Origin of the sequence: Kitasatospora mediocidica KCTC 9733 (assembly GCF_000744225.1) — a bacterium.
GTDB lineage: Bacteria > Actinomycetota > Actinomycetes > Streptomycetales > Streptomycetaceae > Kitasatospora > Kitasatospora mediocidica.
In genome coordinates this window covers 1,151,529-1,375,700 of the sequence record NZ_JQLN01000004.1, presented here as the reverse complement: position 1 = coordinate 1,375,700, position 224,172 = coordinate 1,151,529, and the positions used below count along the sequence as shown (strand labels likewise).

Annotated in this window: 229 protein-coding genes, 4 pseudogenes and 1 riboswitch (2 of these 234 running past the window's edge); of the genes and pseudogenes, 82 read left to right on the top strand and 151 right to left on the bottom strand. The window is 71.8% G+C overall.

All coding sequences use genetic code 11. The annotated features are described in order from the left end of the window. From BS80_RS13560 to BS80_RS13535, 6 genes are all read left to right on the top strand, one after another. On the top strand, positions 1-364 hold the 3' portion of the coding sequence (locus BS80_RS13560) for an nSTAND3 domain-containing NTPase (RefSeq protein WP_051966551.1). The gene continues 1,595 nt to the left of window position 1, outside the view; 364 of the gene's 1,959 nt are visible here — the last part of the coding sequence; its start codon lies off the left edge, out of view; the stop codon is at positions 362-364. Between the two features lie 40 nt (positions 365-404). Further along, on the top strand, positions 405-1,490 hold the full coding sequence (locus BS80_RS41850) for a hypothetical protein (RefSeq protein ID WP_063771957.1): 1,086 nt from the start codon (positions 405-407) through the stop codon (positions 1,488-1,490). A 176-nt stretch (positions 1,491-1,666) separates the two neighbouring features. Beyond that, positions 1,667-2,089 carry a hypothetical protein gene (locus BS80_RS13550; protein WP_408607367.1) on the top strand — a complete coding sequence of 141 codons (423 nt, stop codon included), beginning with the start codon at positions 1,667-1,669 and terminating at the stop codon, positions 2,087-2,089. Positions 2,090-2,153: 64 nt separating this feature from the next. Continuing rightward, a complete protein-coding gene (locus BS80_RS13545; RefSeq protein WP_232246453.1) occupies positions 2,154-3,974 on the top strand; it encodes a GMC oxidoreductase in 1,821 nt (606 codons plus the stop codon). Continuing rightward, a complete protein-coding gene (locus tag BS80_RS13540) occupies positions 3,959-4,813 on the top strand; it encodes a hypothetical protein (RefSeq protein ID WP_035796767.1) in 855 nt (284 codons plus the stop codon). The genes BS80_RS13545 and BS80_RS13540 overlap by 16 nt, the downstream gene beginning before the upstream one ends. A gap of 214 nt (positions 4,814-5,027) precedes the next feature. After that, positions 5,028-6,011, top strand: coding sequence for a phospholipase D-like domain-containing protein (locus BS80_RS13535; RefSeq protein WP_035796764.1), 984 nt, complete (start codon positions 5,028-5,030; stop codon positions 6,009-6,011). A gap of 43 nt (positions 6,012-6,054) precedes the next feature. On the opposite strand, the gene BS80_RS13530 is transcribed toward BS80_RS13535, so the two are convergent. The 4 genes from BS80_RS13530 to BS80_RS13515 form a co-directional block, all read right to left on the bottom strand. Further along, entirely contained in the window at positions 6,055-6,972 is a 918-nt protein-coding gene (locus tag BS80_RS13530; protein ID WP_035796761.1) for a GlxA family transcriptional regulator, read from the bottom strand. Further along, positions 6,969-7,526, bottom strand: a complete 558-nt coding sequence (locus BS80_RS13525; protein ID WP_035796759.1) for a cysteine hydrolase family protein — start codon at positions 7,524-7,526, stop codon at positions 6,969-6,971. The genes BS80_RS13530 and BS80_RS13525 overlap by 4 nt, the downstream gene beginning before the upstream one ends. Before the next feature lie 93 nt (positions 7,527-7,619). Continuing rightward, positions 7,620-8,279 (bottom strand): hypothetical protein, encoded by a 660-nt coding sequence (locus BS80_RS13520; protein WP_035796756.1) that lies wholly within the window; start codon positions 8,277-8,279, stop codon positions 7,620-7,622. A gap of 84 nt (positions 8,280-8,363) precedes the next feature. Next, positions 8,364-10,082: an LCP family protein gene (locus BS80_RS13515; protein WP_198045511.1), complete on the bottom strand. Its 1,719-nt coding sequence runs from the start codon at positions 10,080-10,082 to the stop codon at positions 8,364-8,366. A 673-nt stretch (positions 10,083-10,755) separates the two neighbouring features. On the opposite strand from BS80_RS13515, the gene BS80_RS13510 reads away from it, so the two are divergent. Next, positions 10,756-12,996 (top strand): hypothetical protein, encoded by a 2,241-nt coding sequence (locus tag BS80_RS13510; protein ID WP_051966549.1) that lies wholly within the window; start codon positions 10,756-10,758, stop codon positions 12,994-12,996. Positions 12,997-13,066: 70 nt separating this feature from the next. Here BS80_RS13510 and BS80_RS13505 read toward each other — a convergent pair whose 3' ends face one another. Next, positions 13,067-13,852 carry an amidohydrolase family protein gene (locus tag BS80_RS13505; protein WP_035796754.1) on the bottom strand — a complete coding sequence of 262 codons (786 nt, stop codon included), beginning with the start codon at positions 13,850-13,852 and terminating at the stop codon, positions 13,067-13,069. A 134-nt stretch (positions 13,853-13,986) separates the two neighbouring features. Between BS80_RS13505 and BS80_RS13500 the strand changes: the two genes are divergently transcribed. Continuing rightward, on the top strand, positions 13,987-14,400 hold the full coding sequence (locus BS80_RS13500) for a MerR family transcriptional regulator (RefSeq protein WP_063771983.1): 414 nt from the start codon (positions 13,987-13,989) through the stop codon (positions 14,398-14,400). Positions 14,401-14,432: 32 nt separating this feature from the next. On the opposite strand, the gene BS80_RS13495 is transcribed toward BS80_RS13500, so the two are convergent. From BS80_RS13495 to BS80_RS13485, 3 genes are all read right to left on the bottom strand, one after another. Further along, the gene (locus tag BS80_RS13495; RefSeq protein ID WP_051966547.1) at positions 14,433-16,310 is read right to left on the bottom strand and encodes a prenyltransferase/squalene oxidase repeat-containing protein; all 1,878 of its coding nucleotides are present in this window, start codon (positions 16,308-16,310) and stop codon (positions 14,433-14,435) included. Between the two features lie 171 nt (positions 16,311-16,481). Continuing rightward, positions 16,482-17,969, bottom strand: coding sequence for an MFS transporter (locus BS80_RS13490; protein ID WP_456298577.1), 1,488 nt, complete (start codon positions 17,967-17,969; stop codon positions 16,482-16,484). A gap of 249 nt (positions 17,970-18,218) precedes the next feature. Then, the gene (locus tag BS80_RS13485) at positions 18,219-18,821 is read right to left on the bottom strand and encodes an HAD-IA family hydrolase (protein WP_035797514.1); all 603 of its coding nucleotides are present in this window, start codon (positions 18,819-18,821) and stop codon (positions 18,219-18,221) included. Positions 18,822-18,965: 144 nt separating this feature from the next. Between BS80_RS13485 and BS80_RS13480 the strand changes: the two genes are divergently transcribed. Further along, positions 18,966-21,311 carry a glycoside hydrolase family 9 protein gene (locus BS80_RS13480; RefSeq protein ID WP_063771956.1) on the top strand — a complete coding sequence of 782 codons (2,346 nt, stop codon included), beginning with the start codon at positions 18,966-18,968 and terminating at the stop codon, positions 21,309-21,311. Between the two features lie 19 nt (positions 21,312-21,330). On the opposite strand, the gene lnt is transcribed toward BS80_RS13480, so the two are convergent. Then, positions 21,331-24,234: an apolipoprotein N-acyltransferase gene (gene lnt / locus BS80_RS40775; RefSeq protein WP_198045510.1), complete on the bottom strand. Its 2,904-nt coding sequence runs from the start codon at positions 24,232-24,234 to the stop codon at positions 21,331-21,333. 129 nt (positions 24,235-24,363) lie between these two features. Between lnt and BS80_RS41845 the strand changes: the two genes are divergently transcribed. After that, complete coding sequence (locus tag BS80_RS41845; RefSeq protein ID WP_051966546.1) at positions 24,364-24,921, top strand: DUF3515 family protein; 558 nt, start codon at positions 24,364-24,366, stop codon at positions 24,919-24,921. Positions 24,922-24,990: 69 nt separating this feature from the next. Here BS80_RS41845 and BS80_RS13465 read toward each other — a convergent pair whose 3' ends face one another. From BS80_RS13465 to lanKC, 5 genes and pseudogenes are all read right to left on the bottom strand, one after another. Then, a complete protein-coding gene (locus tag BS80_RS13465) occupies positions 24,991-25,839 on the bottom strand; it encodes a pentapeptide repeat-containing protein (protein ID WP_035796751.1) in 849 nt (282 codons plus the stop codon). Positions 25,840-25,884: 45 nt separating this feature from the next. Continuing rightward, on the bottom strand, positions 25,885-27,606 hold the full coding sequence (locus BS80_RS13460; RefSeq protein WP_083974597.1) for an ATP-binding cassette domain-containing protein: 1,722 nt from the start codon (positions 27,604-27,606) through the stop codon (positions 25,885-25,887). Positions 27,607-27,668: 62 nt separating this feature from the next. Continuing rightward, a complete protein-coding gene (locus BS80_RS13455; RefSeq protein ID WP_083974595.1) occupies positions 27,669-29,390 on the bottom strand; it encodes an ABC transporter ATP-binding protein in 1,722 nt (573 codons plus the stop codon). A 141-nt stretch (positions 29,391-29,531) separates the two neighbouring features. Next, positions 29,532-29,597: pseudogene (locus BS80_RS43825) on the bottom strand (SapB/AmfS family lanthipeptide); the annotation flags it as partial. Next, positions 29,582-32,335: a class III lanthionine synthetase LanKC gene (gene lanKC / locus BS80_RS13450; protein ID WP_063771954.1), complete on the bottom strand. Its 2,754-nt coding sequence runs from the start codon at positions 32,333-32,335 to the stop codon at positions 29,582-29,584. The pseudogene BS80_RS43825 and the gene lanKC, both read right to left, overlap by 16 nt. Positions 32,336-33,003: 668 nt before the next feature. Between lanKC and BS80_RS13445 the strand changes: the two genes are divergently transcribed. The 5 genes from BS80_RS13445 (at position 33,004) to BS80_RS39350 (ending at position 37,432) form a co-directional block, all read left to right on the top strand. Then, positions 33,004-33,822: a hypothetical protein gene (locus BS80_RS13445; protein ID WP_232246452.1), complete on the top strand. Its 819-nt coding sequence runs from the start codon at positions 33,004-33,006 to the stop codon at positions 33,820-33,822. Positions 33,823-33,938: 116 nt separating this feature from the next. Then, positions 33,939-34,730, top strand: a complete 792-nt coding sequence (locus BS80_RS13440; RefSeq protein ID WP_035796748.1) for a YcnI family copper-binding membrane protein — start codon at positions 33,939-33,941, stop codon at positions 34,728-34,730. Between the two features lie 536 nt (positions 34,731-35,266). Then, the gene (locus BS80_RS13435; RefSeq protein ID WP_035796745.1) at positions 35,267-36,082 is read left to right on the top strand and encodes a ferritin-like domain-containing protein; all 816 of its coding nucleotides are present in this window, start codon (positions 35,267-35,269) and stop codon (positions 36,080-36,082) included. Next, positions 36,079-36,903 (top strand): ferritin-like domain-containing protein, encoded by an 825-nt coding sequence (locus tag BS80_RS13430; protein WP_232246451.1) that lies wholly within the window; start codon positions 36,079-36,081, stop codon positions 36,901-36,903. The genes BS80_RS13435 and BS80_RS13430 overlap by 4 nt, the downstream gene beginning before the upstream one ends. Before the next feature lie 88 nt (positions 36,904-36,991). Continuing rightward, entirely contained in the window at positions 36,992-37,432 is a 441-nt protein-coding gene (locus tag BS80_RS39350; protein WP_083974593.1) for a cupredoxin domain-containing protein, read from the top strand. Positions 37,433-37,773: 341 nt separating this feature from the next. On the opposite strand, the gene BS80_RS13420 is transcribed toward BS80_RS39350, so the two are convergent. After that, entirely contained in the window at positions 37,774-39,687 is a 1,914-nt protein-coding gene (locus BS80_RS13420) for an AfsR/SARP family transcriptional regulator (RefSeq protein WP_051966544.1), read from the bottom strand. A gap of 212 nt (positions 39,688-39,899) precedes the next feature. Continuing rightward, positions 39,900-41,291 carry a helix-turn-helix domain-containing protein gene (locus BS80_RS42745; protein ID WP_051966543.1) on the bottom strand — a complete coding sequence of 464 codons (1,392 nt, stop codon included), beginning with the start codon at positions 41,289-41,291 and terminating at the stop codon, positions 39,900-39,902. A 207-nt stretch (positions 41,292-41,498) separates the two neighbouring features. Between BS80_RS42745 and BS80_RS13405 the strand changes: the two genes are divergently transcribed. Next, complete coding sequence (locus BS80_RS13405; RefSeq protein WP_198045509.1) at positions 41,499-42,155, top strand: alpha-ketoglutarate-dependent dioxygenase AlkB family protein; 657 nt, start codon at positions 41,499-41,501, stop codon at positions 42,153-42,155. Here BS80_RS13405 and BS80_RS13400 read toward each other — a convergent pair. Next, a complete protein-coding gene (locus tag BS80_RS13400; protein ID WP_157536236.1) occupies positions 42,152-42,877 on the bottom strand; it encodes a rhomboid-like protein in 726 nt (241 codons plus the stop codon). The two genes, BS80_RS13405 and BS80_RS13400, sit on opposite strands and share 4 nt — an antisense overlap. A 74-nt stretch (positions 42,878-42,951) precedes the next feature. Then, positions 42,952-44,388 (bottom strand): protein kinase domain-containing protein, encoded by a 1,437-nt coding sequence (locus BS80_RS37715; protein WP_051966541.1) that lies wholly within the window; start codon positions 44,386-44,388, stop codon positions 42,952-42,954. A gap of 210 nt (positions 44,389-44,598) precedes the next feature. On the opposite strand from BS80_RS37715, the gene BS80_RS13390 reads away from it, so the two are divergent. The 4 genes from BS80_RS13390 to BS80_RS13375 all read left to right on the top strand — a co-directional run bounded on the left by BS80_RS13390 (position 44,599) and on the right by BS80_RS13375 (position 48,931). Beyond that, the gene (locus BS80_RS13390; protein ID WP_035796740.1) at positions 44,599-46,662 is read left to right on the top strand and encodes an oxidoreductase; all 2,064 of its coding nucleotides are present in this window, start codon (positions 44,599-44,601) and stop codon (positions 46,660-46,662) included. 45 nt (positions 46,663-46,707) lie between these two features. Continuing rightward, on the top strand, positions 46,708-47,292 hold the full coding sequence (locus tag BS80_RS13385; RefSeq protein ID WP_035796738.1) for a PadR family transcriptional regulator: 585 nt from the start codon (positions 46,708-46,710) through the stop codon (positions 47,290-47,292). Positions 47,293-47,489: 197 nt separating this feature from the next. Beyond that, entirely contained in the window at positions 47,490-48,413 is a 924-nt protein-coding gene (locus BS80_RS13380) for a LysR family transcriptional regulator (protein ID WP_051966540.1), read from the top strand. Next, positions 48,410-48,931 (top strand): hypothetical protein, encoded by a 522-nt coding sequence (locus BS80_RS13375; protein ID WP_157536234.1) that lies wholly within the window; start codon positions 48,410-48,412, stop codon positions 48,929-48,931. The genes BS80_RS13380 and BS80_RS13375 overlap by 4 nt, the downstream gene beginning before the upstream one ends. A 74-nt stretch (positions 48,932-49,005) precedes the next feature. On the opposite strand, the gene BS80_RS13370 is transcribed toward BS80_RS13375, so the two are convergent. Next, the gene (locus BS80_RS13370; protein ID WP_035796736.1) at positions 49,006-49,794 is read right to left on the bottom strand and encodes a hypothetical protein; all 789 of its coding nucleotides are present in this window, start codon (positions 49,792-49,794) and stop codon (positions 49,006-49,008) included. Between the two features lie 278 nt (positions 49,795-50,072). Between BS80_RS13370 and BS80_RS13365 the strand changes: the two genes are divergently transcribed. Further along, entirely contained in the window at positions 50,073-50,702 is a 630-nt protein-coding gene (locus BS80_RS13365; protein ID WP_051966538.1) for an RNA polymerase sigma factor, read from the top strand. Beyond that, a complete protein-coding gene (locus BS80_RS37710) occupies positions 50,699-51,799 on the top strand; it encodes a CU044_5270 family protein (protein WP_051966537.1) in 1,101 nt (366 codons plus the stop codon). Before BS80_RS13365 ends, BS80_RS37710 begins: the two co-directional genes overlap by 4 nt. Positions 51,800-51,867: 68 nt before the next feature. Here the strand turns inward: BS80_RS37710 and BS80_RS13355 are convergent, their stop codons facing one another. From BS80_RS13355 to BS80_RS13345, 3 genes are read right to left on the bottom strand one after another with little or no spacing between them, the layout of a single operon-like run. Next, a complete protein-coding gene (locus BS80_RS13355) occupies positions 51,868-52,152 on the bottom strand; it encodes a hypothetical protein (RefSeq protein WP_198045508.1) in 285 nt (94 codons plus the stop codon). A 26-nt stretch (positions 52,153-52,178) separates the two neighbouring features. Continuing rightward, positions 52,179-52,754 (bottom strand): TetR/AcrR family transcriptional regulator, encoded by a 576-nt coding sequence (locus tag BS80_RS13350; RefSeq protein WP_051966536.1) that lies wholly within the window; start codon positions 52,752-52,754, stop codon positions 52,179-52,181. Then, positions 52,751-54,283, bottom strand: a complete 1,533-nt coding sequence (locus tag BS80_RS13345) for an MFS transporter (RefSeq protein ID WP_063771953.1) — start codon at positions 54,281-54,283, stop codon at positions 52,751-52,753. Before BS80_RS13345 ends, BS80_RS13350 begins: the two co-directional genes overlap by 4 nt. A 230-nt stretch (positions 54,284-54,513) precedes the next feature. Between BS80_RS13345 and BS80_RS42735 the strand changes: the two are divergent. Then, a pseudogene (locus BS80_RS42735) lies at positions 54,514-54,630 on the top strand (CGNR zinc finger domain-containing protein); the annotation flags it as partial. Between the two features lie 17 nt (positions 54,631-54,647). On the opposite strand, the gene BS80_RS40755 reads toward BS80_RS42735, so the two are convergent. From BS80_RS40755 to BS80_RS13305, 7 genes are all read right to left on the bottom strand, one after another. Beyond that, positions 54,648-54,902, bottom strand: a complete 255-nt coding sequence (locus BS80_RS40755) for a hypothetical protein (RefSeq protein WP_035796726.1) — start codon at positions 54,900-54,902, stop codon at positions 54,648-54,650. Positions 54,903-55,041: 139 nt separating this feature from the next. Next, the gene (locus BS80_RS13330) at positions 55,042-55,698 is read right to left on the bottom strand and encodes a GOLPH3/VPS74 family protein (RefSeq protein WP_035796724.1); all 657 of its coding nucleotides are present in this window, start codon (positions 55,696-55,698) and stop codon (positions 55,042-55,044) included. Between the two features lie 10 nt (positions 55,699-55,708). Next, positions 55,709-55,972 (bottom strand): hypothetical protein, encoded by a 264-nt coding sequence (locus BS80_RS13325; protein ID WP_035796723.1) that lies wholly within the window; start codon positions 55,970-55,972, stop codon positions 55,709-55,711. Between the two features lie 13 nt (positions 55,973-55,985). Next, positions 55,986-56,942, bottom strand: coding sequence for an SPFH domain-containing protein (locus tag BS80_RS13320; protein ID WP_035796721.1), 957 nt, complete (start codon positions 56,940-56,942; stop codon positions 55,986-55,988). 158 nt (positions 56,943-57,100) lie between these two features. Beyond that, positions 57,101-57,730 carry a DUF4328 domain-containing protein gene (locus BS80_RS37705; RefSeq protein WP_051966535.1) on the bottom strand — a complete coding sequence of 210 codons (630 nt, stop codon included), beginning with the start codon at positions 57,728-57,730 and terminating at the stop codon, positions 57,101-57,103. 152 nt (positions 57,731-57,882) lie between these two features. Beyond that, positions 57,883-58,665: an amidase domain-containing protein gene (locus tag BS80_RS13310; RefSeq protein ID WP_035796720.1), complete on the bottom strand. Its 783-nt coding sequence runs from the start codon at positions 58,663-58,665 to the stop codon at positions 57,883-57,885. 112 nt (positions 58,666-58,777) lie between these two features. Further along, positions 58,778-60,331, bottom strand: a complete 1,554-nt coding sequence (locus BS80_RS13305) for a carboxyl transferase domain-containing protein (protein ID WP_332262166.1) — start codon at positions 60,329-60,331, stop codon at positions 58,778-58,780. Between the two features lie 221 nt (positions 60,332-60,552). Here BS80_RS13305 and BS80_RS13300 point away from each other — a divergent pair, with 221 nt between their 5' ends. From BS80_RS13300 to BS80_RS13290, 3 genes are all read left to right on the top strand, one after another. Then, complete coding sequence (locus BS80_RS13300; RefSeq protein WP_035796719.1) at positions 60,553-61,419, top strand: SAM-dependent methyltransferase; 867 nt, start codon at positions 60,553-60,555, stop codon at positions 61,417-61,419. Between the two features lie 96 nt (positions 61,420-61,515). Then, positions 61,516-63,015, top strand: coding sequence for a glutamate synthase subunit beta (locus BS80_RS13295; protein ID WP_035796716.1), 1,500 nt, complete (start codon positions 61,516-61,518; stop codon positions 63,013-63,015). A 182-nt stretch (positions 63,016-63,197) separates the two neighbouring features. Next, positions 63,198-64,880 carry a chitinase gene (locus tag BS80_RS13290; RefSeq protein ID WP_051966534.1) on the top strand — a complete coding sequence of 561 codons (1,683 nt, stop codon included), beginning with the start codon at positions 63,198-63,200 and terminating at the stop codon, positions 64,878-64,880. Positions 64,881-64,890: 10 nt separating this feature from the next. On the opposite strand, the gene BS80_RS13285 is transcribed toward BS80_RS13290, so the two are convergent. Further along, positions 64,891-65,724, bottom strand: a complete 834-nt coding sequence (locus tag BS80_RS13285) for a nucleotidyltransferase domain-containing protein (protein WP_035796712.1) — start codon at positions 65,722-65,724, stop codon at positions 64,891-64,893. A gap of 198 nt (positions 65,725-65,922) precedes the next feature. On the opposite strand from BS80_RS13285, the gene BS80_RS13280 reads away from it, so the two are divergent. Beyond that, a complete protein-coding gene (locus BS80_RS13280) occupies positions 65,923-66,954 on the top strand; it encodes a glycosyltransferase family 2 protein (protein ID WP_051966533.1) in 1,032 nt (343 codons plus the stop codon). A gap of 15 nt (positions 66,955-66,969) precedes the next feature. Here BS80_RS13280 and BS80_RS13275 read toward each other — a convergent pair whose 3' ends face one another. The 10 genes from BS80_RS13275 to BS80_RS13235 all read right to left on the bottom strand — a co-directional run bounded on the left by BS80_RS13275 (position 66,970) and on the right by BS80_RS13235 (position 78,564). After that, positions 66,970-68,118 (bottom strand): M48 family metalloprotease, encoded by a 1,149-nt coding sequence (locus tag BS80_RS13275; RefSeq protein ID WP_035796709.1) that lies wholly within the window; start codon positions 68,116-68,118, stop codon positions 66,970-66,972. A gap of 15 nt (positions 68,119-68,133) precedes the next feature. Then, positions 68,134-70,680 carry a SpoIIE family protein phosphatase gene (locus BS80_RS13270; protein WP_083974581.1) on the bottom strand — a complete coding sequence of 849 codons (2,547 nt, stop codon included), beginning with the start codon at positions 70,678-70,680 and terminating at the stop codon, positions 68,134-68,136. 169 nt (positions 70,681-70,849) lie between these two features. Beyond that, on the bottom strand, positions 70,850-72,037 hold the full coding sequence (locus BS80_RS13265) for a hypothetical protein (protein WP_198045507.1): 1,188 nt from the start codon (positions 72,035-72,037) through the stop codon (positions 70,850-70,852). A 54-nt stretch (positions 72,038-72,091) separates the two neighbouring features. Beyond that, the gene (locus tag BS80_RS40750) at positions 72,092-72,304 is read right to left on the bottom strand and encodes a hypothetical protein (protein WP_157536230.1); all 213 of its coding nucleotides are present in this window, start codon (positions 72,302-72,304) and stop codon (positions 72,092-72,094) included. Then, positions 72,301-73,992: an FAD-dependent oxidoreductase gene (locus BS80_RS37700; protein WP_051966531.1), complete on the bottom strand. Its 1,692-nt coding sequence runs from the start codon at positions 73,990-73,992 to the stop codon at positions 72,301-72,303. Before BS80_RS37700 ends, BS80_RS40750 begins: the two co-directional genes overlap by 4 nt. Before the next feature lie 4 nt (positions 73,993-73,996). Next, positions 73,997-74,659: a ferric reductase-like transmembrane domain-containing protein gene (locus tag BS80_RS37695; RefSeq protein ID WP_051966530.1), complete on the bottom strand. Its 663-nt coding sequence runs from the start codon at positions 74,657-74,659 to the stop codon at positions 73,997-73,999. A 254-nt stretch (positions 74,660-74,913) separates the two neighbouring features. Further along, positions 74,914-76,422: a HAMP domain-containing sensor histidine kinase gene (locus BS80_RS13250; protein ID WP_083974580.1), complete on the bottom strand. Its 1,509-nt coding sequence runs from the start codon at positions 76,420-76,422 to the stop codon at positions 74,914-74,916. Further along, positions 76,419-77,147: a response regulator transcription factor gene (locus tag BS80_RS13245; RefSeq protein WP_035796706.1), complete on the bottom strand. Its 729-nt coding sequence runs from the start codon at positions 77,145-77,147 to the stop codon at positions 76,419-76,421. Before BS80_RS13245 ends, BS80_RS13250 begins: the two co-directional genes overlap by 4 nt. A gap of 52 nt (positions 77,148-77,199) precedes the next feature. Next, positions 77,200-77,415, bottom strand: a complete 216-nt coding sequence (locus BS80_RS40745; RefSeq protein WP_157536229.1) for a hypothetical protein — start codon at positions 77,413-77,415, stop codon at positions 77,200-77,202. Between the two features lie 60 nt (positions 77,416-77,475). Next, positions 77,476-78,564 (bottom strand): PP2C family protein-serine/threonine phosphatase, encoded by a 1,089-nt coding sequence (locus BS80_RS13235; protein ID WP_035796701.1) that lies wholly within the window; start codon positions 78,562-78,564, stop codon positions 77,476-77,478. A 128-nt stretch (positions 78,565-78,692) separates the two neighbouring features. Here BS80_RS13235 and BS80_RS13230 point away from each other — a divergent pair, with 128 nt between their 5' ends. Beyond that, on the top strand, positions 78,693-80,093 hold the full coding sequence (locus BS80_RS13230) for an outer membrane protein assembly factor BamB family protein (protein ID WP_035796698.1): 1,401 nt from the start codon (positions 78,693-78,695) through the stop codon (positions 80,091-80,093). 33 nt (positions 80,094-80,126) lie between these two features. On the opposite strand, the gene BS80_RS13225 is transcribed toward BS80_RS13230, so the two are convergent. Further along, on the bottom strand, positions 80,127-81,203 hold the full coding sequence (locus BS80_RS13225) for a spore photoproduct lyase family protein (protein ID WP_232246450.1): 1,077 nt from the start codon (positions 81,201-81,203) through the stop codon (positions 80,127-80,129). A 169-nt stretch (positions 81,204-81,372) separates the two neighbouring features. Here BS80_RS13225 and BS80_RS13220 point away from each other — a divergent pair, with 169 nt between their 5' ends. Then, positions 81,373-81,837: an HD domain-containing protein gene (locus BS80_RS13220; protein ID WP_035796695.1), complete on the top strand. Its 465-nt coding sequence runs from the start codon at positions 81,373-81,375 to the stop codon at positions 81,835-81,837. 25 nt (positions 81,838-81,862) lie between these two features. On the opposite strand, the gene BS80_RS13215 is transcribed toward BS80_RS13220, so the two are convergent. Further along, the gene (locus tag BS80_RS13215; RefSeq protein ID WP_035796693.1) at positions 81,863-82,291 is read right to left on the bottom strand and encodes a gamma-glutamylcyclotransferase family protein; all 429 of its coding nucleotides are present in this window, start codon (positions 82,289-82,291) and stop codon (positions 81,863-81,865) included. Positions 82,292-82,404: 113 nt separating this feature from the next. Between BS80_RS13215 and BS80_RS13210 the strand changes: the two genes are divergently transcribed. The 7 genes from BS80_RS13210 (at position 82,405) to BS80_RS13180 (ending at position 90,397) form a co-directional block, all read left to right on the top strand. Then, positions 82,405-82,641 carry a hypothetical protein gene (locus BS80_RS13210; protein ID WP_035796689.1) on the top strand — a complete coding sequence of 79 codons (237 nt, stop codon included), beginning with the start codon at positions 82,405-82,407 and terminating at the stop codon, positions 82,639-82,641. A gap of 256 nt (positions 82,642-82,897) precedes the next feature. Then, positions 82,898-84,721, top strand: a complete 1,824-nt coding sequence (locus BS80_RS13205; protein WP_051966527.1) for a peptide-N4-asparagine amidase — start codon at positions 82,898-82,900, stop codon at positions 84,719-84,721. A gap of 651 nt (positions 84,722-85,372) precedes the next feature. Next, on the top strand, positions 85,373-87,451 hold the full coding sequence (locus tag BS80_RS13200; RefSeq protein ID WP_051966526.1) for a sensor histidine kinase: 2,079 nt from the start codon (positions 85,373-85,375) through the stop codon (positions 87,449-87,451). Further along, positions 87,448-87,903 (top strand): roadblock/LC7 domain-containing protein, encoded by a 456-nt coding sequence (locus tag BS80_RS13195; protein WP_035796687.1) that lies wholly within the window; start codon positions 87,448-87,450, stop codon positions 87,901-87,903. The genes BS80_RS13200 and BS80_RS13195 overlap by 4 nt, the downstream gene beginning before the upstream one ends. A gap of 20 nt (positions 87,904-87,923) precedes the next feature. Then, on the top strand, positions 87,924-88,448 hold the full coding sequence (locus BS80_RS13190) for a DUF742 domain-containing protein (RefSeq protein WP_157536227.1): 525 nt from the start codon (positions 87,924-87,926) through the stop codon (positions 88,446-88,448). 67 nt (positions 88,449-88,515) lie between these two features. Further along, positions 88,516-89,088 carry a GTP-binding protein gene (locus BS80_RS13185; protein WP_232246449.1) on the top strand — a complete coding sequence of 191 codons (573 nt, stop codon included), beginning with the start codon at positions 88,516-88,518 and terminating at the stop codon, positions 89,086-89,088. A gap of 70 nt (positions 89,089-89,158) precedes the next feature. After that, the gene (locus BS80_RS13180; RefSeq protein ID WP_035796682.1) at positions 89,159-90,397 is read left to right on the top strand and encodes a styrene monooxygenase/indole monooxygenase family protein; all 1,239 of its coding nucleotides are present in this window, start codon (positions 89,159-89,161) and stop codon (positions 90,395-90,397) included. 72 nt (positions 90,398-90,469) lie between these two features. Here the strand turns inward: BS80_RS13180 and BS80_RS13175 are convergent, their stop codons facing one another. Together BS80_RS13175 and BS80_RS13170 are read right to left on the bottom strand one after the other, a co-directional pair. Then, on the bottom strand, positions 90,470-90,631 hold the full coding sequence (locus BS80_RS13175) for a hypothetical protein (protein ID WP_157536225.1): 162 nt from the start codon (positions 90,629-90,631) through the stop codon (positions 90,470-90,472). Between the two features lie 129 nt (positions 90,632-90,760). Continuing rightward, positions 90,761-91,000, bottom strand: a complete 240-nt coding sequence (locus BS80_RS13170; protein ID WP_035796677.1) for a hypothetical protein — start codon at positions 90,998-91,000, stop codon at positions 90,761-90,763. Between the two features lie 104 nt (positions 91,001-91,104). Here BS80_RS13170 and BS80_RS13165 point away from each other — a divergent pair, with 104 nt between their 5' ends. From BS80_RS13165 to BS80_RS13145, 5 genes are read left to right on the top strand one after another with little or no spacing between them, the layout of a single operon-like run. Further along, positions 91,105-91,971, top strand: coding sequence for a helix-turn-helix domain-containing protein (locus tag BS80_RS13165; protein ID WP_063771950.1), 867 nt, complete (start codon positions 91,105-91,107; stop codon positions 91,969-91,971). Continuing rightward, on the top strand, positions 91,938-92,144 hold the full coding sequence (locus BS80_RS13160; RefSeq protein WP_035796674.1) for a DUF397 domain-containing protein: 207 nt from the start codon (positions 91,938-91,940) through the stop codon (positions 92,142-92,144). The genes BS80_RS13165 and BS80_RS13160 overlap by 34 nt, the downstream gene beginning before the upstream one ends. A gap of 46 nt (positions 92,145-92,190) precedes the next feature. Next, positions 92,191-92,397, top strand: coding sequence for a DUF397 domain-containing protein (locus BS80_RS13155; protein ID WP_035796673.1), 207 nt, complete (start codon positions 92,191-92,193; stop codon positions 92,395-92,397). A 46-nt stretch (positions 92,398-92,443) separates the two neighbouring features. Then, entirely contained in the window at positions 92,444-92,650 is a 207-nt protein-coding gene (locus tag BS80_RS13150) for a DUF397 domain-containing protein (RefSeq protein ID WP_035796671.1), read from the top strand. A 51-nt stretch (positions 92,651-92,701) separates the two neighbouring features. Next, the gene (locus BS80_RS13145) at positions 92,702-92,902 is read left to right on the top strand and encodes a DUF397 domain-containing protein (RefSeq protein WP_157536274.1); all 201 of its coding nucleotides are present in this window, start codon (positions 92,702-92,704) and stop codon (positions 92,900-92,902) included. A gap of 37 nt (positions 92,903-92,939) precedes the next feature. Here BS80_RS13145 and BS80_RS13140 read toward each other — a convergent pair whose 3' ends face one another. Together BS80_RS13140 and BS80_RS13135 are read right to left on the bottom strand one after the other, a co-directional pair. Next, a complete protein-coding gene (locus BS80_RS13140; protein ID WP_035796665.1) occupies positions 92,940-93,599 on the bottom strand; it encodes a GNAT family N-acetyltransferase in 660 nt (219 codons plus the stop codon). 154 nt (positions 93,600-93,753) lie between these two features. Further along, positions 93,754-94,155, bottom strand: coding sequence for a winged helix-turn-helix transcriptional regulator (locus BS80_RS13135; RefSeq protein ID WP_035796663.1), 402 nt, complete (start codon positions 94,153-94,155; stop codon positions 93,754-93,756). A gap of 98 nt (positions 94,156-94,253) precedes the next feature. Here BS80_RS13135 and BS80_RS13130 point away from each other — a divergent pair, with 98 nt between their 5' ends. Further along, positions 94,254-95,006: a glucose 1-dehydrogenase gene (locus tag BS80_RS13130; protein WP_035796660.1), complete on the top strand. Its 753-nt coding sequence runs from the start codon at positions 94,254-94,256 to the stop codon at positions 95,004-95,006. 110 nt (positions 95,007-95,116) lie between these two features. Here the strand turns inward: BS80_RS13130 and BS80_RS13125 are convergent, their stop codons facing one another. Beyond that, entirely contained in the window at positions 95,117-95,494 is a 378-nt protein-coding gene (locus BS80_RS13125) for a hypothetical protein (protein WP_035796657.1), read from the bottom strand. 214 nt (positions 95,495-95,708) lie between these two features. Between BS80_RS13125 and BS80_RS13120 the strand changes: the two genes are divergently transcribed. Continuing rightward, a complete protein-coding gene (locus tag BS80_RS13120) occupies positions 95,709-96,359 on the top strand; it encodes an HAD family hydrolase (RefSeq protein WP_035796654.1) in 651 nt (216 codons plus the stop codon). A 47-nt stretch (positions 96,360-96,406) separates the two neighbouring features. On the opposite strand, the gene BS80_RS13115 is transcribed toward BS80_RS13120, so the two are convergent. Both BS80_RS13115 and BS80_RS13110 read right to left on the bottom strand, forming a co-directional pair. Beyond that, the gene (locus tag BS80_RS13115; protein ID WP_035796651.1) at positions 96,407-97,177 is read right to left on the bottom strand and encodes an alpha/beta fold hydrolase; all 771 of its coding nucleotides are present in this window, start codon (positions 97,175-97,177) and stop codon (positions 96,407-96,409) included. 209 nt (positions 97,178-97,386) lie between these two features. Beyond that, positions 97,387-98,388 carry an NADP-dependent oxidoreductase gene (locus BS80_RS13110; RefSeq protein WP_035797458.1) on the bottom strand — a complete coding sequence of 334 codons (1,002 nt, stop codon included), beginning with the start codon at positions 98,386-98,388 and terminating at the stop codon, positions 97,387-97,389. Between the two features lie 101 nt (positions 98,389-98,489). Here BS80_RS13110 and BS80_RS13105 point away from each other — a divergent pair, with 101 nt between their 5' ends. Beyond that, positions 98,490-99,437, top strand: a complete 948-nt coding sequence (locus BS80_RS13105) for a LysR family transcriptional regulator (protein WP_232246448.1) — start codon at positions 98,490-98,492, stop codon at positions 99,435-99,437. Between the two features lie 192 nt (positions 99,438-99,629). Beyond that, positions 99,630-100,061 (top strand): DUF4258 domain-containing protein, encoded by a 432-nt coding sequence (locus BS80_RS13100; RefSeq protein ID WP_035796648.1) that lies wholly within the window; start codon positions 99,630-99,632, stop codon positions 100,059-100,061. 68 nt (positions 100,062-100,129) lie between these two features. Here the strand turns inward: BS80_RS13100 and BS80_RS13095 are convergent, their stop codons facing one another. The 4 genes from BS80_RS13095 to BS80_RS13080 form a co-directional block, all read right to left on the bottom strand. Continuing rightward, positions 100,130-101,230 (bottom strand): M20 family metallopeptidase, encoded by a 1,101-nt coding sequence (locus BS80_RS13095; RefSeq protein WP_035796646.1) that lies wholly within the window; start codon positions 101,228-101,230, stop codon positions 100,130-100,132. 36 nt (positions 101,231-101,266) lie between these two features. After that, positions 101,267-101,653 (bottom strand): barstar family protein, encoded by a 387-nt coding sequence (locus tag BS80_RS13090; protein ID WP_035796644.1) that lies wholly within the window; start codon positions 101,651-101,653, stop codon positions 101,267-101,269. Positions 101,654-101,731: 78 nt separating this feature from the next. Next, positions 101,732-102,706 carry a zinc-binding dehydrogenase gene (locus BS80_RS13085; RefSeq protein ID WP_035796641.1) on the bottom strand — a complete coding sequence of 325 codons (975 nt, stop codon included), beginning with the start codon at positions 102,704-102,706 and terminating at the stop codon, positions 101,732-101,734. 97 nt (positions 102,707-102,803) lie between these two features. Continuing rightward, entirely contained in the window at positions 102,804-103,604 is an 801-nt protein-coding gene (locus BS80_RS13080; protein WP_035796638.1) for a DUF3050 domain-containing protein, read from the bottom strand. Positions 103,605-104,062: 458 nt separating this feature from the next. Here BS80_RS13080 and BS80_RS13075 point away from each other — a divergent pair, with 458 nt between their 5' ends. Further along, a complete protein-coding gene (locus tag BS80_RS13075) occupies positions 104,063-104,848 on the top strand; it encodes a class I SAM-dependent methyltransferase (RefSeq protein ID WP_035796637.1) in 786 nt (261 codons plus the stop codon). Positions 104,849-104,924: 76 nt separating this feature from the next. On the opposite strand, the gene BS80_RS13070 is transcribed toward BS80_RS13075, so the two are convergent. Continuing rightward, the gene (locus tag BS80_RS13070; RefSeq protein ID WP_063771949.1) at positions 104,925-106,172 is read right to left on the bottom strand and encodes a glycosyltransferase; all 1,248 of its coding nucleotides are present in this window, start codon (positions 106,170-106,172) and stop codon (positions 104,925-104,927) included. Between the two features lie 372 nt (positions 106,173-106,544). Between BS80_RS13070 and BS80_RS13065 the strand changes: the two genes are divergently transcribed. From BS80_RS13065 to BS80_RS13035, 7 genes are all read left to right on the top strand, one after another. Then, complete coding sequence (locus BS80_RS13065; protein ID WP_232246447.1) at positions 106,545-106,865, top strand: acyl carrier protein; 321 nt, start codon at positions 106,545-106,547, stop codon at positions 106,863-106,865. Positions 106,866-106,967: 102 nt separating this feature from the next. Beyond that, on the top strand, positions 106,968-107,858 hold the full coding sequence (locus BS80_RS13060) for a class-II aminoacyl-tRNA synthetase family protein (RefSeq protein ID WP_035796635.1): 891 nt from the start codon (positions 106,968-106,970) through the stop codon (positions 107,856-107,858). Continuing rightward, a complete protein-coding gene (locus tag BS80_RS13055) occupies positions 107,855-109,582 on the top strand; it encodes a condensation domain-containing protein (protein WP_051966524.1) in 1,728 nt (575 codons plus the stop codon). Before BS80_RS13060 ends, BS80_RS13055 begins: the two co-directional genes overlap by 4 nt. Before the next feature lie 83 nt (positions 109,583-109,665). Further along, positions 109,666-110,202, top strand: a complete 537-nt coding sequence (locus tag BS80_RS13050) for a GNAT family N-acetyltransferase (protein ID WP_035796632.1) — start codon at positions 109,666-109,668, stop codon at positions 110,200-110,202. 73 nt (positions 110,203-110,275) lie between these two features. Then, positions 110,276-110,731 carry a MarR family winged helix-turn-helix transcriptional regulator gene (locus BS80_RS13045; RefSeq protein WP_035797450.1) on the top strand — a complete coding sequence of 152 codons (456 nt, stop codon included), beginning with the start codon at positions 110,276-110,278 and terminating at the stop codon, positions 110,729-110,731. Next, positions 110,731-111,606: an ATP-binding cassette domain-containing protein gene (locus BS80_RS13040; RefSeq protein ID WP_035796631.1), complete on the top strand. Its 876-nt coding sequence runs from the start codon at positions 110,731-110,733 to the stop codon at positions 111,604-111,606. The genes BS80_RS13045 and BS80_RS13040 overlap by 1 nt, the downstream gene beginning before the upstream one ends. Next, complete coding sequence (locus tag BS80_RS13035; protein WP_035796629.1) at positions 111,566-112,456, top strand: ABC transporter permease; 891 nt, start codon at positions 111,566-111,568, stop codon at positions 112,454-112,456. The genes BS80_RS13040 and BS80_RS13035 overlap by 41 nt, the downstream gene beginning before the upstream one ends. 85 nt (positions 112,457-112,541) lie before the next feature. Here BS80_RS13035 and BS80_RS13030 read toward each other — a convergent pair whose 3' ends face one another. From BS80_RS13030 to BS80_RS12980, 11 genes are all read right to left on the bottom strand, one after another. Continuing rightward, positions 112,542-113,105, bottom strand: a complete 564-nt coding sequence (locus tag BS80_RS13030; RefSeq protein ID WP_051966523.1) for a hypothetical protein — start codon at positions 113,103-113,105, stop codon at positions 112,542-112,544. Further along, positions 113,102-114,433: a DUF58 domain-containing protein gene (locus BS80_RS13025; protein WP_035796627.1), complete on the bottom strand. Its 1,332-nt coding sequence runs from the start codon at positions 114,431-114,433 to the stop codon at positions 113,102-113,104. The genes BS80_RS13030 and BS80_RS13025 overlap by 4 nt, the downstream gene beginning before the upstream one ends. Beyond that, a complete protein-coding gene (locus BS80_RS13020; RefSeq protein WP_035796625.1) occupies positions 114,430-115,425 on the bottom strand; it encodes an AAA family ATPase in 996 nt (331 codons plus the stop codon). The genes BS80_RS13025 and BS80_RS13020 overlap by 4 nt, the downstream gene beginning before the upstream one ends. Before the next feature lie 53 nt (positions 115,426-115,478). After that, the gene (locus BS80_RS13015; protein ID WP_035796623.1) at positions 115,479-115,985 is read right to left on the bottom strand and encodes a hypothetical protein; all 507 of its coding nucleotides are present in this window, start codon (positions 115,983-115,985) and stop codon (positions 115,479-115,481) included. Further along, positions 115,982-117,001 carry a DUF4129 domain-containing protein gene (locus tag BS80_RS13010; RefSeq protein WP_051966522.1) on the bottom strand — a complete coding sequence of 340 codons (1,020 nt, stop codon included), beginning with the start codon at positions 116,999-117,001 and terminating at the stop codon, positions 115,982-115,984. Before BS80_RS13010 ends, BS80_RS13015 begins: the two co-directional genes overlap by 4 nt. Before the next feature lie 193 nt (positions 117,002-117,194). Beyond that, entirely contained in the window at positions 117,195-119,768 is a 2,574-nt protein-coding gene (locus tag BS80_RS13005) for an ABC transporter permease (RefSeq protein WP_035796621.1), read from the bottom strand. A gap of 49 nt (positions 119,769-119,817) precedes the next feature. After that, positions 119,818-120,582, bottom strand: a complete 765-nt coding sequence (locus tag BS80_RS13000; protein WP_035796619.1) for an ABC transporter ATP-binding protein — start codon at positions 120,580-120,582, stop codon at positions 119,818-119,820. 174 nt (positions 120,583-120,756) lie between these two features. Further along, on the bottom strand, positions 120,757-122,922 hold the full coding sequence (locus BS80_RS43535; RefSeq protein WP_063771978.1) for a restriction endonuclease: 2,166 nt from the start codon (positions 122,920-122,922) through the stop codon (positions 120,757-120,759). Between the two features lie 94 nt (positions 122,923-123,016). After that, a complete protein-coding gene (locus BS80_RS12990) occupies positions 123,017-123,754 on the bottom strand; it encodes a succinate dehydrogenase/fumarate reductase iron-sulfur subunit (RefSeq protein ID WP_035796617.1) in 738 nt (245 codons plus the stop codon). Then, on the bottom strand, positions 123,751-125,697 hold the full coding sequence (locus BS80_RS12985) for a fumarate reductase/succinate dehydrogenase flavoprotein subunit (protein ID WP_035796615.1): 1,947 nt from the start codon (positions 125,695-125,697) through the stop codon (positions 123,751-123,753). The genes BS80_RS12990 and BS80_RS12985 overlap by 4 nt, the downstream gene beginning before the upstream one ends. After that, positions 125,694-126,398 carry a succinate dehydrogenase cytochrome b subunit gene (locus tag BS80_RS12980; RefSeq protein WP_051966520.1) on the bottom strand — a complete coding sequence of 235 codons (705 nt, stop codon included), beginning with the start codon at positions 126,396-126,398 and terminating at the stop codon, positions 125,694-125,696. Before BS80_RS12980 ends, BS80_RS12985 begins: the two co-directional genes overlap by 4 nt. An 84-nt stretch (positions 126,399-126,482) precedes the next feature. On the opposite strand from BS80_RS12980, the gene BS80_RS12975 reads away from it, so the two are divergent. Next, on the top strand, positions 126,483-127,421 hold the full coding sequence (locus tag BS80_RS12975) for a LysR family transcriptional regulator (RefSeq protein WP_035797442.1): 939 nt from the start codon (positions 126,483-126,485) through the stop codon (positions 127,419-127,421). Here the strand turns inward: BS80_RS12975 and BS80_RS12970 are convergent. Further along, a complete protein-coding gene (locus BS80_RS12970; RefSeq protein ID WP_083974575.1) occupies positions 127,371-128,927 on the bottom strand; it encodes a sensor histidine kinase in 1,557 nt (518 codons plus the stop codon). The genes BS80_RS12975 and BS80_RS12970 overlap by 51 nt on opposite strands. 192 nt (positions 128,928-129,119) lie before the next feature. On the opposite strand from BS80_RS12970, the gene BS80_RS12965 reads away from it, so the two are divergent. Next, positions 129,120-129,569 (top strand): HIT family protein, encoded by a 450-nt coding sequence (locus BS80_RS12965; protein ID WP_232246446.1) that lies wholly within the window; start codon positions 129,120-129,122, stop codon positions 129,567-129,569. 125 nt (positions 129,570-129,694) lie between these two features. On the opposite strand, the gene BS80_RS12960 is transcribed toward BS80_RS12965, so the two are convergent. Next, positions 129,695-130,183 carry a glutathione peroxidase gene (locus BS80_RS12960; protein WP_035796603.1) on the bottom strand — a complete coding sequence of 163 codons (489 nt, stop codon included), beginning with the start codon at positions 130,181-130,183 and terminating at the stop codon, positions 129,695-129,697. A gap of 201 nt (positions 130,184-130,384) precedes the next feature. Between BS80_RS12960 and BS80_RS12955 the strand changes: the two genes are divergently transcribed. The 4 genes from BS80_RS12955 to BS80_RS12945 all read left to right on the top strand — a co-directional run bounded on the left by BS80_RS12955 (position 130,385) and on the right by BS80_RS12945 (position 133,363). After that, positions 130,385-131,137, top strand: a complete 753-nt coding sequence (locus BS80_RS12955) for a DUF6879 family protein (RefSeq protein ID WP_035796609.1) — start codon at positions 130,385-130,387, stop codon at positions 131,135-131,137. Further along, positions 131,134-131,976 (top strand): helix-turn-helix domain-containing protein, encoded by an 843-nt coding sequence (locus tag BS80_RS12950; protein WP_035796607.1) that lies wholly within the window; start codon positions 131,134-131,136, stop codon positions 131,974-131,976. The genes BS80_RS12955 and BS80_RS12950 overlap by 4 nt, the downstream gene beginning before the upstream one ends. Positions 131,977-132,111: 135 nt before the next feature. Then, positions 132,112-132,261, top strand: a complete 150-nt coding sequence (locus tag BS80_RS41840; protein WP_198045505.1) for a hypothetical protein — start codon at positions 132,112-132,114, stop codon at positions 132,259-132,261. A gap of 7 nt (positions 132,262-132,268) precedes the next feature. Further along, positions 132,269-133,363: an rRNA adenine N-6-methyltransferase family protein gene (locus BS80_RS12945; RefSeq protein ID WP_035796605.1), complete on the top strand. Its 1,095-nt coding sequence runs from the start codon at positions 132,269-132,271 to the stop codon at positions 133,361-133,363. 104 nt (positions 133,364-133,467) lie between these two features. Here the strand turns inward: BS80_RS12945 and BS80_RS12940 are convergent, their stop codons facing one another. The 8 genes from BS80_RS12940 to sbnA all read right to left on the bottom strand — a co-directional run bounded on the left by BS80_RS12940 (position 133,468) and on the right by sbnA (position 141,137). Next, positions 133,468-133,956 carry a glutathione peroxidase gene (locus BS80_RS12940; protein WP_035796603.1) on the bottom strand — a complete coding sequence of 163 codons (489 nt, stop codon included), beginning with the start codon at positions 133,954-133,956 and terminating at the stop codon, positions 133,468-133,470. A gap of 80 nt (positions 133,957-134,036) precedes the next feature. Further along, entirely contained in the window at positions 134,037-134,978 is a 942-nt protein-coding gene (locus BS80_RS12935; RefSeq protein ID WP_035797440.1) for a hydroxyacid dehydrogenase, read from the bottom strand. Between the two features lie 84 nt (positions 134,979-135,062). Then, complete coding sequence (locus tag BS80_RS12930) at positions 135,063-135,935, bottom strand: ATP-grasp domain-containing protein (protein WP_051966519.1); 873 nt, start codon at positions 135,933-135,935, stop codon at positions 135,063-135,065. Then, on the bottom strand, positions 135,932-137,059 hold the full coding sequence (locus BS80_RS12925) for an iron-containing redox enzyme family protein (protein WP_035796601.1): 1,128 nt from the start codon (positions 137,057-137,059) through the stop codon (positions 135,932-135,934). The genes BS80_RS12930 and BS80_RS12925 overlap by 4 nt, the downstream gene beginning before the upstream one ends. 114 nt (positions 137,060-137,173) lie before the next feature. Then, complete coding sequence (locus BS80_RS12920) at positions 137,174-138,151, bottom strand: 2-hydroxyacid dehydrogenase (protein ID WP_035796599.1); 978 nt, start codon at positions 138,149-138,151, stop codon at positions 137,174-137,176. Further along, entirely contained in the window at positions 138,144-139,121 is a 978-nt protein-coding gene (locus BS80_RS12915) for a DMT family transporter (protein WP_063771948.1), read from the bottom strand. The genes BS80_RS12920 and BS80_RS12915 overlap by 8 nt, the downstream gene beginning before the upstream one ends. Further along, entirely contained in the window at positions 139,118-140,131 is a 1,014-nt protein-coding gene (gene sbnB, locus BS80_RS12910; RefSeq protein ID WP_035796596.1) for a 2,3-diaminopropionate biosynthesis protein SbnB, read from the bottom strand. The genes BS80_RS12915 and sbnB overlap by 4 nt, the downstream gene beginning before the upstream one ends. Further along, entirely contained in the window at positions 140,124-141,137 is a 1,014-nt protein-coding gene (gene sbnA, locus BS80_RS12905) for a 2,3-diaminopropionate biosynthesis protein SbnA (protein ID WP_035796593.1), read from the bottom strand. Before sbnA ends, sbnB begins: the two co-directional genes overlap by 8 nt. A 1,031-nt stretch (positions 141,138-142,168) precedes the next feature. Between sbnA and BS80_RS12900 the strand changes: the two genes are divergently transcribed. Beyond that, positions 142,169-142,672, top strand: a complete 504-nt coding sequence (locus BS80_RS12900) for a hypothetical protein (RefSeq protein WP_035796590.1) — start codon at positions 142,169-142,171, stop codon at positions 142,670-142,672. A gap of 245 nt (positions 142,673-142,917) precedes the next feature. Next, on the top strand, positions 142,918-144,642 hold the full coding sequence (locus tag BS80_RS12895) for a hypothetical protein (RefSeq protein WP_198045504.1): 1,725 nt from the start codon (positions 142,918-142,920) through the stop codon (positions 144,640-144,642). Between the two features lie 102 nt (positions 144,643-144,744). Here BS80_RS12895 and BS80_RS12890 read toward each other — a convergent pair whose 3' ends face one another. From BS80_RS12890 to BS80_RS12860, 8 genes and pseudogenes are all read right to left on the bottom strand, one after another. Next, positions 144,745-145,137, bottom strand: coding sequence for an SCO5389 family protein (locus tag BS80_RS12890; protein ID WP_035796582.1), 393 nt, complete (start codon positions 145,135-145,137; stop codon positions 144,745-144,747). A gap of 133 nt (positions 145,138-145,270) precedes the next feature. Beyond that, positions 145,271-145,948 (bottom strand): response regulator transcription factor, encoded by a 678-nt coding sequence (locus tag BS80_RS12885; RefSeq protein WP_035796579.1) that lies wholly within the window; start codon positions 145,946-145,948, stop codon positions 145,271-145,273. Continuing rightward, positions 145,945-147,207 (bottom strand): sensor histidine kinase, encoded by a 1,263-nt coding sequence (locus tag BS80_RS12880; RefSeq protein WP_035796576.1) that lies wholly within the window; start codon positions 147,205-147,207, stop codon positions 145,945-145,947. The genes BS80_RS12885 and BS80_RS12880 overlap by 4 nt, the downstream gene beginning before the upstream one ends. Positions 147,208-147,278: 71 nt before the next feature. After that, complete coding sequence (locus tag BS80_RS43820) at positions 147,279-147,554, bottom strand: hypothetical protein (protein ID WP_332262165.1); 276 nt, start codon at positions 147,552-147,554, stop codon at positions 147,279-147,281. A gap of 107 nt (positions 147,555-147,661) precedes the next feature. Then, positions 147,662-147,904 (bottom strand): annotated as a pseudogene (locus BS80_RS43815) (MgtC/SapB family protein); the annotation flags it as partial. Between the two features lie 168 nt (positions 147,905-148,072). Continuing rightward, complete coding sequence (locus BS80_RS12870) at positions 148,073-149,716, bottom strand: NRAMP family divalent metal transporter (protein WP_035796573.1); 1,644 nt, start codon at positions 149,714-149,716, stop codon at positions 148,073-148,075. 304 nt (positions 149,717-150,020) lie between these two features. Next, positions 150,021-150,196, bottom strand: a riboswitch (M-box (ykoK) riboswitch). Between the two features lie 136 nt (positions 150,197-150,332). Continuing rightward, complete coding sequence (locus BS80_RS12865) at positions 150,333-152,378, bottom strand: transglycosylase domain-containing protein (RefSeq protein ID WP_035797433.1); 2,046 nt, start codon at positions 152,376-152,378, stop codon at positions 150,333-150,335. A gap of 170 nt (positions 152,379-152,548) precedes the next feature. Then, positions 152,549-152,740, bottom strand: a complete 192-nt coding sequence (locus BS80_RS12860) for a hypothetical protein (RefSeq protein WP_035796570.1) — start codon at positions 152,738-152,740, stop codon at positions 152,549-152,551. 168 nt (positions 152,741-152,908) lie between these two features. Here BS80_RS12860 and BS80_RS12855 point away from each other — a divergent pair, with 168 nt between their 5' ends. Further along, positions 152,909-153,259, top strand: coding sequence for a hypothetical protein (locus BS80_RS12855; protein WP_035796568.1), 351 nt, complete (start codon positions 152,909-152,911; stop codon positions 153,257-153,259). Positions 153,260-153,295: 36 nt separating this feature from the next. Here the strand turns inward: BS80_RS12855 and BS80_RS12850 are convergent, their stop codons facing one another. Further along, positions 153,296-155,395 carry a S9 family peptidase gene (locus tag BS80_RS12850; RefSeq protein ID WP_035796565.1) on the bottom strand — a complete coding sequence of 700 codons (2,100 nt, stop codon included), beginning with the start codon at positions 155,393-155,395 and terminating at the stop codon, positions 153,296-153,298. A gap of 224 nt (positions 155,396-155,619) precedes the next feature. Here BS80_RS12850 and BS80_RS12845 point away from each other — a divergent pair, with 224 nt between their 5' ends. Next, positions 155,620-155,919: a hypothetical protein gene (locus BS80_RS12845; protein ID WP_035796562.1), complete on the top strand. Its 300-nt coding sequence runs from the start codon at positions 155,620-155,622 to the stop codon at positions 155,917-155,919. A 66-nt stretch (positions 155,920-155,985) separates the two neighbouring features. Here the strand turns inward: BS80_RS12845 and argS are convergent, their stop codons facing one another. From argS to BS80_RS12825, 4 genes are all read right to left on the bottom strand, one after another. Next, positions 155,986-157,731: an arginine--tRNA ligase gene (gene argS, locus BS80_RS12840; protein ID WP_035796558.1), complete on the bottom strand. Its 1,746-nt coding sequence runs from the start codon at positions 157,729-157,731 to the stop codon at positions 155,986-155,988. 103 nt (positions 157,732-157,834) lie between these two features. Beyond that, entirely contained in the window at positions 157,835-159,526 is a 1,692-nt protein-coding gene (locus tag BS80_RS12835) for a sigma-70 family RNA polymerase sigma factor (protein ID WP_408607366.1), read from the bottom strand. Positions 159,527-159,612: 86 nt separating this feature from the next. After that, positions 159,613-160,965, bottom strand: coding sequence for a sensor histidine kinase (locus BS80_RS12830; protein WP_035797429.1), 1,353 nt, complete (start codon positions 160,963-160,965; stop codon positions 159,613-159,615). A 37-nt stretch (positions 160,966-161,002) separates the two neighbouring features. Next, positions 161,003-161,680: a response regulator transcription factor gene (locus BS80_RS12825; protein ID WP_035797427.1), complete on the bottom strand. Its 678-nt coding sequence runs from the start codon at positions 161,678-161,680 to the stop codon at positions 161,003-161,005. Between the two features lie 436 nt (positions 161,681-162,116). Here BS80_RS12825 and BS80_RS43530 point away from each other — a divergent pair, with 436 nt between their 5' ends. Next, positions 162,117-163,235 carry an MGDG synthase family glycosyltransferase gene (locus BS80_RS43530; protein WP_051966517.1) on the top strand — a complete coding sequence of 373 codons (1,119 nt, stop codon included), beginning with the start codon at positions 162,117-162,119 and terminating at the stop codon, positions 163,233-163,235. 47 nt (positions 163,236-163,282) lie between these two features. Further along, a complete protein-coding gene (locus tag BS80_RS12815; RefSeq protein ID WP_035797425.1) occupies positions 163,283-164,008 on the top strand; it encodes a polysaccharide deacetylase family protein in 726 nt (241 codons plus the stop codon). 2 nt (positions 164,009-164,010) lie between these two features. Here BS80_RS12815 and BS80_RS12810 read toward each other — a convergent pair whose 3' ends face one another. The 3 genes from BS80_RS12810 to BS80_RS12800 all read right to left on the bottom strand — a co-directional run bounded on the left by BS80_RS12810 (position 164,011) and on the right by BS80_RS12800 (position 166,913). Then, on the bottom strand, positions 164,011-164,874 hold the full coding sequence (locus BS80_RS12810) for a metallophosphoesterase family protein (RefSeq protein WP_035796555.1): 864 nt from the start codon (positions 164,872-164,874) through the stop codon (positions 164,011-164,013). A 107-nt stretch (positions 164,875-164,981) separates the two neighbouring features. After that, the gene (locus tag BS80_RS12805) at positions 164,982-166,235 is read right to left on the bottom strand and encodes a cytochrome P450 family protein (protein ID WP_051966516.1); all 1,254 of its coding nucleotides are present in this window, start codon (positions 166,233-166,235) and stop codon (positions 164,982-164,984) included. A gap of 141 nt (positions 166,236-166,376) precedes the next feature. After that, positions 166,377-166,913, bottom strand: a complete 537-nt coding sequence (locus BS80_RS12800; protein WP_035796552.1) for a DUF1990 family protein — start codon at positions 166,911-166,913, stop codon at positions 166,377-166,379. Between the two features lie 131 nt (positions 166,914-167,044). On the opposite strand from BS80_RS12800, the gene BS80_RS12795 reads away from it, so the two are divergent. Together BS80_RS12795 and BS80_RS12790 are read left to right on the top strand one after the other, a co-directional pair. Further along, on the top strand, positions 167,045-168,577 hold the full coding sequence (locus BS80_RS12795) for an NAD-binding protein (RefSeq protein WP_198045503.1): 1,533 nt from the start codon (positions 167,045-167,047) through the stop codon (positions 168,575-168,577). Positions 168,578-169,131: 554 nt separating this feature from the next. Then, complete coding sequence (locus BS80_RS12790; protein WP_051966515.1) at positions 169,132-169,398, top strand: helix-turn-helix domain-containing protein; 267 nt, start codon at positions 169,132-169,134, stop codon at positions 169,396-169,398. 145 nt (positions 169,399-169,543) lie between these two features. Here the strand turns inward: BS80_RS12790 and BS80_RS12785 are convergent, their stop codons facing one another. The 25 genes from BS80_RS12785 to BS80_RS40730 all read right to left on the bottom strand — a co-directional run bounded on the left by BS80_RS12785 (position 169,544) and on the right by BS80_RS40730 (position 189,802). Further along, complete coding sequence (locus BS80_RS12785; protein WP_035796546.1) at positions 169,544-169,726, bottom strand: hypothetical protein; 183 nt, start codon at positions 169,724-169,726, stop codon at positions 169,544-169,546. Beyond that, positions 169,723-169,935, bottom strand: coding sequence for a hypothetical protein (locus BS80_RS12780; protein ID WP_157536221.1), 213 nt, complete (start codon positions 169,933-169,935; stop codon positions 169,723-169,725). The genes BS80_RS12785 and BS80_RS12780 overlap by 4 nt, the downstream gene beginning before the upstream one ends. A 54-nt stretch (positions 169,936-169,989) precedes the next feature. Beyond that, positions 169,990-171,174 (bottom strand): helix-turn-helix domain-containing protein, encoded by a 1,185-nt coding sequence (locus BS80_RS12775; RefSeq protein ID WP_035796539.1) that lies wholly within the window; start codon positions 171,172-171,174, stop codon positions 169,990-169,992. Positions 171,175-171,193: 19 nt separating this feature from the next. Next, positions 171,194-171,844 (bottom strand): HAD family hydrolase, encoded by a 651-nt coding sequence (locus BS80_RS12770; protein WP_198045502.1) that lies wholly within the window; start codon positions 171,842-171,844, stop codon positions 171,194-171,196. A gap of 138 nt (positions 171,845-171,982) precedes the next feature. Continuing rightward, positions 171,983-172,318: a putative phage holin gene (locus BS80_RS12765; protein WP_035796536.1), complete on the bottom strand. Its 336-nt coding sequence runs from the start codon at positions 172,316-172,318 to the stop codon at positions 171,983-171,985. Further along, entirely contained in the window at positions 172,318-172,572 is a 255-nt protein-coding gene (locus tag BS80_RS44260; protein ID WP_456298576.1) for a DUF7620 family protein, read from the bottom strand. The genes BS80_RS12765 and BS80_RS44260 overlap by 1 nt, the downstream gene beginning before the upstream one ends. Then, the gene (locus BS80_RS12755; RefSeq protein WP_035796532.1) at positions 172,541-172,873 is read right to left on the bottom strand and encodes a hypothetical protein; all 333 of its coding nucleotides are present in this window, start codon (positions 172,871-172,873) and stop codon (positions 172,541-172,543) included. Before BS80_RS12755 ends, BS80_RS44260 begins: the two co-directional genes overlap by 32 nt. 31 nt (positions 172,874-172,904) lie before the next feature. Next, positions 172,905-173,732, bottom strand: a complete 828-nt coding sequence (locus tag BS80_RS41835) for a hypothetical protein (protein WP_051966514.1) — start codon at positions 173,730-173,732, stop codon at positions 172,905-172,907. Continuing rightward, positions 173,729-174,022, bottom strand: a complete 294-nt coding sequence (locus BS80_RS12745) for a hypothetical protein (protein WP_035796529.1) — start codon at positions 174,020-174,022, stop codon at positions 173,729-173,731. The genes BS80_RS41835 and BS80_RS12745 overlap by 4 nt, the downstream gene beginning before the upstream one ends. Beyond that, positions 174,019-174,564, bottom strand: coding sequence for a phospholipase D-like domain-containing protein (locus BS80_RS12740; RefSeq protein ID WP_035796528.1), 546 nt, complete (start codon positions 174,562-174,564; stop codon positions 174,019-174,021). Before BS80_RS12740 ends, BS80_RS12745 begins: the two co-directional genes overlap by 4 nt. Next, the gene (locus tag BS80_RS12735; protein WP_198045501.1) at positions 174,564-175,394 is read right to left on the bottom strand and encodes a C1 family peptidase; all 831 of its coding nucleotides are present in this window, start codon (positions 175,392-175,394) and stop codon (positions 174,564-174,566) included. The genes BS80_RS12740 and BS80_RS12735 overlap by 1 nt, the downstream gene beginning before the upstream one ends. Before the next feature lie 61 nt (positions 175,395-175,455). Then, positions 175,456-177,516, bottom strand: a complete 2,061-nt coding sequence (locus tag BS80_RS12730; RefSeq protein WP_035796524.1) for a glycosyl hydrolase family 28-related protein — start codon at positions 177,514-177,516, stop codon at positions 175,456-175,458. A 12-nt stretch (positions 177,517-177,528) separates the two neighbouring features. After that, positions 177,529-177,774: a hypothetical protein gene (locus BS80_RS12725; protein WP_035796518.1), complete on the bottom strand. Its 246-nt coding sequence runs from the start codon at positions 177,772-177,774 to the stop codon at positions 177,529-177,531. A gap of 75 nt (positions 177,775-177,849) precedes the next feature. Next, positions 177,850-179,055, bottom strand: coding sequence for a hypothetical protein (locus tag BS80_RS12720; protein ID WP_035796515.1), 1,206 nt, complete (start codon positions 179,053-179,055; stop codon positions 177,850-177,852). Beyond that, a complete protein-coding gene (locus BS80_RS12715) occupies positions 179,055-180,134 on the bottom strand; it encodes a hypothetical protein (RefSeq protein WP_157536219.1) in 1,080 nt (359 codons plus the stop codon). The genes BS80_RS12720 and BS80_RS12715 overlap by 1 nt, the downstream gene beginning before the upstream one ends. An 8-nt stretch (positions 180,135-180,142) precedes the next feature. Beyond that, on the bottom strand, positions 180,143-181,390 hold the full coding sequence (locus tag BS80_RS37685) for a phage tail family protein (RefSeq protein WP_051966513.1): 1,248 nt from the start codon (positions 181,388-181,390) through the stop codon (positions 180,143-180,145). 67 nt (positions 181,391-181,457) lie between these two features. Continuing rightward, a complete protein-coding gene (locus tag BS80_RS41830; RefSeq protein WP_198045500.1) occupies positions 181,458-185,558 on the bottom strand; it encodes a transglycosylase SLT domain-containing protein in 4,101 nt (1,366 codons plus the stop codon). A gap of 356 nt (positions 185,559-185,914) precedes the next feature. Then, positions 185,915-186,319: a hypothetical protein gene (locus BS80_RS40740; RefSeq protein ID WP_157536217.1), complete on the bottom strand. Its 405-nt coding sequence runs from the start codon at positions 186,317-186,319 to the stop codon at positions 185,915-185,917. A gap of 84 nt (positions 186,320-186,403) precedes the next feature. After that, positions 186,404-187,003, bottom strand: a complete 600-nt coding sequence (locus BS80_RS12685; RefSeq protein WP_456298575.1) for a phage tail tube protein — start codon at positions 187,001-187,003, stop codon at positions 186,404-186,406. Between the two features lie 63 nt (positions 187,004-187,066). Beyond that, entirely contained in the window at positions 187,067-187,432 is a 366-nt protein-coding gene (locus tag BS80_RS12680) for a hypothetical protein (protein WP_157536215.1), read from the bottom strand. Then, the gene (locus BS80_RS40735) at positions 187,429-187,578 is read right to left on the bottom strand and encodes a hypothetical protein (RefSeq protein WP_157536213.1); all 150 of its coding nucleotides are present in this window, start codon (positions 187,576-187,578) and stop codon (positions 187,429-187,431) included. The genes BS80_RS12680 and BS80_RS40735 overlap by 4 nt, the downstream gene beginning before the upstream one ends. 13 nt (positions 187,579-187,591) lie before the next feature. Next, a complete protein-coding gene (locus tag BS80_RS12675; protein WP_035796500.1) occupies positions 187,592-188,089 on the bottom strand; it encodes a hypothetical protein in 498 nt (165 codons plus the stop codon). Between the two features lie 17 nt (positions 188,090-188,106). Beyond that, positions 188,107-188,484, bottom strand: coding sequence for a hypothetical protein (locus BS80_RS12670; RefSeq protein ID WP_051966511.1), 378 nt, complete (start codon positions 188,482-188,484; stop codon positions 188,107-188,109). A 14-nt stretch (positions 188,485-188,498) separates the two neighbouring features. Next, positions 188,499-188,906: a hypothetical protein gene (locus BS80_RS12665; protein WP_035796498.1), complete on the bottom strand. Its 408-nt coding sequence runs from the start codon at positions 188,904-188,906 to the stop codon at positions 188,499-188,501. Next, positions 188,906-189,802 (bottom strand): hypothetical protein, encoded by an 897-nt coding sequence (locus tag BS80_RS40730; RefSeq protein ID WP_157536211.1) that lies wholly within the window; start codon positions 189,800-189,802, stop codon positions 188,906-188,908. Before BS80_RS40730 ends, BS80_RS12665 begins: the two co-directional genes overlap by 1 nt. A 134-nt stretch (positions 189,803-189,936) precedes the next feature. Between BS80_RS40730 and BS80_RS40725 the strand changes: the two genes are divergently transcribed. Further along, a complete protein-coding gene (locus BS80_RS40725) occupies positions 189,937-190,149 on the top strand; it encodes a hypothetical protein (protein ID WP_157536209.1) in 213 nt (70 codons plus the stop codon). Here BS80_RS40725 and BS80_RS12650 read toward each other — a convergent pair whose 3' ends face one another. From BS80_RS12650 to BS80_RS12525, 27 genes are all read right to left on the bottom strand, one after another. Then, complete coding sequence (locus BS80_RS12650) at positions 190,150-190,482, bottom strand: hypothetical protein (protein ID WP_035796492.1); 333 nt, start codon at positions 190,480-190,482, stop codon at positions 190,150-190,152. A 40-nt stretch (positions 190,483-190,522) separates the two neighbouring features. Beyond that, positions 190,523-190,969 carry a hypothetical protein gene (locus BS80_RS12645; RefSeq protein ID WP_035796490.1) on the bottom strand — a complete coding sequence of 149 codons (447 nt, stop codon included), beginning with the start codon at positions 190,967-190,969 and terminating at the stop codon, positions 190,523-190,525. Positions 190,970-191,043: 74 nt separating this feature from the next. Beyond that, positions 191,044-192,537, bottom strand: coding sequence for a hypothetical protein (locus BS80_RS12640; RefSeq protein WP_035796488.1), 1,494 nt, complete (start codon positions 192,535-192,537; stop codon positions 191,044-191,046). 77 nt (positions 192,538-192,614) lie between these two features. Next, on the bottom strand, positions 192,615-194,264 hold the full coding sequence (locus tag BS80_RS12635) for a hypothetical protein (RefSeq protein ID WP_035796487.1): 1,650 nt from the start codon (positions 194,262-194,264) through the stop codon (positions 192,615-192,617). Next, positions 194,264-194,647: an XkdF-like putative serine protease domain-containing protein gene (locus BS80_RS12630; RefSeq protein ID WP_035796485.1), complete on the bottom strand. Its 384-nt coding sequence runs from the start codon at positions 194,645-194,647 to the stop codon at positions 194,264-194,266. The genes BS80_RS12635 and BS80_RS12630 overlap by 1 nt, the downstream gene beginning before the upstream one ends. An 8-nt stretch (positions 194,648-194,655) precedes the next feature. Further along, entirely contained in the window at positions 194,656-197,670 is a 3,015-nt protein-coding gene (locus tag BS80_RS12625; RefSeq protein ID WP_198045499.1) for a phage portal protein, read from the bottom strand. A gap of 14 nt (positions 197,671-197,684) precedes the next feature. Then, positions 197,685-199,079: a DNA-packaging protein gene (locus tag BS80_RS12620; protein WP_063771946.1), complete on the bottom strand. Its 1,395-nt coding sequence runs from the start codon at positions 199,077-199,079 to the stop codon at positions 197,685-197,687. A 15-nt stretch (positions 199,080-199,094) separates the two neighbouring features. Next, positions 199,095-199,865, bottom strand: coding sequence for a hypothetical protein (locus BS80_RS12615; RefSeq protein ID WP_157536207.1), 771 nt, complete (start codon positions 199,863-199,865; stop codon positions 199,095-199,097). 13 nt (positions 199,866-199,878) lie between these two features. Continuing rightward, positions 199,879-203,637: a beta strand repeat-containing protein gene (locus BS80_RS43525; RefSeq protein WP_051966509.1), complete on the bottom strand. Its 3,759-nt coding sequence runs from the start codon at positions 203,635-203,637 to the stop codon at positions 199,879-199,881. Positions 203,638-203,647: 10 nt separating this feature from the next. Next, entirely contained in the window at positions 203,648-204,022 is a 375-nt protein-coding gene (locus BS80_RS12605; protein ID WP_157536205.1) for a hypothetical protein, read from the bottom strand. A gap of 28 nt (positions 204,023-204,050) precedes the next feature. Continuing rightward, positions 204,051-204,329: a hypothetical protein gene (locus tag BS80_RS12600; protein WP_035796481.1), complete on the bottom strand. Its 279-nt coding sequence runs from the start codon at positions 204,327-204,329 to the stop codon at positions 204,051-204,053. Between the two features lie 23 nt (positions 204,330-204,352). Next, positions 204,353-204,523 (bottom strand): hypothetical protein, encoded by a 171-nt coding sequence (locus BS80_RS40720; protein WP_157536203.1) that lies wholly within the window; start codon positions 204,521-204,523, stop codon positions 204,353-204,355. Positions 204,524-204,546: 23 nt separating this feature from the next. Beyond that, positions 204,547-204,726, bottom strand: coding sequence for a hypothetical protein (locus tag BS80_RS12595; protein ID WP_035796479.1), 180 nt, complete (start codon positions 204,724-204,726; stop codon positions 204,547-204,549). Between the two features lie 515 nt (positions 204,727-205,241). After that, positions 205,242-205,424, bottom strand: a complete 183-nt coding sequence (locus tag BS80_RS12585) for a hypothetical protein (RefSeq protein ID WP_035796477.1) — start codon at positions 205,422-205,424, stop codon at positions 205,242-205,244. A gap of 52 nt (positions 205,425-205,476) precedes the next feature. Then, on the bottom strand, positions 205,477-205,617 hold the full coding sequence (locus tag BS80_RS40715) for a hypothetical protein (RefSeq protein WP_157536201.1): 141 nt from the start codon (positions 205,615-205,617) through the stop codon (positions 205,477-205,479). Positions 205,618-205,806: 189 nt separating this feature from the next. Further along, on the bottom strand, positions 205,807-206,412 hold the full coding sequence (locus BS80_RS12580) for a restriction endonuclease (protein ID WP_051966508.1): 606 nt from the start codon (positions 206,410-206,412) through the stop codon (positions 205,807-205,809). Between the two features lie 59 nt (positions 206,413-206,471). Continuing rightward, positions 206,472-206,981: a hypothetical protein gene (locus BS80_RS12575; RefSeq protein WP_157536199.1), complete on the bottom strand. Its 510-nt coding sequence runs from the start codon at positions 206,979-206,981 to the stop codon at positions 206,472-206,474. Next, complete coding sequence (locus BS80_RS12570; RefSeq protein ID WP_035796474.1) at positions 206,974-208,884, bottom strand: FtsK/SpoIIIE domain-containing protein; 1,911 nt, start codon at positions 208,882-208,884, stop codon at positions 206,974-206,976. The genes BS80_RS12575 and BS80_RS12570 overlap by 8 nt, the downstream gene beginning before the upstream one ends. Before the next feature lie 50 nt (positions 208,885-208,934). Next, positions 208,935-209,939, bottom strand: coding sequence for a DUF2637 domain-containing protein (locus BS80_RS12565; RefSeq protein WP_035796472.1), 1,005 nt, complete (start codon positions 209,937-209,939; stop codon positions 208,935-208,937). Between the two features lie 32 nt (positions 209,940-209,971). Next, complete coding sequence (locus BS80_RS12560; protein ID WP_035796471.1) at positions 209,972-210,235, bottom strand: hypothetical protein; 264 nt, start codon at positions 210,233-210,235, stop codon at positions 209,972-209,974. Between the two features lie 104 nt (positions 210,236-210,339). After that, positions 210,340-210,522 (bottom strand): hypothetical protein, encoded by a 183-nt coding sequence (locus tag BS80_RS12555; RefSeq protein WP_035796469.1) that lies wholly within the window; start codon positions 210,520-210,522, stop codon positions 210,340-210,342. 64 nt (positions 210,523-210,586) lie between these two features. Next, positions 210,587-211,000, bottom strand: coding sequence for a hypothetical protein (locus tag BS80_RS12550; protein ID WP_035796467.1), 414 nt, complete (start codon positions 210,998-211,000; stop codon positions 210,587-210,589). A 43-nt stretch (positions 211,001-211,043) separates the two neighbouring features. Further along, a complete protein-coding gene (locus BS80_RS12545) occupies positions 211,044-211,295 on the bottom strand; it encodes a hypothetical protein (protein ID WP_035796465.1) in 252 nt (83 codons plus the stop codon). Between the two features lie 209 nt (positions 211,296-211,504). Further along, the gene (locus tag BS80_RS12540; protein ID WP_035796463.1) at positions 211,505-211,687 is read right to left on the bottom strand and encodes a hypothetical protein; all 183 of its coding nucleotides are present in this window, start codon (positions 211,685-211,687) and stop codon (positions 211,505-211,507) included. Then, the gene (locus tag BS80_RS12535) at positions 211,684-211,971 is read right to left on the bottom strand and encodes a hypothetical protein (protein WP_035796461.1); all 288 of its coding nucleotides are present in this window, start codon (positions 211,969-211,971) and stop codon (positions 211,684-211,686) included. The genes BS80_RS12540 and BS80_RS12535 overlap by 4 nt, the downstream gene beginning before the upstream one ends. 103 nt (positions 211,972-212,074) lie before the next feature. Beyond that, the gene (locus tag BS80_RS12530) at positions 212,075-212,278 is read right to left on the bottom strand and encodes a hypothetical protein (RefSeq protein ID WP_035796460.1); all 204 of its coding nucleotides are present in this window, start codon (positions 212,276-212,278) and stop codon (positions 212,075-212,077) included. Further along, positions 212,275-212,514, bottom strand: coding sequence for a hypothetical protein (locus BS80_RS12525; RefSeq protein WP_035796457.1), 240 nt, complete (start codon positions 212,512-212,514; stop codon positions 212,275-212,277). The genes BS80_RS12530 and BS80_RS12525 overlap by 4 nt, the downstream gene beginning before the upstream one ends. A gap of 236 nt (positions 212,515-212,750) precedes the next feature. Between BS80_RS12525 and BS80_RS12520 the strand changes: the two genes are divergently transcribed. Next, on the top strand, positions 212,751-213,014 hold the full coding sequence (locus BS80_RS12520) for a hypothetical protein (RefSeq protein ID WP_232246443.1): 264 nt from the start codon (positions 212,751-212,753) through the stop codon (positions 213,012-213,014). 57 nt (positions 213,015-213,071) lie between these two features. Here BS80_RS12520 and BS80_RS40710 read toward each other — a convergent pair whose 3' ends face one another. Together BS80_RS40710 and BS80_RS12515 are read right to left on the bottom strand one after the other, a co-directional pair. Beyond that, on the bottom strand, positions 213,072-213,236 hold the full coding sequence (locus BS80_RS40710) for a hypothetical protein (protein ID WP_157536197.1): 165 nt from the start codon (positions 213,234-213,236) through the stop codon (positions 213,072-213,074). Between the two features lie 34 nt (positions 213,237-213,270). After that, complete coding sequence (locus tag BS80_RS12515) at positions 213,271-213,723, bottom strand: glycine-rich domain-containing protein (RefSeq protein WP_035796455.1); 453 nt, start codon at positions 213,721-213,723, stop codon at positions 213,271-213,273. A 197-nt stretch (positions 213,724-213,920) separates the two neighbouring features. On the opposite strand from BS80_RS12515, the pseudogene BS80_RS42705 reads away from it, so the two are divergent. Next, positions 213,921-214,100: pseudogene (locus tag BS80_RS42705) on the top strand (helix-turn-helix domain-containing protein); the annotation flags it as partial. Between the two features lie 90 nt (positions 214,101-214,190). Continuing rightward, complete coding sequence (locus BS80_RS12510; protein WP_035797394.1) at positions 214,191-215,222, top strand: hypothetical protein; 1,032 nt, start codon at positions 214,191-214,193, stop codon at positions 215,220-215,222. Positions 215,223-215,279: 57 nt separating this feature from the next. Here BS80_RS12510 and BS80_RS12505 read toward each other — a convergent pair whose 3' ends face one another. From BS80_RS12505 to BS80_RS38565, 5 genes are all read right to left on the bottom strand, one after another. Then, a complete protein-coding gene (locus BS80_RS12505) occupies positions 215,280-215,585 on the bottom strand; it encodes a hypothetical protein (protein WP_035796453.1) in 306 nt (101 codons plus the stop codon). Next, on the bottom strand, positions 215,586-215,741 hold the full coding sequence (locus BS80_RS40705; RefSeq protein WP_157536195.1) for a hypothetical protein: 156 nt from the start codon (positions 215,739-215,741) through the stop codon (positions 215,586-215,588). It abuts the gene before it with no gap. A gap of 63 nt (positions 215,742-215,804) precedes the next feature. Beyond that, on the bottom strand, positions 215,805-216,155 hold the full coding sequence (locus tag BS80_RS12500; RefSeq protein ID WP_157536194.1) for a hypothetical protein: 351 nt from the start codon (positions 216,153-216,155) through the stop codon (positions 215,805-215,807). Between the two features lie 123 nt (positions 216,156-216,278). Then, on the bottom strand, positions 216,279-216,740 hold the full coding sequence (locus BS80_RS12495) for a DUF4429 domain-containing protein (RefSeq protein WP_035796451.1): 462 nt from the start codon (positions 216,738-216,740) through the stop codon (positions 216,279-216,281). An 86-nt stretch (positions 216,741-216,826) separates the two neighbouring features. Next, complete coding sequence (locus BS80_RS38565; protein ID WP_157536192.1) at positions 216,827-217,306, bottom strand: helix-turn-helix domain-containing protein; 480 nt, start codon at positions 217,304-217,306, stop codon at positions 216,827-216,829. Positions 217,307-217,410: 104 nt separating this feature from the next. Between BS80_RS38565 and BS80_RS12485 the strand changes: the two genes are divergently transcribed. From BS80_RS12485 to BS80_RS12435, 11 genes are all read left to right on the top strand, one after another. Continuing rightward, the gene (locus BS80_RS12485; RefSeq protein ID WP_035796450.1) at positions 217,411-217,626 is read left to right on the top strand and encodes a helix-turn-helix transcriptional regulator; all 216 of its coding nucleotides are present in this window, start codon (positions 217,411-217,413) and stop codon (positions 217,624-217,626) included. Positions 217,627-217,725: 99 nt separating this feature from the next. Continuing rightward, positions 217,726-217,959: a hypothetical protein gene (locus tag BS80_RS12480; RefSeq protein ID WP_035796448.1), complete on the top strand. Its 234-nt coding sequence runs from the start codon at positions 217,726-217,728 to the stop codon at positions 217,957-217,959. Then, positions 217,956-218,150, top strand: a complete 195-nt coding sequence (locus tag BS80_RS12475; RefSeq protein ID WP_035796447.1) for a hypothetical protein — start codon at positions 217,956-217,958, stop codon at positions 218,148-218,150. Before BS80_RS12480 ends, BS80_RS12475 begins: the two co-directional genes overlap by 4 nt. Then, complete coding sequence (locus BS80_RS12470) at positions 218,147-218,332, top strand: hypothetical protein (protein WP_035796446.1); 186 nt, start codon at positions 218,147-218,149, stop codon at positions 218,330-218,332. Before BS80_RS12475 ends, BS80_RS12470 begins: the two co-directional genes overlap by 4 nt. Continuing rightward, a complete protein-coding gene (locus BS80_RS12465; RefSeq protein WP_035796445.1) occupies positions 218,329-218,883 on the top strand; it encodes a hypothetical protein in 555 nt (184 codons plus the stop codon). The genes BS80_RS12470 and BS80_RS12465 overlap by 4 nt, the downstream gene beginning before the upstream one ends. Positions 218,884-218,967: 84 nt before the next feature. After that, positions 218,968-219,921 (top strand): helix-turn-helix domain-containing protein, encoded by a 954-nt coding sequence (locus BS80_RS12460; RefSeq protein WP_035796443.1) that lies wholly within the window; start codon positions 218,968-218,970, stop codon positions 219,919-219,921. Between the two features lie 16 nt (positions 219,922-219,937). Continuing rightward, the gene (gene dnaB / locus BS80_RS12455; RefSeq protein WP_051966507.1) at positions 219,938-221,332 is read left to right on the top strand and encodes a replicative DNA helicase; all 1,395 of its coding nucleotides are present in this window, start codon (positions 219,938-219,940) and stop codon (positions 221,330-221,332) included. Positions 221,333-221,427: 95 nt separating this feature from the next. After that, complete coding sequence (locus tag BS80_RS12450) at positions 221,428-222,195, top strand: DNA-methyltransferase (RefSeq protein ID WP_051966506.1); 768 nt, start codon at positions 221,428-221,430, stop codon at positions 222,193-222,195. 72 nt (positions 222,196-222,267) lie between these two features. Further along, complete coding sequence (locus tag BS80_RS42700) at positions 222,268-222,672, top strand: hypothetical protein (protein WP_035796442.1); 405 nt, start codon at positions 222,268-222,270, stop codon at positions 222,670-222,672. Between the two features lie 147 nt (positions 222,673-222,819). Further along, positions 222,820-223,200, top strand: coding sequence for a hypothetical protein (locus BS80_RS12440; protein WP_035796440.1), 381 nt, complete (start codon positions 222,820-222,822; stop codon positions 223,198-223,200). 145 nt (positions 223,201-223,345) lie between these two features. Further along, positions 223,346-223,903 (top strand): recombinase family protein, encoded by a 558-nt coding sequence (locus tag BS80_RS12435; protein ID WP_083974562.1) that lies wholly within the window; start codon positions 223,346-223,348, stop codon positions 223,901-223,903. Between the two features lie 193 nt (positions 223,904-224,096). Here the strand turns inward: BS80_RS12435 and BS80_RS40700 are convergent, their stop codons facing one another. Beyond that, positions 224,097-224,172 carry the 3' portion of a recombinase family protein gene (locus BS80_RS40700; RefSeq protein WP_157536188.1) on the bottom strand. The gene runs 101 nt beyond the window's last position, so the window shows 76 of its 177 coding nt (coding positions 102-177); its start codon lies beyond the right edge, outside the window; its stop codon occupies positions 224,097-224,099.

Below are 224,172 nucleotides of genomic sequence, written 5' to 3'. Positions count from 1 at the left end.
CGACGCGTCAGCGCTGGTGGACCCGACGACCCGGGCGCGTGCGCTGATCGCCGAGCCCGTGGTCCGCGAGTACCTGACGGTCGGCTGGAGCCGGTTGTTCCACGGGCAGGGCCACGACGCGTGGAGTGGGCGGGTCGAGCAATGGCTCGGGACGGCGGCGCGGGACCAGTGGCACGGCGCGCTGCTGCTCGCCGTCCTGGTCGCCGGGGCGGAGCAACGCCCGGACATCCTCAGCCGGTTGTACGTGATCGCGCGGCGCTGGGCGGCCGCTGCGGCCGCGCCCGACGATGCGGAACGCCGCGTCGATGTCATGGACCAGGTGCTGCGGCGGATCGATGTCGCGCAGGGCCTGCAGACCGTCTGAACCATCCTTTTCCACAACAGTCTTGGGGGACGAAAGCGTCATGACCTCTGGTACCCGGACGGTGACGGTGTTCCTGACCGTCATCAGCGGACTCCTGCTCGCCGCCATCGATGTGACCGCCCATTGGCCGCTCTGGACCTGGTCGGTGCTGGCAGCTCTGCTGCTCGCCGTGCCGGCTCTCTCGATCCGGCTGGCGGGCCGCCGGACCAACCCGCTGCCGCTGGACATGGTTCCCCACCTGACCATGGCCCCGGTGGAGCGCTTGGAGCAGCGCGTGGCCCGGGTCGCCCTGCCGAGCGGCCGGGACGACTACGACTTCGTCTTCTCGGCGACGGTGCGGTGGTCGGTGACCGGTGCCGCGTCGGACGAACCGATCGTCAATCCTGGTGGGTTGGCGGTGGACGCGGTCCTGGAGCGGGCCCGGGCGATCACCGAGAAGCGTGATCCGGTCCGGGCCTCGCTCGTCCAGCACGAGTTGAACGGCGTGTTGGGCCTGATGCGGCCGGATGCGACGGGCTACCTCCAGGCGATGGCCGAGGCGGTGACACTCACGCTCTCCGATCGCGATCACGAACGACTGGAGAAGCTGGCCGCGGTACGCAAGGACAAGGCGGTCTGGGAACACGAGAGGACGTATGAGCGGAGCCGGCGCGAGTACCTCGGGGAGGACGTGCTCAAGGACACCGGGAGCGCGGTGGTCTGGTGGCTGGCCAGGAACGAGGACCGGGTGGACAAGACGGTGGAGGACCTCGGTCTGCTCGCCCAACTCTCCTCTGCGGCAAACAACATGGACGTCCCCGCACAGTACCGGCACATGGTGCCGCAGCCGGTCCCCGCGCCACTGTTCGTGCCGGACTACCCGTCCGCGGACCCGTCGTCGGTCTACGAGCCGTCGGCGGCCGACCACGTCGACGCCTTCCTTCGGACGATGGACCTCGCGCCGGACGATCCCGAGCGGGCGCTCCTCGCTCACCGGATCGCCGGGATCGTCGCGGCGCACGGCAGGCGTGAGGTGGCGGACGAACTGCTGGAGCGCTTCGACGTACCCGGAGCCCGGCAGCCGGGCGAGGAACCGGCCGAGGGCGACAGCGAGGATCAGGGCGAGGGGGAGGTGGTGCGGGAGTAGGAGAGGGGCAGGGGAGGCGAAAATATTCGATCGAAAACGATCATCTGTGATCATTGCGCATGCTCTGTGCACGGCCGAGGAAGGGATCGGCCTGGTACCGGGGTGGGCCCGGGCGTCGTGCGGCGGACGGGAGGCGGGCCAGGCATGTGGACTGTTGCTGTCGGGGTGCTCGGCGGGTGGGTGTGATGGGCGCGCTGGTGCCGGTCGGGGAGCGGGAGGTCGAGCGGTTCGTCGGGCTGTCGGTGAAGCTGACCGGGTTCGACGAGGGGGAGTTGGGCGCTGCGGGGGTGGCGGCGGAGTACCTGTGGGTGGTGTCGCAGCAGCTCGGGGCCGAGCGGTACGGGCGGTTGGCGGATGCCCTGGACCGGGTCGAGCCGCAGGAGTTGGCGGACGAGGGGCTGCGGGAGGCGGCCCGGGCGGTCGCGCACCTGTGGTATCTGGGGGTCTGGCCGGGGCTCGGGGCGGAGCAGGCATTCGTGGTCTCGGCGCGGTCCTTCGCGCAGGGGCTGGTCTGGCGCACCATCGACGGTCAGGCGCCGGGTACGCCCGGTCCGGGGCCGGGTAGTTGGGCCCGTCCGCCGCAGGCAGTGGACCGATGAGCCGGGAGCAGGGGGCGGGGGAGCGGTTCGACGCGGTGGTGGTGGGGCCGGCTTCGCCGGGTCGTTGGTCGCGGGGCGGCTGGCCGGGCTCGGGTGGCGGGTGCTGGTGCTGGAGGCCGGGGTGGAGCAGCCGGTGCGGGAGCAGCTGGACGCGTACCGCACGGCCGTCGCCAAGGTCCCCGGATCGGCGCTCGCGCCCAACGCGATGGTGGCCTCGCCGGACGTCCTGGACCTCGCGGGCCAGGCCGACGGTGGCTACCGGGCCACCGGACACTTCCTGCAGAACGGTGAACTCCCGTACGGCAGCGGGTATCTGCGCGCCAACGGCGGCAGTGGGCTGGCCTGGACCGGGCTCACCCCGCGGATGCACCCGGAGGACTTCCGGACCGGCGAGTTCGGCCGTGGCCGTAGCTGGCCGATCGGCTATCGGGAGTTGGAGCCGTACTACCGGGCCGCCGAGCGCGAGCTCGGGGTGGCCGCCGACGCCGACGAGCAGCGTGAGCAGGTGGGCCTGCCGCTTCCGGACGGCTATGTCTTTCCGATGCGCCCGGTGCCGCCCAGCCACCTGGACCGGGTGGTGGCGACAGCCCTGGACGGCCGGTCCGCGTCCGACCCGAACGCCGCGAGCTGCTCAGGCGTCGCCGGCCAAAGCGTCGAGCTGCGCGTGGTCGGCACCCCGTCCGCGCGGGTCACCGTGCCGACCGGCCCGGACGCGGCGGCGGTGGCCGCCGGGCGCTCCGCCTGTGCGGGCAGCGCGAGTTGTATCCCGGTCTGCCCGACCGGCGCCAAGTACACGCCGCTGAGCACACAGGCCCGCTGGCCGTCCGGCGTGACGCTGCGCACCCGCGCGGTGGTCAGCCGGGTGCGGGTGGACGCCAACGGCCGGGCCACCGGCGTCGAGTACCAGGCGTACCGTGATCCGTCCTCGCCACGGCACACCCGGCACACCGTGCGCGCGGACGTCGTCGTGCTGGCCGCGCACGCCGTCGAGAACGCCCGGCTGCTGCTCGCGGACGGCCTCGCGAACCGCAGCGACCAGCTGGGCCGGAACCTGATGGACCACCCGGTGCTGGTCACCTGGGGCCTGATGCCCGAGCAGATAGGCCCGTACCGCGGTCCGGGCTCCACCTCCGGCATCGAGGGCTTCCGCTTCGGACCGGCCCGGGCGCACCGCGCGCCGTTCCGGATCGAGATCGGCAACTGGGGCTGGGGCTGGGCGGTCGGCCCGGTGGACGCCGATATCGCGCACGTGCTGGGGCGCGGTGGGGATCAGCCGGGCCTCTTCGGCAAGGAGCTGCGGCAGGCCGTACGGGACCGGGTCGGCCGGCAGATCGCCCTCCAGTTCGAGATGGAGCAGGAGGCCGACCCCGCCAACCGGGTCACGCTGGACCGCACCCGCCGCGACCCGCTCGGCAACCCGCGCCCGGTGCTGACCTACGGGCTCTCCGACTACGTCAAGCGGGGGATGGCGACGGCCAAGGCGGTCTCCGACCAGATCTTCGCCCTCCTCGGCGCCGAGGACCACACCGCCTTCCGGGCCGGCCCGGGCATGCCCGGCTACTTCGAGTACGAGGGAACGCCGTTGGCGTTCCGGGGCGCGGGCCACGGCGCGGGGACGCACATCATGGGGGACTCGCCGTCCGACTCGGTGGTGGACCGGTGGCAGCGCTGCTGGGACCATCCGGGCCTGTACGCGGTGGGGTGCGGCAGCATGCCGTCGGTCGGCACCTCCAATCCCTCGCTCACCATGGCGGCCCTCGCGCTGCACAGTTGCGAACAGATCCACCGCGACCTGACGAATCGTCATCGACCGTCAGTACTTGCGGACATATCCGCCGGACCGCACCCAACTGAGGAGTCATCACCGTCATGGCCGACCCGTTGAGCCGCCCGCCCGTCCCCGCGCCGTATCAACTGCCCTTCCACTACGGCGCCCTGCACAACGTCGGCCTGGACTTCCTGGTCGACCCGGCCCCGGCGCGGGCCCTGCTCGCCGAGCGTCATCCGGCCCTGGCGGTGGCCGAGTTCGACGGACGCGCCTGCGTCACCCTCAACTACCAGCTGTACTTCGCCCAGTACCCGAACGGTGGCGGCATCACCCAGGAGATAGAGTGCAGCATCATCGCGCACCCCAAGGGCGAGGCGGACCGCGTCGCGGGGCTCTCCTACCGGGAGTTCGCCCACGGCTACGACCAGACGAAACTGCTCGGCATAGCCCGGCTGCACGTGTTGTGCGACAACCCGCTGGCGATCGACGCCGGTACCAAGCTCTTCGGTGAACCCAAGTACCCGGCCTGGTTCGAGGCGGCGATGCCCTCCCTCAACGGGCCGTCCGGCGAACGCTGGGACGTCACCTGCCGCCAGGCCTCCTTCACCCCGGACGGCACGGCGCTGGAGCGGCACGACGAGGCGCTGTTCTCCTTCACCGCCGACCTCACCGGGCTGGTCCCGACCCCGGTGAACAACACCCCGATCACCGGCTACGGCACCGACGCGGACGGCCGGGCGCTGGCCGGCCCGCTCAACGTCTACCAGCCCTACCGTCACCATAACCTGGACGCCGCCACCGCCGACCGCGTCCGGCTGCGCATCGCCGACCGCGGCTCGGAGGTCGGCCGGCACCTGAGCGACCTCGTCGCGGACCGGCCGGCCGCCGGCGTCTGGTCCTACCAGTCGCCGCCGGTCGCCGCCCACAACCACCCGTACTACCTGCCGGCGCGCTGAGCCGGTCCTGAGTGAGGGGGCGGGGAGGGTTCCCGGGGTCCGCGCCCCCCATGCGCGTCACCGAGGGGTTCTGCAAGTGGACATGACACGTTCACCGGCGGGCGTGAACGTTCACCGCAGGGTCCTTCCGGTGAATCTACGCGCGTGGTTCGCTGGACGGCGGATCGGCTCTGCTGGACTCGCGAACCGTCAAGTGCCCTGGGAGACAACAGATATGATAGGCAAGTCGATGCGCCGCGCCGGGGTCGCCCTGGTCGCCTGCGCTGCCGCGCTCACCACCGCCGTCCCGGCTCACGCCGCCGCCGGCTACTCGGCGTTCGCGTTCTCGCTCAGCTCCAGCGAGCCGACGATCTACTCCTTCATCAACTCCGCCACCAAGACGCTCGACATGACGATGTACGAGCTGAAGGACACCACCGCGGTCAACGACCTGATCGCCCGGGAGAAGGCCGGCGTCGCCGTCCGGGTCATCCTGGACCACCGTGAGACCACCACCAACGCCTCGGCCTACTCCGCCCTCAAGGCCGCGGGGGTGGGCGTCGTCTACTCGTCCTCGACGTACTACTACACCCACCAGAAGACCATCACCGTCGACGGCACCAAGTCGCTGGTGCTGACCGGGAATCTCACCTCCGTGTACTACCCGACCAGCCGCGACTTCGGCGTCTTCGACAACGACACGAACGACGTCGCCGCGATCGAGAAGGTCTTCAACGCCGACTACGCGCACACCGCGATCACCCCGAGCGACGGCGACAACCTGCTCTGGTCGCCGACCGACGCCCGCAGCCGGCTGCTGAGCGTGATCAACGGCGCGACCGCGACGTTGGACATCGAGGAGGAGGAGTTCAGCGACTCGACCGTGGTCAGCGCGATCGTGGCCGCCGCCAACCGTGGCGTGACGGTGCGCATCGCCCTGGAGGACCCGGCGAGTTACTCCTCGGAGGTCGCCGAGGTGGACGGCGCGGGCGGCTCGGTGGTCGGCTACTCGTCCAGCACCGGCTTCTACATCCACGCCAAGGTGATGGTCGCCGACTACGGCCTGTCCACCCAGAAGATCGAGGCCGGCTCGATGAACGTGACGACCAACTCGCTTACCAGTAACCGTGAGTTGGGGATCATCCTGACGGACAGCGCGGTGGCCTCGGTGATCGAGACGGCGTTCGCCGGTGACTTCGCGGGCGGCACGCCGGCCTGACCCGAGGCGAGGGGCACCACGGGCCCGCCGGCCGGCCGCTCTGCTACTCGCCGGCCGCGCGGGCCCGCAGCCGGCGCAGCATCCGGGCGTCGTCGAAGCCGACCTCGCGGGCCGCGGCCTCCACCTTCGTGCCGTGGCTGATCAGGTGCTCGGCGCGTTCCAGCCGTAGCGCCTGCTGGTAACGCAGCGGGGTGAGCCCGTCGGTGGCCCGGCCGAACACCCGGGTGAGGGTGCGTTCGCTGACGCCCGCGCCGGCGGCCAGCTCCGCCAGCGAGAGCGGTTCGGCGAACCGTGCGTCGATCAGGTCCTGCACCCGGTGGACGGTGTCGCTCAGGTGCGAGCGGTGCCGCAGCATCGCGCTGGCCTGCGGTTCGTCACCGTTGCGGCGGGCGTAGACGACCATGCTCCGGGCCACCCGCGCGGCGAGGGTCGGGCCGTGCCGGACGGCCAGCAGGTGCAGGGCCAGGTCGATGCCGCTGGCGATGCCGGCCGAGGTCACCACCCGGTCGTCGGAGGTGAACAGCACGTCCCGCACCACGCTCGCCCCAGGGAAGCGGGCCGCCAGCGCGTCCTGGAGCTCGTGGTGCGTCGTGCAGCGGCGGCCGTCCAGCAGCCCGGCCTCGCCCAGCGCCCGGGCCCCGGAACAGACGCTGGCGATCGTGCCGCCGCCCGCGTGGTGCGCGCGCAGGCGCTCCCTGGCGTCCGGGCCCAGCCGCGGACCGCCGGGACCGCCGGACGCCCGCCAGCCCGGTACCACTACCAGGTCGTCGGGGCCCAGCTCGGGCCAGCGGGTGTCCGCGGTCAACGGCAGGCCCTGGGCGCTGGTGATCCGCTCCTCCTCGGCCACGTACCCGAGCCGGTAGGGCAGCCCGAAGTCGGCCGCCGTGCTGAAGACCTGGGCCGGACCGGCCAGGTCGAGCAGATGGACCCCGGGCAGCAGGACGAAGAGGACCCGGCTCATGCCGCGGACACCTCCGCCGCTGCTTCCGCCTCCAGCTCGGCCACCGTGGCGATCCGGGCGAAGCGGTCGCGCAGGACGGCCTCGGTCCGCTCGATGATCGCGTCCGTGCCGAGCGTGCCGATCGGGTTGGTCGTGGTGGCCTCGGTGACGAAAACGACCTGGTAGCCGAGGTCGCTGCCGACCCGGGTGGTGGTCTCCACGCACTGCTCGGTCCGGATGCCGCAGACCACCAGTTCGCGCACGCCCGCCTCGGTCAGCCGCTGCTGGAGGTTGGTGGTGGTGAAGGCGTTGTGGGAGGTCTTGTGGATCACCGGCTCGCCGGGCGCGGGCTGGTCCAGCTCGGCCAGCAGCCGGACGTGCCCGAGGGCGGGGTCGAACAGGCCGCCACTGCCCGGCTCGGCGTGCAGCACCCAGACCACCAGGTCGCCGTTGGCGCGGGCGAGGCGGACCAGCCGGTTGACCGGCTCGGCGATCTTCGGGTTGGCGGTCTGCTCCCACAGGGGGGAGACGCGGAAGGATTCCTGGACATCGATCACGATCAGCGCTCGGTTCATGTCTCCCAGTATGAGCAGCGGCGATACCACCGCGGCAGACCCGATCCAGGCCCGCACCGGAACGATCCGGTCACCGGCCAGGCTCGGGTGCGCTTACAGCGGCCCGCTGACCGGGTACCACTCGCCGGGGCCGAAGCGCACCTGCGGGACGGCCTCGGCATGCCGGAGCAGTGCCTCGGTGCGGGCGGCCAGGCGGACGTCCCAGCTGTCCTCGTCCGGCCAGGCGACGGCGAGCAGGTCGTGGCCGGCGGCGTACTGGGCGGTGAACAGCTCCGGACCGTCGAGCCGGCGCAGCGGGCCGAGCAGGCGCTCGCACAGCTCGGTGGTGAGGCCGTCCGCGGTGGCGGTGAACCGGGCGCCGTGCACGGTCTCGTGCAGCAGGATCGCGGGCAGGAACTGCGACAGCCGAAGGCCCTCCTCGGACGGTTCCCAGCCCGACTCCTCGTCGAGCAGCCGCCGGTGCACCAGCGGGTCGCCGGGGCCGGGCGCGACGCCGAACTCCTGCCACGCGAAGTCGTCCACGCAGAAGGCGATCAGGCCCTCGTGCTCGTGCAACTCGCCTACCGGGTGGACCTGGTGGTTGAAGAGGACCTGTCGGGAGTAGCCCGAGACGGCCCGGTACCAGGAGCGCAGCGCGTCCGGGAGACGGACGTCCTGCTGGGTGCCGACGGGGGTCGACGGACGGTCCGGCGGGCCGTACCAGGAGGCGAGGAAGGCGGGGATGTCGCGGCAGCCGTCCGGGAGTTCACGCATGACGGAAGTCTGCCGCACCGGGCTCGGCCGGTCACCCCGTGCGGTGAGCGCGCCTGGACGGCGCGCTCACCGCATGACGGTCCGTCAGGGAGCCGAGTCCGGCACGTCGGTGCTCTTGGTGTAGGCCTCGACCGGGGTCATGCCCACGCCGTTCAGCCGGACCGTGTAGTCGTGGCTCACCTGGGCGCACTTGCTGGTGTCGTCGGCGGTCGCCGCGCTCGCGTTGTTCAGGGCGGCCTGCGTGTCGACGGGTGCGGGCGCCGCCGGGGCGCCGCCGGCGGACGTGCCGGCGCCGAAGGACGTCCCGCTGGTCCAGTCGGCGCCGATGGTCAGCGTGACGCCGGGACTGTCGCCGGGGACGACGGCCGAGGCCGGCAGGCCGACCGCGGCGGCCACGCCCTGCGCGTCGGCCTGGTGGCCCGCGGCATAGCCGACGGTGGTCGTGGCGGTGTCGGGGGCGCTGGCCTGGGTGGTCTTGGAGCTGTAGCCCTTGGCGATCAGTGCCGCGGCGACGGCGGCGGCGCGGCCGGTGACCTTGCTGCCGTTCCTGACGTGGACGGCGACCTCGCCGACCGGGGCGCCGGCCGGCTTCGCCGCGGGCGCAGGGGCGGCGGGGGCCGGTGCCGCGGCCGGGTCGCCGGCGGCGGTGGCCTGGGCGGCCGCGCTGGACTTGTCGCCGCTGCCGGTGGTCAGCGACTGGTCGTTGATGATCGTGGAGAAGAGGTTCTTGGCGGCCGGGGCGACGATCACCCGCGCCGCGTCCTTGGGGTCCGGGGCGTTCTGCATGGTGGTGAAGGTGATCCGGTCGGCGGGGACCTTGTTGAGGTCGTCCGCGAGCCCGACGAGCTGGGGTATGCCGCTCAGGCCGGTGTCCACGGTCAGCGCCTTGGTCGCGGCGTTGGCCAGCGAGTAGACGGCGGTCGGGTCGGCGAGGGTGCCGGCGCTCTTCAGCTGGCGGACCATCGAGCCGATGAACATGTGCTGCGAGACGGTGCGGCCCAGGTCGCTGCCGTCGCCGAAGCCGTGCCGCGAGCGGACGAACTGCAGAGCCGCCATGCCCTTGAGGGTGTGGTTGCCCTTCTTCAGCTTCAGGTGTGAGTCGGGGTCGTAGACGTTGTCGGTGACGCAGACCGGCACGCCGCCGACCGCGTCGGACATCTGGACCACGCCCGAGAAGTCGACCGTGACGAAGTGGTCGATCGGGATTCCGGTCAGCTGGTGGACGGCGGCGACCGTGCAGCCGGGGCCGTAGTCCAGGGTGCTGTTGATCTGGCCGGTCTGGGCCTTCATCGAGGTGTGGTTCTGGGTGTCGTTGCAGGCCGGCAGCTGGGTCATGGTGTCGCGCGGGACGCTCATCACGGTGGCGTTGCTGCGGTCGGCCGAGACGTGCAGGACCATCTCCACGTCCGCGTTGGCGCCCGAGCCGCAGTCGCCGCCGATCGAGCAGTCGGCCGCGTTGTCGCGGGTGTCCGAGCCGATGACCAGGATGTTGATCGGGGTGCGGCCGAAGGCGTCCGGCTTCTCGTGGCCCGCGTCACCGGAGGCACCGGCGAAGAGCGGGGCGCTCTTGATGTTCCCGTTCAGCTTCTCGTAGACGAACGCGCCGACGCCGGCGGTGACCAGCACCGCGCCCGCGCTGGTGAACGCGACGATCCGCAGCACCCGGCGGGGCTTCTTGCGGCCCTTGCCGCCGCCGGCCTTGCGGGTCGCGGCCCGGCCGCCGGTGGGCGGCGGCGGGGCGGCCGCAGCGAGGCGCCGTTCGCGTCGGCCCGCTCCGGACTGGTCCAGCTGTATATCGGTCATGCCCGGGTGTCCTCGTTCCTCGACCGGTCACCAGCAGTGTGCGTAGTTGCGCAACTTAGCAAGTGTGATCATCGGATTGCACGCCGACCCCGCCGCTCGCGCGCGCGAGGCATGGCGGGATCCGGGTCGAGGGCCCGCGCCATGCCGCCTCGGAACAGTCCCGGGAGAGTGAGTTCTCGCCATTAAGCCCGTCGCATCGGGTCGGGCGACGGCGGTCTGCGGGTCCTGCGGGTACCGGTGGGTAGGACGCGCAGGGCGGTCATGAACATGCCCGTGGCCTAGGCATACCGGTGGGGCGCACCCGCCGTCCGTCCACGGCGCGTGGTCCAGTGCGGCCGAGGGTGCTCCGGCGGAGAAGCGGAACTCGGACACCGCGCCGCCGCCGCGCGGAATCACCCTCTGGTCGACCCGGCTGACCCTGCGTTAGGTTTCGTCCCGTCGCCGCAGCACGGGGCCTCACCACAGGATTGCGACTCGATCGCTCCGGCCCGGTGCGGCGGTCCGACCACGACCGGGTCCCTGCTGGGGCCCGGGGCGGTGCCCAACCGGCTGTGCCCGGGGGGTGCCGACGGGGGGATCCACCGGAACATCCGCACGCGGGCAGCCCCGCGGCCGCGGCTTGTCTATCGAGGCACGAGCGAGCGCGCGTGCCTCTCTCCGTGGAGGAAACCACATGGGCTTCAGAAACCGATGGGCCGCTGCGCTGACCGCGGCCGGACTCCTTGCTCTGGGGGTACCGACCGCGATGGCGCACGCGGACACCGCCGCACCGTTCCGGACCGACCTGCGGGTCCTGGTCGTGGACGACGGCGGACCCACGGTGGCGGCCATCACCGCCGAGCTGATCGGCGAGGGCATCCCGTACACGACGGTGCTGACCTCCGACCCGAACCGCCCGGTCGTCAACGCCGCGTTCCTGACCGGCACCGCGCCGGACGGCACGGTCGAGGCCAAGTACCAGGCGGTGGTGCTCTCCAGCGCCAACGCGCTGGGCACCGGCAGCGCCGAGACGAACGCGCTGAACAGCTACGAGCAGTCCTACGGCGTCCGCCAGGTGGACGCCAATACCTATCCACAGCCGGCCGTTGGTCTCAACTGGCCGCAGAACCCGGGCTATCTCGGCCAGTTGGACGGGATGACCGGGCAGGTCACCGCCGCCGGCACGGCCGGGGCGTTCGGCTACCTCAAGGGCACCGTCCCGTTCGAGGACAACAACCCGAATGTGATCGAGAGTTACGGATTCCTCTCCACCCCGCTGGCCACCGAGGCGACCGGAGCGAGCTTCACTCCGCTGGTCACCATGACGATTCCCGGGACCACCGCGGCCGGCAGCCTGCTCGGTGACTACCATCACGACGGGCACGACGAGTTGGTCACCACCTTCGCCTTCAACCAGTACCAGCAGCAGTGGCGGCTGTTGGCCCGCGGCGTCGTCGACTGGATGACCCAGGGCGTCCACCTCGGCTACGACCGCGACTACCTGTCCGTCCACGTCGATGACACGCTGCTCACCGACAGCCGGTGGAGCACGACCCACAAGTGCACGCTGGGCGAGTCGGGTTGCACGCCCGACGCGGGCAGCCCCGACGGCATCCCGATCCGGATGACGGCCGCCGACGTGGACTTCGCCAAGCAGTGGGAGGCCGCCAACAACCTCACGCTGGACCTGGCGGTCGACGGCAGCGGCAGCGACACCGTGGTCAACGCGGTCGGCACCGACCCCGTCGAGCAGGAGTTCGCGGCCAACGCCAGTGCCTTCCGCTGGATCAACGGAACGTACGGCCGCGGCTTCCTCGGCTGCGTGCAGAACGTGACCGTCGTGCCGTGGGTGTGCAGCACCGACGCCACCGGCGCGACCCAGTGGACCAGCCAGGCCACCGTCACCGCCGCGGCCCAGACCAACCTCACCTGGGCCCAGGGCAAGGGCATCCCGGTCGACCCGGGCACCCTGGTCACCAACCAGAGCTCCGGCCTGGCGATCTCGCCCCAGCAGACCCAGGACAACCCGAACCTGGCCCCGGCGCTGACCGCGCTCGGGATCACCTCGCTGGCCTCCAACGGGTCCGCCGAGTCCGCGGCGCGCCAGGTCGGGTCGGCGCTGACCGTGCCGCGCCACCAGATCGACGTCTACTACAACGCCGCCACCGCGGCCGAGGAGGCCGACGAGTACAACTGGCTCTACACCGCCACCGCCCAGGGCGGCAGCGGGATCTGCAGCAGCTCGGCCGGCTCCACCTGCCTGGCCGCTCCGCTGGACGAGACCACCGGCTACCAGAACGCCATCGTGCCGACCGAGGCGAAGATCGCGATGCAGCGGGTGCTCGGCAACGACCCGACGCCCGAGGTGCTGCACCAGTCCAACTTCGCCGAGGACCGGATCGCCTACCCGGTGCTCAACCAGATCCTGGCCGGCTACCAGGGGCTGCTCAACGCCGACGCCCCACTGGTCAACCTGTCGATGAAGGACATCGCCACCCAGCTGCAGAACCAGGCGGCGTGGAACGCGGCCGTGGCGGCCGGGACCGTGACGGCCTACCAGGTGGGCTCGACCGTGACCGTCTCCGCGCCCAGCGGCGTCCAGGTCCCGGTGACCGCGCCGAACGGCACCGTCCAGGTGCACCAGGCCGGCGCCACCACCCCGGCCCCGGCCAGTACGCCGGTCGGCTCGGCCTACGCCGGTGAGCTGTCCGGCTGGCTGGCTCCCGACGCGGGGCAGACCGCGGTGACCGTGCAGACCCTCGCGGCCCCGGCCCAGCCCGCCCTCGCGCGCGGCCTCGCCCGCTCGCACGCCGCCGCTCCGGCGACGGCCGGCGGCGTGACGGTGGCCGCCCGGCCGCTGGAGCCCGCCGGGATCGCCACCCCGGTGCCGTACGGACCGGACGACAGCACCCGCCTGGCGGCCGCCCGCCGCTAGCGAGCGCATGGCGTGGGGGACGGCGGCCGAAACGGGCCGCCGTCCCCCACCCGTCTGTCGGCTCCGGTGCTCAGGAGGCCAGCAGCCGGGCGAGGTTGCCCCCGAGGACCAGCTCCAGGACGGCGGGATCGGTGACGGCCGCCTCCACCGTGGCGCGGGCGGCGAGCACATCGCCGTAGGGGGTGTTCGACCCGAACAGGCAGCGGGTCGGCAACTCCCGGACCGCCGCCCGGACGGCGAACACCTGAAGGGCGCTGGACAGGTCGATGTACAGGTTCGGCCGCTCCAGCGCCAGGTCGAGGAGCTCCAGCCAGTTGAGGCCGCCGAACGCGCCCACCACGACCGGTACGCGCGGGAAGCGTGCCGCCAGCTCCGCGTAACTGCGCAGATCCGCTGCGGTGTTGGGGGCGAAGCCGTGCACCAGCACCGGCACGTGGCCCAGTTCGGCGGCGGCGGCCAGCACCGGTTCGATCAGCTGGGCGCGGTCGGGGGCCGGAGTGACCTCGCCGATCCCGACGACGTCGGGCCGGGCGAGCTGCCGTTCCAGCCAGCCGCCGGTCTCCTCGGCGCTCAGCCCCAGCCGGACCGGCGCGAAGCCCACCACCTCGCCGGGGTGGGCGTCCAGCGCCGCGTACAGCTCGGCCGTCGCCCGCTCGAACTCGTCGCTCGACGCCCGGGCCCCCGCGACCACGGCGCCCAGCCGGGCGAACTCGGCCCGCAGCCCCTCCAGCGTCGACGGCGCCTCGGGGTGCGTACGGGTGGCCAGCAGCACGCTGCGCCCGACGCCGGCCAGCCGGGCGCGGGCCAGCTGGGCGGGGACGTCGACGGTGACATGGGCGTGGAGGTCGAACAGCACGGGAGATCAGCTCCGGTCCGTGGGAATGCTCTCGGGAGGGTGGTCGACCGCCAAGCTAAAGTCTGACACCGGTGACAAGGTCAAGAGCGCCGAGGTCACGCAGCGCTGAATGCGGCGCGGAATCGGGGGTGGCGATGCTGATCAGCGAGCTGGCGACGCGGACCGGGGTCAGCTCCCGGGCGCTGCGCCACTACGACGGTTGCGGGCTGCTGCCCTCGCGGCGCCGCTCGAACGGCTACCGGGACTTCCCGCCCGAGGCGATCGAACGGGTGCGGCGGATCAGGCTGCTGCTGGAGGTCGGGCTCGACCTCGTGGCCGTCGCCAGCCTGCTGCCCTGCTTCGCCGAGGACGGCAGGCTGGCCCCCTGCGAGCCGGCCCAGGAGCGGTTGCGTGCCCAGATCCGGTCCATCGACGCCTCGATGGCGACGATGCGCGAGACCCGGCGGATGCTGGTCGCGGAGCTCGGCGCGGAGCTCGGTGCGGGGGAGCCGGGCGCGACGGCGGGGCTGGTCGCCGAGGTCGGCGCGGCGTCCGGTCGCCCGGCTTAGCGCTGAGGAGACCGCACGCCTGATGTGGCTGGTCATCGCCGGCGGGTGAGGTCGACCAGCGGCATGAGCGTCGAGCCCGGCCCGGAGCCAGGCGCCTGGCCGGGCGCAGGGCATGGCGTGGGTCTGGGCGTGGGCTCGAGTGCGGCGAGGACGGTGGGTTCGCCGACCGGGCCGGCCGCGGTGGCGCGGGCCAGGCCCAGCAGGACCGCGATCTCGGTCAACACCGGTACGTCGTACGGCAGATGCCACGGACCGACCTGCTCGGGTCGGCCGCGGTAGCCGCCGTCCGGTGCCCGGGTGGCGACCAGGTGTTCCAGTGCGCGGAGCAGGGCGGGGCGGGTGCCGCGCCCGGCGTGTGTGGTGGGCGAGAGGCTGAGGGCGACCGCCGCGCCGGCGGTACTGACCGGGTCGCTGGGCTCCTCGGGCTGACGGCCCCAACCACCGTCCTCGTGCTGCGTCGCGGCGAGCCAGCCGACGGCCCGCAGCCGGTCGGCGGCACTCTCCTGGCCACGGGCACCGACCTGCCGCTCGCCTACCGGCCGGTTGCCGCCGCCGGGCCGGTCGGCGTCGGCCGGACGCGCACCGGCGAGGGAGCTCGTGGGCACCGGATCCGGGGCGGGCGTGAGGGCGAGTACGGCGCGGACGACGGCGTCGGTGGCGCTGCCGTTGCGGCTCTGCCCGAAGGAGCCGTCCGCCTGCTGGAGTACGGCGACGAAGCGCCGGGCCTCCGCGACGGTCCGGTGGTGGGCGGGATTGGCGGCGAGGGCGGCCACCACGGCCGCCGTCGTGACGAGTTCGGACGGCGCGCCGCGGGTGGCGGCCGGGAAGCCACCGTTCGGATTGCGCTGGGCGATCAGGTGTTCCTCGGCGGCCGTGATCGTCCCGTGGTGGCGGCCGGGGGCGACGCTGCGCAGCAACTCGACGCAGCGCGAGGTGGTCTCGACGTCACTCTGCGAGACCCCCGGGTGGCAGCCGAAGCCGCCGTCCGGGTTCTGCCGGGCGGCCAACGCGTCGGCCATCACGCCTGGTTGGGGTCCCGACCAGCGGGCGTCGAGCAGCGCGAGGCCGGCCGCCGCCGTACCGAGGACGTCCATGCCGGTGATGAACGGCAGGCCGCCGTCCGGTCGTTGGGCGTCGGCGAGGTCGGGCAGGGCGCGTCGCACGGCCGGACGGTAGGCCGGGTTGCGGCGCAGCGCGAGCAGGCCGAGCAGCCGGGCCAGCTGGTTGCCCTCCGCCGCCGGGCCCGGACGGCAGGCGGGGGCGAGGGCGGCCCAGTCCTGGCCGGTGACCGCGCGCGGGGTCCCCGCGCCGTGCGCGGCCAGCACCCTGACGGCCGCCAGCTCCAGCTGGTGCGCTCCGGGCTGGTCGGGCCCGCCGAACTCGCCCGGCACGAGCCGGGGGAGGTCGGCGACGCCGAGTTCGGCCAGGACGGCGCGGAACATGAGGGAGTCGGGCCCGCCACCGAGCGCCGCTTTCGCGGCCGTTGCCGCGCCGGCGCCGACCGGGCCGCCGTGGCGCAGGCCGGTCAGGCTGCCACCGGTCAGGCTCCCGCCCGTCAGGCTCCCGCCCGTCAGGCTCCCGCCCGTCAGGCTCCCGCCCGGTACGTGCTCGCCGAGCGCGGCCCGGGCGATCGCGCGTTGCACCGGGTCCGTCGGCTGCCCGTCGAGCGCGCCGCGCAGGTAGTGCCGCAGGCGCTCGGCCGCCGACGGCTCGGCCTGTTCCACGGTCAGGAGGTGCAGGGCGAGTGCGGACTCGAGAAGCCGGCTCTCGCCGGGTGCCGCGAGCAGTCCGTCGGTGCCCATCCTGGCGGCCAGCCGTTGGGCCAGCAGGTCCCGGCTACGCAGTACCCCGGGGTCGGCGGGCCGTCCGCGCCGGGCGCCGGGCACCGGAAGCAGGGCCGAACCGCTCATCGCACCCCTCCGGGCAGAGGGCGGCCCGCGCGGCGCCGACCGGGCCGGAGGCCGTGCTCCTGCGCCATCCCCTCGGTCACCTGCTCCCGGTCCTCCGTGCGCGTACCGCCACGCGCGTCATCGCGGAGCGTAGCGCATCGCAAACTCTGCGTGAAATCCCGGTCGATGGGCTCAGCGCTGCGGCTGGCTCACCCGGCCGGGCCGGTGACTGCGGATCGGGAGCGTCGTCGCCAGCGCCAGCACGGCGAAGGCCAGCAGCGTCAGGACGGCGGTCCGCGCGCCCGCGTCGCCGGGCACCAGGTGCAGCGCGAGTGTCACGGCCGCGACGCCGATCGCGGTGCCCAGGCCCCGGGTCATGTTCACCATGCCGCCGCCGGTCCCTGCCGAGGCGGTGGGGATGGCCTTCATCACCAGGGCGTTGTTGGCCGGCACGAAGGTGCCCAGTGCCAGCCCCAGCAAGGCGAGCGGCCAGGGCAGCACGGCGGCCTGCTGCGGCAGCAGCGCGAGCAGCACCAGCGCCGCCACGCAGCCCGCCGCGCCGGCCCGGCAGCGACGGGTGTCGTCCCAGCCGCGCGGCAACAGGCGCTCGGCGGAGGTCGCGGCGACGGCGAAGCCGACCGGGAGCGCGGTCAGGACCAGACCGACAGCCAGTGCCGAGCTGCCGTGCCGGGTCAGCGCGGCCGGGACCAGGACGAGCGGGCCGAACAGCACCAGGTAGCCGCAGAGCCCGGCCACCAGCCCGGGGCCGATCCGGCCGGTGCGCAGCAGCCGCAGGTCGACCAGCGGGTTCGCACTGCGGCTCTGGCGCCGGGCGAAGGCCCAGCCGGCGCCGACGGAGAGGACGGCCAGCGCGCCCGCGGTCCAGCCGGGCAGGCCGAGCCCGGAGGCGACCGACAGTGCGAGCAGCGCGAAGGTGGTGGTCGCGGCGAGCAGCGCTACGCCGATCGTGTCGATCCGGGTCGAGCGCACGCAGTCGCGGGTGCGGGGCAGCAGGTAGTGTCCGGCGACCAGGGCGACGACGCCGATCGGCACGTTCACCCCGAAGACCCAACGCCAGCCGAGGGTGGCCACCAGCGCACCGCCGATGGTCGGGCCGAGCGCGAGCCCGACGGCCTGCCCGGCCGCCTGGATACCGAGCGCCGCACGCATCCGGCCCGGCGGCGCACTGGTGGTGACCAGCGCCACGCTGTTGGCCTGCATGAGCGCCGCGCCGACGGCCTGGACCACCCGGAAGACGACGAGCAGCGTGAGGCCGGGCGCCAGGCCGCAGGCGGCGGAGGCCGCGGTGAAGACGGCGAAGCCGTAGAGGTACATCAGTTTGCGGCCGTGCACGTCGGAGAGCCGGCCGACCGGGACCAGGAAGGCGACCAGGGTCAGCAGGTAGGCCAGCGAGACCCACTCCACGCCGGCCGGCGTGGAGTGGAACTCGGTGCGCAGCGGGCGGTAGGTCAGGGTGACGATGCTGGCGTCCAGTTGGCCCATGAAGGCGCCGAAGCAGACAGTGGCCACCGCCAGCCGCCAGGCCAGCGGGTGCTCCCGGACCAGGTCGGGACGCGGGCGCTCGGTGGTCAGCAGTGTGCGCAGGCGGGGCGCGACCGCCGTCGCGGGGTGCGGGCGTGGGGCCGTTGCGGCGCCGCCGGGGGTGCTGCGTCTGTTCACATGCTGAGATTACATCGGACTTCGACATATTCGTACGGCGATGTAATCCCTGGCAGATTAGTTCTGGAGGAAAGAAATTCCCCGGGATGCACCGGGGCAGGGATCGCCGTCGCCAGCTTGCGCCGGCCCGGCGTCGGCCGCGACCGCTGCCCAGGCCGTCGCCGGGGTCCGGCCGGCCTGCGAGGGTGGCATCGTGGTGCTGCGCGGTGGCCGGCTGGGCCGGGCCGGTGAACCGGGCCGTGCCGCCGCTCAGAGCTCTCCGCGCAGGTCCGCGATGTCGCGGAAGTGGATCGCGGCCATCCCCACCGCGCGCGCCGCGAGGACGTTGGTGAGGCTGTCGTCGATGAACAGGCAGCGCTCCACGGCCGCGCCGACCCGGTCGGCGGCGATCCGGTAGACCTGCGGATCGGGCTTCGCGACGCCGATACGGGCGGTGTTCACCACGACGTCCGCCAGGTCGCCGAGGCCTTGCCGGTCGAGGTCCCGCTCAAGTCGGGTGGTGGCGTTGGAGAGCAGTCCCAGGGTGGTGGTCCGGCGGGCGGCGGTGAGCAGGGCCAGTACCCCCTGGTCGATCCGCGGCAGCATCGCCGACCAGGACGCGACGGCGGCGCGGGCGCGCTCGGCGGAGCCGCAGGTCGCCGTGAGGTCCGCGACCACGGCGGCCCGCCACTGCTCGTCGGTGACCGCGCCGGTGATCGCCGGTTCCAGCCGGCCGGGCGCGAAGGCCGCCGCCAGGACCGTGCCGACCTCGAGCCCGTGGCCGCGTTCGAGGTCGTCCATGGCGGGCCAGTGCCGCAGCACCCCGTCGAGGTCGCAGAGCACCGCGTCGTAGCGCGGAGCGGTCGTCGGCACCACTCACCCCTGGTTGTCCGTCGTGCGGAGTCTCTTGACGGTCGAGAGTGTCGTCAGTACCGTCCGGGGTCAAGTAAGGAAAGTTAACTAACAGTTCCCTGCCAGTTCCCTGCCTACCGGCCCGCCTGCCCCGAGGAGCCCTGCATGGACCGACGACACCTCCACCGCTCCATAGCCCCGGCGGCGCTCGCCGTCGGCGGCGGCCTCGTGCTGGCGATGCTGCCGTACGCGGCGGCGCCGGCCCACGCCGCGACGACCGGCCAACTCCGCACCGACCAGGTCGGATACGCGACGGGTGAGAGCAAGATCGGCTACCTGATGGCCTCCGGGGCGCTCTCGGGGGAGACCTACAAGGTGGTGAACGCGGCGGGTAGCACGGTCGCGAGCGGGACGGTGGGCGGCGCCAGCCGCGGATCCTGGAACTCGGCGTACCCGGACGTCTACCCGATCGACTTCTCGGGCGTCACCGCCGCCGGCAGCTACCAGCTCGTCGCCAGCGGGCCGGTCGGCGCCACCTCGGCCACCTTCCAGGTCGAGAGCGCCGCCGCGCTCTACGGCACCCTCGTCTCCGACGGGGTGAACTTCTACCAGAACCAGCGCGACGGCTCGAACCTCGTCGCGGGTCCGCTGAACCGCAAGCCCGCGCACCTCAACGACGCCGCCGCGAGCGTCTACCAGACGCCGAGCTTCCAGTCCGGTGGCAACGGCGACGTCATCAACGGCTCCTCGCTGACGAAGATCGGCGGGCCGGTGGACGTCACCGGCGGGTGGTTCGACGCCGGCGACTACCTCAAGTTCACCTTCACCACCTCCTACGCCGACGACCTGCTCTACGCCTCCGCCCGCGCGCTCGGCAGCGCCGCCCCCGCCGCCCTCTCCGCCGAGGCCCGGTACGGCAGCGACTGGCTGAACAAGATGTGGAACCCGTCCACCAAGACGCTCTACCTCCAGGTCGGGATCGGCAGCGGCAACGCCAGTGGCAGCTTCTACGGCGACCACGACCTGTGGCGGCTGCCGCAGGCCGACGACTCCGACACCGCGAGCGCCGACCGGTACGCCGCCGCGCACCGGCCGGTCTTCGAGGCCGCGGCGCCGGGGGCGAAGATCGACCCCGACCTGGTGGGCCGGGTGGCCGCCTCCTTCGCGCTCGCCGCGCAGGCCGAGGCCGCCACCGACCCGGCCGGCGCCGCCACCGAACTGGCCGACGCCACCTCGCTCTACGCGATGGCGAACACCAGCCCGTCAGGCACCCTGGAGTCCGCGGCGCCCAACGCGTACTACCCGGAGAGCATCTGGCACGACGCGATGGAGCTGGGCGCCACCGAGATCGCCCTCGCCCAGCAGGCGCTCGGCAACCCCGCCGCCACCTACACCCCCTACCTCACCCAGGCTGCGACCTGGGCCGCGGACTACATCGCGAGCGACTCCGGCAAGGACACGCTCAACCTCTACGACGTCAGCGCCCTCGCGCACGCCGACCTGGTCAGCGCCCTCGCGCAGGCGGGCAACCCGTCCGGGCTGGCGATCGGCAGCGCCGCCCTGGTCGCCGACCTCAAGGCGCAGGTCGCCTCGGCCGCCAAGGTCTCGGCCTCGGACATCTTCCGTGCGGGCGGCAACTACGCCGACTTCGACGTGGATTCGCACACCTTTGGCTTCATCTCCACCGAGGCGCTCTACCAACGGGCCAGCGGCGACGCCCAGTTCGCCGCCTTCGCCTCGCAGCAGCGCAACTGGCTGCTCGGCGGCAACGCCTGGGGGACGAGCTTCATGGTGGGCGCCGGGACGACCTTCCCGACCTGCATGGGCTCGCAGATCCCGAACCTGTCCGGCTCGCTCAACGGCGCCGCGCCCGTCGACACCGGAGCGGTGGTCAACGGGCCCAACGGCACCAGCAACTTCACTGGCGGACTGGGCAGTCTGCAGGGCGGCATGAAGAAGTGCGAGCAGGACTCGTTCACGGCCTTCACCGGCCACGGCAGTGAGTACGTCGACGACGTGCGGTCCTGGCAGAGCAGCGAACCCGCGCTCGACATGACCGGCAGCGCGATCCTCGCGGGCGCCGTGCAGTCCTCGCTCACGGGCAGTGTGACCCCGCCCTCGCCGGGCGGCCGGAGCTACGAGGCTGAGGCGGCCGCGCTGGCCGGCGGCGCCAACGCGACCGGCTGCTCGGCCTGTTCGGGTGGGAAGAAGGTCAGTGCGGTGGGCGGCGGCAGCGGTGGCACGGTGACCTTCGGCGGGATCTCCGAGCCCGCCGCCGGGGCGTACCGGTTGAGCGTCTCCTACCTCAGCGTGGGCAAGGCGAAGCAGGCGACCGTGACGGTCAACGGCGCCGCGCAGACCGTCGCCTTCCCCGAGACGGACCCGAGCAGCTACGGCGTGGTCGGCACGGTCACCGTGACGGTCCAGCTGGCCGCCGGAAGCGCCAACACGGTCGCGTTCTCGGCCAGTTCCGGCAAGTCCGCGCCCGACCTGGACCGGATCGTCGTCTGACGGCCCGTGATCGGCGTGGTCACGGTCGCAGGGTGGCGCCCGTGACCGCGCCCGCCAGGGTGCTGAAGGCGAGGGCCAACACCCAGTCACCGGCCCGGTCGTAGGGGGTCGTGCCGGAGACCAGCGGGACCTGGACGGTGAAGGATCCAGTGAACGAGGGCGGATACCAGGCGAGTTGGCGTCCCTGGGCGTCGAATGCGGCGCTGACGCCGGTGAGTCCGGACTGGACCACCGGGCGGCCGGTCTCCGCGGCACGCACCGCGGCCAGCGAGGCGTGCTGCGGCTGCGCCCAACTGCCTTGGAAACTAGAGGTGCTGGTCTGGTAGACGATCAGCTGGGCGCCCTTGGCGACCTCGTTCCTGGCCATGTCGGGAAAGGCCGACTCGAAGCAGATCAGCGGGGCGAAGGTGAGTGACCGGGTGTGCAGCACCACGATGCCGTCGCCCCGCCGGCGGTTGGTCTGGGCGGCCTTGCTGAGGTGGGCGGTCCAGCCGAGCAGCGGGCGCAGCGGGATGTACTCGCCGAACGGGACCAGCCTGGTCTTCTCGTAGCTGCCGGCCACCCCCGTCGGGGCGATCAGCACGGACTGCTTGTACCAGCCCCCGCCCCCGGTGGCGGGGGCGTCCACGTTGACCAGCAGGTCGGCGCCGGCCGTCGTGGCGAGCGCCTGGAGCCGGTTCAGCAGGGCCGGGTCGCCGCTCAGGTCCGCGCCGACGCTGCTCTCGCCCCACACCACCAGCGCCGCGCCGGGGGCCAGTTGGGCGGTGGCACTCTCCTCGGCGGCCTCGCGGGCGGCGGGGGAGGCGAGGACTCCGGGCTGGACCACGGCGATCCCGACGGTGCGCTGCACCGGCGGATCGGTGCGCAACGCGGCCCAGACCGGTCCGGTCGCCGCGCACGCGGCCGCCACCAGCAGCGCCGTCCCACGCAGCCGCCACGGCCGCCACTCCCGCGACTGCCCCCACTCCCGCCAGTGCCACCCGTGCCACCCGTGCCACCCCTGCCGCCAGGCCGTTCCCGGCCCGGGCAGCACGAACGCCACGACCAGCGCGGTGTTGGCGGCCATCACCAGGAACCCGGTCAGCCAGACCCCGCCGAGCGAGGCCGAGGCGAGCATCGCGGGCTCGCGCCACTGGCTGGCGCCGAGCAGTGCCCACGGTCCGCCGAGGCTCTGCCAGGAGCGGACCGCCTCCGCACAGGTCCACGCGCCGGGTACCACCAACAGCGCGGCGCAGGCCCGCCGTCCGGTGACGGGGGCACCGAGCAGGCGGTGCACGGCCCAGCCCCACGGCAGCCACAGCGCGCCGAGCAGCGCGCCCATCAGGACGATCGCGGGGCCGATGTCGGGCAGCAGCCAGTACTGGGTGGCCATCACGAACGCCGCCGCACCCCACCAGGCCCGCACCATCGCCTCGCGCCGGGTCGGCGCGGCCCGCACCACCAGCAGCAGCGGCACCAGCACCACCCAGGCCAGCCACCACCAGGACGGCGCGGGGAAGACCAGCACCAGCAGTGCTCCGGCCGGCAGCGCCGTCACCCGCCCGCGCCACCGGGGCCAGAGCGGCCGACGCGGCCAGAACGCCCGACGCGGCAGGCCGGGCCGCCACACCGTTCCCGCCCCGCGCAGCCGTATACCCCGCTGTACGTCCCGTCGTACGCCCCGACCGGACGCGGCGACCCCCGCCCAGCCGACCGCGAACGCACCGGCCACCCACCAGAGCAGCGCGCGTTCGCGCCCCAGCTGCCACCACGGGACCATCGCGAGTCCGGCGAGCGCGAAGGCGACGTTGTAGAGCATGTCGTAGATCGCGAAGACCCGGCCGCGCACGGCGTCCGGCGTGGCCCCGCCGATCAGCGCGTCGGAGGCGACCTTGAGGACCGCGAAGGCGAAGCTGACCACCCCGACGCAGGCGATCAGCACGCCGAGCGTCGGCGCGAGCCCGCCCACGTACGCGGCGGCGGCCGCCGGCGGGAAGGCGGCCGGGACGAGCGAGCGGGCCCCGAAGCGCGCGGCGAGCGGGGCGGCCGCCATGCTGCCGGCGAAGGACGCGATGCCGGTGACCGCCAGCGCGATCCCGTACCCGGAGGCGCGCAACCGGTACTCGCCGTCCGCGACCAGGATCAGCACCACGAACCCCGCGCCCAGCAGCAGCCGGTGCGCGGCGACGCTGACCATCGGCCGCCGGATCTCGGGGGTGTGGAGCACCGTACGGGCGCCGTCGGCCAGGTCGGCGAGGGCGCGGCGCAGCCGGGGCAGCAACGCGTCGCCGTGCTCCAGCGCGGGCGGCGGTGCGGGCCCGAGCGATGGCACGGTGCTGAAGGTCGCGGCCGAGCCGCCGTAGAGCAGCCCGGCGAGCAGGAAGCCGGCCACCGCCGAGTGGCCGACCAGCTGCGAGCCGCCCACCGCCCCGACGAAGGCCGCGCTCATCCCGGCGATCGCGGACGCCGCGTTCGCCGGGACCAGCCGCGCGCGGGGCACGGTCCGCGGCAGCACCGCTCCCTTGGCGGTGAGCACCAGCCGGGAGGAGGAGAGCAGCAGCACCACGGTCACGTACGCGGCCGGGGCGGAGCCGGCCTGCACGACGGCGGCGCCGGCCACCACCAGCAGCGCGCGGACCAGGGACATCACGATCAGGGTCCGGCGCCGGTCGAAGCGGTCGATCAGCACGCCGGCCACCGGACCCACGATGCTGAACGGCAGCAGCGTCACCGCCAGCACCGCCGCGATCCGTCCAGGCGTGGCGCCGTGTCCGACGTCGAAGAGGGCGAACTGGGCGAAGGCGATCTGGGCCAGTCCGTCCGCACCCTGGCCCAGGCACTGGCCGACCAGCAGCGGGCGCAGCGGACCGGCCAGGTCGTGCCGCAGCGAGCCGGGGCCCGGTGCCGACGCCGGGTCCCGGGCGGTCACCCGCCGATTGCCCATGGGCCTATCGTCTGGCGGCCACCGCGCGGACGCCAGGGGGTGGCGGGACGGACCTTGGCGTCCGCCCGGGTCCGTCCCGCCGGGGAGGGTGCGCGTCCGGCCGCGAAAGCGGGCCCATACCATGGGCCGGTGGCCCGATTCCAGCGTCCGATCCGCGCCCTAGCCGCGCTGCCCGCTCCGGTCCGGTGGCTGTCGCTGCCGCTCGGGCTGCTGGCGTGCTCCGCCCTGCTGTTCCAGAGCTGGGGCACCTGGCAGCCGCCGCTGACCGCCACGGCCCCGACCGGCGCGGTGGCCGGCTACTGCCAGGCACTGGAGAAGGCCCTGCCGGGCGCCATCGAGGGGCACCAGCGGACCACCCCCGACCCGTCGCCGTACGTCGCCGTCTGGAACAGCGCGCCGCGGACCGTACTGCGCTGCGGGGTGCCGCGGCCCAAGGCGCTGCGGGACGTCAAGAACCAGGAGTCGACCGGCCCGAACGTCAACGACGTCCAGTGGCTGCTGGAGAAGGACGGCCACGGCGGCTACCGCTTCACCGTCACGCTGCGGCTGGCCTACGTGGAGGTGAGCGTCCCGGCGAACGCCTACCCCAACTACAGCGACCCGCTGAGCTCGGTCTCCGACGCGGTCAAGGCCACCGTCCCCGACCTCAGCGGCCAGCTCGGCGGGACGGACGACCCGAGCTCCTAAGACCGGTCGGTCCAGGGCGTGTCTGACAATTCGCGTCGCGGGCCCGGCGGGAATTGTCAGACACGGCCTCTAGGCCTGGTCCCAGTGCCCGGGGCGGGTCAGGGCGGGCGGCAGCTTGGTGGCGCCGTCGCCCCTGGCCGCGTCGAGCTGGGACTGGACGAGGAACAGGGCGTCGGTCAGGTCCGCCCCGGAGAGGTCGGCGCCGCGCAGGTCGGCCCCGGTCAGGTCGGCCAGCCGCAGGTCGGCGCCGCGCAGGTCCGCCTCGATCAGGTAGGCCCCGCGCAGGCTGGCGCCGCGCAGGTCGGCGCCCCTGAGCCGGGCGCCCATCAGGTCGGCCCCGCGGTGGTCCTTCTTCTTCCCCTTCACGCCCGCCCGGGCGAGTTCGCCGGCGCGCAGCAGCAGCGTGTTGACCTCGCGCCGGTGGGCCGCCACATCCAGCTCGGCCAGCTCCTCGGGGGTGCCCTGGGCCAGCCGTTCGGTCTGCTCCAGCGCTCGGCCGAGCTCGGCGTGCAACGGGCGGGCGGCCGGCAGTGACCGGGCCTCGGTCAGGTACCGGAGCAGCTCGTGCAGGTCCCGCACGATCGGGAACACCGAGAACATCTGCCGTGCGCTGCCGGGGTTCTGCCGCCAGTCCCGTCCGCCGAAGGTCTCCTGCGAGACCCGCTGGCCGGCGCCGAAGCAGTCGTAGACGGTGCAGCCGCGGAATCCCCGGGGGCGCAGCTCGGTGTGGATGCCGCAGCGGAAGTCGGTGCGCAGATTGGGGCAGGCCTGTCCGGCGCTCTTGTCGATCGCGAAGTCCACCGAGGCGGAGAAGGCCGGTGCGACGCAGCACAGCGCGAAGCAGTTCTCGCAGTCGGCCCGCAGGCCGGCGCGGTCCCCGGTGGCGGCGGGCTGGGCGTGGTCGCGGTTCTCGGACAACGGGAGCGGTCTCCTGGGCGAGGTGGGGGCTTGAACCCTCGAACTCTAGCCGACCGCGCCGCGCGGGCCGGTCGGCAGAGCCTGTGGGGGGAGGCCCGGCGGAGTCGACCAGTGGCCCACCAGGCGCCGGTATCCGGCGGAGTGCGCGAGCAGTTCGTGATGGGTGCCGAGGACGGGGGCGGGGGTGTCCATCAGCAGTACGCGGTCGGCGCGCTGGGCCGAGCTGATCCGGTGGGCGATCACGACCAGGGTGCCGGGCCGCCGGTGGAAGGCCTCCTCGACCCGGGCCTCGGCGGCCGGGTCCAGATGGCAGGTGGCCTCGTCGAGCACGACCAGCCCGGCGCGGGAGAGGTAGGCGCGGGCCAGCGCGACGAGCTGGCGCTCGCCCGCCGACAGCCGGCCGCCGTCGATCTCGGCGTCCAGGCCGCCGAGCCGCCGCAGCAGCCCGTCCAGCCCGAGCAGGTCGGCGGTGCGCTCCAGCGCGGCGGAGCCCGCGTCCGGGCGCAGATAGCCGAGGTTGGCGCGCAGCGTTCCCGCGAAGACGTAGGCCTCCTGCGGGATCAGGACGCGGGCGGCGTGCAGCCGCTCGGCGGGCAGCGCGGCCAGCGGCGCGCCGCCGAGCCGGATCGTCCCGGCGCCCGGGGAGGTGAGGCCGGCCAGCAGGTTGGCCAGGGTGGACTTGCCGATGCCGCTCGGTCCCACCACCGCCAGGTGCTCGCCGTCGGCGACGCTCAGGCTGAGGTCGGCCAGGACGGGTTCGGCCTGCGGGTGGTAGGCGAACGAGACCCGCTCCAGCGTCAGGCCCGACCCGGCCGGCTCGGCGCTCCCGACCGGCTCGCCGGTTCCGGCGGTCCCGGCGGGAGGCGCGGCCGGGGTCGGGGGCGGTGCCGACGCCTCGGCGAGGCGGTCCAGCGCGACGGTCAGCCGCAGGCCGGAGGCCCCCAGCCCCTGCACGAGCGTGCGCAGCGCGGGCTCCAGGCTGACCGTCAGGTAGCTGAGCGCGCCGACCACGTCGCCCGCGCTCAGCCCGCCGCGGACCAGGTGCGGCGCGTCGAGCAGGATCAGCGCCACCGGCAGGTGGACGCCGAGCGCGACGGCCAGCCGGCGCACGGTGCCGAGCGCGGCCAGCCGGGTCCGGGCGCGGTGCTGCACCTCGATCGCCGCCTCCAGCGCCGCGTCGCTGCGCCGCACCGCGCCGCAGGCGACCACGTCGCGCAGCGCGCCGAAGGTGTCGGCGGCCAGCCGGGCGAAGTCCTCCTCGGCGCGCAGCAGGGCGCGTTGGCGGCGGGCGAGCGGCGGCAGGGTCAGGGTGAAGACCAGCAGCGCCACGGCGAGCGGGATCCCGATCAGCGGCAGCAGCGCGGTGCCCAGCGAGGCGGCGCCGATCAGCACGAAGACCGCGGTGACCGCGAACTGACGGACGATCAGCAGCTGTCCGGCCACGCTGTCGCGCACCGTCTCGATCTGCCGGGTGAGCCGGGAGAGTGCGGCGGTGTCCGGCGGGGCAGGGTCGAGAGCCGACCGGCGCAGCGTGGCATCGACCACCCTGCGGGTCAGTGCGTCGCGCAATGGCTCTACCACGTCGGCCAGTTGGGGGTAGACCTGGCGGGAGGCGACGGCTCCGACGACGGTCACCGCGCCGAAGGCCAGCAGCCAGGCCAGGCCGCGCAGCGGGTGGCCGGACAGGAATCCGGCGTCGAGCGCCTGGGCGATCAGCCGGCCGGAGAGCGCGGCGGGCAGCGCCTCGGCCCCGGTCCAGGCTGTCATCACGGCCAGCGGCCTGCGGTGGCGGCGCAGTTCGCCCGCCAGCAGCCGCCAGCCGGGGGCGTTCAGGACTCGCTCCCGGTGGGCATCGGGGCGAACAGGGCCCGGTAGTGCGGGTCCTGCCAGAGCGCCGCGTGCGGGGCCAGCGCCCGGACGCTCCCGCCGTCCAGCCAGGCGACCAGGTCGGCCCGGGCGGCGGTGCCCGGGCGGTGTGCCACCACCAGCCGGGTGCAGCCGGCCAGCGCGCGTTCCAGCGCCTCGTCCACCCGGTTCTCGGTGGCGGTGTCCAGGCTGGAGGTGGCGTCGTCCAGCACGACCAGCCGTCCGCCGTGCGCGATCGCGCGGGCGATGCCCAGGCGCTGCGCCTCGCCGCCGGACATCGGCGCGGCGGTCAGGGCGCAGTCGTAACCGCCGGGCAGCCGTCGGATGAAGCCGTCCGCCTCCGCGCTGCGGGCGGCCGCTCGGGCCTGCTCGGCGCTCGGGCGCGGCTCGTCGGTCCAGCGCAGCGCGTCTTCGACGGTGGCGCCCAGCAGGGCCGGGCGGGCGAAGGCGTAGGCGACGGCGGGCCGCAGCTCCTCGGCTCGCAGCTCGGTCAACGGGACGCCATCCAGCAGCAGTTGACCGCTGTCCGGGTCGGTGAGCCGCCCGGCGAGGGCAGCCAGGGTGGACTTGCCGGAGCCGGAGCGGCCGACCAGGGCGAGGGTGCGTCCGGCGGGCACGGTCAGCGAGACCCGGTCCAGCAGGGTCCGGCCGTCCTGGACGACGGTGACCTCGCGCAGCACCAGCTCACCGGGGCCGGCCGGCAGCGGACGGCTGCCGGGGAGCAGCGCGGGCGCCGCCAGGACCTCGGCGATCCGGGCGGCCCCCGCCCGGGCGCGGCCCAGGCCCAGCAGACTGCCCGCGCTGCCGAGGAAGCCGAGCGCGAGGCCGGTGTACCCGACGGCGGCCAGCAGTTGGCCGGGGGTGGTGCGGCCCGAGCCGACCCCGTAGCCGGCCACCGTGATGACGGTGATCTGCAGCGCGGGCAGCAGCAGCGAGGTGCGCCACTGCACCTGGCGCTGGCTCTGCCAGATCGCCCGCCCGGCCCGGTCCAGGTCGGTCAGCGGGGTCAGCACCCGCTCCACTTCGAGCGGGTGGGTGCCGGCGGCGTGGATCGTGCGGATGCCGCCCATCGCGTCCAGCAGCTTGGCCAGCAGGGCGGCTTGGGCGAGTTGGTAGTCCCCGGCGCTGCGCGAGACGCGCCGGACGAAGTGCCGCACGGCCGCGGTTCCGACCGGCACGCCCAGCAGCAGGACCACCGCGAGCCAGGGGTCGATCAGGGCCAGGGCCACCAGCCCGCCGATGGACACCAGCAGTCCGGAGGTCGCCTGGATGACGGCGGAGGGGGCGGCGCCGGATTCCGGGGCGCTGCTGATCAGGCGGCCGGTCAGGTCGCCGGCGTTGAACCACCGGCTGCCGGGGACGCCGAGGGCCAGCGTGTGGCGGGCCAGTCGGCGGCTGAGCGAGGCGGTCGACCCGGCCGTGCACCACGGGTCGGCGAACTGGGAGACCGTCTCGGCCAGCACGGTCACGGCCAGCAGTACGAGAAACGGTACGGCCGCGCTGTCCGGCCGGCCGGCGAGGACGGCGTCCACCGCCCGGGCCAGTGCCGCGGGCAGCAGCAGGATCGCGACCGCGTCGACGAGCAGGGCGACGAGCAGGACGGCCGCGCGCGGTGCGCTCGCCCGCAGGCCCTCCAGCAGCAGCCGGTCCGCCGACCGCGCGGCGCGGGCGGGAGGAGTGTCCATCGGTTCAGCTCCTCCCAGGGGGCTGGTCACGGGTGCCGGACGCGGAAAGGGGCCGGCCCGGGAGGCCGCTGGGTCTCCCGGGCCGGCGCCGGCGGGAGTGGGTATCCCCGCCGCCGTCTCACCTGGCTGTGAGCGGATGCGTCACAGGCAGATCAGCGTGCTGACCGTGCTGTTGCCACAGTTCAGGACGCTCAGGGTGCTGGCGTTGTCGTGGTTCTCGTCCTGCGGAAGCTCCAGGCCCTGCAGCTCGAGGATCTCCATGATCGTTCTCCTTCTGTTCGGGTGGATGGTGCACCCGGCGGTCGCCGGGGGTCTGTGGGGTGCCGCGAGCCGGTGGCCGCGAGCGGGTCGGGAAGGTCAGGGGCGCCCGGGGGCGCGGTCAGCGGCAGGCCCGGGGTGTCGGCCAGGGCGGTGCCCAGCGCGAGCAGCACGCCCGCGGAGCCGGTCGCCAGGTCGGTCGACAGTCGGAGCAACTGCTCACCGGGGAAGGCCAGATGGCCTTCGTAGGGAACCATGTGCCAGGCCAGCAGCCGACGATGGCGGTCGATCAGCGCGGTGATCCGATCGCCGTCCGGGCCGCGGCGCAGCCTGCACAGGTGGTCGATCAGCCCGGCCCGCCCGTTGAAGAGGTTGGGCAGGACGACGAACTCCGGCTCGGCGGCCAGGCGGATGGCCGGCAGGCTCGGCGCGAACGGCGAGTCGGGGCGGTGCGCCAGGTAGTCGTGCAGGACGCTGCCGATGCCCGTGCTGCCCGACTCCAGGTAGGGCAGTACCCGCGTGCCGTCGTGCACCTGGAGGCTGCCGTCGGGCGTCGTCACGCAGCGTTCCAGATCGCGGCCGAGGGACAGTTCGGTGCGCTCCAACAGCCATTCCTGGCCGGTGTGTTCGTAGAGCCGGAGGAAGGCCAGTGCCTGGCCGGCGGCGCCGCGCAGCAGCCCCACCGGATCGCCCGGCGCCGGGTCCCGCTTGTCCTGCCGCTCGCCGAGCAGCTGGGCGGCGGCCAGAGCCTGGTCCAGCAGCTCCGCGTCACCGGTGCGACCGGCGAAGTGCAGCAGGGTGAGCACCGTGCCGGGCAGCCCGCCCGCGAGGTCCAGTCCCTGTTCCTCCAGCGGGAGTTCCAGCAACCGGGTGAGCAGGTCCAGGGCCGGTGCGGGGTGGCCGAGCAGGTCCAGGGTGTAGGCGACGCCGTGGGTGCCGGTGTAGAGCCCGGGGCGGGGATCGCGCCGCCGCTCGGCGTGCAGCAGCCAGCGCACGTGCTCCTCGTCCACCTCATGGCCGGTGACGTGCAGCGCGTACAGCACACCGGCCGCGCCGTACGCCAGTCCGAGCGCGTCCACGCCGAACTGGGCCACGTCACCGGGGAAGAGCCGGTCGGTGCGTTCGGGGGTGGCGGCGGCCAGGATGCCGGCGGTGAGTGAGTCGCGCAGGGCCGGCCAGTCGGGCTCGGGAGCCGTCAGCAGGGACGTCAACTCCGCTCGCTCGGCGGGCGAGATGCGGGTCCGGGGTGCCGCGCCGGAGCGCGGTCCGGGTCGGGTCGAGGGCGTCGGCCGCTCCAGCTGCCGCCGGATGCTGTCGACGAACTCCGCTGGCAGCGGGAACAGTTCGGCAGCGGCGTCGATCAACTCGCCGACCTTGTCGGGGTCGAGCGCCAGGAGTTGCTGCATCGGCAGGAACATCCAGAGCTTGATGGCCGCCAGGGCGTACTCGTCCAGCTCGGTGCCGCTGCGGCCCGGGTCGGCGAAGCCCGCCGCACCCAGCGCGGGTCGGACGAACTGCGCTGCCATACTGGACAGTTCGAAGTCGATGAAGACGACCCGGCCGTCCGGGCGGCGGATCAGGTTGCGCGGGTGCAGGTCGCCGAAGACCACGCCGCGGGCGTGGATCTCGGCCAGGCCGGATGCCACCTGGTCCAGCAGGGCCAGTGCCTCGGCGGTGTACCGGGCCAGCTCCTCGGCGTCCTGGTCCGGGTGCACCAGCGGGTAGTTGGCCACCAGCCAGCTGTTCAGGGTGTCGCCCTCGACGTACTCCTGGACCATGAAGTGGTGTTCCCAGGCGGTCAGCCGGTCGATCAGGGCGGGGACGGCGTCGACCCCCGCCAGCTCCTGGAGGATCTCGCCCTCGTGCCGCAGCCGGGCCACCGAGTCGGTGCCGCGCTGGTCGAGCCCGGCGTGCGGCCGGGCCTCCTTCAGCACCACCTGCCGGTCGTTCGCGGCGTCCTTGGCCAGGTAGATGCCCCCGGCGTTGGAGAAGTGCAGGGCCCGTTCGACCTGGTAGGGCAGCTGCCCGGAGCGTGCGGTGCGCCGCTCGTCCAGGGTAGGCCGCAGGAAGTCCGGTACCGGTGCCCAGTCCGGCAGTTCGAAGACGGCGGCCCGTACGTCGGGTATCAGGTTGCCGTCCGGATCGGCGAAGGCGAGTTCGGCCTCGCCGGTCTCCGACCGGCGCCAGCGCTCCACGAAGGCGCCGTACCGCAGGTGCAAGGGGCCGGCCCCCCAGCGCAGGTCGCTGAGGATGTAGGGTCCCGGCTGGCCGGCCAGTTCGGCTCCCAGCACGCTGAGACATCGCTCCAACTGGGCGTCGTCCACCGGGTAGAGGGTGCAGAACTTGCCGCTGGAGCCGCGTGCGGCGTACTTGGCGTTCTGCAGTTGGACCAGCGGCAGACCCCGCAGGAACTTGAACGGCAGCCGGTCGCCCAGACAGTAGGCCCGGACGGTGGCGAGCACCTCCTCGGCGTTGTCCAGGCACGCGGACACGTGGATCTTCCAGCCCTGTTCGGGCAGCCGCAGCCCCCGGGGCTGCACACCCACCCAGGTCCCGCGGTCGTGCTGCACCCACCCGTCCGGCAACGGCTCGCCGAGCGCCGCGAACTCCTCATGGGCTCCCCAGCGCACCGGGGAGTCGTAGAAGAGCGGATCGGCGAACGAGTAGGCCTCGTAACGGGTGTCCACGGGGTGCCCCTCCAGGGTGAGTGGGTGGCTGGTGCCGCAGTGCGGCGGTGGCGTGCGGGCAGGCGGCAGTACGGGGAGGCGGGGGTGATGGCCCGGCCGCGGCGGGGGGTGGGGTGGGGTGCTGCGGGGGTGGTGGCCGGAGAGCCACAGGCGGCCCAAGGAGTCCGGCGCGGTTCGGAGGCTGCCCGCCTCCTGGCCGACGGTGGGCCGCCGGATCCCGTCCGGCGAGAAGCAGCATGCCCGTGCCCGGCAGGCCCTGCCAGGGCTTGCCGGGGCTTTGGCCGAATATGTCAGAGGCGCTGCCCGGCCGGCCGCAGACGGCGGCGGTGACCTCGATTCACTGCGCGCCGCATCCGGACGGATTCACTCCGTCACCACCTGATGACCGTCGTGCCCGCCCGTGAACGGCGCAGGCATCCTGGTAGAGGCGGATACTCCGCTTAGTGTCGAGGCCGTGCACGGACCTTCGCATCGCGGCCCGTGCGCCGGGTGGATGCGCGGGCGCACGCTCACGATCCTTCACCGTCCGTCCATATTCTGTGTGGGCTCGGCACGAAAAGTCGATTGGCCGAATCCTTATCGTGATCTGAAGGGCCCGCGCGGTCGCCGTCACAGTTCGGCGACCCCGGGTCGGCGCCGAGGGCCCGGATGGCAGGATGGCCCCCGCCATGCCTGCCGCCGTTTCCGCCCCCGCTGCTCCCGCCCCCGCTGCTCCCGCCACAGCCGCGTCGTCGTCGACGCCGCTGCCGGCGCGCGCCGGGCTGGGCCTGCGCGTGCTGCGGGCCGTGCCGTTCGCGACCGTGTGCGTCGTGCTCGCGGCGGCCGGGCACGTCCTCGCCTCGGGCGCTGCGGTGCCGCTGCCCGCGCTGCTGCTCGGCTGGCTGCTGACCTGTGCGGCGGCGGCCGGATCAGCCGGGCGGGAGCGCTCGCTGCGGGCGCTCTGCGTCGGACTCGCGGGCGCGCAGGCGGGGCTGCATCTGCTCTTCCACCTCGCACAGCCCGCCGTGTCCGGCACCCCGGGCATGCGGGACATGGCGGGGATGGCGGACATGGCGGGGATGCCGGGGATGACCGGGACGGCGTCGCCCGAGCCCCCGGCCGGCGGTGCGGCCGCGCACCTGGCGGTGACAGCTCCGCACGCCGCCGTCTTCTGGTGGCATGCGGCGCTGCTCGGGACGAGCCCGCAGATGGTCGCCGCCCACCTGCTGGCCGCGCTGGCGGCGGGCTGGTGGCTGCGGCGCGGCGAGGCCGCGATCTGGCGCCTGGTCCGGGTCGGCGCCCGGGCGGCGGACGCCGCCGCCCGGGCCTGCCCGGCGGCGCTGCGTAACGCGCTGCTGCTCGCCACCGCCCGCCCGGGCGCCCTGGCCGCGCCCGCCGCCCGGACGGTTCCGGCGGGAGCGGAGGACGACCGGCACCGGCTGCCCGCCCGGCTGCTGCTGCGGCACTCGGTGATCAGGCGCGGACCGCCGGCAGGGTCGGTCTGCTAGGCCGTGTCTGACACGGCCTGGTGCCGCGAGCCTCGCTGTCCAGAGGCCCCTTGCCCCCTGCCACCGGGCACCGTCCGGCAGCCGCCGACGCGTGCCCCGCTCCGATGGAGACACCGATGTCCCCCAAGATCCGCCTGCCCCGCCGCGCCGCCGCGCTCTCCGCGCTGGCCTGCGCCACCGTCCTGTTGGTGGCCGGCCCGGCCTCGGCGCACGTCACCGTGCAGCCGTCCGCCGCCCCGCAGGGCGCCTCGGACCAGTCCTTCGCGTTCCGGGTGCCGAACGAGGACGACAGCGCCAGCACGGTCAAGGTCGAGCTCTACTTCCCGACCGACCACCCGATCCCCTCCGCGCTGCTCGCGCCGGTGCCGGGCTGGACCGACCAGATCGAGACCACCAAGCTGGCCACCCCGATCAAGACCGACGACGGCACCATCACCGACGTCGTCTCGCACGTGACCTGGACCGGCGGGAGCATCGCCCCCGGCCACTACCAGGACTTCACCGTGGACTTCGGTCAGCTGCCCACCGGCACCGACCAGTTGGTCTTCAAGGCGCTGCAGACCTACTCCAACGGCACCGTGGTGCGCTGGATCGACACCACCCAGCCCGGTCAGCCGGAGCCGGACCACCCGGCGCCGACCCTCAAGCTGACCGCCGCCGTGCCGGACGGCGACGCCTCCGCGGCTTCGGCCGCCCCGAGCGCCGCGCCCGCCGCGACCGGCAAGAGCGCCGCCGCCGACGACTCGACGGCCCGGGCGCTGGGTGTGGCCGGCATCGTGGTCGGCGTCCTGGGCGTGGCGACCGGGGCCGTCCTCGGCCTGCGCCGCCGCCAGGGCGCCGACGCGGCGACCGGGACCGGCTCGGCCGGCACTGGGAGCGACAAGGGCTCCGGCGGCAGCGCGGAGTGACGCGGCGCCGGATCCGGGACATCTCAAGCGTCTCGGATCCGGCGGCTCAGCGCCGGTGGGTGTGCAGGCGGGGGCGGCGAGCACACCGTCCGCTGCGGCCGCCGTCTCGTCGGCGAGCCGGCTGCCGGCCGGGACCCCGAGCCGCACCCCGAGCCGCACCCCGAGCCGCCCTCCGTGGTCGAGGCCGCGCCGGGGGCCGGGGCCGAAGGTGAGCAGCTGCGAGCCGAAGAGTTCGGGCCGCCCCGCGCTCGTGGTCACCGTCAGGGAAGTCGCGGCGTGCAGCATGCTGCGCACCTGTTCGGCGTCGGTCGGCTCGAATGCTCGGGTGTGCGGGGAATGCATGCCGCGACCTCCAGTAATTTAGGTAAGCCTAACCTCATATTCCTCGAAGGCTGTCGGCCAAGTACCGATCCCTTCACTCGTGAGGGTGAATCCGAGGGACAAATGGGTGGCTGGGGCCATCCGGCCGGTGTCGAGCGCCGAATGCTGCGCAGACATGCCCGTAACAGGACGGGCTCCGGAAGAGATGGGGAGCGATGGGCCGAGAGCGCATCGACACCCGATTGCTCGAAGAACTGACCGAGCAGTCAGAGGATTTGAACAGCGACGCGGTGCGGATCACGCACAGCGCGCTGACCGACTTCGCGCAGTCCGCGCAGCCGGTGCCGGCCCGCTGGTGGCAGCGCGGCGGGGCACTGGCCGGGATGGCGGGAATGGCGGCGCTGATCGGGAGCTCGCGCGCCCTGGCCGACTCGCCGTCACCGTCCGCGTCGGGGATGTCCGTCGCGAACGACATCATGGCGCTGCAGACCGCGGCCTCGCTCGAGAACCTGGCGGTGAGCGTCTACCAGACCGCCGCCGGGCTGCCGTTCATCCAGGACGGCAACAAGACGGTGGTGGCGTTCATCAGCAAGACGACCGCCCAGCACCAGGCGCACGCGCAGGCGTTCAACGCCGCGGCCGTCCAGGCCGGCGGCAAGGCGCAGAACAACCCCGACCCGAAGTACAAGGCGATTGTCGACCAGGCGTTGCCGACCATCAAGACCCCGGCGGACGTGGTCAAGCTGGCCATCACGCTGGAGGACGTGGCCGCCCAGACGTACACCGCCAACGTCGGCCAGGTCAGCAACGGCGACCTGCGCAAGCTCTTCGCCTCGGTGGCCCCCGTGGAGGCCCAGCACCGGGCCGTGCTGCTGGCCGTGCAGGCCCTGTTGGCGGGCAACGCCGCTGATCTGATCACCATTCCGGTCGACCCGGCGAAGCTGCCCGCGGCCGCCGGCAGCGTCGGGTTCCCCGACTCCTTCTACCCGACCAAGATGGCGTCGCCGATCAGCGAAGGGGCCGTGCAGTGACCACTCGCCGGGGCAGCTGGGAGCTGCCGATCAGCGAACGTGAACTCTCCTCGCTCACCCGGGAGATGCAGCAGGCCCACCAGGAGACGCTGCCCGCGATGCGAGCCAGCGCCCTGGACCTCACCGAGGAGATCCGGGCCCGGCGCAGCGGCGAGGCCGCCAACGCCGGACGCCGCCGCTTCCTGCTGGGCGCCGGCGGTGCGACCGCCGCTCTGGTGCTGGCCGCCTGCTCCAGCGGCAGCAAGTCCGACTCGTCGGTGCCGCCGTCCTCCTCGGCCTCCTCCTCCGGTTCCCCGTCCTCGGGCGCGTCCGGCCAGTACACCGGCGACCTCCAGGTCGTCGCGCTGGCCACCGCCCTGGAGAACCAGGCGGTGGGCGCCTACAAGGCGACGCTGGACGCGGCCACGGCCGGCAAGCTCGGCACGGTCCCGCCGGCGGTGGCGAACTTCGTCACCACCGCGATGGCCCAGCACGCCGACCACGCCAAGGCCTGGAACGCGGTCCTCACCGGCGCCGGCAAGCCCGCGATCAACGACGTGCCGCTCTCCAACCAGGCGGAGACGCTCCAGGCGCTGAGCGCGGCCACCGACGTGGCCACGGTCGCCAAGCTTGCGCTCTCGTTGGAGGACCAGGCCGCGCAGACGTACCTCTTCGCGACCTACAACGTCACCAGCCCCGCCGGGATCCAGACCGCGGCGACCATCGCCCCGGTCGAGGCGATGCACGCCGCGATCCTCAACTACGTGCTCGGCCAGTACCCCGTCCCGGACGACTTCCTGCCCGTCGACAAGGCCGCCAGCCCGAGCCTGCTCACCGTCTGACGCACCCGCACACCCCCTGGCGGGGCCGGGACCGGACCCCCCTCCCGGTTCCGGCCCCGCCAGGGCCATCCTCGAAAGGCCGCAGCCCATGTCACTCACCCTCGCCCGTCGGAGCAGCCCTCGGCGCAGCATCCTGGCGGCCGGCGCTGCCTTCGCGCTGCTGAGTCTCGCGGGCTGCTCCAGCTCCAGCAGCAGCACCAGTTCCTCCTCCTCTCCCTCCGCTGCGGCTTCTGCCTCGGCGTCCGCGTCGGCGTCCTCGTCCGGGTCGGTCGCGGCCGGGTCGGCGATCAGCATCAAGAACTTCACCTTCATCCCCGCCGACCTCACCGTCGCGCCCGGCACCACGATCACCGTGACCAACGAGGACTCCACCGCGCACACGCTGACCGCCACCGGCGCCAAGGCCTTCGACACCGGCACGATCGACCCCGGAAAGACCGCGACGATCACCGCCCCCGCCGCCGCGGGCAGCTACCCGTACATCTGCACCATCCACCAGTACATGAAGGGCACCCTCACGGTGAAGTGACGGTGACGCGCCCGACAACTCGCGTTACGGAGCCGAGACGGCCGCGATACGGGCACCCGGCACGATGGCGGAGACAGCGAGCGGGACGACCGTCCCGCCCCTGTCACCGACCCGCCGCCCGCACGGGGCACGAACCGCCAGGACGGCAGCGGTCGGAGACTCCGGGATCTTGACCGCGACCCGACTGCCGTACAGGGGTCGGCATTCGGCCGCGGGACAAGCCCTTACCTGCGGATCGCCGAGGTGGGAAGATGCGCGCAGTGGTGCGACAGTTCTTCGTGGTGGGACCGGCAGCCCTCGTCCCGGCCCGGGACAGCAGCTGGACCGTTCCGGCGGGTGGGTCAACGAGCAGCCAGAAGCGGTGACCAACCACCCGTCCGCTGACTGGGCACCAGGGCGAGCCGGACCGGTAGTGCCCGGCCCAGGGCCCGGGCGCGGTCCTGCTCGTTGTCCCGGAGCAGGCTCTGTTCGCGCGCGAAGGCGCGCAGCAGGCTCTCGTAGCCATAGCGCCCGGGCGCCGTGGAGGTCAGCAGGTGGGCGTCGACCAGGTCTTCCAGCAGCTGTTCGCAGCGTCCCGGGCCGGTCTCCAGCAGCCGGGCCGCGGCGTCCACGCCCAACACCGGCTCGTCCGGCAGGGAGAGCAGCCGGAAGGCCCGGGCGGCCGCCGGGTCCAGTGCGTCGTGGCTGAGCGCGAAGCCGGCCCGGACGTCGAGACTGCCGATCCGCAGCTCGTCGAAGAGCCGGTGCTCGTCGGTCAGCCGCTCCGTCAGGTGGCGGATCTCCCAGGAGGTCCGGGCGCCCAGCCGGGCGGCGCAGATGCGCAGCGCCAGCGGCAGCCGTCCGCAGGCGGCCGTCAGCGCGGCGGTCGCGGCGGGTTCGGCCGCGACGCGTGCGGGTCCCAGGATCCGGCCGAACAGCTCGACCGCCTCGGCCGCGGACGGCAGCGCCAGTTCGACGGGGTGCGCGCCGGCCAGGTCCGTGAGCCGGGCGCGACTGGTGACCAGGGCGGCGCTCGCGGCGTCGTTGGGCAGCAGGGGACGGACCTGGCGGCTGTCGCGCGCGTCGTCCAGGACCACAAGGACCCGCCGCTCGGCCAGCACCGACCGGTAGAGCGCGGTGCGCGCGTCGAGGCCGGCCGGCAGCGCCTCCATCGGGACGCCGAGGGCGAGCAGGAAGCTGCCGAGCACGCTGCACGGGAGCGCCGGAACGCGGTCCGTGCCGTGCAGGTCGGCGAAGAGAATGCCGTCGGGGAACCCGGCGCGCACGGCGTGGGCGACGTGCCCGGCCAGGGCGCTCTTGCCCACCCCGGGCTGTCCGGAGAGCACCGCGACGAATGGCACCGTCCGGGCCGGTGTCGTCAGCCGCTCCCTCAGCGTCGCCAGCTCGGCGGCGCGGCCGGTGAAGTCGGCCAGGTCCGGCGGGAGCTGGAACGGCGTCACCAGTGCGGCCGCGAAGCGGGCGGGCTCGGCGGCGGCAGCAGCGTCGGCGTCGGTAAAGGCATCGGTATCGGTATCGCCGAGGCCGGGATCGGCGCACAGGATCCGCTGGTGGATGTCGCGCAGCTCGCAGCCGGGCTCGACGCCGATCTCCTCGGCCAGGATCCGCCGCACCTGCTGGTAGACCGCCAGCGCCTCCGACTGGCGCCCGTCGCGGTACAGCGCGGTCATCAGCTGCGCCCAGAACCGCTCGCGTCCCGGGTGCGCGGCCGTCAGCGCGCGCAGCTCGGCCACCACGCACGGACGGCCCAGCCGCAGCTCGGCCTCCAACTTCGATTCGACGGCGTGCAGCCGCTCCTCGGCCAGCCGGTCCGCCTCCTCGCGGTGCAGCAGGTCCGAGGGAACGTCCACCAGGGCGGCGCCGCGCCAGAGGCCGAGGGCCTCGTCGAGCAGCGCGGCGGCCTGGGTGAGCGCGCCCCGGTGCAGCGCCGCGACCCCCTGCTCGCGCAGCGACGTGAAGCGCTGGACGTCGAGCTCGCCGGGCTCGACCCGGATCAGGTAGCCGCCCGCCCGGGTCTCGATCCGCTCTCCGGCCGCCCCGAGCGCCTGGCGCAGCCGCATGACGTAGTTGCGCAGCGCGGCCGCCGCGCTGCGCGGCGGCCGGCCGTCCCAGACGATCTCCGCCAGCTGCTCCACCGGCGCGAGCTGTCCGGGTCGCACCAGCAGGGCCGCCAGCAGGACGCGCTGCTTGGCGGCCGGGACGACCCGGGGCCCGGCGCCGTCCTGGACCAGCAGCGGGCCGAGCATGCCGAACTCCATCCGCGCCTCCCCCTCTCTGTCGATCAACCGGACTCAGACACAGGCTCTGAGCGATCGGACAACCTCTGACAGGGGGTCCGATCTGCGCTTCTGTTCTATCCCGGTGGAGGTTGTCCGGGACGGTTCGAGCGGATCGGTCAATCAACTTCGGACAATGCGAGACCCTGGGTGACCAGGTGGATTCCTGGAGTGACGGCCTCCCGGTCCGCCGCTCAGGGGCGGAAGTAGCCGCAGGCGGCCTGCTCGGCCTTGACCCGGTCGTCCGCGCTCAGCGTCGTCGGCTGCGCGGCGGTCGGCGCGTTCGGTTGGAACAGCAGGGCGGCGGCGACGTCGGCCGGCGCCTGGCCGGCCAGGCAGGCGACCGCCACCACCGGGATCGGCCCCGGGTTGGCGGGGTCGCCGCGCAGCGGGCCGAAGCGCCACTCCGCCGCCAGGACGGGCTTGTCGCTGAAGCCGAGCTGGTGCCACTGCGGTGCGATCGCCGTCCCGCCGCCCTTGGCCGAGTAGTACGCGGCGAAGCCCGCGATCCACAGGTGCGGCCCGGTCGCGACCAGGTTGACCGTGTCGGGATCGCCGTCCTGCCCGGGGTTCACCGCGAGCGAGACGGCCGTGGGTGCCGGGACGCTGTCGGCGCACGGGGTCGGCTGCATGCTGCTGGGCGGGTTGCCGTGGATCACGGCCGAGGAGACCACCCCGCCGCTGGTCAGCTCCAGCCAGCGCATGTCCGCGTCGCCCTGGAACGCGTCGACGGCGACGTCGCCGAGGCAGTAGCCGCTGAAGTAGAGGGTGCAGTTGATCGGCACCTCCTGGAGCACGGTGGCGTTCAGGTTGGCTCCGGCGCGGACGTTGGTCTTGATCGTGTAGGTGGAGCCGTGGAAGCCACCGGGCACCGGGGTGGACACCGGACACGGGACGGCGGGAGCGGAGGACGCGGCGGTCGGGGCCGGGTGCGCCTGGCCCGGCAGCCGGGCGACCACCAGGCCGGCGATCACCAGGACGATCACGGCGGCGACCGCGGCCCAGGGGGCCCAGGGGCGGCGCCCGAACCGGCTCGCGGGCTGCTCCTCGTCGGAGCCCACGGGCGACTCGATCCGGAAGACGCCGCGCCCGGACTCCTGCGGTTGGGGCTGCTCGGCCGACGGCTCGGCGGGCTGCCCGGCGGCCGGCTTGACCGGCTGCTCGGCCGGCTGCGGCTGGGGCTGCGTCGGTGGCTGGGGCTGAGCCGGTGGCTGGGGCTGAGCCGGTGGCTGCGGATCGGGCTGGGCGGGTATCGCCGTCGGGACGGCGGAGGGCATCGCGCTCGGGCCGGCGGCGGCCGCCGGTATCTCGCGCTCGCTCGCCAGTCGGCGGTCGAGCGCGCGCCAGCGCGCCTCCCAGCCCGTCACGTCGCCGCCGCACGCGCCGACGTAAGCGAGCGTCACCTCAAGGCTGGGCTGCCGCACACCGCCGGCCGCGTCGCTCAGCGTCGTGGCGCTGAATCCGGCCAGCCCGGCCAGTGCGCGGTAGGTCGGGTTCCCGGCCTCCTCGCGCACCGCCCGGAGGTCGTACGCGAACGCCTGCAACGGACCGTCGGTCGGATCGATCGGCCGTGGTCTGCGGGCCATTGACCCTCCTGCCTTCTCTCACGGGGTGGATGCACGCTATTTGTACCGTCCCCGTCCACGGCCCGAGTCGACGCCCTGTGCGCTCCCGTTGCGGGGCAGCGCGTCGACTGATGCCTGATGAGCTGACGAGGTGTGGTCAATATAGGGGGTGCGGGGCGCGGTCCGACCTACGCTGGTCGGTGTGACTGCTGCGACGGAGGTGTCCTGATGTCCGCGCTCATCCCGCGGCCGCGTCTGGTGCTGGCGCCCGGCGCGGTGCACGTTCCCGGCTGGCTGACCCCGGAACAGCAGCGCGAGCTGGTGGTGGCCTGCCGCGACTGGGCCACCGGGCCGGTGCCGATCCGGCACACCGAGTTGCCGGCCGGCGGCGTGATGTCGGTGCGAACGGTGTGCATCGGCTGGCACTGGCAGCCCTACCGCTACACCCGCACCGCGGGTGACGTGAACGGCGCCCGGGTCGCCGAGTTCCCCGACTGGCTGGTCGAACTGGGCCGGAGCGCCCTGGTGGCCGCGTACCTGGACCCGGCGGCCGGCGACGGCTACACCCCGGACACCGCGCTGATCAACTTCTACGACGACCAGGCCCGGATGGGCATGCACCAGGACAAGGACGAGAAGTCGACCGCGCCGGTGGTCTCACTGAGCATCGGCGACAGCTGCGTGTTCCGCTTCGGCAACACCACCAACCGCAACAAGCCGTACACCGATCTGGAACTGGCCTCGGGCGACCTCTTCGTCTTCGGTGGCCCGTCCCGCTTCGCCTACCACGGCGTCCCGCGGGTTCTGCCCGGTACCGGTGACCCGGACACCGGGCTGGCCGCCGGTCGCCTCAACATCACCCTGCGGGTCACCGGCCTCACCTAGCCGGCTCTGGTCGGCTCCGGCGTGCGGAAGAGTGTGGAGCGGGAGGCGAGCACGCCCAGGCCCAGGGCGATGAGATGCCCGGCGTCCGCCAAACCCTGGTCGAAGGCCCAGGTGGCGGCCAGGACGAGCGCGAGTGCGGGCAGCCCGTAGCGTCGCGCCCGCTCGGGGCCGAGGGCCAGCAGGCAGCCGGCCGTGGCCACCAGGCCGTAGCTGATCCCCACGTCCCGGGCGTGCGAGAGCGCGCCCGGGATCCCGGTGGCGAGCATCACCCACATCGAGCCCTCGGTGAGCAGGGTGGCTCCCAGGTGTCCGAAGGCGAAGACCGCGCCCGCTCGGGCCGCCCCCCAGCGCCACTCGGCGAGCCCGACCACCGCGGCCACCGCGAGGATGCCGAGCCAGGCGGGCACCCCGTCCACCACCAGGCCGCTGGTGAACAGCGTCCACCACTTGCCGACCTCCATGTGGTGCACATTGCTGCTGTTGTGCCGGATGAAGCGGGCCCGCTCACTGTGGCTCTCACCGGCCAGCCAGCAGGCCACCAACGTCAGCACCAGGACGTACCCGGTGGTCAGCGGGAGGCGGGTCGCCACCAGCCGCAGGACCCGGAGCACCGGCCCGCGCTCCGGCGCAGGCCCGCCGGGGTCGGGGCGGTTGTCGGTCCGTACCGCGCTGCGGTCCTTCATGCTCTCGCTGGCCACCGTTCGCGTGCTGGCTCCCGTCACGGTTTCGAGCGTAGCCAGGTTCGGCCGTTCGGCCGACGCGCCGGGGGATCCGCCCAGATCAGCGGTGGTGACTGTCACCCGTTCGGGGTGGGGACGGCCTGGACGGGCTGGCCGCCGTCCCGGTGCACGGCGGTGATCAGCACGCCGAGCCGGCGCAGCCAGGTCTGTTCGGTGGTCGCGTCGCCGACCCGCTTCTTCGCCAGCTCGCGGACCTGCTCCTGGGCGTCCTTCAACGGCTGCTCGGCCAGTAGCGGGTGGCCCTGGGCCAGTGCGGCGGAGGCGTTGTCGAGGGACTTGAGCAGCGTCAGCCGGCGGTCCGCGGGCAGCTGGGCCGGGCCGACCTCGGTGCGCAGCTGCTGGAGGCCGACGGCCGGGCTCTGCTTGTCGGTGTTGTCCGCGGCCACCGGGGTCAGGGTGCCGGTCGTGGCGCCGGCGCCATTGCGGGCGGCGGTCGGCTGCGGGGCGGGCCGGTCCACCACGAACGCGGTGATCGCGGTGATGGCGACGATCACGCCGAGGCCGGCGGCCCCGTACGCCAGCGGGCGGGAGCGGCGCTTGGCGGGCCTGGAGGCTCTGGGACGTCCGGGCCGCTCCCGCCGCGCGCCGTCGGCGGCCAGGCCGACGGCGCTGCTGGGGGCGTCGGCGTTGCCGGGGACGTCGGCGACGTCGGTGAGGTCGAGCCGCCGGGTGGGTGCCGACAGCGTCGCGAGCAGCTCCGCGCGGGCGACCGCCGCGTTCGCCGGGCGCTCGTCCGGGTCCTTGGCTAGCAGCCGCAGGACGAGCGCGTCCAGGGCCGCCGGCACCTCCGGGCGCCGGTCGGTGACCGGTGCGGGCCGCTCGGAGACGTGCTTGAAGGCGACGGCGACCGGGGTTTCCGCGGTGAACGGCGGCTCTCCGGTCAGCATCTCGACCAGCACGCAGCCCAGCGCGTAGAGGTCCGCCCGGCCGTCCACCGGCTGCGCGGTGGCCTGCTCGGGCGAGAGGTAGGCGGCGGTGCCGAGCACGGTGGCGGTCTGGGTCAGCTGGCTGCCGGACGAGCCGGCCCGGGCGATGCCGAAGTCGACGACCTTCACGCCGTCGTCCTCGGTGATCATGATGTTGGCGGGCTTGATGTCCCGGTGCACCAGCCCGGCCTCGTGCGCCACCCCCAGTGCTTCGCAGACCGCGGCGGCGATCGTCACCGCCCGCTCGACCGGCAGCCCGGCCGTGCCGGTGGTCAACTCGCTGAGCGGCTGTCCGTGGATCAGCTCCATGACGATGTACGGCGAGCCCTGGTCCACGCCCGAGTCGAAGACCATCGCGATGCCCGGGTGGGTCAGCATCGCGGCGTGCTGCGCCTCGCGCTGGAACCGTTCGGCGAAGCGCGGGTCGTCGGCCAGGCCGCCGTTCAGCACCTTCACGGCGACCGGACGCCCCAGCACCCGGTCCAGGCCGCGCCAGACGGTGGCCATCCCGCCGACGCCGAGGACCTCCGCGAGCACGTAACGCCCGTTCAGCGCCCGTCCGTTCACCTGTTCACCACTCCTCATGTCCGGCCGGGGGAGGTGCGGGCCTCGGTCGGCGGCGTCACCTCGTCGGGACGATAGCGGCCGTTCTTGTGGATTCCCTGTGGACGGTGGACCGAAGCTGGACGGGAACTCTTATGCAACTAGTTGCACAGGGCCACCCCGGCGGCCTACCGTGAGGTAACCGTCTGTGTGAGTCCGTGTGAGGAGCCCTTGATGAGCGAATACCCCCACCTGTTGAGCCCGCTCGACCTGGGCTTCACCACGCTGCCCAACCGCGTGCTGATGGGTTCGATGCACGTCGGCCTGGAGGAGGCCCCGCAGGGCTTCGAGCGGATGGCGGAGTTCTACGCCGCCCGGGCGCGCGGCGGGGTGGGCCTCATCGTCACCGGCGGCATCGCTCCCAACGAGCAGGGCAAGCCGTGGTCGGGCGGTGCGAAGCTGACCACCGAGGAGGAGGTCGCGCAGCACGCGACCGTCACCGCCGCCGTGCACCGCGAGGGCAGCAAGATCGCGATGCAGATCCTGCACTTCGGCCGTTACGCCTACCACGCCGAGCTGGTGGCGCCCAGCGCGCTCCAGGCCCCGATCAGCCCGTTCCTCCCACACGCGCTGACCGAGGAGGAGATCGAGCAGACGATCGAGGACTTCGCGCGGACGGCCGAGCTGGCTCAGCGGGCCGGTTACGACGGCGTGGAGATCATGGGCTCCGAGGGCTACCTGATCAACGAGTTCATCGCCGCTCCCACCAACCTGCGCGAGGACCGCTGGGGCGGCGACTACCGCAACCGGATCCGCTTCCCCGTCGAGATCGTCCGCCGGGTGCGCGAGCGGGTCGGCGCGGACTTCATCCTGATCTACCGCCTCTCCATGCTCGACCTGATCCCCGGTGGCTCCACCCTGGAGGAGGTGGTCACGCTGGCCCGCGAGATCGAGGCGGCCGGCGCCACCATCATCAACACCGGCATCGGCTGGCACGAGGCGCGGATCCCCACCATCGCCACCTCGGTGCCGCGCGGTGCCTGGGCCTGGGTCACCAAGAAGGTGATGGGCGCGGTCTCCATCCCGCTGGTGACCAGCAACCGGATCAACACCCCCGAACTGGCCGAGCAGCTGCTCGCCGACGGCTGCGCGGACCTGGTCTCGCTGGCCCGCCCGCTGCTGGCCGACCCGGACTTCGTCGCCAAGGCCGCGGACGGACGGGCCGCCGGCATCAACACCTGCATCGGCTGCAACCAGGCCTGCCTGGACCACACCTTCAGCGGCCTGATCACCTCCTGCCTGGTCAACCCGCGGGCCTGCCACGAGACCGAGCTCGTCCTGATGCCGACCCGGCGCCGTAAGCGGCTCGCCGTGGTCGGAGCCGGTCCGGCCGGCCTCGCCTTCGCGGTGACGGCCGCCGAACGCGGCCACCACGTCACGCTCTTCGACGCCGCCGACGAGATCGGCGGGCAGCTGAACGTCGCCCGCCGGGTCCCGGGCAAGGAGGAGTTCGACGAGACGCTGCGCTACTACCGCTACCAGCTGGAGCAGCACGGCGTGGAGGTCCGGCTCGGCGCCGCCGTCACGGCCGCCATGCTGCTGGGCTCCGACTCCGACTCCGACTCCGACGTCGACTCCGACTTCGACTTCGACTTCGAGGAGATCGTCCTCGCCACCGGGGTCACCCCGCGCGCCCCCGGCATCGAGGGGGAGGACCACCCCAGCGTGGTCAGCTACCTCGACGTGCTGCGCGACAAGGCCGAGGTCGGCCCCCGGGTCGCGATCCTGGGCGCGGGCGGCATCGGCTTCGACGTCGCCGAGTTCCTCACCGACCCGGGCGACGCGGCCAGCCTCAACCCGTCGGTCTTCTACCAGCAGTGGGGCATCGACCCCGAGCACAGCACCCCCGGCGGCCTGCGCAAGCCGGAGCGCAACCGCTCGCCGCGCGCCGTCCACCTGCTGCAGCGCAAGACCAGCAAGGTGGGCGCCGGTCTCGGCAAGACCACCGGCTGGATCCACCGCACCGAACTCAAGCACCGCGGCGTCACCATGGTCGCCGGCGCCACCTACCACCGCATCGACGACGACGGCCTGCACCTGACCGTGGACGGCGAGCGGCAGGTGCTGGCCGTGGACACCGTCGTCCTGTGCACCGGCCAGGAGCCCCGGCGCGACCTCTACGACGCCCTGCTCGCCGCCGGCCGCACCCCGCATCTGATCGGCGGCGCCGACGTCGCCGCCGAACTCGACGCCAAGCGGGCCATCCGCCAGGGCACCGAACTGGCCGCGACTCTCTGAGGAACGCGTGGGAGCGGCTGGGGGGAGCGGCTTAGGATCTTCCCCATGTCGCTCCCGCACGCCATCCTCACCGCCCTGCTCGAAAGGCCGTCCTCGGGGCTGGAGCTGACGCGCCGGTTCGACAAGTCGATCGGCTTCTTCTGGTCCGCCACCCATCAGCAGATCTACCGCGAGCTGGCGAAGTTGGAGCAGGGCGGGCTGATCCGCGCGGTGCCCGGGCCGCCGACCCGTGGGCAGAAGAAGGAGTACGAGGTGCTGCCGGCCGGCCGTGAGGAGCTGGCCGGCTGGGTCGCCGAGCGCCAGGATCCCAAGCCGGTCCGCGACGCCCTGCTGCTGCGCCTGCGGGCGGCCGCGGTGGTCGGCGCGGCCGGGCTCGACGTCGAGCTGCAACGCCATCTGGAGCTGCACCAGCGGCAGTTGGCCGACTACACGGCGATCGAGGAGCGCGACTTCCCGCCCGGCAAGGCGGACGAGGAGAACCGCCTGCACCACCTGGTGCTGCGTGCCGGGATCGGCCTGGAGGCCTCCTGGATCGACTGGCTCACCCAGGCCCGCGCCGAACTGGCCGGTGCCGAACTGGCCGGTGCTGAACTGGCCGGTGCCGAACCGGCCGACGGCGAACCGGCCTGAGCGTCAGGCCGTCGTGCGGTGCGCCCGCTGCCCTGTGACCTCAGGGTCGACACCCGTCCGCCGCCGCGTCGGTGTCCGGAACCCCGACGCGGCACCGGACGGGTTGCCGCCTCGGTACCCCTCCATGGTCGAGCCCGGCAAAACCCAAGTCAATCCTCTGGTTTTCTTCCATCAGCCCTCGACATACCTTGGGTCTCATGACCCTTGACGATCTGCGCGTCTTCGTCGCCGCCTGTGAGAGCGGCAACCTGAGCTCGGTGGCCCGCGACCTCTCGCGGACCCAGTCCGCCGTCAGCCAGCACGTCAAGCGACTCGAAGCCGAAGTCGGGCTGCCCCTGCTGGAGCGGCTCCCGCGCGGCGTCGCCCCCACCCAGGCCGGGCGCATCCTGCACCAGGCCGCCGCGGCGGGCATCGGCCACCTCGAACTCGCGCTGCGTCAACTGCGCGACCTGAAGCAGGGCGACACCGGCACCGTCCGGATCGTCACCGGCGCGACCACCGTGCGCCACTTCATGGCCGACGCCGTCGTCGGGTTCCGTCGCCAACATCCGCACGTCACCCTGGAGTTCCGCACCGAGAACTCCACCCGCCGGTGCTTCGAGGCGCTCGCCGCCAATGCCGCCGACCTCGCCTGGATCACCCTCGGTGCCCCCGCGCGCGGCGTCGAGCAGCGGCCCGTCGTCGAGCTGCCCTGGGTGCTCGCGGTCAGCGCGGACGATCCGCTCGCGGGCAGGAACAGCATCGTGGCTGCCGACCTGGCCCGGATCCGGCTCATCCGGCTTCCCGCCAACTCGATCTCCCGTGCCCGGATGGAGGAGCAACTGGCCTTGCAGGGAGTCGAGTTGGCCTCGACCACGAGTGTTGCCGACTGGGACACCGCCGTCCTGCTGGCCGAACTCGGCCTCGGTCACGCCGTCGTCCCCGCACTCCCCGGCCGGACCGCCGCCGGCTCCGGACGGCTCCGGCTGATCCCGATCCCGATGCTGCCCCCGCTGGCCGTCGGCTGGGCCGTCCGTCAGTGGGACGCACTCAGTCCGCTGACCAGGGAGTTCGCCGACACCGTGGCCGACAGCCTGCTCGGCCCGGCTACCCCTGCGCCGGTCCGACCCACAGCCGGGTGACGCCCGCGACGTACCGTGCACCGCAGGCGTCCGCCGGCACGACGAGCTGCGGCCCGCTCTCGTCCAGCGGCGCACCGTCGATGCTGGTCGCGAGCAGCACCTGCTGCCGGGCGATGGGCGCGGTGTTCAGCGTCATCGTCCGGCTTCGCGACTCCTACCAGCTGATCCGGCGGGCGCCGGGAGGCGACGCGACCCCCGGCGGCGTCCCCTCCGACCCGGTGCAGCTGGCCCAGACGATGCGTCAGGAGGGCTGGTACCGGGTGGTGGTCGGCTGGTTCCTGGCCACCTCCCTCTTCCTGCTGATCAACGGCGGCATCCTGACGCTGCTGACCCCTCCCGCCCTGCCGGACGGCCTCTGCGGCCCCGCACCGCTGACCCCGGCGGGGCATCAGGCGCTGATCAAGGCCTTCTTCTTCTGGGGCAGCGTCGGCTTCCTCGCCGGGCTGAACGAACGCTGGGCGTACGGCCTGCTGCGGCGCGGAGGCGACCAGCGGGCGCCCGGCCCGAGCGCGGGCTGAACGCCGGGCCGAACGGCTTTCGCAGCGCGGGGTGATGGCCCCGCGCTGCGAGGCGTCCGGCGGTGAGCAGGGTGTCAGCGGGCCAGCAGTTGTTGCTCCAGCATCTGCCACTGCGCGCTCATGTCGTGGACCAGGTAGAGATCGCGCCGACGTGTCCAGGCCTGGCCCGACTGCGGGTCGTAGGTGCCGGGCATGGTGAATCCGGCGGGAGCGTAGGCGGAGGCCACGCCGGCCAGGCGGGTCGTCTCCACGCAGCGCTTGACGTGATCGCGGAAGCCGACGACGCCGGCCGTCCCCACGCCTGCGGGCAGCGACTTGCGCAGGTTCACCACCTGGGCGGCGACGCCGTAGGTGCTCAGGTACGTGATGGTGCCGTCCGCCGCGATCACCGGCTCGACGGAGGTGACATCGGTCATCCCGTACTTCGACCGGAGGAAGCGGGCGATCTCCCACTGCGCGTAGACGGGCACGTTCCGCCGGGCCCGCACCTTGGCCACGGTGTCGGCCAGCGCCTCGTTCACCGGACCCGGCTCGTACAGCACCTTTGCCGGGTCGCCGCCCCCGGCGGGAGCCCGGTTGCCGAAGCTGTAGGCCAGGATGAAGTCGATGCCGGACACCCGCGTTGTCGGCGGGTCCCAGGTGAAGCCGATGTCGAAGATCGACGGCACCAACGCCGCCGCCGCGCCCGCGTCGTCGAGCTTGTCGGCGAGTGCGGACCGCATCTCGCTCTGCAGCCGGGCGTCACCGCGCTCCCGCCGGTCGGCGCCGCGCGCGGCCGCGTCGTCGGCCTGCGCCGGCACCGCCGACGCCACGACGGGGAGCACGGAGGCCACCGCAGCGGCGGCAAAGGTACGTCGGTCCATGGGGGAAGATCCTGCCTCTCGCGAACAACTCCCGGTACGGGACGAGGCTGATCACAACCCGTCAAACGATCACTGAGGGGCCCCACAGCGCACGCCCGCATGAACAGTGGCCGTCGCTTCGTGCACGGCCCGCGCCCGAGCGGGCGGGCGGTGCATGCGCCTGGGCGATGATGGGCTCGGCTCGACGAGGGCCGGTGTCCGCTCTGGTGCCGCGCTGTGCCCGACGGGGGTGACGGTGATCACAGGGAACCCGGTGGGGGGAGCGGACAGGAGTAGCCGTGGAACAGTCACAGCGGGCGCGATTGCGCGCCGGGGATCCGACCGCGCTCGGGGAACTTTTCGACGAGCATGCGCAGGCCGTCTACGGCTATGCCCTGCGCACACTGGGGGACTGGGCAGCGGCACAGGATGCCGTCTCGCTCACCTTTCTGGAGGCCTGGCGGTTGCACGCCAAGCTCCATGAGGAGGGTGAGGGCCTGCGGCCCTGGTTGTTCGGCATCGCCACCAACGTGCTGCGCAACACCGCGCGGGCCGCCCGGCGGCACCGGGCCGCGATGGCGCGGCTGCCCGAGCGGGACGCCGTGCCGGACTTCGCCGACGAGTTGGTGACCCGGCTCGATGACACAGCGCAACTAGCCGCCGTGCAAAGGGCGTTGGGTGGTCTGAGGCGGGGCGAGCGGGAGGTCTTCAGGCTCTGTGTCTGGGTGGGGCTGGACTACGCGGCCGCCGCCGAGTGCCTGGGTGTCCCGATCGGAACCGTGCGCTCCCGGCTCTCCCGGGCCCGGAGCCGCCTGCGCTCGCTGGCCGAGCAGGAACTGACGCACAACCGGGAACTCACCGTCACTGCCGGACAGGTACCGGACGGCCGTGACGGAACGGCCTGGTCGACGCAGGAGAACGTCCGATGAACGACTCACCCGAGATGCTCAGCGCCGACCGCCAGAGGTTGTTGAAGGAGCATCTGATGAACGAGATCACCCGGGACGCCGCAGCGAAGGCGTCGAAGCCGCGGTCCAAGCCGAGGTCGATGCCGCGCCGACAGATCGGCTGGCTGGCGGCACCGCCGCTGGTGGTCGCCCTGGCGGTGGCGGTGGCCCTGGTCGGCCCGGCGCACCACCCCCACAACGGCCTCGTCCCGACGGACCCGCTGGTGTCGAGCGACCCCACGCACTCCGCGTCGCCCACGCCGGTGCCCTCGCCGCGTCCGTCGGCCTCGGCCTCGGCTTCCGCGTCGCCGTCCGGTGCCGCTGCCGGCGTCGCTTCCCCGGCGCTGTCGATCTGCCCGAAGGCGTCGCTGCCCCCAGTGGACACCACGGCGCCGACGGCTCCCGGGGACCCGGTCCAGGCGCTGGCCGCGGCGGCGAGGTCCGTGGCGGGTGCGCAGGCGCCGCAGGTGAAGGACAGCCAGTTCGTCTACACCGAGACGCTTCAGCGGTTCGACGGCCAGCAGGCGTGCGTGCGCAAGGACTGGGTTCCGCTCGACGGCGTCTCGCAGGGCCTGATCATCGATCCGCAGAACGGCACGATGGGCCTCACCCCCGCCCAGGGCGTGGCGGCGAGCCTCGCCGCCCCGAACTACCGCTACCTGGCGTCGCTGCCGACCGATCCGGCGCAGCTGCTCCAGCGGGTCTACGCCGAGAGCGCGAAGGCGAGCGGACGGGACGGTGCCGCCTTCAGGACCATCGAGAACGTCCTGATCACGCAGCTGCTCCCGCCGGCTGTCGAGGGCGCGTTCTGCCAGACGGCGGCGGCCGTCCCGGGGGCGACGGTCGAGCCCGATGCCGTCGACCTGCTGGGGCGGCACGGGATCGGGGTGGTCCGTGCGGACGGAATGGACCGGATGGAGCTGATCTTCGACCGGACCACCTGCGCGTTCCTGGGCCACCGGGACGTCCGGATCACCGACACGAGCCAGCAGGGTGGCCCCCCGGCGGGCTCGGTCTTCGAGTCGGCCGTCATGCTGCGCGCCGTCACCGACCACGCGGGGGAGCTTCCCCAGGGCTGAGCGCCGACCGTGTGCGCGGGGGTGGCGCCGAGCCTGTCGGCGCCGCCCCCGCCCGTACCGCGAGGGGCTCAGCGCTGCCAACCGGCGCCGCCGGCCACGGCGATGACCATGCCGGCGCCCTGGCCGTCGTCGTACTTCAGCGTGGCCATCGGTCCGGCGCCGGCGGGGTGCACCTGGCCGACGCCTGCGCCGACGTCGTCGGTGATCCGGCCGGGCGGCAGCAGGGACTTGAACGTGTCGATCATGAACGCCCCGGTGACCGTGCGCGAGATGCAGGTGCTGGTCACCGACGTGGTGCCGCCGGGGGGATGCGGCTCGACGACCGCCACGCGCGTCCCGGTGACCCTCGCCACACACGTCGTCCGTCGTCGCCGACGCTTCAGCCGTTCGGCAGGGTGCCGCCCAGCAGGTCGTGGACGAGTTCGAACAGCTCCTCCGGCCCGGCCGCCGCGAGCTCGTCGAAGGCGCCGCCGTTGCGGGCCAGCACGACGCCGACGAAGGCGGCCACCGCCACCTCGGCGCGCAGCTGCGGGCGGTCCAGCCCCTCGCGGGTGAAGTGCTCGCACAACGGGCTGACCAGCCGGCTGTGCAGCTGGGCGCGGGCGGCGTCCTGGACCACCGGGTCGTCGTGGGGGAGCGCGGCGGCCCGGAAGACCGGGCCGGGGCCACGGTGGGCGACCCGGGCCAGCAGCTCGCGCAACCGCTCGGGGGCGAGCAGGTCGGCCGGGGTGGTGTCGCCCTGCTCGGCGCGCATCACGGCGATGTAGAGCTGCGCCTTGCCGCCGTAGTAGCGGGCGATGAGGGCGGGGTCCACCCCGGCGCGTTCGCCGATCTCCCGGGTGGTGGTGCGGTCGTAGCCGCGCTCACCGAAGAGCTCGGCGGCCGCCTCCAGCAGCAGTTCGCGACTGCGGCCGGAGTCGCGTCGCCGGACGGGGGCGGTTCCCTCGGCGCTCAACGGGCGGCCCGGCCGGCCGGGCGCGCGTCGTCCTCGCCGGTCGCGGCGTCGGCGATGCTCTCCTCCATCAGCAGCTCCTCCTCCTTCGGATCCGCACCGGCGATCACCATCGTGGCCGGGCTCGTCGCGGAGGCTGCGGCAGCCGCGCGGCGCAGCAGGACGATCGTAACCGCGCCGGTGACCACCCACACCGCGCAGCCCAGCAGCGCGGCGCTCTGGTAGCCGGACCCGGACGGCAGCAGGTGCCCGGCCGGGGTGTGCGCCTCCAGCACCGCCGCGCTGAGCGCGCTGCCGGTGGAGTAACCGACGTAGCGCAGCACCTGGTTGAAGCTGATCGCGCTGCCGGTCTCATGCGCCGGGACGGAGCTGACGATGAGCCCCGGCATCACCGCGAACGTGCAGCCGACACCCAGCCCGGCGATCGCCATGGTGACGAAGAGCTCCCAGAGGCTGTCCCGGGCGAACGCGAAGGTGAGCATGGAGACCAGCGAGATGGCGCAGCCGACCGGCAGCACCAGGGCGGTCGAGGTGCGCCGGGCCAGCACCGGCACCAGCTTGCTGGACAGCACGCTGGCGACCGAGAACGGCAGCAGCACCAGCCCGGTGACCACGATCGAGGCGCCGAAGCCGTAGCCCGCCACGGCCGGGGTCTGCACGAAGCGGGTCACCAGCGACATCAGCAGGTACATCGCGACGCCAGCGATCAGGCCGGTCACGTCGGCCGTCAGCACGACCCGGTGCCGGGCCAGCCGCAGGTCCACCAGGGGGTGCGCGGTTCGCAGCTCGTGCAGCACCCACCAGGCCGTGAGCGCGATCGCGGCGGCGGCCAGGCCCAGCAGCCGCGGCGATGACCAGCCCCAGACGTCGCCCTCGCTCAGGACGAGCAGCAGCCCGGCGATCGCCGCGCCGAGCAGCACCGCGCCCAGCACGTCCAGTGGGTGCCGGGCCCGGCCCGCCGTGCTCGGCAGCACCAGGACGGCGGCCAGCAGGGCCAGCGCGCTGATGGCGGACCCGAACCAGAAGCCGGCGTGCACGCCGAAGGACTGCGCGATCAGGCCGGTGAGGGGGTAGCCGAGGCCGACGCCGGCCACCGTGGTGATCGACAGCAGTGCCACGGCCGGACGGGCCCGCTCCGGGCTCAGCGCGTCGCGGGCGGTGGCGATGGCCAGCGGCGTCAGCCCGAGGCCGACGCCCTGCAACCCGCGGCCGACCACCAGCCACCCGAAGCCGAGCGGGAGCGCGGCCAGCACGCTGCCGGCCAGCACGACGGCCGCGGCGCCGAGGATCACCTGCCGCCGGTGCGGCCCGTCGCCCAGGCGCCCCATGGTGGGGGTGGCGACCGCGCCGACCAGCAGCGTGATGGTCAGCGACCACTGGGCGTCGGAGAGCGAGACGTGATCGACGACGGCGAGCGTCGGGACCAGCGGTGCGCCCAGGCTGCTGATCACCGCGACCACCATGCCGAGGAAGACCAGCACCGGGACCAGGGCCCGCTCCCGCCACGTCCGTCGATCCGTCCCGGTGTCCACGGCTGCCGCCCCTCCGGCCGCGCGCGGGCGGCCAGCTCATGTCATCGACTGATGTCTTCGTTTGATGTCTTCAGATGATGACATAGTCGGTCCCGGCACTTCCAGTGCCTGCGGGGGAGCGGCGCTCGGTCGTCCACAGCGGCAGCCAGGGCGGCGGGACGGCGGGACGGCGGTATGGCGGTCCGGACGCGGGCGCCGGGGGCGTGGGGGACGGGCAGGGGGACCGGGAGTGTGCGGCCCTGTTCGGCGACACCTCCCGCCCGGGCAACCGGCGTTGGTGCTCGATGGGCGAGTGCGGCAACCGGGCGAAGAAGAAGGCCCTGCGCGACAGGGCGAGTTCGGCCTGACGGACGGAACGTCGGGGCTATTCGCCCCCGACCCCGCCGACGCCGCCGACGCTTCCGCCCCCGTCGCCGCCTCCGCCGTCAGTGCCGGTGCCTCCGGTGCCCCCGCTGTCGCCGTTGTCGCAGTGGGACTGGCAGGAGGGGGCGAGCGGGATGTCCCAGAGGCCGGATTCGTCGCCGATCCAGAGGACGAAGAGGATCGCCCCGGCCAAGAGGAGGAGGGAGATCAGGCAGGAGACCGCGAAGGGGGCTGGGCGGTTGGTCCTGTTCGTCATCACAACTCGCCTCCCTGGGTGGCGGGTTCCGCCTCCCTGGGGGCAAGCCTACGCGCCTGCGCCCGATTGGGACAGACTGAGGTGCAGAGGGCAGCAGCCGGATCAACTGGCGTGAAACAGCAGCCGTTCTGACGATTGATCAGGTACCGGCCCGGGCCGCATTGCGGGAGTGGACGGCGTTGCGCAACGCGGGCGGGACGGGTCCGGTCTGCTCGGTCAGGACGGCCAGGCGGTCGCGGAACTCGCTGCGCTGACTGCGGGTCACCACCGTGCGCAGCTGGCCGGCGTCGGCCAGGGCGACCAGGGCGGCGTCGGCCGGTTCGACCTGGGAGACCGGGCCGCGCAGGGTCGTCGAGGCCGTGGCGGCCAGGGCCTTGCGCACCCTCGGGTCCCGCTCGGTGATCTGCGACCTGTTGAAGAGGCCCAGGACGCGGTGCTCCTCCACGCGGATCCAGCCCCTCTTTGCCAGGTCGTCCTGCACCGAACGCACCGGGTGCGCGGGACGGTCGGGCGAGTTGCCGCGACCGTGCAGTCGGATCCACCAGCCCCACGAGTGCGGCCCGGTCTCGGCGATCCGGCTCAGCAGATCGGCGAGGACGGGGTTCAGGTCCTGCGGCGCGCGGCCGGTGGCGCTGGGCTTGCCGTCGACGTCCTGCAGCAGGCCGCGCAGTTGCAGGTCGGTCAGGGCTGCGGCGCGGAGCAGCAGGTCGAGGTCGGTGCGGCTGACCAGGCGCTGGGTTTCGGGGTCGCAGGCGAGCAGGTACAGCTTGCCGGCGAGGGTGTCGGGCAGATCCATCGTGGTCTCCTCACGAGTCGGAGGGCGAATCCGGACGCTCGTCGTCCGGGGCGAGGGCGGGTTCGGCGGGCTCGGTGCCCTCCTTCGGGGGTCTGCCCCGCCGGGGGAGGCCTGCGGCCCCGCCCGGCATCCGGCCTCCCTCGGTGAGTGCCCGGCGCAGCAGGAACTCGATCTGCGCATTGGTGCTGCGCAGTTCGGCCGCGGCCCAGCGGGCCAGTGCGTCGTGGACGGCGGGGTCCAGCCTTAGCAGGATCTTCTTTCGCTCGGTTGCCACCGGGCAGCCCCTCCTACTGGTAGAGCGAACCGGTGTTGACCACGGGCTGGGTGCCGCGGTCGCCGCAGAGGACGACCAGCAGGTTGCTCACCATCGCGGCCTTGCGCTCCTCGTCCAGCTCGACGACGTTCTGCTCGGCGAGCCGCTCCAGGGCGAGTTCGACCATGCCGACCGCGCCCTCCACGATCAGTCGGCGCGCGGCCACCACGGCGCCGGCCTGCTGGCGCTGGAGCATCACCTGGGCGACCTCGGGCGCGTAGGCGAGCCGGGTGATCCGCGACTCGACCACCCGCACACCGGCCGAGGCGACCCGGGCGCCGATCTCGGCGGAGAGCGTCCGGGTGATCTCCTCGGCGCTGTCCCGCAGCGACATCTGCCCGTCGGCGTGGGCGTCGTACGGGTAGCTGTTGGCGATGTGCCGCACGGCGGTCTCGGTCTGGATGGCGACGAACTCGACGAAGTCGTCCACCTCGAAGAGAGCCTTGGCGGTGTCCTCGACCTGCCAGACGACCACGGCGGCCATCTGGATCGGGTTGCCGTCGGCGTCGTTGACCTTGGCGGTCTCGGTCTCGTGGTTGCGGATCCGGGTGGAGATCCTGCGACGGGTGGTGAAGGGGTTCAGCCAGGTCAGGCCGTCGGCGCGGATCGTGCCGCGGTAGCGGCCGAGCAGCTGGACCACCCGGGCCTGACCGGGTGCGACGGCGGTGAGGCCGCAGGCCATGACCAGGCCGAACAGGAAGGCCAGCGGACCGGTGCTGACCAGCGCGAGGCCGGCGCCGCCGCTTCCGCTGCCGGCCTGGACGACGATCCCGAGCACGGTCAGCGCGGCGCCGCCGAGCACGCAGACCAGGACGAGGGCGAGCATGGGCAGGCCCGGGGCGCCGGTGACGATCCGCTCGGTGACCTTGGGAGCGGGCATGTCGACGGTGAAGCCGTCACCGGCCGGGGTGGTGCTGTGCTGAGTGGCCATCGGGCCGACTCCTCTCTCGGGGGATCCGGAGATCCGGGATCCAGAGACCGCTTAGCAGGAATCTAGCATAGTGATATCACTTTATGAATGCCGCGAAACCTGGCGAGCCGGAGAGGAGTGGAGAGGAGTGGCGATGGGTGAAGGGGGAGTCGGCGGAGCTACGAGCGGGCCCGGTCGGCCTGGTAGATGGCGGACTGGGCGCGGGTGATCCGGTGGATCAGCAGGACGGCCGTCACACCGGAGAGCACATAGGCCGTCTCGACGGGCAGCGCGTACGGGTTGATGTGGTGTGGATCCAGCTGGGGGGTCACGATGCCCACCACCATCCGGCCGATCCAGGTGGCCCACCAGACGTTGACCAGCCAGGCGTTGCCGAGACCGGTGGCCCGCCAGATGTCCAGCGTGACCCGGCGGGGGATCCACCACATGGCCACCGGGATGAACCAGGCGCCGATGGCGAATCCGGGCGAGTGCCGGTGCGTGCCGGGCGCGTACGCCTCGGCGTTGGTCCGGCAGCGGCTGAACCAGCAGAGGAACCCAACGATGGCGGCGACGAAGGTCGGGGTGCTGAGTCCGGTGGCCAGCCGGTACTGGCTCGGACCGATGCTGCGGGCCACCCCCGTGACGACGAACGCCACCGTGGTCGCGGTGACCAGCACGCCCGCGACGATCCCCAGGATCCGCGGGTCGGTGATCAGGCCGCGGTGGGCCAGGGCGCGCGGGAGGGTCCTGCCGCCCGGCTCGGCGCTCGGTATCTCATCCGTCGATGGAGCCGGTTGAACGGTCACTGCGTCCCCCAAACCTGTCTGCGGTGCGGATCACGCGCAGATGCCGGACGAAATATAGGGGGATCGTGTGTGCGGCGTCCATGAAATTGCTCATCGGGTGGCGGTGGTCCGCAGACTCGGACCGCCGCCACCCGATGAGCCGGGCTGCCGGATCAGACCTGCGGGCCGGCCGGGTCGTGCAGACCGAGGTACGGGATCGTGCTCGGGGAGCTCTTGCGCAGGTTCGGCTGCGGCGTGCTGCCCGGCTTGGCGGCGGTGTCGCCCTTGGCGAAGCCCTTCAGCAGGCCCAGCGGGTCGATCCGGACCAGGTGCGAGGGGGCGTAGAAGTGGTAGCCGTACTGCAGGCGGGCGCGGTTGTGCGCGTCGACCGTCGGCTCGGCGGTGGCGGTCGCGGCGGTGTCGACCAGACCGGTGTGGCTCTTGGTGACGCCGGGGCCGGCGTAGGTGACGACGACATCGCCGGGGCGGGCCTGCTCGGGGTGGTCGCCCACGTCGGTGCCGAGGCCGCTGTCCATCAGGTAGTCGTACAGGTTGTGGTACTGCGGCAGGTCGCTGATCAGCAGCAGGTCATAGGTCTTGCCGTTGGGCGCGGTGTAGGTGAAGTAGTCGTTCTGCGGGTCGTCCGGGCCCAGGCCGGGGACCAGGCCGGCGGCGGCGAGCGCTCTCGCCACGAACTCGGCGCACTGGTAGTTGTCCTGGTCGGCGCCGAAGGCGACCGGGGTGCTGTCGTTCCAGGCCGTCCAGTTCCAGTGGTTCTGGGCGTAGTTGACCTCGATGGCGCGCAGCGCGTCGCCGAACGGGTCGAACTGCACCGGCGCCGGGATGCCGACGGGGGCGGCGGCGGAGGCGGGTGCGGCGAGGCCGGCGACGCCGCCGACGAGCAGGCCGGCGACGACACCGGTGGCGGCGATGCGCCGACGAATCGCGTGACTCATGGTCAGACTCCTGGAGATCAAGTACATCTGATGGTTCGTATGGAGCGAAATGCGCCTCAAAGTACCAAACTCTCAGACGATGATCATGATATTCGTCGAACGTCTGCCCGAGTCACCCCAAGATGAGCCCTCGGAAGCGTTCCAGTCGGGCCGCCGGGTAGTCGCCGCCCGCAGTGGCGGTCAGCTCCTCGCGCAGCGCCGTGACGATGCACCGCATGAAGCCGTCCGGATCCTCCGAGCCCGGCACCGGCTCGGCCAGCACGCGGTCCACCACGCCCTCGCGCAGCAGCTCGGCTGCCCCGATCCGCTGCTGGTCGGCGAGTTCCGGAGCCCGGTCGGGCGTGCGGTGCAGGATCACCGAGGCGCCCTCCGGCGGCAGCGGCGAGAGCCAGGCGTGCTGGGCGGCGATCGTGCGGTCGGCCGGGAGCAGCGCGAGGGCCGCGCCGCCGGTGCCCTCGCCGAGCAGCAGGCTGACCACCGGAGCGGCCAGCGTGCTCAACTCCGCGATGCAGCGGGCGATCTCGCCCGCCAGCGCACCCTCCTCGGCCTGCCGGCTGAGCGCGGCGCCGTGGGTGTCGATGACCGTCAGCAGCGGGAGCCGCAGCTCCGCGGCGAGTCGCATGCCCCGGCGCGCGGTGCGCAGCCCGGCCGGGCCGATCGGGCCGTGCAGCGCGGCCGCCGCCCGGTCGTGGCCGACCACCACGCAGCCGATGTCGCCGAACCGGGCGAGTGAGAGCCGCAGCGCGTCGTCACGCTCGCCCGCGCCCGTGCCGGCCAGCGGGACGACGGTGTCGGCCTCGGCCAGCAGCTCGACCAGGCCGGGTCGCCCGGGCTCCCGGGTCAGCAGGACGGACGGCCAGGTCCCACCGACGGCCACGGTGTCCGGGGCGGCTGCCTCCGCAGGCGCGGGGACGGGCGCGGGGACGGCTCCGAGGATGTCCAGCACGTCCGCGAGCCTGCGCCGCAGCCGGTCCGGCGGCAGCACGGCGTCCACCGTGCCGTGCAGCCGCAGGTGCTCCGCGCGCTGGACGCCCGCCGGGAACGCCTCGCCGTACAGCGCCTCGTACACCCGCGGGCCCAGGAAGCCGACCAGCGCGCCGGGCTCGGCGGTGGTCAGCTGGCCGAGCGAGCCCCAGGACGCCAGCACGCCGCCGGTGGTGGGATGCCGCAGGTGGACCAAGTAGGGCAGCCCGGCGGCCTTGTGCGCGGTGACGGCGTTGGCGATCGTGACCATCCGCACGAACGCGGGCGTGCCCTCCTGCATCCGGGTGCCGCCGGAGGCCGGAAAGGCGAGCAGCGGCAGGCGTTCGGCGGTGGCGCGCTCGACGGCGGCGTGCAGCCGGGTGGCGGTGGCGTTGCCGATCGAACCGGCCAGGAAGGTGAACTCGCTCAGCAGTACCGCCACCCGGTGCCCGGCGATCCGGCCCTCCCCGGTGAGGGCGGCCTCGTCCGCGCCGCTGCGGGCCCTGGCCCGGGCCAGCGCGTCGGCGTAGGGGCCGCTCTCGGGGTGTTGGGGTGGGGTGTCCCAGCTGACGAAGGAGCCCGGGTCGAGGACGAGCTCGGCGAACCGCAGCGCCGCCGGGGGCGCTGGGGGCGTCGCGGCTGTCGCAGGTGTCGCAGGCGTTGGAGGCGTCGCAGGCGTCGAGGGGGAGATCGGTTCGTCCACGTCGGCCAGTCTTCCGCACCGGTGAGGTCCGCAGACAGGGTGTTCCTGATCACCCCGGGCTGCGGAGGGCAGCCGCTGTGGCGGAAAGGGCAGACTCCGACGTTGGCCGGTCGGAGTCGGAATCGGTCCGCTACCATCGCCGTGCGGTGACGCGATCTGGCGTGAAGTGATCTGATCTGACATCACATAGGTGGGGGCGGGCGGCAGTGCAGGACGACGCAGTGCGGGACGACGCTGTCCAGGACGACGAGCTCCAGGCCGACTGGCGATGGGCCAACACCGACGATTGGGAGCCCCCGAGCGAGCTCGACACCGAGATCGCCCACCCCGCCCGGATGTACGACTACTACCTGGGCGGCAAGGACAACTTCCCGGCCGACCGGGATGCCGCCGAGCGAATCATCGCGGCGATGCCGTACGCCCGTCTCTCCGCCCGGATCAACCGTCAGTTCCTCGGCAACGCGGTCGCCTTCGCCGCCGAGCGCGGCATCCGGCAGTTCCTGGACATCGGGACCGGCATCCCGGCGGTCGGCAGCACCAGCGAGGTCGCGCACCGGGTCGCCCCGGACGCCCGCGTCGTGTACGTCGACAACGACCCGATCGTGCTCACCCATGCCCGCGCCCTGCTGGCCAACCACCCGGCCGGGTACACCACCGTGCTCCAGGCCGACCTGCGCGAGCCGGCCGCGATCCTCGACCACCCGGCCCTGCGCGCCGCGATCGACCTCGCGCAGCCGGTGGCCCTGATGCTGGTCGCGGTGCTGCACTTCGTCCGGGACGAGGAGGAGGCCCAGCAGGTGGTCGCCCACCTGCGGGACGCGCTGGCGCCCGGCAGCATGCTGATCCTCTCGCACGGCAGCCAGGACTTCATGGCGCCGGAGACGGCGGAGGCCGGCGCCGGCATCTACAGCAAGGCCAGCGCCCCGCTGGTGCTGCGCGATCGCGCGCAGATCGAGAGCTTTTTCGACGGCTTCGAGCTGGTCGCGCCCGGCCTGGTGCAGCTGCCGCTGTGGCGCACCGACGAGGCCATGCTGCCGGCCGACTGGCAGTCCGTGCCGGGCTACGCGGGCGTCGCCGTCAAGGCGTAGGGATGTAGCGCGGCACAGGCCCGTGACCTGCAGCGCGGTGGCGCGGGGACGGACGTAGGGTGGTTGGAACTACCGTCCGGATGACGGAGGCGGCCGATGGCCGATCCGAAATTCCTCAGCACTCCGCGTCGACCGCGCGAGCGCCGCGCCCCGGAAGAGCGGGTCCGGGACTGGGACGAGGTCGACGCCGAGCGGAGCCTGCTGCCGATCGTCGGCGGCCAGGCCGGGCGCTGCATGGACTGCGGCATCCCGTTCTGCCACAGCGCCTGCCCGCTGGGGAACCTGATCCCGGACTGGAACTTCCTGGTCAGCCGTGACGAGTGGGCGAACGCCAGCGCCCACCTGCACGCGACCAACAACTTCCCCGAGTTCACCGGCCGGCTCTGCCCGGCGCCCTGCGAGAGCGCCTGTGTGCTGGCCATCGACTCCGACGCGGTGACGATCAAGAACGTCGAGGCCGCCATCGCCGACCAGGCCTGGCAGCTCGGACTGGAGACGCCCAAGCCGCCCGCCCACCTCTCCGGCCGGACGGTGGCGGTGATCGGTTCCGGCCCGGCCGGGCTGGCCGCGGCCCAGCAGCTCACCCGGGCCGGGCACACCACCACCGTCTACGAGCGGGCCGACCGCCTCGGCGGGCTGCTGCGCTACGGGATCCCGGCCTTCCGGCTGGAGAAACGCCACCTCGACCGGCGGCTCGACCAGCTGCGCGCCGAGGGGACCCGCTTCCACACCGGCGTCGAGGTCGGCGACGACCCCTCGGCCGAGGAGCTGCTGGCCCGCTACGACGCGGTCGTGCTCGCGATCGGCGCCACCGACCCGCGCGACCTGCCGGTGCCGGGGCGCGAGCTTCGCGGCATCCATCAGGCGATGGAGTACCTGCCGCTGGCGAACCGGGTGCAGGAGGGGGACTTCGTGCGCTCACCCGTCTGTGCCGAGGGGCAGCACGTGGTGATCGTCGGCGGCGGCGACACGGCCGCCGACTGCCTGGGCACGGCGCTGCGCCAGAACGCCGCCTGCGTGACCCAGCTGGACATCAACCCGCGCCCCGGCGAGCGGCGGGCGGTGGACCAGCCCTGGCCGGTCCACCCCAAGGTCTACCGCCTCACCGCCTCGCACGAGGAGGCCCGGGCCCGTCCCGTCCCCGACCACGATCCGGCCAGTGCCGCCCCCGCCGACCGGCGGCTCTTCTCCGCCGGGACGCTGCGCTTCGAGGGCGACGAGCAGGGCCGGGTCCGCGTGCTGCACTGCGCCGAGGTCGAGCCCGCCGAACGGCGTCCGCTCGCCGGGACCGAGCAGGGGATCAGGGCCGACCTGGTGCTGCTGGCCCTCGGGTTCGCCGGCCCGGAGCGCGGCAGCGCGCTGGTCCGTGGGCTCGGCCTGGAGCTGGACTCCGCCGGGAACCTCGCCCGTGGACGGGACTTCGGCACCGGCACGGCCGGTGTCTTTGTGGCCGGTGACGCGGGGCGCGGGCAGTCGCTGATCGTCTGGGCGATCGCCGAGGGCCGGGCGGCGGCCGCGGCCGTGGACCGCTATCTGACCGGCGCGACCGCGCTGCCGGCCCCGATCGCGGCGACCGACCGACCGCTGGTCCTCTGACTCCGACAGCTCTCTGCGGATCTGCGGATCGGCCGACCTGACGCATTGACAGCGGTGGGCCGAGCCGCTTCAGTGGTCTAGTCCAAAGCGGGGAGGTGGCGGGGTCGCTCCCCATGATGCCCCGACGGACTCTCCCCCCACGCGTCACCTCAGTCCCATGTCGAGGCAGGAGCATCCCCCACATGCACAGTCTCCGAAGAGTCGCTTCACCCTGCGCGCATCCGCGCCGTCGCCGCCTGGTCGCCGCGGGTGCGGCGTGGACGCTCGCCACCGCGGGCGCGGTCGGCCTCACCGTCGGTCTGGCACCGCCGGCGCTGGCCGGCGAGTTCCTCGGCAACGGCGGGTTCGAGAGCGGTGCTCTCGCCCCCTGGAGTTGCAGCGGCAGTACCGGAAGCGTCGTCACCGGCCATGCCCACAGCGGGACCTACGCCCTCGCCGGGGCCGCGACGGCCGGCGACGACGCGCAGTGCTCGCAGAGCGTCACGGTCACGCCGAACACCACGTACACGCTCAGCGCCTTCGTGAACGGCGCCTACGTCTACCTCGGCGTCGGCGGGAGCACCACCGCCAGCACTTGGACGCCGAGCACCGGCGGGGCGTACCAGCCGCTCTCGGTCTCCTTCACCACCGGGGCGAGCCAGACCAGCGCGTCGGTGTACGTGCACGGCTGGTACGGGCAGGGCACGTACTACGCGGACGACCTCTCCCTCGCCGGCCCGGGCACGCCGAGCCCGTCCCCGACGCCCACCCCGACGCCCACGCCGACGCCGACGCCGACCCCCACGCCGACTCCCACCCCCACCCCCACGCCCACTCCGACGACCACGCCCACCCCGCCCGGTGGCGGGCTGCCCGCCCACGCCCTGGTCGGCTACCTGCACGAGAGCTTCGCCAACGGCGCCGGCTACCTGAAGCTCGCCGACGTCCCGGCCTCCTGGGACGTCATCGACCTCGCCTTCGGTGAGCCCACCTCCGTCACCTCCGGCAACATCCAGTTCAATCGCTGCTCGGTCACCGACTGCCCGACCGCCGAGTCCGACGCCGACTTCAAGGCCGCCATCGCCGCCAAGCAGGCCGCGGGCAAGAAGGTGCTGCTCTCGATCGGCGGGCAGAACGGCGAGGTCCAACTCACCACCACGGCCGCCCGGGACACCTTCGTCAGCTCGGTCTCGGCGATCATCGACAAGTGGGGACTGGACGGCCTGGACGTCGACTTCGAGGACCAGTCGCTCTCGCTGAACACCGGTGACACCGACTTCAAGAACCCGACCACGCCGACGATCGTCAACCTGATCTCGGCCCTGCACTCCCTCAAGGCCAAGTACGGCCAGAACTTCGTGCTGACCATGGCCCCGGAGACGTTCTTCGTCCAACTCGGCTACCAGTACTACGGATCCGGTCCGTGGGGCGGTCAGGACCCACGCGCGGGTGCCTACCTCCCGGTGATCTACGCGCTGCGCAACGACCTGACCCTGCTCACCGTGCAGGACTACAACTCCGGTTCCATCATGGGCCTGGACAACCAGTACCACTCGATGGGCGGCGCCGACTTCCACGTCGCGATGACCGACATGCTGCTGACCGGGTTCCCGGTGGCGGGCAACACGGCCAACATGTTCCCCGCCCTCGCGCCCTCCCAGGTGGCGATCGGCATGCCCGCCAACTCCTATGCGGGCAACGGGTACGTCACCCCGGCGGACGTCGACACGGCGTTGGACTGCCTCACCAAGGCGGTCAACTGCGGCACCTACGTGCCGCGTAGCGGGAAGCAGCCGAACCTGCGCGGCCTGATGACCTGGTCGGTCAACTGGGACCAGTACGGCGGACAGGAGTTCTCCAAGAACTTCCTGAGCTACTTCGGCTGATCCGGCGGGCTCAGCCGGCGGGCGGGGTCCGCGGCGCCTTGGTGCCGTGGACCCGCGTGTACTCGGCCGCCAGCCACGGACCGAGGTCGTCGACCAGCAGGTCGAGGACGGCCCGGTCCGCGGTCGGCGTGCGGGCCGCCAGCGCGGCCGCGCGCATCCGGTCGGCCTGCTCGGGGTAGTAGCGGGCGAACACCTCGGCGGACTCGGTGAGATCGCTGGTCCAGCCGTTCCAGCGCGGCATCACCAGGGTGAAACCCGTCCTGACGATCCGCCGGGCGGCCGCCCGGCTGAGCCGCCGCCGCGCGCTCTCGGCCTCGGCTCCCGGCCCGGCGCACCCGGCGGCGCGTTCGTGCCAGCCGGGGAGCGCCAGGGCCAGGTCCCCGTTGGTCTCGCGGGCGAGCAGCGAGGTCGGGCGGTAGCGGGGCAGCTGCTCGGCCAGGTCGTCGCCGAGCAGGGGGGTGCACAGGCAGGCGAGGAACCAGCCCAGATCGTGGCGTTCCAGCTCGCTCAGCAGCGTGTCGGTGCCGAACAGCAGGATGCCGACGCCGTCGATCTGCGCGAAGCCGCCGTCGAGTGCGTCGGCCAGTGCGTCGGCGTCCGCGCGGTCGGCGGCGGTGGGGGTGGTGCGCAGGGCCAGTAGCAGGTCGAGGTCGGACACCCCGGGGGTGGCGGTGCCGCGCGGGATGCTGCCGTAGAGGTAGGCACTGTGCAGCCGCTCGGGCGCGAAGGTCTCGGCGATCGTGCCCCGCGCGGCATCGACCACCGCCGCGAAGTCCCGCGGCACCCGGCTCAGCGAGCCCTCCCGTGCGATCCAGCCGTCCTCGTCCAGCCCCTGCTTCGTCATGGGCCCAGTCTGACGTGCCGCTCACGGGCCTCGGCCGACCGGTGCCGGCAGGTTCCGTCACCAGGTTTTCAGGGTGTGGTCGTCCGTCGCCCGGGGAGTGAGGATCCCGTGCGGACCTGGGGCGATTCAGGCTGATTGACCGTTATGTCACTCTTCCCGCCTTGCCGGGTCCCTGACAGCCGCTTACCTTCGAGCCTCATGCCGGAACCCCTGATCAGCGTCGTCCTCCCTGCCCATGACCAGCAAGGTCAGCTGTCGAGCTGCCTGGAATCGATCCTCGACCAGTCCTTCGGCGCCTTCGAGGTCCTGGTGGTGACCGACCCCTCGCCGCAGTGCCCGGACGAGCTGCCGGCGGTCGCGGCCGACCCGCGGGTGACGCTGCTGCGGCTGAACGCGGTGGTCGGTATCGGGCGCAGCCGCAACGCCGGGGCGGCCCGGGCCACCGGCCGGCACCTGCTCTTCCTCGACAGTGACCACCTGGTGGAGCCCGGCGCCTTCCTGGCGCTGGCCGACCGGCTGCGCCGGCTGGAGGCGGACGGCGACGGGGTGCCGGACGTGCTGCTCTTCGGTCACACCCGGGTCCACGCCGGACGGATCTGGCCGGGCGCCGCCGCCGAGCTGCTGGCCCAGGCCGGCCCCGAGGTGTTCGTCCTGCCCGACCGCCCCGAGCTGCTGGGCGCCCCCGCGCTCTGCTGGGACCGGCTGATCAGCCGTCGGCTCTGGACCGAGCAGGACCTCGCCTTCCCCGAAGGGTGCTACGAGGAGGTGCCGTTGGTGCACCGCGCGATGCTGACGGCCGGCCGGCTGGCGGTGCTGGACCGCGAGCTCGTCCAGCTGCGCCGCCGCGAGACGCTGCACCCGGCCGGATCGCCCGGCAGCAGCCGGTTCGACCTCTTCGACCAGTACGAGCGAAGCTTCGAACTGCTCGACGGACACGCCGAGTCGGAGGCCGCCCGGAGTTTCCTGTTCACCCGGATGGTCCGGCATTACCTGTTCGTCTTCGACCTGGCCGGCTGCGTGCCGCGCGCGGCCCGTCCGCAGTTCTTCCACTGCGCCGCCGAGCACTACCAGCGCTGGGTCCCGGCGGGCTACCGGCGTCCCGGCGGGCGCGAGGGCGTGAAGTTCTCGCTGCTCGCGGGGGGTTCGTACAGCGCCTTCGAGCTGGCCAAGCTCTCGCAGATCGCCCGCACGGCGGTCACCGGCCTGACGAACCGCGGCTCGGCCGCCTGAGCATCAGCCACCCGGTCAGCCTCCCGCCGCCGCCCAGGCGCGGGCGGCGGCGATCCGGCGGGCGGTGCTGGGGTGGCTGGCGAAGAGCAGTTCCAGCGCCCGCGGCGGGTTGACGTCGGCGATGTTGGTGAGCGCCAGCCGGCGCTGCATCGCGATGAACTGGTCGGGATCGCCGGTGAGTTCAAGCGCGTGGCGGTCGGCCCTGGCCTCGATCCGGCGGCTCGCCGCGTTCTGCGGCGGACCGGCCAGCGCGCCCAGCAGCGCCGCGCAGGCCGCCAGCAGCGGCAGCGAGCGCGGGTCCGCCGCGTCCGGGACGCCGGCCGCGTCCAGCAGGGGCCGGAGCGACATCAGCAGCCCGAGCAGGCAGACCGCGCCTGCCGCGCCGACCGCGCCGAGCGCGGTGCCGACCGCCACGTCGCGGTGCTTGACGTGGCCGAGCTCGTGCGCGACCACCAACTCCACCTCGCGCGGCTCGGCCGTGCTGATCAGGGTGTCGTACGCGACCACCCGGCGGGTCGCGCCCAGGCCGGAGACGTAGGCGTTGAGCGCGGTGGTGCGCCGCGAGGCGTCGGCGACCAGGACGTCCCGGACCGGCACCCCGTCCCGGTCGGCGAGAGCGATCAGCGCCGTGCGCAGCTCGCCCTCCGGCATCGGGCTGAAGCGGTTGAACAGCGGCTCCACGACCAGCGGGAAGAGGAACGAGAGGGCCACCGTCAGCAGCGCCGCCGCGCCCGCCGCCGGGAGCCACCAACGGTGCGCGGACCAGCCGGTCAGCGCGTACAGCCCGAGTGCGGCGGGCAGGGCCAGCGCCAGCGTGAGCGCCAGGCCGCGCAGCAGGTCCACCGCCCAGCCACCCCAGCCCTGGGTCACCAGGCCGTAGTCGGCCCGCACCGACCGCATCCGCGCCGCGAACGGCAGCCCGACCAGCTGGCCGAGCAGGACGAGCGCGGCGGCTCCCGCGAGCACCTCGGCCGCCCACGAGCCGCCGAAGACCCGGCCGGCCCGGCCCACCAGGTGCGCACCGGCGGGGGTCAGGCCGAGCAGCAGGCTGAGTGCGAGGGCGGCGGCCCGGCCGCCGAGCATCCACGGCACCTGCGCGCGGCGCAGGGCTCGGCCGCGGGCCAGCTGCGCGGGGGTGAAGTCGGTGGTGTCGATGCTCTCCATGCGCCAACGGTACGGTCAATTGCCTGGGCGGCACTCCTTCGTGGTGCGGGCGGTGCGGGCGGTGAGCAGCAGGGCGACGTCGTCCGCCCGGTGCGTGGAACGGCGGGCGTCGCCGACCAGCCGGTCGGCCAGCTCCTCCAGCGACCCGGCCTCGGCATGCGCCAGGGCCACCCGCAGCCGGTCCACGCCGAGGTCGATCCCCACCCCCGGCTCCTCCACCAGCCCGTCCGTGTAGAGCGCGAGCACCGCGCCGGGCGGCAGCCGCAGCGCACTGACCGGGTACTCGGCCCCCGGGTCGATGCCCAGCAGCGGCCCGCCGGGCAGGTCCAGCACCTCGGTGCGGCCGTCGGCGTGGCGCAGCAGCGGTGGCAGATGCCCGGCCCGGACGGCCAACGCCCGCTCGCCGTCCGGGTCCAGCCGGATCAGGCAGCAGCTGGCCAGCAGCCCCGGATCGAGGTCCGCCAGCAGCCGGTTGGTGCGCGCCAGCACCTCCTCAGGACGTCCCACGCTGGTGGCGAACGCCCTTACCGCACTGCGCAGTTGTCCCATCAGCGCGGCCGCCGCCACGCTGTGCCCCTCGACGTCGCCGATCACCAGGCAGAGCCCCTGCTCGGTGACGATCACGTCATACCAGTCGCCGCCGATCTCCATGCCGATCGTCCCGGGCAGATAGCGGGCGGCGGTGACCAGGCCCGGGACGTCAGGCAGCCGGTGCGGCAGCAGCGCGTGCTGCAGGCCGCGGGCCACCGCGAACTCCGTGTCGAACAGCCGTGCGCGCTCCAGCGCCTGGGCGATCAGCCCGCTGAGCGCGGTCAGCACGCCGCGCTCCTCGGTGGTGAACGGCCGGGGCTGCTCGAAGCCCAGGATGCAGCTGCCGACCGGATGCCCGGACGCGATCAGCGGCAGGAAGGCCCAGGCGGACATCTCGTCCAGCGGGATGCCCGGGTAGGCGCTGGAGAGGTCGTTGACGGATTCGAAGAAGATCGGCGCCCCGGTGCTCAGCGTCTCCACTCCGGGCAGCCGGGCGCGCATCGGCGTGCCCTCGAAGTCGTCCAGGAAGCCGTCCGGGTAGCCGGTCTCCAGCGCGAGGTGCAGCCGGCCGTCGCGGACCACGTAGATGGCCAGCTGCTGGCCGCCGAAGCCGGGCAGGATCTGGTCGGCCACGGTCTCGCAGACCTCGCGCACGGTCACCGCCTGGGTCAGCAGCCCGGCCAGCTGGAGCAGGTGGTACATCGCCCCGACGCTGGCGGGCGCGGGCTCCGCCGTGCTCCGGGCGTCCGGGGGCGCCCGGTCGGGCGGAGGACGGTTGGGAGCGGCCGCGGGCGCCACCGTGCCGGTCACCCCGTGCGCGTCCGGGTAGAGCGAGAACGCCAGCCAGCGTTCGGGCGGGCAGCAGGCCAGGAACGAGGTCGGCTGCTGGGAGAGCATCGCGGCCCGGTAGCGGTCCTCGTAGGTGGGGTCGGAGAGCCACGGCAGTGCCTCCCACGGGTGCCGGCCGAGCAGGTCCTCGCGGGAGCTCTCCAGGAGCAGCTCGGTGCGGTGGTTGACGTAGCTGATCCAGCCGTCCGGGTCGAGCGAGAAGACCGCGTGCGGCAGCCGCTCGACGGCGCCGGCCGCCGCCGCGCCCGTCCGGGTGTCCAGGACGACGCCGAGCAGCCGGCCGGCCGCCCCCGGGCCGGGGCCGGGCGGGTGTGGCAGCTGCCCCCACAGCTCGACCGGCCGCTGCCGGCCGTCCTCGTCCAGCACGCGCAGGTGCAGCCCGAGCAGCCGGCCGTGCGTGCGGGCCTCGTCGGCGGCGGCCAGGAACTCCGGCAGGTCCTCGGCGTGCAGCCGCTCGGCCACGGCGTCGGCGGTGTCGGGCGCGCCGGCGGGCAGTCCCAGCAGCGCCCGGGCCGACTCGTCGGCGACGAACGCGTCGGTGGCGAGGTTCCAGTCGAAGAGCCCGACGGTGATCGCCGGCCCGGCGGCGGCGGGCAGCTCGACCACCGCCGTCCCGCCGTCCGACGCGACGGGGTCGGCCCTGGGCGCCAGCGTGGCCAGCGAGGCGCCCAGCCGGTTGGCGATGGTCCGCAGGTGCCGCCGCGCGCTCGGCGCGACCCCCTGCGCCGACCCCGGCCAGAACGCGCACAGCACCCCGTACCGCTCCGCGCCCGCCGTCACCGGCACGCAGACCGTCGCGAAGGCGTACGGCAGGCCCATCAGCAGCTGGGGGAAGCGCCGCATGGTTTCCTCGGCGCCGGACAGGTACACCGTGCGACCGGTCCGGTACGCGGCGGGTACGGGCAGTCGCGCGCCCACCGGCAGGCTCCGGAACCCGCTCAGCAACGACACCGGGACCCCCGCGACCGTGCTGAGCAGCAACGACCGCCGGTCCCGCGAGCGCAGGTACACCACGCACCCGTATGCCTCGCTGTTCTCCACCGCCTTGCGCACCGCCGCCGCCAGCAACACGTCCCGCGCCGCCGCGTCGTCGGGATCACCCCACCCACGACGCGCGCCGCCCGGGCCAACCCCGCCACGCGTCGCCCCGGTACCGCCTGCAGCCGGTACACCCTGGCGCATCCTCCCTCTCTACGCCGGGCCCCAGGGGGTGTCAAGGCGGGCGAGGGCACGGTCGCCGGGGCTGCGAGCTGGGGGTTTTGCTGGTAGGGGGAAGTCGGCGATGCCGACTTCTGGGTCCGGATGATGGCTGACCGCCCGCGCGTTCGGGCGCATGACGGGCGGCGGGTGGTTACCGGGTGACGGGGCAGGCGAGGTTGGTGACGGAGGCGGCCAGGCGTTGGGAGAGGAAGGTGAGGAGGGATTGGCCGGCGGTCGGGGAGGGGGCGGTGGCGGTGAAGGGCTGGTCGAGGGTGATCCGCCGGGCGCCGAGGGTGGCGAGGCTGGTGCAGTAGGCGGTGGCGGAGCCGTTGGCGGCGGCGCTGAGGCGGGGTTGGTCGACGCCGGCGCGGTAGAGGTTGGTCTTGGTGGTGCTTCGGTGGTTGTTGTCGAGGACCATCGGGTCGTTGAGCGGGACCAGGGCCACCGGATCGGCTTGGAACTTCGCCGCCTGGAGCTCGTTGAGGGCCAGCGACGTGCCCCGGGCGCCCGGGTCGCCGAGGTCGGGGGCGGTCCACGGGGTGCAGCCGAGGGCGGGGTCGACGAACTGCGTGAGCAGCAGGTTGTCGCTGCCGTTGACCAGGGAAGTGGCGTGCAGTCGGGCGGAGTTGGCGGCGGTCTTCTGGGCGGTGGCGCCCCGGGCGGTCGCCAGGTACTCGGTGGTGACGTTGTCGCTCTGGTCCTGGTCCACCAGGCCGAAGTCGCGGGTGGTCTGGCAGGGCAGGCCGTCGCGGCCGGTGCCCAGCGGCGGGACGGTCAACTTGCCCGCCTGCTCTGCCGAGTTGGCCGCGGTGAAGAAGGCCGGGGCGTTGCAGTAGGCGAACTGGCCGAACGGTTGCCCGGGGGTGCCGTTGACACAGGGCCCGCCGCCCGTGAGGGTCAGCACGTCGCCGTTGAAGCCGAACCACAGCCCCACCACCGCGCCGGCCGGCAGCGTCGGGACGACGGGGGCGGCGGCGGGCCTGCGCCCCCGGTCGGTGACCAGCGGGCTGTAGACGGAGACCGTGCCGGTGGCCGGATCGATCACGGTGGCCTGCACGAAGGCCGACTGGTTGACGTTGCTCTCGTGACACGGGCCCTTGGCGGGGTCGGTGGCGGTCAACTGGTAGGGGGTGGACAGGCCGTGGGCACTGAGCGGATCGGCGGGGACGAGCAGCGAGCAGTTCGGGTCGGGCACCGCCGGCGTGGTGGCGGCGAAGGAGAGGCTGAGCAGCGCCGAGGCGGCGACCAGCACGCCACCACCCGCCAGGCTCAGCACGGTGATCCGGCGGCGACGCTGGCGGGAGCGGCGTTGGCCACGGGGACGACGGGGGAAGGGCATCGGGAACCTCCGGGAGAGGGAGCGTCAGGAGCGGGAGGGTCAGGAGCGCGGGCGTCAGGGGGCGATCCGGGCGACCGGCGCCCGGCTGGGGGGCATCGGCGGTGCGGTCAGCAGTACCGCCGCGTAGGCGGCTGTCGCGACGGCCATCACGGCGACGATGCACAGCCAGCGGATCTGCAGGACCGCGGGGAGTGCGAGCAGCCGGCGCACCGGGCCGCCGTACGGGGAGGGCGCGCTGCGACGTCGGCGCGTCCCTCGGCGGCTCATCGGTGCTTCCGGCGGCCGAGCGGCCGGGGGTGGGCGGTGTGGGCGGTGTGCGAGAAGCGGGTGGCCGGCAGGTGCGGGTGGACGAGGCCGATCCGGTCGCGGTAGGCGAGGAGTTCGCGCGGCATGTCGAAGGCCACGGCGGCGACCAGTTGGGCGCCCTGCGGGGTGTCGCGGTGGTAGGCGGCCACGAAGCGCTCCGAGCGTAGCGAGCCCTCGACGATCTCCATCCGCTCGCCCAACGCCGGTATCCCGACCGCCTGCAGGCGCATCCCGTGCTGCTCGGACCAGAACCGCGGTACCGGCGCGAACGGCTGGGCGTCGACCGGGCCGTGCAGCAGCGAGTCGGCGGCGTGTTGGCCCATCTCCACGGCGTGGATCAGGTGTTCGACGCGGCGCGGGACGGCGTCGAAGCGGATGTTGGGCCAGCTGGCCACGTCGCCCGCGGCCACGATGCCGGGGACCGGACGGCCGGCGAGGTTGAGCGCGTGGCAGGTGGGCGCGCACCGGACGCCGTCGGTGATGTCCAGTCCGCTGCCGCTCAGCCAGTCCGTCCGGGGCAGTCCGCCCAGTCCGAGGACCACGAGGTCGACCTCGACCGACTCACCGTCGTCCAGGCGCAGGAGCAGCCCGTCGCCGGTGTCGATCCAGTCGGTGATCCGGGTGTTCAGCCGGACGTCGACGCCGGCCCGTTGCTGGATGCGTCCCACCACCTCGCCGAGCCGGTTGCCGAGCACCCGCCGCAGCAGCGGGGCGCCGTGCGCGACCAGGGTGACGTCCATGCCGTGTTCCCGTGCGGTGCAGGCCAGTTCGCAGCCGACGAAGCCGCCGCCGAGGATCAGCACGTGGTGGAACCGGGCGGCGTGCATGGCCTGCTGGATCGCGACCGCGTCCTCCAGCGTGCGGAGCGTCCGGATCCGGTCGCTGATCACCGGGGTCTCGGGCAGTCGCTTGGCGTCGACGCCGGTGGCGATCACCAGGCCGTCGTAGCGCAGGCGTTCGCCGCCACGCAGCAGGACGGCCTTCGCGGCCGGGTCCAGCCCGACCAGATGCGAGCCGAGCAGCCAGTGCGCGTCGAGCGTGTCGTCCTCGGCGTGGAAGGACAGGTCCTCGCCGCCGAGTTCACCCGCCAGGAACTGCTTGGAGAGCGGCGGCCGGCTGTACGGGCGGTGCAACTCCTCGCCGACGAGCACGAGTTCCCCGTCGAAGCCGCGCTCGCGTAGTCGGGCGGCCGCGCTGAGGCCGGCCAGTCCGGCGCCGGCCACCACGATCCGGTCCGCGCTGGTGCCGGCACTCCCGGCGCCATCGCCGACGCTCGCCCGGCCGGGGCGTCGGGCCGACGCGGGACGGCCGGGGAGCGGACGGACCGGAGAGGGCCCGGCGGGCGCGGGCCGGGCGGGAAGGGGGCGGCCGGCGCCGGCGCCGCGCAGCTCGATGGCCTGCATCGGGCAGCAGCGGGCGGCCTGGCGCGCCTGGGCCGCGAGCGGGGCGGGCACGTTCCCCGTGTAGTGCAGCGAGCCCCCTTCGGAGATCCGGAAGACCTCGGGCGCCTCCTGCTGGCAGATCCCGTAGATGTGGCAGCGGTTGTTGTCGACGCTGACCCGCAGCGGGGCGTGTTCCGCGACCAGTTGGGGCCGGATCGGCGAAGTGGGGGCGGGTGCGGGTGCGAGAACCGGGAGTTGGGTGTTCACAGGTTCACCTCACCTGGCTTCCTGGGTAGTTGAGGAGTCGGGACCGGGAGGGCAGCACGCGGATCACGAAGGCGAACAGGCAGGCGCCCGCTCCTGCGGCGACCCCCACGGCGACCAGGTCGAAATGCCGTGGCTCGGGGTGGACGGTGAAGATGTGCAGCCAGATCAGCGCGAAGGCCAGATAGCCGAGTTGGTGGAATCTCAGCCAGCGCCGGTAGCCCAGCCGCCGTTGCAGCCAGACCGAGCACCCGACGGCGATCGCCAACTCCAGTCCCATCACCCCGAGTCCGACCGGGACGCGTTGCAGTCCCCCGGCGAACGGGACGATCAGGTCGAGGGAGCCGATGTCCCAGACCGGCTGGTACAGGAAGGTCAGGCCGTGCAGCGCGCCGAAGATCAGGGCGGAGAGCGCCACGGTCATGTGGGCGCCGTAGACCGTGGGGCGGTTGACGATGCGCTGGAAGTACCGCATCCGCAGGATCGTGCCGAGCACCAGTGCGGACACCAGGAGGACGTAGGCGATCAGCGCGGTGAGCCGCGCCAGGTGGTGGACTCCGTAGTCGTAACTCAGGTGTCTGGTGTAGGCGTCCAGAGCGGAGCCCGGGATGGGGCTGCCCGGCTGGGGTGTCGGCGCGGAGGTGAGTCGAGACGCCGCATCAGCAGTCATGGTGGTGGATCCCTTGCCTCGTGTCTGCTCGCGGCAGGGCAGTCGGCTGCCGGCCACCGGTCGAGCACACGCCGGTCCTCGGCTGTCCGGGGCCGGCAAGGCCGATCGTATGAGCTGTGACCGACCGGGTATGCGGCCGCAGGCCCTACCTAACGAAGCCCTAAGGTTCCGCTCAGGTGGGGCTTCGGGCGTGGCACAGCCAAAGCTGACGGAACGTCAGGTCAGATGGTATGGACCTAGTGCCTGACGCGGCACTAGCGGCTGCGGGCCCGGCGGCGGCGACGCTGCTCGGTCCAGGCCGCGTGCAGCGGGCGGCGCGGCCCGACGACCAGGCCGAGTTCCACCTCCATCCGGGTGCCGCCCAGCGCGCTGGGCGTGATCCGCAGGGCGCCGCGGGTCGAGGTGGCGGTGCGCCGGACGATGTCCAGGCCGAGGCCGGTGGACCCGCCGTCGCTGACGCCGCGCGCCAGCACGCTGTCCGGGTCCTCGATGCCCTCGCCGCCGTCCTCGACCACCAGGACGACGCTCTGCGCGGTCCGTTGGACGCTCACCTCGAACGGCGCCCCGCGCGGGGTGTGCCGGAAGACATTGCCGACCAGCGCGTCGACGACCACCGCCAGGTCGTCCGGCGGCAGTGCGACGGGCGTCGGCTCGTCGGTGGCGGCGAAGGAGCAGCGGCGGTTCTGCTGGGTCGCCAGCACCGACCAGAAGCCGACCCGGTGCCGCGCGACCTCGGACACCTCGCAGCCTGCCCCGGCCCGCCGCCCGACGGTCCGCGCGGCCACCCCGGGCGCACCCACACCCGTACCGACACCCGTACCGACAGCGCCACCCGCACCCGCGGCACCGCCCGCACGCGAGCCGGAACCGCCGTCCCCTCCCGGCCGGTTGGTGGGCAGGGGGGCGCGGGCGGCCCGGATGACGGAGTCCAGCTCGGACTCCATCTGGTGGATCGCCGCGGACACCCGCTCCGCCCCCGGCACCGGCCCGACCTGCTCGCTGGCCAGGTACAGCGCCGTCAGCGGGGTCCGGAGCCGGTGCGACATGTCGGCGATCAGCTCGCGCTCGTTCGCGAGGAGGGCGCTGATCCGGTCGGCCATCGCGTTGAAGGCCAGCCCCGCCGCGCGCACCTCCCGGGCGCCGGCCGGGTCCACCCGGACGTCGAGGTCGCCGCCGCCCAGCGCGTCCGAGGCCTCGGAGACACCGCGCAGCGAGCGGGCGATCCGGGCGCCCAACCGCTCGGCCAGCAGCACCGATGCCAGTACCAGGGCGGCGCCCAGCGCGCCCAGCGCCGTCCAGTAGGTGGTCAGGCCCCGGGACAGCTCGGCCGACGGGACGAACACCTCGACCACCGCGACCCGCGCGTCGGCCAGCACCACCGGTTGCAGGTAGTCCCAGCCGCCGGGCACGTCGTACCCGGCCGTCTCGCGCCCCTGGACGGCGCCCAGCAGCCGGTTCGACGGGGCGTGGCTGGTGCCGACCACGCTCCCGTCGGGGAGGTGCACGGACAGTTGCCCCGGCGCCCCGGCCCGGGCCGCGACCTGGTCCAGCGCGTCGGGGGCCTCGGGGTCGTCCGGCCCGTCGGGTTCGGCGGAGGGGCCCGAGACGGCCAGCACGGGTGCCAGGGCGGCGGCTCGTTGCTGCGCCCGGGCGACCACCTGGCTGCGCAGGTGGGTCTGCGTCAGCAGCGCGAGCGGGATCAGGAAGGACAGCACGGCCGTGGAGGTCACCGCCAGGGCGACCCTGGCCAACAGCCCTCTCACGCAGGGCAGACGAGCTTGACGCCGACGCCCCGGACGGTGTGCAGGAACCGCGGCTGCGCCGCGTTCTCACCCAACTTGCGCCGCAGGCAGGACAGGTGGACGTCGACCGTCTGTTCGTCCAGGTAGGCCCGGCGCCACACCTCACTGAGGATGCGCTGCCGGGAGACCACCTGCCCGGTGTGCTCGGCCAGGAACGCCAGCAGGTCGAACTCCCGACGGGTGAGCTGCACGTCCTGTCCGGCCAGCTGGACCACCCGCGCCAGCGGGTCGATCCGCAGCTCCCCGATCACCATCGGGGAGCTGCCGCCGCTGCCGGGCAGGCCCCCGCCGCCGCCCTGCGCCTGCGGCGCACCGGCAGCCGCCGGCAGGCAGCGGCGCAGGACGGCCTCCAGCCGCGCCGCCAGCTGCCCGCCGGAGAAGGGCTTGACCAGGTAGTCGTCGGCGCCCGCGTTGAGCAGCCTGATGATCTCCAGGTCGTCGTCCCGGGCGGTCGCGACCAGCACCGGGACTCTGGACAGCCCGCGGATCATGCGCAGCGCGTCGGCGCCGTCGATGTCGGGCAGCCCCAGATCCAGCACCACCGCGTCCGGTGGGGACTGGGTGATCTCGCGCAGCGCACCGAAACCGTCGGGTGCGCTGCGCACCAGATGCCCGCAGGTGCTCAGGCTCTGTATCAGCGATGTGCGGATGATCGGATCGTCTTCGACGACGAGGACGGACGCCATGAGGCACACGGTAGCCGATGCGTCAGGATGGCCCCATGAAACCGGTCTGGCGCTATCCGCTGATCTGGTTGGTGTGCACAATCGCCAGCGTCGGCACCGTACTTCTGGCCGTGCACGGTGAGCTGCGGGCGCCCGACACGCAGTTCCCGGTGGCACCGAAGGCCCCGGCGACGTCCAACGCCCCGCCGGAGCCGGGGGAGATCGGGTCGGCCGCCTCCGGCTCCGTGCCCACCCCCACGCCCACCCCCACGCCCACCCCTGTGCCCACGCCCACCCCTGTGCCCACGCCCGTCGACACGGGAACGCCGGGCGGATCCTGAGACAGAACCTAAGCGCCCGGCAGGCGTTCGACGGCGACTATCGCGGCGTCGTCGCCGAGGTGGCCGCCCGCGTGGGCCAGCAGGTCCGTGCGGAGGTGATCGAGGAGGACGGCCGGCTGCTCGCCGTCCCAGGCGGTGATCCGCTCGGTGAGCGGGTAGAAGGCGCGCGTGCTGTCGCGGGCCTCGATCACGCCGTCGGTGTAGATCAGCAGCCGGTCGCCCGGCTCGAAACCGAAGGCGTCCGGCTGGTACGGGACGGCCGCCAGCGCGCCCAGGCCCAGCGGCGGCGCGGGCCGGCTCGGGTCCAGCGCCCGCACCCGGCCGTCGCGCAGCAGCAGCGGTGAGGGGTGGCCGCAGTTGACGATCTGGATCTCGCCGCCGTCGTCCGGGATGTCGAGCAGCACCGCGGTGATGAACGACTCGGTCTCCGCGCTGTCCCAGCTGACGCTGGCGTCCAGGTGGGCGGCCAGCTCCGGCAGGCCGGTCTGCAGATGTGCGGCCGCCCGGAACGCGCCGAGCAGCAGCGCGGCGTCACTGAGCGAGGGCAGGCCCTTGCCGCGGACGTCGCCGACCAGCAGCCGGGTGCTGGTGGCCGTCCGGGTGGCCGCGTACAGGTCGCCGCCGATCTGCGCCTCGGCCTCGGCGGCCAGGTAGACGGAGGCGATCCGCAGCCCGGCGACCCGCGCGGGCAGCGGTCGCAGCAGGACGCGCTGCGCCGCCTCCGAGACCGAGCGCACCTGCACCAGCTCACGGGCGTGCCGGCCGCGCACCGCGCAGAAGACCACCACCAGGGCCGAGACCACGATCAGCGCGGCGATCTGGGTCAGGTGGTTGGCCGTCGTCAGCCCGTCGCGCATCACCCCGATCACGGTCAGTGCCGCCACGGCCAGCACGCTGATCAGCGCGGTGAGCCGGGTGCCGGCGAACGCTGCCGTGATCGCGGGGGCCACCACGAGCAGCGGGCCGAGATGGATGTCCGGCGGGGAGAGGACGTCGGCGACCGTGATCACCGCGATCAGCGCGAGCGGCAGCAGCACCAGCGCCCCGGCCGGTCGCCGGGGCTGGTGGGTCCTCTCGGATCGTTGCCGCTCGGGCACCTCTCCTGACTACACCCCGGCCGCCGTGGGCGCACCGCGACGCGCAGAGCGGGAGGTGTGCGGGGCGTGGGCTAGGGTCGTGCGGATATCGGGCGCGTCGGGCTGTTCGGGAGCGAAGGGGGCGTCCGGTGGGGGACGACACGGGCGGCACGGGGTTCGTCGGCGGGCTGGAGGAGTTGTCCGACCCGGTGTCGGTGGCCGAGGCGAGGGCGCGGGCGGCGGCGGGCCTCGCGGACGGCGACGGCGATCCCACGTACGGACGGCGTCCCAACCGGCGGCAGCTGCTGATCGGCGCGGGCGCGTTGCTGGCGGGCGGGTCCGCCTGGGCGCTGAGCCGTCCGCACAGCCGTCCGCACAGCGGTCCGCCGGTGGCCGACGCGCCGCAGCCCGTACCGGCGGAGGCCGTGCCGCCGGCCGACCTGTCACCGTCCGGACCGTCACCGTTCGTACCGCCGCCGCCCGCGCCGCCGCGACTCAGTGGCCGCACGGTGCTCTGGAGCTACCAGGGCACCGGCACGTACTCGCTGACCCGCTTCGACCGGAGCCCGACGCTCCCGGTCTTCCTCTCCGACCAGGGCCTGACCGGCCTGGACCCGGACACCGGCAGGTCCCGCTGCCACCTGGACCTGGCACCGGACGTCACGCCGGTGACCGACGGCGGGCAGGTGTTCTGCGGCAGCGGTGTCAGCGGCACTCCCACCGGGCGCCTCGACCGCTACGACCTGGCCACCGGCCGCAGCGACTGGACCTACTCCGGCCCGGGCCCCGCCTCCGCGCAGGGCGCCGGCACGCCGGGTGACATCCAGCCGCTGGCCTGCGACGGCACGACGCTCTACTGCACGAACGAACAGCCCGGCAACGGCCTGACCAGCTCCGTCCTGGTCGCGCTGTCGCTCCAGAGCCGCCAGATCCGCTGGTCCCTCCCCGCCGCGCCGGACTCCTGGCTGCTCTCGGCGGCGCCGGCTCCCGGCGGCCGGCTGATCTGTTCGGACACCCAGGAGCAGCTGGTGGTGGTGAACTGCGCCGACGGCCGCAGGCTCTGGACGACCAAGCTGGACGAGGTGCGCGGCTGGCAGAGCGCCGACGAGCAGCACGTCTACCTGGCGCTGGCCGGCACCGGTATCCAGGCGCTGAACGCGGCGGACGGCACCCCCAGCTGGCGCCTGGCACCCCTGGCGGACTCGGACTGGGGCTACCTGCCGCCGGTGGTCGGCGACGGCGTGGTGTACCTGCTCGGCGGTGACGGAAGCGTGGCCGCGCATGCGGCCGGCGACGGCCGGCGGCTCTGGGCGGCCACCCTGCCGTTCAAGCCGGACAACCGCAACCAGCCGCTGCTGGCGGCCGGCGTCCTGGTGGTCCCCGGCCCCGCGGACGCCGGCGTGGTCGCGCTGGACGCCGCGACGGGCGCCGTCCGGTGGACCTTCCGGGATGCCAGCCCTGCCGCGGACGTCTGGACGGTCAGCACGGACGGCCGGCGCGTCTTCGCCGGCCGCGGGACCTACCTGCACGCGCTGTCGGTCGCCGACTGAGGTGCGCGGCCGGAGCGCTGGGGCCGGCCCGGGTCAGAAGGCGTACCGGATCCGCAGCCAGGGCGCGTGGCGGGCGATCAGGCCGCGCAGCGTCTCCAGCGCGGCGGCCTTGCCGCCGGAGCGGTAGCGGACGTTCCAGCTGCCGTTCTGCGAGCGCTTGGGCTCCTGGATCTCGGGGCGCCAGAGCAGGTCCTCGGCCTTGGGGTGCCAGCCGAGGTTGACCTCGTGCAGCCCGTGGTTGTGCGTCAACATGATGATCTCCGCGGCGGCCTGCGCCTTGACCCCGGCCGGGAGCATGTCGTCCATCCGGCAGAGCAGCTCGGCCCAGTCCGCCTCCCAGCCCTCGCGCAGGACGACGGGGGAGAGGTTGAAGTGCACCTCGTAGCCCGCCTCCAGGAAGTCGCCGGCGGCGGCCAGCCGGGCCGGGACGGGCGTGGTGCGGATGTCCAGCAACCGGGCATCGGCCGGGGGCATCAGCGAGAACCGGATCCGGGTCCGGCCGCGCGGTTCCAGGTCGAGCAGGTCGGGGTTGACCCACTTGGTGGCGAAGGAGGCCTTGGCGCTCGGCCAGCCGCGGAAGGCCCGGATCAGGTCGGCGGTGTTGTCGCAGACCATCGCGTCCACCGCGCAGTCGTTGTTCTCCCCGATGTCGTAGACCCAGGCCGTCGGGTCGCACTGGTTCGGCTCGCCCTTGGGGCCCTGGCGGCGGATGTGCCGCTCCAGGTAGCCGATGGTCTGTTCGATGTTGGTGAAGACGGTGATCGGGTTGGCGTAGCCCTTGCGGCGCGGTACGTAGCAGTACGCGCAGGCGAGCGCGCAGCCGTTGGCGGAGCTGGGGGCGATCCAGTCCGCCGAGCGGCCGTTGGGGCGGGCGGCCAGCGACTTCTTGACCCCGAGCACCAGCACCTCGCTCTTGATCCGCGCCCAGCGCTCGACGTTGCCCTCGTTGCCGTGCAGATGCGGGATCTGCCAGTGCGAGGCCACCTCGATCACCCGCGCCGCCGGGAAGCGTTCCAGCACCTGGCGCCCGCGCGGCGAGGCGGCGGCCGCAGGTTCCGCGTAGATCTCCCGGACGTCGAACAGCTGCAGCGGTCGGCGGGCGAGTGGCACGGCGATTGCCTCCTGGACGAGGGACACGGGACACGGGACGAGGGACGGGCGGTGGGGGACGGTGTCGGGCTCGATTCGTAGCGGCGGTCCCGGCGGATGGGTGCGGAGCGGAGGTTGTTGGAAATCCTCCTGGAAGCCTGCCTCCGGGGCTCGGCGCTACGCTGCCGGGATGACATTTCTGAGCCTGGACGAGGTCGAGGCGGTGGCCCGGCGGGCCCACGCGGGCCAGCTGGACAAGGCCGGGCAGCCGTACGCCGGTCATCTGGAGGCGGTGGCCCGGGGCGTGGCGGCGCGCGGCGGGAGCGCGGAGCAGATCGCCGCCGCCTGGCTGCACGACGCGATCGAGGACGACGCGCTGTCGGCGCAGTGGCTGGCCGCGGCGCCGCTGTCGGAGCACACCAAGCGGCTCGTGCTGGCGCTCACCAAGCGCTCGGGGGAGGAGCCGCGCGACTACGCGGCGCGGATCGCGGCCACCCCGGGCGCGTCCGTCATCAAGGAGGCGGACATGGCGCACAACGCCGACCCGGAGCGCCTGGCCGTCCTGGACCCGGCCACCCGGGACCGGCTGACGGCCAAGTACGCCAGGATGCGCCGACTGCTGCGCGAGGCCGGCGCGGAGGACTCGGCTGGGTGACCGGTGATCGGCTCGGACCGGCTGGTCAGCCGCGCCGGAGCCAGTCGCCGGACGGTATCGGGGCGGGCGCGGCGCGCAGCCGGGCTGACTCGGCGGGACCGGCGAGGTAGACCCAGGCGTCGACCTGCCGGGCGTCGGCGCCGGGACGGACGGCACGCGGCTGGACGGTGACCGGGAGGCTGAGCCGCACGTAGATCCCGCTGCCGTCCGGCAGGCAGTCCTCCAGGTCGTCCAGCGCGGCCAGCACGGCGGGGTAGTCGGCCGGGCGCACGGTGATCAGGTCCCCGTGGACGCGCTGCCCGGGGGCGAGGACGGCGTACGGGTAGCCAGGCCCCCGGTGCAGCGCCGCCCCGTCCAGGACGGCCGGGCGGACCGCCTCGCACCGGCCGCCCAGGTACTGCGCGTGGTTGCGCTGGCCGGGGCGGAGCGTTCCGTAGGCGAAGAAGGGGAGCACGGGCGGGGAGTCTCCTCGAAGGCGGGGCGCGACGGGTCCGACGATTCTGCCCCCGATGCGGGTGGCGCGTCGCGGTCGTACGGTGGGGAAAGGGGCGAGAAAAGGAGTCCGTGATGCCTGGATCCGTCACGATCGGCCACACCGAGGCCGTTGCCACCATCGAGCACGCCGACGCACCACGGCTCGCGGAGCTCTTGGACGAGCTGGGCCACCTGATGGCCGTCCGGGGTCCCAACCGGCTGAGCGACGCGCAGGTCAGCGCGCTCGGCGCGGGGCAGCCGCAGGGCCGCGAGGAACTCGCGCGCTGGTGCCGGACGCTCGCCGCCCAGCTGCACCACGACGGTCGGTGACCGTCCGCCGGTCATAGCCCGCCGCCGCCCCCGACGTCAGCTCCGACGTCGGGGGCGGCGGCACGCCGGGCGGTGACCGGGGGAGGTGGTGGCCGGTGTCGGACGGGGTGTCAGCAGGGCGGCGCGGTGGCCGGAAACGTGGTCCGGAGCCTTGACAGTGATCGCTGCAGCGTGAGTACATGCCAAGCGCATCAATGTCGTCGTGGCGCGGAGCACAGCACAGCACCGTGCGAGGCCGCCGCCGGAGGAAGGCCCGATGAAGACATTCCCGCACCGCCGCCCGCGCGCCCTCGCCGTCCCCGCCGTGGTACTGGCCCTCGCCGCGGCGCTCTGCCTGCCGGTCGCCTCGGCGTCGGCCCTGACCTCGACCTCGGCAACCGGAACCGCTGCCTCCGCCCCGGCGGCCGGAACCGCTGCCCCGGCGGCCGGGCGCGGCCTGATACACGCGGACGCCGCCCCGGCCCCCGCCGACGGCGCACCCGGCAAGGTCGAGACCAACTACGCCGACCCCGCGACCGCGCTGCCCCCGGTCAGCCGTCCGAACGCCCCGCACTGCACGGTCACCGCGATGCAGCACGACTTCGCGAACAGCTACGGCCAGCCCTTCACCGGCACCCTCGCGCCGCCCGCCGACTGCCCCGGGCCCTGGTCGAAGGTCGTCCTGGACTGGAACGGCAGCGTCGCGGGCCGCCAGTACGACCGGCTCGCGGGCGTCTGGATCGGCGGCGCCGAGGTGTTCCGCACCAGTACCCCGGAGCCCGACCCGGCCGGCATCAGCTGGCACGTCGACCAGGACCTCAGCAGCTTCATCCCGCTGCTGCGCACCCCGCAGCCGCTGGTGGTCGACCTCGGAAACATCGTCAATTCCACCTATACCGGCACGTATCACATGACCATGACGGTCACGTACTACCAGGCCGACCGGTCGAACCCCGCGGCCGCCACCGCCGACCAGGTGCTCCCGGTCTCGCAGTCGACCACCGCGCCCGGCTGGTGGACGCTGACCAACGGCCAGAGCGCGACCTCCACCCTCAGCTTCCCGCGCAACCTCACCGCCGCCCACCTCCAGGTGTACGCACGGGGCGGCGGCTGCGAGGAGTTCTGGTACTCCAACGTGCCGGACGCCTACGCCGCCGCGCACCCCGGCTACGGGCTCTGCGGCGGGGGCACCTACCGCGAGGTCCAGGTCCTGGTGGACGGCCGGATCGCCGGGACGGTGCAGCCGTTCCCCGCGATCTACACCGGGGGGATCAGTCCGCTGATGTGGCGGCCGATCCCGAGCATCGACGCGTTCCGCACGCTGCCGTACGACGTCGACCTGACGCCGTTCGCCGGTACCCTGACGGACGGTAGGCCGCACACCGTCACGCTCGTCCCGCCGGCCGGGATCAGCGACGGCTGGACGCTCGACGGCAGCCTCTTCCTGACCACCGACCCGCTGCGCGCGCAGACCACCGGTGCCGTCACCACCGACACCATCACCGCCGCGGCCCAGGTCGCCACCGCGCAGAGCACCACCGCGAACGGCAGCGACCTGATCACCGCCACCGCGGACCGCGACTGGACGGTGGCCGGCTACGTGGACACCTCCCACGGCCGGGTCACCACCCGGATCGAGCGCCACGGCGAGTACCGCAACAGCGACACCATCGCCGACCAGGGCCAGCAGCAGATCACCTCGCAGCGCGACAGCGGCTGGACGGTCACCAGCACCGACGGCGGCCGGGGGTACGGGTCGCCGCAGCTGGTCCGCAGCACCTGGTCCTATCCGATCGACGTCACCAGCACCTACACGCCCGGCGCCGACGCCGACAGCTACCTGGTCAAGGGCCAGGTCACCGTGGCCCGGCACCTGACGGACCAGACGCTGGACGCCTGGCGTCCGCGCCCGGTCGTCTCCACGGACGACGAGCTGACGTCACAGGGTGTGCTGGACCGGCAGTCCGGCACGATCGTGCAGGCCGACGGCAGTGCCTCCGAGCACTACGTCGGCCGGACGGCGGACGGCGGGTGCTACGACCACCGGCTCGCCGCGGACCACGGCTACCTGACGCTGGACCGCCAACACTCCTGCCGCTAGCAGCTGTTCGGCCGCGCGCCCGGATTCCCTCCGGCGCCGCGGGGCTTCCCGGCACCCGTCCGCCGCCCGATCCCGGGGCGGTGGACGGGTGCTGAGGCGTGTCCGGATAACGGGACGGGAGCGAACCGGAATTGAGGACGCAGGGGATTTCCGGTATCGGCAATTCTGTTCGGCGATCGGCCGGCCGGGTCGGGTGGAGTGACAATCCGTGATTCTGCCCGCCCGGTCGGCGGCACGCGCCGGGAGTGCGTCCGCAGGACGGTCGCAGGGTCGGAAGGAGGCCTGGCGGATGCTCAGTTGAGGGGCGGGACACGGTCGGGCCCGGGGGGTGAGATATGCGTCACACCGGGGTCTGTCGGGGCATCTTCGACGTACTCGGTGATACATCCGTGACCTGCGAAAACATCGGACGTCGGGCGGTCGCGTGAAGAATTCGCCAAAGTTGGCGAAAGAGTTGATCTTGTTGATCGACCGTGTTCTACGATTCACTCTTGCGGGTATCAGCGGCGGAACGGGGTGCGGCCGTCTTCCTGAGAGCGATGTCAAGGCCAGGCATGGTCGGGGCAACTGAGGCCTGACGAGATTGAGAGCACCTTGCGTAAGAGGATTACGGGGCGCCGCCGTACCGCCCGGCCGTCAGGTGAGCCGGGCGTGCGCGCCCCTGAACCCGTCGGCGGCACGGCCGCCGGGTCGCTGCTGCTGCGCCGCCGCCCGCCGAGACAGCTCCGGCGCCGGCTGGCCGCCCCCCTGCTGGGACTTCCGGCCCTGACGGCGCTCTCCGGCTGCGGGCTGGCGAGTGGCTCCGGCGCCGCCCCCGCCCTGTGGACCGCGGGCTCCGCCGCCGCCGTCGTCCTGCTGGGCGGCACCGCCGTCGTGGTCCGGCGGGTCACCGCGCGGCCGTTGGAGCGTGCGCGGGACCAGGCCGCGCAGAACCTCGGCGCCCTGCTGGAGGAGCGCGCCGGGTTGGTCGCCGAGCGCGACGCGTACCTCGGCGAACTGCGCACCCAGGCCGCCGAACGCCACCAACTGCTCCAAGGGCGCGACGAACTGCTGCGTCGCCAGGGCGAGTTCACCAAGCAGTGGAACGACGCCGTGGCCGTCCAGACCGAGATGGCCGGTCAGCTGGAGGAGGTGCGGCGCGGGCGCGAGCAGGTCATCTGGGAGCGGGACGAACTCCTCAAGGAGCGCGACGAACTGGCCAAGGAGCGCGACGAGCTCCAGGGCAGCGTCGACGCCACCTTCGTGAACCTGGCGATGCGCACCCTCACCCTGGTCGAGCGACAGTTGGTGCTGATCGAGGCGCTGGAGGGCCGGGAGGCCGACTCCGCCCAGCTGGAGAGCCTGTTCCGGCTCGACCACCTGGCCACCCGGATGCGGCGCAACAGTGAGAACATGCTGCTCCTCGCCGGGATGGAGAACAGCCACCGCAGCCGCAAGACCGTGACGCTGCTGGACGTGGTCCGCGCCGCCGTCTCCGAGATCGAGCGCTACGAGCGGGTCAAGCTCGGCTTCCTGGCCGCCGTCCGGCTGACCGGCTCGGTCGCCGACGACACCAGCCACCTGCTGGCCGAACTCCTGGAGAACGCCACCGCGTTCTCGCCGCCGCAGGACCAGGTCGAGGTCGGCGGCTGGCTGCTGGACAACGGCGAGGTGATGATCTCGGTCGTCGACCGTGGCATCGGCCTGCCCGCCGAGCGGCTGCGGGCCCTCAACGAGCAGCTGGCCGAACCGTCCGAGACGGGCGCCGAGCGACGCGACGCACTGCTCGCGGGTGCGCTGACCGGGCGCAGCATGGGCCTCTTCGTGGTGGCCCGCCTCGCGCGGCGGCACGACATCCGGGTGCAGCTGCGGGAGAACGCGCAGGGCGGCGGGGTCACCGCGATGGTGGTGCTGCCGCGCGAGGCGTTGCAGCAGGACGCCGTCAGCACCGCGGACCTGGACGACCAGCGGCGGGCCGAGCGCACGGTGACGTCGACGGCGGCGCAGGCGCGAGCGGTGGAGGCCGCGGCGGCCGCCGCGCAGCCGGTGCCGCTTGGCACGTTGCCGCTCGGGGCGCTGCCGCGGGTGGCAGCGCAGCGGGGGAGCGGTGCCGGCGGTGCTGGTGCCGGTGCTGCCGACGGCGCTGCGGCGGACGCGGGGTTGCCGGCGCTGCCGCGGCGCAAGCCTGCGGCCGCTCCTGCTCCTGCTCCTGCTCCTGCTGCGGTTGCTCCCGCGCCCGAGCCGACTCCTGCTCCTGCGCCCGCTCCTGCCGTTGCTCCCGTTGCCCCCGTGCCGACTGTCGAGCCGGCGGAGGGTGGTGCTGTCACCCCGATCGGGCTGCCCCGGCGGCTGCCGCGCGGCAACGGGTTGCCCGGGACGGGGGAGACCCCGGCCTCCGGGTTGCGGCGGTTCACGGCGGAGCCCGAGGCGGCTCCCGCTCCTTCGCCCGACCCTGTGGCCGGGGACGCGGTGACCGGCGGCGGACCGCGGCACGCGCAGCCGTCGCCCGTCGAGCCACCGCCCGCCGTTCAGCCGTCCGCGGAGCCGCTGCCCGCAGAGCAGCCGGCCGTGGCGCCGCGTTCGGGGATCTCGCCCGAGGAGTTGCGCCGCAGACTCGGCGGCTTCCAGAGCGGCCTGCGTCAGGCCGCCGCGGAGAGTGCGGCGGCCGAGAGCGCCGCCGCCGCACCGGCCACCCCGACGAGCAGTACCGAAGAGCAACGCCCCGCGCCCGGCGAAGGAGAGGACCGATGACCGACTTCGACTCCGCACGACCGACGCCGGCCTGTCCCGCGGTGAGCCAGGCCGCGAAGAACATCCGCTGGCTCCTCGACGAGTTCCTCGGCACGGTGGGCGGGGTCGCGGACGCCGTCGTCGTCTCGTCCGACGGCCTGTTGCTCGCCGACTCCCGCGCGGGTGTCCGGTCCGACGAACTCTCGGCCATCGTCTCGGCGTTGACCAGCCTGGCGGCCGGGGTGGCCCGGGTGCTGGAGTACGGGGGCGTCCGTCAGACCATGGTGACGATGGACGAGGGACACCTGGTGGTGATGGCGATCAGCGACGGATCCTGTCTCGGTGTCTACGCCACGCTCAGTTGTGAACTGGGCGTGCTGGCCTACCAGATGGCGCTGCTCGTCGAGCGCGCCGGTCACGCGCTGACACCCCAGGTGCGCAGCGAACTCCACCGGGCGATGGCCGTCCGATGAGCCCAGAGGAGGGGGGAGACATGCCCGGTACCACGAGTGGCAGCAGTAGTCACAGCAGTAACAGCAGTAACAGCAGTGGTGGCAGCGGCAGTCGTACCGGCGCTGGTGCCGGACCGCTGCAGGGTGGGCCCGTCCGAGGCCGCCGGAGCGACACGGTCCGTCCGGGCCAGGGGCGTTCGTCCCGGGTGCGGCCGTACGCCATCACCCGTGGGCGGACCAGGTTCGGCCGGGTGCTGCTGGTTGAGACCCTGGTCTCCGCGCTGAACCGGCCGGCCGACCCGGCCGACCGCAGCCTGCCCGAGCTCACCGCGATCTGCGACGTCTGCCGGGGGCAGATGCGGTCCATCGCGGAGATCTCGGCGCTGCTGCGGATCCCGTTGGGGGTGGTGAAGGTGCTGGTCAGCGACCTCGCCGACCAGGGCCGGATCCGTGTGCACGGCGCCGACTCGGTGGACGGCGCGGAGCTGGACGGCGGGGACGAGGTGCCGGGGGCGTCGAAGCGGGATCTGTTGGAGAGGGTGTTGGGTGGACTTCGCAAGCTCTGAGGCGGCGGGCGGTTCGGCCGGTTCCACCGGGTCGGGTCGGCCGGCCATCCCGCCGGGAGTGCCCTTGGTGTCCGGTGGCGCCACCTCCACCAAGATCGTGGTGGCGGGCGGGTTCGGCGTCGGCAAGACCACGCTGGTCCGTTCGGTGTCCGAGATCCCGCCGCTCACCACCGAGGCGGTGATGACCGAGGCGAGCCTCGGGGTGGACGACACCTCCGCCGTCCCCGCGAAGACCTCGACCACCGTGGCGATGGACTTCGGCCGGATCAGCCTGGCGCCCGACCTGGTGCTCTACCTCTTCGGGACCCCCGGGCAGGGCCGCTTCTGGTTCATGTGGGACGACCTGGTGCGCGGCGCGGTCGGCGCCGTCGTCCTGGTCGACACCCGCCGACTGGCCGACTCCTTCCCGGCGTTGGACTACTTCGAGGGCAGCGGGCTGCCGTTCGTGGTGGCGGTCAACCAGTTCGACGACGCTCCGGTCTATTCCGCCGAGGCCGTCCGGGACTCGCTCGCGGTGCCGGACCACATTCCGGTGTTGCTCTGCGACGTACGGCAGCGCTCCTCGACGGTGGAGGTGCTGACCGCCCTGGTGGTCCACGCCCTGGCCGAGGAGCCGGCCGCCGCTCCCGAAATGGTCTGACGCTCCCTCATATTCGTTTCGCGTCAGCCCATTTCTCTCACCAGTACACCTAGCAAGAAGGCAGACAGCGATGCGCAGGATATTGATCGTCGGAGCCGGTCAGGCCGGACTCCAGCTCGCGCTGGGTCTCCAGTCCAACGGCTACGACGTCACGGTGATGACCAACCGCACCGCGGACGAGGTCCGGGACGGGCGGGTGATGTCGACCCAGTGCATGTTCGACACCGCGCTGCAGCACGAGCGGGACCTCGGCATCAACTTCTGGGAGGACGAGACGCCCAGAGTCGAGGGCCTCGGCGTCTCGGTGGCCGGGCCCGACTCCTCCCGGGTGATCGACTGGGTGGGCGTGCTCGACGGCTACGCGCAGTCCGTCGACCAGCGGCTCAAGATGGCCGGCTGGCTGGAGACGTTCGCCCAGCGCGGCGGCCAGGTGGTGGTGCACGGCGTCGCCGTCTCCGACCTGGACTACCTGGCGCGGACCTACGATCTGGTGCTGGTCGCGGCCGGCAAGGGCGAGCTGGTCTCGATGTTCGGCCGCGACGCGAGCCGTTCGCCGTACGAGGCTCCCCAGCGCGCCCTCGCGGTCTCCTACGTCCACGGCCTGGGCCCGCGCCCGGAGCACGACTTCAAGGCCGTGCGCTGCAACCTGGTCCCCGGTGTCGGCGAGCTCTTCGTGATACCCAGCCTGACCACGTCCGGCCCCTGCGACATCCTCTTCTGGGAGGGCATCCCCGGCGGCCCGCTGGACGTCTTCGACCAGGTGAAGGACCCGTCCGAGCACCTGCGGCTCACCCTTGAGCTGATGAAGACCTTCACCCCCTGGGAGTACGACCGCGCCCGCAATGGCGTCGAACTCACCGACGCCGGAGCCACCTTGGCCGGCCGCTACGCCCCCGTGGTCCGCAACCCGATCGGCGAGCTGCCCAGCGGCGGCCTGGTGCTCGGCGTGGCCGACGTCGTCGTCGCCAACGATCCCATCACCGGCCAGGGTTCCAACAACGCCGCCCGCTGCGCCGCCGTCTACCTGGCCGCCATCCTGGCCCACGGCGACAAGCCGTTCGACCGCGACTTCCTGCAGGCCGCCTTCGACCGCTACTGGGCCGACGCCCAGCACGTGACCAAGTGGACCAACGCGATGCTCGGCCCGCCGCCGGAGCACGTCCTCAACCTGATCGGCGCAGCCGGCCAACTCCCGCCCGTGGCCCACCGCTTCGCCAACGGCTTCAACAACCCCGCCGACTTCGAGCACTGGTTCTACGACCCGGAGCTGGCCGGCGCCTACCTCGCCTCGGTCACCCCGCAGTCCTGACGACCTGACGACCTGTCGGTGAGCGCCCGTCCGGTACCGTCCGGCCGGGCGCTCACCGCTGCCCGCATCCGCTTACGCCGGGGTTCGCCGATCGTCCGCGTCCCGGTGGAGCGGGCACCGGCAGGGCGGCCAGGACAGCGGGTCGTGCGACGGCCACTCGGCGGACACCACCTCGCGCGGCGCGAGGTCGATCCGCCGCCCGTCGCCGGTGATCCGGTAGGTGACGATGGTCATCGAGCTCCCGCGCCGCCGCGTCATCTCAACTCCGCACGCACAGCGGGCAGGAGGGCCACCCCAGCGGGCACAGTGGGCGGGACGGACGGCGCAGCCGCGCCCACCAGGCACGGGGTGGTGTCGCGGAGTTCAACTGATCTGCTGCGCACGGTACTTCACTCCATCGCGAACCAGTCCAGCCAGCTGAAGCGCCACGTCGGGCCGGGCCCTGCCGAGATCGACGAGGACGATGCCGGTGACCTCCCCGGGCGAGTCGACGGCGAGGGAGGGGAGTACGGCACTGTCGAGGGCCAGTGCCTCCCTCAACTCGGTTGCTGCTTCGGTGGCTCGCCTGATCGCCTCTTCGATGAGCGTCTTGAGCGGGTGCACGGTGACTCCGTTCTGTAGTCGTTCCACTACCCAGGATCGACATCGGCCCGTACGATCGGAAGGGGTTGGACGTTGACGCTTCCGGCGTGTGAGAGGTGTGGGCGATGTTGGAGCAGGCGGAAATTGACGCGACATCATCTCCGCTGACTCGATTCGGTGGAGATCTTCGCAGGTCACGGCGAGTCAAAGGCTGGTCCCAGGTCGAGCTCGGCCGGCGCATGGGGTTCTCCAATGCGCTGGTGTCGTACGTCGAACGAGGGAAGCGTCCTCCCACGCCTAACTTCGCTGTTAAAGCGGACGAGGCGCTCGGGACCCCGGGCACCTTTTACGAGCTGTGGCGGAGGATCGCCCACGCCGCCCTGCTGGAGGGCTTCGCGGAGTTCGCGGAGTGCGAGGCGCGCTGCCGACGGCTTCGAACGTTTGAATTGGGTGTGATCCCTGGACTGTTCCAGACGCCGGCCTACGCGACGGCGCTGGCTACGGCAGCCGTTCAGCGAGGGAGTATCACCCAGGACCAGGCGGACGAACGGGTCGCATTCCTTGCCAACCGGCAGCAACGGCTGCTGGATCAGAAGTCGCCACCGATCATCCAGGCGGTGCTGGACGAGAGCTGCCTTATGCGTCCGATTGGTGGGCGGCACGTGATGATTGAACAGTTCCACCGGCTTGAGGGACTGGCGGAGCGACCGCACATCACGATCCAGGTTGCCCCGTTCGCTCTGGCGGAGCATCGACCCTTCACCTTGCCTGTGGTCTTGCTGACACAGCCAGACCGTACGGTCGTGGGCTACGCCGAATCCCAGCTGCGGGGCTACCTTGAGCGCAGTCGAGACCCCATCTTGGCGTGGGAAAGGGACTACGATCAGCTTCAGGTGGAGTCGCTGTCAAAGATGGCCTCCCTTGCTACGATTCGCGCTGTTCGGAAGGAACTTGAACGATGCACATCGATCTTGCCGGCGCTCGATGGGTGAAGTCCCGCTACAGCGACAACGGCGGCAACTGCGTAGAGGTCTGCCCGGACTTGGGCGTCGTTGTCCCCGTCCGGGATTCGAAGGACCCGTCCGGTCCCGCTCTGATCTTCGCCGCCGACGTGTTTGCGTCGTTCGTGGCGGGCGTCAAGGCTGGCGAGTTCGGGACTGTCTAGGAGCCGTGTTCGCCACGGTCAGTGCTGTTCGGAAGGAACTTGAACGATGCGCATCGACCTCTCCGGTGCCCGGTGGGTGAAGTCCCGTCACAGCAACAACGGCGGCGACTGCGTGGAGATCGTCCGGGACTTGGGCGTCGTTGTCCCCGTCCGGGATTCGAAGGACCCGGCTGGTCCTGTCCTGGTCTTCGCCGCCGACGTGTTTGCGTCGTTCGTGGCGGGTATCAAGGCTGGCGAGTTCGGGACTGTCTAGGAGCCGTGTTCGCCACGGTCAGTGCTGTTCGGAAGGAACTTGAACGATGCGCATCGACCTCTCCGGTGCTCGATGGGTGAAGTCTCGCTACAGCAACAACGGGGGGTCATGCGTGGAAGTAGCGCCCGACTTCCTTGGCATCGTTCCTGTCCGGGACTCGAAGGACCCCTCCGGTCCGGCCCTGGTCTTCGCGGCCGAGGCGTTTGCGTCGTTCGTAGCGGGTATCAAGGCTGGCGAGTTCGGGGCCGTCTAGGGTCGTGTCCGCTGCGGTCCGCGCTGTTCGGAAGGAACTTGAGTGACACACATCGATCTTTCCAGCGCCCGGTGGGTGAAGTCCCGTCACAGCAACAACGGTGGCAACTGCGTGGAGATCTGCCCGGACTTCGCCGCTGTCGTCCCTGTCCGGGACTCGAAGGACCCCTCCGGTCCCGTCCTGCTCCTCCCCGTCGAGGTGTTCGCGTCGTTCGTCGCGGGCGTCAAGGCGGGCGACTTCGGGAGCGTCTAGCGGCTGCCGGGGGCGGCAGCCGCTACCACTGTCGTCCTCAGGCCGGCGCGTTGGTCGTGGCGCGTGATTGCCTGCGTGCGAGGGCCAGAGCGGTTCGTTGTTCAAGCTTCGCCCGGCAGTCCGGCCACTCCGCCGCGGTGATCGAGAACATCGCGGAGTCGCGGAGCTGCCCGTCCTCGCCCGGCGCCCACGACTGCGACCAGTTCCGCAGCACGCCCTCGAACCGTGCGCCCACCCCCTCGATCGCCGCCCGCGAACGGCTGTTGCGCGCGTCGGTCTTCAAATCGAGGCGTGCCACTCCCCAGGTCTCGAAGGCGTGCCGGAACAACAGGTACTTGGCCTCGGTGTTCACCCCCGTACCTTGGGCCGAGGCCGCGAGCCAGGTGAACCCGACCTCGATCGCGCGCAGGCCGTTCCCTGTCGGCCACAGCCGTGGATCCCAGTAGGCCGTGGCCCCGACCGCCCGCCCCGAGGACCGTTCCACCAGCGCGTACGGGACCAGCTTCCCGGCAGCGGCACGTGCCAGCTGGGTCGTGATGTATCCCTCGACTTCGGCGGCCTCAGGGACCCAGGTGAACCCGTACGAGCTCCGGTCCTCCTTCGCCGCCGAGGTCAGGTCCACCGCATGGCGTTGATCCAACGGCTCCAGGCGCACGAGTGAGCCCTCCAGAACTGGTCCCTCAAACGTGAAACTCATCGGCCATCACTCCAGTACCGGTTCAGATTGCTCGTAGTCCACAGACCCCGGACTCCAGGCCCGAGCGTTCCAGAGCCGGCGCGTCATGTCGCGCGAAATTCGTACGGAGCAAGTCCGCTGGGCAGGGCCTGACAGATCAGCCAGTTCAGCCCGTTCAGCCGTCGGCACTCTGGCTGTCGTACTGCTGCTGAGCGGCGAGGAGCTCGTCTCCGTGTCGGCCGAACCATCCGATGAGACCGGTCAGCGGCCCGGCGAGGCTGACGCCGAGTTCCGTCAGGCTGTAGGTGACCTGGGGCGGGTTGGTGGGCGCGACATCGCGGGCGACCAGCCCGGACCGGGCCAGCGCCTTGAGGTTCTGCGACAGCATCTTCTGGCTGATGCCACCGACGCGTGCGTGCAGCTGCGCGAAGCGGTGCGGGCCGCCGATGAGGGCCGAGATGATCAGTGTCGCCCAGCGGCTTGTCGTCTGATCCATGATCGGCCTGAGCGGGCACTTGTCGAAGGTGTCATGGGTCAGCAGCCTGCTGGCTGTCGCGACCTGCTCTGTTTCCGCCATGACACCAGCTTACAAAAAAGTAGGTACTTCCCAGAAGTAACTGGGCTTCCTACGGTGACTTCTGAAAGCACCAACTCTCAAGGAGCCAAGGAGCCACCGTGAGCAGCAACAACGCCACACGTACGGCGATCGTCACCGGCGCATCGAAGGGCCTGGGCACGGGGATCGCCAAGGCGCTGGCCGATACCGGCGCAGCCGTCGTCGTGAACTACCGGGGGGATGCGAAGGGCGCCGAGCGGGTCGTCGCGGACATCACCGCCAAGGGCGGCCGGGCGATCGCGGTCCAGGCGGACGTGGCCAGCGGCGACGACGTGCGCCGTCTCTTCGACCGGGCGCGGGAGGCCTACGGCCCGGTCGACGTGCTCGTGAACAATGCGGCCGTCGTCACGTTCGCGCCGCTGTCGGGCATCACCGAGGACGAGTTCCAGCGCGAGATGACCACGAACCTCCTGGGGACGATCCTGACCACGCAGGCCCTGGCCTCGCAGGACGACATCGACGACGCGTCGATCATCAACGTCTCGACGGCCGGCACGGTCACCCATCCTCCGTATGCCTCGCTCTACGTCGCGTCCAAGGCCGCCGTCAACGCCTTCACCGTCGTTGCGGCCAAGGAACTGGGCCCGCGCGGCATTCGGGTCAACGCGATCATGCCCGGGCCGTCGGACACCGAGGGCACCAGGGCCATGGGATTCGTCGGGTCGGATCAGGAAGCGCAGGCGATCGCCGCGACCCCGCTGGGGCGCACGGGCACCCCCGACGACTACGGCCCGCTGGTGGCCTTCCTGGCCTCCGACGACGCGCGCTGGATCACCGGGGATGTCATCCTCGCCTCCGGCGGCATGCGCTGACACCCTCGTTCCGAGCGGTCCCCCGGGAGTCGCCCGGGGGACCTCGGTCGGCCCGCCGTCCCGTGGGGGCGGCGGGCCGACGGGTGCCCGTGAGTGGAAGGCTCAGGGCGTCAGTTGCACACGCCCTGCCACTTCACGATGCCCGTGCTCAGGTCGTAGATCTGCGGACACATGTAGTTGGTCGGGCCGTCGTAGACCCAGCCGGATCCCGCGCCGCTGGAGGCCCAGATGATGTTGCCGTTGTTGATGAGCCGGAACCCGCAGTTGGCACCGGTGGTGGTCGGGAAGAACTCCATCTGGTCGTGGTAGCCGCCCTGGACGTACTGCAGCTGGATCTCCTCGGTGGCGGCGCAGCTGCCCCAATTTCCGTGATAGGTACCTTCGTTGGCAGCGAAAGCGGGCGTGGCGACGACCGTGGACAGGGCGATCGCGGCGCCGGCGCCGAGGACGGCGACGGTGGATCGCAGGGACGTGCGGTGAGTCGGCATGGACGGGTCCCCGATCTGGACATGACGGGGGAGCCCTACGTCCCCCGTCGGTTGGGGCCCAGCCTAGGAGTGGTGGGAGTGGCCAGGAGAAGGTCAATACCGGCCATTTGATCGTGAGTTGACCAACGACGGCCCGGCCCTGAGTTCTGGCGATCGGGCGCCTGCACGCCGGGGACCTTTCCGAACGATCCTGGTCAGGCCCTATGCTGCGGAGATGATCAAGGCCATTGAACTCGTCATATTCGACTGCGACGGTGTGTTGGTCGACAGTGAGCGCATCGCCGCGCGCGTGCAGGTCGCCATCGGGGCCGAGTTGGGCTGGCCGCTGACCGAGGACGAGGTCGTGGACCGGTTCATCGGGCGCTCACACGCGGCCATCCGCGACCAGGTCGCGGCTCGGCTCGGTGAGGACACGGCCCGGACCTGGTCGGAGAGGTTCGAGCGGCTCCACCGTGAGGCCGTGGACGCCGAGATCGCCCCGGTCGAGGGCTTGCCGGAAGCCCTCGACGCACTCACCCTGCCGACCTGCGTCGCCTCCAGCGGCTCCCACGACAAGATGCGGCACACCCTGGGCCGTACCGGACTCTACGAACGTTTCGCGGGCCGCATCTTCAGCGCCACCGAGGTCGCCCACGGCAAGCCCGCCCCGGACCTGTTCCTGCACGCCGCCCGGCAGATGGGCGTCGATCCCGCAGCCTGCGTGGTGGTCGAGGACAGCCGGCCCGGTGTCCTCGCCGCACGCGCGGCCGGCATGCGATCGTTCGGCTATGCCGGCGGCCTCACCCCGGCTGAACGACTTGAGGGCCCCCACACCACCGTCTTCTACGACATGCGCGAACTGCCGAAACTGATCGCCGCGCGGTAGTCGCCTGCGGTGCCCGGCCGGGGAGCCGGGCACCGCGAACACGGCTGTCAGGACTGGGAGGTGACCGGTCCGCCGAGGTGACGGGCGAAGAAGCGGACCGCGCTGTCGGCTTCGAAGCGGGGCAGTTCCTTGTGCCTGCCCGCGTTGGCGTGCAGTGTCTTCTCCTTCGAGGCGAAGGCGTCGAACAGTGCGAGACCGGCCTCGCGCGGGATGTGCTCGTCGTCCCACTGCAGGGCGAACTCGATCGGGATGGTGATCCGCTTCGCCTGCTCGGCCAGCACGTCGGGCCAGTGCTGACCGAAGACCGCGGCGGTGATCCTGGGTTCGACCGCCACGAACGGCAGGCCGATCGCGGTGCCCATGTTGAGGCCGAAGTAGCCGACCGGCCCGTCGGTTCCGATCTCCGGAAGCTCCTGGAGGGCATCCAGCGTCACCTGCCATTCGGGCAGGGCGAGTTCGGCCAGGTGGGCGTTGTAGCGGACCACGATCGGACCCTCCGGCTCGCCCGCCGCCCTCGCCCGGAACAGCTCGGCGATCTCCCGCTCGTCGTGCTCCGTGCGTGGCCGGTCGCCGTGACCGGGTGCGTCGATGACGGCGACGTGGAAACCGCAGGCGGCGACCAGGCGCTGTGCGCGGCCCGCCATCGCGGGGTGCTTCTTGTGGTTGCCGCCGCCGTGGCCCATCAGGACCAGGGGTGCGCGCTCGGCGGCGCCGGAGGCCGGCGGCGACCAGAGGACGCCGGGGATCTCGCCGATCGTGAAGTCGCGCTCGACCATGCCGTTCGACGACGACTGGGCGGTGAAGTGCAGAGAGTTCAAGGGTGGTGCCTTTCGGGAGTGCCTGGTTGTCGAGGCGCTCCCGGCGACGTCTACGTCAGTCGCCGGCCGTGACGGCAAGGGGGAGCACCCACATCGATACAGCGTTCATGGGTCTCACCTCCTCGGCGGTGTCACGGTCGAGTGGAAAGCTACCAGCCCGAGCGTCGTGTCTCAATCCTTTTGAAGCGCGGTGCGGCACTTCGAGCCTGTCAGCTCCGCTTCACGAGCATCTTGCCGGTGTTCCCGCCGCGCAGCATGGACAGGAACGCGTCCACGATCCGGTCGAAGCCCTCCACGACCGTCTCGTCAAGGGCAAGGCGGCCGCCGAGCAGATGCGGCACGGCGAATGCGTACAACTCCTCCTGCACATCTCGGTAGTTGCGGACCAGGAAGCCCTCCATGCGCAGGCTCTTCTCCACGATGTCGGCGTGGTTGAACCGCGTGTCCGGCGCGTCCGGGGTGTTGTACTGGCCGACGGTGCCGACCCGCACCACCCGGCCGCGCTCGCGGAGCGCGCCGATCGCCGCAGCCAGGTGTTCACCTCCGACGTTGTCGACGAACACGTCGATGCCGTCGGGTGCTGCCGTTGCCAGCAGGTCGGCGACGTTCCCCGCGTGGTAGTCGAACGCCTCGTCATAGCCGACCTGTTCCTTCAGGAATGCCACCTTCGCGGGGGTGCCCGCGCTGCCGACGAGCCGTCCGGCGCCCATCAGCCGGGCAAGCCGTCCGGTGGCCGTGCCGACGCCACCTGCGGCCGCAGAGACGAACAGGTCCTCACCCTCGCGGAGTTGAGCGATCCGGGTGAGGCCGACGTACGCGGTCAGGCCCGTGCCACCGAGAATGCCCAGGTGCGCCGACAGAGGTACACCCTCGTGGTGCGGGAGGCGCCTGGCCTCGTCGGGGCGTACGACGGAATGGGTACGCCAGCCGTGCCGGTGGAAGACGATCTCCCCCTCGGGGAGCGCCGCGTCACGCGACTCGATCACACGACCGAGGGTGCGACCCTCCAGCGGAGAGTTCAGCTCGAAGTGGCCGTCCATCATTTCGCGGTGATACGGGTCGACGGACCAGTAGAGGTTCTCCACGAGGGCGGTGCCCGGCCCGGGTTCGGGGACGGGCGACTCGACGAAGCGGAAGTGCCCGGGAGTGGGGAAGCCGGTCGGTCGGGCGGTCTGGTGGACGGTGAGCGCGGAGGCGGTCGATGAGGTCATGGACGTGACCGTAGACAGGATCGCGGAGGCCGGGCAGAGGGTCGCGCTCATGGAACAATCGCATCCATGAATCGTCCTCATACCCGCAGGTGGGAGTCCCCGTGGCAACGACCGTTCCGCGCGGTACGAGCGTGACCACCGCGCCGTCCGCGTCCGCCGGGGACCTCTCGCCGCAGGAACTCCGGACCCTGGTGACCGTCGCCGCCGAGGGCGGCTTCTCGGCGGCAGCCGCCACCCTCGGCATGACGCAGTCCGCCATCTCGCACTCGGTGCGTGGCATCGAACGCAAGGTGGGTGTCGTGCTCTTCGAGCGCGGCCGCCATGGGGCGCGTCCCACGGCGGCCGGCGCTCGGGCGGTGGCGCACGCGTCGCGGGTGTTGCGGATGCTGGACACACTCGCCGCAGAGGCGCGCGGGGTCGGCGCGGGCGCGAACGGCGGCGACACCGTCGCCGGGCCGCTGCGCATCGCGGCCTTCCGAAGCGCGGCTCTGCACGTGCTGCCGCCCGCGCTGGAACGGCTGGCCGCGCGGCACCCCGGGATCAGGCCGACGGTGACGATGGTCAGGGAACTCGGCCCCGGCACGGCGGGGGAGGTGGCCGAGGGGCGTGCGGACGTGGGGATCGCGACGATCGGTACGAGCTCGCCGGTGCCGCCGGGGCTGATCGGGGACGTGCTCCTGGAGGAGCCGTACGCGCTGGTGCACCCGGCGGGCCATCCGGATCCGCGCTCGCTGCCACTGGTGGACTGGACCGAGAACTGCTCGTCCTACACCAGGTCATGGTGGGCCGAGCAGGATTGGATCCCGTGTGCGACGGTCCGGGCCGAAGACGACGGAGCAGTGCTCTCGATGGTGAGCAGTGGACGCGGAATGGCCATCATGCCCGCGCTCTCGCTGACGGGCGCACCGCCCACCGTCGAGACCACCGATCTCGGCCCTGACCGGCCCACCCGCTCCGTCGGCTACGTGACCACCCCCGAGCTGGCGACCACGATCGCGGTCCGCGCCCTGATCAGGGAGCTTCGGGCGCTGCACCCCCGGACGGGCTGAGCATCCCGGTAGCACCGGACAGGCGTCCGGGCGGTGCTCCCAGCAGGCCTTCTGCTCCTTGGTGTTGATCACGTGTTGATCGTGTGGTGATCGAAAATAGATGGCCTCCGATCAAGCTGACATCAGTTCAGTTCGGGTTCGGTTCGATCTGGATCGTCTGTTCGTTCATTCAGTCACTCGGAGGGAATCCCCATGATCATCCGCAAGAGCGCCCGCCTCGCCCTGCTGGCCGTGACGGTGTCCGCACTGGCGCTCGGCGCCACGCCCGCCATGGCCGCCCCCGCCCCCTCGACGGTCGCCGCCGTCGCCGCCCCCCAGGCCTTCGGTCCGCCGATCCACTGCGACTTCGACTGCCCGCTGACTCCGGCCCAGATCTGTTCGGAGGGTGCGCCGCAGTCGATCGACGTGTTCACCCAGCACGTCCGGGACCGGATGAACGAGCGGAACATCTCCGAGGACGAGATCCAGAACGCGGTGCGGATCGGCTCCCGTACCGCTTCGTGCGACCGGACCACCGGCCGCTGGCGCTATGACCTGGGGATGCCCAGCGGCGGCCTGCTGACGGTCATCGTCGCGGTCAACGCCGTGCAGGGCAACGTGGCCGTCACCGCCTGGTGGAACTGATACGACCGCAGGCTCCACTGCCCCTCCACTGCCACTCCGGTCCCCGACGGAGGGGCGGGAGTCGGGGTTCAGGGCCTGAGGATCGCGCTCACCAGTCCGGTGACGAGGTTCGCCCGCTCGGCCATCGTGTCGACGAGCACGTACTCGTGGTCGGCGTGGGCGCCGCCGCCGACGGCTCCGAGGCCGTCGAGCGTCGGGACGCCCAGGGCGGCCGTGAAGTTGCCGTCGCTGCCGCCGCCGACGCTGCGGGCTTCGACGGTGGGGATGAGCCGTTGGGCCAGGGCGAAGAGGCCGGCCGAGGCCGATTCGGGCATCGGGGGGCGGCTGACGGATCCCGTCACGGCGATCTGTGCCTCGTCGAGATGGGGGGAGAGCGCCGCGAACGCGGCCTCGATCCGGTCCTTCTCGGTGGCCGACTCGACCCGGACGTCGACGATGACGCTGGCCTCTGCGGGGACGACGTTGTCCAGCGTTCCCGCGGACGCGACGGTCGGGGTGACCGTGGTGCCGAGGTCGGGCCGGCTGAGCGCGGCGATGTCCAGGACCTGGTGGGCGGCCTCGACCAGGGCGTTGACGCCGGCCGCGGGTTCGAGGCCCGCGTGGGAGGCCCGGCCGGTGATGGTGACCTGGAAGGTGCCGCAGCCCTTGCGGCCGGTCTTCAGGGCTCCGCCGTCGGCGGCCCCCTCGAAGACCAGGACGGCGCCGCACGCGAGGGCGCGTTCTTCGAGGAGCGCGCGGGAGGAGCGGGAGCCGACCTCCTCGTCGGCGGTGACCAGGATCTCGACGCCCGACCGGTCGTCGAGCGCCGCCAGACCGTGGACGGCCTGGACCAGCCCGCCGAGCATGTCGAAGACCCCGGGACCGGTTATCCGCCCGTCCTGGACCGTGAACGGACGGCGTTCCAGGGTGCCGAGCGGAAAGACGGTGTCATGGTGGCCGAGGACCAGGACGCGCGGGTCGCCGCCGCCGGACCAGTGGACGTGCGGTCCGGCCTCGCTCTCGACGAGGACGGCCCGTCCGCCGAGGCGGCTCTCGATCACCGCGGCGACGGACTTGGCCGATACCGCCAGGGCGTCGAGATCGCGCGAGGGGGACTCGACTTCGACGAGTGTCCTGAGGTCCTCGATCATCGCGTCGACACTCACCCGGGCGGTCCTGTGCATCGTCATGAGGCAAGGGTAGGCGGCCGGAGCGAGGGGGCAGGGCTACTGCAGCCGTAGGACGCCGGGAGCGCGCTCCTCGAAGATCTCGACGAGCCAGTCGAAGACCGTCGTCCCGCGCCCGTCGCGCGCTGCGGCGAGTTCGGCGCTGACGGCGGGGCGGTTCGTGGGATGGCAGCGGGTGAGGCGAAGTTCCAACTGGCGGACGGTCTCGGGGTAGCCGAGGTGCTCGCGCGAGATCGCGTGGTCGCGCCACTCGATCACGTAGTCGCCGTCGTCGGGTTGCCCGAAGCCGCCGCTCAGGCAGTCGGCGAACGCGTCCAGGTTCCGGCCGAAGTAGCCGCCGGGGCCGTTGACCGCCTCCCCGATGACGCGCCAGAAGTCCTCGAGCGTCCTGACCTGGGTGCCGTCCAGCACGTATGTCGTCGTCACAGTCCGCAGGATATGCAGGGGACGCGGGACGTGTGCGGGCGGACGGCGGTCCGGGTGGCCCGGGCGCCCCGGGCGGGCTCAGTCCGCGATGCGCAGCAGGAGCTTGCCGGTGGTGGTGCGGGTCTCCATCAGGCGGTGGGCGGCGGCGGCTTCGGCGAGGGGGAACTCGGCGGTGACGGGGAGTTCGACCGAGCCGTCGGCGACCAGGGCGAACGCACGGGCGGCGATGGCGCGCAGCGCCTCGGGTTCGGTCTTCGCCAGGGTGAGGACCGAGAAGCCGGCCACCGAGCGGCCGGGGTAGAGCTGGGCCTGGGTCGCCTGCCAGGGCGCGGCGCCGCTCGCGTTGCCGAAGGAGACCAGCCGGCCGAACGGGGAGAGCGCCTCCAGCGTGCGGCGGAAGGTGTCGCCACCGACGGAGTCCAGGGCGAGGTCCACGCCGAGCCCGCCGGTGGCGTGGTAGACGTCCTCGTCGAAGTTGTCGCCGACGAACACCTCGTCGTAGCCGGCCTTCAGGGCGTGGGCCGCCTTGGCGGGGCTGGAGACGACCCCGTAGACGGACTCGGCCCCGGCGAGACGGGCGAGTTGGCCGACGACGGTACCCACGCCACCCGCCGCGCCGTGGACCAGGACGCTGTCCCCGGCGCGCAGCCGGCCGACCTCGTGCAGGAGCGCGTGCGCGGTCGGCAGGACGGTCGGCAGGGTGGCGGCGGTGCGCAGCGAGACGCCGTCGGGGAGGGCGAAGACGGTTCTCGCGGGGGCGACGGCCACCTCGGCGTAGCCGCCGGCGCTGGTCAGCGCCGCGACCTGCTGGCCGGGGCGGAAGTCCGCCACCCCGTCGCCGACGGCCCGGATCCGGCCGGACACCTCCAGGCCGGGGAGGAAGGGCAGCGAGGCCACCCGATATCCGCTGCCGCGGGCCTTGAGCTCGGCGAAGTTGACCCCGGCGTAGGCGACGTCGATGCTGACCTCGCCGGGGCCGGGGTCTGGCGCGGCGAGCTCGGCCAGGGTGAGGACCTCCGGTCCGCCGAACTTCTCCACCAGGACTGCGTGCATGGCTGCCACCCGTCGTCAGAGTGTTCAATGAAGGCTGAACACCCTGAGTGTATGGATTTGACCGAACACTCTGCAAGGGGTCTGCGGGGATGATCGCTCAGGCGTCGGCGAAGGCGGCCAGGATGGCGTCCCACAGGTCGACCCGGGCGCGCAGGGCGCTGCGGACGGTCGCGGCGCACTCGTCCCACTTCTGCGGGTCGTCGCCGCAGAGGTCGATCAGCATCTGCATGGCCATCGGGGTGTGCTGTTCGCCGTCCACCTCGATGTGCCGGGCGAGGTAGTCCTTGAAGATCTCCAGTGCGCCGTCGGCATCGTCGATCCGGATGACCTGCTGGAACATCTCGGGGATGAGGTCCTCGCGGCCGAACGCGAAGGCGGCGGCCTGGCAGTGCACCGGTGCGGTCTCGATGATTTCCCAGGTGACCGCGATGAACTCGGCTGCGGCGGCAGGGATCTCGGCGAGTTTCGCGGCGTCGCCGACCGGGGTGCCGGAGCGCAGCAGTCCGAGGAAGGCGTTGACCGGCGCGGTGTCGGCGCCGGCCTGGTCCATCCCGCCGACGTAGAGCTCGAAGTGGCTGGTGTAGCCGTCGCCGAGTTCGTCGCTCTCCTCGACCAGCACGATGTCGTTGATCAGTCGACGGCTGGCCGTGGGGCCGGTCGGGACCCATGGCACGCTCACGCAAGTCAGCTGACACTGCAGGGACTTGAGCAGGGACATGAAGTCCCAGACCGCGAAGACGTGGGTCCCGAGGAAGGTCCGGACCCGGGCGAGGCTGTTCAGCTCGTGGTAGACCGAGTGCCCCACCACCTCGTCACGGACGTCGGCGATCGCCTCCTGCAGGCTGGTCAGCCCGGGGTGGGTGCGGTCCCAGTGGTAGCGGTCGGTGCCGGTGGTCATGCGTCAACTCCACAGGGGTTGGGTTGCTTCACGATCGGGAGAACAAGGCGACGGTATCGTCCACGGCCTGGAACCCGCCTCATCTGATGCTCCGTCAGATCGAGCGGGCTGAGCTCCGTACCGCATGAGAAGCCATTCGACTGTTCGCGGACAAGAATGATTTCTGGAACGGGATTACCGCGCAGTGCCACTCCGCGAATCGGCGAGGCACGGATGGCTAATGGTTGACTTCATCTAGTGCTATTCCCCGTGGTCCCGACCCTGGCACAGGAAAATCCCAGGGTCAAGGTCTATACCAATAGGTGGAGTTGCACCTACGCTGCCAGGCCGGGGCGGGTCTCGCATGTCCCGCGCCCCCTCGCCGAATTGGCGCGTTCACGTAATTCCCACGCACGGCCGCCGGATCGCTCACGGCCGCGCGTCGGCACGGATCCGTATCTGGACCGAAGGAGCAGCACGTGGCAGCAGGTTCGACATTCCCGGGCTGGAACTGGGAGGACCCGGATTCCCTGGCGGTGCTGATGGACGACTTCACCGGAAATCTGGCCCGCTGCGAGAGGATCGAGCCGATCGCCGATGAACTCCCGCACAACCGTGAGGACTTCCTCAGGCACGGGCTGACCGGCCTGGAGTTCGCGGCCTTCCGCACCCGGCATCCACAGGGGCTGGGCACCGACCTGGTGGGCCTGCGCAGCGCGCAGGAGCAGACCGTACCGGGCCGGCTCTACCGGATCGACGGCGAGAGCCGGTTCACGCAGCTCGACATCGGCGATCCACTGCCGTTCGCCGACGCCTCGGTGGACTGGGTGTACGCCGAGCACCTGATCGAGCACATCCCACTGCCCGTCAGTATCGGCTGGCTCGCCGAGGTCCGCCGGGTGCTGCGGCCCGGCGGCCTGCTCCGGGTCACCACGCCCGACCTGCGCAGCTACGTCGAGGGCTACTTGGAGGAGAGCGGCGGCTTCTTCGCCCGGCACCGCCGGCGGCTGCGCCTGATGAAGGTGGGCCCGGCGATGCCCGAGCGGCGGGCGTTCATGATGAACCAGATCTTCTACCACTACGGCCACCGCTGGATCTTCGACGAGGACGAGCTGCGGCACGCGTTCACGGCGGCCGGATTCCAGGACGAGCTGATCCGCCGTCGGGCCTTCCAGGACGGCGCCCGGCCCGACGTCGCCCTGCTGGACACGGGTTTCCGCAGCGACGAGACGCTCTACCTGGAGGTCACCGTCCCGCGCGGCTGACCAGGGCGAAGGGCGAGGCGCGGAACCGGAGGGATCCGGTTCCGCGCCTCCTGCGTGGCGGCCACCCTAGGGCGTGCTAGCGGTCCGCAGCAATGGTCTGGACCACATCGGCCCCTGCTCGGCCCGGCCCGGTGAAGCACTGCTCAATGCGGTCAACTGCCGTGCGTGCACCGCCCTCCGCGAGAAAGCACGACCGGACCCGCTGGGCCGCCGCCCGGTAGGACGGGTCGTCCAGGACGGTGGTGAGCGCGGAACGCAGTTGCTCCGGCGTCGCCCCGGCGAAGTCCACCCGCAGGCCGGCCCCGGCGGCGACCACCTGCCCGGCCGTGATCGGCTGGTCGTGCCGGATCGGCGCGAGTACCAGTGGCAGGCCGTGCGCGAGGGTCTCGCAGACGGTGTTCATGCCGCCGTGACTGACCACCGCGTCCAGCAGCCCGCGCCCGAGCAGTTCCAGTACCGGTACTTCCGAGAGTGCCAGCAGGCCACCGGCCAGGGCTTCTTCGGGAATCCCGGCGAGCACGGCGGGCGGCGCGGCGACGATGCCCTGAACCCGGTCGGCGAGCGGGCCCAGCGCCCGGACGGCCCGCAGATGGAAGTCGCCGGCCACATCGGCGGCCAACGTGCCCAGGGTGACCAGGACATGGCGCCGGTCCGGGTCCAGCCGCTGCCAGGGGAAGTCAGGTGCCCCCGGACGGGCGGTCAACACCGGTCCGACCAGGGCGTAGTGGTCGGGGAACGCGGTGGCGCCGGTCAGCGCCCGGCTGCTGAGGGCGAGCAGCAGTTCGGGCGAGAAGCGCGGATCCACGAACTCATCCTCGGGCAGCCCGGCCTCACGCCAGAGCAGGCGCAGCAGATCGAGCTGCCAGGCCTCCAACTCCGGGTGGTCGCGCAGCGGGCGGCCGATCTCCATCGAGGACGGCGCCAGGCTCGCCCAGCGCGCCCCGTGGCGGTGCGCCGCCAACGCGCCGGCGGGGGTGTGCTGGTCGACCAACACCAGGTCAGGGCGCTGCTCGTGGACGATCCGGTCCAGTGCCCGGCGGGTGAACCGGGCGTAGGGCACGATGAACCCCTCCCAGAGCGAGCGGACGGCGGCGAGGCCGCTGCCGCCCTGTTCGCGCAGCACCCGGGTGCCGGTGGGGTGGATCACGGCGTCGGGGCCGAGCATCGGACGTAGCGACAGTTCCGAGCCGGCCCAGGCGACTTGGTGGCCCCGAAGGCGCAGTTCGCGGGCCAGGCCGAGGGTCGGATGCACGTGCCCCGCCAGTGGCGGAACGACGATCAGGACGCGCAGCGCGTGGGGCCGAGGAGGCGGGAATGAACTCATGGGACGGTGCTCCAGGAGTCGGGGGAGAGCCCGGCGGTCTCTTGTGCGGACCGCGGGGCGACGGAATACTAGCCCGGCCGCCCGCTCGAAAGCTGGTGCTGGACAACCTGCCTGTGGTGCGGCACAGTTTTCGCCCAGACGCGTTCATCAACCACCACACCGTGACCACCCGAGGCCTGCTCCGCCAGGGTGACCGGTACCTGATCGCCGCCGCCGGACTCGGCGCGACGCTCTCGGCGATGGTGCTCGAACCCTGAGGGACCTCGGGACGGCCGCGCCGTCGCCGCCCGCCCCGCGTCCTCGCAACCTCCTCTCTCCCCTTCCGCTCGCCCGGTCGTCACCGACCGTACGAACCATCAGATGGGACGGATCGTGACGAACCCAGCCATCGCGCCACTGGACCTCGAAGTGCCGGACCTCGCACCACTCGACCCCGAACTGCGGCATCGCGTCGTGACGGGCATCGCGCTCCTGCTGCCCCGGGTGCTCAAGCGGGACGTCCCGCCGCTGAGCGAGGAGGCCGGCCTCTTCGACGAGCTCGGCCTCACCTCGTCCAGCACGCTGGAACTGATCCTGGAGCTGGAGGACAGCCTGGAGATCCAGATCGACGTCGAGCAGATCACCCAGGGAGACCTGCGCACGGTGGCCACCCTCGCCGACTTCGTGGCCGGCCACACCCTTGAGGAGAGCTGAGCAGATGGACGTGGCCGTGTCGTACCGCGCCCGCCGGTACGACTGGGCGCCGTCGCAGCTCAGTTGAGACAGCGTCAATTCCTAGAACACGGTGGTGGATCGATGATCGATGACGAAGCACTCCCGCTGCCGACCGGGGTGCCCGGCGTGCTGCTCTATCCCGAGGCCTTCGAGCGGATCGTGGCCGGGCTGCGGGCCGGGATCGGCGCCCTCGCGGTCGATGAGCCGTTCCGTCGGCTCACCGTCCCGCCGGTGATCTCCCGGCAGACCATCGAGCAGGCCGGCTACGTCGCGACCTTCCCCCAGCTTCTCGGCACCGTGCACAGCTACGCCGGAACGGCCGAGCAGTGGGGCGAGTTGGCGCCGCGGATCGCGACCGGCGGGGAGTGGCACGAGCGGCAGCGGGTCAGCGACCTGGTCCTGCTGCCGGCCGCCTGCTATCCCGTGTACGCGACGCTGGCCGGCCGGGACCTCGCCGAGCCGGCCCGGTTCGCCGTGGAGGCGCACTGCTTCCGCCAGGAGGCGACCAGCGAGGTGGGCCGGCTGCGCACGTTCCGGATGGCCGAGCTGGTCACCGCGGGCGACGAGGAACACTGCCTGCGCTGGCGCGGCCGCTGGCTGGACCGGGTGGCCGACTGGCTGAGCGGCCTCTCGCTCAAGGTGACGGTGGAGGTGGCCGACGACCCGTTCTTCGGCGCGGGCCGCCGGCTCTACCAAGCGGCCCAGCGGATGCAGCAGTTGAAGTACGAGCTGCGCGTCCCGGTCGCCGACGGCCTGGTCCAGGCGGTGGCCTCGGCCAACATCCACAAGGACCACTTCGGCTCGGTCTTCGGTTTCACCAGCGCCGGTGCGACGGGCCACACGGCCTGTACGGCCTTCGGTATCGAGCGGATCGCGCTGGCGTTGCTGCACGCGCACGGCAGTCGTCCGGACCGCTGGCCGGCCGAGGTCGTCCAGGCGCTGTCCGCCCGCTCGGCGGGAGGCGCCGCATGAGCACGTCCGAACGCCACACCGAACGCCACACCGAACGCGACGCTGAACGGCACACCGTCCGCTACGCGGTGGAGGATTCGGCGCAGGGCCGACGGGTCGGTCCGCTGACGCTGGGTCAGGACAACATGATCCGCTGCATCCGGCTCGACGACCCCTCGCATATGAACAAGCAGGCGTTCTGGACCGTCCCCGAGGGCGCCCGGCTGCCGGATGTGCTGGGCGCGCTGCGCACGCTGGCCGAGCGGCACGAGGCACTGCGGACCGTCTTCCCGGGCCCGCCCGGCGATCAGCCGGAGCTCCAGGAGGTGCTCCTGGAGGGCGAGTTCACGGTCCAGGTGGTGGCGGCCGAGCCGACCGACGAGCTGGGCGCGCTGACCATGGAGCTGGGCCGGCTGGGCCGCGCCCGGGCCTTCGACCTGGCCGCGGAGTTCCCGCTCCGGCCGACCCTGGTCACCGTGCAGGGCCGTCCGGTCCAGTTGGTGGTGGTGATCTGCCATGCCCAACTGGACGGCGTGGCAACCGGGTTGCTCTACATGGAGTGGCTGACGCTGGTCGCCGGGGGAAGCCTGCCCCCGGCGCAGGGCCGCACTCCGCTGGAGGTCGCCGAGTCGGAGCAGTCCAAGGGCGGGCAGCGCCGGGCGAAGGCGGCGCTGCGGCACTGGGAACGGATCCTGCGCTGCAGCCCGCAGGCGGTCTTCGCCGACGACCGGGTCGGGGCGAGCGACGCGCTGCTGCCGACCCTGCTGGTCCGCTCGACGGCCGCCGCCGAGGCGTTGGAGCGGGCGGAGCGGCGCACCGGGACCAGCGCCTCCAACGTGCTGCTCGCGGCGTACGTCGCGCTGGTGGCCCAGCGTGCCGACCAACGCACCGTCGTCGTCGCGGCGTTGTCCTCCAACCGGCACCGGCCGGGGCTGGGCGACCACATCGGAACACTGGCCCAGGACGCCCTGCTCAGCCTGGAGACCGACGCCGCCGACTTCGACGAGCTGCTCGGGCGCGTCCAGGCGGCCGCGCTGGGCGGTTACTGGCACAGCGCCTTCGACGCGGAGAAGATCTGGCGCATGATCGACGACACCGCGCACCTGCGCGGCGCCCGCTTCGCGCGGCACGTCGTGGTCAACGACCTCAGCATGACCGTCCCCGAGGAGGTCGCGGCGGCCGGCTGCCCGGTCCCGGCGGCGGATCCGGAGCTCACCTGGCTGCCCAAGGAGATCCTGCCGACCAGGATCATGCTGAACATCTGGCGGGTGCGCGGCTGTCTGGAGCTGACCCTGCACGCCGATCCGCAGCTCTTCACGGTGGCCGAGACCGAACACCTGGTGCACGGGCTGCTCCGGCTGCTCGACGCCGCCGCGACCGGACCGCTGCCGCTGCGCGAACTGCCCGCGCTCACCGGCCTGGTGGCCGGTCGCCGGACCGGCGAGCGGTGGCGCCGGGTCGACAACTCGTGGATCGACCTGGTGGCCACCCGCGCCCTGCTGGAGTCCGCACTCGACCGGCGGCCCTGCCAAGTTTCGCTGGAGGAAGATCGGTTGACGGCCAGGATCGACATCGACGGCCGCCCGCTGACCCTCCAGCAGGTGCACGCCGCCGTGATGGCCGCGCTGCCGGGCCGCGACACGGCGATGGCGCCGCGGCACTACGTCCTGCACGAGGGTCCGCGCACCCTCGCCGAGGGGTCCGGTCGCGGTGGGGTCACCGACTGGCAGGCGCTGCTGGGCTGATCGCCTGCCGGCTACTGCTCCAGCAGGGGGAGCCCACGGGTAAACCTGTTGATCGCCGGGCAGCGGCCGGATAGGAACGTCGCATGCTACGCGGTGAGAAAACCGGGCTGCGCGCCCGGCACGAGAGCGATGTCCCTGTCCTGCACGCCGAGCTCTACGAGGACGTGGCCACCCGGTCGCGCTCCGACACCCGCCCCTGGCGGCCGATCGCCCCGGGGTCGGCCGCCTCGCCGTACGCCGTCGCCGACCCCTCGGACGACGTCTCCTTCTTCTCGGTGCTGGAGTTGGCCTCGGGCGAGTTGGCCGGCGAGGCCCTGCTCTGGGGCATCGACGTCCACAACCGGACGGCCCACGTGGGCATGTCGCTGCGTCCCTCGTTCCGCGGCCGGGGTCTGTCCGGCGACGTGGTGCGGGTGCTGTGCCACTACGGCTTCACCGTGCGCGGCCTGCAGCGCCTCCAGCTGGAGACGCTCACCGACAACATCGCGATGAGCCGCGCGGCGCTCGGGGCCGGCTTCACCCAGGAGGGGATCCTGCGCCGGGCGGCCTGGGTCAACGGCGCCTTCGTGGACGAGGTCGTCTTCGGCCTGCTCGCCGACGAGTGGAACGGCCGGTCGTAGTCCGCCCCGAAGGCCGCCCGTCCCGGGAGGGGGTCTGGACAGATACCTCTTATTGAGAGGTAAAATGACGAGCATGACGGACGTGGAGTTCACCAGCGACCTGGCCGGCCTGCTGGCCGGGATCCAGCGGCTGGTGCGCCGGAGGCTGCGGCGCGGGTTGACGGTGCCGCGCCTGCGCGGCGCCGAGGTCGAGCTGTTGCGGCTGGTCGAGGCGAGCCCGGGGATCCGGGTCTCGGCTGCGGCCAAGGAGCTCGGCCTGGCCGGAAATTCGGTCTCCACGCTGGTCAACCAGCTGGTGAAGACCGGCCTGCTGCGCCGCGAGACCGATCCGCAGGACCGCCGTGCGGCGCTGCTGCTGCCCACGCCGGAGGCGGCCGAACGGCTGGCGGCCTGGGCGGCCAAGCGCGACGCGCTGATCGGCGAAGAGGTCGCGCAGCTGTCACCGGACGACCGCGCGGCCCTGGCCGCCGCGCTGCCGGCCCTGCGGCGACTGGCCGCCGGGCTGCGCGATCGGGAGGAGGAAGGGTGATGACGCAGAGCGAGAGCACCACCACCACGACAGCGGACCCGGGCGATCCGTCCGAGGCCGTGGTCTGTACGGGTCTGGAGTACTCCTTCGGCCAGACCAAGGCCGTCGACGGCCTCGACCTGACGGTGCGTACCGGCGAGGTCTTCGGTCTGCTTGGCCCCAACGGCGCGGGCAAGACCACCGCGATCCGCTCGATCACCACCCTGCTGCCGGTCCCGTCCGGCATGGTCCGGGTGTTCGGCCACGACCCGGCCAAGCGGCAGATGCAGGTCCGCCGGATGCTCGGCTACGTCCCCCAGCAGCTCTCCGCCGACGGCGGGCTGACCGGTCGGGAGAACGTCTCGCTGTTCGCCCGGGTCTTCGACGTCCCGCGCCGCGAGCGAGCCGCCCGGGTGGCCCAGGCGATCGCCGCGGTCGACCTGACCGACGCCGCGGACCGGCTGGCCAAGACCTACTCCGGCGGCATGGTCCGCCGCCTCGAACTGGCCCAGGCCCTGGTCAGCGCGCCGCGCCTGCTCGTCCTGGACGAGCCGACGATCGGCCTGGACCCGATCGCCCGCACCAGCGTGTGGGAGTGCATCGACGAGGTGCGGGCCGCCACCGGCATGACCGTCCTGGTCACCACGCACTACATGGACGAGGCGGATCAGTACTGCGACCGCGTCGCCCTGATGCACCGCGGCAGGATCCGCGCGCTCGGCACCCCCGAGCAGCTGCGGACCGAGGTGGGGGAGCAGCTCGAACTCGCCGAGCCGCCGACCCTGGACGACGTGTTCCGGCACTTCGCCGGCAGCGGCCTCGCCAACGCGACCGAGAACGAAGGGGAGTTCAAGGATGTCAGTCGTACCCGTCGCACCGCCTCCCGAGTCGGCTGACCCGGCCGCGACCCCGGCCGCGGCCCCGGCGGCCGCGCCGCGCCGCGACCTCGGTCTGCTGCTCGTCCCGCCGCAGGCCCGGTCGGGTTGGCGGGTGGTCCTCGCCCGGATCACGGCGATGTGCGTGGTGGAGCTGCAGAAGCTGCGCCACGACCGCACCGAGCTCTACACCCGCGCCGTCCAGCCGGCCCTGTGGCTGCTGATCTTCGGTGAGACCTTCACCCGGATCAAGGCGATACCGACCAACGGGATCCCGTACCTGGACTACCTGGCGCCGGGGATCATCGCCCAGTCCGCGATGTTCATCGCGATCTTCTACGGCATCATGATCATCTGGGAGCGCGACTCGGGCGTGCTGACCAAACTGCTGGTCACCCCGACGCCGAGGGCCGCCCTGGTGACCGGCAAGGCCTTCGCCGCAGGGGTCAAGGCGGTGATCCAGGCCCTGGTGGTAGTGGTCATCGCCGCCCTGCTCGGGGTCGCGCTGACCTGGAACCCGCTGAAGCTGCTGGGCGTGGCCGTCGTGGTCCTGCTCGGCTCGGCCTTCTTCTCCTGCCTCTCGATGTCGATCGCCGGCATCGTGCTCACCCGCGACCGGCTGATGGGCATCGGGCAGGCCATCACCATGCCGCTCTTCTTCGGCTCCAACGCCCTCTACCCGGTCAGCCTGATGCCGGGCTGGCTCCAGGCGGTCAGCAAGGCGAACCCGCTGAGCTACGAGGTGGACGCACTGCGCGGGCTGCTGATCGGCACCCACGCCCATCTCGTCAGCGACTTCGGGGTGCTGGCGCTGGCCGCCGCACTGGGCGTAGCCTGTGCCTCCGCCCTGCTCGGACGGCTCGCGAGGTAGCGCCCGGGCGGCGGTCGGGGGAGTCGACGCACAAACTGCTGATGGTCCGTCAGTTCCGGTGTAGCAGCGCGGAACTGCCGGACCATCAGCTTTTCTTCACGCCATCCGAGGGGGAGAGCCAGAGCGCGGAGGCCACCGTGATCCCGGCCAGCGCCACCCCGAGCGCGGCCGGCAGCCGGGCCCAGCCGCTCGCGCCGGTCGGCGTGAAGGCGGCGAGCAGCACCAGCGCGGCCGCCGCGTACGCGGCCAGTGCGGGCATCGGGCCGGTCGGCCGGCGGCCGTAGGTCGCGGCGTCGACGAACACCAGGTAGCCGAGCAGCAGTACGGTGATCACGGCCGCCAGCCAGGCCGGCGGAGCGCTGATCGCCGCGAGCAGCACGGTGGCGGTGGCCAGCGCGGTGTTGCGGTGCCGGGCGAACTGGCGGGTCCACCGGGCGGAGCCGCGCACCGGGCGCCCGGTCACCGGCGGTCCGGCCCACCAGCCGAACAGGGCGGCGGCCAGCGGCAGCACCGCGTCCCCGGCCGTCCGCAGGCCGTGCGCCTCGGACAGACAGGCCGAGACGGCCAGCACCACGCCCAGGCACCGCGCGGGCAGCGCCCGCAGGGCGTCCGGCCCCTCGGCCCGGGTGGCCTTCTGTGATCCGCTCATCGTGATCTCCCCTGGATCCGGCTGCGCAGCAGCGGGGCGACGGTCAGGTCGAGCGACTCCCCGGGCGTCTGGGTGACCACCGGGATGCCGCGGTTCTCCAGGGCGAAGCGCATCGCCCGGCGGTCCGCCCGCCACAGCCGCAGCGCGGTCTGCCCGACCTGGTCCTGCGCCTCGATCTCCGGGTCGCCGGTCGGGATCTCCACCACCACCAGCGGGTTGCCGCGGTCGGCCAGGTCGCGCAGCACGTCCAGGACGCGCTGGTCGGCCAGCGGCGTGAACGCGTACACCAGCGCGCCCGAGGGCAGCGCCGCCGGCGGCAGCCGGTGCAGGTCGGGGTTGCGGTAGCCGAGGTCCTTGCGGACTTCCAGCACGCTCTCCACGATCCGGTAGAAGTGCCGGTCCCCGGTGCCGGGGCTCAGCCAGTGGATCGCGCCGCCGATCGAGACCACGCCCACCCGGTCGTGCTTGCGCAGGTAGGCGCGGGTCAGTCCGGTGGCCGCGCGCAGCGTCTCGTCCAGGCTGGAGCGCCCGCTCGCCGGGTCGCGCAGGTCGGTCAGCGCGTCCAGCAGGATGACCGCGTCGGCGGTGCGCTCGGCGGCGAACTGGTTGATCTGGATCGAGCCGCGCCGGGTGGTCGAGGGCCAGTGGATGCGTCGCTGACGCTCACCCCAGACGTGCGGGCGCACCCCGACGACCTCCACGCCCTCGCCGCTCTGCCGGGTGGTGTGCTCGCCGAGCCGCTCGGGCAGCCGCACCGGGATCGGGGTGAGCCGGGACGGGGTGGGGATCGGGTAGATGTCCACCTCGCCGAGGTCGGCCCGCACGGTGCGCCGGGCCAGACCGCCGGTGTCGTAGAGGTCCAGGTCCACCGTGCCGAGTGTCCAGCGCCCCCAACGGCGGGCGGTCAGGCGGAGGTTGAGCGTGGAGCCGGTGACCCACAGCTCGGTCAGCTCGACCCCCGGGCCGAGCGTGATGGCCGGGTCGATCAGTCCGGCCTCACCGTCGTGGTCGAGGTCCAGCCGAGCCGTGATGCTCTCGCCTTCGAAGCAGCGGCGCGGCTCGGCCGTCACCGTGGTCTCCAGCCGGGTGGGCCGGCGCCGGGTGGGCGCGGCCAGCGCCAGCAGCACCACCGGGCCGGCCGCCAGCGCCAGCAGCCAGGGCCGGCCGGTGACCAGCGCGGCCGTGGCGGCGGCGACGGCCACGGTGGCCAGCCGCAGGGCCCGCTCGCCGGTCCGCCAGCCCGGCGGGCGCGGCGGCGGCGGCTCGCTGGGCGCCCCACTGCCGGAGTCGGTGAGCGCCCGCTCCAGCACGCGCCGATCGGTGGTCACGACTCGACTGCCGACCGGGGCAGTGTCTGCGGGGTGGGCACCGACGCCACCAACTTGGCCAGCACGTCGTCCGCTTCGACCTGGCGGACCCACAACTCGGGCTTGAGGGTGACCCGGTGGGCCAGCGCCGGCACGGCGACGGACTTGACGTCCTCCGGGGTGAGGTAGTCCCGGCCGTCCAGCACCGCACGGGCGCGCGCGAGTTGGACCAGCGCCAGGCCGCCGCGCGGCGAGGCGCCGACCTGGATCTGCGGGTCCACCCGGGTCGCGCTGATCAGCGCGACGATGTAGTCGACCAGGTCGTCGTCCACCTCCACCTGCTCCAGCGCGGCGCGCATCGCCAGCACCTCGGCCGGGTTGCTCAGCGCCTGCACCCGCGCCTCCGGAGCGGCCCGGTCGAGCCGGGCGCGCAGCATCGAGCCCTCCAGCTCGGGCGTGAGGTAGCCCATCCGCACCCGCAGCAGGAACCGGTCGAGCTGCGCCTCGGGCAGGCTGTACGTCCCCTCGTACTCGATCGGGTTGGCGGTGGCGATCACCACGAACGGGTCGGGCAGCCGCCGGGTCGTCCCGTCGACGGTCACCTGCGCCTCGGCCATCGCCTCCAGCAGCGCCGCCTGGGTCTTGGGCGGCGTCCGGTTGATCTCGTCGGCCAGCAGCAGGTGGGTGAAGAGCGGGCCCGGGCGGAACACCATCTCGCCGCTCTGCTGGTCGTAGAACGGCGCGCCCGAGACGTCCGAGGGCAGCAGGTCGGGGGTGAACTGGATGCGCCGGAAGTCCAGGCCCAGCGTGGTGGCGAAGGAGCGCGCCAGCAGCGTCTTGCCGAGGCCGGGAAGGTCCTCGATCAGGATGTGGCCGCCGGCCAGCACGCCGAGCATGACCAGTTCCAGTGCCTCGGGCTTGCCGACCACGGCCCGCCCGATCTCGTCCAGCACCTGGCGGGCCCGTTGGCCGGCCTGCTGCGGTGTCAGCGAGACGTCGTGAGAGAGCTTCATCGCATACCTTCGTGGATAGCCCCGGCTTCTGTCGGGGAGCGGACCGAGAGGGACTACAGCGCTTCGAGGCGGTCGACCAGGGCCCGCAGCACCGGCTCCGGCACGGTCGCGCCGGGCGGGGGCTGCTCGGGGTCGAGCCAGGGCCAGAGCTCCGGGCCCACCAGTTCGGCGGCCCGGGCCGGCTCGTCGAAGAGCGAGACGGCGTGCACTTCGGAGAGCCGGGAGGCGTACAGGCGTTGCAGCCGTGGGCGCAGGACGTGCGTGAAGCCGCCGTCGTCCAGGCCGTTGCGCACCGTCCAGTGCCAGTCCTGGATGCTGGGCTCGTGGGTGCCCATCATCCGCAGGCCCTTGCGGTAGCCGCTGTCCTCGGAGTCGGCGCCGGCCACGAAGCGGGCGGTCAGCAGTGCGGCCCCGGTCAGCAGCGCCGCGCCCAGGGCCGCGCCGGTCAGGCCGCCGGCCAGGGTGAGGGCGAGTTCGGCGCCGACGGCCGTGGCACCGAGCACGGTCAACGAGTCGCGGACCGAACCAGGGGGGACCTCCGGCCCCTGCGCTGCGTTCATCGGGACCTCCGCTCGGTGGCCGCGGACCGCTCTGCCTGCTCGGACTGCGCGGCCCGTTCGGACTCCGCGGCCCGTTCGGCGAGTTGGGCCGCGACGGCCTCCAGCGCGGCGCCGGCGCGGCGCAGTTCCGCGGGGCCCATCGGGTGGCTGGAGTAGCGGGCCTCGCGGAACAGGGTGGTCAGTTCGACCGCCTCGGCGGCCCGCAGGGTGCCGTTGGAGACCACCCGGTCCAGCAGGTCGGTCGGGCTGTCGGAGGCCTGGCGGGCAGCGCCGGAGCCGGCCAGCGAGTCCTCCATCGCCGCGTAGCAGGCGATCACGGCCGCCCGGGCGTCGTCGCCGTGCAGCGCCCGGCGGGCGGAGTCGACGGCCTCGGCGAGCACCTCCTCGTCGGCGGCGCCCTGCGCCAGGGCCGGCGGCTGCGCCGGGTCGCCCCACAGGGCGTGCCGGCGGCGCCACAGCGAGACCAGCCCGATCGCCAGGCCCACCACCACCAGCAGCACGATCACCGCCTCGACCACACCGGTGAGCACAGGCAGCAGATGACCGGGCCCGGCGTCGCCGGTTGGCGTGTGGCTCCTCGCGTTGACGCGCTGGCGCTGCTGGAGGTGCTGCAGGTTCCCGCCCTGGTCCGGGGCGACATTGCCGGGATTGGTGAAGATCACCATCAGGGCCGGCACCCCGACGGCCAGCGCCGGCAGCAGGACGAGCGTCGCCTCCTTGAGCCGCTCGGCCCGGGGCGACAGCCCCTGCACGCCGCGCACCGAGCTGCGGTAGCGCCCGGCCAGTGCCCCGACGGCCGCCAGCCAGCCGAGGGCGATCAGCATCTTCACCGAGAAGTTGCCGCTCAGCGGCCCCCTGGCGGCCGTCCACGAGCTGCCGTCGGTGCGCAGCAGCAGCGCGGCCAGCAGTAGCGCGGCGACCGCCACACCGGCTGCCGCGAAGCGTCCGGCGCCGGGGCGCGGCGGTGCCTGGGCGGGCGGAGTGGCGCGGTCCGCCGCCTCCTGTGCAGCTGTCATGCGGGTCTTTCCCCCCGTGCGTCCTGCACGGCACGTGTACGGTGCAGAACCGCAGCTTTACACAGCGCCCGGCTCTTGTCAGCATCCGGGTGGTCGGGTCCCCGGCGCCCGCCTAAGAGTGCCCGAACAGGCGGATGGCGGGCCGGGCACCGAGCCCGACCCGCCATCCGTCCTACCGCCGTCCGACCAGGGGTCAGGCGGCCTTGATGCTGTCCAGGATGTCCAGCCGGGCCGCCCGGCGGGCCGGCCAGAGCGCGGCCAGCAGGCCGATCAGCGCGGCGCCGAACAGGAACCCGAGCACCTGCAGCGGCGGCACCACCAACGTCAGCCCGGGCAGGCTGCTGCGCATCAGGCCGCCCGCCGCCCAGGCGATCAGGATCCCCAGGCCGATCCCCAGCACCCCGCCCAGCAGCGAGATGAGCAGCGACTCCAGCCGGACGGTCTGCCGCACCCCGCGCCGGTCCAGGCCGATCGCCCGCAGCATGCCGATCTCCCGGCGCCGCTCGAAGACCGACATCGCCATGGTGTTGACCACGCCGAGCACGGCGACCACCACGGACATCCCGAGCAGCCCGTACATGATGTTGAGCACGGCGGTGATCATCTGGCGCGACTCGTCCCTGATGTCCTGCTGGTCCTTGACGGTGATCAGCGGGTTGCCGCCGGTGGCGTCGGTCAGCGCCTGCCTGAGCTGCCCGGTGGGGCCGTTGGCGGCCTTGACCAGCACCTTGTCCAGCCCGGCGGTGGCGCCCGCGGGGCTGCCGGCCGGCTTGCTGTGCGGGGCGATCAGCGCGTCGGGGGCGATCAGTCCGGTCGTCCCGCCGTCCTTCGCGAGCACGCCGCCGACGGTCAGCCGTCCTGCGCTGCCGTCCGGGTAGGTCACCGCCAGGGTGTCGCCGAGCTTCATGCCCTCCCGGGCGGCGTAGTCCTGGCTGACCAGCAGCTGACCCTGCTTCAGCGCGTCGACCGAGCCCTCCCGTGCGGTCAGCGTGACGAGCGATCCGATGCTGTCGGCGTTCACGCCGGTCAGCCAGCGTGTGTCGTCGCCGACCTTGACCGAGACGGTGCGCTCCACGCTGCTGGCTGTGACGCCGGGGGTCTTGGCTATCTGGGTGGCGACCTCGGGGGCGAGCGGCGAGAAGTTGGCCATCGCGACCGTGTAGTCGGCCGACACGTCGGTCGCCGAGGCCTTGTCGACCGCCTGGTTGACCGAGGCACCGATGACGGTCAGCCCGGTGATCAGGGTGACGCCGATGGTGAGCGCGGAGGCGGTGGCCGCGGTGCGGCGCGGGTTGCGCAGCGCGTTCTCCCGGGCCAGCTTGCCGGGGGTGCCGTAGAGGCGGCGCAGCAGCGGGGTGAACAGGCCGATCAGCGGGCGGGAGAGCAGCGGGGTGAGGACGAAGATCCCGAGCAGGACGACGGCGGCGCCCGCCGCGAGCAGTCCGCTCGACTTGCTCGCCGACCCGGCCGCCAGCGCGCCGAGGCCGAGCAGGGCGAGGACGCCGCCGACGGAGTTGCGCAGCAGCAGGCTCTTCTGGGTGGCGGGCTGGTCGCCGCTGCTCATCGCGGCCACCGGGGAGATCCGCGAGGCGCGCCGGGCGGGCAGCCACGCGGCCGCGACGGTCACCAGCACGCCGGTGGCGACGGCGGTCAGCACGGTGGCCGGGGCGATCACCAGCGGGCCGTCCGGCAGGCCGGTGTCCATGACGGAGGTCATCAGCCACTGCAGCCCGGCGGCGATGCCGGTGCCGGCCAACAGGCCCGCCGCCGAGGCGATCCCACCGATCAGCACGGCCTCGGCCAGCACGGACCGGGTGATCTGCTTGCGGGAGGCGCCCACCGCGCGCAGCAGGGCCAGCTCCTTGGTGCGCTGGGCGACCAGCATGGTGAAGGTGTTGGCGATGATGAAGATGCCGACGAAGAGCGAGATGCCGGCGAAGGCCAGCAGCACCTGGCTCATGCCCTTGGTCGCCTCGGCGATCATCCTGTCCTGCTCGTCGGCGAGTTGCCTGCCGGTCTCGGCGCCGAAGTCGCCGCCGGGCAGCGTGGCCTTGACCTGGGTCAGCAGCGCGTTGTCGTCGGTGCCGGGCCGGCTCTTGACGTCGACCTGGCTGAAGCGGCCGGGGGAGAGGTAGAGCGACTGCGCGGTGGCGGTGTCGAAGGCGGCCAGCGAGCCGCCGGCCGAGACCCGCGGGTCGTTGGTGTGCACGATGCCGGTCAGCTTGAGCTGCATCACGGGCCCGTTGACGGCCACCCGTACGGTGTCGCCGACCTTGAAGCCGCCCTTGCCGGCGGTCCTGCTGTCGAGCACGACCTCGCCCGGGCCGCTCGGGCCGCGGCCCTCCACCAGCGGGTAGCGGGCGTCCTTGCCGTCGGGGCCCGGCACGTAGTTGGTGCCGGTGGTGGAGAAGCCGTCGCCGATCAACTTGCCGTGCTGGTCGGCGATTCCGGCGAAGCCGCTGACCACGCCGCGGGCGTCGGCGGTGCCGGGGAGCGCGGCGATCCTGCGGCGGACGTCCTCGGTGAGCGCGGCGCCGTCGCTGCTGGTGCTGCCGCTGCCGTAGATGCTGCGCGCGGAGTCGGGGTCGCTGACGGTGACGGCGATGTCGGTGTAGCTCTTGGCGTTCTGGGACTTCAGGGCGCTGCCGAGGGTGTCGGTGAAGACGAGGGTGCCGGCCACGAAGGCGGTGCCGAGCAGCACGGCGAGGATCGTCATGAGCAGCCGGGCCTTGTGGGCCAGGACGTTGCGCAGGGCGGTGCGGTACATGGGTCTCAGTTCTGGAGTCGCTGGACGGACCGGTGGAGGGGATGGTGCGTCAGCTGGTGCGGCCCTTGGCGTCGAAGCGGCGCATCCGGTCGAGCACGCTGTCGGCGGTCGGCATCGTCAGCTCGTCCACCAGCCGGCCGTCGGCCAGGAAGATCACCCGGTCCGCGTAGGAGGCGGCGACCGGGTCGTGGGTGACCATCACCACGGTCTGGCCCAGCTCGCGCACCGAGTTGCGCAGGAAGGAGAGGATCTCGCCGCCGGAGCGGGAGTCCAGGTTCCCGGTCGGCTCGTCGGCGAAGACGATGTCCGGCTTGCCGGCCAATGCCCGGGCGCAGGCGACTCGTTGCTGCTGGCCGCCGGAGAGCTGGGACGGCCGGTGCGTCAGGCGCCCGGAGAGGCCGACGGTGTCCACCACCCGGTCCAGCCAGGCTTGGTCGACCTTGCGGCCGGCGATGTCCATCGGGAGCGTGATGTTCTCCAGCGCGTTCAGCGTCGGCAGCAGGTTGAACGCCTGGAAGACGAAGCCGATGTGATCGCGCCGCAGCCTGGTCAGCGCCTTGTCGGCCAGGCCCACCAGCTCGGTGCCGCCGATCCGGGTGGAGCCGGCGGTGGCGGTGTCCAGGCCGGCCATGCAGTGCATCAGGGTCGACTTGCCCGAACCGGACGGTCCCATGATCGCGGTGAACTCGCCGCGCCGGAACTCCACGCTCACCTGGTCCAGCGCCACCACCCGGGTCTCGCCCTCTCCGTAGACCTTGCTCAGGCCGGTGGCTCCGGCGGCGGCGGCGTGGACGGCGGTCGCTGTGATGCTCATGCGGGGTCTCCCTGGGTGGCGGTGCGCTGCTCCTTTACAGTCTCTTTGCCGCGATCGGGTGATCCGTCGCCCCGATGAACGGTTACGGGTACGTCGGGCGGAGGGTCGGCGGGGGCGTCCCTCCTCCGCAGGTATGACCCGCACCCCTGAGGCGGGGCCGTGCTCGCTGCCTGCTCAGCCGACCGCCACACCCCAGCGCCGGGCCAGCCCCAGCAGACCGCCGGGTACCGGAGTGCCGGCCTGCTCGAACCGCCAGCCCTGCGGCCCGCGGTGGAAGGAGCCGAGCAGCATCGCGCTCTCCGCGACCCCGCCGGTGCCGCCGGTCCAGCCGACCGGTTCGCCGCCGCGGGCCGTCAGCGTCAGCCCGTGCACATAGCCCAGCGGCAGCGCGGGCGCCGACTCCTCGTCGGTCGCGACGGCCACCGCCACCTCGTCCACCTCCGGGGGCAGCCGGTCCAGCGCGATCGACAGCCGGGTGGCGCGCCCGGCCGCCGACGGGACGCCGGTGCGCAGGTGGACGGCCCCGGACGGGTCGGCGAGGTTGTTGAAGAAGACGAAGTGCTCGTCGCTGAGCACCCGTCCGCCCGCGCAGAGGAACGCGCAGACGTCCAGCTCCACCGGGTCGCCCGCAGCCGTCCGGTCCTGCCAGCCGACCTCCAGCCGGACGCTCGACAGCGCCGCCGCCGGGCGCCCCCGGCTCCCCGGGCTCTCCCGGTTCTCCCCGCTCTCCCGCGCTTCCGCGCCGCCCAGCCGTCCGCGCAGGCCCTGTTCGGCCAGCAGGGCGACCAGCTCGGGTCCGGTGATCAGCGCGAGCGGCTTGCCCGCGATATAGCTGTACGAGCCGGGCCCGAACCCGGCCGTGGTCACCAGGATCCCCTGGCGGGCGCCGTGGTGGCGCACGGTGCTGTCCAGGTCCCGGACGGCGGTCGGCGACACGGTGTGGCGGTAGCGCTTGGCCTGGATGACGATCTTCCCGCCGGTCACCGGGTCCGGGTCCTCGGCCAGCACGTCGACGCCCTCGTCGCCGCTGCGCGCGGTGGTCATCACCCGGAACCCGCGCAGCCGGAACAGCTCGGCGATCAGCTCCTCGAACTCGATCGGGTCCATCGTGAACAGGTCCGGGTCCCCGGCCTGCCCCTGGCCCGCCACGCTCGCGCCGACCGTCTCCGGCAGCCGCTCCGGGCGGACCTCCTCCAGCCGCTCCGGGCGGGCCGACAGCCGCCCGCGCAGGCCCTCCAGGCACTCCACGGGCGCCACCCGGTCCAGCGCCACCGCCGCGAACTCGGCCCGCCCGGCGTGCACCGCCAGCAGCACCCGGCTGGTCTCCCGCCCGGTGGCCGGGTCGACGCCGTGCACGAAGCCGGTCAGCGCGACCGACTCCAGCAGGCCGGCCCGGGCACTGTCGCCGCTGCGGGCGTCCCGGTCGGCGCGGAAGAGTTCGTGCAGCACCCGCAGCGCGCTCTGCGCCAGCACCTCGCGGTACAGCCGCCGCCGCTCGGTCGCCGAGCGGGCGACCTCGTTCTCCCGGTCGTCCGTCTTCACGTACCGGACCCGGGCGGTGGCCGGCACGACGTCGAACGGCGGCAGCTCCCAACCGACCGCCAGCTGACGGGTGTTCGGGTCCCAGGCGGCGGACAGCCGGCGCGGGAAGTTCTCCGGCCACCCGGCGGAGCCGTAGAGCACGGCCGTGAAGTACTCCTGGACGGCTTCGGGGTCGCCCTGGCGCAGCCGCCGCAGCTGCTCGCCGACCTGCGCGATCCGCTCGGCGTCCTGCCGGCGCTGCTCGGACTCCCATGCCAGGAACGCCTGGTGATACTCCGTCAGCCGCCGTCGGCGGTCCGCCTCGGCCGTCTGCGCCTGCTGCCAGTCGTACTCGAAACGGGACCGCTCCTGAGCCTGCTGCTCCTCGTAGCGGCGGCGCTGCAACAGCCCGCCGGGCGGCGGTGCCTGGTAGCGCGACGGGTCGGGCATCGCCACCGGGACTCCCAGCGGGCCAGGGTCGAAGGCGGGAAGCCGCACCGGCGCGAGCAGCGCGTCCACCGGAAACCCGGGCTGCGCCAGGCCCGTCACCAGCACCCCCTGCAACTGCGCCACCTGGGCTTCCAGTTCGGACGTCCGCCGGGCCGCCTCGGCCTCCCGGCCCTGCTGGTACGCCTTCACCGCCTCGCGCTCCCCGCGCACCGCCGCCCGCTCGGCCTCTCGCGCCGCCTCCCGCTCCTGCCGCTCCGCCTGGCGCTGCGCGGCGGCTTCGGCGCGCCGCTGCGCTTCCCACCGCCGCTGCTCCTGCCGCTGCTCCTCGGCCCAGGCCGCCAGTACCCCGTTGTTCCGCCGCCCTGCCACGTCCACCCCTTCACCGCACCGCCGTCCTGCGCGAACAGGAACAGTATCCGGGATGATCAAGAGTGACCGGCTACGACCTGTCGCCGTACAGAACCTAGCGCCCCGCGCCGCGCAGGAACTCGCGGTTGAGCATCGAGATGCCGGAGAGCGGGATGCCCTTGGGGCAGGCGGTGGCGCACTCGCCGGTGTTGGTACAGCCACCGAAGCCCTCGTCGTCCATGGTGGCGACCATCGAACGGACCCGGGAGGAGCGTTCGGGGGCGCCCTGGGGGAGGACGTTGAGGTGGACCACCTTGGCGGCGGTGAAGAGCATCGCGGAGCCGTTCGGGCAGGCGGCCACGCAGGCGCCGCAGCCGATGCACTCGGCGTGCTCGAAGGCGAGGTCGGCGGCCTCCTTGGGGACGGGGGTGGCGTGGGCCTCGGGGGCACTGCCGGTGGGGGCGGTGATGTAGCCGCCGGAGCCGATGATCCGGTCGAAGGCGGAACGGTCCACCACCAGGTCCTTCACCACCGGGAAGGCCGCCGCCCGCCACGGCTCGACGTCGATGGTGTCGCCGTCCCTGAAGTGCCGCATGTGCAGCTGGCAGGTGGTGGTGCGCTCGGGTCCGTGCGCCTGACCGTTGATCACCATGCCGCAGGCGCCGCAGATGCCCTCGCGGCAGTCGTGGTCGAAGGCGATGGGCTGGTCGCCCGCGAGGATCAGCTCCTCGTTGAGGGTGTCCAGCATCTCCAGGAAGGACATCTCCGGGCTGATGCCGCTGACCTGGTAGCGGGTCAGCGCGCCGGGCGCGTCCGGTCCGGCCTGACGCCAGATCCGCAGGGTGAGGTTCACGCGTAGCTCCGCTGGGTCGGCTGGACATGGTCGAAGACGAGCTGTTCGCGGTGCAGGACGGGTGGGCTGCCCGGGCCCGCGAACTCCCAGGCGGCGGCGTAGCTGAACTCCTCGTCCCGGCGGGCGGCCTCGCCGTCCGCCGTCCGGCTCTCGGTGCGGAAGTGGCCGCCGCAGGACTCGGTGCGGTGCAGTGCGTCCAGGCACATCAGCTCGGCGAGTTCGAGGTGGTCGACCAGTCGGTTGGCCTTCTCCAGCGACTGGTTGAGCTCCTCGCCGGTGCCGGGCACCTTGATCCGCCGCCAGAACTCCTCGCGCAGCTGCGGGATCCGCGCCAGCGCCTTGCGCAGCCCGGCGTCGGAGCGGGCCATTCCGCAGTGGTCCCACAGCAGTTCGCCCAGTTCGCGGTGGAAGGAGTCGGGGGTGCGGTCGCCGTTCACGGCCAGCAGTGCTGCCAGACGCTCCGTCACCTCCCTTTCCACTTGCGCGATTTCGGGATGATCGGCGGCGACCGGTGCGGACGGGAGGCGGGCCAGGTAGTCGTTCAGGGTGGCCGGCAGGACGAAGTACCCGTCGGCCAGCCCCTGCATCAGCGCGCTGGCGCCGAGCCGGTTGGCGCCGTGGTCCGAGAAGTTGGCCTCGCCGATCGCGAACAGGCCCGGCAGTGTGGTCTGCAGGTCGTAGTCGACCCACAGGCCGCCCATCGTGTAGTGGATCGCCGGGTAGATCCGCATCGGCACCCGGTAGGGGTCCTCGGCGGTGATCCGCTGGTACATCTCGAAGAGGTTGCCGTACTTCGCCTCCACCGCCGCGCGGCCCAACCGCTGGATGGCATCGGCGAAGTCGAGGTAGACGCCCTGTCCGCCCGGACCCACCCCGCGACCCTCGTCGCAGACGGTCTTGGCGGCGCGCGAGGCGATGTCGCGCGGCACCAGGTTGCCGAAGGCGGGATAGGTCCGTTCCAGGTAGTAGTCGCGCTCCGCCTCGGGGATGTCGGCGGGTGCGCGGGTGTCGCCGGGGGCGCTCGGCACCCAGATCCGGCCGTCGTTGCGCAGTGACTCGCTCATCAGGGTCAGCTTCGACTGGTGGTCGCCGGAGCGCGGGATGCAGGTCGGATGGATCTGCGTGAAGCAGGGGTTGGCGAAGTGGGCGCCGCGCCGGTGGGCGCGCCAGATCGCCGTGGTGTTGGAGTTCTTGGCGTTGGTGGAGAGGTAGAAGACGTTGCCGTAGCCACCGGTGGCGAGGACCACGGCGTCCGCGAGGTGGGTGCTGATCCGCCCGGTGACCAGGTCGCGGGCGACGATCCCGCGGGCGCGTCCGTCGATCACCACCAGGTCCAGCATCTCGGTGCGGGCGTGCATCTCCACGCCGCCGGCGGCGATCTGGCGCGACAGTGCCTGGTAGGCGCCGAGCAGCAGTTGCTGTCCGGTCTGGCCGCGGGCGTAGAAGGTGCGGGAGACCTGCACGCCGCCGAACGAGCGGGTGTCCAGCAGCCCGCCGTACTCGCGGGCGAACGGCACGCCCTGCGCGACGCACTGGTCGATGATCTCCACCGAGATCTGTGCCAGCCGGTGCACATTGGACTCCCGGGAGCGGAAGTCGCCGCCCTTGACGGTGTCGTAGAAGAGCCGGCGCACCGAGTCGCCGTCGTTGCGGTAGTTCTTGGCCGCGTTGATGCCGCCCTGGGCGGCGATCGAGTGGGCCCGGCGCGGTGAGTCCTGGAAGCAGAACTGCACCACGTGGTAGCCCTGTTCGGCGAGGGTGGCGCCGGCCGCGCCGCCCGCGAGACCGGTGCCGACCACGATCACGGTGCGGCCGCGGCGGTTCGCCGGGTTGACCAACCTGGCCTCGAACCGCCGCTGGTCCCACCGCTGTTCGATCGGCCCGCCGGGCGCGCTGGTGTCGGCGAGGTCCGCGCCGACGGTGTAGTCGAGATAGCTGTTCAACGGACGACTCCGATCATCACGCCCACCGGCACGGACAGGAACCCGACGGTCAGCACCAGCGCGAGGGCGTTCGCGCAGACCTTCAACGTCCGGTCGCGGCGCGGGTTGTTGGCGCCGAGGGTCTGCGCGGCGCTCCAGAAGCCGTGCCGCACGTGCAGTCCGAGCGCGAGCATCGCCACGCAGTAGATGCCGCCGCCGTACCAGGTGGAGAAGGAGGCCACGATGTTCTGGTAGGGGTGGCCCGGCTCGGCGTGCGGGTTCACGGTGAGCGTGGTGAGGTCCAGGATGTGCCAGACGATGAAGAGCGCCAGGATCACCCCGCCCCAGCGCATCGTCCGGGTCGCGTAGGTCGCCCGTTGCCGCTGGTGGGCGTACTTCTGCGGGCGGGCCCGCAGGTCGCGCCGGCTGAGCTGGTAGGCGGCCACGCCGTGCACGACCACCGCGGCCGTCAGCGCGCACCGGGCGATCCAGAGGAACCATCCGTAGCGCAGGAACGGCTCGCCCACCGTCCGCAGCCAGGCCGCGTAGCCGTTCAGGTCGCCCGGGCCGAAGAAGACCTTGAGGTTGCCGAGCATGTGGAAGACCAGGTACAGCAGCATGACCACGCCGCTGACCGCCATCGCCGCCTTCTTGCCGACGGTCGACCGCCAGAGGGTCGTCAGGGTGGACGGACGACGTCCCGTCCCAGTCGCGAGTGCCATGCCGACCACGCTAGGCAGCGCCCCCGGGGTGCGTCCAAGACATGACAGAGCTCGCGACGATAGGCCTGTCCTATGCTGGAGGCTGTGCAGCTCCAACAGCTCCGCTACTTCACGGCCGTCGCCGAGACCCGCCACTTCACCCGCGCGGCGGACCGGGAGCATGTCGCCCAGCCCTCGCTCTCCCAGCAGATCCGTTCACTGGAACGGGAGTTGGGGGCAGAGCTGTTCCACCGCGAGCGCGGGAACATCGCGCTGACCGACGCCGGGCAGGCCCTGCTGCCGCTGGCCCGGCGGATCCTGGCGGACGCCGAGAGCGCCCGGTCGGCCGTCCAGGAGACCGTCCAGCTGCGGCGCGGCCGGGTCAGGCTCGGCGCCCCGCCGAGCCTGTGCACCAGCCTGGTCCCGGACGTGCTGCGCGCCTACCGCGCCCGCTACCCGGGCGTCGAGCTGCTGGTGCGTGAGGACGGCTCGCGCGACCTGGTGCGCACCCTGGCGGCCGGCGAACTGGACCTCGCGCTGATCATCGCCTCGCGGGCGGCGCAGGAACCGGGCCTTGCGGTCACCGACCTGCTGCACGAGGACCTGGTGCTGGTCTCCGCCACCGCGCCGGACCGCCGCCGGGCCCGGATCGAGGACCTGCGCGACCAGCCCCTGGTGATGTTCCGCGAGGGCTACGACCTGCGCGAGGCCACCCTCGCGGCCTGCCGCGCGGCCGGTTTCGAGCCCGACTTCGCGGTCCAGGGCGGCGAGATGGACGCGGTGCTCGGCTTCGTCCGGGCGGGCCTGGGCCCGGCCGTCCTGCCGGGCATGGTCGCGGCCCGCTCCGGCCTGGCCGTCACGCCGTTCGCCGACCCGGGCCTGGGCCGCACGATCGCCCTCGCGCACGGACGCGAGCTGCCGCCGACCCGCGCGGCGGCGGCCCTGCAGGCCGTCCTGCTCGGCCACCTCACCGAGGCCGCCCGGTCCGGCGCGCTACCCCCCGGCACCCGGCTGCTGCTGCCCGTCGACGACAGCGGGGGGTGACAGCGGTGGCGGGGTCGGCGGAGCCGGGGTGCCCGGCAGGCTCAGCGTCGCCGTGCTGCCCGGCCCCGGCTCGGCGGCGGCCAGCGACACCCGGCCGCCCGCGTCGCGGACCGTCTGCGCCACGATCGCCAGCCCGAGCCCCGACCCCGGCAGCTGCCGCGCCGCCGGGGAGCGCCAGAACCGCTCGAACACGTGCGGCAGCTCCTCGGCGGGGATGCCCGGGCCGTGGTCGCGCACAGTGAGCGTCCCGGAGCTCAGCCGGACCTCGACACGGCTGCCCGGCGGGCTGAACTTCACCGCGTTGTCCAGCAGGTTGATCACCGCCCGCTCCATCGCGTGCACGTCCACCCGGGCGAACCAGGGCGCCAGCTCCACGGTGAACTCCAGCCCCGGCCCGCGCAGTCGGGCGCGGTCCAGCGCGCGCGAGACAATGTCGTGCAGCGCCGTCACCTGCGGGGCCCCGGCCCCCTCGGCCCGGGCCGGGCGGGAGAGCTCCAGCAGGTCACCGATCAGCGTGGACAGCTCCACCATCTGCGCCTTCATGGTCCGCAGCAGCTTGCCGCGGATCTGCTCGGGCAGCGGGCGGCCGGTCTCCTCGCTGCGCACCAGCAGATCCACGCTGGTGCGCAGCGAGGTCAGCGGCGTCCGCAACTCGTGCCCGGCGTCGGCGATCAGCTGCGACTGCCGCTCCCGGGAGCTGGCGAGCGCGGTGCTCATGGCGTTGAACGAGCGGCCCAGCCGCGCGATCGCGTCCGTCCCGACGACGGCGACCGTGGTCCCGGGCTTCTGGGTCCGGGCGATCTCCTCGACCGCCTCGGTGAGCCGGGCCACCGGGCGCAGCGCGCCGTGCGCGACCCAGCCGGCGCCCACGCTGGAACCGGCGATGACCAGCACGGCCAGCCCCGCCAGCAGCAGCGCGAGCCGCTCCAGCGCGTCCTGCACCGGGTCGAGCGGCTGCGAGACCAGTAGCGCCATCGGCCGCTGCGCACCGCGTCCCGAGTGCACCGGAACGCTCACCACGTACACCCGCACGCTGGTGCCGGCCCTGGTCCGGCCCGACCGGAACGCGCTCCGCACCCCCGGGCCCGAGGTGTGGCCGGCCGCGATCCGGATGTCGCCGGGCGTCACCAGGACCGCCCTGCTGTCGTCCGGCGGGCAGGCCCGGCCGGTGGCGAAGACGACGGTGGGGACGGCGAGGCCGGTGTCGTACGGGGTCGCGTCGGTGCACAGGGCGGCGAGATGGCGCAGCGTGTCGTCGCTGATCGGCCCGACCGACTGCTTCAGCGTCTGGTCGACCTGACTGATCATCTGGTCGCGGGCGAAGAACCAGCTGGCCGTCGCGCAGAGCAGCACCGCGAGCGACACCGCGACCGCCGTCAACACGGCCAGCCGCCGGCGCAGCGACATCCCGGCGTACCGGCCGCCGCCGCCCCGCGCCGGCTCGTCGCCCGGTCCGGCCGCGCCCTCGTCCGCGCCGTGACCGTCCGTGCCGGCCCCCTCGATCATCCGTATCCCCCCAGGTCAGGCAGCTGCCGTAGTGGCCGCGCCGGTCGACTGTGTGCCAACGTCCACGTCGCCGATGAGAGATGCCTGAGAGTCAGCTGAAGGCCGGGAGATAATCCGCCGGAGCGCGCTACCCTGCCCCTCCGGCCAGAGCGGCTGCTGCGCCCGCGGCGCCCGATGGGTTTCAATGGCCGGGTGAGCTGTGTCTTCTGCGCGATCGTGGCCGGCACCGAACCGTCGCACCGGGTGCTGGACGACGAGGTGGCGGTGGCCTTCCTGGACCGCCGGCCGCTCTTCCCCGGGCACGTCCTGGTCGTGCCGCGCCGGCACCTGGAGACCGTCACCGACCTGCCGCCCGCCGACGTCGGGCCGTTCTTCTCGCGGGTGCAGCGCGTCACGGCCGCGGTCGAGCACGGCATGGACGCGGCCGGCAGCTTCGTCGCGGCCAACAACCGGGTCAGCCAGTCGGTGCCGCACCTGCACGTGCACGTGGTTCCGCGCAACCGCCGGGACGGCCTGCGCGGCTTCTTCTGGCCGCGCACCTTCTACCCGGACGAGGCGCGGGCCGCCGAGGTCGCCTCGCTGGTCCGCTCGGCCCTGGACCGGCCCGACCCGGGGACCGGCCTGTCCGGCGCCTTTCCGTAGGCTCGCGCAGGTCGTCGCGGACGGCGCGGTTCAGTGCCGTAGGAGTTCGCAGAAGCGGTCCGGGGCGCGGTCGGTGCGGCGCCGGTGGGCGGGGGCGACCCGCCCACCGGGCCGTCGGGGGGGTGTCAGGCGGGCAGGATGGCCTCGATGGCGGCGATGACCTCCGGGGCCTCCGGCTCGGTGCGTGGACGGATCCGCCCGGCCACCGTGCCGTCGGGGGTGATCAGGAACTTCTCGAAGTTCCAGGTCACGTCGCCGGCCTCGCCGCTCTCGTCGGCGGCCTTGACCAGCTCGGTGTAGAGCGGGTGGCGGCCCTCGCCGTTCACCTCCAGCTTCTCGAACATCGGGAAGGTGACGCCGTAGCTGGTGGAGCAGAACGTCTGGATCTCCTCGGCGCTGCCCGGCTCCTGCCCGCCGAACTGGTTGCACGGGAAGCCCAGCACGGTCAGCCCGCGCTCGGCGTAGCGCTCCTGCAGGCGCTCCAGGCCCGCGTACTGCGGCGTCAGGCCGCACTTCGAGGCGACGTTGACGAGCAGTAGCGCGCGGCCCTTGTAGTCGCCCAGTGAGGCCTTCTCGCCGGCCAGGGTGTGCAGCGGGATGTCGTACAGGCTCATGATGCGCTTCCATTCCAAGGGTCCGGCTTCCGCCCGCCACGGTAACTCGCCCCGCACCCCGTCACCGCACCCGCCGCCGTGCCCCGGGCGCGTCGGGAACAGGGCTTCGGCTGTCTCAGGAGAATATTCGAGAATCGGCCGTCGCTTTGGGGCGACTCCAGGGCATCCTGATTCAGCCTGTCCGACGCGAGGGGAGCAGCTGTGACCCGACGACTGCGGTATATCGGAAGCAACTCAGGGAACAACGGATGCCCAACGCTCTACGAAGATGTAGAGACCGGGGAAGTGCTGGTGCAGGGCGAGGCGGTGACCGACCCTGACGAAGTGGCCCGGCTCCGCGACATCAAGCCCGGCGAAGGGTTCGTGATCGTGCCGCGCGTGCTGCTCGCCGACTTCTCGCCGCGCGACGTGGACCGGGAGCCGGTCCTGATCAGCTTCGACGAGTTCGACGGCATGTTTGAGAGCTTCCAGCACACGGCCTTCCGGCTGGAGACCCGTCACCGGTACCGCTCCGACGAGCGGACGGAGACCTACCGCCGGTTCGCCGCTGGGCAGGCAGCCGGATGGGACTTGGAAGACCCCTGGTGCCGTTCGCGCCGCGAACAAGTGGCCATGGGCAAGCGGTTCGAGCGGGTGAGGATCATGGACAACCCGCCCACCCTGGGGCAGCGGTATCTGCTCGACAACGCCGAGCGCAACAGTACTGTCGGCGAGGATATTCGGTACCTCTGGCGCGCTGAAGCCGACCGTCTGAGCGTTCCGAACGAGGACGCCTGGCTGTTCGACTCGCGCGTGATCGCGCTACTGCACTTTGACCCTGACGACGAACTGACCGGTGTGGAACTGATCACCGACCCGGTGCAGGTGGCTCGTGCCTGCCAGGTACGGGACGCTGCTTGGCACTTCGCCACGCCGCACCAGGCGTTCAGCGCTGAGGTACCGTCCCGCATGTGAGCACCGACTTCCAACAGGCCCGAATCGCCCTCGGTCTGCGGCTTCGTGAGCTGCGCACCGAGGGCGGTCTCACGGGTCGGCAACTGGCCGGCCATCTGGGCTGGACGCAGTCCAAGGTCAGCAAACTGGAGACTGGTAGGCAGACGGCTACCCATGACGACCTTGAGGCATGGGCGGAGGGCGTTGGGCAGCCTCATACAGCGCCTGAATTGGCTGCCAGGCTAAGGGTGTTCGAGTCGCACTCTCGTTCATGGCGACGGCAGCTTGCCGCTGGGCACAGACCAGTGCAGGACACGCTGACAGCCGAGTACGAGCGTTCTACCGTCATGCGTGCCTGGGAAGGCTCCATGATCGTCGGCATGCTCCAAACAGCCGACTACGCCCGGCATGTGTTCAGCGCGTACGTCGATCTCCACCAGTCGCCGCGCGATGTCGAGGATGCCGTGCGGGCCCGTGTCCGGCGGCAGGAAAGCCTGTATCAGCCGGGCAAGCGGTACCACATCATCATGTGGGAAGCCGCGCTGCGCGCTCTGGTCTGCCCACCGCCGGTGATGGCTGCGCAGCTTGACCGGCTCAGCGGCGTGATCGGGCTGGATACCGTGTCGCTGGGCATCGTTCCGTTCGACGGTTTGCTCAAGTTGCCTCCTGCCAACGGGTTTTGGATCTATGACGAACGGCTTGTCATCGTTGAGGATTGGCACGCCGAGCTGTGGCTGGACCAGGCGGACAACGTGGCGCTGTACCTGCGCGCTTGGGAGACGCTAGCCAGCGCAGCCGTCTACGGCCCAGATGCCCACCGGGTCATCACGCGGTGCCGCAGGGCCCTCGGAGCTATCTGAGAATCCCCACGAACCTCAGCTGCCGGCTCTGGAATATTCGAGAATCACGCACTCGTCGGCGATTCTCGTGCGCTTGACTCCAGACGACACCCGGATGAGCGCTCCAGCGCCCGGCAGCAACAAGGAGGCACCTCGATGGGAAAGCACGGCGGAGGCGGCGGCAGCGACGGGCCCGGCAAGGCGGGCGGCGGCTCGGGCGGCGGCCACTCGGGGTCGCCCGACACCACCCCGCACGACGGACACCGGGACGCCCCGCCCACCAACCTGCCCAAGCCCGGGAGGTAGGGAACCAATGACCTGGGACGAACTCACCGACAGGCTCCGGGAGTCCGGGGCGCTGTCGGCCGACTGGGAGGCGACGTTCCGAGCCTTCCCGCGGGACCGCTTCACCCCGGCGCAGATCTACCACGGGGGCGACTGGATCGACTTCGAGTCCAACCCGGCTCGGTGGTCGGAACTGGCCGCCTCGGACCTGCCATTGGCCACGCAGCTGTACGAGGGGACCGAGACCCCGTCCTCGTCCAGCTCTATGCCCACGGTGGTCGCGACGATGCTCCGCCACCTGGACGTGGCCGACGGCATGCGCGTCCTGGAGGTGGGCACCGGGACGGGATGGACGGCGGCCCTGCTGTCCCACCGGCTCGGCCCGGACAACGTCGTCAGCATCGAGGTGGACCCCAAGCTCGCCACTGAGGCCCGAGCCCGGCTTGACGCGCTCGGCCTGCGGCCCCGGGTGGTGGCCGGTGACGGCATGCTCGGCTACCCAGATAGGGCGCCCTTCCAGCGAGTGCAGCTGACGGCCGCTGTTCAGCGTCTGCCAGCAGCCCTGATCGAGCAGACCGAGCCCGGCGGGGTGATCCTGGCCCCGTACGGCACGGCCTTCTGCAACGGGGCGTTGGCGCGGCTCACGGTCGCCGAGGACGGCAAGTCGGCGAGTGGTCCCTTCGTGGCGGACGTGGCGTTCATGTGGGTCCGCGACCAGCGACCCGACAGCGGCGAGTTCGACATCGAGGACGTCCGGTACAGCCGTTCGGAGATCGACCCCACCGGCGTTGCTGACAACACCGACGCCGCGTTCGCGATCGGCCTGCGGATGCCCGACCTGTTCAGGCAAAGCGTCTGGGCCTCCTACGACCGCTTCGGCACGGGCCGCTTCGAGATCTGGGACGGGCGGTCATACGCCCACTGCCGTCTTGCCGACTGGCAGGCCGGGCATGCCGTCTCGCAGTCCGGCCCCAGGAACGTCTGGGACGAGGTGACAGTCGCCTACCAGTGGTGGCAGCGCCACGACCGCCCGGACCTGTCCCGGCTCGGCCTGACCGTGACCCTGGCCGGCGAACACCGGGCCTGGTTGGACGACCCGGACCACGAGATCGGCTCACTCTGACGGGCTCGATTGCCGCACGTCCCCGACGGGCTGCTCGCACTCCCGGTCCGCTACTGACGCGGACGGTGGGCGGGTCGATCAGGTCGACCCGCCACCGATGGCCGTCAGGCCGGGAGGATGGCCTCGATGGCGGCGATGACCTCCGGGGCCTCCGGCTCGGTGCGTGGACGGATCCGCCCGGCCACCGTGCCGTCGGGGGTGATCAGGAACTTCTCGAAGTTCCAGGTCACGTCGCCGGCCTCGCCGCTCTCGTCGGCGGCCTTGACCAGCTCGGTGTAGAGCGGGTGGCGGCCCTCGCCGTTCACCTCCAGCTTCTCGAACATCGGGAAGGTGACGCCGTAGCTGGTGGAGCAGAACGTCTGGATCTCCTCGGCGCTGCCCGGCTCCTGCCCGCCGAACTGGTTGCACGGGAAGCCCAGCACGGTCAGCCCGCGCTCGGCGTAGCGCTCCTGCAGGCGCTCCAGGCCCGCGTACTGCGGCGTCAGGCCGCACTTCGAGGCGACGTTGACGAGCAGCAGCGCGCGGCCCTTGTAGTCGCCCAGTGAGGCCTTCTCGCCGGCCAGCGTGTGCAGCGGGATGTCGTACAGGCTCATGATGCGGTTCCCTTCGAACGGTCTGGGTTGCACCTGCCACGGTAGCCGCACGGCACCCGTAGAGCCGGGGTGCCCGGCCGTCAGTTGACCGCGCCCGGGATGTCCTGTCCGGTCAGCGCGAACCGGACGGCGCGGACGGCCTCCCGGCCCGCGCGCTCCTGGGCTTCGGGGGTGCCGGCGCCGATGTGCGGGGTGGCGATCACCGAGCCGATGCCGAGCAGCGGGGAGGACTCCGGGGGTTCGACCTCGAAGACGTCGAGCGCGGCGCCGGCCAGGCGGTTCTCCTTGAGCGCCTGAGCCAGCGCGAACTCGTCGACGATGCCGCCGCGCGCGGTGTTCAGCAGGCGCAACGACGGCTTCGCCAGCGCAAGTTCGGCCTCGCCGATGATCCCCCGGGTCTGCGGCGTGAGCGGCAGGTGGATGGTCAGGAAGTCGCTCTCCCGCACCAGCTCGTCGAGCGTCACCGACCGCACGCCGGCCGGCTCCATCGCGTCGGCCGGGACGAACGGGTCGTGCGCGACGATCCGCATGTCGAGCGCCCGGAGCCTGGTCGCCACCAGGCGGCCGACCTTGCCGAAGCCGAGGATGCCGGCCGTCTTGCCGGCCAGCTCGACGCCCTGGAACGCCGCGCGCCTCCACTGCCCGGCGTGCACGGAGGCCGAGGCGGCGGGGATGGTGCGGGCCATCGAGATCATCAGGCCGACGGTCAGCTCCGCCACGCTCACCACGTTGGACTGCGGCGCGTTGGCGACCTTCACCCCGGCTCTGGTGGCGGCACTCACGTCGACGTTGTCCAGCCCGACTCCCGCGCGGGCGACGATGCGCAGCAGCGGCGCGGCGTCCAGGACCTCCTGGTCGACCTTGGTCGCGCTGCGGATCAGCAGGGCGGTGGCGGCGGGCACCGCGGCCAGCAGCGCCACCCGGTCGGCGCCCTCGCAGTGGCGCAGGTCGAAGTCCGGTTCGAGCTCGGCGAGCACGTGGGCGGGGAGCGGGTCTGCGACGAGAACGATGGGCTTTGGCACGAACGGTCCTTCCAGCGGAGGGAGTTGCAGTGCGGGTCTGTTCCGGTGCGGGCGCGTGGCGGCGCGCCCGCACCGGATGGTGCGTCAGTTCGCGGCGTCCAGCAGGTTCTTGATGCTCAGCGCGAAGCGGTCCGCGATCGCCTCGGAGTGCCGCAGGTACAGGGCCGGCTCCACCAACTCCAGCTCCAGGACCAGCAGTCCGTAGTCGACCGTGTTGAGCACGTCGATCCGCGCGTAGAGCGGTGCGGGGGTGATCCAGTCGTAGACCGCGCCGGCCAGTGCGAGTTCCTCCGCGGAGGGCTCCAAGGGGGCTCCCACGTGGGCGACTTCGAGCGAGGTGTGCATGCCCGAGGGGCGCCGCACGCTGTGCGACTGGGTGCCGCCCAGCCAGATCACCGAGGTCTCGCCGGTGGTGGTGAAGTCGTGCAGGTAGGGCTGGATCAGCGCGTCGCCGTTGTGGGTCAGGCCGTCCAGGTGGGCCTGGCCCTCGTCCAGGCTGTCCTTGTCGACCTTGATGGTGCCGTGCGCGGAGGCGGAGATCGCGGGCTTGACGACCGCGTCCTCCCAGCCGGTGCGGCGCAGGATCTCCGCCAGGTCGCCGCTCTCGCCCTTGCGGACCCACTCGGTGGGGATGGTCGCGAAGCCCGCGTCCGCCACCCGGGTCAGGTAGGACTTGTGCGAGTTCCACCGGATGATCTCGGGGGAGTTCTGCACGCTGGTCAGCGGCGCTATCCGGTCGAGCCAGGCGATGAACTCGCCGTGCCGCAGGTGGTAGTCGAAGACCGAGCGGATCACCGTGACCGGGGCCAGCGACCAGTCCACCTTCGGGTCGTCCCAGATCACGACCTCGGTGGGGACACCCAGGCGGTTCAGGGCGTGCAGCAGCTCCTGGTCGTCGGGGGCGAGTTCGGGCAGGTGCGCGGCGGTGACGAGGCGCACGGACGGGGTGGTGGTCATTCTGCGGCTCCCTCGGAGGAGATCGAACGGAGGTAGGTGAGCATGTGGTCGAACTGGCGGCGACCGGTGTCCGAGGCGAGGTGGGCACCCCGCAGGATGTCGCGGACCTCGTCGGGCGCGAGTTCCGGCCGCTGAAGGCGCATGCCGTCGGAGAGTTCGCGGCTGTGCCGGGGGTCGATCTTGACGTGCGCGGTGAAGTAGATCCGCATCTCGTCGTCGAGCAGACCCACCCGGGTCATGCCGTCGAGGATGCGGACGAAGTGCGGCTCGACCCAGCTCTCGAAGACCAGGAAGCAGCCGTAGGCCATCATCTTGCGCGAGGGCCGGGTGAGCATGGCCGCGTTGGTGTTCGAGGTGAACTTGGCGAACCAGGGGTGCTCGTCCCGGTAGGTGTCGAGCTTCTCCCAGCCGTCCTCGGTCGCCTCCAGCAGGCGGCGCAGCCAGTAGGTGTGGAAGTTCTCCAGCTTGCCGCGCCCGCACTCGTCCCAGAGGTTCGCGGCGGCGACGGCCTTCTGCATCCCCTGCAGGCCCACCACCAGCAGCGCGACCTCGTCGTCGACGACCTCGTTGCGGATCAGCTCGCACTGCAGGAAGCGCTCGATCTGCTCGCGCGAGGCCTCGTCGCGGATGAACTCGAAGAGCGGGTGGACCACGCCGGGGTTGGTCGCGGCCAACTCGTCCAGGTGGTCCGCCGCCGCGTACTGGTCGGTGAGCGAGGGAGCCTCGGTGGGCGTGGCCCAGTGGTCGAACAGCTCGCGCTCCAGCGTGATCTTCGCCGCGTACTGGGCCGTTTCGGCGGCGTCGTCGGTGCTGCGGGTGAAGGCGCCGTCGCGGTAGCCGAACCAGTGGGCGTAGATGGCGGACAGGTGGCGGTGCAGGAACCGGCCGTGCGCCTCGGTGTCCTCGCGCAGCGCGGCCAGGATCAGTGTCTGCTTCTCGGGGGTGGCGGCCATGAAGTCGGCCAGCTCCGGGTCGAAGCCGGCGAACTTCTCGACCGGCGGCCAGTAGCGGTCGTACAACCGGGCCGTCTCGTCGGGCAGCTGCTTGAGCCGTCCCTTCGCCAGCGAGGAGGGCTCCTGTTGGCTGATCGCCAGCTCGGACGGTGTCGTCACAGCACTGGTCATGAGACGTGAGTCCTTTCGCGTGTATGGGTGTGATCAGGCCGTCGGCGGGTCGCCGAAGGGCGCGCCGAAGCGCCTCCGGGCCTGGGGGAAGTCGGTGGGTCGGGTGGTGTCGCCTCAGCGGGCCGGCGGGAGGGCAGCCGGCGTCAGGGCGGGACGGCCGCTCAGGACGGCGAGGATGTTGTCGGTCGCGAGGTTCCCCATCGCGATCCGGGTCTCGACGGTCGCGCTGCCCAGGTGCGGCGTCAGGACGGCACGCTCCTGGCCCAGCAGGGCGGTGTTCACCGCGGGCTCGTCGGTGTGGTTGTCGACGGCGGCGGCGAGCAGCGCGCCGGAGTCCAGCGCGGCCGCGAGGGCGTCCTCGTCCACCACCCCCGCGGTGATGCTGACGACCACGGCGCCGCGCGGGAGCCGGGACAGCCGCTGGGCGTCCAGCAGCCCCCGGGTCTGCTCGGACAGCGGACAGCTGACCACCAGGAGCGAGGACTCGGCCAGCAGCGCGTCCAACGGCCGCCAGGAGGCGCCCAGTTCTTGGGTGGTGGGCAGCGGGTTCCGGTTGTGGTAGCCGATCCGCATGGAGAACCCGAGGGCCCGGCGCGCCACGGCCCGGCCGATCTGGCCCATGCCGACGATGCCCAGCGAGGCGCCGGTCAGCGTCGTGCCGAGCATGAAGTTCGGCGACCAGGACCACGGGACGCCCGAGCGCACCCGCCGCTCGCCCTCGCCGATCCGCCGGGCGGCGCCCAGCAGCAGCGCCATGGCCAGGTCCGCGGTCGCCTCGGTCAGCACGCCGGGTGTGTTGGACACCAGGACGCCGCGCGCGGCACAGGCCGCCAGATCCACGTTGTGCAGGCCCACCGCGTGGTTGGCCACGATCCGCAGGCCCGGGCCGGCCGCGTCGAGGAACTCCCCGTCGACGCGGTCGTCCAGGGTGGTGAGCGCTGCCGAGGTGCCCCGCACCGCGTCGAGCAGCTCGGCGCGGGGCATCGCCCGATCGCTGTCGTGCAGGACGAGGTCGTGCGCCGCACCCAGTCGCTCGGACACGCCGGGGGCCAGCCGCCGGGTGACCAGGATCGATCGGCGATGGCTAGGCATGGCGCACCGCTCCGCTCTCCTCGTCGGCGGCGGGACTAGGCGGGAGGACCGGTTCGGCTGCCGGCACGGGCGTCTGACGGGCGTTGCGGCCCACGGCGACGGCACCGAGCACCACGACCGCCGCGACCAGCGTCACCGCGTCCAGGTGCTCCCCGAGCAGCAGCGCCGACCAGCCGAGGGTCAGCACCGGCTGGGCGAGCTGGAGGCGTCCGACCCGGGCCACGCCGCCGCGGGCCAGGCCCTCGTACCAGAAGAAGAAGCCCAGGCACATGCTGACCAGGCCGAGGTAGGTCATCGAGACGGCCGCGCCCGCCGTGATGTGGTGCGGCGGGCGCAGCGCCACCGTGAGCGCGGTCAGCGGGACGGTCACCGGCAGCGAGAGCACCAGCGCCCAGCAGATGACGCGCCAGCCGCCGTACGTCCGCGCCATCACGCCGCCGCGCGCGTAGCCGAAGCCCACCACGGCCACGGCCAGGATCAGCAGCAGGTCGCCGGCCTGGAACCGGCCGGCCCCCTGGATGACCGGCAGGCTCACGATGCCCACCAGGCCGACCGCCATGGCGATCCAGTAGCTGCGCCGCGGGCGCTCCCCGGCCAGCAGGACGCCGAAGCCGGCCGTGGCCGCGGGTATCAGCCCGGTGACGACCGCTCCGTGCGCGCTGTTCACCGACTGCAGGGCGAGCGAGGTGAGCAGCGGGAAGCCGACGACGACCGTCGCGGCCACCTGGACCAGGCCCGCGCGCGCCTCCTTCGGCGGCAGCAGCGGCTGACGCTTCGCCGACAGCACCAGGAGCGCGAGCAGCGCCGCCGGCAGCGCCCGGCCGAACGCGACCGTCCAGCCCCCGAACGCGGGGTCGGCCACCCGGGTGGAGGGCAGCGTCATGCTGAAGGCCAGCACGCCCAGGGCGCCGAGCAGCATGGCGTGCTTGGCCGCGGCCGCCGGAGCGGCGGGGGCCGCCGTGACGCTCACTTGCCCCACCGTTCGGTCTCGCCGAAGAAGCCGTCGATCGCCTGGGTCTGCCCGCTCTCCACGGCACGGCGGTGGATGTAGCTGCCGACGGCGAGGTCGAGCACCCCCAGCCCGAACGGCGAGAAGATCCGCGGCCGCTCGGCGTCGAGCGAGACCTCGCCGCGGATCACCTGGGCGAGCACGCCGGAGATGAAGTCGCGGTTGCCCGTCTGCTGCTCGGCCAGGTGCGGCGAGGTGTTGGCGGTCAGGCAGTGGTCGACGTCGTCCACCACGTTGTGCGAGGACAGCACGAGGTCGGGGGAGATGTCCCGCAGCGAGATGTTGAGGACCACCTGACCGGGGGCGAACGCGCCGGGTTCGACGATGTACGGCTCGGGGGCGGTGGTGGCCAGCACGATCACGTCCGCGCCGTCGAAGGCCGTCGGCAGGTCATCGAACCGACTGGCGGAGTAGCCGAGTTCGTCGCGCACGTGGGCGGCGAGCAGCTCCGCGTACTCGGCCTTGTGGTCGACGATCGCGAACTCGCCGACCTTCCAGTCCTCGGCGGCGAAGAACTCGATGATGTTGCGGGCGATGATGCCCGAGCCGACGACCGTGATCCGCTCCGCGTTGGTGCGGCCGAGCAGCTGCGCCGCGCCGAGCACGGCCGAGGCGGCGGTGCGGGCCGCGCTGATCTGCGAGGCCTCCAGGCAGGCGAACGGGTAGCCGGTCGCGTAGTCGTTGAGCAGCAGGACGGCCGACGCCCGCGGCACGTTGTTCTTGATGTTCTCGGGGAAGCTGCTGATCCACTTGATACCGGCGACGTCGTACTCCCCGCCGAGGTACGCCGGGAGCGCGATGATGCGGGCGCTCGGGTTCTCGGGGAAGCGCAGGAAGTAGCTGTTCGGATTCACCGACGAGCCCGCGTAGTGCGTCAGATAGGCCTCTTTGACCACGGTGACGAGCTCGGAGCGCGACTCCTGGATGATCTTGCGTGCGACCGTTCCGCTGACTACATCGAAGTTAAACAACGTTCATCTCCCAGGAGGCGACGGGGAACTCTGACTGGTTGACCGTGTTGACGGTGGTGACCGCATCGGCGCCGAACCGGGCCGCGACCCATTCGTCGTTGTAGATCGTGGCGAGGTAGCGCTCGCCGAGATCGGGGGAGAGCGCGACGACGCGCGACCCCGGGGGAATGAGGCCGGCTTGGGCCTGGACGGCGGCGAACACCGAACCGGTCGATCCGCCGACCAGGACGCCGTATCGCCGGGCAATCGTCCGGCAGGCCCGGACGGCGTCCACCTCGTTCACGAGAATGACGTCGTCGACCATTTCCGGCCGGAATACCTCGGGGCGCCTGCTGGTGCCGAGCCCGGGAACGAAGCGCGGCCCGCTGGGACCCCCGAAGGTGACGGACCCGACCGTGTCCACGGCGATGATCCGGGTATTCGGCGAGAAACGCCGGAAGTAGTCGGCGCAGCCCATGAGCGTGCCGGTTGTCCCCGCCCCGACGAACAGGTGGTCCACCGTACCGATCTCGGCGGCGGTGGAGGCGGCGGTGCGGGTGAAATGCACGTGCGGATTGGCGGCGTTCGCGTACTGATTCGTCCACAACAGCTCGGGGTCCTCGGCGAGCATCCGCTTGATGAGGTTGATCCGGGTCGCCAGGAACCCGCCGTTGGCGTCCCGCTCGCTCACCACCACGACCTTCGTCCCCAGCGCCTTCATGGCGGCCATGCTCTGGGCGGAGACGTTCGGGTCGGTGACACAGGTGAAGGCGTAGCCCTTGGCTGCGCACACCACGCTCAGCGCCACGCCGAGATTGCCCGACGACGACTCGACGACACTCCCGCCCGGCCCCAGGAGCCCGCGGTCCTCCGCGTCCTGGATCAGGCCGACCGCGGTCTTGAGCTTCACGGAGCCGGCCGGGTTGAGGCCCTCGATCTTGAGGAAAAGGTCACTGTCGTGCAGGACGTCGGACAACTGGAGGAACATGTCGTCCGTCACCAATTCATAGGCATTGCTTCGTATCATTTCCTATCCACCCTCCTGGAAACGGAAACGCGCTACCACCTGGATTAATCCATGCCAGTGAAAGCCGCTGGATCCGTGCGCCGCCGACCTGGGTCGACGGGCGGGAGGAGCGGCCGGAAGCGAAATCAAAGTAGGATTGCCTGGAGCTGTGGAGATGTTAGCGCAAGGCGCCCGGTGCAAGGGGTGCCGTCTGGGGTGGTCATTCCCAGGTCCCGGCCCTGCGAGGGCGGCAAGAAATTCCGCATGAAGCCCGAATGAACAGCTGCCTTGCCCGTGAAACTGCACGTACGTATCACCATCGACAGCGCGCCCCCCGGCCGAACTATCATCACCCGGCAACTGGACGGATGCCGTGTCTGTGGATGCCGCGTATGCCGAATCCGCCCGCCGGCGGCACCGCAGCACTGGGACGGATGTTATCAGTCGAGCTGTCCTGTGGTGATCTACGAGTGCACTTTTTATGGTTTGAAACCCTCGTTACCCACGGGTCAAGTGGAATGACTTCCTCCTGATGACGGAGGGTGATTCCGTGGTGGAGTGCCTTTCGGTCGCCGAATTGCGAGGTCAGCGCACCGTTGTGCGCCGGGCGCCGATGTGCGGCTGCGGTGCGGCGGGTGGCGTACGCTGACGCTGTGTGAGTGCCGCCGGATCGAACGAATTTCGAGCGGGGGTGCGGCGGAATGTGCGCGAATTCCATTTGAAATTGCAATGTAACATTCGACTCGCATGCGATCCGTGGTGTCCGTGGTGTCCGAGGATTCGGTGCCTCGCGGATCGCCTGCCGCATCGCACCCGGGATCGGCCGCCGCCCCGCCCCGCCGCCCCGCCCTCGCCGGGAGCCTGGTCCGCCGCCCCGGGGTCCGGTGGCGACATGCCCTTTGCTCTCTCTTCGCTTGACTGGAAGGATTATTGACGACTCGTCATATCATCCCGCAGGCGTCAAGGCCCGGGCGAGTCCGCCTGTAGTCGCGTGGTGGCGGACCCCGGCAGACTGGGTCGGCGGGGCCGGGAGCTGAGGGCGGGAGTGGCTGATGGGTCGAATCGAGCCGCAGGGCGGCGGGCACCACGACAGTGGTGCCGGTGCGTTCGGGGGCGGGCGTGCGGGCAGCGGCCGCCCGGTGACGCGGCAGGAGGTGGAGGCGTTCACCGCGCACCTGTGCGGTCTGCTCGGCGCCGACCGGCGCAAGGCCGCCACGCGTGAACTGGCCGACTGGCTCGGCAGCACCGGCCTGCCCGGCGCCCTGCTGATGGCCTGCCACACCGCCACGGCCGTCGGAACGGCCACCGTCGCCCGGTCCGTCTCGATGGCCGAACTGGGCGGCGCCATCCCGATCGCGGATGCTCCGCTGCTGCTGCTCCTCGACGGCGCCGAGGGCGCGGAGGCACTCGTCCAGGCGGTCCTGCGCCGGCGGGACGCGAAGCCGACGCCGGACGACCTGGCCTTCCTCCAGGACACCGAGCGGGCCGTGTTCAGCCTGCTGTACCTGGTGCAGTGCCTGGCCGGCCTGCGCGCGGACGCCGGGGAGAGCGCCTGACGCCGGAGAAGCAGCCCGCCGCCCGCTCCCTCCGGTGGCCCAGCCACGCGTGTCACGGTGCCCGGCGGACGGCCGGGGGCGGCAGAGTTACGCGCGGAGCGGCCGGTGCGTGCAAGGGTCGAACGCTCACCCGTATTCTGGCCTACCGCAGGCTCCCCGAGGCGCGGACGGTTTCTCGCCCGCCCCCGGTGGCCTGCACCGTTCCACCCCTGCCGCAGTCTTCCCCGCCACGAACCGGACGTCCCATGACAGTGCTTCATGTGCAGAACGCTGATGTACCGCCCCAGGACCGCTCCGCCGGTCCAGCCCCCGACCACGGACCGGACGTCCGTGAGGACCTGCTCAGGTTCGCCGAGTTGGGCGGGTTCACCCTCGCCGCCGACACCCACGCCTGGTACGCCGCACTCGACACGGTGACCGGCCCCGAGGAGGCCAGGGCCGCGTCGACCGTCCTCGCCGAGGTGCGCGGCGGCGCGCTGAACAGCGCCCAGGAGGCCGCCACGCGGCTCGTCGCCGACTCGGACCTGCGCGAACCGGCCACCCTCACCGAGGCGGACGCCCTCGTCGGCCTCGGACGCCGACTCCAGGACACCGCGGTGACGCTCGGCGCCGGCGTGTACGTGGAGGACCTCGACGCCCTGGCGGCGGCGACCGCGAGCGGCACCTGGCGCAAGGAGCGCGGGCTGAAGCTCTCCTGGGGACGCCGCCGCAAGCTGCGCGCCCAGGCCCGCGGCCTGGCCGTCGCGGACCGCCCGCGCCGCGACGCGCTGCACGCGGCCCTGGTCGCGGCGGCCGCCGAGCGCACGGACTGGGCGGCCCTGGCCACCTCCGGCGCGGCCTCGGCCGCCCGGCCGTTGGACAGCGCGCAGCTGGAGGCCACCGCGCAGTCGGTCGAGGCGCTGGCCGCCGCACTGCGCGAGCTGGGCCGCCTGTTCCCCGACCGCGACCTGACGGCGCTTCCCTTCACCGACCTCGCGGACCTGGTGGACCGGCTGGCCACGGACGAGGGGACGCTCTACCGGCTCCCCGAACTCCGCACGCTCCGCGCCGGCTTGGAGGCCGCCGGACTGGCCGACCTGCTCGCCGACCTCACCGCCGCCCGCGCCGACCGCACCGCGGCGGAGGCGGCCTACCGTCGCCACGCGGGCGAGGTGGAGGCGGCGGTGGAGGTGGAGGCCGAGGTGGCGGCTGAGGCTGAGACCGGGGAGTCTGTGGACGCGGCGGAGTCGGGGGTCGAGGCTGAGGCCGCTGTCGACGTCGCTGTCGCCGTCGAGGCCGACGCGGCGGTCGACACCGAGGCGGAGACCGCCTGGCAGGCGCTGAGCGCCGGCCCGCGCGAGGCTCTCGACAACGAGCCGACGGCTGAGCCGGTCACGGTGGCCGAGGTCGAGGTCGAGGTTGTGGCCGAGCCTGAGGTCGAGCCCGTGGCTGAGGTTGAGCCCGAGGTCGTGGTCGAGGCCGAGCCTGAGGTTGAGGCCGAGCCTGTGGCTGTGGCTGTGGTTGAGCCCGAGGTCGAGGTCGACGTTGTGGCCGAGCCCGTGGCAGAGGTCGAGGTCGAGGTTGCCCCGGTCGTCGAGGCTGAGCCGACCGCTGAGGTCGTCGCAGAGCCCATCGTCGAGGCCGAGCCCGAAGTCGAGCCCGAGCCTGTTGCCGTGGTCGAGCCCACCCTCGCCCCCGAGGCCGTCGAGCCCGAGCCCGCCGCCGCCGAGTCCGCCCCCGCCGCCGACGCCGAGTCCGCCCCCGCCAAGCGTGCGCGGCGCCCGCGCAAGCCCGACCTCACCCCGGGCCGTCCGGTCACCGCCTACACACCCGCCGAACTGCTCGCCCTGGTCCGCTGGATCGATGGCGACGCCGTCGAGCGGACCGACGACGAGCTGCTCCGCGCCGCGATGAAGGAGCTGGGCTTCGCCCGCCTGGGCCCCCGGATCAAGGACGCCCTCGGCGCGGCTGTCACCGAGGCCCGCCTCTAGAACGACCGCACCACCGCACCACCGCGCACCAGCAGACGCCGGGCCCCGGTCCCGAGGACATCGTCCTCGGGACCGGGGCCCGGCGTCGCTTCACCTCCCGGCTCAGCAGCTCCGCAGCTCCGGCACCTGGTTGAGCAGCTGCGACCGGACGGACGTGAACCTGCGGTACGCCTCCCCCTGCTCCGCGCCGACCGGGAAGACCGCGACCCGGTGGCAGTTCATGAACGCCAGCCGCACGCCGAAGTGCCGCTCCAGGCTGCCCCGGATGGCGTCGCTCGCCAGCGCCCGGAGCAGCTGCCCGCGCTCGGCGTCCGACGGCGGCGGGACGCTGTTGTCGGCGAACGGGCGGTCGCCGGCGCCGAGTTCGGCGGTCAGCTCCTCGATCATCCGGTAGGCGTAGGGGAGTGAGGTGCGGACGGTGTCGACGAAGTCGGCTTCGTTCACCTCGCCCTGTTCGGCCTGGGCGAGCAGCGCGGGGGAGACGTCGAGGGACATGGGGGCTCCGTTCCGGATGGCCAAGTAGAAATGAAAGCCATTTCCATTAACGAGGATCGGATATCCCTGACACCCTGTCAAGCGACACTCCCATCGGCTCGTCAGCGCATCGGCACGTCGGCTCGTCGGCACGTCAGCCGGCGAACCCCGGTACCACCAGGCCGGATTCGTACGCGATCACCACCGCGTGGGTCCGGTTCTGCGCGCCGAGCTTGGTCAGCACGTTCCCGACGTGCGTCTTCGCGGTCTCCAGGCTCACCGTGAGCGACTCCGCGATCTCCGGGTTGGACAGGCCGGTGGCCATCAACCGCAGCACCTCCTCCTCCCGTCCCGTCAGCGCCGCCCTGGGCAGCGCCTCGGCGGAGCGCAGCGGCCGGGTGGTGACCATCCGGCGCAGGGCCGCCGGGAAGAGGATCGCCTCTCCCGCCGCCGCCACCCGTACCGCCTGCGCGATCTGCCGGACCGGAAGCCGCTTGAGCACGAACCCACTGGCCCCCGCGCTCAGGGCGGCGGTGACGTAGTCGTCGTTCTCGAAGGTGGTGATCACCACGACCTTCGGCGGGTCGGCCGACTCGGCCAGCAGCTGCCGGGTGGCCTCGATCCCGTTGCGGCGCGGCATCCGCACATCCATCAGGATCACGTCCGGCCGCAGGCGCCGGGACTGCTCCACCGCCTCGACGCCGTCGGCGGCCTCGCCGACCACCGTGAGCCCCGGCTGCGCGGCGAGCAACGTGCGCAGTCCGCTGCGGGTCACCGCGTCGTCGTCCGCGATCAGGAGCGTGACGGCGGCGTTCGCGTCGGGGTCGATCACGCCGGGAGCCGTACCGGCAGGCGGACCGCCAACCGCCAGTGCTGCGGCCCGGCCGGGCCGGCCTCGATCTCACCGTGCAGCAGCCGCACCCGCTCGACCAGCCCGGGCAGGCCGTGCCCGGACGTCGGGAAGTCCCCTGCCGCCACGCCCGTCCCGGTCCGGTTGACCACGCTGAGCTCCAGTCCCTCCGGCGCGGCCGCCACCCGGACGGCGATCGGACCGCCCGCGCCGTGCCGCAGCGCGTTCGTCAGTCCCTCTTGCAGGATCCGGTACGCCGCCCGGGAGAGCGTCCCCTGAACCTGCGCCAACTCGCCCGACAGCTCGGGCTCCACCACTGCCCCCGCGTGCCGTAGCCGGTCCAGCAGTTCGGGCAGGTCGGCCAAGGTCCGGGTCGGCGCCGTCCCCGCCTGCTCCTCGCGCAGCACGCCCAGCACGTAGTCCAGGTCCTCCAGTGCGGCCCGGGTCGACTCCTCGATGCTGCGCAGGGCGGCCCGCGCCGCCACCGGGTCGGCGGAGAGCACCTCGCCCGCCACCGCTGCCTGGATCGTGGCCGCCGTCAGCGTGTGCCCGATCGAGTCGTGCAACTCCTGCGCCAGCCGGTTGCGTTGGGCCAGCAGCAGCTCCCGCTCGGCCGCCAGCGCGAGCCGCTCGGCCGACGACGGCCCCAACAGCCGTGGTGCCAGCCACCGCAGCGCGTTCGCCGCCACCGCGCACACCACCGGAACCAGCAACAGGCAGATGAGGGCCACCACCCAGCTCCAGGCACCCGTCACCCGCACCGATCCGCCGGACCAGCTCAACCGCCCCTCGCCCGACAGCCAGCCCCCCGGCAGGGACACGGCCGCGCCGAGCAGCACCAGGCTCGCCAGGCCACCCGTCCACCCCAGCGCCACGTGCAGCACCAGCCACAGCGGAGTCCGCCAGCGGCCGGCGCCGCTCGAAACCGCGCCGCTGGAAACCGCGCCGCTGGAAACCGCACCGCTCGGAACAGCCCCGGACGGCAGCGGCACCTTCAGCAGCCGGCGGGCGCCGGCGATCAGTGCCCGCCGCGTGGTGCGGGCCAGCCCGAACGCGGCCACCAGCGCCGCCCAGACCAGCAGGCTCAGCACCGCCTGGACCGCGTAGGGAGCCGGTCGCAGGGCCAGCGCCGGCAGCATCGCGAACGGCAGTAGTGGCATGCTCACGAGCGCGCCGAGGCCGGCGAACAGCGCACCCGAATACGTGGAGCCGCGCAACAGCGGCCGGATTCCCCTGATCATGATCGTCAGTATGGCCGGGCAGCTCCGCGGTGACCTCCCCCGATCGGGGGAGCACCGCGCCCCGGACGGTGTCAGGCCAGCGCCTCCTGTTCGGCGTCCTCCTCCAGGTGCCAGTGCAGGTCCGTCACCCCGGGTTCCAACGAGAGCCGCGCGACGACCTGTTCCAGCGACTGGGCGACGTCGCCGCTGATGGCGACGGTGGCGCGGAGGCTGGTGTCCTCGCCCGGTCCGCGGCGGGCCCGCAGGCCGGTGGGGGCGAGGGCGGAGGCGGTGAGGGCCTGGAGGAGCAGGGCGCGGATGTGGGACTCCGCCCGTCGTTCGCAGGCCAGGTGGATGGTGGCGCGCACGGTGGCGTCCGGGTCGGTGCCGGCGGCCGGGCCCGGTCCAGCAGGCGCCCGGCCGGACGCAGGACCACGTGCACCGCCAGCACCGCGAGCGTGCCCAGCACGGCGAAGGCGTACTGGCCGGAGGCGGCCAGCACACCGACCGCCGCCGAACACCACAGGGTGGCGGCGGTGTTCAGGCCGCGGACTCCCGCGCCGTCGCGCAGGATGACGCCGCCGCCCAGGAAGCCGATGCCGGAGACCACGTAGGAGGCCACCCGGGTCGGACTGCCGGAGTCCGCGACGGCCTCGCTGTACAGGACGAACAGGGTGGCCCCGGTGGCGACCAGGGCGTTGGTGCGCAGGCCCGCCATCCGGGCGCGCCACTGGCGTTCGACGCCGATCAGTGCGCCGCAGGCGACGCCGGTGGCGAGTCGGAGCAGGAAGTCGATGGTGGTCAGCGTGTGCACGGGCCACCTCCTTTGCCGGTCGGTGGGCCGGGGTGGCGGGGTCCGGTTGGGCCCTGCCGCCCCGGGTTCGGGTCAGTTGCTGAGGGCGACTTGGACGATCTTGATGATGACCAGGACCATCGCGACGAGGAGGTAGCTGCGCAGCGCGCCCATGCCGATCTTGCGGCCGGTGGCCATGACGGGCTTGGTGAGGGTCTCCAGCGGGGGCATCCGCCAGGTGTCGCGCCCGGTGCGGTCCAGGGGATCTTCGTTGGTGGCGGTGCGGCGGCGGGTGAAGGCGTAGCCGGCGGCCAGGACTCCGGTGACGCCGCAGACGGCCATGATCTGCAGGATGGCGTCGGCGGTGATGTCGGGGAACAGGACGGAGGCGGTCAGGATGACGGAGAGGGTCACCAGGACGCCGACGACGGCGGCGGTGAAGGCGTTCGTCTTGGGTCCGTTGACCCAGGGGCCCAGGACCTGCTTGTCGTTGCAGAGCAGCAGGAGGAAGACCGAGGCGGAGGGGAGCAGCACGCCGGCGAGGGTCTGGACGCCTTCGGTGAGCAGGCCCAGCGGGGAACCGGGGATGAGGACGATGGCGGCGGCCAGGGCGACGAGTCCGGCATAGACGGCATAGAAGCCCTTGGCGCCGCCGACGCCCCGGTGCAGCGAGTGCTTGATGCCGAAGACGTCGCCGATGGCGTAGGCGGTGGAGAGCGAGACGGCGAAGGCGCCGATGATGGAGGCGTCCAGCAGGGCGATCGCGAACAGCACACCGGCGAACTTCCCGGCGTGGTCGGCGATTCCGGTGGCCACGCCGGCCGCGTCGGTGAAGGTGCCGAAGTCCTTGGTCCCGGCGAACGCGGCGGCCGAGGCGCCCATCAGGGCGGCGCCGCCGACCACGACGATCAGGATCCCGATCCAGAGGTCGACCTTCTCGTACTTCATGAAGCGCGGGGTGATGCGCTTGTCGATGACGTAGGACTGCTGGAAGAAGAGCTGCCAGGGGGCGACGGTGGTGCCGACGATGCCGATGATCAGCAGCATGACGGTGGAGAGCTGGTCGGAGCCGCCGGGCATGGTGGGGACGACGAAGTCGTGGGCCATCTGCGAGGTCTTGGGGTGGACCAGGAAGTAGACGGGGATCAGCAGCAGCGATCCGGCGCACAGGGCGATGGCGATCCGCTCGAAGCGCTGGAAGGAGCCGGTGAAGGCGGAGGCGATGATGATCGCGGCGGCCAGTACGACGGAGGCGACCTTGGGCAGGCCGAGGTAGCCGGTGGCCAGGGTGATGCCGATGAACTCGGTGACCAGCGTCAGCGCGTTGAGCAGGAAGAGGTCGATGACGCTGAAGGCGCCCCAGAACTTGCCGAAGCGCTCCAGGATGAGGCGGGCGTGGCCGACACCGGTGACCGCGCCCAGGCGCAGCACCATCTCCTGGTTGATGTAGAGGACAGGGACGAGCAGCAGCAGTGTCCAGAGCAGGTGGGTGCCGTAGTTCTGGCCGGCCTGGCCGTAGGTGGCGAAGGCGCCCGCGTCGTTGTCGCCGACCATGACGATCAGGCCCGGGCCGACGATGGCCAGCAGGGTCTTGAGCTTCGCGGACAGTCCGGTGCGCGGTGCGGTGTCGTCCAGTCGGATGGTGCCCAACGCGCCCTTGATGTCGCCGACATGGGCGTCGTCGAGGACCGTGGCACGCTGCGCCGCCGCGGTGGTGGTGGTGATCGTGTCGGTCATGGTGTGCCTCCCAAGCCCCTTCGTACAGGGGCGATTTGGGGGCGCGCAGCAGCCGTCCCCCCTGCGAGCGCGCACCACGTCGCGCCACCGCGGCAGCAGGCCGCGTTGGCATGACGGTGCGTCAAGAGCGAGCGCAGGGAAGGTGGTTACCGCGTGCCGAAGGAAAACGAGGACAAGCGGATGAGGGGCCGTTTGTGGCCCGGACTACTGCAACTCGAATCCATGTCTCTCGCCTCCTTCCGGCCGGGACGCACAGCTGTGCGCCGAATCGACACGGCAAGGAGCGGACCGGTCCATGACGGCCGGTACACCCCAACTCGTCAGAGCTTTGGCACTCCACGGCGTGATCCCGCTCGGAAGCGGGAAGCCACTTGGGATCAACCCTTAGGTCGGGAAGATCTGTCCTGATCCGGAGCGTCTCTCGACGGGTGGGATCAGTGGCCTGTGTCCGTGAAGACGCCTCACCGAACGAGGTGCCTTACTAAACCTCCGCAAGCTTAGACCCTTCCGGGCCGGACACTTGCCAGTTTGATGGAACGTTGACGTTTCGTGATCGAAGGGCCGAAGGGCCCCCGAAACCGGGGGCCCTTCGGCCGAACACACGGCACGGCTGTGGCTACGGCAGCGACACCGAGGCCAGCGAGCTCGGCGGGGTGCCCTTGAGCATGCCGCTGATGGCGTCGCGCCAGATCGGTCCCGCGAGGGTGCCACCGAAGGCCTGGTCGACGCGCTGGCCGCCGATCCGCTGGCCGTCCAGCGAGCTGGTCCCCTCGGTGTTGCCGACCACGGTGGCGCCGGCCGCCTCGGGCGTGTAGCCGATGAACCAGACCTGGTTGCCGTTGTTGGTGGTACCCGTCTTGCCCGCGGTGTCGCGGTCGGTCAGGCCGGCCGTGCTACCGGTGCCGTCCTGCACCACGCCCATCAGCATGGTGGTGATCTCGTCCGCGGTGGTCGTCGACATCGCCTGCGTGCAGTTGGCCTGCGGGACGGCGATCGGCTTGCCGTCGGCGGTGGTCACCGAGTCGATCGCGGTCGGGGAGCAGTAGGTGCCGTGGGCGGCGAAGGTGGCGTATACATTGGCCATCTCCAGCGGCGTGAGGTCGTTGCTGCCCAGCGTCATCGACTGCACGACCTGCAGCGGCTCGCCGCCCGCCTGCTGGGTGATGCCGAGCTTGTTGGTCATCTGCGAGACGTTGCACAGCCCGGCGTCCGCCTCCAGCGAGGCGAAGTAGGTGTTCACCGACTGCGCCATCGCCGGGGCCATGCTGAACGGGCCGACCAGCGAGGTGGAGTCGTTGTGCACGGTGTCGTGCGAGTCGACCTTCTGGCCGGTGCAGCTCCGCATGGCCGGCCACTGCATGCTGTACGGCGAGGGGTAGCTCTGCGAGGGCAGGATGCCGTTCTCCAGCGCCGCCGCCGCCACGATCGGCTTGAACGTCGAGCCGGTCGGGAAGCCCAGGCCGCCGCCCATCGACTTGCCGACGTTCAGGTTGATCTGGGTCTGGTTGGCGTTGACCCCGTACGGGCGGCTCTGGCCCATCGCGAGGATCTTGCCGGTCCCGGGCTGCACCACGCTCATCGCGGTGGCGGCCTTGTCGGTCGCGTAGACGTGCTTGGTCACCGAGGTCTGCAGGGCGGCCTGCGCCTTGGGGTCGAGCGTGGTGTGGATCTGCAGGCCGCCGCGCGACCACAGCGCCTGGCGCTCGGCCGCGCTGGCCCCGAAGGCGGGGTCGTTGGTCACCACGTTCTTCACGTAGTCGCAGAAGAAACCCTCGCCCTGCTGCGCGGTGATGCAACCCTGCTGCGGGCGGCTGACGTTGAGCGTGATCGGGGTGGCGATCGCCTGGTCGGCCTGGGCCTGGGTGACGGTCCCGTACTGGGCCATCTTCTTCAGCACGGTGTCGCGCCGCTCCTTGGCCGCCTTCGGGTTGGCGATCGGGTCGTAGCCGCTGGGCGACTGGACCAGGCCGGCCAGCAGGGCGGCCTGCGGGAGCGTGAGGTCCTTGGCGTGGACGCTGAAGTAGCGCTCGGAGGCGGCCTCGACCCCGTAGGCCTGCTCGCCCATGAACGTGATGTTCAGGTAGTTCGTGATGATCTGGTCCTTGGTGAGCGTCTGCTCGACCTGGATCGCGTACTTCATTTCCTTGATCTTGCGGCCGACGGTCTGCGCCTGGGCCGCCAGCACCGCCGCCTGGTCGTCGCCCGCCTGGTCGACGAAGACGTTCTTCACGTACTGCTGGGTCAGCGTGGAGGCGCCCTGGGTACCGCTGCCGGAGGCGTTGTTGCCGATCGCCCGGGCTATGCCCTTGGGGTCGATCGCGCCGTGCTGGTAGAAGCGGTTGTCCTCGATGTCTACCAGGGCGGACTTCATGATCGGGGCGATCTGGTCGCTCGGCACGACGGTGCGGTCGCGGTCGTAGACCGTGGCGATCACGCCGCCGGCGGAGTCGTAGACGGTCGAGGCCTGCGACAGCGGCGGAGCGGTGAAGTCGTCCGGCAGGCTGTTGAAGTCCTCGACGGCGCCCTTGGCGCCCAGGCCTATGCCGCCCACGGCGGGCAGCGCGAGGCCGGCCGTGAGCACACCGGCGACCGCGCTGATGCTGAGGAACATCGCGGTCAGCCTGGTCTTGTGTACGAAGGATCCAGGGTTCGACGTAGGCATGCCTTAGACCATAAGCATGCAAGATGAGTAAATCGGACCAATCGTCGCGCTTCTTCTGTCACAGAAGTGCGACAAAGTGCGTCCACGGACGGCCGGACCTGCCGTGACAGCACGCGGGCCCGCGCGCGGAGCCTCCGCGCGCGGGCCATCGGTCCCTCGTCACCCGCGCCCTACGGCAGGACGCGCTCGACCGCCACCGCACCGTCGCGCTCCAGCGCCTTGCGGGCCTTCTCCACCAGCTCGGGCGTGACGTCGCGGCCCGAGGCCATCACGAGGTCCTCGGGGTCGATGGGGTGCTCTGATCCGGTGTGCAGCAGACGGTCGGGGGTGGGCAACGACTCGATGTCGACGGACTCGCTCATGGGATGCCTCCATGGATCGTGGGGCTGCGGCCGGACGGACCTGTCCCACGAGTGTGGACCAGGTCCGTCCGGCCGCGCACCTGGAAACCGGCCGCAGCGCCCCTGGAGGGTCCCCGGATTGGCCGTCCGGGGGCGCCCCGGACGGCCGTGCGTGCTTAACCTGCGGTTATGACCAGCCACGATGTGACGTCCCGGGTCGGGGCGCGTTCCCGGGAGCAGGTTGAGAGCGCGCTCGCGCGCCTGGAGTACATCGGCGACCCGCCGTTCGAGCCGTCGCGGTTCCACCGGGGCTCGCTGGACGGCTACCTGTGGGCGCTCGGCCGCAGCACACTCGCCCCGGTGACCGACAGCCTGGCGACCGGGCCCGAGGGCCCGTGCCCGGCGCAGCTCGGCGCCGAGCAGCAGGCGGCCCAGGTCCGCCAGCAGGACCAGAGCGCCGACCAGGACGGCCGCGACTACGCGCGCGGCGTCCACGACGCGCTGGCCTGGGTCTCCGGCCGCAGCGACGTCCAGCCCTGAGACCTCGCCCCTGGACCTTCGCCCTGGACCTTCGCCCTAGACCTTCGGAAGCGACCGCCGCAGGAAGTCCAGCTGGAGTTCGAGCAGGCGCTCGAAGTCCGCGCCGGTCGGGCCCGCGTGGCTCACCCCGCTGAGTGGCAGCACCTCGTGCGGCCGGCCCGCCGCGAGCAGGGCGCTGGAGAGGCGCAGGGTGTGCGCGGGAAAGACGTTGTCGTCCGCGAAACCGTGCATCAGCAGCAGGGGGCGGGACAGCAGCGGCGCCGCCGTCACCAGGGAGTCGCGCTCGAAGCGCTCGGGATACCGGTCGGGGTGGCCCAGGTAGCGCTCGCGCCAGTGGGTGTCGTACATCCGCGATTCGGTGGCGGGGGCTCCGGCGACCGCGGCGTGGAAGACGTCGGGGCGGTGCAGGACGGCGGCGATCGCCAGCGAAGCGCCGAAGGACCAGCCGCGGACGGCGACCCGGGTGAGGTCCAGCTCGGGGTGGCGCTCGGCGATCGCGTGCAGCGCGGCCACCTGGTCCGCCAGGACCGGGCCCATCACGTCGCCGTGGATCTCGCGCTCCCAGCGCGGCCCGCGCCCGGCGGTGCCGGCGCCGTCGGTGGCCAGGACCGCGAAGCCCTGTTCGGCGAACCACTGCGAGACATGGCACCAGGACCCCTGCTCGGCGGTGGCCTTCTGCCCGCCGGGCCCGCCGTAGGGGTCGAGCAGGACGGGCAGCGGGGCGTCGTCGGCCCGGTGCCAGGACGGCAGGTACAGCATCGTGCGCAGCTCGCGCTCTCCCGCGCGCAGCAGCGTGACCCGCAGGTCGAGCACCGGTCGCTCGGCGTGCGAGACCAGCCGGACGGGCGGCTGCCCCGGGCGCAGCACGGTGGCCCTGCTGCCGGGCCGGTCCAGCGAGCGGGCGACGTGCACCAGGGTGCCGGCGCGCCGCACTCCGGTGTGCACGCCCGGCTCGGTGCTGAGCCGGCGCAGGCCGTCCTCGGGGTGGTAGCTCCACAGGTGGGTCTCGCTCGGCTCGTCGGAGGCGAGGAAGAGGACGCCCTCGTCGTCGGCGCCGAGTACCGCGCGCAGCTGGAGGCCGGGCGGGGTGACCGGGGCGCCGTCCACGGTCAGGTGACGGGTGTCCTCCAGGTCGGCGCTGGAGAGCAGGGCGCCGGCCGCGGTGCGGGCGGGCAGGCCGGGCACCAGTTTGACCCAGTGCTCGTCGCGGGCCTGGCTCAGCAGCCGGGTCGAGCCGGTAGTGCGGTCGACGGCCAGCACCTGGACGGTGCCCTGGTCGCGGCTCTGCACGGCGGCGAACGGGCCGTGCGCGTCCCAGCCGGCGGCGGTGAGGTACTCGAAGGCCGCGCGGTCCCAGGCGACGGGCGTGCGCGTGCCGTCGAGGTCGGCGAGCCAGAGCGAGACGTCGGCGTTGGCGCCGCCGGCGGCCGGGTAGCGCATGGCGCGCGGCGGCCGGGAGGGGTTGGCCGGGTCCGCGATGTACCAGACGGTGACCGGGGAGACGTCGACCCGGGCGACCAGCAGGCGGGTGCCGTCGGGCGACCACCAGTAGCCGCGCTCGCGGCCCATCGACTCGGACGCGACGTGCTCGGCCAGACCGAAGACGACGTCCGGGCCGTCCGGGGCGGCGACCGCGCGGTCGCCGGTGCCGTCCGCCCCGATGACCCGCAGGGCGCCGCCGCCGACGTAGGCGATTCTGCAGCCGGACGGATCGGGGCGCGGGTCGACCACCGGCCCCTCGGCGGGCAGCCGCCGGGCCGCGCCGGTGGCGGTGTCGACGGTCCAGAGGTTGCCGGAGAGCGCGAAGACCGCGAGTCGGGCCGCCGCGTCGGTGGTGTAGCCGACGATGCCGCCGGACCGCTCCCGGCCGCGCTCGCGGCGGGTGCGCTCCTCCTCGGAGAGCTGTTCCGTGCCGCCGCTGAGCAGCTCCGCGGGGTCGACCAGCAGCCGTTCGGCGCCGCGGCCGCCGTCGGCGTCCAGGTCCAGCGCCCACAGGCAGCTCAGTGGATCGTCGCCGGCCCGGCTGCGCAGGAAGAGCACGGTCGCGCCGTCCGGGGCGACCGTGAAGTGGGTGGGCGCACCGAGGCTGAAGCGGCCGGTGCGGGCGAGCTGCTGGGGCAACGTGATCGTCGGCATGGCTGACACCCTGTCATCTGGCCCGTCGCGGTTCGCCAGCGGGTTCGATCTCGACGCGTCGGAGTACGAAAAGGTGACCGGAAGGGTGCCAATCTGGCGGTCCGGGGTGCGGCGGGGCCTTGGCAGGGCCAGGCTGAGCCCATGGGCGGAGTCGAGCGGGCGCACAGGGTGACCGGTCCCGGGTCCGCCCGAGACCCTGGAGACCTCCCCCTGGAGCTGACCCGATGACCTCCGATCTGACGTTCCACCAGCTCACCGCCGCCCGACCGCCGATCGCGATCGACTACCACCCGATCGAGGGGCCGGCCCAGCAGCTGCTGGTCAGCGGCGAGCAGCTGCACGCCAACGCCTGCCTGCACTGCGGCACCGACCAGCAGCAGCTGCTCACCGCGGGACACGCCTACACCCACGCGGGCGGCCTGGCCTGGGTGGTGGTGGCCTGCGCCGCGCACCTGGCCCGCAGCCAGGAGCACTCCCGTGCGGGAGCGCTGGAGCAGCCGGACGCGCCGCCGCCCGTGGCCTGACGGCCCGCCCGGCCGGTACCCCGTTCCGGGGGCGGCGGCCGGGCAGCCGCTCATCCGAGGGCGGGTTCAGAGCTGCTCGGGGGCGGCCATCCCGAGCAGGCCGAGCCCGAGCGCGAGGGTCCGGGCGGTGAGCCGGCAGAGCAGCAGCCGGTTCTCCCGGGTAGCCGTGTCGGGGGCCTTCAGCACCGGGGCCTGCTCGTAGAAGGCGCTGAACGAGACGGCCAGTTGGTACAGGTAGGTGCAGAGCCGGTGCGGCTCCCGACTCTCCGCGACGGCCTCCAGCGCGGCCCCGCACTCGTCCAGCAGCAGCGCCAGCGAGCGCTCGGCGGGGGTGAGCGCGACCCCGGGGTGCGCCCGGTGGCCGGCGTCGGCCGGGGCCTTGCGCAGGATCGAGTGGATCCGGGCGTGCGCGTACTGCAGGTAGACCCCGGTGTCGCCGGTCAGCGAGACCATCCGGGCCAGGTCGAAGGCGTAGTCCCTGGTCCGCGCGTTGGACAGGTCCGCGTACTTGAGCGCGCCGATGCCCACCTGGGCGGCCCGCTCGGCCAGCTGCTCCGGTGCCAGCCCCGGGGACTTCTCGGCGATTACGGCCGCGGCGCGCTCGACGGCCTCGTCCAGCAGGTCGACCAGCCGGACGGTGCCGCCGGCCCGGGTCTTGAACGGCCGGCCGTCGGCGGCCAGCACCATGCCGAACGGGACGTGCGCGGCCGTCACGCCGTCCGGCAGCCAGCCGGCCCGCCGGGCGGTCTCGAAGACCATCCGGAAGTGCAGCGCCTGCCGGCTGTCCACGACGTACAGCAGCCGGTCGGCGCCGAGCGCGGCGACCCGCTCCCGGACGGCGGCCAGGTCGGTGGCGGCGTATCCGTAGCCGCCGTCCTTCTTGCGGACGATCAGCGGTACCGGCTCACCGTCCGGGTTGAGGATCCCGTCGAAGAAGACGCAGAGCGCCCCCTGCGAGCGCACGGCGACGCCGGAGGCCTCCAACTGGGCGCAGACGTCGGCGAGCATCGGGTTGTAGTGGCTCTCGCCGACCGCGTCGGTGTCCTCCAGCAGGACGTCCAGCCGCTGGTACACGGCGTCGAAGTGCCGCTTGGACTCGTCCACGATCCGCTGCCAGGCCGCCACCGTCGGCGGGTCGCCGGCCTGCAGCGCGACCACCCGCATCCGGGCCCGCTCGGCGAACTCCGGGTCGGTGTCGAAGTGCTTGCGGGAGGTCTTGTAGAGCGCGTCGAGCGAGGAGACGTCGGCGCCGGTGTCGCCGAACTCGTCCCGGTACTGGATGAGCATCCCGAACTGGGTTCCCCAGTCGCCGAGATGGTTGCGCCGCACGACCCGCTCACCGCCGAAGGAGAGGATCCGGGCGAGGGCGTCGCCGATCACGGTGGACCGCAGGTGGCCCACGTGCATTTCCTTGGCGATGTTCGGCTGGCTGTAGTCGAGCACCGTGACGCCCGCGCCGGGGAGCGCTCCGATGCCCAGCCGGTCGTCCGCGAGCCGGGCCTCGGCCTGGGTGAGGAGGGCGCCGTCGGCGAGGGTCAGGTTGAGGAAGCCGGGGCCGGAGACCTCCCAGCCGGCCAGCACCGCCGACTCCGCGGACCCGGATGCCGCCAGTTCGGCGGCCACCCGCCCGGCCAGCTCCCGCGGGTTGGTCCCGGCCGCCTTGGCCGCCGCGAGCAGGCCGTTGGCCTGGAAGTCCGCCCGGTCGCTGCGGCGCAGCTGCGGATCCACGTCCGGTGCGTCGGGCAGTGCGACGCCGATGGCCTGGTGGAGGCCGGCGTGCACAGTGGCAGCGAGAGAGGGGACCGCGGTCATCGGGACCAACCGTTCTGTGCGCAGGTGCGAGGTCCGGTCAGTCTGGGGGAGTGACCTCGCACCTGTCGCGCCAATTTGCCGGTCGGTCTCAGGCGCGGGCTCCTCAGGCGGGGGCGCCGAAGTCCTGGGTCCACCAGGGGCCGCCGGGGCCCTGGTGGACGCCGACGCCGATCTCCTTGAACGCGCAGTTGAGGATGTTCGCCCGGTGGCCGGGGCTGTTCATCCAACTGTCCATCACCGAGGCCGGGGTGGACTGGCCCTGGGCGATGTTCTCGCCCCAGGTGCTCCACTGGTAGCCGGTCGCGTCGATCCGCTGCTGCGGTCCGGCGCCGTCCGGGTTGGTGTGGTCGAAGAAGTGCCGGGCCGCCATGTCGTCGGACTGGCCCTGGGCGGCCGCCTGGAGCTTGCCGTTGGCCGTCAGCGGACCGCAACCGTTCTGCGCGCGCTGGATGTTGACCAGGTCCAGCACCTGCTGCTGGAACGAGCCGGCGGTGGCGACCGACCCGCCGAGCGGGGGACGCGCGGAGGTGGTGGCGGGGGCGGGCGAGGCGGACGTCGGGGCCGCGGACATCGAGGGGGAGGGAGCCGTCGAGGCGGACGGCGACGGGGAGGGCGTCGGGGCGGAGGAGGGCGAGGCGGTGGGCGAGGCCGACGCCGACGCCGGGGCGGACGGCGCGGGCGACCCGGCGGCGGGCTTCGAGGCGGGCGCGCCGGTCGGCGGTGTCGAGGCGCTTCGCAGCGCCGTCACGTCCACCAGATCGGGCTGCGTCAGTGCGGCGTCGGAGGCTCGGACCGCGCTGCCCTGGCCGGGAGCCAGGGTGTGCCAGCCCAGTCCGCCCGCCGTCAGCGCCGCCAGCAGGCCGAGCGCGGTGGCAGCGCGACGGCGTCCGGTCGGACGGCTGCGGCGCCGCCGCCCGCCCGGCGGACGTCGGCGCGAACCGCCGGCCGCGCGGTGGCCGGCCGGACGGGGGCGCGGTACGCCGGTGCCGGTGGCGGCCGTCAGCCGGCCGGCCAGCCGGCGCGGCAGCGGGAGCAGGGCGAGACCGGCCAACAGGCCCTCGGCCGGGACCAGGTCGCGGGCGTGCCCGCCGCAGGCCTGGCAGTCCCGGGCGTGCCGGGCGATCCGCTTGCGCCACAGCGCCCCGGGCGATCCGTCCCAGGTGGCCGTGACGGCCGCCAGTTCCGGGCAGGCCGGGTGGCCCGCCAAGGCCCGGACCACCACGCGCGAGGTCTCCAGTCGCTCCTTCATCCGCTGCACCCGGACCGCCGCGTGGGCCGGCGGCAGGTCCAGCGCGGCGGCCAGTTCGGCCCGGCTCAGCTCGCCGGCCGCCTCCTGCCACCACAGGCCCAGCAGCTCGCGGTCCTCCGGGTCCAGCCAGCGGGTCGCCTCGGCGACCTCGCGCCGCTGCCCGGCCAGGCCCAGCCGCACGATGGTCAGACCGACGAAGTCGGCGTCGGGGTCGGCCAGGCCGTGCGCCTCGTCCAGCGGGCCGGCGCCCGCACCGGCTTGCCGGTCCCGGTAGCGGTGCCGGATCTGGTTCATCGCGATGGCCACCAGCCACGAGCGGAAGGCCTTCGGCTCGCGCAGCCCGTCCAGGCCGTCCACGGCCCGCAGCATGGTCTCCTGCACCACGTCGTCGGTGTCGGGGTGGCCGTTCAGCGCGCGGCCGACGATGTTGTAGAGCAGCGGCAGATGCCCCGCGATCAGCGCGTCCCGGTCGGCCGGCAGGACCGCGCCGTGCCGATCGCCGGTCCGCGCCCCGGTCGTCCCTGTGCGGTGACTGTCCGTGCCCACCCGTGTCCACCTTCTCCGTCAGCTGACCTGTCCACTGTGGGAGATCCGCGACAGCGAGCTGGATAACGGAAAATCAGACTGGAAATTCAGCGGCTTCGGGGGACCGGGATCCGGGCCACCAGAAGGGCGCCGCGTTCGGCGTCGTCGGCGTGCAGGGTGCCGCCGTGGTGGGCGGCCAGGTCGCGGGCGATGGCGAGGCCCAGGCCGGCGCCGCCGTGGTCGCGGCTGCGGGCGTCGTCGAGCCGGGCGAACCGCTCGAAGACCCGTTCGCGCTCCTGCGCGGGGATGCCGGGGCCGTCGTCGGCGACCTCCAGCACGGCGCAGTGGTCGTCCGGGCCGTCCGGCACGGTGCGCAGCGAGACCTCGATCCGCTGCTCGGCGAAGCGCTGGGCGTTGTCCAGCAGGTTGGTCACCAGCCGGGTGAGCAGCAGCCGGTTGCCGTCCAGCTCGATCTCCGGCGCCAGGTCCACGCGGACCGGGACACGGTCGCCGCGCCGGGAGTCGACGGCCTGGCGCACCAGGTCGCCGAGGTCCAGCCGCTGGGCCGAGACCGGCTCGGCGGCGTCGATCCTGGCCAGCAGCAGCAGGTCGGCGGCCAGGTGCTCCAGCCGCGCGGTGTCCTCCAGGGCTCCGCTGATCAGCTCCGGGCGCAGCTCCGGGTCCGGGACGGCGAGCGCCACCTCCAGCTGGGTGCGCAGCACCGCGATCGGGCTGCGCAGCTCGTGCGAGGCGTCGGCGATGAAGCGGCGCTGGCGCAGGCCGGAGGACTCCAGCCGGTCCAGGGTGGCGTTCATGGTGGTGGCCAGCCGGGCGATCTCGTCGTGGGTGGGCGGGACCGGGACCCGGCGGTAGAGGTCGCGGTCGGTGATCGCGGCGACCTCGGCGCGGATCGCCTCCACCGGCCTCAGCGCCCGCCCGGTGACCCACCAGGTGACGGCCCCGACGGTGATCAGCAGCAGCGGCCCGCCGACGGCCAGTGCGGCCGTGGTGGTCGCGTCGGCCGCGTCGGCGTCCCGCAGCGAGGTGCCCGCGTAGACGGTGACCAGGCCGTCGGGGGTCTCGGTGGTGACCTCGACGACCCGCTGCCGGTGCTCCTCGCCCATCCGCGTCACGTCCCAGGTGTGACGCACGGTGCCGGGGGCGGTGGGGCGGTCGGGCGAGACGGCCGTCCGGCCGCTGAGGTTCTGGCTGCTGGTGAGCACCTTGCCGCTCGCGTCCACCACCTGGAGGAAGTCGGCGCCGTGGGTGGGCTGGAGCAGCGGGTCGAGCCGTCCGGCCACCGCCAGCTGCGCGACGGAGTCCGCCTGGTGCTCGGCGTCGTCCTCGGCGTTCTGCAGCAGGTTGGCGTCCAGCAGGCCGACCAGCGCGAACGAGGCGGCGGCCAGCGCCACGGCCACCACCGAGCAGGCGCCCAGGGTGGCCCGGGCCCGGACGGTCATCGGCCGCAGCCGGCGCGGCAGCGGGCGCCGCGGAGCGTCAGCCACCGTCGACCGCGAGTCGGTAGCCGGCGCCGCGCACGGTCTCCAGGGAGGTCCGGCCGAACGGCGCGTCGATCTTGCGCCGGACCGCGCTGACGTGGACCTCGACGACGTTGGGGTCGCCCTCGAAGGCGGTGTCCCAGACCTGCTCCAGGATCTCCCGCTTGGGCACCACCTCGCCGGCCCGCCGGGCCAGGTACTCCAGCACCGCGAACTCGCGCGCGGTCAGCCGGATCTCGGTGCCGCCCCGGGTGCAGCAGTGTCGGGCGGGGTCGATCCGCAGGTCTCCGAACTCCAGCGCCTGCGGACGGCGGCGGCCGGTGCGCCGGGCCAGCGCGCGCAGCCGGGCCAGCAGCACCACGTAACTGAAGGGCTTGGAGAGGAAGTCGTCGGCGCCGGTGTCCAGGGCCTCCGCCTCGTCGTACTCGCCGTCCTTGGCGGTGAGCATCAGGATGCCCGCCTCGCAGCCGGCCGCCCGCAGCCGCGCGCAGATCCGGTAGCCGTTGACGCCCGGCAGCATGATGTCGAGCAGGATCACGTCGTAGTCGTGCTCGCCCGCCAGCCACAGGCCCTGCGGGCCGTCGTGGGCCACGTCCACCGAGATGCCCTCGGCCTGCAGCCCTCGCTGCAGGGCGGCGGCCAGCCGCCGTTCGTCCTCGACCACCAGTACGCGCATGCCCACAGGATCGCAGGCCGCTTTGAGGGTTTGCTGAAGATCACTTCAGCTGTCTTCAGCTTGGCTTCAGCAACGGCACACCATGCTGTGCCTGCGCCGGAGCGGCCGATGGGCCGTCCCCGCGCAGGTGGAACGGCCACCGGGTACCGCGGGGAGCAGAAGTGACGGAGTGTCAGGCCGGTCGTCGGCCACCAGTCCGTCGGAGGCTGGACACCCCCCGTCCGGGCGGACGACACCCAGCCTCTCGGTCGACGGCCTACCGTCGCGTGCCGGGCGGGCTGTGACGCCTGCGACCGAGGGGGCGCCGGGTCCTGGCACCTCCTCGCCCGGCACACCGCTCTGTCGCGCCGAAGCCACCATCCCATTCATGACGTAAGGCCCAGTGGGCAGCGGTCGCCAGCGCGGCCCGTCCGCCGGCCGCCCTGGAAGGAGCCTGATGCGGTCGAGAGAGCCGAACCGGATCACCGTCGTGTCCGCGAGCGTGGGAGCCGGCCACGACGGTGCGGCGGGTGAGCTGGTCCGCCGTCTGCAGGCGGCCGGATTCGAGGCCGAATGCCACGACTTCCTGGACCTGCTGCCGCGCGGCTGCGGCCGGCTGCTGCGCGGCAGCTACGCGCTGGAGCTGCAGGTGGCGCCGTGGGCCTGGGGCTGGCTGCTGCGGGGCCTGGAACGGTTCCGGCCCTCGGCCGCGCTGGTGGGTTGGCTGTCCGCGCTCGCCGCTGCCCGGCGCACCAGGGCGGTGGTCGGGCCGGACGTCGCCGCGGTGGTCTCCACGTACCCGCTGGCCAGCCAGGCGCTCGGGCGGCTGCGCCGGCGCGGTGGGCTCAACGTGCCGGTGGTCACCTTCCTGACCGACATGTCCGTGCACCCGCTCTGGGTCGCGCCCGGCGTCGACCTGCACCTCGCGCTGCACCCGGTGGCGGCCGCCCAGGCGCAGCGGCACGGCGCCAAGGACGTCCAGGTCTGCGGACCACTGGTCGGCCCGGCCTGCCGCCCGGTGCGCTCGGCCGCCGAACGGCTGCGCGAGCGCGCCCGGTTCGGCCTGCCCGCCGACGGGCCGGTGGCGCTGGTGGTGGCCGGCTCCTGGGGCGTGGGGGAGGTCGAGGCCGCGGCGCGCGAGATCGCGGCCACCGGCCTGGCCGTCCCGGTCACCGTCTGCGGGCTCAACGAGGGGCTGCGCGAGCGGCTGGCCGCGGCCGGCACCGGCGTGGCGCTGGGCTGGGTGGACGACATGCCCGCGCTGCTGCGGGCGGCCGACGTGGTGGTGCAGAACGCCGGCGGGCTGACCTCGCTGGAGGCGATGGCCAGCGGTGTCCCGGTGGTCAGCTACCGTTGCCTGCCCGGGCACGGGGTCACCAACGCCGCCGCGCTGGACGAGGCCGGGCTCGCGGTGTGGATACGCGAGGAGAGCCGGCTGGCGCCGGTGCTGGCCGCGACGCTGGCGACCGCCACCGTGCCGCTCCCGCCGCCGGCCCCCGCGGCGGACCAGACGATAGCCGCCCTGGCCGGCGGCGCCCCGAAGGCGCCGGCCTCGATCCTGGAGGTGGTGGCCTGATGAAGCCTGGAAATGGCGGCCTGATGAGGCCTGGAGGTGGTGGCCTGATGAGCCGCTCGACCACGCTCGTGCGCGCCGGCGCCCTCGTCGCCGGTGGCCTCGCGGTGGCGCACAGCCTGCCCGCGCTCACCTCGCTGGCCCCGCTGCGCCCGCTGCTCGCCCCGGGCCTGAGCGGTCCCGGCGACCCCGGGCACGTGGCGCTGACCTTCGACGACGGCCCCGACCCCGACTCCACCCCGCTCTTCCTGAAGGAGCTGGAGAAGGCCGACGTCCGGGCGACCTTCTTCGTGCTCGGCCGGATGCTGGTGCGCTCCCCCGACCTGGGCCGCCGACTGGTGGACGCCGGGCACGAGGTCGCCGTGCACGGCTGGCGGCACAAGCCGCTGCTGATCCGCACGCCGTGGGCCACCCGCGACGACGTGGCGCGCACCCGCGAGCTGGTGGCCGACATCACCGGTCAGTCGCCGCGCTGGTACCGCCCGCCGTACGGGGTGCTGACCGCCTCCGCGCTGTACGCGGCCCGCGAGTGCGGGCTCACCCCGGTGCTCTGGACGCACTGGGGTCAGGACTGGACCTCGCGTGCCACGCCCGACTCGGTGCTGAGCACGCTGACCCGCGCACCGCTGGCCGGCGGCACGCTCCTGCTGCACGACTCGGACGTCACCTCCGCGCCCGGAGCCTGGCGTTCGGCGCTCGGCGCGCTGCCCCGGCTGCTGGAGCTGTGCGCGGAGCAGGGCCTGCGGGTCGGTCCGCTGCACGAGCACGGGTTGTAGGTCTAGTGCCTTTGCGTGCTGGGCCCCGGCAGGATCTGCCGGGGCTGCGGAGGCTGTTCGCCCCAGCGTCGCCACTCGCGCGGGTAGCCGACCGAGACCTCCTCGAAGCGCACGCCGTCGTAGTAGGTGGTGCGCGGGATGTGCAGGTGGCCGTAGACCATGGCGGCCGTACGGTACCGGGTGTGCCAGTCGGCGGTCAGCTCGGTGCCGCACCACTGCGCGAACTCCGGGTGGTGCAGGACGTCCATCGGCGTGCGCACCAGCGGGTAGTGGTTGACGAAGACCACGGGCAGGCTGCCGTCCAGCTCGGTGGTCAGCCGCTTCTCGGTCAGCTCCACCCGGGCCCGGCACCAGTCGTCCCGGCTCGGATACGGGTCGGGGTGCAGCAGGTGCTCGTCCGCGCAGACCACGCCGGCGGCGTAGGCGATCTCCAGCGCCTCCTCCTTGGTGGTGGCGCCGGCCGGACGGAAGGTGTAGTCGTACAGCAGGAAGAGCGGGACGATCACCACCGGGCCGCCCTCGCCGCGGAACACCGGGTACGGATCCTCCGGCGTGATCACGCCCAACTCCCGGCAGATCTCCACCAGATGACGGTAACGCTGCTCCCCGCGCAACTGCACCGGGTCATGGCCCGGCGACCACAGCTCGTGGTTGCCGGGCACCCAGACCACCTGCGCGAAGCGGCCGGCGAGGACGCGCAGCACATGCTCGATGTCGGCGACCTGCTCGCCGATGTCGCCGGCCACCAGCAGCCAGTCCTGCGGTGAGGTGGGGCGCAGCTGGTCGGCGTGCGCCCGGTTGGCCTCGTAGGCGACGTGCAGGTCGCTGATGGCGAGCAGCCGTCCGGTGCCGTCCTGCTGGTCCATCGCCGTCCTCCGTCGGTCGGTTCTCTGACAGTGCGTCTGCCCTCGATCAGCGTAAGTGCGACCGGCGGGGCGGCGGTTGGCGGGGCCCCGGCCCTGTGCTGGCCGGGTCAGCCGGCCGCCGGGCGGAGCACCGCGGGGAGCGTCAGGTGGCCGTTGGAGATGAAGGACTCGACGTGTCCGAGGTCGCCCTCGGCCAGGCTGAGCTGCGGGAACCGCTCGAAGAGGGCCGGCAGGGCGATCGCCGCCTCCAGCCGGGCCAGCGGCGCACCCGCGCAGAAGTGCACGCCATGGCCGAAGGAGAGGTGCTCCTTGCCGGGACGCAGCAGGTCGAACGCCTCCGGCCGGTCCGGGTGGGCCTGCGGATCGCGGCCGACGGCGGCGTAGCCGATCAGGATCGCCTCGCCCTTGCGGATCAGCACGTCGCCGGCCTGGATGTCCTCCACCGCGTAGCGCAGCGGCAGGCTGGCCACGGGAGCCCGTACCCGTAGGGTCTCCTCGATCACGTCGTTCCAGGACGCCTTCCCCGCGCGGACCAGGGCCAGTTGTTCGGGGTGGGTGAGCAGCAGGTGGATGGCGTTGTCCAGCAGGTTGACGGTGGTCTCGTGGCCGGCGCTGACCATCAGCATCAGGGTGTCGATCAGTTCGGCCTCGCTGAGCTGGGCGCCCGCGCCGTCCTCCTCGTCGGCCCGGGCGGCGATCAGCAGGCTGGTCAGGTCCTCGGCCGGTTCCTTGCGCTTGAGCGCGACCAGTTCGCCGAGGATGCGGTACATCTCGACCACGTTGGCCTGGGCGGCCTCCGGGGTGGTCGTGGTGGCGAAGAAGGCGTCCACGCAGGTCCGCATGCCCTCGCGCAGCTCGTCCGGGACGCCGAACAGCTCGCAGATCACCTGGATCGGGATCGGGTACGCGTATCCCTCGCGCAGGTCCGCGGCGGCGCCGGGCTCGGTCGCCTCGAGGCCGTCCAGCAGCTCGGTGACGATCTGCTCGATCCGCGGGCGCATCGCCTCGGTGCGCCGGACGGTGAACGCGCCGGAGAGCAGCGTGCGCAGGCGGCGGTGCTCGCTGCCGTAGGCGGTGAACATGTTCTCCACCGCGACCCAGACGTAGAGCGGCCAGTCGGGGCCGATCTCGCCGTTGCGGAAGGCGGTCCAGTGCTCCCGGGCGTTCTTGGAGACCCGGGGGTCGGTCAGCAGCTGCTTGACCAGCGCCTGGCTGCCCACCGACCAGGCGACCACGCCGCCCGGGAGCTCCACCCTGGCCACCGGTCCGTCCTGGTGGATACGGGCCGCCTCGCCGTGGATGTCGCGGCCGGTGAGGTCGATGGCGAACGGACAGCGGTCGGGCTCCACGGACGGTTCCATCGGACGGCCTCCTGGGGTGGGCGCGCTGGCGCAGTGCGCACGGCGCCGACTTCCGGACGTCGATCAGCTAAGCAGATCGACCACGGGTTGTCAGGAGGTCGTCTAGGTAGGGGACATGACGTGGGGTCGGCTGCTCGGGGATCAGCCGGCCGCCAGCCGGCGCAGGGTGCTCGCGCAGCGCCAGGCGTACGCGCGCTGGAAGAGCGGGACGATCGGCCCGGCCATCCTGGTGTACCAACGGCCCGGCCGGCTGAAGGCAGTGACGGTGAACCAGACCGAGCCGTCCGCCCGCAGGTCGACGACGAACGACTCCTCGCCGCATTCGGGGTGGCCGGGCCGGGTGCCGTACGAGAAGCCGATCCGGTCCGCCTCGTGGCCGCACCAGACCACCCGGCACGGCGCGTCGAGGCGCAGCGGCCCGAACCCGATCCCGCACACCACCTCGGTGCCCGCCGTCACGCGCGGCGCGCCCGGTCCCAGCCCGGTGCGCACCCGGACCCCGGCGGCGCGGTGCATCCGCAGCGTGGTGACGGCCTCGCCGGCCGCCTCCAGGACGTCGCGGCCGTAGCCGATCAACGCCTCCCGGCGCAGGTGGTGGTAGCCGGCGGGCAGCGGGCCGGGTCGGGTGACGGCGCCGACTTCGACGTAGCTGAAGGTCGGCGATGCGGTCAGTCGCATGGATGCGCTCCTTCGCGGCGGTCTTGAACGTGTTCAATTGGCTCGCGACACCGACTCTACGCAGCCCGCCGAACAGGTTCAAGATGATGATCCGGCTCCTCGACGACCGATCGCCAGTAGCATCCAGAGCTATGACAGAGGCAGGACGGGGGGCGCCGCCGGTCAGTGAGGCGCTCCAGCCGGTCGTATACAGCGACCACTACATCGTGTGTGGCGGCAACGCCCTGGCCCATCGGCTGATCCTCGAACTCGTCGAGCACTACGAGGTACCGGTGTTGGCGATCGTGCCCGACCGCAACCGTGACCACGCGCCCCGGATCGAGCGGCTCGACGGCGTCACCGCCGTCCTGGAGTACAGCGGCGTCACCGAGGAGGCGTTGCGGGAGGCCTGTGCGGGGACCGCGCGCGGTATCGCGCTGGTGGACGGTGACGACCAGGCCAACATCCATGCCGCGCTCAGCGCCCAGGGCTGCAACCCGGAGATCCGGATCGTGCTGCGGATGTACAACCAGCGGCTCGGCGAACAGATCCAGAAGCTGCTGAAGAACTGCGCCGCGCTCTCCGGCTCCGCCACCGCCGCGCCCGCCTTCGCCAACGGCGCGTTGGCCCGCCCCAACTCCGTCCAGGTGGGCGACCGTTTCCTCTACGTCGCGTACGACGCCGACATCACCGCCGGCCACCTGTGCGTGGCCGCCGACCGGATAGACCGTCAGGACCTGACCCGGCTGCGCCTGCTGCCGGACACCGGGCCCGCCTCCGGTGACTTCATCCGCCTGGCCAACGCCTTCGGCGAGGGCGGCCCGATCGCGGTGGGCATGCGGACGGCGGGTCAGGAGGCGGGCGACGACGGCAGTGTGGCCGTGTTGCAGACGCTGGCCACCGAACCGCCGCTGTGGGTCTCCTGGCCCTCCCGGCTGAGATACCGCCTGCTCGACACCCTGCGCTACTTCACCAGCGCCCGGATCCGGCTGGTGCTCTTCACCGCCTTCGCGGCCATCGCCGCCTCGTTCGGCGTCGTCTGGTACTTCAACCGGGACTTCGGCTGGACGGTCTACGTCACCCTGCTCGACATGGCCGGAGCCGCCCAGCCGGACCAGTACGGCGACCCGACCGGCGGGACCGGCGGCGGCTGGCAGCGGGTGGCGCAGGTGGTCATCACCTTCTGCGGCATCACCTTCGTCCCGGTGGCCACCGCGATCATGGTCGAGATCCTCGCCTCCGGGCGGCGCGGGCTGCCGAAGAGCCCGAGTGCGGGCCTGCGCCAGCACGTGGTGGTGGTCGGGCTCGGCAACGTCGGGACCAGGGTGGCCACCCTGATGCGGGAGTTCGGGGTGCCGGTGGCCTGTGTGGAGCGCGATCCGCAGGCGCGCGGGATCGCGGCGGTGCGGGCGCTGGGGATACCCGTCCTGGTCGGTGAGGGCCCGCTGGAGGACCAGCTGCGCCGGGCCCGGGCGCAGCACAGCCGGGCGGTGGTCGCGGTGACCAACGACGACGCGGTCAACCTGGAGGCGGCGCTGGAGGCCCGGGCGCTGCGCGACAGCGTGCGGATCGTGGTGCGGCTCTTCGATAACAGTTTCTGCATTGGACGACATGTCAGAGATGCGCGCTGGGCAGGGGCTAGCTGGCCTGAGGGCCGTCTGAACAGCCTTCCTCTACGAGCTTGATCACATCCTCCAGTGCGTGACTCAGCCTGTCGACGATGAAGAGCAGCGTGGCCGGCTCCTGTGCGCCCAGGTCAGCCGTGAGGGTCTGCTCCAGTCGGGACTTGGCGAGCCGGAGGCGCATCTGCTGAGCCTGTGAGCGCAGGCACCGGTTCGAGGGGGCCAGTTCGTGAGGGTGGTTCAACGGAGATCCAGGTGCGCTTTGTGTTCCCCGCGGGTGTGCGCTGACGCCGCGGGGGCGCGGGGGAGTCGCGCCGGTTATTCCGCCGTGCTTGGGGGGTGGTGTGGCGGAATGGTGTTTTTGTTCGACGTGGGGTGGGCGCGGAGTGGGAAGCGGAAGTGCGCTTCCGGCCTCTTCACCTTGGCATATGACCGTTCGTAGGGCTACGGCCGTCGCCGACCTGTTATCGGCTGTTCGACTGGAGTGGGGAGCTAGTGGACATGTGGGTCGGATGGGTTAAATGAGGACATTGATGGTGGTTGCTGACTGGCAATCCCGCTCAGATCTACCACATGTGGTACAGACTCCGCGATGATCAATCGACCAGCGTTGACGGGTGCCCGCCGATGATGATCTCCCCGCATGGCTCCAGCGACACCGCTGGGACGTCGGCGAGCGCATCCGCACACTCCGTCACCAGCGGGGCCTGAGCCAGCTGCAGCTTGCCGAGCGGATCGGCGTCGACGTGAAGACGATCAGCCGGGCCGAGAATGGCCACTACCCGATCAGCGTCGACCAGCTCGCCCGGATCGCCTACGGCCTCGACGTGCCGTCAGCACGGCTCCTACCGGATGACAGGCCGCCAGGGACCGCTGGGCGCTGACGGCGCGGCTTCGGGCAGGTCCCGATGCCGTGCGTGACGACGTCGACGCCAGGCCCGCTGTTCGCCGGGATGGCCCTGACGAACCGGCCGGCGGTCCAGGCGCCGCAGTCCTGGCAGATCCCGGAGACGAGTCGGGGCTCCGCGTTCACTGGCTGCCCCTGGCCGCATCGAGGAGCTTCCTCTTGTGGAGCCATGCGTCGGTGTGGATGTGCCAGCGCTGGTCGCTGATCCACGGGCCGGGTTCGGCGGCGGGGTGTGATGCGCGGATGCCCCAGCTGTCGTGCTCGGGGTCGTAGTGGACGGAGAGGGCAGGCTGCTGGTTGATCATTGGCCGGCCTCCAGGTGCGCGTGCTCGGGGCAGGCGACGACGGGCCAGCCGAGCTGGGTGCTACCGGCCGGCGTGTACCGGTGGCCGGCGGGGGCGAGGGGGCCGTCGGTGGTGCCGCAGTGGATGCAGGCTTCGCCGTGGAGGCGTACGGGGCTGATGGCGTCCTGGATGGGCGGTTCAGCGTCGGGGGATTCCTGGTTCGCTGTCACGTCCTCGATCATGGCGGCGTGAAGGGGGGCCGGGTGACACAGTGTGTGTCACCGTCAGATGGCGCGGGCCCACCGTGCGAACGCGAGGAGCTGTTCGTCCCTGGTGCGGTCGAGCCGGACGAGGGTCGCGAGCTCGGCCCGGACCTGGCCGTGCTCGCGGACGTGCTGCGGGGCGATCCGGCGGGCTACTTGCAGGGACTCCCGGGCGTGCTGGCGGCGGCCGAGCTGCATCTGGGCGCGCGCCAGGTCGATGTAGTAGTGGGAGCGGCGTTCTGACGGTAGGTCGCGTGGTGGTTGCCAGGTGCTGGCGGCGCGGACCGCGGTGTTGAGGCCGGGGGCGTCGCCGAGTTCGACGGCGACGGCGAGGCGGTGGATTTGGAGGGAGTCGGGGCCGACGGCGGTGCCGTGGTAGATCCCTTCGCGGATGTTGGTGGTGAGGGTGGCGGCTTCGGCGAGGTGGGTGTGGGCGGTATCGGGGTCGTGCATGCGGCCGGCGACGACGGCTGCGCGCATGTGGAGGGCGCCGATGGCGGCTTGGAGTTGTTCGGTGTTGGGTGCTGGCGCGTCGTCGATGGCGGTCTGGAGGGCTCGTAGGCCGGCGGGGAGTATCCGGCTGGCGAAGAACGTCTCGGTGCGGACGTACGCGGCGGCGGCCCGTAGGGCGGGGTCTTCGGCAATGTCGGCGGCCCAGCGGATCAGCTCGACGAGGCGCCCCGACAGGTCGGTGTGGCCGTGCTTGTACGCGGCGGCGTCGGCGGCCCGGTAGGTGGCGGCGAGGAGCGTGGCGGCCTGCTGGCGGTCTGCCCCGTTGTGCTGCTGGACGGCGTACTGAAGCTCGGCGAGGAGCGGCGCAATGTTGGCGGTGAGGCGGGCGTATTCCGCGTTCACGCGTTGCCCTACGACGACCTGCACGGCGGTGGCGAGCTGTCCGAGCGGGCGGAGCGGCACTGCGTCGGGCAGGTCGTACGTGGCGATGACGGCCCGGATCGCGGGGATCGCGGCGTGGACGCGGCTGTCGGTGTGCCCCGGGCCTTCGAGGAGGTGGTCGGGGGTGGTGCCGAGGGCGGTGGCGATGGCGTGGAGGACGTCGTCGCTGGGGGCGCGTCGGCCCTGCTCGATTTTGCGGATCGTGCTGGGTGAGACGAGCGCCGTGGTGGCGAGCTGGTCTTGGGTGAGGCCGCGGGCGTGGCGGATGGTGGCGATCCGGCGGCCAAGGTCGGCGGCGGTGGTTCCGGGCATGCGGAAGACGGTAGCGCGCCTACCGGTTGGCGGTGAGCTGGTCGGCGAGCTCCGTGAGGGTGTTGACGTTCCAGTCGGCGGCTTGGGCTTCGGGGTGGTCGGCCTGGAGGTGGCCGATGGGGCCGCGGCGTAGGTGTGCGGTGCGGAGTCCTGCGTTGCGGGCGGGGGTGATGTCGTTGGCGGGGTGGTCGCCGACGTACACGATTTCGTGACAGTGCTCGGCGGGGGCCCAGGCCGCGACCATGTCGAAGAACGCCCGGTTGGGTTTGGCGACGCCCCATTCGGCGGAGGTCGCGATCGCGTCCGCCGGCAGCCGCAGATCCTGCAGGAGCTGGTTGACGCGGGCGTTCTGGTTCCCGGCAATCCCGACCCAGATCCCCGCGTCGCGCAGCCGCTGGAGGGCAGGCCGTACATCGGGGTACAGGTCCGACTCGTCGAGGTACTCGTCGCGGCCGGCGGCTCGGCGTGCAGCCCATTCGGCGGGTACGTCCGCGCCGGGCTTGATGAGGCGGATCGCTTCGGCGTTGTCGAGGCCTTGGGCGACGACGGCGCCGACGAGCGCGGACATGGTGTGCTGAGGTACTTGGAGCCAGTGGGCCCAGTCGGCCCAGTAGCGGGTGTCGGAGGTGATGGTCTCTCCGATGTCGAAGACCACGGCGCGGATCGTCATGACGGGCAGCGTAGTCGGGTCTGCCTAGGGGTGAGCGGCCGCCCTTGATCACTTTGCGGGTGCCCGCAAAGTGATGCCGGGCATGACGAAACGCCCCCCACCCAGCACGAAGCTGAGTGAGGGGCAGCACTACGTCGTTCAGGCCTTCTCGCCCGGTGGTGGCTCGATCTCCCGCTGCGCGTCGATCACCAGTCGGGCCCGCACGTGCATGCTGTACGCCAGCACCACCAGCAGCACGGTACGGACCACCCGCAGCGCCAGCAGAGTCCCGGGCCACAGTGTCACCACGACGGTGTACAGGCCGAGCAGCCCGACGGACGCGGTGACGGTGACGATGTGCCGGCCGATCCGGGAGGACCGCCATGGGGCCCGGCGGTGGTAGGTGATGACGGTGCGGGTGCAGGCGAAGAAGATTAAAGCGGACGCGGACAGGTTGGCGTCCTGGGACCAGTCGAAGGACAAGGGATCAACCATCAGGAACTCCCTTCGAACGACGCTTTGATCATCTCCGCGAAGTGGTTCCGGGTTCGGAAGGCCTCCATCTTGGCCGCCGCCTCAGTGACCTGCGGCCCCAGCTCCCGTACCGCATCCCGCGCGCACTCCGTCTCGTACAGCGCCTTCGACGCCTCCCGCTGCCCCGGCGACGGCTTCGGCACCTGCCGCGTCAACGACACCCGAACCACCCGCGCACCACCCCTACGACACCACGCCGCGATCCGCCGGAGCATGCCCCACCCCCTGCCCGGGCCTAGGTAGGGACCGCAGCAGATGCTCCATCGTGCGGGACGTCTCCAGGAGCTCCCCGACCTGTGCCTGCGCCACGTGACGGGCCTCCTCGCTGGTCAGGAAAGCGCGGCGCCACGTGTCCCGCTCCTCGGTGATGGCGGCGATCCGGGCGTCCCGGTCCGCGCGGAGGTCGTCGACCTGGGCCCGCGGCACCAGCTTGCCTTTCAGGACGAGGAGGATCACGATGACGACGATCGCCGCGGCGCCGCCTTGGATGGCGCCGGGGCCGAGCAGCTCAGTCACGGGCGACCTCCTGGCGGCTCAGTGCGCCACCTCACGCAGCGGTCGGCCCGGTCACGTTGACGTCCACGTGCACGACCGCGGCGGCGATCGCGGCCTGCACCGCGGCGACGACAGCCGCCGTGTCGACAGTGCCGTGCTGGGCGCCGAGCTGGTTGACGAGGGCGGTGATCGCAGCGGTGCTCGCGGCGATCTGCCGCTCCAACTCGCTGGTCTTGTTCTGCGCGACCTGGTCGCGCCACGCCTGGACCGTGCCCATGCGGGCGGTGCCGCCCGACAACGGGTCGGGCTCGGTGTGGTTCCACACGGCGGTGGCGGCGGCCGCAGCGACCGCGGCGATGTCCTCAGGTGTCACGATGTCCTCCGGCGGTACAGGTGGGGGGCTGGGGGGTGCGGGTGTGGGGGCCGCGTCGACGCCGGGCCAGTAGTCGGCGACGATGCTCGCGTCCCAGCCCGGCGTGGTCCGGTACTGCTTCGCGATCGCGCCGCCAGGGATGCTCGCGACGCCGTCGTACTGCGCGACCCAGTACTGCGGGGGGGATTCGCCGGCCGCAGCGAGGGCGGCCCGGACCGCTGGCCACGTGCTGGTGTTGCAGTACACCGTGAGCTGGCTGTTGGGGGTGTCCGCCATCGTCTGCCGGCACCACACCACCGCCTGCGCCGGGGTGGCATCCCCCGTCTCCACGTCGAGAACCTGGGCGCGGGTGGTGTACCGGACCGCGATCGACACGACCGTGGCGTGCGGGAACCGGGCCCGCATTGCGGTCAGGTTGGCGTACAGGCCGTCGGCGTACCCGGCGACCATCGTCGCGTCCGCCGGCAGGCTGGAGACGCTGACGCTGTCGTACATCGTGCGCGTCACGGGGAGTCCTCCTCGTCCTGTGCGACCGCAGTGGTGACGTGCTCCTTCAGGTCCTCGTGCCGGCTGGCCTGCCGCGCCTCGGACGCCTTCTGCTCCGCGAGGACCAGCAGCGACACCGTTGCCGAGATGACGTTGGTGTAGTTCCCGCCGATCAGCTCGAACGACTGATTGTGGCCCTGCGTCAGCAGGCCGGCGCCGAGGAACAGCAGCGCGAGGATGTGCCACCGGCCGATCGCCAGGCGCTCCACCGTGGCGAGAACCCGGTCGACGCCTGCGTTGATGCGCTTCACGACGAGACCCCCTTCGCCGCCTTGGCGGCCAGCATGTGCACGTGGATCGCGTCGATTCGAGCCCGAGCCTCGGCAGCGACCAGCGGATCCCGGATCACCACCAGGGCGTTGTCCTGCAGACCTTCACCGGACGCTGACCAGTTCGTTGACCCGGTGAGCGTGTCGAGGCCATCGACGACGACCTCCTTGAGATGCATGATCTGTCCCCGCTCGGAGCGACCGACAGCGACCGAACTCGCTGGGTAGGCCTCGTGGGTGAGGATCTCCCGCTCGTGGACGCCCCCCGCCTGCGAAGAGTCCAGCGTGAGCTGAACGACGAGCGTCGGGTCGGCGAGCTTCGCCTTGATGATGTCGGCGAGCTCCGGGTCGTCAAACCCGTACATCGCGATGGCGAGGGAGCGCTGGGCAGAGGCGACGAGGTCCCGCAGTGCTCCGTGGACGTCGTCGACGGGGCTGTAGAACGTACGGACCGCCGTCGGGTAGCCGGGCGGGAACCCGCCGGTCTTGTGTACGTCCAGGGCGGTGAGGTCGGCGAGGGCCATCAGACCCCCTGCGACGTGAGGTAGTTGCGGATCCCGGTGGCGAGCTGCTGCGCCGTCACCGGGGCCGGCGTCGGCACAGGAGTGGGGGTCGGCGTCGGCGCGCTCACCCAGGCCGGGATGGTGACGTCACCCTGCTGGGACAGCAGCCACGTAAGGTCCGCGGCCGTCAGGTAGCCGCACCCGGCCTGCCCCCACGAGGTCCCCCAGCTGTTGGCGATCCAGTACTCTCCCGCGGTCGCGTCGAAGCGGCACAGCTCCAGTTCGTGGCCGCCGGCGACACCAGACGTCTGGTCGACGGGGATCCGCCCGTCCGAGGCGGGGTTGAACATGCTGTTGAGCCACTCGATGCCGATCAGCACCGGGCCCTGCTGCAGCGCCGAGTTGAGGGCAGCGAGGCTGAACGCGTGCGTGTAGGACTGCGCGAGGCCCAGCGCCTGCAGGGCCTTCGCGACGCCGATGCCGGAAGAGCCGGTGTCGGTGGGCGGGTACTGGCCGGGAATTCCGTCCAGCAGCGTCGCGAGGGAGTACAGGGCGACCGCGAACGCCTCGTCGAGGACGTGCTGGCCGGCGGTGAACAGGCCGTGCGACGCTGTTGCGCCCGCAGCGCTGACGGTCACCGAGGTGCTCGCGGTCCGGCCGGCCGAGTCCGTACCGAGTGCGCCCGTGGCCGCGTTCCCTGTGCACGAGCCGAGCTGTCCCTGGTCGAGGATCGGGGCCCTGCGCGTCCAATCCACGCTGCTGATCGCGGACTTGGGCAGCACGCCGTGCGCGTACGCGAGCGAACGGGGGTCGTGCTCGACCAAGCGACCGAGCGGATAGCGGGTAGTCATGGTGCCTCCAGGCATGCGAAAGCCCCGCACGCTGGCGGGGCGGAGGGTTGGGTGCTTGCGGTCAGCTGACGGCTGCCCACATCGTGGTGGCGCCGGAGACGGTGTTCGAGCCGGGGGTGATGCTGCCTGGCAGGCTCGTCTGGGAGGTGCCGTTGGCGGCGTACCGGAAGCTGGAGGCGGCCGCGCCGCCGTTGGAGATCGACAGGGACACGCCGCTCGCGCGGGCGACGGTCGCGGCCGTCGTGGCGTTGTTGACGAAGGCCACCCAGTAGTAGCCCGCCGCGGCAGCGTACGGTGTCGCGACGGCCACATTGAGGATCCCGGCGGACGTGATCAGCGTGTCGAGGGCGCCCGCCGCGGTGGACGCCACCAGCGTGCCCGCGCTGCTGTACAGGCCGAGGTAGCTCTGGTTGGCGGTCGCCGTCGCGGCGGCGGTGGTGATGCCGATCGCGAGTTTGCTGATCGTCTGGGCGGTACGGACGGGCACGCGTGCGAGGTAGACGGTGCCGGACACGGTCAGCGTGGTGTTGGTAGTGCCGCTCGGGTCGTACGTCCACCCGATGAATCCCAGGTCGGCTGGCAGCCAGGTCGCGCCGGGTGCGGGCGCGCCGTTGACGGTCAGGCTGGTGCCGACCGCGAGGGATCCGTCGGTGGCCAGGGCGCCGACGCCGGACCGGTACAGGTCGGTGTCCAGGGCGGTGGACCCGCCCGGGCCCCACTGCAGCTTGCCGGTGGCATCAGAGGAGAGGCGCGGCACCGTGTCGCCGCTGGCCTGCAGCGCGAGGGTCTTGTCCGTCGAGGCGGCGGACGTGATCGTCGCGTTCGCGGTGGTGGGTGCGCTGGTGGCGTTGCTGATCCCAAGGACCGCGCCGGATGCGGTGCTGCCGGTGTTGGTGATCGGCCCGTCGACGGCGAGGGCTGCGCCGTGCGCTGTGGTGCGGTTGGTGATCGCGAGGGCGCCTGCCGCTGTGCGGGCGATCTGGGTGTCGACGGTTGCCGAGCCGGAGCCGAACTGGACTTGGCCGGTGTTGGTGACGATCCAGTTGATGTTGCTGGCCGTGCCGCTCTGCATGGCGGCGAGCGCGATTGTTCCGGATGTCTTTGCCAGTATCTGGCCCCAGGTCTGCAGGTTTCCGCTGCCGTCGTTCAGTAGCTGGGAGGTGCTTGAGTAGCTGACCGGGGATGTGGTGACGGGGGCGGTGATGGTTGCCTGCGAGTTGGAATCCACCTTGATCGAGTTGGTGGCGGTTCCGGTGGGGCCGTTGTCTGAGCAGGCGAACATCATGATCTTCGTGGCGCTGCCCGTCACCCAGTATGAGATCGCCGGGTTCTGGTAGACGAAGGCGCTGATGATCGAGTTGCCGTAGCCGCCGTTGACCACGAACGAGTTACCGACGTACGGGGCCGTATTGACCTGCGAGGACTCCGCTCCGCACCCGGTGAGAGTCACGCACACGCACGCGTTCAGGTAATAGCCCGTGCCGTTGGTGTCGCTGCCGCAGCCCGACAGGTTCGAGTACTGCAGGTTGTTCAGGTAGAAGCCCGCCTGGGCGTTCCCGAGCCCGTAGCAGGCGGTGAACGAGCAACTGGTGCCGCCCGTCGCGCTGGTGGCGCCGCCGACGTTGAAGCCGTGGCCGCCGTTGAGCGCGGAGATGGTGTCATCGAAACGCGAGATGATCGGGTCGACGACGTTGATGCCATCCGACCCGAAGTGCGCCACCCTCACGTTCCGCAGGTACACGTAGCTGGTGGGCGAACCGGAGATGAAGATGCCCATGCCGCTGCCGCTGGACGGACCGTAGACCTGCAAGTCGCTGATCTTCAGCGCCGTCGTGCTCGTCGCCGTGAAGCCGTTCGCGGTCGTCGAGGTCTGCTTGATGACCGTCGTGTTGAAACCGGATCCGAGGAGGGTCACGCTGCTTGGCACTGCCAGGGCGGAGGAGATCATGTAGGTTCCGGCCGGGAAATAGACCACACCGCTGGAGCCGGCCGCGCTGAGAGCGGCCTGCAGGGCGGCAGTGTCATCGGTGACACCGTCGCCCTTCGCGCCGTACGGCATCGACTGGACGTTGATCCAGCCGAGCAGGTCCGTCAGGGTCACGCCGTAGACGTTCGCAGTCACCGCAGCCTCCAGTCAGGCGAGTTTGCCGAGGACGACGTAGGTCCTGGTGACGCCGACGGGCGCGACGAGGACGTTGTCGCCGGCGGCGGGGGTGTATGAGGAGAGGTACTGATAGGGGCCTGACAGGGCCGTGGCGCCGTTGATGTAGACCTGCGGGTCGCCCGTCGTGTAGCCGGCGTCGACAACGGCGGGCAGTACGGCGAGCGGCCAGCCGGAGTCGATGGACGCGGTACGGGACTCCAGCTTCGTGACTCGCAATTGGAGGTCTTTCATCACCGAGGCGAACCGCTGCCCAAGGGAGGGCGGATGCAGAGGCACCGTGTCTCCCCCCGTTCAGCCGGAGATGACTCCGGAGGTAGTGAGCTGGATGTACTCGGACTGGGACGGCTTGGGCGGGTAGGCGGTCCACCCGATGACCCGTACCTGCTGCTGCAGGCCGGGGGCGCCGTTGGGCTGTGGGGGATGCAGTGGGGAGGTGGCCACCAGCGTGGTGGTGTCGCCGAGGATGATGTCCCGGATCCGTGGGCGGCCGCCGCCGCCCACGTTGACGACGGGCAGTGTCATGGCCTGGGTGCGCATCATCACCTGGCCGGCGGCGAATCCGTCGATCTGGGCCTGGGAGGTCACGACGGACCCTTGCCAGGTCACTGTGGTCTCCATCAGCGGGTAGCCCGACGCGAGGTCGGCGAGGTCCGCGCCGTGCGGATACGCCGACTCCCATTGCAGGGCAGCCCCGTTGGGTGGCGCGGTGGCCCACACGTAGTTGCTGGACTGGCTTCCCGTGCGCTGGTAGCCGTAGTCGAGGACGTTGCCGGGGTACGTCAGCGTGTATCCGCTTGACGCTGCGGTGCGCCCCAACTGCAGGTAGCCGAGCCGCAGGAACACCACCATGTTGCCGGCGCCGTCGAGGCCTGGGACGAACGCGTACTCCAGGGCTCCTGAGGCGCACATGTCGGCCCAGGCGCTGGAGACCTGCGTCAGGTCGGAGTACGTGTGCGATGCGGTCCACGGCACGCCGAGAATCGCCTCGGAGCCGCTGGGCGTGACGAGGCGTGAGACCGCCCCGTTGGTGGCGACCATGGCTAGGTAGTCGGGTGGCCGGGAGGCGGCGGGGGAGAAGCTGGCGATGTACGGGGACTGCTTGGACATGCCGTAGGTGACGAGGTCGATGAACGCCTGGTACAGGTCGACGGCCCGGTACTCGATGGTGTCGGTGATCAGCCGGTGCGACCACACGCTGTCCAGCGTGTGAGCGGAGATCGGCAGCGTGCCTTCGTGGCGGCTCGTGTCCGGCCAGTCCCACACCACGCCGGCCCACACGGGGTAGCCATCCTGCAGTACCCAGAGCACCGCTCGGCGGCATTCCAGTGCGGCGACCGCGGGGGCGTTCACGGAGTACAGCTCGTTGAGGGCGAGTGTGCCGGTCAGGGTGCCGGATCCGTTGAGTTGCATCCCGAAGGACTGGACGGTGAGCGGCAGGGTGTCGGCGAGGACGCGGCCGCTGATGAGGTCGGTGGCGAGGTATGTGTAGATGGACATCAGGCCGCGACCGGGAAGACCCGCAGGATCGACGGAGAGTAGCTGGCCCCGCGCAGTGTGACGTTGAAGCCGGTCGAGTCGAGGCCCTGCATCTTGTAGCTGATCGTGTGGGTGCCGGCCGACGGCGTGGTGCCCTGTGAGGGGTCCGTGTAGGCGGTGAAGGCGCCGCCGCCTCGGACGACGCCGTCGCTGGCGGTGTTGAGAATGACCATCTCATCGAGCAGGGTGCTGTCGATGTAGGCCTGCAGGTTGCAGGCGAACTCGCCGTGGGACGCGGACATGTAGATGCCGGTCGCTTTGAGGTAGATGCCGATGTCGGTGCTGCCGTCGACGGTGATCGTCGTTGACAGCACCGTCACGATGGCTCCGCTGGTGGAGATCACGTCGACGGTCTTGAACAGCGTGATGGGCGCCCACGGCAGGGTGCGCATCTGCTGGGCCCCGGAGACGCTGTTGTGGTAGAAGCTGCCCGACGCTGCGTCGTACCCGAGCTGCCCGTTGTAGCCGGTCACGCTGCCCTTGGGCGCTACCGCGATGCCGCCGGTAGTGGTCGTGTACACGCGCTTGTCGGTAATCAAGCCGCTGGATATCGCCATCGTCCCGGCTGGCACCGATAGCTGCGCCAGTGTGACGCTGTTTGCCGGCGCGGATGGCGCCGACGGCGACGGCGCGGCGATGCCGGTGATGATCTGCACCTCGCCGAGCGAGGTGCTGTTGCCATTGTCGACGACGTTCGCCACGACGATGTCGATGCGCGGGTTCGTGGGATCGGCCGTCTGTACGGTCAAGGTTGCCTGCGAGGGGAGAGTGGAGGCGTACCCGCCGGCCGTCGGCGCCCCCGTGTTGGGGACCACGAAGCTTCCGGGCGCGGCGGTCACCGTCATACCAGAGCCGGCGGCCACCGCCAGGCCTGCGCCACCGACCACGCCGCCAAGCAGGCCGATCGTGGTGCCCGACACGACACCTGGATCGTAGAAATAGGCGCTCACGCCGGAGTTCCGCAGGTCATTGCCGCCGTCGGCGTCATATGTGCACCCTGCCAGCCACATCGGCAGGCTCGTCGTCACAGAGGTTGCCATACCTACTCCTACACGTAGCTGTCGTGCCAGTAGAACGATGCGGTCGCCCCGGTGCTGGCCGAGCCGCTGAAGGCGACCTGGTTGCTGCCGGCGGCGAGTTGCCACCAGGAGGAGCCGACGTCGGCGGGCCAGAACGTGCCGCCTGTGGAGGGGATGCCGGGGTTGTACGACACTGACGTCGGGTTGACGTAGCCCTGCCTGTTGAGGAAGTCGACCACCAGGACGTCGCCGGCGTTCAGTGTGAGTCCGGGCCAGGAAACGCTCTGCCCGGAGCTGAGGTTCGTCAGGGCCGGCCCGGCGATTGGGCCAGCAACGACGGCGACCGGCGGGGACGGGAATGAGCCGGCGTTGGTCGCGGTCGAGGTTCCCGGTGGCGGCGCGGGCGACAGGGAGAACGGCACGGTGAACGGCTCGACCATGCTGCCGCCTGCGCCGGGCGGCAGCAGGCCGATGCTGATGGACCGTTGTACGGTGCCGTACTTGCGCGGGTCGGGTGCGACCAGGCCGACCGTGAACGTGACGTCGGTGAGGGTCGGATAAGCCTCGGTGACTTTCCCCGATCGGCGGATCCACGCGAACTTGGGGACCGGCTCGTCGTAGCGCAGCTGTGCGAGGTCGCTGATCGGCACGGCTTGCTGCAGCTCCGTCCGGGCGATGTCCCGCAGGGCCTGCGTCGGGGCTGACGCCGTCACGGTGAGTGTCAGGGTGCGGGCCGCGAAGTACTGGGGTGAGGCCCATGCACCGTGGTCGCCGGCGCGGGGGATGACCCCTGAGCCCTGCACGTCAGGGCTGTCCCAGCCTTCGATCTTCCGCCATATCCAGGTGATGCCGTTGGAGTCTGTCTGGCCGAACTCCACGGCCTGGGAGCCATAGAGGATGCCTCCGGTCCAGTACCCGATGTCTCCGGAGGGGACGGGCAGCGGGACTCCGCCGGTGACTGTGAAATCCTCGACTCCGAGGAAGGTGCCGCTGCCGTAGCGGCACGTCCAGTTGGCGACGTACACGCCCTGCGGGGAGCCCGGCGGGACGTTCCATATGCACGCGTACTGGCCGACGCCAGACCGCCACACGTGCCCTTGTGTGGGGGCTGAGGCGCCTGAGTAGGTGTACGGGCCGCCGACGTCGGGCGCGAAGCCGACCTGCTGACCGTAGGTGATGTCCAGGGTGACGGAGGACGGGTCGGCGAGCGCCCCTGTGGTTTCGGAGTAGAAGTTGAGGAAGAGCTGCCAGGGCTGCCCTGCTTGCGCGCCCGTCATTGGATGCCCACCTCCTGTGTCGCTTCTCCGCCGGTCGTCTCGTCACCCCGGACCGGGTACTGCTTGCTCAGCCGCCACTGAGTGCCAGCCCGAGTTCCCGCTGCATCGCCGCTTTCTGCTCAGCGTTGGGGAACTCCGTGCCGTGGAAGTGCTGGACGACGGTGACTTCTCGGCCGGCGGATCCTGAATTCACGGCTTGCTGGGCGATCGCATGCATCGACTCCCACTGGTCCGGTGTCAGTACCGCTTCCGGACGGCTGAGGCCGTTGACGGGCATGCCGGAGGGCATGAGCCAGCCGCCGGAGTCGTAGCCGACGTAGGGTCCGCCGCGGGCGAGCGACTTGATGCCGGGCACGTTGTCGACGCTCCCGTAGCGGGACTTGATGTAGTTGATACCGGCTGCGATGTTCGCGACCGGGTCGTAGATGTTGCTGCTGGTCCCGGCCTGGTGGTAGGCCAGGAACGTCGACATGATGGTCTGCATGAGTCCGCGTGACGGGTCACCGGCCTTCGCGTTGGAGTCCCAGTTGTTGATCGCGTTCGGGTTGTCGCCCGATTCGTAGTGCGCGATCGTCTCCAGTCCCGGAATCCAGGTGGTGGGGGCGCCGGTGGCTTGGACGGCGCTTGCGAACCACTGTGCGACCGACCCGGACACGGCAGCCGGAATCGAAGTGCCGCCACCTGAGGATCCTGGGCTGTTTCCGCCGACGACTGCCTTCACCAGGTCGCCGATCAGTGTGGTCGGGACGCCCAGCAGCAGCTTGGCGTAGTTCCCGGCCGCGTTCGTGCCCACCAGCTTCGCCAGCGCGTTGTTCAGCGCGGTGGTGTTGCCGGTCCCGACGGCGGCGGCGATCTTGCCGATGTCGACGGCCTTACTGACCCCGCCGGTGACGGTGTCCCACGCCGAGGTGATCCCGCCGATGATCCCGCCGCCCTTGAAGTGCCCGGGCGTTGAGGTGCGGCCACCGCCGTAAGCGGCGTTCAGAGCCAGGACCGTGCCCGGGCCGAGCGCCCGCACAGCTTCCGGGACGAGGACGCCCTCGCCGGGCGACAGCATCGCGGGAACCGTGTCCTGGCCCGGCGCGTAGCCGGGCACGAGACCACCGGAGGCGAACGGCCGGATGTCCGGGAGCTTGAGGCTGTCCTGCCCGATTGCGCCGACGACCCCGTTCCACAGCTCCTCGATGCCCTTGGTGTACACCGTGTTGATCATGAAGTTGACGGGGTCCTTGAAAATCCCTTCGAGCTTGCCCCACGCCGTCGAGAAGTCCGTGATGAAGGTGCTCGCGCCCAGCGTGAGACCCTGATACAGCGGGTCGAACACGTGGTGCCACAGCCAGTCGGCCCCGGTCTCGATCCAGCCGATCACGTCCATGAAGCCGTGGTAGAGAGGCAGGATCCCGTTCTGGTAGAGCCAGACCGCGCCTTCCGCAATGCCGTGAAACATCGGGTCGAGGACGTTGTGCCACAGCCACAGCGCGGCATCCTCGATCCAAGTCACGACCTGCCGCCAGTTCGACGCCAGCTCCAGGATCCACACGATCAGCTGCGCGAGGGCGCCCAGCACGGGGCCCAAGATCTTCGCGGACATGTCCAGGAGGAAGCCGGCGAGCCCGAGGATGAGACCGAGCAGTGGCGTCAGCGAGACGATCAGCTTCGCCACAGCCGGCAGGATCGGCAGGATCGCTGTGACGAACTTCAGCAGCCCGTCCTGCAGGTCCTTCACCAGGAGCTGCGCGAGCATCCCGATGATGGGCACCACGGCCTGCAGCACCGGGGTGAGTGCCGAGGCGATCTTCGCGATCAGCCCGCCCAAGGCTGGTAGCAGCGGTGACACGGCCGACGCCACAGCGGTGATCGCCTGGCCCACCGGCAGCAGGAGCGGACCAATCGCCTGCAGAGCGACCGTCAGCCCCTGACCGAGCGCGCTGGCGAGTACCTGGAAACCCGGCAGGATCGCCTGCAGGGCGGGTGCCAGCGCCGAGACCAGCGACCCGACCACGCCGCCCAGCAGTGTGCCGAACGGCTGCAGGGCGCTGCCGAGGGTCGTGAAGACCTGCGACAGCACCCCGGCGAACGGCGAGATCGCCTTCACGATGTTCGACAGCCCGCCCGCCAGACCGCCGATCAAGTTGGAGAGACCGTCGATCGCGCCGGACTGCGAGCCGACCTTCAGCAGAATCCCGACGAAGCCGCCCAGCGCCGGGGCGACGACCTGCGCGAGCTTCAGCCCGTTGTCGATCAGACCGGACAGCACCTGCCCGGCACCCGAGGACTGCAACTGCTTGCCGACCGAGCTGAACGCCTGGCCGATCAGACCGGCCATCTTCCCGACACCATCACTGATCAACGGCAGGACCTTCGACACCCCGTCGAGGAACACCGACACGCCCGGGGAGATCGCGTTCTCCGCCGTCGCCTTCATCTGACGCCAGGCACCCTGCATGCCCAAAATCTGATTCACCACGTTCTGTGCGGCGGGCGTCAACCGGGCCATGTCCCGGGCGAACATGTTCGCCGCTTCGTTCTCGGTGCTCGCGGTCGCAGCCAACTGCAACTGCTGCTGCTTCAACGTGTCACTGACGTTCCGCTCGGCCTCGGCGACCGTGCGCGCATCCACCTGCTGCTGATACGAGGCCTGCTGCTGAGTGGCCGCCAAGTCGAGCTGCGCCTGCTGGATCTGCTGCGCGTTGTTCAACTCCGTGTCGCGCAGGTTCATCTGCGCGTCCGCGTACTGCGCCTGCGCATCGGTCTGCCCGTACTGCGCCTGGATCAGCTGCTGCTTGGCCTGGATGATCTGCTGAGAGCCGTCCACGCCCTCCTGGTTGGCCACGTTCGCCTTGTACTGGGAGCTGGTCAGCTGGTCCTGGGCGTCCTGCAGCTGCTGCTGTGCCTGGACCACACCCAACGCGGCCTGCTGGCGCTGCAGGTCGGTGGAGTAGGCGTTCTCGTTGACCTCCCGCTGGTTGACGATCGCCTGCTTGATCGCCAACTGCGCGGACTGCACATTCAGTTTGCTGTCGGCGAGCTGGTCGTTCAGCTGCGAGATGTTCTCCCGCGCCGCCTCCCACGCCTGATTCAAGTTGTACTGCGCCTCCGAGAGGCCGTAGTTGGCCTCCTCCACGCCCTGCTCCGCCTGACGCACCGAATCGAGGGCCTGCACCTGCGACTCCGCAGCGGACCGCTCCACGGAGGTCAAGCTCTGCTGGGCCTGCTCGATCGCATGCGCGGACGTGATCGCGTCCTGCGCGGCCTGGGCGCGGGCATTGGTGACCTGCTCCTGGGCCTGCCGGTCCGCCACGCTGTTGGAGAACGAGGTGAGTTGCTTCTGCTGCGGGGTCAGACCCAGCGTCTGGTTGGCCTGCGCCTTCGCAGACAGGGCGCTGGCGATGCCGCCCAAGCCCGCGAAGCCGGCGGCGCCCAGCAGACCAGCACCCGCCGCAACACCACCCACCGATGGAAGGAGCATCGTTCCGACACCCGCAAGGACACTCCCGAGGCCACCCGGCATCTCTTCGAGGAAACCGCCGCCCTCGCCAACTGCACTCTTGCCGCTCCCCCCTCCACTGCCGCCGCCGAAGACGCGGCTGAAGAAGCCGCCGCCGCCGCTCCCGCTCCCGCTCCCGCCACCCTCCTCGCGACCACCGCCGACGCCGGCCCCGGCGAACCGGCCGCGGCTGTCACGCAACCGGCCGCTACTGTCCCGAGAGAGCCCGTCCAGCTCGGTCCGGGCCTCAGCGACCCGCGCATCGAGTTCGGACGTGTCAGCGTCGACATGAGCCGTAACACGGCGCCCATCGATCGCATTCAGCCGCGCCTCAGCCTCATCAGCGTGTGCGTCCAGATCCGACGCATTCAGATCCGCAGTCGCCTCCGCATGCGACTCCCCGATCTCATCGACCCGCTCACGGGCCTCCGAAGCCCGGGCCTCCAGATCAGAGATGTCCAGACCGACCTCGGCCTCGGCATGCTCCCCGCTGAGCTCCTCAACCCGCCGGCGCGCCTCCGAAGCCCGCGCATCAAGCTCCGACAGGTCCAGGGAGACCCGCGCGGACGCGCGCACACCGGCGATCGCCTCCTCAAGGCGCTGCTGCAACTCCTCCCGGAAGCCCTCAGTGTCCGGAGAAACCGACACCCAGGCCTTGGCAATCCGAAAGCCCTCAGGCATGGGGCATCACCCCCTGCCGGCGTCTGACGCCTATCCGAAGGACCCGAAGGAGAAAAGGCCGCTGACGTCCGGGTCGGCCATGAGTGTGGCCTTCGTCCCCGGGTTCCACTTTCGTGAGCCCGGCGCGGATGCGGCTGGCGTGTAGGGCATCGGGCGGTCTGGGGCTTCCTGCTGCTCCGAGAGCAGTGCGCGCACGACCCCGGAGTAGGCGGGCAGCCGCCACGCTAGCTTGAACAGGGTGGGCCCGTTCAAGGCGGTGATGTCATCGACACGGTGAAAGGCCGACATGTCGGAGGCTACGTCGTCCAGGTGCGCGAGGACCCAGCCGATCTGCTGGGCGCGCTCGGGGACGAAGCTCAGGCTTTTGGGGCTTCCTGGGTTCCCATCACGAGGCCGGACAGCGTCTCAAGCAGCCATTCCAGGTGGTCCCCGGTCAGGGAGTCGCAGTCGCTGAGAGCCCGGTAGCCGTCGTCGCCCAGCATTGACCGGAAGATGAAGACGCTCGCGAGTTCCGGCCCGCGCTCTTCGAGAATGCTCAGGTACTTGAGGGCGATGTTCGCGCGGGGATTTCGGGGCACCGAGTACTCGACGCCGTCGATCTCGAAGAGTGGCACCATGTCCTGGGCTTCGGGTGCCTTCGAGGTGAGACGCAGGACCTGGAATCCGGAGCTGTCCGGAATGGTGGACGGTGGGGCTGCCGCGGCTTTGGCGGTGGCCTTCTTCGCCGCCGGCTTCTTCGAAGCAGAGATCTGTGCTGCCATGAGGGGTCGCTTTCGAGGGTGAGGGTGGGCGTGCGGGAGCCCGGCGCCCTGGGTGGACGCCGGGCTCCCGGATCAGGCGGTTGCCTACGCGGTCTGGTCCACGATGTGCACGGGGACGATGCTGCTGCTCACGAAGTACGCCTGGAACGTGCAGTCGAGCGACTGCTGAGTCTTCTTGTCGAAGCTCAGCTGTGCCTTGACTTGGCTGAGGACCTTGCGGACGATGACGCGCCGCAGGGCCGGCTGGCCGGTGGACAGCATCGGCGCCCAGCCGTCGATGATCAGCGCGGCGTACGACGGCTGGGAGGCGGACGTGCCAACGTTGATGTCCAGGGTGGAGTACCCCGAACCGCTGCTGGTCGTGCCGATGTTGTTGAGTGAGGCCTGCAGGTTCGCCAGCGTCATCTCGGACAGCTTGACCGTCACGGTGAACTTCATTTCCGTGAGACGCGCGCCCACGTCCATGATGACCTGGTCGACGGTCAGCGCGGTGTAGGTGTTGTCCGCCTCCCACATCACCCCGCCGTCCGTACCGCCCACGTCCGTCCAGGGCGACGACGGCGGCGTGACCGTGCCATTCGGAGTTACGGAAGCGTCAGTGGGCTCGGTCGACCCGAACGGCGCGATATACATACGCGCCGGGCCGAGTACCAAATTGCCCGCATTCACTGCCAAAGGGATCATCCCCTCAGATTTGAAAGAGCCTCAATGCGGGCCCTTTGATTCGGATTCACACAGGAAAGCGGGCTAGATCACGCCGACGTTCTGGACCAGGGCGACGGTGACGTTCGCGGTTGTGCCGAAGGTGATCTGCATCGTGCCGCCGGGTTGGTTCTCATCCGACGGGAACGGGCCGAGGACGTTGATGGCCGACGCGGTGAGCGTCGGTGTCAGTGCCGTGACCGGCTGGCCCTCGATCGTGGTGCCGATTGCGATGGAGCACGTCGAGCCGCCCGAGGCGACGTTGACGAACAGCACCTCGCGGCCAGTATTTGCGAAGCTGACGCCCGTGTTGGAGCCGAGCACACCGGCTGCCATCAACGACGTCAAATTGACGGGGGCAGCCGACCCCGTGCGGGGCTGCTGCGTGGGGTTAAGAGTCAGCAGGGTCACGGCTGCTCGTCCTTCCTGGGAGCTGGCTTGACGGGGGCCGCCGGCGCGTCGTCCTCGACGAGCAGGCCTTGGGCGCGCAGTACGGCGACCTCGTCCTCGGGGACCTCGATCGGGTCCGGCAGGAGGGTCACCCTGACCTTGGGCATGGTTTTTCCTTCATCAGTCGAGGACGTCGTTGGCTGTGACCCAGCTCAGCGCCAGGTCGCCCTGCAGACGCGCGTAGTCGCTGTCGTCGCCGTACAGGCGCCTGAACGAGGTGGCGATGTAGGCGGACTGCACGACCGCCGTCGGATACGCCACCCCGGATGCCGCCGGCGACAGTGCGCGTGGGATCCGGTACCGGTCCCACGTGGCGCGGCGGATCGCGGAGGCAAGCGCGTGCGCCTTCCACCAGGGTGGTTTGTTGGAGCCGGGCACGGTTGCCCAGCAGTCCACTTGGAGAACCGGCTGATTGACGGGCAGCAGGTCGTCTGGGTTGCCGCCGACCACGGTCACAGTGACGAACCCGGTCTCGATCCAGTCGGCTTGGGAGCCGTCCGCGTTCACATCCGGTGGGAGCTGGGTACCCACCATCGCGGCGGACAGGCCCGGCACCGTTGCTAGCCAGGCGACTGCGACGAGCTCGTCGTTGGCCTCCAGCGGCAGGGGACTGGCCACCGGTCACCCCCCTGTGGTTAGTCGCCGCGCTCCTGGAAAAGGGCTGGGCGCAGGAACGGTTTCGCCACAGTGCCGGGGTGGTGCACCACTGGGCCGAACACTTCGCCGTCCGCGCTGCGCAGTGGCCACGGTCCGTGTGAGCGGATGATGTGCGGTCTGGTGCCGAGTTCGACGTAGGCGGCGTAGGAGCGGCCGTCGTCGCCTCCGGTGGCGGAGATGATGAGGTCCCGGTCCTCCATGTGGTTCTCGATCGACTCCTTGAGGGCGCCGGTGCGTTCCGGGCAGTACCGCTGGGCGTCGCGGGCGATGTCCGGGCCCAGTCGGTCTTTGAAGAGCTTCAGGAGTTCGTCCTCGACTTGCGGCTGCCACTGGTCGTCGATCTCAACGCGTCCCACCTCTGTGCTCCTCGTCAGTCGGATTGGATGCTGACGCCGGAGCGCATCCGCAGGGTGAGGATTTTCGGCGGCGGGTAGTAGCCGATCCCGGGCTCGGATTTGATGCCCTCGATCAGGTAGTAGAGGCCCGTGGTGGTGTCCTCGATCGTGTCGGTGGTGATGATGTCCACCCACGAGTCGACGCGGCAGGTGATCTCGCGGGTGATCTGGTTGCGTTGGGTCGCCGCGTCGAAGTAGGTCTGGGTGGTCTCGGCAAGGGCGGCCGGCACGCCGGTGAGGTACAGGGTGCCGACGTCGGTGAGGTCGCCGTATGTGTTCGCGGCGGTCCCGCGGTAGGTGTTGAGGAGCCGGTTGCGGAATTTGAGGACCGCGTCGGCTCCGCTTGCCCCGCTGCCGCCGCGGGCGGTTCGGGCCCTGGCCATCAGGCGACCCGCCGGTAGTCGTCGAGGATCAGCTCGACTTCCTCGGCGAGGATGGTGGTGCCGCCGGCCATTTGCCCGGACAGGGACTGGGTGGCGATTGCGTCGATGTTCTCCAAGGCCATGACCGAGGCCTGCAGGGCGGTGGCGCGAATGACGTCCGGCGGCAGCGCGGAAAGTACGGCTCCGGCGCCGTGGCTGAATGCCAGCGGCTGGGAGAGTGTCAGCTGTCCTGGTCCGGCCTGCACAGTGCCGCCGATGCCCGGCAGTTGCACGGGGGTTGTTGCCGCGGCAGCGTTCACCTCGACCAGTTCGGTTGACACCCCGTCGTACAGGAACCCGACGGTGTCCGCCCAGCCGGTGACGTCGTCCACGGTCAGCGTCTGGGCCCCGGAGGTGGCAGACGCGGCGAGTCCGGCGTGCGGGTGCCCGGACTGGTAAGACGTCATCACGTCCCAGCCGCCCTTGCCGCGGTCCCAGGTGATGTATCCGGGTGCCACGTCGATGGCGTTTCCGCCCGATGGGCCCGTCTCCGGGGTGGGAGCAGCCGAGAGGATCACTGGGTGTCGGATCCTCCACTGGCCGGGCGGAACCAGCGTCCACTGCTCCGGGAAAGCGATCGAGGGCGACACCTGGATGGCGGCCACAGACGTGACGGGCCAGCGCCGCGTCACGATCGTGCCTCTACGGGTGTTCCGGTCCGAGGTGATGCGCGGCAGGCCCGGACCCGCACTGGTCTCCGTGTTGATGACGGCCCGCAGCGGCTGCCGGCAGTACCGGTCGACCGCCGACGTCGCCTGCCAGCAGACCTGGGCGAGCTGCGCCAGTTGGGCGGGGGCGCCGGCCGTGAGAGTGGGGACGACCGACCAGGACAATCCTGCCGGGGCGGCAGTGAGCATGGCTGGTGTGATGTAGGGCGTAGCGGGCATCGCCGTCACCGCCGTTCATCTGATCGGAACTCGTGGTGCGGGCGGCATATGGCCGCTACGCTGCCCGCAGCTCAAGTGGAGGGGAGACGAGCATGAGAGTTGGCATGTCCTGGCGTGCAGGCAGAGGCCGACGTCAGTGGGTCAGCATGGGCCCGGTCGGCTGGATGCTGGTGGGCCCGATCCTGCTGCTGTGGCGGATGCTTGAGCTGATGGTCTGGCTCATGGTCATGCTCTTCGTCTGGACGTACCAGGGCATTGCCTGGGCTGCCGTTGCCGGGTGGCGGCTCGGACAGCGGGCACTGGCCGCCTGGCGCTGACTAGTTGCCAGCCGGGGTCGAAGGAGCGCGCTTCGAGGTGCGCTTGACCGGCGCAGCGTTCTCGACCGATGGGGATGGAACCTGGGCCTTCACCAGCTGTTCCACGGCCTGCAACAGTGTCGCCGGATCCTGGCGCCGCTCCCGCTCCTCGGTGACAAGCCGGTGCTGACGCTCGATGTCGGTCTCCCAGGCGTGGCTCCCGCGCACCGCGAATGCCCGCTGCTGCTCGGCCAGCTGGTCGGGAAGGTCGAAGCCGCCCTGCTCGTCGGCTTCGAAGTGGCCCCATTCGGGGTCGTCGAGCGCGGTCGCGCCCGTGCGCGTGTACAGGCGCATGCTGCTCTCCTAGAGGGTGTAGATCGGGTGGATAGGTGGGTCAGCGGCCGTACAGGCTGAAGCTCACGCCACTGAACGTCGGCGTCGCCGTGCCTGTGACGACCCAGCGGATCCGGCCTGCGAAGGACAGGTTGTAGCCGTTGGAGATCTGGCCGTATACCGTGCCGCTGGAGTTCAGGACCGCGCCCGAGATCGCCGTCGAATTCGACACCAAACACCAGTTGCCGTACGCGTCCTGAACATCGAAGAACACTGCCAGGCCAGGCGTGGTGCCAGTCGGCGCGATGCTCGCGTTGACGACCAGCAGGCCGTTTGCTACTGACGACACATCGATCAGACCGCCAGTCGCGCCGTTGACCTGGTTGGTGACGTTCGCCGTCACCGTGTTCGACGTGCCAGTCAGCGTCAGGCCATCCGCCCGGAACAGCTCCTGCGTCGGAACGAAATGCGGCAGCGGAACAGCCGCGCGCGGCGGTGGAATCACCATCAGGAGCCCCTTTTGCTGGGTGCGCGGGAGGCCGAGGGTTGGTCGCCCCCGGCCTCCGTTGCCAGGTGGGTCACTTAGCCCACATTGGACAAAACGGCCATTGCGACCGGCGCACGGTTCACGAAGGCTCCGAGCGACTCGATCTCGTAGTCGACCCGAGGGCCGCCGCCGGCGGTGTTCGCCAGACGAGCGCTGGCGTAGTCGTACCGGTAGGTGTCGCGCAGTGCCCGGTATTCGAGCACGTTGGAGACGTTGGCCTGCGGGAACGGCACCCTGTCCGTTCGCGCGACGATGGTGCCGGGCGGAACCGACGGGTGAACCTCGATGGGGACCTCGATGCCGCCGGCCGGGGCGTTGATGACGCTGCCGACCCGGCCACCGGCGGTGACGTTGAGACGTCCGGAGGCGTCGGTGTTGAGGAACGTCGTCGCACCGGTCGACCCGAGGATCAGGGTTGCGGTCTCCTGGGCCTGCGCCGCGTTCATCATCAGCGCAGTCGGGGAGCACTTGACGGCGTTCCACAGCGGCAGGAACAGGTACTGGTTGAACTCGTTGACGCTTCCGCCGCCCAGGGTCAGCGACGCGCCGTCGAGTGAGCTGAACGTCGACGGGTTCGCGTTGGCGGTGCCGGACTGCACCCACTGGCCGGTCGAGGAGTAGTCCCCGGCGAGCGAGGCGAGGAGACCGTCGTACTGGGTCGGGTCGCCAGAGTTGTTGTCCGCGGACGTGTTGATGGTCGGGACGGCGTTCGCGGTGCCCTTCCAGTTCACGGACAGGTCGGGGACCGCGAGGCCGGACGGCAGCGCGTTGTTGGAGCTGATGACCGCGGTCATGGTGACCGTGTTGACCGTGGTGGTGGTGTAGTAGTACCAGGTCGAGCCGTCGGCAGACTGGAACCAGTCGTAGCAGACGGCGCCCCGCACGGCGGCGACGGTGCCGGTGATGCTGTTGGCCGTGCCGGATCCGAACGTGGTGCTGCCGCTGTTGCCACGGCTGTTGCCGGTGCCGTAGTAGTAGCCGATCCCGGTTCGGGCGGCGACGCCCACGTACACCTGGACGGCGCCGATGCTGCCACCGGTGGCGTGCTGGGTCAGCGTGGGGGCGGCGGGCCGGGCCAGCGGGAAGGACTGGGCGCCGACGAGGGCCCTGTCGTCTCCGATCAGTACCTGGTTCAGGGTCTGGAACGTGGCGACGGCGTTGGCATCGGAGTAGCCCTTGGAGAAGTCCTGCGCGTCGAGGGTGACGGTGCCGCCCATGCCGGAGCGCATGTACTTCGCCTGGAAGTCCTGCTCGGACACCTTGGAGACGTTCGCTGCGAAGTCCAGGCCCATGAACGGGCTGGGCTGGGCGCTGGTGTTGTTGAGAATGGCACGCCACACGGCGTACGGGTTACCGTCGGTGGCGGTGACACGGGGGATGGCGTCGCGGGCCGGGGTGACGACGGGGACGAGCTGGACGAGCGGTCCGAGGTCGTAGGAGTACAGGCCGGTCGCGCTGGTGATGCCGGTGGTCGAGGCCTTGGCGATTGCCGCCAGGGTAGCCTCCGTCATTTCCTGCTGGTTGTTCATGAGTGCCTACCTCTGGGTATGCGAAAGCCCCTGTCGGCGTGGCCGGCAGGGGCTTTGAAGTGGGTGGGGCGCTGGCGTCAGCTGCGCTGCTGGAGCTGGTCGAACGCGAGTCGGGCCTGCTGGTTCATGAGGGCCGCGATGTTGCGCTGTTCGACGGCGTCGGTGGAGGCCATGAGGCTCTTCTTGAGTTCCTGGGCCTTCGTGACGTCGATCGCGGGGGCGTCTCGGTCCTGGCCGCGCAGATTCTGCGGCGTGGGGCCGGCCCCCTGGGTGAAGATCTTCGGCTCGGCGGGCTGCTCCTCCAGCGTCCCGATGCGGCCCTTGAGCGTCTCGACGAGCTCCGCCAGTTCGATGACCGCATCGCCGGTCTTGGCGATCTCCGCGGTCTGCGAGGCGCTGTGCTTCGTCATGACGTCTTCGACCGCAGCCAGGAGGCTGCTCTTGAACATGTCCGAGAAGGTGTTGTTCTCGTCGGTGGTCTTCTTGGTGACGGTGTCGTCGTCGCCGTTGTCGGGGGCGGCGTCGGCGGGGGTTCCGGCCTGGTCCGCGGGCTGCGGTTCGAGGTCGGTGGTCTGGGTGGCGTCGGCGTCGTCCGAAGTGTCGGCGTCGCCTGCCTCGGAAGTGCCGTCGTCCGACGCCTTGTTGGATCCGGCGCCCTGGATCACGGTGATGTCGGTGGGGTCGACCACTCCGACGAGGTTGCCGTTCTGGTCGTAGACGGCGACCATTTCGGGCTTGTCGGCGTCAGCCTTGGCCATCGGCTTCTGGGCGCCCATGGCGGGTGCCGCGCCTGCGGCTTCGATGGTGTCGGCGGCCGTGGTCGGCTCGGTCATGGTCGGCTCCTCGCGGGCGGCGTTGGCGGCCAGGGGGCCGCTGTCCTTCTCGATGGGCGCGGCGGGCAGGGAGGCGAGTACCTTCTGCAGGCTGCTGACGGCGTCACGGATGGCCTGCTCGTTCGCCGCGGACAGGCTGCGGCCGGCCTTGGCGACCGGAGCGAGGGCCTCGAACGTGTCGAGCGGGGCGGTGTCGAACCCGCCGAGTGCCTTGCCGACCTGCTCCATCGCTTCGGTGCACAGTTCGGCTTCGGCCTGCTCGTCGACGGCGAACCCGGCGAGGATGTCGATGACGTAGTCGAGGGCGGCCTGCGCGTCCTGCAGGTCCCAGGCGTTGTCGGCGTCGTCGGGGTCGGCGGTGGCGGCTTCGAGCATCTCCCGGTCCGCGAGGACCCCGAGGGCGTTCTTGAGGCGGACCGCGATCGACGTCCACTTCTGGGCGGTCGCCGCGTCCACGGCTTCCCAGGCGGGGCTGCCGGGCTCGTTGGGATCGCCTGGGGCGTCGTCGCTCTCGGGTGCGGCGAGGACCACGGTGGGGTCCATGCCGTCGACGCCGTCGTCCAGTTCTCCGCCGACCATCTTGGTTACCTCTTCGTCCTGCGAGGCCGAGTGGTCGGCCTTGGCGATCGGCGCGGCCTCGCGGCGCACTGTGGCTTCGTGGATGAGCTTCATGAGTGCGCTGGGGCTGCCAGTCATGGTCACGGTTTCCTCGCGGGTGGGCTCGGGTGCGGCCTTGCCGATCAGGTCCCGGACGAAGCCGGGGTCCATGAGGCCCTCGCCGTCGGCGCGCTTGGCAATCAGGAACGTGGTGCCGTTCGCCGCCTTGTCCACGAGGTCAACGCGGGGGATGTCGGCGTCACGCAGTTCCGTGAAGTCATCTGCTGGTGTGGTCATCAGCTGCTCCGGTTCGTGATGCGGCGTGCTGAGCCCTGGGGCGACCAGCCAGTTACGCGCCCGGACTTGTAGAGCTGCCAGGCGGGCTCGTCGAGGATCGCGCCGATCAGCCAGTCACCTTTGCGGACGACGGTGCCGTTGCCGAGGTCCCAGGGTTCGGCGCGCCAGATGTATGACTCGACGACGGTTGCGGCCCCGATCGACTCCTCGGGGCCGTGGAAGAGGCCGACTTGGGCGCCCTTTTGCAGGAATCCCCATGCGGCCTTCTCCAGTTCGTCCTCGGAGAAGAAGTCGCGGCCGCCGTCGGCGCCCCGCTGGATCCGCGGGTCGGGGCCGGCCTGGTAGGCGATCCCTAGGACGTAGCGCTGGGGTTGGTCGTTCACGGCACCTCCTAGGCGGGGGCGAGGGCGCACCGGCAGTTCGGGTGGGCGGGCGGCGAAGTGTCGCCGCTCGGGTAAGTTGCCCCGACGGCCTGGCGGCCGGCGGCGGCGTTGGCGTCGCATGCCGGGCAGACGCGGCCGTCCGGCTCGGTGAGCCAGCGTGTGGTGGTGATGCCCTGCTGGGTGTAGTAGTCGAGGGCTGCGGCGCCGGATCCGCGGGTGGTCTCGGTGACGGTCACGGCCTCGGCTGTGCTGGGGGCTGAGGCTGCGGTGGTGACTGCGTCGGTGATGGCATCCGGGGTGTCTCCGGCGGCCGCGCCCGAGGACAGGGCGCGGGCGGCGTCCTTCATCCGTGAGGCGGCGACCCGGTCGGCGAGGGCTGGCACCGCGGCGAGGACGGCGGCCAGTCCGGTCGCCGCCCCGAGTTCCTCGATCCGATCCTGGGCCGTATCGGTGCGGCCTGGCTCCCAGTCGCCGAGCTGCATCTCGCCGCCGCTGGCGGCAGCCTGTGCCGAAGCTGTCCCGAGGAGGTAGGCGTCGGTGGCGAGCCCGGCCAGGACGGGGACGAGCGGGGCGGCCAGGTCGATGCCCTGCCCGTTGAGCCAGGTGAGGGCGTCACTGGTGTTCGCCTGGGCGGCGTAGCTGGTGACCAGTTGGCGCGCCTTGTCGGCAGTCAGGACCCCGGTGATGGCCTCGGCGATGAGCGGCGCCCAGTGCGCGGCGACTGCCAGGTCCAGTTCCCATCCAGGCCAGGCCCCGTCAGGGGCCGAGCCTTTTGGGTTGGCAGCCGCCTTCGCCAGTTCGGCCGAGCTGTCGTCCGCCTCGATGCCGAGGGCAGTGAGCACATCCGGCAGGCTGGCCAGCAGTTCCGGCCGCACCGCCGGGTTCCCGGCGAGCTGGTCGGGTGACCACCAGGCGATCGCCTCGATGCAGTCGCCGTCCGGGTCGTCCGGGTTCGACACCTGGCCGCGGCCGTCCAGGGGCACGCAGTTCTCGGAGTCGACGCTCCAGACGATGCCCTGGTAGATGCCATCGGCGCTGGCCCATGAGCCGGTCTGGATGCCGGGGGGCGGGATGCGGTTGGTCTCCTCGGCCCATTCCCGCCACGCCCCTTGGAGTGGGGTCTCCTCGCCTTCGAGGTGACCTCCGGGGAACTCCCACGTGCCGGCTGCCGGATCGTCGGGGTCGAGGGCCCGCTGCAGCATCAGCACGCGGCCGGTGTCGGCGGCCTGGATTGCGAGTCCTGCGACGGCGACGTCGCCCTCCGCCTTGCGAAGGGTGAGCCTTCCGGCCTGGTTGAGGCGCCGCGCGCGGACGGGACTGATGGTGCGGAACTCGAAGTCCCGCCACTTCGCTGCCCGTAGGCGGGACTTGGCGAACTTACGGAACGCGGCGAGTTCGGCCTTGGTGAGCTGCTCCTTGCTCTGCTCGTCCTCGTCGTCGTCGAGGTCGTAACCGGTGATGCCGGTCGTGCTGGTGATGCCCGCAGTTTCGCTTTTCGCCACAGGCTCGGGCGCTGCGGGCTGCGGAGGCGGGGCCGGCGGGAGAGCGGCCGGACCGTACTCCTGCTCGGCGAGCGGCGCCACCATGATCGGCGGGTTCGGCACGACCCCCTCGGCGCCGGCGAAGGCGGTGTGCGGCAGCGCGGCGCCCGGCAGCGGCGCGGCAGTTGCAGGGTCGAGCTGTCCTGCGACTGCATACAGGGAAGCCAGCGGGATGGGGCCGCCGTGGGCCGTGAAGATGTACCGGGGGACGGGCACGCCCTCGGGTTCCTCCAGCCCGTACCGCATGGCGCGGATGTCGGATGCGCCGATCACGCCATTCTGGATGTAGATCTGGTCGGCTTGGGCCTGCTGGAGGCGGTCGGCCTGCTCTTCGCCGAGATCGAACGTGAACGCGACGGGGAGGTGCAGGTCGTCTTGCAGGAAGCTGGTGAGGATGTGCTGGATGTGGCGGATCAGCGGCAGGTCGCCGACGCGGTGCTGGACGTCGGCCTGCGACTCGCCGGAAGACAGGTTGACGTTCTCGGTGAACCCGAGGTCGGACGGGACGACGTGAAAGGCGGCCGCGGTCTTCCTCATGAGGAAGAGTGAGAAGGCGTCGGTGAAGTCCTTCTCGTTCGACCAGGCGATCGTGGAGCCGCCGGGCATCCACTTGATGGTGTGCTTGGCGGCCTGGTCGCCGGCCATGAAGGAGTCCCACAGCGTCTGCCACTGCTCGATCTGGTCGGGCGACCAGGATTCGGGCGCTGAGGCGAATGCCTGAGGGATGTTGCCCTCGGTGAACCGCTCCAAAAAATAGACCTGGAAGCGGATGTCCGTGTTGGCATTCAAGATGATTGTTTCGAGCGGCGCCAACCCGTACGGCGAGTTCGGGCGCTTCCGGAACGGCTCGTAGATCAGATCGGATCGGGTCAGCCAGTTCCACGGCAGCCCGTTCGCGTACTGCACATAGGCTTCCGCGCCGTCCCCGGGAGAGCGACCCCAGTAGTCCAGCAGGGGTGCGATCGTGGTGCCGTCGACGTTCATGAGCCCGATCGCGTCGCCGCGCCGGTTGCGGAGCCGGTAGAGGGCGCCTGCGTCGTAGGCGAGTACGTCGTACAGGTAGGCGGACAGCCAGCTGGAGAAAGGGGTCTGACGGTCGGGCTTGGACAGGGCGGCCATGCCGATGTTGATTGCGTCAGCCACGTCGCCGTCGAAGTGCGGGGCAGCGACCAGCGACCAGTCCAGAGACCGGATCGAGTCAATCCGGTGCCAGATGCACATCTGCGCCACGTCGTACGACTCGATGAGACCGCGGAGGGTGTCGAAACTGACCCGCTCATGGGAGCGGGGGCGGGCACTGGTGTTGTAGTTGGTGACGTACTCGTGGGCGCGGGGAGTGCGGGAGTAGCCGTCGTACGGGCTGATGGGTATGCCGGGCGAGAACGGCTTGGCGGGCGTCATCAGCGCGGCGCTCTCGCCAGCGGACATTGTGGCGGGCACGCTTGACCCGAAGGTCTTGGCGAGGCGGCGGGGGTCGGGCACGGGGACCCCCTTGGTTATCGGCGTGCAGCTCGGAAGGCGGCGTCTCGGGCTCGCTGCTGGACGGTGGCGGGGTCTTCGACCGCAGGCTCGGTTTGCTCTTGAGGCTCCACAGGTGTCACCTGCTGGGCTTCGGCGTGGCGGCGCATGTACTCGATCCATGCCTGGGCTTGGAAGTTGTCGGTCAGTTCGGTCACCGCCCAGACGAGAGCGTCGAGCCGGTCGGGACTGGTGCCGTCCTGTGGTGTCCAGGTCGTCATCTGGTCTTCGAGCTTGGGCATGGCGCCGACGTGGTGGACGCGGTGCTGCTCGTAGAGGGCGGCGACGGGTTCGGCGCGTTGGACTTTGCCGCGGGACGCGGTGATGACCTTGACGGGGACGTTGGTGTCGACCTGGCGGATCGTCGATTCGACCATGTCGCCGCCGTAGTTCTTCTCGGCGATGATCCGGTCCGCGTTGAACTCGCGGTAGGCGCCGACAGCTCGTGATGCCCAGCCGTGGGGTGATAGGGAGCAGGATCGGTCGGCGAGGACGTACAGGGCGCCGTCGATGCCGAGGCCGGCGACGATGATGCCCTGTTCGTCGTTGTTGGGGCCGGAGCCGCCCGAGGGGTCGATGGCGACGACGATGCGCCGCATGTCCGGTGGCGCCGTGACGCGGTCTTCGTCGAGGAGGCCGATGGTCCAAAGGGCGCCTTCGACGTCGTCGAGGAGTTCCCCGAGGAGTTCTTGGCGGCCGATGCGGGTGCCCTCGTAGGTGGCAAGGACTTCCTCGCGGAAGCTCGGTGCGAGGTTCCCGAGGTTGTCGTAGGTCGAGCCGCGGGTGACGACCGTGGAGCGGCGTCCGAGGATGGTGCGGATCAGGGCGTTGGGCTTCGGGGTGGTCGTGAACACGCACTGCGGCGACTGGCCGAGCCGTAGCCCGAGGACGAGGTTGTTCCAGGCGGTGTCCAGGGCGTCGCCCTTGGGGGCGTCGGTCCAGGCCGCAGGTTCGTCGCACCAGGCGAAGTGGTGCTGCGGGCCGCGGAGTTGTGAGGGGACCTCGGCGGAGTAGGTGTGGGCGGTGGAGCCGTTGGGCCAGGTCAGCCGACGCTTCGTGGACTGGTAGTTGGGGGCGTCGCCGTGCGCGATGGCGATGATTCCCGATTCGCCTTCGATCATGACGTCGCGGACGTCGGCGGGGGTGCGGCCGACGAGGGCGATGCGTACGCCCGGGTTGAGCATGGCTTTCTCGTGGACCCACTCGGCGGCGGAGCGGGTCTTGCCGGCGCCGCGTCCTGCGACGTAGGCCCAGGTGAGCCAGATACCGTCCGGGGCGAGCTGTTCGGGGCGGGCGATCTTCCGCCACTGCGGGGGCCGGGCAACCTCGAAGTCCTTGGCTGCGTACTCAAGCCAGTCCTGGGTGGCGGTCACCTCCGCCTCCCTGGGTCAGCCTGCGATGGCGCGTAGGTGTCGGGGGACGATGTCGTGAACGCGGGCGGCCTGCTCGGCTGTGAGGTCGAGGTCGTCGAGGATCTTGCGGATGGCCTGGGCGACCAGCGCTCCTTGGCTCTCGGCCAACTTGACGCGGCGTTCTTCGATGCCGGCGCGGATGGCCTCGCCGCAGACCTTGACGAGGTGGGCGCGTTCCTGCTGGTACAGCTTGACCCAGACGGTCGGGCCTGCTTCTTCGGTCTCGCCCCAGTCCTGGCCGCCGGTCTTGCGGCGGACGGTGCCCCAGACGAGGGGATGTTCGGGGCCTGCTGTGATGGGCGTGCCGGCTTCGAGTTCCTGGACGCGTTCGCGCAACCATGCGACGTGCCCGGCAGTCCACTGGACTTCGTCGAGGAGCGCTTCAGTGGCGGTCGTTTCGATCTTTCGGCCGTACATCGTCACCAACTTCCGGCAGCGCTCCTCGGTGGCCCGCCTGCGGGCCCCCAGGAGATTGTTGGGCAGCCTGCCGCCGTGGGCGATGCAGACCGTCTGGTACCTCATGACGGGCTGTCGGCAGCGCTCGCCGGGGTACGTCTTGTGGCTGGGCCTGTAGTTGCCCTTGCAGCGGCGGTGGTCGGGCGGGGGCCCGTCGGGGCCGTGCGACCAGCAGTACTCTTCGCCGTCCACGCGTCGCTTGGAGCAGCGCTCGCCTGGTCTGGTGGGGTGGTCTGGGCTGAGGGTGGCTTTGCAGCGGCGTTCTTCGGGGACGGGGTGGGCGAGGGTCACGATCGCCTCCCTGTCAGCCGAGGGCGACCCACCACAGGCGGGGGGAGCCGCTGATGGAGTTGCTGGCGACGGTGAGTGGGGATGGCAGGGCGGTGGTGAACCCGGACGCCTGTTGGCACATGCGGTAGTTGGTGGTCGTGAGGTTCACGTTCTGGGTGGCGTTGTCGGCCGGGGTTGGCGCCCTGTAGAGGGTCGGCTCGGTTCCGGCGTTGAAGAAGAAGCCGATCCAGTACTGGCCGGCGGGCTGGGTGCCGGTGGCGGTGGTCCAGGTGATGGTTTGGAGGCCGACGCCTGCGGTGACGTTGGCGTCGATGCCCTTGCTCGCGAGGAGGGTCCCGGACTGGTTGTAGAGGCCGATCCAGTTGTTGCCCGCGGTGGGGGTGACACCTACGGTGGCGACCGAGAAGTAGACCTTGGTGGAGTTGAAGGCCGTCCTGGGGTAGACGGCGGTGAGGTACAGGGTGCCGCCGGAGACGGTGGTGCTGCTCTGGCTGGCCAGTCCGGCGTCGTAGGACCAGGCGATGAGGCCGTGGTCGGACGGTTCGGCGGCGGCGCCGGGTTGGGTGACGACGGTCGGTAGCGCGGATGGGGTGGTGCCGATGCAGTTGAGGAGTTGGATGCCGGAGCCGGCGGGCGGCGCGGACGTGAAGTTGCTGGTGGTGCCGCCGTTGGTCAGGTCGCAGTTGCTGATCGTCACGTTCGACACGGTGGTGTCGAACAGCCTGATCCCGTACGCCTGCGTCTTGGATCCGCCCTGGGTGTCACCGATGCGGCAGCCGCTGATGACGATGTCGGCGCTGCTTTGGAACAAAATGATGCCGCTGTCGCCGGTCGTCAGCTGCGAGGAGTTGAAGACGGAGACGCCGGTGATCGCGCCGTCGGTCGCGGACGAGGTGGAGAACTTGCCGACGCTGATGCCCTGTTGGCCGGCGGAGCGGACCCGGGTCCCGGTGATGCTGAAGCCGTTGACGTTGTTGAGGTGGATCCCGTCGATCGCGGTCGTGTCGATGACGCCGCCGTTGAACGCTATGTCGATCGCGGCGGTGCCGACGCTGCCGCCGGAGGTGCCGCCGACGACGATGTAGCCGTAGCCAACGTTGTAGCAGTCGACGTTGTTGACGGAGTTGTGCTGGTTGGAACCGTTCAAGTTGACCATGTAGACGCCGGTGGAGCCGGTCTTGGTCAAGTTGGAGACGGTACATCCGGTGACGGACCCGTGGACGGCGTCGCGGAACAGCACGCCGTTGTTGCCGACGCCGTTGCTGATGCCGACGAACGTGCAGCCGGTGACCTCGGTGTAGACGGTGCCGCTGCCGATCTCGATGCCGCAGTCGCCGAAGTTGCGGACGGTGCAGCCGCTCACGACGGTGCCGATTACGGATCCGGTCACGGAGATGCTGGTCGTCGAGCCGAGGTTCTCACTGAGGAAGATCGCATCGGCGTCGGTCGTGTCGATCAGGCAGTTGCGGATGACGTTCGCGTTGCAGGCGTACGCGTCACCGTGGTTGAGGCCGATCAGGATGCCGTAGCCGACGGTGGTGAGCTGGCATGCGTCGACGATGCCGCGCACACTGCCGCGCAGGATGATGCCGGCGTTGGCCGCCGGCGTGTTCTGGATGGTGAGGCCGATGAGCTGCGTGCCGGTGGTGTTGATGAGGTAGATCGCGGCGTTGCTGGTTGCGGTGCTGTTGGATCGGTTGCCGTCGACGGTGAGCCCGCGCATCGTGAAGCCGCTGATGCCGGTCGCGGTGATCACCGAGTTGGTGGAGGACGCGGGGCGTTGGATCGTCGCGGGGCCGTACCAGGTCTGGCCGCTGAGCGGCGCGAGGCTGTCGGCGACGTAGGTGCCCTGCGGGAAGTAGATCGTCCCGCCGGTCCCGGCCGCGGTCACTGCGGCCGCGATGTTCGCCGCGTCCGTCGCGGACACGCCGGTCGCCGTCGCCACGGTGATCACCCGCTGGTAGCGGGCGTCGAGCTGGCCGAGAGGCAGGTCGTCGTCGAGGACGTACCAGATCGCCGGGCCTGCGGAGTACTGGACCTGTACGGCCTGGCTGGTGAGCTGCAGGCTCAGGCTGGTGGCGCCGCCGGTCTTGTTGTAGACGTCCGAGCCGCCGGTCACCACGCTGACAGCGTTTGGGACGGTTGCGGTGGCGATCAGCTTCACGGCGACGACCGTCAGGTCCGCCGGCGCGGCCGGCAGGGTCACAGTGACGGCACCTGCGGTGGTGTCGACCGGCACGAAGTCACCCGCGGCGGCCGAGTATGCGCCGGTCTTCACCGCGGTCGGGGTCAGCAGGCCGGCCCAGGTGCGGGTCAGCGTCGGGGTGCCGTGGGCGTGGTCGGAGTGCGCGACGGTCGTTGCCGTGCCGGTGGTCGACGATGCGCCGAAGCTCGTCTGTGCGGTGACGGCGCCGAATCCTTCACGGGCATGGACGTGGTCAGACGCGGAGAACGTCGTTGCCACGCCGGTCGTCTGGGTGCTGGTCACCGCGGACGCGGCGGGCGCTCCGGCCGCCGCGAGCGGGTGCACGTGGTCGGCACGGGCCGGGGTCGTCGCGGTGCCGACAGCGGCCGCCTGGCCGACGCCCTCGGTCACGGCGGGGGCGCTGCTCGTCAGGGCGGGGCTGCCGTGCGTGTGGTCCTCACGCGCGTAGGTGGTGTCGACGCCGACGGTGGAGGACTGGCCGTAGCTGGTCCCCGCGACGACCGTCGTTGCGGGCGTGACGAAGCGGGCGTCGTTGCCCTGCGCGGCAGTGCCGGCGGTGGCGCCATAGGTGACGGCGAGGGTCCGGTCGGCGGTGAGGTCCCCGCCGCCGGTGAGGCCGGTCCCGGCAATGACCTGACGGGAGGCGGGCGGGACGGCGAGGTTGGTGCGCGCGGTACCGGCGCTGGCGACGTCCGACAGGTTGTTCGCGGCCTGCAGAGCCCCGGTGATGCGGGAGTCGGAGCCCGACGCGACGGTGCCGGAGGTGGTGCCGACGGGGAGGATCGGCGTCCACACGGCGGCGCCGGTCGCGGCGTTGGTGCACACGTACTCGATGGTGCTGACGGTGTTGATCCACACGGATCCGACCGCGTAGCCGAGGGTGTTGTCGCTGCCGACGGCCGGGTTGGTCGTCGCGGTCAGGTTGGACTTCGCGGTGACGAGAGCGGACAGGCCGAGGTTGGTGCGCGATGTGGCGGCGGATGCGACATCGGCGAGGTTGTTGCTGGCCTGCAGTGCGCCGGTGATTCGCGTGTCGTTGCCAGCCGCGACCGTACTGGCGCCGGTACCGACGTTGAGCACGGCGGAGCCGCCAAGACCCAGGTTCGTTCGGGCGGTTGAGGCACTCGCGAGGTCGGACAGGTTGGCGCTCTTCTGTGCTGCGCCGGTGATCCGGGAGTCGTCGCCTGCGGCCACGGTCCCGGTAGTCGTGCCGACGTTGAGGACGGCTGCTCCGCCCAGGCCGAGGTTCGTCCGGGCCGTCGACGGCGACGCCACGTCGCTCAGGTCGTCGGCAACCTGCAGCGCGCCGAGGCCGGCCGCGGTGATGACCACGACGCCGGTCTGGCCGTTGACGGAGGCGACCGCCCCACCGCCACCGCCACCGAACGCGTGGCTCGTACCCCAGACACCGCCGGTCCGCGGCCCGTAGTAGACGGACGTGTTGGAGGTGTCGAGGTAGAAATCCCCGTCCACGCCCAGGGAGTTGGAGGGCGCGCCGACTCCGGACAGCCAGCCCGTGCCGGCCGGTCCCGAGGTGCCTGCGGAGGAGACGATGACGTTGACCATCAAGTGCCTCCTAGGCTGCGGCGACGAGGCTGGAGAAGAACGTGCCCACGACGAGGTCGGTCGCGTCTGTGAGGCCGGGGTCCATCCACAGCGAGTACGGGTAGGCGGACTGGCCGAGGAGTGCGGTCGCGGTGGGGGAGAGGACGACCTGCACGGTGGACGTGGACGGGGTGACGGTGATGTAGCCCTGCGCTGTGGCGGTGGTGGAGTTGACGGCGACGAGGGCCGGCTCGGCGACGTCGGTCGTCGATGGCCGGACGACGAACTCGAAGCTCTTGCCGACGATGTTCATCAGCGTGCCGTCGTCGTTCTGCAGGGTGTAGGTGGTGGCCCACTGACTTCCGGCCGCCGAGGTGGTGTTGAGCTGGTTGGGCAGCGTTGGCATGGTCACTGCCCTCCCGGGGCTGCTCGGGTCAGGCGGTGGGCGCGGCCGGCGGCATGGTGGCGCCCTTGACGTCGGCGACGGCCTCCGCGGCGAGGTTGTCGGCGTCCTGCTTGGCCTCGGCGACGACGGGGGCCGCGTCCGCCTCGACCTGGTGGACGTCAGCGGTCGCCTCAGTGGCCAGCTGCTGCTCGTCGCCGACGAGCTTGTGCCACACGGCGACCAGCTCGGCCTTGCCCCGCAGGCCGGCCGCCTCGGCCTCGGCGACGAGCTCGTGGAACTTGGCGGTGAGGTCAGTGAATGCAGACATGCGGAACTCCTTGAGGGTGAAGGTCAGTTGGTGTCGCCAGCGCACCGCTTGCACGGCGCCTGCCGGTGATGCACGTGGCAGGACAGGTCCCGTGCGGGTTCGTGGCGCGGCGCGGGTCCGTTGTAGAACGCGTACTGGCGGGACAGCTTGCGGGACGCGGCCCGGCGCTGCGAGCGGGTGGGGAGAACGAGCATGAGGGTGCTCCGAGGTGTGAGGGTCAGTCGGGTAGGAACTCGGCGGGCAGGCCACGCGAGGGGCACAGTTCCTTGTCGTGCCACCACCTGCGTTCACCCAGCCACGCGTCCTGGCCGCAGCGGGAACAGGTCCCGGGGATCGGGTCCCACTCGTCGGGGAGGGTGAACGGGGCATCCAAGGCGCGCTGCTCGTCGAGGGTCAAGCGGGTGCTCCGTCAGGATCGGCGGGGAGGGTGGTGGGGGTTCCGCTGGCCGGCGTCAGCCCAGGGCCGGACAGCCAGCGGAACCCCTCGGCCGCACACGCCACCCTCAGGACGTGGCGGCCGTCCCGCCAGCCGCGGGGGAGTGCAGACCGGCGGGAGCATCAGGCGGCAGCGGCGCGAGGCTGATACGACTCGGCGGCCTCGCGAACCTCGGGCAGCGAGTACATGGTCCGGTAAAGGTGCCCCTGGCCGGACGGCCGTCCGTCACCCGGGAACCGGTGGATCTTTCCGCGCCGAGCCCACTGCCGGAGTACCTGCTGCGGTACGCCGGTTACAGCTTCGGCCTCGTGAGCGAACACCAGGTGCTCGGGGACGACTTCGAGGAGGATGCGGTCCACGATCACCCCCGGACATGCGAAAAGGCCCCCATGTTGGTGGGGGCCTTCCAGGTTCTGGGCGCAGTAGTCCTGCTGGATGGGAGTGTGACACCAGATCTGTCAAAGATCAAGCGGAGGTCACTCAGCATCCTCGACGGCCTTCGCGGCGTCGATCAGTTGAGCGGCGAAGACGCGGGCCTCGGTAGTGGAGAAGCCACGCATCACGGCCGCGTGCTTCGTCTCTTCTGGGAAGAGTTCGGCGCTCACCCTGATCTCGCCAGTGGGCATGGACTCCACCAGGAAGTGCTTCGTGATTTCCATGGAGCAACCCTCTCGCGGGTACGGCCGCCCGGTCGGCCCGGGGGCGGATTGGTCAGTGCCCGTTCTCGTCGTCCCAGTCGCCGTGGACGGCGTCGTTGTGCTGCTCGTCGGGGTCGTGCGGGGTGCGGTTGCAGATCACGGTCGCGGGCTGGCCGTCGAGGGTGATGGTGCCGGTGGCGGTGCAGTGGGTCATGGCTTCAGTGTCTCGCGGCCGCCGATCCGGACCTGCTCAACGCGCGGAGCTGGCGCTCACGACAGAGACCGTAGCGTGAGGTTGAGGGCGATGATGATCAGGGCGGCGAACACGCTCAGGCCGAACGCCTCGGCAAAACCGGGCGCCTTGATCCACGAGCGGAGGATGCGAATCATGGTGTCCATCCTGTCAGTGCCAGGGCGCTGGTCCGGTTCGGCTGGCCCAGCCAGCGAGGTCGTGCTGGTCGTAGCAGCGGATGCCGACCTTGTCGGCGGCGGTGAGCGCGGGCTTCGTGAACCGCGAGGTGGTGACGATCGCCGCCAAGTGTCCGCCGTGGAAATCCCGGTATGTGCCGTTGACCTTCTGCACGTCTCCGGAGCCGACGGTGGTGGTCGGGCCGTACCGCTTGGCCTGTATGACGATGCGGCGCCCGTCGGGGGTGGTGGCGATGACGTCTGCGGCGAGGTCGCCGGCGCCGCCTACTACCTGCACGTCCCGGCAGCCGTCCCGCTGACACAGGAACGCGAGGGCGTGCTCGAACTCCAGCGCCGACATGCGGTGATACGGGGCGATCTCGAACGACCGGGCTGCCCGGATCTGCTGCTGCGCCTGGTGCCGCTTGGTGCGCCGAACCATCACCGCGACCAGGATGGCGCCGGCCGCGAGCAGCAGCAGGACGAAGACAACCGGGTGTGCGGCTATCGCACGGAAGATCCCCACCAGGACGATCAGCACGACGGCGATCGCCAGGAGCGGGCCCGAGCTGGTGGTGCTACGACGTCGGCGCGGTGCCACAGGATGCCCCCAAAGTGTCGGGACCATTCTGGTGCACCGCGCCGCTGGACGTGGGCAGTTCAGGCTTGGCCGCTGTTGAACGTCTTCTCGTTGCGGATCTCGCCGTTGGCGCGGCCGAACCATCCGGTCGCCATGGTGGTGACGTGCTGGTGGTACTCCTCCCGGATGTGGTTGACCGTAGACACCCGCGGAGCCTTGAACTTGGCGACGGCGATGACCGCCGCAGTGGCGATGAGAGTGCCGACGCTCGCGCCGGCGACGGCACCGATCAGCTCCGACGCGCCGAAGCCGACCCCGGCCGCCGCCACGCCGTACCCGGCCATGAGACTGGCCCGCGGGTCGACGGTCAGCTGCGGCTGCTGCTGGGCGTAGATGATCGGCGGGTGCCCGTAGTGCACGCTGCCGTCCGGGTTGATGACGACGCCCGGTATGGCGGGGCTTGCTGCGGGCATGAACACGGGCTGCGGGGCGGGGATATAGGGGGCGAGCTGCGCCGGGTAGACGGCGGTCGGCTGGACGGTGTCGGTGGTCGTCAGGTCCTGGTACATGGTCGTCTCCTGGTCAGTCATCGGAATCAGCGGTGGGGAGGTGGAACTGCTCGGCGCGTCCTTGCTTGCGGACCAGGACGCCTCGGTCAAGCCATGCGTCGAGCGCCCGGCGGACGGTGTCCCGCGAATCGAACGGCCCGTCCTTCACCAGGTCGTCCTTCGTCGCGAAGCCCTGCTCCTCGCACAGCCGGCAGAACACCCGGTACAGGTCAGGCCAGTCGTTGCGGCCGACCGTGGAGCCGTCTGGGAACGTCAGCTTCGGCTGGGCAGGCGCCGCCTGCGCGACTGGCACAGACTTCAGCATCCGAACTGGCGGCTCCGACTGCCCCGCCGACGGCCCGCGATGGCCGGCCTGGAAGTAGTGGCCGACATCAGCCGCGATGTCCTCGTCGGTCACGTACTCCGCCTGGCACTTCGGCGGATCCACAAGCGGCAGCTCCGGGGCGCCGATGTAGAACTCCCCAGGACGCTGCAGGTCCTCCGGCTTCCAGCCCTTCGCGGTGCAGCCCCGGCCGAAGATGAACGGCGTGTGACCGGCCTCCCCGACCCGGGTAGAGATCCGGTTCGCGTAGTTGCCGCGGGCGTCGGTGTTGCCGCCGAAGACTTTGGCGGACGGTTGCTGCGTGGCGGACACGAACTGGATGCCGAGGAAGCGTGCGATCGCAAGGAGGCTCTCGTACGCCGTGGCGATGTCCTGCTCGGCTGGCTCCGGGTCCTCGCTGACCTTGCGGGCTTCGGCTTCCCGCTTGCGGAGTTCCTCGTCCTGGCGGATCAGTTCGGCGAGCTCGTCGGTGATGATCCACCAGGCGGGTCCGTGCACGCCGGGGATCCACTTGCGGACCGGGCCGCGGCCGGAGGCCATCGAACTGGCCGACAGGTCGGCGAGGAATGCTCCGCGGCGGTCGCACTCGGCCCGGACGAGCTGAAGGAGGTCGCGGGCCTCCTCGGGGGTGCGGGCGAGCTTGCGCATCTTCGGCTCCCAGGGCCCGAGTTCGGGGGAGCCGGGCTTCATGTCGATGCCGAACAGTTCGCGCTGCTCCTCCTTCTTCTTGAGGAGCTTCTTGATGATCAGGTTGACGAGGCCGGACTTCCCGAAGTCTGAGGCGCCGGCGACAAGGGTGTGCCGGTAGAGGAGCGTGAGTGGGACGCGCTGGCCGTTCTCGTCCCAGCCCAGGCGGATCGGGGCACGGACGTCGTCGCTTTCGTCGTCCGCGTAGGGGATGACCGGGGTGCCGAACGGGTTGTGCTGGGGCTCCTCGTAGATGTTGTCGTCCAGCTCGTCGAACTCCGCTGCTGCCTCTATGGCGGGCTCGACTGTGTCCTCGATGTCGGCCTGCTGCGTGGTCTCCTTCTGTGCCGTCGGCTTGCTGTGGGTCTTGCGGTGCCCGGCGAGCCACGGCACGTACGCCACGTACGCCAGCCCGCTGGCGAGCGAGAAGACGACGAACGACACCGGGCCGGGCCCGGCGGCGGTGGCGGCGGCGACGTCGCCGAGGGCGATTGCCACGCCGGCGCCGGTCCCGTACAGGTGGTCGTGCTTGTGCTTCAGGCCGTGGCTGGCCGCGAGTGCGGCGCCGGCGCCGAGCACGGTGTAGCCGGTCGCCCAGTCGGCGGCTCCGTGGGTGGTGTGCTGCCACCAGCCGAGCATCGTGAGGACGCTGACGGCCGCGCCGGGTGCCATCTCGTAGCGGTAGGTGTGGACCCAGGTGGCGGCGCGGAGGGCGACGGCGGCGCAGGAGGCGAGGAATCGGGTGCGGCGGGTCGGTGACGACGATGGCGACGTGCGCGGAGAGTTCCGATCACTGTCCTGATTTGTCACAGTAGGTGACAGGTTGTCCGTCGTCGTCGCCGAGACCGTCAAAATCGTCGGACGGGGGCCCGGCAGGTCGGCCGGGGCCGGCGCGAAGCCGATGTACTGGGCCATGAGAGGGGTCTCCTTGCTGAGGGAAGGTCAGTAGGGCGGGCGCGCCGGGATTACAGGTATCCGCCGGTGCCCTGCGGCGGGGTCTTCGCTGCACGGGACAGCACCGTGCGGACGTACGCCGCATCAGCGGTGATGCCGTGTGATGCGAGCGCATCAGAGATCTGCGGCGCCGTCGCGTCTGGCAACGCATCACGCATCGCCTTGATCGCGGCAGCCTTGGAGAGCGAAGCGAAGTCCACCTCGCCCAGCGATACGGTGGCTTCTGCGGGGCCCGCATCAGCCGTCGCCGGCTGCGGCACGGTGATGATGCGTGGCGGCGCATCACTGCGCTGACGTGCGGCTTCACCGGGCGCATCATTCGCCGTCTGGCGGTACGTATCAGCGGGTGCGGCGGTGATGGCGCGCGGCTGCTGCAGGGTGATGACGATGTGCTGCGCATCGTCCGCCACTGATGCGACGGCAGCGCGGGCGGGTGCGGCGTCGAGCGCTTCACGATGCGCATCGCCGACTGATGCGGTGATGCGCATCGCTTCGTCCTCGATGACGCTGAGACGCGAGCCGACTGATGCGCGCATCACGCGCCACGACGTCGGGGCGAACAGCAGCCACGCGAGCCCGGGGATGACGGGGAGGGCTTCGGCGACGCGGCCTTGGCGGCGGAGCGCTTCGCGGTGTTCGTAGCGGTGCCACATCTCGAAGGCGAGTTCGGCGATGACGGGGGCGGCGGCGAGGATGACGGCGCCGACGGTGCCCCAGTGCTCCATGTGGGCGTGGGTCCAGTTGACCCAGGAGCTGGCGGTGACCATGGCGAGCATGGCGAGTCGGGGGACGAGGCCGGAGTCGGGGCTGGCGGCGTAGCGCTGGGCGAGGCGGGCGAAGAAGAACGCGGCGAGGTCGAACATGCCAGCGCCGAAGAGGGCGACGATTCGGGGGGCGTGGAAGTGGGTGGTGAGGAGGGTGTAGATGGACCAGGTGCCGACGGTGAGTGCTGCGCCCATGACGAGGATGAGGGCGCCGCGGGTGAGCTTGTCGGTGCCGTCGTTGTTCTTGGTCATGGCGGCGGTTGGCCTTTCGGTGGCGGGTTGGGTTAGGCGGGGATCTGCGGGCCGGACGCGGGGGCCTGGGTGGTCTGGCCGTGGTGGCCGGTGATCCAGGTGGCGATGCTGGCGCCGATGAGGAACGTGATGACGGGGTGGGAGCGGTGGGGCTTGTGCCGGGCGAGGAGTACTGCGGCTGCGATGGTGAGGGTGGCGGCGAGGTGGGTGGTGAGGTAGGCGCTGGTGCCGATGGCGACGCCGGTGAGGGCGGGCCAGGCGATGGTGAGGAGGATGAGGGCGATGACGGCGCGCATGGCGGTCTCCTTCGGGATGGCCGGTCGGGGTCTGAGTGCCTGCGGCTGCCGCACAGAGGTGCTGGGCTGTGCGGCGCCGTACGGCGGTCAGGCCGGTGGGGCTTTCAGCTGACGCGGGTGAGGTTGATCTCCCACTGCTGGCCGTCGATGAGGATGCGCTTGATCTCTTCGCGGATCTGTTCGTCGGTGGCTCGGTCGTTGGCGACGGGGATGTTGGGGTTGCTGAGCTGGTAGAGGATGCGCCCGTGGAAGTCGCGGACGGTGGCGTGGTAGCTGAAGTTCCTCATGCGGGGCTCCTGGATGGGTGGTCAGTTCTCGGGTGCGGTGCGGTAGTCCCAGCTCCAGCCCGCGTCAGGCCGCCTGGAGGGCGCGGGCCGACTCGGGGTAGAGGACTGCGATCTCGGCGAGGACGGCGTCGGTGACGGTCTGCTGGGCGCGGGCCATGGCGGCCTTCTCGGCGCGCTGGTCGATGGCGTTGAGGTCGGCCTGGGTGGTCTGGCGGGCGGTGGTGAGCGGCCCGTTCTGGTACCAGAGGGTCCAGGACGCGGCGCCGCCGGCTTCGATGAGCTGGCCGGTGTGCGGGCCGAACCGGGCCATCTTGGTGAACACGTAGGTGGTGTGGGCGCCGCGGGCGTCGGCGGCGAGGGTGTAGTAGGTGGTGCCGAGCTTCGCGTCGCGGGCCCAGGCGTCGTGCTCGGCCCGGATCTGGCGGTAGGCGTGCTGGCCGCGGATGCCGGCGGCGAGGTGGTTGAGGAGGCTGGTCATCGGGGCTCCTGGAAGGGGGTCGGGAGGGCTCTCGGTGTGCCGGTCAGTTGCCGGCGAACGGCGGACGCAGATTGTGGTGGCTGGTCTGCCAGCCCTGGTTGCTGAAGCCGCGGCCCTCCCTGGCGGCTCGGATGTCGCGGAGGCGGGCGACCTTGCCGCAGGGCTCGCACAGGAACATCTCGAAGTCGTCGGCCATGGGGCGGTTGCAGTGGTGGGGTGTTCCGTCGCTGCTGCGGATCTGGATCTCGTGGATGGGGAGGAGGCGGCCCTCGAACGGGTCGTATTCGTGGCTCATTGGTTGCCTTTCGGGTGATCAGCTCTCGGTGAGGGGGTGGACGCGCCAGTCGCGTTCGGCGGTGTCTCGTGCGCGTTGGTTGAGGTCGGGCGGGGGTTGCGGGGTGGGGGTTTGGTCGGTGTCGGGTTGGTCGGGCACGAGGGTCCTTGTGGTGTGCATGACATGGGTTGGCTGGGGTGTATCCGCAACACCCCAGCCGTGGGGAGGGTTCAGGCGGCGGCGTCGAGGGTGGCGCCGTAGCCGCGGTGCAGGTCCTCGTTCAGGCGGCGCCACGTCTCCGGGTCAGCCATGGCCTCCTCAGCCCACGCCTTCATCTCGGCCGGCGTGCCAGTGACGCCGGTGGCGCCGAGCAGGACGACGGTGTCCTGGATCCGCTCATGCTGGGTGCTCACTTCGCACCCCCGAGCGGCATGGCGCGGCACGTCTCGGCGTGGCTGTTCGCGTCGTTGTTGGCCAGCTTCCGCTCGGTAGGCAGGTACGGCTCCTGGCTCAGGAATCCGGTGCCGCCGCGGGTGTCGCAGCCCAGGCACTTCCAGGTGAAGCCATCCACCTCGTGCCAGCTGTCGCCAAGACGACCCCGCCCGGTGTAGTTGGTACTGAAGCGGTGGCTCCGAAGTTCGACGGTGGCGCCGCCGACGGTCAGGTACTGGGCCACGGGCTTGGTGTCGGTGCTCACTTGCTGCTCCTCGGCTTCGGTGCGGGGGTCGGCTTGATCGGGGTGGTGTTGCCGTTGGCCAGCGTGGTGGTGCCGTTGCCGTAGCCGGTGTTGATCTGGCTGCTCACTGCTGGTCCTCTCGGGGTTCGCCGAACGCGTTCCACGCGGCCGGCCGGTTGTCGAGCCACGCGGTGCCGATGTCGGGTGCGCCGTACGGGCGGGTCGGTGCGGACTCGCCGAGACCGAGGTCGTCGGTGGACGCGGTCGCGATGGCTTCGGCGATCTCACGCGCGGTGAGGCCCATCGTCCGGGCCTGGTCCGCGCTCACCGGCCGGCCTCGTCGTCGGCGACGCGGTACTGGCCGGGCGCGTCGAGGACCTGCTGCTCGGCCTTAGCGAGCTGCGCGGCCGTGACACGGAGGTTCTGGATCAGGTCGGTCCGCTCGTCGTAGCTCGCGTCGGCCGAGGCGACGAAACGGTCTGCGGCTGCGGCGAGGGCGTCGCCGCTGGTCGAGGCGGGCGCGGGGGTGCCGCTGGCGTGGGTGTTCTGGGTACTCTTCTTCATGGTCTTGTCCTCGTGGCTTAGCGGCGTGAGGGTGGGGCTGGCCCCGGCCAATGGCGTTCGAGCGCCGGTCGGGGCATCTTGCTGTTGAGACCAAGGTGCGTGGCCTCACACTGAACAAGTTAGACCCCGGGTCTAGAAGAACGCAAGAGCGGGGGTCTAACATTCGTGAAGAGTCACGCTTCCCAACGGAAGGGAGCGGCGAAGTGGGAGATCAACCCGAGGAGGTGTTGAGGTTCTTGGACGCCATTCAGGCGCTGGAGGAGATCACTGACGATGCCGCCTGCGCGAAGGCCATCACTGACGTTCTGCAGGACTGGCCCAACAGCCACGCCCGGCTACGCGAGATCCGCCAGGTCCGTGTCCAGCGCATGAGAGACCAGGGAAAGACCTGGCAGGAGATTGGCGATGTCCTCGGGATCCACTTCACGCGAGCCCAGCAGATCTCCAAGGGCATCCGCGGCTCGAAGCGGCCCAAGAAGAGTGAGGAGCAAGTCGACTGAGCTGCAGCTGCGCCCCGCCTGATCACTCAACCAGGCGGGGCGCAGCCATGTGCAGCCTCAGCTGGACGGCGCATCCATCACGAAGCCGCGCAGCCCAACAGCCGGCTGACCCTCGCGCGGAGCCTCAACAACGAGCCCGACCAGCTGCTCGTCGAAGACCTCTCCGCCACTGGCCTCGTACTGCGCCACGAGGTCCGCGTACCTGGGATCGATCCACTTCACCGCTGCCTCCTGTCTCCGGAGGGCAGCGTAGCGGTCACGGCCACTCGGGCTTCGGCATCGGCCGGATCGCGCACGTCGGCGCGTGCTGGCACTTCGCCGCGACCGGAACACGGTCGTCGGACGGCCCGGCCCACAGCTCCCGGTCGACCGCGAACCCGGCGTGCCCGATGCTGTCCTGCGTCCGGCCGAGGATCGCCGGGTCGTAGTTCGTCGGGTCGTAGCCGGGGCTGTGGTGGACGAACTGGCCGTGCTCGGCGCACAGGCGGGCGTACAGCTGGGTGTGGAGGATGAGGGCGTGCCAGCCCTCGTCGACGACCCGGGACGGCGCGAGGGCCAGCTGCGGGTACCGGGCGCCGGCGATGACGAACTTGACGCCCTCGGACACGATCCGGGCGGCGACCTCGTTGGCCATGCCGGGGTTGTTGTCGATGACGGTGGCGACGACCGAGTCGAACTCGGTGGCGCTGAGGCTGGAGCAGGTGGTCATGCCTGGTTCTCCTCTGGGGAGGGCTGGTTGTCTGGGGTGTCCCGGCCGGGGCTGTTCTCAGGTAACCGCAGCCCGGGCAGGCGGTGAAGGGGTGCCAGCCAGTGCCGCATGCGGCATGCGGGACCCGCACGCGGTGTGCATGCTGGCGGCACACTGCGTCAGGTAGTAGCGTCGGGCCGCCTGCCTGGGGAGGACACATGGACACCGGGATTGACGTCGGCTCAGTGATTCGGGGAGCACGCGCTGCTGCCCGGTTAACCCAAGGTCAGCTAGGTGCGCAGGTCGGCTACTCGCCGTCGGCGATCTCACGGATCGAGTCGGGGGAGCTGCGGCCGGGCTGGGAGACGGTCGCACTGATCGCCACGCAGCTCGGCATCCCGCCCGGCCAGTTAGGGCTCACTGGCGACCGTGGGCCACGCGGGGCCGCTACGGTGGATCGATCGGCCCACCACCCTCAGGAGGATGCGGTGCTCCGCAGAGAACTACTCGCCGGCGCGGCAGGCATCGGCATCACCCTGGCAGCCGGTGCGCCTGCTGTTGCGGCCCCCCGCAACGCTGCCGTCGACCCTGCGGCCGGGCTGGAGCAGGCACTGTTCGAGCCCGCGCCTGCCACCCCGACCACACTGCCCCGCCTCGCCAAGGGCCTGGGCGCCGCCAGAGCCGACTTCACTGCCGCCCGGTACGGATCCCTCGGCCAGCACCTGCCCGGCCTACTGGGCGCAGCCGAGGCCACCCGCGACGCCTCGTCCGGCCGGGCCCGGGAAGAGGCGCACGCTGCTGTCGCCCGCGGGTATGTCCTCGCGACGGAGCTCGCGGTGAAGCAGCATGCCGACGTGGCGTGGGCGACCGCCGACCGGGCCCTGACCGCGGCCCGGGCGTCGGGCGACCCTGTTGTTCTGGGTGAGGCCGCCCGGGTCCTGGCGATCACGATGCGCCGCGCCGGCCGCACGGGCGCTGCGGTGGACCTGCTGCGCCGCACCGCCGCCCAGCTCGGAGCGGACCCCGCCGCGGAGCAGCGGGCCGTCGCCGCAACACTCCTCATGACCGCCGCGTACACGGCCGCGTGCAACGCGCAGCGCGGTGACGCCCTGGACCTGATGGCCGGCGCCGAGGAAGCCGTGCGGGCACTGCCGTCGGCAGGTCGCCGCGCGCTGTTCACGGTGGACGCGACGACCGCGCAGGCCGACCTGTACTGGATCGGCGTCCACAACGCCCTCGGCACCCCGGACGAGGGCGTTCCGTACGCCAAGCGCCTGGCCGGCGTGTCGTGGCCGTCGGCGGAGCGCCAGGCCCGGGCCGGTACGGACACCGCCAGGATGTGGAACCAGCTCGGCGACCCGCGTCGCACGTTCGCGGCGCTGCGAACCGTCGAGCAGGCCGCCCCGGAGGAGGCACGGCGCCCAGCCTTGCGGGCACTGGCCGCAGGCCTGCTGTACGGGCCGGTCTCCCTGCCCGGGCTGCGGGAGTTCGCGCAGCGCACCGGGGCCGTCCCGGCCTGACCTCGAACGCAAGAGGCGCCCACCGCGAGCTGCGGTGGGCGCCTTCGTTGTGGGCTGTCAGTGCAGCTTGCTCCGTGAGCCGCCGGGTGCGCTGCTGGCGCGCCGGGTTCGTGCCGGCCGGGAGGGTCGTACGTCGGGCCGGGTCGGCTCCTCAACTGTGGGCGCCCAGTTGTTCAGTGCGGCCCGGGCGGCGTGGAGGGCGACGGCTGCGGCTGCGGGGGGTTCGGTGATGCCGAGCTCGCGCATCGTGGCGTGACAGGCGGCGCACCATAGCGGGCTGGCGGGTTGGCCGTCGGCGTAGTGCATGTCCTCGGGTGGCAGGTAGTGCACGCCGCACTCGACACAGTGGAAGATCATGCGCATTCAGCTCACCCATCCTCGGCCGCCGCAGTGGTCGCACGGCGACAGGTAGTTCTCCTGCTTGGAGACGTGCTGGCCGTCGGCGTCGATCTCGACGGTGTATCGGACTTTCTCGGTGACGCGCTGGCCGGCGCACCGCGGGCAGACCTGTTCACTCATAGTGCCCCCTTCGTCACCAGCCACGGTAGCGCAGGCCGGACAGGCGCCGGGAGCGGACGGCGGCTACTCCACGACCCGGACGCCGCCGACGGGCTTGCCCTCGCGAACGAGGAGTGTGAGCGGCCGCTCCGGGTACTCCTCCTCAACGGCCCCCGAACTGGCCCCGACCTGCTCGGTCGAGTGCGCCCACGCCCAGCCCTTCGCGACATCCTCCGGGTAGGCACGCACCCACAGGTGGCCGTCCGCGGCGAGGACCAGGTCCCCGGTCTGCCAGTCGGTCCCGGCGCCCCGGCCGTCGGTGCCGGCCAGCTCGACGAAGCGTTCGGCGAACAGCCGCTCCGCCGCCCAGGCTTCCCCGCGGGCCGCCTGAAGCCGGGGGGTCGCCGGGTCGCCGACGGGGATCTCGTCCGCCACGCGGGTAACAACGGCGTGGGCCTGCGCCATGCGCTGCCGATCAAGACTGAGCTGGCCATCGTGATACCAGGAGGGAGGGTTCGTCATGGCGCCGATGATGCCAGAACCGACCGACAGCCACGGTCAACCCTGAAGGAGCCGAGCCTTCGCCTGCTCGAACTCCTGCGGGGACAGAGCGCCGGCCTGGACGAGCTGCTGCAGCTTGCCGAGCTCGTCGGCCAGCGATCCGCGAGCGGGATGCACAAGGCCGGCCTGCGGCTGTGCGAGTGCCTGCTCGATCGCCGCCTTGAGGGCTTGGAACGCTGGTTGCTGCGTGTGGCTGAACGGCACCGCGTTTTCGTCTTTGAGGACGTCGGTCTTGAGGATCGCGGTCTGGCTGTACCGGCGCTCCACGGTGCCGGCGAGGACGAACCGGAGGTGCCCGGGGCCTCGCCACTTGGATGCGGGCTTCCAGCGGATCGCGGAGATCTGGCTGATGGGGATGGTGCGGGTGCCGCGGGGAACGAACCCGTCTCGGTGCCGGGTGATGGTGACGGCGTGGCCGTCGAAGGTGACGGTCGCGGTTCGGTTCTCGGCTTCGATCATGGCGTGTCCCGGGGTTGACGTGGCGATCCGGGGGCCAGCGTTCCAGGCGAGACCAAGCGCCGTCAGGGAGTTGCCGAACCGTGACGCTACTGGCGGCTGGGGGTCGACCCGCGGTAATGCCGTAGCCCCGGCGGCCGAGAGTAGGTCTGGAAGTCGTTCCAGGCTTGGCCGTCGTCGTCGTCAGGGAGCGACAGGGGCTGTTCAGCCATGGCCCAGGCCCAAGCGTTGGGGTCAGGCACTTCGCCCGCTCCGGTGATCTGCGTCTGCCCGTCGATGGTGGGAGGCAGTAGAAGGGCAATCGGGCTGACGTCGAGGGTTACAGCGAAGGCCATCAGGTCGTCAACGTCCACGCGGCGAGTGCCGCCTTCGATGCGGGTGATCGCGCTTGGTGGGACGTGGCGCCCGAGAGCAGCCAGGGCGTCGGATAGCCGGTAGGTCGACAGGCCGCGGGCGTTGCGAAGCCTGGCGATGTTGGCCGCCACACAGCGCCCAGTGGGCCCCAGGTCGTTGGTCTTCCTGGTCAGCGCCCCTCTTGGGCTTTCTGCATTGGTGTCAGTTGCGGCCATAGTCGCAGCATCTCATGCGTGCTTTGGTCTGGCGATGGACCGTCCAGTCATGCGCGTGTATGCTGCGTAATAGACAGCATCCACGATCTAAGGAGTTGCACGCGATGACTGATGCAACAGTCGTCTCGGCGAACGACGAGCTTCTGACTCCTGCAGAAGTCGGGCTCATGACCAAGCTCTCGCCCCGAACCCTGGCCGACAAGCGCTGGCGGGGCACTGGGCCGGCGTTCCTCAAGCTCTCTCCGGGCCGCACCGGCCACGTCCGGTACCGCCGAAGCGCAGTCGACGCCTGGCTCAACGGCGACACGGCTGCAGCCTGACCGAAAACGAAAACGGCCCCGCAGAAGCGGGGCCGCCTGAACCGTCGTGCACGCCACCTGGCCTGGTAACCGAGGCGTGCAAGAAGGAATGAGGACATCATGACAGCTCTGGCTGCCCAAAGCACCATCGCCCCTGCTCCGGATCTGCCGCGCGTCGGCATCGTCGCCGTGTCCCTCCCGGCCGACAGTCACCCGCTGCGCTCCGTCTGGCTCGACCCGGACACGCTGATGGTCGGCTTCGACCCGGCCCGGCTGACCCGCGACCTGGCCGCCCTGATCGTCGCCCGCGCGGTCGGCGCTTACGAGGACATCGACGGCGGTGAGCAGCTGTGAGCGCCTCCACCGTGCACCGCCCGACGGAGAACACAGCGATCGGCCGCGTCCACGACCGGGTCCTCGCCGGCATCGACCGGCTGCTCGCGCTCCTGGCCCACGCCGTCCGCCGCCACGACCACGCCGGCGCGAACCTGCTGCGGCACGCCATCGCCCGCGTCCAGGCCAGCGGACAGGTCGGTGCCGCATGAGCATCCTCGCCCGGATCCCCGCCACCACCCCGTCCGCACCCGCCCAGGTCGTCCACCTCGCCGAGCAGGCCCGCGACTTCGGCTACACCAACGTCACCACCGGCTACGAACCGCCCAGCGCCACGCACGTCGTCACCGGCACACCGCCCGCCGTCCCAAACCACCCCGGGAGCCCGCGATGAGCTGGCACTACGAACCCACCACCCGCATCTTCACCCGCCACCCCGCACCCGACATCGACGGACGGTTCGACGTCCGCGGGCTCTACGGGCTTCCCGACTCCCACCACCGCCAGATGACCACCATTCACGAAGCCGGACACGCCGCCGTCCTCCTCGCCGCCGGAATCCCGTTCGACCACATGTCGCTCGGCCAGCACCCGAACACGGCCGCACCCCAAGCCGGGTACGTCAAGTGCACATTCACCGGCACCCTCGAAACGTACATCCACTTCTTCGCCGCCGGGGAGCGCGCGCAGGACCGGTGGCTGCGCGAACAGGGCCTGTGGACGCCGATCCGGGCATGGGCGACCGAGATCCTGGCGTACACCGACCGTCAGGGCATCGCCGAATACGCGCCGGCCGACGATCTGACGGCTCTGCACGACGAGGTTGACACGCTCCTGGACGGACTCTGGCCCAGTGTGCTGCGCCTCGCCGGGGCGCTCAACCGGCATGGCCGGCTCAGCTACGAGCAGGCCGTCGAGCACGCTGCCATCCCCTGCGGCCGATAGGCCCCCCGCCGCCCGACCCACGTCGGGCGGCACCCCCTGCACCCATCTGCCGCAGCACAGCGGCAAGTTCAGCTGGAGTACCCGTTGAGCATCATCCCCGCCGCGGAACCGCCCGAGGGCGCCCTCCCGGCCGGAGGCGGCTACTGGTTCACCCCGCTGCCCGTGTACCTGCTCGAGGCCGTCTTCGACCCGGCCAGCCCGGTCAACGCCCCCGCAGCGATGCTCTGGGCGCACATCCACCGGAACTACGCCTGGCGCCGGCGGGTCTTCCCGTCGTACGCCAAGCTCGCCGAGGAGACCGGGCAGTCGGAGAGCGCGGTGAAACGCCAGCTCACAGCGTTGAAGGCGGCTGGTGCGCTGACGTGGGGTGCCACGTACGGGGTGAAGGGGCGCAGCAGCAACGAGTACGCGCTGGCGCCGATGAAGCCGTTCGACTTCGACCGCGCGGTGGAGGTCAAAAGTGACCCGCACCCGCCGGTGCAGGTCAGAAATGACCTGGGGGTGGAGGTCAAAAATGAGCCCTACCCCCAGGTCAAAAATGACCTAGGAGTAAAGAACACAGTTGAGTTGGAGAACACCTCCTCCTCCCGCATGCCGAAGCCGCGCCGCGCGCCAGCCCCGGTCAAGGCGGAGGAGGAGGGAAGGTGCGCAACCCCCGAACAGCAACAAGCCCGCCTGTTCCTGATGCGCCTCCCCGCACCGTGGACGCTCGGTCCTGCTGACGCGGCGAAGGTCGCCCCGACGCTCGCAGCCGCAGTCACCCGGCTCGGCCTCGACTACGACGACCACCTCGCCGGCCAGATCGCGTTCAACGACTTCGGGGTCAACAACTTCGCGTCGGTGATCGAGACGAAGCGGATCCCCAACCTGCGACCGGCTGCGGCCAAGCCCGGCGCTCTGCCGCCCGCCTGTCCGGCCTGCCTGGCCGCTAACCCGGCCGCCCAGCTGAACAAGCGGTTCCGCACGCACAGTGGCCTGCCCGCGGGCCGCCCCTGCAGCGCATGCCACCCCGACCACGCCGCGCCCACCGCGGCCTGACGAACCGGAGACCCGCATGACCATGTACCTGGTGGGACCCCCGCCCGAGGACCCGCACGAGCAGAACCCCGACGGGCAGACCATCCCGGACAACTCGGCCCATGACCCGTACGCTGAACTCGCCGTCCTTGCCGCGATGATGCACGACCGCGACATCATCGGCGACGTCTGCGCGATCATCAAGTTGCGGGACTTGTACAAGCCCGTCCATCAAAAGATCTTCTCCGCGATCGTGCGGCTGTTCGCCGCAGGCAAGCCGACCGATCCGATCTCGGTGTGCGACGAACTCGGCCGCTCCGGGGATCTTGCCGGCGCCGGTGGCCCCGCGTTCGTGCATCACTGCGCCGACGCGATGCCGGTCGGCGCGGTCGCCGAGTACTTCGCCGAGATCGTCCACGCCAAGGCCGTCCTGCGGCGCCTTGTCGAGTCGGGGATGCGGATCGTCGACATGGGCCGCAAGGGGGAGGGTGACGTCGCGGAGCTCGTCGATGCCGCACAGAAGGAGCTGTTCGAGGTCGCCGATCAGCAGGCGGACGAGGAGATCGTCCTTGTCGCTGACGCGATGGAAGGGCACCTCGATGAGATGCAGGCCCGCGCCGATCGTGAGAACAAACTGGTAGGCATCCCGACCGGCTTCGCGGACCTGGATGAGCTTACGGGTGGTTTGCGCCGCGGTCAGATGATCGTGATCGCAGCCCGGCCCGCGATGGGCAAGTCGACGCTGGCGATCGACATCGTTCGGGAGGTAACGATCCGCCAGAAGCTGCCGATGGTGATCTTCTCGCTGGAGATGCAGCGCGGCGAAATCCTCGACCGGATCATCTCTGCCGAGGCCCGAGTGCCGCTGCATCACATCCGGTCCGGCAACATGACCGACGACGACTGGACCAAGGTGGCCCGCGTCATGCCGAAGATCACCGAGGCGCCGATGTACATCGACTCGTCCTCGCACCTGACCGGCATGGACATCCGTACGAAGGCCCGTCGGCTCTCACAGAAGCACAAGCTCGGCGGCATCGTGATCGACTACCTGCAGCTGATGAACTCCGGCGGCTCGAAGGCGGAGAACCGGCAGCTGGAGGTGTCGGACATCTCCCGCGGCTCGAAGACTCTGGCGAAGGAGCTGGACTGCCCAGTGATCGCTCTGTCGCAGCTGAACCGCGGGCCGGAGCAGCGCACAGATAAGAGGCCGGTGGTGAGTGACCTGCGCGAGTCCGGTTCGATCGAGCAGGACGCTGACATGGTCATCCTGATCCACCGCGAGGACGCCTACGAGAAGGAGTCGCCGCGGGCCGGCGAAGCCGATCTGATCGTCGGGAAGAACCGCAACGGGCCGACGCCGACGATCACCGTCGCCTTTCAGGGGCATCTCTCCCGCTTCGTCGACATGACCCGCGACGAGCCCAACTAGGCCTTCTGCCAGGTGTTTTGCCACTGCCACAGCCCTAGCGTCACGCCTGAAACTGCAGGACAATAGCTAATAAACCCGGAGAAAGCAGGCCCACAGTGGAGCCGTACTACCAGGACGAGACCGTGCGGCTCTACCTCGGTGACTGCCGCGAGGTCCTGCCCGGACTCGGCCTGCAGGCCGACCTGCTGGTCGTCGACCCGCCCTACGGCGACACTGCACTCGCTTGGGACCGGTGGCCCGACGGCTGGCCCACCCTCGCCGCCACCACGGCCAGCAGCATGTGGTGCTTCGGCTCCATGCGGATGTTCCTCACCCACGGGCCGGAGTTCACCGCAGCCGGCTGGCGCATGAGTCAGGACATCGTCTGGGAGAAACACAACGGCTCAAGCCGGGCCGCAGACCGGTTCCGCCGCATCCACGAGCACGCCCTGCACTGGTATCGCGGCAAGTGGGGCGACGTGCACCACGAGACGCCGCGCACGGCCACGGGCGTGGACCGCCGAAGCCGTGTCGCAGCTAGCCGGGACAGTCGCGCCGAGCACCTCGGCACGTACAGCGAGCGGACGACGTGGGCCGACGACGGCACCCGGCTGCTGACGTCGGTGCTTCAGGCGCGGTCGATGCATCACGGGGCGATTCACCCGACAGAGAAGCCTGTTGCTGGCCTGCTGGATCCGCTGATCCGGTACGGGTGCCCGCCTGGCGGTCTGGTGCTGGACCTGTTTGCCGGGTCCGGCAGCACGTTGGACGCGGCCCGGCAGTGTGGCCGGCGTGCGGTCGGCATCGAGGCCGATGAGCGGTATGCCGAGGCTGCGGCCCGTCGGCTTTCTAATCAGGTCATCATGTTCGATGAGTCCGCCTGACCCGCCGTGCTGCGTGTGCCTGGTCGGGCACGCGGCGCACAATCAACCCACCACCGCACGAAGGAGCGTGACATGCCCGAGTTCTTCATCGCTGACCGCACCTACCGTCACTACCTCGAAGATGGCTCCCCGTCCAAGGAGGGCCTGTTCACCGTCGCCTACGCCGGTACCGCGCCCGAACCGTACGAGCACTACTCCGAGACCCTCGGCGTCGCGTTCGGCTGGCAGCAAGGAATCGGCCCGAACGGCGAATGGGAGGCCCTCGGCTCGTACACCACACCGGACTTCGCCGGCTGGGTGGAAGTCACGCCGGTCGACGACAAGGCTGCCACGCCGGACGGCTGCCGCTGGTGCGGTGGCAGCCCGGACCATCACGGCCGCCAGTTCACGCCGGGGATCGGCGAGCACCAGTGGGCGCAGCCGAGTGACAAGCAGCGTCTCGGCCGGATGCAGGCACGCCGGGCCGCCCAGGTCTGATCGCAGGGACCGGCTGTGACCCGCCCGGCCGGCCCCATCTCCCCTCCCTGCCTTTCGACGAGCGGCTGCCGGCGCACCTCGACGTGCTCGACCGGGCCGTGTCGGTCAGCCGGCCGGGCAGTGACCGAAGCGACTGAGGAGAACGAGATGCCCGACCTGCCGATCGTCGTCCTGCGGAACTGCCCCAACCCGAAGGTCGTGCCCTGGTATGACCGCTGGAGCGGCGACCATCTGATCGAGGTGTGCGCCTGCCCGTACGATGCCCCGTCGGCGTGGCGCGTCCACTGGAACGACCAGGACGGGACGCCGCGGTACTGCCCGTGCGGGCCGAGGGAGGGCGCGCCGGGGGACGGCATGTACTGGGGGGTTTCGGCGGGTGCGTACGCGTGCCGTGACTGCCTGCGGGCGTTGCCCAGCGGTCTGGTGATGCGGGGCTTGGCGTGCGATATGCGGTGCTGCTTCTGCGACGGCGTCGCGAGGGAGTTCGGCGGCGCGGCTCTGCATGCGCATGGGCTGCTCCGGTCCTGATGCCCCGTGCGGCGTCGCGCATCGCCCCGTAGGCGCCCGCACGGGCCCGGCTGGCACTCCGGGACTCCCAGGCCGGGAACGGGCCGCTACGGGGCCGCCCCGGGATTCGGGCTCCGTTGACGGCGCCGGCCGCTACCGTGAATCCATGACGACCCCACCGCCTCCCGTGATCGGCTACATCCGCGTCGGCTCCCCCGACCCGAACACCCGGGCCGGGGAGCTGCAGAAGCGCCGGATCGAAGAATGGGCGGCCGCGACCGGTCACGAGATCACCGAGTGGGTCGAGGAGATCGGCGTCAGCCGTGCCGGCTCCGCGTTCGAGCGGGTCGTGGCACGCTGCCACGGCAGGCTGATCGTCGCCGTCGCACCCGCCAGGGTCTCCCGGCATCTCGTCGAGTACCAGGCGTGGAAGAGCAAGGTGCGCGCGGCGGGCGGCCAACTCGGCTTTGTCGAGGGGTGGCCCCAGTCGGACTCGTGGGAGCAGGTAACGGCCGAGTGGGCTGCCGCCCTTGCCGGCAGTGCGGCCGAGAGCCCGCGGCGCGTCTCGTACCGCCGCCGCAACCCCGAACCGATCGACCAGGACGGCCCGGAGCAGCAGGCCGCCGCCGCGCGGGACTACGCCGACCGGCTCGGCTACGAGGTGACCTGGGTCGACGGCGCTGACCTCGGCCGCGACCCACGCGAGATCACCAGCAGGGACTGACGTACCCGCATCTGCGATATCGGGGCCCCGCGGCGTTTGCCGTTGGGGCCTCACTCATGTCCGGGACCGGGCAGCAGAAATTCCCCGCGTGGCTGGCGGGGGCGTGCTGTGAACGGTGGTGCTGCGGACGGACTGTCCGGGAGTCCCCAGGTGGAGACGCCACCGTACGCCCGGGCGGGGCCGGCGGGAAGGGTCAGGAGCTGACCGGCCTTGGCGTCATGGGGTTGAGCCTGTAGAAGAGGTCGTTGGAGATGCCGTCCTCGTTCAGC

Excerpts from the sequence above, each read along its gene's own strand:
- BS80_RS13140 (WP_035796665.1), bottom strand. The coding sequence starts at position 93,599 with ATGAGTTTCACGTTTGAGGGACCAGTTCTGGAGGGCTCACTCGTGCGC.
- BS80_RS12665 (WP_035796498.1), bottom strand. The coding sequence starts at position 188,906 with ATGGCCAGGGCCCGAACCGCCCGCGGCGGCAGCGGGGCAAGCGGAGCC.
- BS80_RS12795 (WP_198045503.1), top strand. The coding sequence starts at position 167,045 with ATGACAGAGGCAGGACGGGGGGCGCCGCCGGTCAGTGAGGCGCTCCAG.
- BS80_RS12945 (WP_035796605.1), top strand. The coding sequence starts at position 132,269 with ATGACCTGGGACGAACTCACCGACAGGCTCCGGGAGTCCGGGGCGCTG.
- BS80_RS13310 (WP_035796720.1), bottom strand. The coding sequence starts at position 58,665 with ATGAGTCACGCGATTCGTCGGCGCATCGCCGCCACCGGTGTCGTCGCC.
- BS80_RS12720 (WP_035796515.1), bottom strand. The coding sequence starts at position 179,055 with ATGTCCATCTACACATACCTCGCCACCGACCTCATCAGCGGCCGCGTC.
- BS80_RS40740 (WP_157536217.1), bottom strand. The coding sequence starts at position 186,319 with ATGGCAGCACAGATCTCTGCTTCGAAGAAGCCGGCGGCGAAGAAGGCC.
- BS80_RS13455 (WP_083974595.1), bottom strand. The coding sequence starts at position 29,390 with ATGGACACTCCTCCCGCCCGCGCCGCGCGGTCGGCGGACCGGCTGCTG.
- BS80_RS12435 (WP_083974562.1), top strand. The coding sequence starts at position 223,346 with ATGACGACCCCACCGCCTCCCGTGATCGGCTACATCCGCGTCGGCTCC.
- BS80_RS13370 (WP_035796736.1), bottom strand. The coding sequence starts at position 49,794 with ATGGACCGACGTACCTTTGCCGCCGCTGCGGTGGCCTCCGTGCTCCCC.
- BS80_RS13385 (WP_035796738.1), top strand. The coding sequence starts at position 46,708 with ATGTCGCTCCCGCACGCCATCCTCACCGCCCTGCTCGAAAGGCCGTCC.
- BS80_RS12880 (WP_035796576.1), bottom strand. The coding sequence starts at position 147,207 with ATGATCAGGGGAATCCGGCCGCTGTTGCGCGGCTCCACGTATTCGGGT.
- BS80_RS12825 (WP_035797427.1), bottom strand. The coding sequence starts at position 161,680 with ATGCGCGTACTGGTGGTCGAGGACGAACGGCGGCTGGCCGCCGCCCTG.
- BS80_RS13510 (WP_051966549.1), top strand. The coding sequence starts at position 10,756 with ATGGGCTTCAGAAACCGATGGGCCGCTGCGCTGACCGCGGCCGGACTC.
- BS80_RS12550 (WP_035796467.1), bottom strand. The coding sequence starts at position 211,000 with ATGACCAGCCTCCTCAACCACCTCGCCGCCGGCATCCGCGGCCAGCAC.
- BS80_RS13535 (WP_035796764.1), top strand. The coding sequence starts at position 5,028 with ATGATAGGCAAGTCGATGCGCCGCGCCGGGGTCGCCCTGGTCGCCTGC.
- BS80_RS13040 (WP_035796631.1), top strand. The coding sequence starts at position 110,731 with ATGACGCAGAGCGAGAGCACCACCACCACGACAGCGGACCCGGGCGAT.
- BS80_RS12830 (WP_035797429.1), bottom strand. The coding sequence starts at position 160,965 with ATGACCGTCCGGGCCCGGGCCACCCTGGGCGCCTGCTCGGTGGTGGCC.
- BS80_RS13005 (WP_035796621.1), bottom strand. The coding sequence starts at position 119,768 with ATGTACCGCACCGCCCTGCGCAACGTCCTGGCCCACAAGGCCCGGCTG.
- BS80_RS13515 (WP_198045511.1), bottom strand. The coding sequence starts at position 10,082 with ATGACCGATATACAGCTGGACCAGTCCGGAGCGGGCCGACGCGAACGG.
- BS80_RS40725 (WP_157536209.1), top strand. The coding sequence starts at position 189,937 with ATGTCCTGGCGTGCAGGCAGAGGCCGACGTCAGTGGGTCAGCATGGGC.
- BS80_RS13045 (WP_035797450.1), top strand. The coding sequence starts at position 110,276 with ATGACGGACGTGGAGTTCACCAGCGACCTGGCCGGCCTGCTGGCCGGG.
- BS80_RS13460 (WP_083974597.1), bottom strand. The coding sequence starts at position 27,606 with ATGACAGCCTGGACCGGGGCCGAGGCGCTGCCCGCCGCGCTCTCCGGC.
- BS80_RS13070 (WP_063771949.1), bottom strand. The coding sequence starts at position 106,172 with ATGAGTTCATTCCCGCCTCCTCGGCCCCACGCGCTGCGCGTCCTGATC.
- BS80_RS12865 (WP_035797433.1), bottom strand. The coding sequence starts at position 152,378 with ATGCCTACGTCGAACCCTGGATCCTTCGTACACAAGACCAGGCTGACC.
- BS80_RS13180 (WP_035796682.1), top strand. The coding sequence starts at position 89,159 with ATGCGCAGGATATTGATCGTCGGAGCCGGTCAGGCCGGACTCCAGCTC.
- BS80_RS13320 (WP_035796721.1), bottom strand. The coding sequence starts at position 56,942 with ATGGCCACTCAGCACAGCACCACCCCGGCCGGTGACGGCTTCACCGTC.
- BS80_RS43525 (WP_051966509.1), bottom strand. The coding sequence starts at position 203,637 with ATGGTCAACGTCATCGTCTCCTCCGCAGGCACCTCGGGACCGGCCGGC.
- BS80_RS13270 (WP_083974581.1), bottom strand. The coding sequence starts at position 70,680 with ATGCGCCAGGGTGTACCGGCTGCAGGCGGTACCGGGGCGACGCGTGGC.
- BS80_RS12920 (WP_035796599.1), bottom strand. The coding sequence starts at position 138,151 with ATGCCTAGCCATCGCCGATCGATCCTGGTCACCCGGCGGCTGGCCCCC.
- BS80_RS13285 (WP_035796712.1), bottom strand. The coding sequence starts at position 65,724 with ATGACGAAGCAGGGGCTGGACGAGGACGGCTGGATCGCACGGGAGGGC.
- BS80_RS12645 (WP_035796490.1), bottom strand. The coding sequence starts at position 190,969 with ATGGTGATTCCACCGCCGCGCGCGGCTGTTCCGCTGCCGCATTTCGTT.
- BS80_RS12515 (WP_035796455.1), bottom strand. The coding sequence starts at position 213,723 with ATGACCACCTGCTCCAGCCTCAGCGCCACCGAGTTCGACTCGGTCGTC.
- BS80_RS12960 (WP_035796603.1), bottom strand. The coding sequence starts at position 130,183 with ATGAGCCTGTACGACATCCCGCTGCACACCCTGGCCGGCGAGAAGGCC.
- BS80_RS12740 (WP_035796528.1), bottom strand. The coding sequence starts at position 174,564 with ATGGCCCTCGCCGACCTCACCGCCCTGGACGTACACAAGACCGGCGGG.
- BS80_RS12480 (WP_035796448.1), top strand. The coding sequence starts at position 217,726 with ATGACAGCTCTGGCTGCCCAAAGCACCATCGCCCCTGCTCCGGATCTG.
- lnt (WP_198045510.1), bottom strand. The coding sequence starts at position 24,234 with ATGGGCAATCGGCGGGTGACCGCCCGGGACCCGGCGTCGGCACCGGGC.
- BS80_RS13135 (WP_035796663.1), bottom strand. The coding sequence starts at position 94,155 with ATGGCGGAAACAGAGCAGGTCGCGACAGCCAGCAGGCTGCTGACCCAT.
- BS80_RS12775 (WP_035796539.1), bottom strand. The coding sequence starts at position 171,174 with ATGCCCGGAACCACCGCCGCCGACCTTGGCCGCCGGATCGCCACCATC.
- BS80_RS42745 (WP_051966543.1), bottom strand. The coding sequence starts at position 41,291 with ATGGCCCGCAGACCACGGCCGATCGATCCGACCGACGGTCCGTTGCAG.
- BS80_RS13530 (WP_035796761.1), bottom strand. The coding sequence starts at position 6,972 with ATGAGCCGGGTCCTCTTCGTCCTGCTGCCCGGGGTCCATCTGCTCGAC.
- BS80_RS40750 (WP_157536230.1), bottom strand. The coding sequence starts at position 72,304 with ATGAGCCGCCGAGGGACGCGCCGACGTCGCAGCGCGCCCTCCCCGTAC.
- BS80_RS13125 (WP_035796657.1), bottom strand. The coding sequence starts at position 95,494 with ATGCCGACTCACCGCACGTCCCTGCGATCCACCGTCGCCGTCCTCGGC.
- BS80_RS13195 (WP_035796687.1), top strand. The coding sequence starts at position 87,448 with ATGACCGACTTCGACTCCGCACGACCGACGCCGGCCTGTCCCGCGGTG.
- BS80_RS13540 (WP_035796767.1), top strand. The coding sequence starts at position 3,959 with ATGGCCGACCCGTTGAGCCGCCCGCCCGTCCCCGCGCCGTATCAACTG.
- BS80_RS40720 (WP_157536203.1), bottom strand. The coding sequence starts at position 204,523 with ATGCTCGTTCTCCCCACCCGCTCGCAGCGCCGGGCCGCGTCCCGCAAG.
- BS80_RS42700 (WP_035796442.1), top strand. The coding sequence starts at position 222,268 with ATGCCCGAGTTCTTCATCGCTGACCGCACCTACCGTCACTACCTCGAA.
- BS80_RS13390 (WP_035796740.1), top strand. The coding sequence starts at position 44,599 with ATGAGCGAATACCCCCACCTGTTGAGCCCGCTCGACCTGGGCTTCACC.
- BS80_RS37685 (WP_051966513.1), bottom strand. The coding sequence starts at position 181,390 with ATGACGGGCGCGCAAGCAGGGCAGCCCTGGCAGCTCTTCCTCAACTTC.
- BS80_RS12465 (WP_035796445.1), top strand. The coding sequence starts at position 218,329 with ATGAGCTGGCACTACGAACCCACCACCCGCATCTTCACCCGCCACCCC.
- BS80_RS13275 (WP_035796709.1), bottom strand. The coding sequence starts at position 68,118 with ATGGAGAGCATCGACACCACCGACTTCACCCCCGCGCAGCTGGCCCGC.
- BS80_RS41830 (WP_198045500.1), bottom strand. The coding sequence starts at position 185,558 with ATGCCTGAGGGCTTTCGGATTGCCAAGGCCTGGGTGTCGGTTTCTCCG.
- BS80_RS13015 (WP_035796623.1), bottom strand. The coding sequence starts at position 115,985 with ATGAACGCAGCGCAGGGGCCGGAGGTCCCCCCTGGTTCGGTCCGCGAC.
- BS80_RS12565 (WP_035796472.1), bottom strand. The coding sequence starts at position 209,939 with ATGACCAAGAACAACGACGGCACCGACAAGCTCACCCGCGGCGCCCTC.
- BS80_RS37710 (WP_051966537.1), top strand. The coding sequence starts at position 50,699 with ATGAACGACTCACCCGAGATGCTCAGCGCCGACCGCCAGAGGTTGTTG.
- BS80_RS13175 (WP_157536225.1), bottom strand. The coding sequence starts at position 90,631 with ATGACCATCGTCACCTACCGGATCACCGGCGACGGGCGGCGGATCGAC.
- BS80_RS12560 (WP_035796471.1), bottom strand. The coding sequence starts at position 210,235 with ATGCGCGCCGTCATCGCCCTCATCCTCCTCACCATCGCCTGGCCCGCC.
- BS80_RS12545 (WP_035796465.1), bottom strand. The coding sequence starts at position 211,295 with ATGAGCCACGAATACGACCCGTTCGAGGGCCGCCTCCTCCCCATCCAC.
- BS80_RS13420 (WP_051966544.1), bottom strand. The coding sequence starts at position 39,687 with ATGGAGTTCGGCATGCTCGGCCCGCTGCTGGTCCAGGACGGCGCCGGG.
- BS80_RS13405 (WP_198045509.1), top strand. The coding sequence starts at position 41,499 with ATGTCCGCGCTCATCCCGCGGCCGCGTCTGGTGCTGGCGCCCGGCGCG.
- BS80_RS12575 (WP_157536199.1), bottom strand. The coding sequence starts at position 206,981 with ATGACTGACCAGGAGACGACCATGTACCAGGACCTGACGACCACCGAC.
- BS80_RS13220 (WP_035796695.1), top strand. The coding sequence starts at position 81,373 with ATGACATTTCTGAGCCTGGACGAGGTCGAGGCGGTGGCCCGGCGGGCC.
- BS80_RS12570 (WP_035796474.1), bottom strand. The coding sequence starts at position 208,884 with ATGGCCCAGTACATCGGCTTCGCGCCGGCCCCGGCCGACCTGCCGGGC.
- BS80_RS13030 (WP_051966523.1), bottom strand. The coding sequence starts at position 113,105 with ATGAGCGGATCACAGAAGGCCACCCGGGCCGAGGGGCCGGACGCCCTG.
- BS80_RS13095 (WP_035796646.1), bottom strand. The coding sequence starts at position 101,230 with ATGACGATGCACAGGACCGCCCGGGTGAGTGTCGACGCGATGATCGAG.
- BS80_RS13100 (WP_035796648.1), top strand. The coding sequence starts at position 99,630 with ATGATCATCCGCAAGAGCGCCCGCCTCGCCCTGCTGGCCGTGACGGTG.
- BS80_RS13060 (WP_035796635.1), top strand. The coding sequence starts at position 106,968 with ATGATCGATGACGAAGCACTCCCGCTGCCGACCGGGGTGCCCGGCGTG.
- BS80_RS12800 (WP_035796552.1), bottom strand. The coding sequence starts at position 166,913 with ATGCGACTGACCGCATCGCCGACCTTCAGCTACGTCGAAGTCGGCGCC.
- BS80_RS12980 (WP_051966520.1), bottom strand. The coding sequence starts at position 126,398 with ATGGCACTCGCGACTGGGACGGGACGTCGTCCGTCCACCCTGACGACC.
- BS80_RS12765 (WP_035796536.1), bottom strand. The coding sequence starts at position 172,318 with ATGGTTGATCCCTTGTCCTTCGACTGGTCCCAGGACGCCAACCTGTCC.
- BS80_RS40705 (WP_157536195.1), bottom strand. The coding sequence starts at position 215,741 with ATGAGTGAACAGGTCTGCCCGCGGTGCGCCGGCCAGCGCGTCACCGAG.
- BS80_RS12930 (WP_051966519.1), bottom strand. The coding sequence starts at position 135,935 with ATGACCACCACCCCGTCCGTGCGCCTCGTCACCGCCGCGCACCTGCCC.
- BS80_RS12640 (WP_035796488.1), bottom strand. The coding sequence starts at position 192,537 with ATGAACAACCAGCAGGAAATGACGGAGGCTACCCTGGCGGCAATCGCC.
- BS80_RS40715 (WP_157536201.1), bottom strand. The coding sequence starts at position 205,617 with ATGACCCACTGCACCGCCACCGGCACCATCACCCTCGACGGCCAGCCC.
- BS80_RS40730 (WP_157536211.1), bottom strand. The coding sequence starts at position 189,802 with ATGCTCACTGCCGCCCCGGCAGGATTGTCCTGGTCGGTCGTCCCCACT.
- BS80_RS12495 (WP_035796451.1), bottom strand. The coding sequence starts at position 216,740 with ATGATCGAAGCCGAGAACCGAACCGCGACCGTCACCTTCGACGGCCAC.
- BS80_RS12900 (WP_035796590.1), top strand. The coding sequence starts at position 142,169 with ATGGGTCGAATCGAGCCGCAGGGCGGCGGGCACCACGACAGTGGTGCC.
- BS80_RS12815 (WP_035797425.1), top strand. The coding sequence starts at position 163,283 with ATGAGCCGCTCGACCACGCTCGTGCGCGCCGGCGCCCTCGTCGCCGGT.
- BS80_RS12855 (WP_035796568.1), top strand. The coding sequence starts at position 152,909 with ATGACCAGCCACGATGTGACGTCCCGGGTCGGGGCGCGTTCCCGGGAG.
- BS80_RS12650 (WP_035796492.1), bottom strand. The coding sequence starts at position 190,482 with ATGCGCCTGTACACGCGCACGGGCGCGACCGCGCTCGACGACCCCGAA.
- BS80_RS13295 (WP_035796716.1), top strand. The coding sequence starts at position 61,516 with ATGGCCGATCCGAAATTCCTCAGCACTCCGCGTCGACCGCGCGAGCGC.
- BS80_RS12895 (WP_198045504.1), top strand. The coding sequence starts at position 142,918 with ATGACAGTGCTTCATGTGCAGAACGCTGATGTACCGCCCCAGGACCGC.
- BS80_RS12805 (WP_051966516.1), bottom strand. The coding sequence starts at position 166,235 with ATGGAACCGTCCGTGGAGCCCGACCGCTGTCCGTTCGCCATCGACCTC.
- BS80_RS13500 (WP_063771983.1), top strand. The coding sequence starts at position 13,987 with ATGCTGATCAGCGAGCTGGCGACGCGGACCGGGGTCAGCTCCCGGGCG.
- BS80_RS40735 (WP_157536213.1), bottom strand. The coding sequence starts at position 187,578 with ATGCCCAAGGTCAGGGTGACCCTCCTGCCGGACCCGATCGAGGTCCCC.
- BS80_RS12605 (WP_157536205.1), bottom strand. The coding sequence starts at position 204,022 with ATGCCAACGCTGCCCAACCAGCTCAACACCACCTCGGCGGCCGGAAGT.
- dnaB (WP_051966507.1), top strand. The coding sequence starts at position 219,938 with ATGACCATGTACCTGGTGGGACCCCCGCCCGAGGACCCGCACGAGCAG.
- BS80_RS12860 (WP_035796570.1), bottom strand. The coding sequence starts at position 152,740 with ATGAGCGAGTCCGTCGACATCGAGTCGTTGCCCACCCCCGACCGTCTG.
- BS80_RS38565 (WP_157536192.1), bottom strand. The coding sequence starts at position 217,306 with ATGGCCGCAACTGACACCAATGCAGAAAGCCCAAGAGGGGCGCTGACC.
- BS80_RS40755 (WP_035796726.1), bottom strand. The coding sequence starts at position 54,902 with ATGACGAACAGGACCAACCGCCCAGCCCCCTTCGCGGTCTCCTGCCTG.
- sbnA (WP_035796593.1), bottom strand. The coding sequence starts at position 141,137 with ATGATACGAAGCAATGCCTATGAATTGGTGACGGACGACATGTTCCTC.
- BS80_RS12770 (WP_198045502.1), bottom strand. The coding sequence starts at position 171,844 with ATGACGATCCGCGCCGTGGTCTTCGACATCGGAGAGACCATCACCTCC.
- BS80_RS12970 (WP_083974575.1), bottom strand. The coding sequence starts at position 128,927 with ATGATCGAGGGGGCCGGCACGGACGGTCACGGCGCGGACGAGGGCGCG.
- BS80_RS13155 (WP_035796673.1), top strand. The coding sequence starts at position 92,191 with ATGCGCATCGACCTCTCCGGTGCCCGGTGGGTGAAGTCCCGTCACAGC.
- BS80_RS13265 (WP_198045507.1), bottom strand. The coding sequence starts at position 72,037 with ATGCCCTTCCCCCGTCGTCCCCGTGGCCAACGCCGCTCCCGCCAGCGT.
- BS80_RS13165 (WP_063771950.1), top strand. The coding sequence starts at position 91,105 with ATGTTGGAGCAGGCGGAAATTGACGCGACATCATCTCCGCTGACTCGA.
- BS80_RS12785 (WP_035796546.1), bottom strand. The coding sequence starts at position 169,726 with ATGATCAACCAGCAGCCTGCCCTCTCCGTCCACTACGACCCCGAGCAC.
- BS80_RS13120 (WP_035796654.1), top strand. The coding sequence starts at position 95,709 with ATGATCAAGGCCATTGAACTCGTCATATTCGACTGCGACGGTGTGTTG.
- BS80_RS13525 (WP_035796759.1), bottom strand. The coding sequence starts at position 7,526 with ATGAACCGAGCGCTGATCGTGATCGATGTCCAGGAATCCTTCCGCGTC.
- BS80_RS13280 (WP_051966533.1), top strand. The coding sequence starts at position 65,923 with ATGCCGGAACCCCTGATCAGCGTCGTCCTCCCTGCCCATGACCAGCAA.
- BS80_RS12525 (WP_035796457.1), bottom strand. The coding sequence starts at position 212,514 with ATGAAGAAGAGTACCCAGAACACCCACGCCAGCGGCACCCCCGCGCCC.
- BS80_RS12505 (WP_035796453.1), bottom strand. The coding sequence starts at position 215,585 with ATGCGCATGATCTTCCACTGTGTCGAGTGCGGCGTGCACTACCTGCCA.
- BS80_RS13480 (WP_063771956.1), top strand. The coding sequence starts at position 18,966 with ATGGACCGACGACACCTCCACCGCTCCATAGCCCCGGCGGCGCTCGCC.
- argS (WP_035796558.1), bottom strand. The coding sequence starts at position 157,731 with ATGACCGCGGTCCCCTCTCTCGCTGCCACTGTGCACGCCGGCCTCCAC.
- BS80_RS13190 (WP_157536227.1), top strand. The coding sequence starts at position 87,924 with ATGCCCGGTACCACGAGTGGCAGCAGTAGTCACAGCAGTAACAGCAGT.
- BS80_RS12485 (WP_035796450.1), top strand. The coding sequence starts at position 217,411 with ATGACTGATGCAACAGTCGTCTCGGCGAACGACGAGCTTCTGACTCCT.
- BS80_RS13445 (WP_232246452.1), top strand. The coding sequence starts at position 33,004 with ATGCCTGCCGCCGTTTCCGCCCCCGCTGCTCCCGCCCCCGCTGCTCCC.
- BS80_RS12600 (WP_035796481.1), bottom strand. The coding sequence starts at position 204,329 with ATGTCTGCATTCACTGACCTCACCGCCAAGTTCCACGAGCTCGTCGCC.
- BS80_RS13110 (WP_035797458.1), bottom strand. The coding sequence starts at position 98,388 with ATGACCTCATCGACCGCCTCCGCGCTCACCGTCCACCAGACCGCCCGA.
- BS80_RS13020 (WP_035796625.1), bottom strand. The coding sequence starts at position 115,425 with ATGAAGCTCTCTCACGACGTCTCGCTGACACCGCAGCAGGCCGGCCAA.
- BS80_RS12890 (WP_035796582.1), bottom strand. The coding sequence starts at position 145,137 with ATGTCCCTCGACGTCTCCCCCGCGCTGCTCGCCCAGGCCGAACAGGGC.
- BS80_RS13520 (WP_035796756.1), bottom strand. The coding sequence starts at position 8,279 with ATGCGTGAACTCCCGGACGGCTGCCGCGACATCCCCGCCTTCCTCGCC.
- BS80_RS12470 (WP_035796446.1), top strand. The coding sequence starts at position 218,147 with ATGAGCATCCTCGCCCGGATCCCCGCCACCACCCCGTCCGCACCCGCC.
- BS80_RS13050 (WP_035796632.1), top strand. The coding sequence starts at position 109,666 with ATGCTACGCGGTGAGAAAACCGGGCTGCGCGCCCGGCACGAGAGCGAT.
- BS80_RS13055 (WP_051966524.1), top strand. The coding sequence starts at position 107,855 with ATGAGCACGTCCGAACGCCACACCGAACGCCACACCGAACGCGACGCT.
- BS80_RS13010 (WP_051966522.1), bottom strand. The coding sequence starts at position 117,001 with ATGACAGCTGCACAGGAGGCGGCGGACCGCGCCACTCCGCCCGCCCAG.
- BS80_RS13435 (WP_035796745.1), top strand. The coding sequence starts at position 35,267 with ATGGGCCGAGAGCGCATCGACACCCGATTGCTCGAAGAACTGACCGAG.
- BS80_RS12870 (WP_035796573.1), bottom strand. The coding sequence starts at position 149,716 with ATGACCGACACGATCACCACCACCACCGCGGCGGCGCAGCGTGCCACG.
- BS80_RS12635 (WP_035796487.1), bottom strand. The coding sequence starts at position 194,264 with ATGACCACACCAGCAGATGACTTCACGGAACTGCGTGACGCCGACATC.
- BS80_RS13035 (WP_035796629.1), top strand. The coding sequence starts at position 111,566 with ATGTCAGTCGTACCCGTCGCACCGCCTCCCGAGTCGGCTGACCCGGCC.
- BS80_RS13160 (WP_035796674.1), top strand. The coding sequence starts at position 91,938 with ATGCACATCGATCTTGCCGGCGCTCGATGGGTGAAGTCCCGCTACAGC.
- BS80_RS13290 (WP_051966534.1), top strand. The coding sequence starts at position 63,198 with ATGCACAGTCTCCGAAGAGTCGCTTCACCCTGCGCGCATCCGCGCCGT.
- BS80_RS13080 (WP_035796638.1), bottom strand. The coding sequence starts at position 103,604 with ATGACCACCGGCACCGACCGCTACCACTGGGACCGCACCCACCCCGGG.
- BS80_RS43530 (WP_051966517.1), top strand. The coding sequence starts at position 162,117 with ATGCGGTCGAGAGAGCCGAACCGGATCACCGTCGTGTCCGCGAGCGTG.
- BS80_RS13440 (WP_035796748.1), top strand. The coding sequence starts at position 33,939 with ATGTCCCCCAAGATCCGCCTGCCCCGCCGCGCCGCCGCGCTCTCCGCG.
- BS80_RS13245 (WP_035796706.1), bottom strand. The coding sequence starts at position 77,147 with ATGGCGTCCGTCCTCGTCGTCGAAGACGATCCGATCATCCGCACATCG.
- BS80_RS13210 (WP_035796689.1), top strand. The coding sequence starts at position 82,405 with ATGCCTGGATCCGTCACGATCGGCCACACCGAGGCCGTTGCCACCATC.
- BS80_RS13085 (WP_035796641.1), bottom strand. The coding sequence starts at position 102,706 with ATGCACGCAGTCCTGGTGGAGAAGTTCGGCGGACCGGAGGTCCTCACC.
- BS80_RS12925 (WP_035796601.1), bottom strand. The coding sequence starts at position 137,059 with ATGACCAGTGCTGTGACGACACCGTCCGAGCTGGCGATCAGCCAACAG.
- BS80_RS44260 (WP_456298576.1), bottom strand. The coding sequence starts at position 172,572 with ATGCTCCGGCGGATCGCGGCGTGGTGTCGTAGGGGTGGTGCGCGGGTG.
- BS80_RS12440 (WP_035796440.1), top strand. The coding sequence starts at position 222,820 with ATGCCCGACCTGCCGATCGTCGTCCTGCGGAACTGCCCCAACCCGAAG.
- BS80_RS12715 (WP_157536219.1), bottom strand. The coding sequence starts at position 180,134 with ATGGCAACCTCTGTGACGACGAGCCTGCCGATGTGGCTGGCAGGGTGC.
- BS80_RS12735 (WP_198045501.1), bottom strand. The coding sequence starts at position 175,394 with ATGACTACCCGCTATCCGCTCGGTCGCTTGGTCGAGCACGACCCCCGT.
- BS80_RS13495 (WP_051966547.1), bottom strand. The coding sequence starts at position 16,310 with ATGAGCGGTTCGGCCCTGCTTCCGGTGCCCGGCGCCCGGCGCGGACGG.
- BS80_RS12940 (WP_035796603.1), bottom strand. The coding sequence starts at position 133,956 with ATGAGCCTGTACGACATCCCGCTGCACACGCTGGCCGGCGAGAAGGCC.
- BS80_RS13150 (WP_035796671.1), top strand. The coding sequence starts at position 92,444 with ATGCGCATCGACCTCTCCGGTGCTCGATGGGTGAAGTCTCGCTACAGC.
- BS80_RS39350 (WP_083974593.1), top strand. The coding sequence starts at position 36,992 with ATGTCACTCACCCTCGCCCGTCGGAGCAGCCCTCGGCGCAGCATCCTG.
- BS80_RS41850 (WP_063771957.1), top strand. The coding sequence starts at position 405 with ATGACCTCTGGTACCCGGACGGTGACGGTGTTCCTGACCGTCATCAGC.
- BS80_RS13205 (WP_051966527.1), top strand. The coding sequence starts at position 82,898 with ATGAAGACATTCCCGCACCGCCGCCCGCGCGCCCTCGCCGTCCCCGCC.
- BS80_RS37695 (WP_051966530.1), bottom strand. The coding sequence starts at position 74,659 with ATGACTGCTGATGCGGCGTCTCGACTCACCTCCGCGCCGACACCCCAG.
- BS80_RS13000 (WP_035796619.1), bottom strand. The coding sequence starts at position 120,582 with ATGAGCATCACAGCGACCGCCGTCCACGCCGCCGCCGCCGGAGCCACC.
- BS80_RS13330 (WP_035796724.1), bottom strand. The coding sequence starts at position 55,698 with ATGGATCTGCCCGACACCCTCGCCGGCAAGCTGTACCTGCTCGCCTGC.
- BS80_RS12685 (WP_456298575.1), bottom strand. The coding sequence starts at position 187,003 with ATGATCCCTTTGGCAGTGAATGCGGGCAATTTGGTACTCGGCCCGGCG.
- BS80_RS12555 (WP_035796469.1), bottom strand. The coding sequence starts at position 210,522 with ATGAGGAACTTCAGCTACCACGCCACCGTCCGCGACTTCCACGGGCGC.
- BS80_RS12850 (WP_035796565.1), bottom strand. The coding sequence starts at position 155,395 with ATGCCGACGATCACGTTGCCCCAGCAGCTCGCCCGCACCGGCCGCTTC.
- BS80_RS12585 (WP_035796477.1), bottom strand. The coding sequence starts at position 205,424 with ATGGAAATCACGAAGCACTTCCTGGTGGAGTCCATGCCCACTGGCGAG.
- BS80_RS13380 (WP_051966540.1), top strand. The coding sequence starts at position 47,490 with ATGACCCTTGACGATCTGCGCGTCTTCGTCGCCGCCTGTGAGAGCGGC.
- BS80_RS41840 (WP_198045505.1), top strand. The coding sequence starts at position 132,112 with ATGGGAAAGCACGGCGGAGGCGGCGGCAGCGACGGGCCCGGCAAGGCG.
- BS80_RS12810 (WP_035796555.1), bottom strand. The coding sequence starts at position 164,874 with ATGGACCAGCAGGACGGCACCGGACGGCTGCTCGCCATCAGCGACCTG.
- BS80_RS12845 (WP_035796562.1), top strand. The coding sequence starts at position 155,620 with ATGACCTCCGATCTGACGTTCCACCAGCTCACCGCCGCCCGACCGCCG.